Raw genomic sequence first — 226,564 nt, 5'->3', positions numbered from 1 at the left:
CTCGTCGATCGCGGCGAGGAAGGCTTCCTCGTTACCGATGTCGTTGACCGCTACCTGCGGGGTGGTAGAGGTGGTCTCGGTGCTGCTCGTCATGTGGGAAAGGGCTCCGGTTACGGACAGAAAGTCGTAGGTACTGCTACGCCGGGAGCCCTTATCGGCATCTGCCGAAGAAGCCGGACAGCCAAGGAAGCCCATGCTCCGCCGTGAAGCGGACCGGGCCTCGAGAACCGAGGGGTCATCAACAGATGCAAGCGCAGCCTGCTAGGTCTGAGGAGCACAGGCTCGCAGCGCAACTTGTAGCATACGGGGGCAGCCGGACAGGGTCAATGCGCGAAGGCGCACACCTCGGGCGGATCGCCGCAAAACCGGCACAATTCGTGGGCGGGCGGGCGCCGATGGCGCTTTCCCACCTCGTTTCGAACTCTTTCCGCAGACTACGACGACAGGCCCCATGAACCAAGAGGACTACGCCCCCGAAGAAGCGTACGAAGCCGACGGCGGCGCCGGCGACGACGCCGAGGCCACCCGGCGTGACGCCGACGACGCGGAGAGCAGCCGGGCGAGCCGGGGCTGGTGGGACCGCAACGCCGACGAGTACCAGAACGAGCACGGAGCGTTCCTCGGCGACGAGCGCTTCGTCTGGGGGCCGGAGGGACTGGACGAGGCGGAGGCCGCGCTGCTCGGCCCGGCGGAGTCCCTCAAGGACAAGGACGTCCTGGAGATCGGCGCCGGCGCCGCCCAGTGCTCGCGCTGGCTGGCCGCCCGGGGCGCCCGCCCGGTGGCCCTGGACCTCTCCCACCGCCAGCTCCAGCACGCGCTGCGCATCGGCGACGGCATCCCCCTCGTCGAGGCCGACGCCGGCCGGCTGCCCTTCCGCGACGGCTCCTTCGACCTGGCCTGCTCCGCGTACGGGGCCGTCCCGTTCGTCGCCGACCCCGTCAACGTCATGCGCGAGGTGCACCGCGTCCTGCGCCCGGGCGGCCGCTGGGTCTTCTCCGTCACCCACCCGATCCGCTGGGCCTTCCCCGACGAGCCCGGCCCGGAGGGGCTCTCCGTCGCCGCCTCCTACTTCGACCGGACCCCGTACGTCGAGCAGGACGAGCAGGGCCGCGCCGTATACGTGGAGCACCACCGCACCCTCGGCGACCGGGTCCGCGACGTGGTGGCCGGCGGGTTCCGCCTGGTCGACCTGGTCGAGCCGGAGTGGCCCTCCTGGAACACCCAGGAGTGGGGCGGCTGGTCCCCGCTGCGCGGCAACCTGATCCCCGGCACCGCGATCTTCGTCTGCGAGCGGGACTGACGTGATCCGTACCGCCGACCTCGACGCCCTTCCCGTACGGGAGGCCGTGCCCGCGCTGGTCTCCGCGCTGGACGCCCGCGGCACGGCGGTGCTCTGCGCCCCGCCGGGCACCGGCAAGACCACGCTGGTGCCGCTGGTCCTGGCCGGGCTGGCCGGCGGCGGACCGCGGCGCCGGGTCGTCGTCGCCGAGCCCCGGCGCATCGCCGCCCGGGCGGCGGCGCGGCGGATGGCCTGGCTGCTGGGCGAGGCGGTCGGCGGATCGGTGGGCTTCACGGTGCGCGGCGAGCGGGTCACGGGGCCGGGGACGGTGGTCGAGGTCGTGACCACCGGGGTGCTGCTGCAGCGGCTGCAGCGCGACCAGGAGCTGTCCGGGGTGGACGTGGTGATCCTGGACGAGTGCCACGAGCGGCACCTCGACGCCGACACGGTCGCCGCGTTCCTCCTGGACGTACGGGAGACCCTGCGCCCGGAGCTGCGGCTGGTGGCGGCTTCGGCGACGACCGACGCGGCCGGCTGGGCGCGGGTGCTCGGCGGCGCGCCGGTGGTGGAGGCCGCGAGGGTCTCGTACCCGGTGGAGACGGTCTGGGCCCCGCCGCCGCGGCCGGTGCGGCCTCCGCACGGCATGCGCGTGGATCCGGCGCAGCTGGCGCACGTGGCCTCGGTGGTGCGGCGGGCGCTCGCGGAACGCAGCGGGGACGTGCTGTGCTTCCTGCCCGGCGTCGGCGAGATCGCCCGGGTCGCGGGGCAGCTGGGCGGGGTGGACGCGGAGGTCCTCCAGATACACGGCCGCGCCCCGGCGGCGGTCCAGGACGCGGCGCTCTCCGTTGCGCAGCACCGCAGGGTGATCCTTTCCACCGCCGTGGCGGAATCGAGCCTGACCGTGCCGGGCGTCCGGGTGGTCGTCGACTCCGGGCTGGCCCGCGAGCCGCGGGTGGACCATGCGCGGGGGCTGGGCGCGCTGGCGACCGTACGGGCGTCACGCGCCGCCGGACGCCAGCGGGCGGGCCGGGCGGGGCGCGAGGCGCCGGGGGCGGTGTACCGCTGCTGGGCGGAGGCGGAGGACGCCCGCCTGCCGGCGTTCCCGTCCCCCGAGATCCGGATCGCGGACCTGGCGCAGTTCGCGCTGCAGGCCGCGTGCTGGGGTGACCCGGACGCGACGGGCCTGGCGCTCCTGGACCCGCCGCCGGCCGGGGCGATGGCCGCGGCGCGGGAGGTGCTGGTGGCGGTGGGCGCGGTGTCCCCGGCGCACCGGGTCACCCCGCGCGGGCAGCGGATGGCCCGGCTGGGCCTGCACCCGCGACTGGCCCGGGCCCTGCTGGACGGCTCCGCCGCGCTGGGGGCCCGCCGGGCGGCGGAGCTGGTCGCCCTGCTGAGCGAGGAGCCGCCGCGGGAGTACGGGGACGACCTGGCCGCCGTCTGGCGCCGGGCCCGCGCGGGCGGCGACGCGTACGCCGCCCGCTGGCGCACGGAGGCCGAGCGGCTGCGCCGGGCAGTACCGGAGTCTGCGGGGCCTCCCGCCACCCCGCCCCTTCCCGCAGCACCGCTCAGCGGCTCCGCCGCGGGCGACCCGCTCAGGGAAGGCCCGCTCTCCGACGATGCCGCCGCCGGGCTCGTCGCAGCGCTGGCCTTCCCTGAGCGGGTCGCCAGGGCCCGGAGCGAGGGGGCCTTTCTCATGGCCGGCGGCACCGCCGCCGAGGTCGGGGACGGGTCGCCGCTGCGCAGCGCGGGCTGGGTGGCCGTCGCCGTCGCCGACCGGGGGCCGCATTCCGCGTCCGCCCGGGTCCGGCTGGCCGCCGTCATCGACGAGGACACCGCCCGCGCAGCGGCCCGGCACCTGCTCGCCTCCGGCGAGGAGGTCCGCTGGGAGGACGGCGACCTCGTCGCCCGCACCGCGGAACGGCTCGGGGCCATCGAGCTCGCCGTGCGCCCGCTCAAGAACCCAGACCCAGGCCTCGTCAGGGCCGCCCTCCTCGACGGGCTGCGCAGCGAAGGCCTCGGCCTCCTGCGCTGGTCCGCGGATGCGCACGCCCTCCGGGCCCGGCTCGGCTTCCTGCACCGCACGCTCGGCGGCGGCTGGCCCGACGTCCAGGACGACGACGCCCTGCTGGAGCGCGCCGACGACTGGCTCGAGCCCGAGCTGTCGCGGGCCCGGCGCCGGGCCGATCTCGGGCGGATCGACGCCGGGCAGGCGCTGAACCGGCTGCTGCCCTGGGCCACCGGCGAGGCCGCCCGCCTCGACGAGCTGGCCCCGGAGCGGATCGAGGTGCCCAGCGGCTCCCGCATCCGGCTGGACTACTCCGCCGAGCACGGGCAGGGGCACGGGCAGCCGGTCCTGGCCGTGAAGCTCCAGGAGATGTTCGGGCTGGCCGAGACCCCGAAGGTGGCCGGGGTACCCGTACTCGTGCATCTGCTGTCCCCGGCCGGGCGGCCCGCCGCCGTGACCGCCGACCTGGCCTCGTTCTGGCAGGGCGGCTACCGCGCCGTACGCGCCGAGCTCCGCGGCCGCTACCCCAAGCACCCCTGGCCGGAGGACCCGGCCACCGCCGAGCCGACCCGGCACACCAACGCCCGGCTCAGACGACAGCAGTGAGCCTCGTGGTGAGCCCCTCCCCCTCCCCGTCGTCCCTCTCGCCGCGGCGGCCGCGGGCCTCCAGCCACAGCGCCAGCCCGAGCAGTACGAGGGCGCCGGCCCCGAGGCCGGTCGGGGCGTACGTGTGCAGCGCGAGGACCTTCGTACGGTTGGACTTGACCAGGCCGACGGTGTAGGCGGCGTAGTCCTCGCGCATCTTCACGTGCCCGGCGAAGACGGTGAGCCTGCCGTCGGGCGCGCCGGCCGCGATCCCGCCGCGCATCTCCTGCTCGATGATCTGCTCGGCGTTGACGGGCGCCCCGGTGACCGGGTCGACCCAGAACATGGCCTTGACCTTGTACCAGAGGCTGGTGCCGGTGCTCTGCTCGAACGTCGCCGGGTCGATGCCCTCGATCGGCATCTTCTTGGGCAGGGAGACCTTCGTCCACGGCACGGTCTGCTCGTAGTAATAGACGTCCACCCCCCGGTACGTGCGCGGGCCGACGTAGTGGATGGGCGAGGCGGTACGGGTCTGCGCGTCGAAGTAGAGGTAGTCGCGCGGCTCGGTGAAGAACGGCCACTTGAACTCGATGCCCTCGCGCTTGACCGGCTCCCCGTCCACCGCCTCGCCGGTGGCGTGCACCGGGTCCTGGGTGTGGGCGTCGAAGATGTAGCGCTCGGGGATCTGGGAGACCATCTTCCCGTCCGGGTCCATGATGTACGACAGCGTGTCCCAGACGACGACGTCCTTGCCGGCGCTCGCCTCGATCTCCTTCGACGCCTCGACGTTGCCCTTGAGGGTCTGGACGATGGTGACCTTGTCGACCTTCTTCGGCTGCATGCCGGCGGTGTAGTCGAGGAGGGTCGCGTCCTTCGCCTCCAGGACCATCTCCTGGTACTGGTTCGGCGGGATCTTGGCGAGCCGGGGGTACGCGTACCAGCGCAGCAGCGGTGCGAGGGCTGCGCAGAACACCGCCAGGGCAAGCAGGACGAGGCTCGCTCTGCGTCGCATGGCCGGGCCTCCTCTTACTTTCCGGGCGCGGCGGGCGCGGTGGTGAGCAGCGGCTTGGGCGAGGTCTTGCCTTCCGGCACCCCGAACGCCGTGAGGGCGAACACGAGGGCCAGCGCGGCGGCCAGCCCGATGGCGGCGGCGACGAATGCGCGCATGCCGGGCCTCCGGAATCTGATTGGGCGTCAGGGCGGAGGCACCGTAGCAATGCGGGGGCGAGATGAGAACCGTTCGGCCAGGACACCCCTAGGAGGTCCGGGACGGGCTCCCGCTCGGCGTCGGCTTGGCGCTCTGGCTCGGGCTCGGCGTGGAGGTCGGGCTCGGGCTCGGCGTGGAGGTCGGCGTGGGGCTGGGCCTCGGCGACGGGGTCACGGTCGCCGTCGGACTGGGTGTCGGGGTGGAGGTCGGCTTGGGCGTCGGCTTCGGGGTGGGCGTCGGCGTGGGTGTGGGGGACGGGGTCGGCGTCGGTGTCGGCGACGGCGTGGGGCTCGGCGTCGGCGTCGGCGTCGGCGTCGGGCTCGGCGTCGGCTTCGGGACGGGGGGCTTTGCGCCCGTCCCGTCCGGGACCTCGTGCGTTCCCTTCAGGTAGTACGTGAACCACGACTTCACCGTGCGGAGGTACTCCGCGGACTGGTTGTACGAGAGCACCGCGCGGTCCAGGTCCGCGGGGAGCCGGAGGTCCCGCGCGCCTGCGCAGAGGTAGCGGGCGGCCGCGAGCGACGCGTCGTACACGTTGTTCGGGTTGCGGCGGCCGTCGCCGTCCGCGTCCTGGCCCCACGCCGCCCACGTGGACGGGATGAACTGCATCGGGCCGACCGCCCGGTCGTACCTGGCGTCCCCGTCGTACGCCCCGCCGTCCGTGTCCCGGATGTTCGCGAAGCCGTTGCCGTCGAGTACCGGGCCCAGGATCGGCCGCAGCGTGGTGCCTGCGGCGTCCACGCGGCCGCCGCCCGCCTGCCCGGACTCGACCTTGCCGATCGCCGCGAGCAGCTGCCAGCGCAGTCCGCATCCGGGGTCGCTCTCGCCCGCCTTCTTCTCCGCCTGCCGGTACGCCGCCAGGACGGTCGCCGGTATCCCCTGGGAGCCCTCGCCGGCGCCCATGGCCACCGGCTCGTTGTGCGCCGCGGTTTCGGCGGCCGCCGTACCCGGCTGCGCGGCAGGGGGTTCCTGCGGGAGGAGGGCTGCCGGAGGCTGGGGGGCGGGCAGGGGCGGGAGTTCGGTGAAGTAGGCGGAGTCCCCGCCGGAGTCGGCCGGCCGCGACGGCTGCGCGCCGTCGTCGGCGGCCGCGGATATCCGTTGCCCCGGCGGTCCTTGGGAGGCGGTCACCGCGGCGGCCACGAGCGCGCAGACCAGGGCCGCGGCCCCGCTCTTGCGCAGGTCGCGCAACGTCCCTGCGAACCGAGTCGTCCTGTGAGCCGTCTTACGAGCCGACATGAGCCGGGTCCCCTCCCCCTCGACGTCGGCGTGACCCTATGTCAGCTCACTTCACACTGCACGGATCGTCGTCCGGATTTCACGAGTTCCCCACGTGCTCCCGACCAGTTCGGGACGCATTGGCCCGAAGTAAGGAAGAGGTGCCATGCCGTTCACCCTCAGTCATGCGGCTGCCGTCCTGCCGGCCGTCCGGCGGGCGGGCCGCGCCCGTGGGCCGCTGATCGCGTCGGCGCTCGTCCTCGGGTCGTTCGCGCCCGACACCTTCTACTTCGCCGACGCCGTGGTCTCGGGCGTCTGGCCGTACGGCGCGTTCGCGCACTCGCTGCCCGGGGTGTTCACCGCGGACGCCGTGCTGACCGCCACCCTCGCGGCGTGCTGGCTGCTGCTGCGCGAACCGCTGATCGCGCTCCTGCCGCGCCACCGTCAGGGCCGGATGCACGCCTTCGTACGGGGTGAGGACTGGCGGGGCCGCCGGCCGGCTTCGCTCGCGCTGTGGTTCTACCTCTCGGCGGTCGCCGGTTCGCTCACGCACGTGGTGTGGGACAGCTTCACGCACCCGCACCGATGGGGGACGGACGCGCTGCCCGCGCTCGGCGAGCGGTTCGTCTTCGGGTTCCCCCTCTACCTGTACGTGCAGTACGGGACTTCGGCGCTTGCGGCCGGAGCCTTGGTCTGGTTCACGGTGACCGCCCTGCGCCGGCTGCCCGGCTGCGCCGCCCCCGCGTCCGTGCCGGTGCTCGGGCGCGCTCAGATGCTGGGCGCGGTCGCCCTGGTCGCGCTGTGCGTGGGGGCCGGGGTGACGGTGCGCGTGCTGCGGTTCTTCACGTTCTTCGACCGGATCCGCACCCCGCTCGACATCATCCCGACCGTCTGCTTCGGCGCGGGCGGCGGCCTCGCCGTGGGCCTGCTGCTGTACGGGGTCCTCGTACGTCTCCTGCAGCGGCGCGAGCCGTCCCGTACGGACGAGGACGCGCGGACGCCCGTCCCCACCGCATAACGGCTTGCGGGGACGGGCGTCCGGCGTACCTGCTCAGTGCGCGGCGGACTCCCAGTCGGCGCCGACGCCCACGGACACGTCCAGCGGGGCGCGGAGCTCGACGGCGGCGGCCATCTCGCGGCGCACCAGTTCCTCGACCTTCTTCCGCTCGCCGGGGGCGATCTCCAGCACGATTTCGTCATGGACCTGGAGCAGCATCCGCGACTTCAGGCCCGCGTCGGTGATCGCCCGGTCCACGCGCAGCATGGCGACCTTGACGATGTCGGCGGCGGTGCCCTGGATCGGGGCGTTCAGCGCCATCCGCTCGGCGGCCTCACGGCGCATGCGGTTGTCGCTGTTGAGGTCGGGCAGGTACCGGCGGCGTCCGAAGACCGTCGCCGTGTACCCGGTGGCACGGGCCTCCTCCACCACGCGGCCCAGGTAGTCCCGGACCCCGCCGAACCGCTCGAAGAAGGTCTCCATCAGGCCGCGCGCCTCGGCGGGCTCGATGTTCAGCTGCTGCGACAGGCCGAAGGCGGACAGCCCGTACGCGAGCCCGTACGACATCGCCTTGATCTTGCGGCGCATCTCCGCGTCGACCCCGGAGCGCTCCACGCCGAACACCTGGGAGGCGACGGTGGTGTGCAGGTCCTCGCCGGACAGGAACGCCTCGATCAGGCCCTCGTCCTCGGAGAGGTGGGCCATGACGCGCAGCTCGATCTGGCTGTAGTCGGCGGTCATGAGGGATTCGAAGCCCTCGCCGACGACGAACCCGCGGCGGATGGCGCGGCCTTCGTCGGTGCGCACCGGGACGTTCTGCAGGTTGGGGTCCGTGGAGGACAGGCGTCCGGTCGCGGCGACGGTCTGGCTGAAGCTGGTGTGCACCCGGCCGTCGGCGGCGATCGTCTTGACGAGGCCCTCGACCGTGACGCGCAGCTTGGCCTGCTCCCGGTGGCGGAGCATGATCACCGGCAGTTCGTGATCGGTCTGCTTGGCCAGCCAGGCCAGCGCGTCCGCGTCCGTGGTGTAGCCGGTCTTGGTCTTCTTCGTCTTCGGCAGGTCCAGCTCGCCGAAGAACACCTCCTGGAGCTGCTTGGGCGAGCCGAGGTTGAACTCGTGCCCGACCGCCGCGTGCGCCTCCTTCACCGCCTGCTGCACGGCTCCGGCGAACTGCTGCTCCATGGCCTCCAGGTGGTCGCGGTCGGCGGCGATGCCGGAGCGCTCCATCCGGGCCAGCAGCTCCGAGGTCGGCAGCTCCATGTCGTGGAGCAGCTCGGCCGCGCCGACCTCGGCGAGCTTGCCGGTGAACGCGTCGCCGAGGTCGAGGACGGCGCGGGCCTGCGCCATCAGCGCCTCCGCTTCGGCCGTCTCGTCGGCGCCGAACGCCAGCTGGCCGTCGGCCGCGGCGGGCTGGAGCTCGCGGTGCAGGTATTCGTGGGACAGCACGTCCAGCGCGAAGGAGCGGCGGCCCGGCTTGACCAGGTACGCGGCGAGCGCGGTGTCCATGGTGACGCCGGCCAGGCTCCAGCCGTGCTCGGGGAAGACCCGCATCAGGCCCTTGGCGTTGTGCACCACCTTGGGCTTCGAGGCGTCGGCGGCCCAGGCCGCGAAGGCCTGCTCGTCGGCCTCGTCCAGCGCGGACGGCTCGAACCAGGCGGCGGCCCCGCCGGCCGCGGCCAGCGCGATCTCGCTGATGTTGCCCTGGCCCAGCGCCCAGCTGTCCACGGTGGAGATGCCGAGCGGCCCGCCCGCGTGGCTCGCCAGCCACGGCGCCAGCTCGCCCGCGCCCAGCACGCTCGCATCCAGCTCCACGCCGGCGGCCGGAGCCGGGGCCTCCTCCTCGGCCGCACCCGGGTCCACCGCCAGCAGCCGCTCGCGCAGCGAGGCGTTGCGGATCTCCAGCACGTCCAGCACGCCGGTGACGGCGGAGCGGTCGTACGGGAGGCGCGTCAGGTCGGCAGCGGCCTTGGGCAGCTCGACGTCCTTGACCATCTCGGTCAGGACCCGGTTCAGCTTCACGGACTCCAGGTGGTCCCGGAAGTTCTGCCCGGCCTTGCCCTTGACCTCCTCGGCGCGCTCCACGAGCTGCGCGAACGACCCGAACTGGGTGATCCACTTCGCGGCGGTCTTCTCGCCGACGCCCGGGATGCCGGGCAGGTTGTCGGACGGGTCCCCGCGCAGCGCCGCGAAGTCCGGGTACTGCTGCGGGGTGAGCCCGTACTTCTCCTCGACCTTCTCGGGGGTGAACCGGGTCAGCTCGGAGACGCCCTTGGTCGGGTACAGCACGGTGATGTGCTCGGAGACGAGCTGGAAGGAGTCCCGGTCGCCGGTGACGATCAGCACCTCGAAGCCGAGGGCCTCCGCCTGCGTCGCCAGCGTGGCGATCACGTCGTCGGCCTCGAAGCCGTCGACCGCGAACCGCGGCACGTTCATCGCGTCCAGGAGCTCGCCGATCAGCTCGACCTGCCCCTTGAACTCGTCGGGGGTCTTGGAGCGGTTCGCCTTGTACTCGGGGAACTCCGTCGAGCGCCACGTCTTGCGCGAGACGTCGAACGCCACCGCGAAATGCGTGGGCGCCTCGTCGCGCAGCGTGTTCGCCAGCATCGACGCGAAGCCGTAGATGGCGTTCGTCGGCTGGCCGGTCGCGGTCGTGAAGTTCTCCGCGGGCAGCGCGAAGAACGCCCGGTACGCCAGGGAGTGCCCGTCCATGAGCATCAGGCGGGGGCGGTCCGCTGCGGTCGTCTGGTCGGTCTTCTTCGATGCGTTCTCTGCCACGCCCCCGATCCTAGGCGGCCCCGCTGACAATTCCGGCGTCGGAGATGTCCGCAGGGCGTGACAGGATCGGACGTGTACGCGAATACGCGCAGCGGCCGACGCTGCGATGCTCGACTGCTCAAAGGGGAGCGACATGGCCACCAAGCCGCCCGCAGGTGATCCCGTACAGGACGCGCCCCAGGTCGCGCCCCCCCAGCACGCGGCGGCGGGCCTGCCCGCGATCGGGCACACCCTGCGGATCGCCCAGCAGCAGATGGGCGTCGCCCGCACCGCGCGCACCCTCCTCAAGCTCAACCAGAAGAACGGCTTCGACTGCCCGGGCTGCGCCTGGCCCGAGGGCGACAAGCGGCACACCGCCGAGTTCTGCGAGAACGGCGCGAAGGCCGTCGCCGAGGAGGCGACGCTGCGCCGGGTCACCCCGGACTTCTTCGCGGAGCACCCCCTGGCCGACCTCGCCGGGCGCTCCGGGTACTGGCTGGGCCAGCAGGGCCGCATCACCGAGCCGATGTACCTCCCCGAAGGCGCGGACCGGTACGAGGCGGTCCCCTGGGAACGGGCCTTCGAGATCATCGCCGAGGAGCTGACGGCCCTCGGCTCCCCCGACGAGGCCCTCTTCTACACCTCGGGCCGCACCAGCAACGAGGCCGCGTTCCTCTTCCAGCTCTTCGCCCGCGAGTTCGGCACCAACAACCTGCCCGACTGCTCCAACATGTGCCACGAGTCCTCGGGCTCCGCACTGAACGAGACCATCGGCATCGGCAAGGGCAGCGTCTCCCTCGAGGACCTCCACCAGGCCGACCTGATCATCGTCGCCGGGCAGAACCCGGGCACCAACCACCCGCGCATGCTCTCCGCCCTGGAGAAGGCCAAGACCTCCGGCGCGAAGATCATCTCGGTGAACCCGCTGCCCGAGGCCGGCATGGAGCGGTTCAAGAACCCTCAGTCCCCGGTCGGCATGCTCAAGGGAACCGCCCTCAACGACCTCTTCCTGCAGATCCGCATCGGCGGCGACCAGGCCCTCTTCCGCCTCCTCAACAAGCTCGTCATCGAGACCGGGGGAGCCGTCGACGAGGCGTTCGTCCGCGAGCACACCCACGGCTACGAGGAGCTCGTGGCCGCCGCCGGGGAAGCCGACTGGGCCGAGACCCTCACCGCCACCGGCCTGACCCGCCCCGAGATCGAGCAGGCGCTGGCCATGATCCTGGCCTCGAAGCGCACCATCGTCTGCTGGGCCATGGGCCTCACCCAGCACAAGCACGCCGTCGCCACCATCCGCGAGGTCGTCAACCTCCTCCTGCTGCGCGGCAACATCGGCCGCCCCGGCGCGGGCGTCTGCCCCGTCCGCGGCCACTCCAACGTGCAGGGCGACCGCACCATGGGGATCTTCGAACGCCCCGCGCCCGCGTTCCTCGACGCCCTCGACAAGGAATTCGGCATCACCTCGCCGCGCGGCCACGGCTACGACGTGGTCCGCTCCATCCAGGCCCTGCGCGACGGCAAGGCCAAGGTCCTCTTCGCCATGGGCGGCAATTTCGTCGGCGCCACACCCGACACCGACGTCACCGAGGCCGCGATCCGCCGCGCCTCCCTGACCGTCCACGTCTCCACCAAGCTCAACCGCTCCCACGCGGTCACCGGCCGGCGCGCGCTGATCCTGCCCACCCTCGGCCGTACCGACAAGGACGTGCAGGCCAGCGGCAAGCAGTTCGTCACCGTCGAGGACTCGATGGGCATGGTCCACGCCTCCCGCGGCAACCTCACCCCCGCCTCACCGCACCTGCTCTCCGAGCCCGCCATCGTCGCCCGCATGGCCCGCGCGGTCCTCGGCGCCGCCTCCGCCACCCCGTGGGAGGAGTTCGAGCGGGACTACGCGGCCATCCGCGACCGGATCTCCCGGGTGATCCCCGGCTTCGAGGACTTCAACGCCCGCGCGGCCCGGCCCGAGGGCTTCCGGCTCCCGCACGCCCCGCGTGACGAGCGCCGCTTCCCCACCAAGACGGGCAAGGCCAACTTCACCGCCGCTCCCGTCGAGTACCCGAGGATCCCCGAGGGCCGGCTGCTCCTGCAGACCCTGCGCAGCCACGACCAGTACAACACCACCATCTACGGCCTCGACGACCGCTACCGCGGGATCACCGGCGGGCGCCGCGTCGTCCTGGTCAACCCCGAGGACGCGGCGGAGCTCGGACTCGCCGACGGCGCGTACACGGACCTGGTCGGCGAGTGGAAGGACGGCGTCGAGCGGCGTGCGCCCGGCTTCCGCGTCGTGCACTACCCGACCGCCCGGGGCTGCGCGGCCGCGTACTACCCGGAGACCAACGTGCTCGTCCCGCTCGATTCCACCGCCGACACCAGCAACACCCCTGCGAGCAAGTCCGTCGTCGTGCGCTTCGAACCGGCCTGATAGAACGACCTCAGGACAAGATGGTTAACGATCGTTGACGAACGGAGCCCGCCCATGGGTGAGCAGCACGCTGTGAAGTTCCCGCAGGAGGTCCTCGACGAGTACTCGGCCCTGGGCATCGACCTGCCCGCGCTGTTCTCGGCCGGCCACCTCGGCGAGCGGATGGACATCCGCATCCTGGAGGCCTCGGCCGAGCGGGTCGTCGCCACCATGCCCGTCGAGGGCAACACCCAGCCGTACGGACTGCTGCACGGCGGCGCCTCGGCCGTGCTCGCCGAGACCCTCGGCTCGGTCGGCGCCATGATGCACGGCGGCATCACCAAGATCGCCGTCGGTGTCGACCTGAACTGCACCCACCACCGCGGCGTACGGTCGGGCCTGGTCACCGGCGTCGCCACCCCCGTGCACCGCGGCCGCTCCACCACCACGTACGAGATCGTGATCAGCGACGAGCAGGACCGCCGGGTGTGCACCGCCCGCCTGACCTGCCTGCTGCGCGAGGCGGGCCCCGCCGCCGAGGCCTGAGCCGCCCCCCACCACCACGAGCCCCGCAGGCCCGGCAGCCGCCCCTCCCGGGGCCGGATCCGGGCCTGCGGCGCATGCGGCCCGCCCGGCAACCGCCCGGAATCCGCCAGTCCGGGCAGATTGCGGCGACCCCTGTTGTGTCACCTATGGTGACGGCCTACCTTCCCTTCATGGGGACTCCGCCGCCCACCACACACCGTCGCGCGGTTGCCGCCCTCCTCGCGGCGCTCGCCCTGTCCGGATGCTCCACTTCCGCCCCTTCCGCGCCACCCCAGACCCCAACTCCCGCCTCCGGCCCCTCTTCCCCGGCCCAGGTCTGCACAAGTCTGGTGTCCTACTGGGCCAAGGAGACCCTCAAGGGCACCTACTGGTCCGGTCTCGACTGGGAGCAGAAGGGCCTCTCCAACGAGCAGTACGAGATCCAGGAGGAAGCGGTCGCAGCGGGCCGCGCCGAGGAGCGAACTGCGGGGCAGGACAAGGCACTTGAGCTGATCGACCAGCTCGTGGCGCGGCGCTGCGCGGAGCGGGACGGCGCCACGTGGAGCTCGGAGAACTGGCGACCCCCGGCCTGACGGGAGTGACCGGATTCCCGTACACGCTGTCCGCGTTCCGGGCACCCATCCCCTCGGCACCGAACCGCAGGTCGCGGGCCCTTCGCGCGCCCGAACAAGATCCATTCACCCGGAGTGGATCAAGGCATTCCATTACGCTCCGTAATGCCCAGCCCCCACGGAATCACCCTTTTCTCCTGCCAAATGCCACCCGGTGAATAGCTGCGGACACGCGCAGCGACATTCGACCGAATTTGATCTATGACAGGACCATGGGGCCCTCAAGCCCCTTAGGTAAACAGGGAATTCTCAGCATGTGGTCACCCCTCCACGTCACAAAAAGTCCGTTTTGTCCGCACTCCCGGCGCACATTCTTGGCCTTGGCATAACAAGAGCGTCACATCCTCCTTTCCCCGCTCCCCGCGCTCGCCACCTCGGCCTAGAGTCACGGCCAGTCACCGCGCCACAGAGCGCAACCCAGCACGGCCGTGGACCTCCCAGTGCGGCCCGGCGACCAAACGGCACCTCAAATGAGGGGGCCGCGCCAGGGAAAGGAAGAATCGTGCGACACCGTTCTTTGCTCGTCCTCACCACCGTGATCACCACGGGAGCACTGACCCTCACCGCCTGCGGCTCGCGCGATGAGGCCAAGACCGGCGGGGACAAGTCCGACGGCAAGAAGACCGTCGTCGTCATCGGCGTGGACGCTCCCCTCACCGGCTCGCTCTCCGCCCTCGGCCAGGGCATCAAGAACTCCGTCGACCTCGCGGCCAAGACGGCCAACAAGAACAACGAGGTCCCGGGCATCGAGTTCAAGGTCGAGGCCCTCGACGACCAGGCCGTCCCGGCCTCCGGCCAGGCCAACGCCACCAAGCTCGTCGGCAACAAGGACGTCATCGGCGTCGTCGGCCCGCTGAACTCCGGCGTCGCCCAGCAGATGCAGGGTGTGTTCGCCTCCGCCAACCTGGCGCAGGTCTCCCCCGCCAACACCAACCCCGCGCTCAGCCAGGGCGACAACTGGGGCAAGGGCGAGTTCAAGCGCCCCTTCAAGACCTACTTCCGCACCGCCGCCACCGACGTGGTCCAGGGCAAGTTCGCCGCCCAGTACCTCTTCAAGGACGCCGGCAAGAAGAAGGTCTTCGTCGTCGACGACAAGCAGACCTACGGCGCCGGCCTCGCCGCGATCTTCGCCGACGAGTTCAAGAAGCTCGGCGGCGAGGTCGCCGGCACCGACCACGTCACCGTGAAGGAGACCGACTTCTCCTCCACCGCCGACAAGGTCAAGTCCTCCGGCGCCGACTCCGTCTACTTCGGCGGCCAGTACCCCGAGGGCGGCCTCCTCGCCGACCAGATCAAGAAGGCCGGCGCCAACATCCCGCTCATGGGCGGCGACGGCATCCAGGACCCCGCCTTCATCACCGCCTCCGGCGAGGCCAACGAGGGCGACCTCTCCACCTCCATCGGCTACCCGGTCGAGAAGCTGCCCACCGCCAAGACCTTCATCGCCGACTACCAGGCCGGCGGCTACAAGGACCCGTACGCGGCATACGGCGGCTACTCCTACGACGCCGGCTGGTCCGTCGTCCAGGCCGTCAAGGCCGTCGTCGCCGCCAACGGCGGCAAGCTCCCCACCGACGCCCGCGCCAAGGTCGTCGAGGCCCTCGGCAAGGTGTCCTTCGAGGGCGTGACCGGCAAGGTCGCCTTCGACGAGTACGGCGACACCACCAACAAGCAGCTCACGGTCTACAAGGTCGAGGGCGGCAAGTGGATCGACGTCAAGAGCGACACCTTCAACCAGTAATCCCGTAGGACCCCGCATCACCAGCCGCACCTGAACCAAAAACCACCGCGCGAGGGCGCAACAGCGCCCTCGCGCGGAGTCTTATCCGACACGCTCATCGGAGGCCCTGCGGTGCACGAACTGCCGCAACAGCTGGCCAACGGCCTTGCCCTCGGTGCCCTTTATGGCCTCATAGCCATCGGGTACACCATGGTCTACGGCATCGTCCAGCTCATCAACTTCGCCCACGGCGAGATCTTCATGATCGGCGGCTTCGGCGCGCTCACCGCCTACGCCATCCTCCCGACCGGCACCTCCCTGCTGATCGCGATACCCGTCATGATCATCGGAGGCTCCCTCGTCTCCGTCCTCGTCGCCATGGGAGCCGAACGCTTCGCGTACCGTCCCCTGCGCAGCGCTCCCCGGCTCGCCCCGCTCATCACCGCAATCGGCCTCTCGATCGCGCTCCAGCAGCTCGTCTGGCAGTTCTACCCGGATGCCAAGAAGGCCGTCAGCTTCCCCGAGTTCAAGGGCGAAGCCTTCAAGATCACCGACAGCCTGGCCATCCAGCGCGCGGACGCCTTCGTCCTCATCCTCGCCCCGCTCTGCATGCTCGCCCTCGGCGTCTTCGTCCAGAAGAGCCGCAGCGGCCGCGCCATGCAGGCCACCGCGCAGGACCCCGACACCGCGAAGCTGATGGGCATCAACACCGACCGCATCATCGTCATGGCCTTCGCCATCGGTGCCGCGTTCGCCGCCGTCGCCGCCGTCGCCTACGGCCTCGACAAGGGCCAGATCAACTTCGAGATGGGCTTCATCCTCGGCCTCAAGGCCTTCACCGCAGCCGTCCTCGGCGGCATCGGCAACATCTACGGAGCCATGGTCGGCGGCGTCGTCCTCGGCCTCGCCGAAGCCCTGTCGATCGCCTACATCGAAGACATCCCCGGCATGTCGCAGCTCGGCGGTGGAGCCTGGTCCAACGTCTGGGCGTTCGTACTCCTCATCGTCGTCCTCCTCGTGCGGCCACAAGGCCTGCTCGGTGAGCGCGTCGCGGATCGGGCGTGAGAACCATGACCAACGAAGCAACCCTCCCGCTCGACGCCGAAGCCACCGGTGCCGTCTCCCGCACCGCACTGCTCTACACGGTCATCGGCGGAAGCCTGCTGACCGTCGTCAGCGCCTTCCTCGCCTGGACCTGGACCGCCGAGTTCCCCGGTGACCTCACCTACTACGGCAGCCCGGCCCCCATCCAGTTCCTGAGCCTCGTCGGCGCCCTCCTCACCGCCGCCCACGCGCTCTCCGCGCTCGGCGTCAAGGGCCTGCGCTGGCTCACCCCGACCGGCGCCCGCAAGCCCGTGTGGATCCTCTCGCTCGGCACCCTCGCCGGCACCTGGTTCACCGTCGTCGCCATCGCATGGGTCCTCGGCGGATTCGTCCACCTGGAGCCCGGCGCCTACGTCGCCCTCATCGGCTCGCTCATCCCGGCCCTCGCCGCGTACAAGCTCACCGACGACAGCCACAAGGCGGCCCCCGCCAAGAAGCTGCCCTCCTGGGGCGAGATCCTCATCATCATCGCCGCCTTCGCCGTCGGCCTCTACGTGGTCACCTTCGGCATCGACACCGATGACAAGGAACCGCAGCTCTTCGTCACGTACCTGATCATCGTCGGCTTCGCGGCCTTCGCCCTGCTCAAGTCCGGTCTCTTCGACCGACTCGGCCTCCTCACCGCGAAGAACCGCCAGGTCACCCTCATCGGTACCGCGGCCGCCGCGATCACGTTCCCGTTCATCCAGCAGAGCGGCGACACCTACACGCTCATCGCGGTCAACATCCTGATCTTCGCGACCGTCGCCCTCGGCCTCAACGTCGTCGTCGGCCTCGCAGGCCTCCTCGACCTCGGTTACGTCGCCTTCCTCGGCGTCGGCGCCTACGCCGCCGCCCTGGTCTCCGGAAGCACCGCCTCCGCCTTCGGCATCCAGCTCCCCTTCTGGGCAGCGGTCATCGTCGGCGCCCTCGCCTCGCTCATCTTCGGCGTGATCATCGGAGCACCCACCCTCCGCCTGCGCGGCGACTACCTCGCCATCGTCACCCTCGGCTTCGGAGAAATCTTCCGCATCGCCATGGGCAACCTCGACGGCACCTCCGGCCCCGACATCACCAACGGCCCCAACGGCATCCCGAACATCCCCCACCTCGAACTCTTCGGGTGGAACTTCGGGGAGTCGCACACGGTCGGCGGCATCGTCCTCGGCGCCTACGCCAACTACTACTTCCTGATGCTGCTCGTGATGGCACTCGTCATCCTGGTCTTCGCCCGTGCCGGCAACAGCCGCATCGGCCGCGCCTGGGTCGCCATCCGCGAAGACGAGACCGCCGCCGAAGCCATGGGCATCAACGGCTTCAAGGTCAAGCTCATCGCCTTCGCCCTCGGCGCCACCCTCGCCGGCCTCGCCGGCACCGTCCAGGCACACGTCAACAGCACGGTCGTCCCCGAGAACTACGTCTTCGCCGGGCCCGTCCCGCCGAACTCCGCGTTCCTCCTCGCCGCCGTCATCCTCGGCGGCATGGGCACCATCCGCGGCCCCATCCTCGGCGCCGCACTGCTCTTCCTGATCCCGGCGAAGCTGGCCTTCCTCCAGGACTACCAGCTCCTCGCCTTCGGCATCGCCCTCATCCTGCTCATGCGCTTCCGCCCCGAAGGCCTCATCGCCAACAAGCGCGCGCAGCTCGAGTACCACGACGACACCGCTGACCAGGCCCCCACGGACCTGGCCACCGCCAAGGCGGGGGCGTGAACACCATGACCACCACAGACACCACCACGACGACCACCGTCCTCGATGCCAGCGGCGTCACCATGCGCTTCGGCGGCCTCACCGCCGTCAAGGCCGTCGACCTCAAGGTCAACGCGGGCGAGATCGTCGGCCTCATCGGCCCCAACGGCGCCGGCAAGACCACCTTCTTCAACTGCCTCACCGGGCTGTACGTCCCCACCGAGGGAACCGTCAGCTACAAGGGCACGGTCCTGCCGCCCAAGCCCCACCTGGTCACCAGCGCCGGCATCGCCCGCACCTTCCAGAACATCCGGCTCTTCCACAACATGACGGTGCTGGAGAACGTCCTCGTCGGACGCCACACCCGCACCAAGGAAGGCCTCTGGTCCGCCCTCCTGCGCGGCCCCGGCTTCAAGAAGGCCGAAGCCGCCAGCGAGGCACGGGCGATGGAACTCCTGGAGTTCATCGGCCTCCAGAACAAGGCCCAGCACCTCGCCAAGAACCTCCCCTACGGCGAACAGCGCAAGCTCGAAATCGCCCGCGCCCTCGCCAGCGACCCCGGCCTCATCCTCCTCGACGAGCCGACCGCCGGCATGAACCCGCAGGAGACCCGCGCCGCCGAAGAACTCATCTTCGCGATCCGGGACATGGGCATCGCCGTACTCGTCATCGAGCACGACATGCGCTTCATCTTCAACCTCTGCGACCGCGTCGCCTGCCTCGTCCAGGGCGAGAAGCTCATCGAAGGCACCGCAGCCGAGGTCCAGGGCGACGAGCGCGTCATCGCCGCCTACCTCGGCGAGCCCTTCGAAGGCGACCCGGGCGCGGCGGAGGCCGCCGCGGTCGAAGCCGCCGAGGCGAACGCGGCGGCGGAGGCACCGGCCGAGGCCGAAGCGGAGGCACCGGCAGAAGCCGAAGCCGAGGCGGACGCCGAAGCCGAAGCCGAGGCGGACGCCGACGCGGAGCCGGACGCCGAGGGCGAGGCCGAGGCGGAAGCCGACGCGGAGCCGGACGCCGACGCCGACGCCGACGCGGACTCGGACAGCACCACCGGCACCACCAGCACCACCAGCACGGACGGAGACGCCAAGTGACCGCACTGCTCGAGGTCCAAGACCTCAAGGTCGCCTACGGCAAGATCGAAGCCGTCAAGGGAATCTCCTTCGAGGTCAACGAAGGCGAAATCGTCTGCCTCGTCGGCACCAACGGCGCCGGCAAGACGACCACCCTCCGCACCCTCTCCGGACTCCTCAAGCCCGCCGGCGGCACCATCACCTTCGACGGCAAGCCGCTCGCACAGGTGCCCGCCCACAAGATCGTCTCCCTGGGCCTCGCCCACTCCCCCGAGGGACGCCACATCTTCCCCCGGCTGACGATCGCCGAAAACCTCCAGCTCGGCGCCTTCCTGCGCACCGACAAGGAGGGCATCGAGAAGGACATCCAGCGCGCCTACGAGATGTTCCCCATCCTGGGCGAACGCCGCAAGCAGGCCGCCGGCACCCTCTCGGGCGGCGAGCAGCAGATGCTCGCCATGGGCCGGGCCCTCATGTCCCAGCCCAAGCTGCTCATGCTGGACGAGCCCTCCATGGGCCTCTCCCCCCTCATGATGCAGAAGATCATGGCGACCATCGCCGAACTCAAGGCCCAGGGCACCACCATCCTGCTCGTCGAGCAGAACGCCCAGGCCGCCCTCTCGCTGGCCGACCAGGCCCACGTGATGGAGATCGGCAAGATCGTGCTCTCCGGCTCCGGCCAGGAGCTCCTCCACAACGAGGACGTCCGCAAGGCGTACCTCGGCGAGGACTAGAGATCCGCTCAAGCCTGAGGCCCGCCACCGTCCCCCGGTGGCGGGCCTCACACGTACGCGCCGCGCGCTACTTCGCGGCGTTCTTCTTCTCCTCGGCGTCCTCGATGACCGCCTCGGCAACCTGCTGCATGGACATGCGGCGGTCCATGGAGGTCTTCTGGATCCACCGGAACGCAGCAGGCTCGGACAGCCCGTACTGCGTCTGCAGAATGCTCTTCGCACGGTCCACGAGCTTGCGCGTCTCCAGCCGCTGCGAGAGGTCCGCGACCTCCTTCTCCAGCGCCCGCAGCTCCGCGAAACGCGACACCGCCATCTCGATGGCCGGCACCACGTCGCTCTTGCTGAACGGCTTCACCAGGTACGCCATGGCCCCGGCGTCCCGCGCCCGCTCGACCAGGTCTCGCTGCGAGAACGCGGTCAGCATGAGTACGGGGGCGATGGACTCCTCCGCGATCTTCTCTGCCGCGGAGATCCCGTCGAGGACCGGCATCTTCACGTCGAGGATCACCAGGTCGGGCCGGTGCTCCCGGGCCAGCTCGACGGCGGTCTGCCCGTCCCCGGCCTCGCCGACCACGGCGTAGCCCTCCTCCTCGAGCATCTCTTTCAGATCGAGACGGATGAGCGCCTCGTCCTCGGCGATGACGACGCGGGTCGTCAGCGGCGGAACGTGCGACTGGTCGGCGTCGGGCGTGGGCGTCGACTCGTGCTCGGCGGTCACTGGAGGCTCCTCTTTGCGGGGCATAACAAACTCCCCTGAGCCTACCTAGCTACGGTAAGGTGGTCTCGCGTAGGGCTCCCCCGAGCCTTCGTTTCTTAGGCCCCAGTACTCCAACTGGTCAGAGAGGCCGCTCTCAAACAGCGGACAGTGTGGGTTCGAATCCCACCTGGGGCACTTTGCTTAGATTCCATGGTCACGTGATTACCACGTGACCATCACTCGTTTCAGCGAAGCGTGCCGGAATGCGCCACGTGAGCGAATTGCGCGCGGCAGCGTCGACCACATGTACGACATCGCCACCCGCATGCACGCACTGGACTTGCTGGCCGACGGGCGCAGCATGAACTCCGTCAGCAAGGAAACCGGGATATCCCGGTCCGCCATCCGTGCGTGGCAGGAACGCATCGAACCGCTGCCCCGCATCAACGCGGCACCTTGCTCCGGCCCCGACCACGCGGCGTCCTACGTCTATCTCCTCGGCCTCTATCTCGGCGATGGCTGCATCAGCCCGCACCCCCGCGGCGGGCACCACTTGCGAATCGCCTGCGCCGACGCGTGGCCAGGGCTGATCGAGCTGTGCCGCGCAGCGATCACCGCCGTGCGACCCGACCACAAGGTCTACGTGCTGCAACGCCAGGGCTGCGTGGCCGTCACCAGTTACGGACGGCACTGGACCTGCCTGTTTCCGCAGCACGGGCCGGGCAAGAAGCACGAGCGGCGGATCGTCCTCGAAGGGTGGCAGCAGGAGATCGTCGACGCCCACCCGTGGGAGTTCGTCCGGGGGCTCATTCATTCCGACGGGTGTCGGATCACCAACTGGACCGTCCGGAACGGCAAGCGGTACGAGTACCCGCGGTACTTCTTCACGAACAAGTCGGCTGACATCACCAGGCTCCTGACCAGCACGCTGGATCGCCTCGGCGTCGAGTGGAAGCAGGCGAATGCCTGCAACGTGTCCGTCGCCCGCAAGGCGTCCGTCGCGCTGATGGCCGCCCACATCGGGCCGAAGTACTAGATCGGGTCGGGGCCGTTGCGGTGCCGCGCCGGGCGGGATGCGGCACCGGCCGGCTACGGCAGGTCGCCGTCGCCGCCGAGGTGGGCGACCATGCGGCGCAGGGTGTCGGTGGTTGCCGCGTACGTGGCGTCGTCGGTGCCCTGGCGGTAGCGGGAGTGGACCTCGGCGTTGCGGTCATGGGCGCGGCTGCGGCCTTCTTCGCCTGCCCGGGTGAGGGCGAGGGTGCCGTCCTCGGATTTCTTCAGCCGGCCGCGGGCCGTCAGGTCGTCGTGGAGGGCGGTGAAGTCGGTGTTCTGGCCGTCGAAGGGGGCCAGTTTGTCGGTGAGGGGCGTCCTGGTCCGGGTTCCGGGGGATCCTGCGACGTGGTTGAGCGTCCACCAGTGGCGCCGGGTGAGGTCTTCCTCGGCGAGCGCGGCGCGTAGGGCGCCGATGACCAGGGCGGCAGCTTCGCGGCTCCAGTGGCCGATGGGCTGGGCGGCGAGTCGGTCCTGGGGGTGGGTCTTGCTCGTCGTCATGCGCGGCACCGTAGGACCTCGGGTCAAGTTGAGGTCAGGGCGTCTTGCCGCGTGGCCGCGTCGGGCGGGATGGGGCCCGACGCGGTGGGGGTGCGGAGGGGTCAGCGTACGGGGTCGCCGATGTGGTGGACGCGGACCAGGTTGGTGGATCCGGTGACGCCGGGGGGTGAGCCGGCGGTGATGACGACGATGTCGCCGGGGACGCAGCGGCCGATGCGCAGGAGTTCTTCTTCGACTTGGGCGACCATGGCGTCGGTGGATTCGACGTGGGGGCCGAGGAAGGTTTCGACTCCCCAGGTGAGGTTGAGCTGGGAGCGGGTGGCGGGGTCGGGGGTGAAGGCGAGGAGGGGGATGGGTGAGCGGTAGCGGGAGAGCCGGCGGACGGTGTCGCCGCTCTGGGTGAAGGCGACGAGGAATTTGGCGCCGAGGAAGTCGCCCATTTCGGCGGCTGCGCGGGCGACGGCTCCGCCTTGGGTGCGGGGCTTGCTGCGTTCGGTGAGCGGGGGAAGGCCCTTGGCGAGGATGTCTTCTTCGGCGGCTTCGACGATGCGGGACATGGTCTTGACGGTCTCGACGGGGTATTTGCCGACGCTGGTTTCGCCGCTGAGCATGACGGCGTCGGTGCCGTCGATGACGGCGTTGGCGACGTCGGAGGCTTCGGCGCGGGTGGGCCGGGAGTTGTCGATCATCGAGTCGAGCATCTGGGTGGCGACGATGACGGGTTTGGCGTTGCGCTTGGCGAGTTTGACGGCGCGCTTTTGGACGATGGGGACTTGTTCGAGGGGCATTTCGACGCCGAGGTCGCCGCGGGCGACCATGATGCCGTCGAAGGCGGCGACGATGTCGTCGATGTTCTCTACGGCTTGGGGCTTTTCGATTTTGGCGATGACGGGGAGGCGGCGGCCTTCTTCGTCCATGATGCGGTGGACGTCTTCGATGTCGCGGCCGCTGCGGACGAAGGAGAGGGCGATGACGTCGGCGCCGGTGCGCAGGGCCCAGCGGAGGTCGTCGATGTCCTTCTCGCTGAGGGCGGGGACGGAGACGGCGACTCCGGGGAGGTTGAGTCCCTTGTGGTCGGAGACCATGCCGCCCTCGATGACGAGGGTCTGGACGCGGGGGCCGTCCACGCCGGTGACTTCGAGGGTGACGCGGCCGTCGTCGACGAGGATGCGTTCGCCGGTGGTGACGTCGGTGGCGAGGCCTTTGTAGGTGGTGCCGCAGGTGTGGCGGTCGCCTTCGAGGTCTTCGACGGTGATGGTGAATTCGTCGCCGCGTTCAAGGAGTACGGGGCCTTCGGCGAATCGGCCGAGGCGGATCTTCGGGCCTTGAAGGTCGGCGAGGATGCCGACGCTGCGGCCGGTTTCGTCGGAGGCTTTGCGTACGCGCTGGTAGCGCTCCTCGTGTTCGGCGTAGGTGCCGTGGCTGAGGTTGAGGCGGGCGATGTCCATTCCGGCTTCGACCAGGGCTTTGATCTGGTCGTATGAGTCGGTGGCGGGGCCCAGGGTACATACGATTTTTGCTCGGCGCATGGGGCGAGCGTATGCCCCTACCAGGCAGTAGGAAATTGGATCCCGGTGTCCACTCAACAACCGTTGGGCAAAAGGTTGTTGACAATTGTTGAATGTGCGCGGGGGTGCTCTGATGAGCACCCCCGGGGGTGTCGTCGGTGCGCTTTTTGATCAGTTCCGGGGGGCGAGCGGGCGTTCGTGGCGGATGCCGGGGCGGCCGTCGACGGTGGTGGTCTCGACCTGGGTGAATCCGTTGCGCCGTAGGACGGTCAGGGACGCCGGGTTGTCGAGGGTGGTGACGGCGGTGAGGCGGGTGAGCCCGTACGTGCTGCCTGCGAGGCGGCAGATTTCGGCGACGGCGGCGGTGGCCGTGCCGCGGCCGGCGGATTGTTCGCCGATGCGGTAGCCGAGTTCGGCGCTGCCGTCCTCGATGTCGATGAGGTTGACGCGGCCGGTCAGGGTGCCGTGGCGGGTGATGAGGACGTGGAAGTGGGACAGGCCGGTGTCCTGTTCGGCGAGCAGGGCGCGGTGGCGGTGGGCGAATTCGGTGAAGTAGGCGTCGCCGCGGTCGGGGATGGTCCGTGCGAAGTACGCGCGGTTTTCCCGTTCGAAGTCGAGGAGGGCGGGGGCGTGGTCGGCGCGGAGTCGCTCCAGGGTCCATGCGCCGGTCGGGGCGGCGGCGTTCACAGTCGGGGAGGGGTCATGGTGAAGCGGGCGTTGACCTGGGCGTAGACGGTTTGGCGCTGGGGTTCGAGGTCGAGGGGCGGGGCGGCTTCTTCGGTGGTGCTGAAGGCCATGGTGCGCATGCCGCTGCCCGAGGCGGCCGGCTGGAAGTTGACGGCGTTTTCGGCGCCGAGGTCGGCGAGTTCGACGAGGGCGGAGAGGTCGGCGCCGAGGGCGGAGGCGTATTCGCGGGCGCGTTGGACGGCTTCGAGTACGGCTTTGCGGCGGGCTTCGCCGTGGGCGGGTGAGGTGGGGCGCAGGGCCCACCAGGGGCCGTCGACGCTGGTGAGTTCGAGGTCGGCGAGGCGGGTGGTGAGTTCGCCGAGGGCGGTGAAGTCGGCGAGTTCGGCGGTGATGTGGACGCGGCCGTGGTAGGCGCGGATGCGTTCGGCGCGGCCGTGGCGGGTGAGTTCGGGGTTGATGGAGAAGGCGCCGGTTTCGAGTTTTTCGACGGCGTCGCCGTAGCTTTTGACGAGGTCGAGGACGGTGTTGTTGCGGCGGGTGAGGTCTTGGAGGGCGGTGCGTCGGTCGGTGCCGCGGGCGCTGACGGTGATGCCGATGCGGGCGATTTCGGGGTCGACTTCGAGGCGGGCTTCGCCGCGGACGGCGACGCGGGGGGTTTCGGGGGTTCCGTAGGGCTGGTGCGGGGCGTCCTGGGTCATGGTTTCACTGTCGCACTGCCGGCCGGGCGGGTCGGTGGTCATCGGATCGAAACCTGTGGGGGGTGTTGCGGGTTGTTACCGATCGGTCAGAATCTACGCGCGTTGTTCACGCTTCGAGATCTGTTCGCCTCACAAGGGGAGATGGCATGGCGTTCGACCGTAGGACGTTTTTGGGTACTTCGGCCGCGACGGGTGCGGCTGTTGCGCTGGCGGGGGCTGCGGGCGCTCCGGCCGCCGCGGCCGAGGTGGCCCCCGGGGCGGCCGGGGCCGCGGCCGGCGCCGCCGGGAAGTCGCGTACGTACTCGTTCACCGTGATGGGGACGACGGACCTGCACGGGAACGTCTTCAACTGGGACTACTTCACCGACAAGGAGTTCGACGACAAGGCGCACAACGACGTCGGCCTGGCGAAGATCTCGACGCTCGTGAACCAGGTGCGGGCGGAGAAGGGGCGTTGCAACACGCTGCTGATCGATGCGGGTGACACGATCCAGGGCACGCAGCTGTCGTACTACTACGCGAAGGTGGATCCGATCACCGCGCGGCGCGGTCCGGTGCACCCGATGGCGCAGGCGATGAATGCGATCGGCTACGACGCGGCGGCGCTGGGGAACCACGAGTTCAATTACGGCATACCGGTGCTGCGCAAGTTCGAGGAGCAGTGTGATTTCCCGCTGCTGGGGGCGAACGCGCTGGATGCGAAGACGCTGCGGCCGGCGTTCGCGCCGTACAGCATGCACCGGCTGCGGACGCCGCACGGGCGGGATGTGAAGGTGGCGGTGCTGGGGCTGACGAACCCAGGGATCGCGATCTGGGACAAGGCGAACGTGCAGGGGAAGATGACGTTCCCGGGGCTGGAGGAGCAGGCGGCGAAGTACGTGCCGAAGCTGCGGTCGATGGGTGCGGACGTGGTGATCGTGTCGGCGCACTCGGGTTCGAGCGGTACGTCTTCGTACGGTGACCAGTTGCCGTACGTGGAGAACGCGGCGGGTCTGGTGGCGGAGCAGGTGCCGGGGATCGACGCGATCCTGGTGGGGCACGCGCACACGGAGATCCCGGAGTACCGGGTGAAGAACAAGGCGACCGGCAAGGACGTGGTGCTGTCGGAGCCGCTGAAGTGGGGGCAGCGGCTGACGCTGTTCGACTTCGAGCTGACGTGGGCGAAGGGCTGCTGGTCGGTGGCGAAGGTGTCGGCGCGGGTGCTGAACTCGAACACGGTCGCCGAGGACCCGGAGATCACCCGGCTGCTGTCGGACGAGCACCGCAAGGTCGTGGCGTACGTGAACCAGGTGATCGGTACGTCCACGCAGGCGATGTCTTCGGCGGAGGGGCCGGTCAAGGACGTCGCGATCATCGATCTGATCAACCATGTGCAGGCGGACACGGTGAAGGGGGCGCTGGCGGGGACGCAGTGGGCGGCGCTGCCGGTGCTGTCGCAGGCGTCGTGCTTCTCGCGTACCGCGTCGATTCCGGCCGGGCAGGTGACGATCAAGGATGCGGCGGGCCTGTACCCGTTCGAGAACACGATGGAGGCGCGGCTGCTGACGGGTGCGCAGCTGAAGGACTATCTGGAGTACTCGGCGCGGTACTACGTGCAGACGGCGCCGGGTGCTCCGGTGGACCCGGCGAAGCTGACGAACTCCGAGAGCATCCCGGACTACAACTACGACGCGGTGTACGGACTGGCCTACGACATCGACATCGCGCAGCCGGTGGGTTCGCGGATCTCGGGGCTGTCGTTCCAGGGGAAGGCGGTGGATCCGGCTGCGGAGTTCGTGCTGGCGGTGAACAACTACCGGGCGTCGGGTGGCGGGAACTTCCCGCACGTGCCGCAGGCGAAGCAGCTGTGGGCGAATTCGGAGGAGATCCGTAACACGATCATCCAGTGGGTGAAGGCGAAGGGGACGATCGACCCGGCGCAGTTCGCGTCGGTGGACTGGCGGCTGACCCGGGCCGGGGTTGCGGTGTTCTAGGCGGGGCGAGGCGGGGCGGGGTGGCCGGCCGTGGTGTGGTGCGGCCGGCCACCCTTGGTGGTACGGGTCCGGTCAGCCTTCCGCGCCGGCGCGGCGCATCCGGGCGGCGAGGAGCAGTCCGGCGCCGGCGATGAGCGCGGTGCCCGCGCCGCCGGCGATCAGGGTCGTGTTGTCGCCCGCGCCCGTGGTGGCGAGGGGTGCGCCGTTGTGGCCCTGGGCGGTGGTGGCCGTGTTGCCGGTGGGCGCGGCGCCGGTACCGGAGCCGTTGCCCTGGTCCTGGCCGTCCTTGCCGGGGGTGGGCTTGTCCTTGGCCGCCTTGTCCTTGGCCGCCTGGTCCTTGGCGCGGGCCTCGTGCTGGCCCGTCTTGAGGAACTCGGCCCGGTCGGCGGCGGTGCCCGCGAGCGCGGCGCGGCCCGCCTTGACGAGTTCCGGACCGCCGCCGTCGATGATCTTGGCGATGGCGACGCGGTTGTCCTGGTCGCGCAGCTCGTACTGGGTCACTTCCAGGAAGTGGCGCAGCTCGGCCGGGGTGGGCGATCCGTTCATGAGCTTGCTGATCGCCTCGCTGAGGATCGGGCCGTCCCAGCTTTCGTCGATGCGGGCCAGTTCGACCAGGTCGTCGGAGGCCTGTGCGAGGAAACGGCCGGTCTTCAGGAACTCCGCGCGGTCGGCGGGGGTGCCCCGCAGTGCCTTCTTGCCGGCTTCCTTCACGGCGGGGCCGCCGGTGCCGATCAGTCGGGAGATCTCGACCTTGTTGTCGTCGTCGCGCAGCTCGTGCTGGGTCACGTCGTAGAAGTGGCGCAGCTTTTCGATGTCGTCTCCGCTGCTGAGGACCTTGTTGATGCCCTCCTTCAGGCCGGGGCCCGCGGCGGGGAGGAGACGGAGGATCGCGATGCGGTAGTCGTCGATGCGGATCTTGTGCTGGTCGACTTCGATGAACTTCCGCATGGCCTGTGGGCCGTCGGCGATGGCCTTGCGGCCGGCTTCCTTCATGAACTCGCTGGCCATCGGGTGGGCGATGATCGCGAGGATGGTCTTGCGGTCCTCTTCGGCCTGGTCGGGCGCGGGCTGGTCCGGCGTGGTCGGTGCCGGCTGGTGGCCCGCGGCCGGGGCGTCGGGGCCGGCGGCGAACGCCGGCGACGCGATGAGGACGGCCGGAGCAAGGGCAGCGGTGGTGACCGCTGCGGCGATCCGGGAAAACTTCACAGACAAAACCCCCTGGAAACGTTTCTTCGCCAGAAGAGACGTTCGGCCTGTGCAGATAGTTGTACGGGTAACGTTCCCGCCCCTCGAGGCGTGCGGGGCGGGGCTCGGTCACCGGACGGCAGTACCTCTCAGGGGTGGTCGACGAGGGGGCGGAGTTCGCCCGCAGGGCGGGGACGGGTGTGCTCCCGTTGTTCGAGGCCGAAGGTGGTGAAGGCGGTGCGGGCGGGCTGGGGGTAGGGCTCCTTGCCGGTGAGGGTGTTGAGGATGGCGGCGCTGCGCCAGGCGGCGAGGCCGAGGTCGGGGGCTCCGACGCCGTGGGTGTGGCGTTCGCCGTTCTGGACGAAGACGCTGCCGGTGACGGAGGGGTCGAGGATCATGCGGTGGCGTTCGTCGATGCGGGGGCGGCCGGAGGAGTCCTTGCGCAGGTAGGGGTCGAGTCCTGCGAGGAGCCTGGTGAGGGGGCGTTCCTTGTAGCCGGTGGCGAGGACGACGGCGTCGGTGGTGAGGCGGGAGCGGGTGCCCTGCTGGGTGTGTTCGAGGTGGAGTTCGACCTTGGTGGTGGCGACGCGGCCGGCGGTGCGGACGCTGACTCCGGGGGTGAGGACGGCGTCGGGCCAGCCGCCGTGGAGGGTGCGGCGGTAGAGCTCTTCGTGGATGGCGGTGATGGTGGTGGCGTCGATGCCCTTGTGGAGTTGCCATTGGGCGGGGACGAGCTGGTCGCGTACGGGTTCGGGCAGGGCGTGGAAGTAGCGGGTGTAGTCGGGGGTGAAGTGTTCGAGGCCGAGCTTGGAGTACTCCATGGGGGCGAAGGAGGGGGTGCGGGCGAGCCAGGTGAGGCGTTCGCGGCCGGCGGGGCGGGAGCGGAGCAGGTCGAGGAAGACCTCGGCTCCGGACTGGCCTGATCCGATGACGGTGACGTGGTCGGCGCCGAGGATGCGCAGGCGGTTGTCGAGGTAGTCGGCGGAGTGGATGACGGGGACGGTGGGGGCTTCGGCGAGGGGGCGCAGGGGTTCGGGGACGTAGGGGGCGGTGCCGATGCCGAGGGCGAGGTTGCGGGTGTAGGTGCGGCCGAGGGCTTCGGCTTCGCCGTCGGTGTCGAGTTGGGTGTGGTCGACTTCGAAGAGGTCGCGTTCGGGGTTCCAGCGGACGGCGTCGACCTGGTGGCCGAAGTGGAGTCCGGGCAGGCGGCCTGCGACCCAGCGGCAGTAGGCGTCGTATTCGGCGCGCTGGATGTGGAACTGCTCGGCGAAGTAGAAGGGGAAGAGCCGTTCCTTTTGCCTGAGGTAGTTGAGGAAGGTCCAGGGGCTGGTGGGGTCGGCGAGGGTGACGAGGTCGGCGAGGAAGGGGACCTGGAGGGTGGTGCCGTCGATGAGGAGTCCGGGGTGCCAGCGGAAGTCGTGGCACTGGTCGTAGAAGGCGGTGGCGAGTTCGCCTGCGCCTTGGTGGGGGAGGCCGTGGGCGAGGGCGGCGAGGGACAGGTTGAAGGGGCCGATGCCGATTCCGACGAGGTCGTGGGGTGCATCGAGCTGGGCGGTCATCGGTGGGTGCTGCCTTCCAGGAGGGTGATGAGGGTGTCCAGGTCCCGCGCTGTGGTGTGGGGGTTGAGCAGGGTGGCTTTGAGCCAGAGGCGGCCGTCGGCGGTGGCGCGGCCGAGTACGGCGTGGCCGCCGAGGAGGAGGGTGCGGCGCAGGGCGGCGAGGTGGGTGTCGTCGGTGTGGGTGGGGCGGAAGAGGACGGTGCTGATGGTGGGGGGTGCGTGGAGTTCGAAGCGGGGGTGTGCGTCGAGGAGGCGGGCGAGGTGGTGGGCGAGTTCGCAGGTGCGGTCGATGAGGTGGGCGAGGCCGTCGCGGCCCAGTGAGCGCAAGGTGGCGGCGATCTTGAGGGCGTCGGGGCGGCGGGTGGTGCGCAGGGAGCGGCCGAGGAGGTCGGGGAGGCCGGCTTCGGTGTCGTCGGTGGCGTTGAGGTAGTCGGCCTGGTGGGCGAGGGGGGCCAGCAGGGCGGTGTCGGGGACGGCTAGGAGGCCTGCGGCGACGGGTTGCCAGCCGAGTTTGTGCAGGTCGATGGTGATCGACCGGGCGCGTTGCAGGCCGGTGAGGGCGCGGCGGTGGCGGGGGCTGAGGGCGAGCAGTCCCCCGTACGCGGCGTCGGTGTGGAGGTCGGCGCCGTACTGGGCGCACAGGTCGGCGATGGGGTCGAGGGGGTCGATGAGGCCGGCGTCGGTGGTGCCGGCGGTGGCGGTGACGAGGACGGGCCCGGGGGTGGTGGCGAGGGCTTCGGCGAGGCGGGCGGGGTCGAGGGTGCCGGCGGGGGTCGGGAGGGCGCGGGCGGGCGGCAGGCCGAGGAGCCAGGCGGCGCGGGGGACGGAATGGTGGGCGTTGGCTCCGTGGAGGACGGTCAGGCCGGGTCCGTGGCGTTCGCGGGCGAGGAGCAGGGCGAGTTGGTTGGCTTCGGTGCCGCCGGTGGTGACGAGGGCGTCGGGGTGGGGGGTGTCGTAGAACTCGGCGGCGAGGGTGCGGGTGAGGAGGGCTTCGATCGCGGAGGCGGCGGGCGCCTGGTCCCAGGAGTCGAGGGAGGGGTTGAGGGCGGAGGCGGCGAGGTCGGCGGCGGCTGCGACGGCGAGGGGCGGGCCGTGGAGGTGGGCCGCGCACAGGGGGTCGGCGGGGTCGGCGGCGCCGGCGGCGAGGGTGTGCACGAGGGTCCGGAGCGCCTCGTGATCGCCGTGGCCCTTTTCGGGGAATACGTCGCCCAGTGCGGCGGTGACGCGGGCCGCAAGGGCGTCGGGGAGGCCGGCCGGAATCGGCCCGCCGCGCTCCTGGGCTCCGGTGTGGAGGGCTTCGAGGACGGTGTCGAGGAGGGGCCGCAGGGCTTCGGCGCCGGGGCGGCCGCCGGCGAGCGGGTGCGGTGGGGGCGGCGGGTTGCCGGGCGGCGCGGTCATGCGGTGTCCTCACGGGAACGGGGTCTGCGGCAGGGTGCCGGCCCTGTCGTGGGGTGCCTGGCGCCGGGCGCTGCTGCGGTGACAGCCGGGTGGCCCGACGTGTACAACGATCAGACCCGAATGGGGTAACCGCCGGGGTTTGCCCGAACGTTGGTTTCCGCCGGGCGACGGCGGGCCCGCGGCCCGGGAACGGGGGCCGGGAACGGGGGCCGGGAACGGGGCCGGGAACGGGGGCCGGGAACGGGGCCGGCCGCCGCCCCCCGGCCGGTGTCGGCGGGGGCGGCGGCCGGGGAAGCGGCGCGCCGGGGGCGTCAGGAGGCGCGGACGCGGAGGGCGCGGGACAGGTCGTCGAGCTGGTCGACGAGCTTGCGGCGCAGTGCGGGGACGATGGACGGGTCGGCGAGGGCGGTGTGGCCGGCGTCGAGGTTGTCCTCGTCCACGGCGTGGCCGGGGAAGGCGTAGCGGCCGGCGGCTTCGGCGATGGCGGGGCCGCGGCGGGCGCCGAGGGCGATGGCGTCGGTGTAGAAGCGGGGCACGTAGTCCCGTACGAGGTCGGCCTGTTCGGGCTGCCAGAAGCCCTGGGCGGTGGCGCTGAAGAGGTAGTTGGAGAGGGAGTCGTCGTGGAAGAGGCGCTCCCAGGCGGCGGCCTTGGCCTCGGCGGTCGGGAGGGCGGCGCGGCAGCGGGCGGCGCCTTCCTCGCCTGTGGCGCTGGGGTCGGCTGCGAGGGCGGCGTCGATCTCGCGTTCGCCGACGGCGCCCAGGACGGACAGCCGGGCGAGGATGCGCCAGCGCAGTTCGGGGTCGAGTTCGGGGCCGCCGGGCACGGTGTCGTCCTCGAGCCAGGCGGCGAGGGTGTCGGGCTGGGTGGCGGCGTCGATGAGCGCGCGTACGGCCGCGAGCCGCAGCCCGGGGTCGGAGCCGTCCTCGGTGCGGCGCAGCAGGCCGCGGGCGGTGAGGGTGAGGGTGGCGAGGGCCTCGGTGCGGTCTTCGGGGGCGAGGTAGCGGTCGGCGATGTGGTGGCGGGCGAAGGCGAGGACGCCCTGGACGATGGCCAGGTCGGCTTCCTCGGGCAGGTGTGCGCCGGCGGTGGCCAGGTAGGCGGCGGGTTCGAGTTCGCCGTCGCGGACCATGTCGCGCAGGGAGTTCCAGACGACGGCCCGGGTGAGGGGGCCGGGGATGGCGGACAGCTTGCGCAGGGCGGTTTCGACGGAGGTGTCGTCGAGGCGGATCTTGGCGTAGCTGAGGTCGCCGTCGTTGAGGACGAGGAGGGGCGGGCGGGGGCCGCTGACGGAGACGATCTCGTCGGAGGGGATGTCGATGGTGAGGGGTTCGCGCGGCTCGAGGGTGTCGTCGGGGTCGCGGTCGTAGAGGCCGACGGCGATGTGGTGGGGGCGGGTGCCGTGGTGGTCGACGGTGAGGGTCCAGCCGCCGTGGCTCTCTTCGATGCGGGGGGTGAGGGTGTCGATGCCGGTGGTGCGCAGCCAGATGTCGGCCCAGGCGTGGACGTCGCGGTCGGTGTGGGCGGCGAGGGAATCGACGAAGTCTGCGAGTGAGGCGTTGGCGAACCTGTGGCGGGTGAAGTGGGTGTTGATGCCGGCGAGGAAGTCCTTCTCGCCGAGCCAGGCGACGAGTTGGCGCAGCGCGGAGGCGCCCTTGGCGTAGGAGATGCCGTCGAAGTTGAGGAGGGCGCTGGCGGTGTCGGGTACGGCGTCGGGGTCGGGGGCGACGGGGTGGGTGGTGGGCCGCTGGTCGGCGTCGTAGCCCCAGGATTTGCGGTTGACGCCGAATTCGGTCCAGGTGCCGGTGAAGCGGGTGGCTTCGGTGAGGGTCTGGTAGCCCATGTACTCGGCGAACGACTCGTTCAGCCAGATGTCGTCCCACCAGCGCAGGGTGACGAGGTCGCCGAACCACATGTGGGCCATCTCGTGGGCGATGACCATGGCGCGGGTCTGGCGTTCGGTGTCGGTGACGGCGGAGCGGAAGACGAATTCGTCGCGGAAGGTGACCAGGCCGGGGTTTTCCATGGCGCCGGCGTTGAACTCGGGGACGAAGGCCTGGTCGTAGGAGTCGAAGGGGTAGGGCTCGGAGAACTTCTCGTGGTAGCGGTCGTAGCAGTCGGTGGTGACGGACAGGATTTCCTCGGCGTCGGCGTCGAGGTGGGGGGCGAGGGACTGCCGGCAGTGGATGCCGAAGGGGAGTCCGGCGTGTTCGGTGCGGATGCTGTGCCAGGGGCCGGCGGCGACGGCGGCGAGGTAGGTGGAGATGACGGGGGTGGGGGCGGACTTCCAGATGCCGGCGCCGTCGGTGTCGCGGTTGCCGGTGCGCTCGGTGATGCCGTTGGCGAGGACGGTCCAGTGGGCGGGGGCGGTGACGGTGAACTCGAAGACGGCCTTGAGGTCGGGCTGGTCGAAGGCCGGGAAGACGCGCTGGATGTCGTCCATGAACATCTGGGTGTAGACGTACGCCTCGCCGTCCGCGGGGTCGGTGAAGCGGTGGAGGCCTTCGCCGGTGCGGGAGTAGCGCATGCGGGTGGCGATGCGCAGCTCGTGGGGGCCTTCGCCGAGGCCGGTGAGGGGGAGGCGGTTGTCGGCGAGGGTGTCCGGGTCGAGGGGGCTGCCGTCGAGTTCGGCGGAGTGCAGTTCGTCCGGTTTCAGCTCCACGAAGGTGTCCGCGGCGGTGCGGGCGGTGAACCGGATGACGGTCGTGGACTCGAAGGTGTCGTCGCCGCCGGTGAGGTCGAGGGTGACGGCGTAGTGGTGGACGTCGAGGAGCTGTGCTCGGAGCTGCGCTTCGTTGCGCGTCAGTGCGGACATGGGGCCCATGCTGCCCGAAGGGTGGGCCCCGGTCGTCTGCTCCGGCCTACTCTTCGCCCGCAGCGATCGTCTCGTGGTGGCGGATGACCTCGGCGATGATGAAGTTGAGGAGCTTCTCGGCGAACGCGGGGTCGAGTTTGGCGTTCTCGGCGAGCTCGCGGAGCCGGGCGATCTGGCTGGCCTCGCGGGTCGGGTCGGCCGGGGGCAGCTGGTGCTTGGCCTTGAGGTGGCCGACCTGCTGGGTGCACTTGAAACGCTCGGCGAGCATGTGGACGACGGCGGCGTCGATGTTGTCGATGCTGTCGCGCAGGCGGGCCAGCTCGGCGGTGACGTTCTCGTCGATGGCGCCGGTCGCGGCGGCTTCGTCGGGGGCGCTGTTGTTCATGGTTCCCGAGAATACGTGGCGTTCGCGTGTGGTTCCCGGGCGAGTCGGTCCGTGAGACGGACGGGTCCGGTGCCGGCCGGTCAGGGGGCGGTCGGAGGGGGAGAACGGCTGTGACCAGCGGCCTCCTTCGGGGGCCGGGCCGGCGGTGAGGGAGCCGTCAGGGCTTCGGCGCGTTCGGCCGTGCCGGCGAGGCCGCAGCCGCAGCCGTAGCCGCCGCGGGCGTGGTCGGAGATCCAGACGCGGCGTGCGGGAGGCCGGGCCGGCGGGCCGCCTCGGCTGTGGCGGGCCGGGGGCCATTTCGCGTAGCAGTCGTACGGGGATGGCGGGTGAGACGAGGGCTTCTGCGGCGGCCGCCGCGCGGACCGCCTCAACCAGCATCGCGGGGCTGGCGTCTTTCAGGAGGAAGCCGGATGCTCCTGCGTGGAGCGCGGCGTGGACGTACTCGTGGAGGCCGAAGGTGGTGACGATCACGATGCGCGGACCGTTCCGGCCTGCGAGCCGCCGGGTGATCTCGCGGCCGCTCTCCCCTGGGACCGGCGGGCGCGCGGGCCGGCGAGCGGGCGGGGCCGGGGCGGCGGTGTTCCGGTCGCGTGCCGCTCCGGCCGGCCTTACGGGCGTACGGTGCGCCGCGCCTCGCCCTTCCGGCCCGGGTCCAGGGGGTGTACTCGGCCGGAAGGACGAGGCGTGGGGCTCAGAGGGTCGCGGCCGCGTTCTTGATGGCCGTGGCGAAGGTGGAGACCTCGGTGTAGACGCCGGGGAAGTCGGGCCGGGCGCAGCCCTCGCCCCAGCTGACTATGCCGACCTGGATCCAGGCGTTGTTGTTGTCGCGGCGGAACATGGGGCCGCCGGAGTCGCCCTGGCAGGTGTCGACGCCGCCTTGGGGCAGCCCGGCGCAGATCTCCTCGTTGGGGACGAGGTCGTTGCCGTACGAGCTCTGGCAGCTGGCGTCGGAGACGAACGGCACGGTGGCCTTCATCAGGTAGCGCTGCTGGCCGCCGCCTTCGCGGGTGGCGCCCCAGCCGGCGACGGTGAAGGTTCCGTTGTCGAAGGCCTTGGTGTCGGCGATCTTGAGGGTGGGCAGGTTGACGGGCTTGGCGAGCTTGATGAGGGCCCAGTCCTTGCCCTTGCCGTTGTAGCCGGGGGCCTGGAGGACCTTGGTGGATTTGACCTTGATGGCGCTGGAGCTGTTGAGGTCGACGACTCCGGCGGTGGCGGTGATGGAGGTGTTGTTGCCGGAGCCGCTGACGCAGTGGGCTGCGGTGAGGACGATCTGCTGGGTGTAGAGGGCGCCGCCGCAGCCCATGGAGAGGCGGACCATGAAGGGGAACTCGCCCTGGGCGGCGCGGGTGCCGCCGACGACGGGGGCCTGGGAGGCACTGGCGGCGGCGGGCTGGAGGCTGACGGCGGCGAGGGCGACTGCGCCGACGGCGAGGGTGCGCTTGATGAGCGCGGCAAGGGTGGACACGGTCAACACACTGCCTTTCGTGGGGGGTTGGGCCGTGCGCGTCATCGGGTGAATGACACGTACATGTCACACCCACCTCTCGCCGGACATCAAGAACGCATTTTCGGACAACCTGCGGGACGATGTGCGGCGCGGAGGGCGCCATGACGCGCATCAGCCGGTCCGGCAGCCCCGTCGAGCACGGATTCCCCCATCTCGACACCGTCCGCGACGCGATCACGGCACTGTTCCGGCGGCTCTCGTACGAGGGGGTCCGGGCCTACGGCACGAGTTTCGCGCCCGCCGACGCGGCCTTCCCCGCCGACGACGACCTCCACCTCGGCGCGCACCGCGTCGCCTCGGCGATCGTGCGCGCGCTGCGTCTGCCCGATGCCCGGATGGTGGTCTGCTTCCGGGCGATGGAGGAGGCCGCCACCGTGGAACTGGCCGCGGGGCCCGAGTACTTCATCGAGGTCAACGACCGCTTCCGCACCCACCGCCGCGATCTGGCCGCCGCCCTGGCCCACGAGGTCACGCACGTCCTGCTGCACCGGCTGGACCTGCGCTTCCCCACCACCGCCGACAACGAGGTCCTCACCGACACCGCCGCCGCCTACCTCGGCGTCGGCTGGCTGCTCCTCGACGCCTACCGCGAGGACGAGCTCACCCACCAGAAGCTCGGCTACCTCACCCCCGAAGAGTTCGGCTACGTCCTCGCCCGGCGCGCCCTGCTGCCCGGCGGGGGCGAGGACCCGTCCACCTGGTTCACCAGCCCCCAGGCGTACGAGGCGTACGTGCGCGGCCGCGAGCTCGCCGGGCGGGAGCTGCGCCGGGCCCCCCTCGCCGCCGCGGACCGGGCACAGCGGCGCCGCTACGCCCGGGACCGGCGGGCGGGCTCCGCCGCGCCGGGGGCCTCGTACGGCTTCGAGGAGCACCCGGCGGGGACGCGGGTCAGCTTCCCGTGCCCGGTGTGCGGGCAGCGGCTGCGGCTGCCGGTGCGCGGGCCGGTGCGCGCCCGCTGCGGGCTGTGCCGCACGGTGCTGGACTGCGACACCTGACCGGAGCCGGGGCCCGGCGAACGCGGCGCGGACGAGGGACAAGATGTCGGCTGAGAGCGGTTCAAGTCATGGCCGGGGTGGGTAGTCATACCCCATCGCACGAGTGAAGGATCCGGCCCCGACCCCCCCGCCAGGGGGCCGGGGCCGTCTCCTGTGCCGGGCCCGTCCGGGACTTCGCCCCGCCGCTCCCCCGGCAGCGGTTACGCCGGGACCGGTTCGGCGTCCGAGAGCGCCGGTCCGGGGGACACCGCCGTGCGCGGCAGGGCCAGGCAGAGTACGGCGCTGAGCAGGAATCCGGCGGTCACCCAGGGCATGGCGGTGGTCAGTGCGTGCGTGGGGCCGCCGTCGGCGAGGGCGCCGAAGAAGACGCTGCCGATGACGGCCGCGCCCAGGGCTCCGCCGAACTGCTGGGCGGTGGAGAAGATCCCTGAGGCTCCGCCCGCGATGTCGGCGGGGACGGCGGACAGGACGACGTTGACCAACGGCACGACCAGGAAGCCGAGTCCGGCGCCCGCGACGAGCAGGCCGGGGACGAGCGGCCAGGCCCCGGTGTGCGCGGCGGTGGAGGCGGAGACGGCGTACCAGACCCCGGCGAAGCCGCCTGCCATGAGCAGCGCGCCGGCGGCGAGCACGAGGCGGCCGAAGCGGACGGCGAGGGTGTCGGCGACGGGGGCGGTCAGGAAGCCGCCGGCGGAGAAGGCGACGGTGAGCACGCCGGCCTGCATCGGGGTGTAGCCCTCGCCGCCCTGCAGCCAGATCGCGAAGACCAGGAAGAAGCCCTGCATGCCGACGGCGAAGAGCAGTTGGACGGCGAGGCCGACGGAGAAGGCGGGGAGCCGGAAGGCGCGGGCGGGCAGCAGCGGTACGGTCGCCGTGCCGCGCCGGCGGGCTTCGAGGACACCGAGGCCGATGACGGCGAGGACCCCGGCGGCCAGGCACAGCCAGCCCCACAGCGGCCAGCCGCCCGCCTCGCCCTGGACGAGCGGCAGCACGACGGCGATCAGGGCGCCGGCGAGGACGAGGCTGCCGGCCAGGTCGGGGCGGCCGGCGCCGCGTTCACGGGTGGCGGGGACCAGGACGGCTCCGGCCACGCAGGCGGCCAGGGCGACGGGCACGTTGACGAGGAAGACGGACCGCCAGCCCCAGCCGAACAGGTCGGCGTCGGTGAGCAGACCGCCGAGCAGCAGTCCGACGGCGGAGGCGAAGCCGGCGACGGCGCCGTACATCCCGAAGACGGCGCCGCGCTCCTTGCCCTGGAACAGGGTGCGGAAGGAGCCGAGCACCTGGGGCATCAGCAGGGCGGCCATGACGCCCTGCACGGCGCGGGCGGCGATCAGCTGGCCGGGGCTCTGGGCGATGCCGCAGCCGAGGCTGGCGAGCCCGAATCCGGCGGTCCCGGCCAGGAAGAGGGCCTTGCGGCCGTACCGGTCGCCGAGGTGCCCGGAGACGATCAGGGTGGCGGCGAAGCCGAGGAGGTAGGCGGAGACGAGCCACTGCAGGGCACTCTGTGAGGCGTGCAGGTCGCGGCCGACGGAGGGGATGGCGACGTTGACGATGGTCACGTCGAGCAGGTCCATCAGCGCGGCGGCCATCATGACGACGGCGGCGGCCCAGCGGCGTGGATGGGGGGCGGCAGGCACGGGCGCGGGCAGGGGCACGGGCGAGGGCGCGGGCATGGCGGGCTCCAAAGTATTTCGTTCGGACGAACGAAAGACTGACACGGCGGCACGCGTGAGCGCAACTCTTTCGTTCGCCCGAACTAAACACTTGGTACGGTGGGTGCCATGAGCGACGAGACGGACCCCCGCCGGGAAGCGGTACTGGCCGAGCTGAACCGCACGGGCCGTGAGACGAGTGCGGCGACCGTGGTGTTCCACGAGGCCGCCGCCGCCAAGCAGGGGCTCAGCGCCACCGAGACGAAGACCCTGGACCTGCTCATGCGGCGCGGCCCGCTCACGGCGAAGGAGCTGTCCCAGCACTCGGGACTGGCCCCGGCCTCCGTGACGGGCCTGGTCGACCGGCTGGAGCGCAAGGGCTGTGTCCGCCGGGTCAAGCACCCGACGGACAAGCGGCGGGTCCTGGTGGAGGCGCTGCCGGAGCGGCTGGCGGAGATCCGGCCGGTGTTCGAGGATTGGGCCCGTGAGGTCGCGGAGCTGTGCGAGGAGTTCACGACGGCGGAGCTGGAGACGGTGATCCGCTTCCTCCAGGGCTCCAACGCCCGCCAACTGCGCGCGGCGGCCCGGCTGTCGGAGTCCTGACCCGGCGCCCCGGCTACCCGGCTCCGTAGACCGGGTGCGGGGGCTCGGATTCCGCGAGGAGTTTCGTCGCCGTCTCGCCCGCCTCGGCCGGGGTCCAGCGGGCCCCGCGGTCCGCCGTCGGGCCGGGGCGCCAGCCCTCCATCACCGTGATCCGGCCGCCCTCCGCCTCGAAGACCCGGCCCGTGACCCCCGCCGAGGCGTCCGAGCCCAGCCACACCACCAGCGGCGACACGTTCTCCGGGGCCATCGCGTCGAAGCCGCCCTCCCCCGGCGCCGCCATCGTCCCGGCGAACGTCTGCTCCGTCATCCGAGTCCGCGCCGCCGGGGCGATCGCGTTGACCTGGACCCCGTACCGGCCCATCTCCGCCGCCGCGACCAGCGTCATGCCGAGGATGCCGGCCTTGGCCGCGCTGTAGTTGCCCTGCCCGACCGAGCCCAGCAGCCCCGCCCCCGAAGAGGTGTTGACGACCCGCGCCGCCACCGGACGGCCCGCCTTCGCCTCGGCCCGCCAGTGCGCCGCGGCGTACTTCAGCGGCAGGAAGTGCCCCTTCAGGTGCACCCGCATCACCGCGTCCCAGTCCGCCTCCTCCAGGTTCACCAGCATCCGGTCCCGCAGGAACCCGGCGTTGTTGACCAGCGTGTCCAGCCGGCCGAACGCCGACAGGGCCGCCCCGACCAGCGAGGACGCGCCCTCGGGCGACGCGATGTCCTCGCCGTGCGCCACCGCCTCGCCGCCCAGCGCCCGGATCTCCGCGACCACCTGCCCGGCCGGACTGTCCTCCCCCGGCTGCCCGTCCAGGCCCACGCCCAGGTCGTTGACGACGACCTTCGCCCCCTCCGCCGCGAAGGCCAGTGCGTGGGCCCGGCCCAGCCCCCGCCCCGCGCCCGTCACGATGACCACACGACCCTCGGCAAGTCCCATCTCAACTCTCCCTGTTGACCGTTGCCGCATCCAGAAATGCCGGGCGCTCCCCGCCCCCGTGCACGAGCAGGCTCGCCCCGCTGACATACCCCGCCCGGCCGGAGGCCAGAAACACCGCCGCCGCCCCGACGTCCGCGGGCTCCGCCAGCCTGCCCAGCGGGACCGTCGCGCCCACGGCCGCGATCCCCGCCTCGTCCCCGTAGTGCAGGTGCGCGAGCTCGGTGCGCACCATGCCCAGCACGAGCGAGTTCACCCGTACCTCGGGCGCCCATTCCACGGCCATGGACCGGGCCAGGCTCTCCAGTCCCGCCTTCGCCGCCCCGTACGCGGCCGTCCCGGGCGAGGGCCGGGTCCCGCTGACGCTGCCGACCATCACCACCGAGCCGTGCGCCTCGCGCAGCAGCGGGTACGCCGCCAGCGAGGCCGTCATCGGCGCCACCAGGTTCAGCTCGACGATCCGCGCGTGCCGCTGCGCCCCGCCCTCCCCCAGCGGCCGGTACGGGGTTCCGCCCGCGTTGTTCACCAGGCAGTCGAGCCGCCCGTACCGGCGCCCGACCGCATCGAAGAACTCCTGTACGGCGGCCGGATCGCGCAGGTCAAGCGCGGTGAACGAGGCGGTGCGCCCGCCCGCGCACACCGCTTCGGGCGGCGGGCGGCGCGCGCAGACGACGACCTGCGCGCCCGCTTCGAGGAACGACCGGGCGATGCCGGCGCCGACGCCACGGGTTCCGCCGGTGACGACGACAACCCTCCCGTCGAGCTCCATGGGCTGCTACCTTCCTTCCTCACCTAACAAATGTTTGGTGGAAAGGTAGCTGATCCTCTCATGGGTGTCTCCACCTCAAGCCCCGGCAAGGGCATCGCACTGGTCACCGTCGACTTCCCACCCGTCAACGCGCTTCCCGTGCAGGGCTGGTACGACCTCGCCGACGCCCTGCGCGCGGCCGGCCGCGACCCGGAGGCCCGGTGTGTCGTGCTGGCCGCCGAGGGCCGCGGCTTCAACGCCGGCGTCGACATCAAGGAGATGCAGCGCGACACCGGCCACGCGGCGCTCATCGGCGCGAACCGCGGCTGCTACGAGGCCTTCGCCGCCGTCTACGAGTGCGAGGTGCCCGTCATCGCGGCCGTGCACGGGTTCTGCCTGGGCGGCGGCATCGGCCTCGTCGGCAACGCCGACGCGATCGTGGCGAGCGAGGACGCGGCCTTCGGACTGCCGGAGCTCGACCGGGGCGCCCTCGGCGCCGCCACCCACCTGGCCCGCCTGGTCCCCCAGCACCTGATGCGCGCCCTCTACTACACCTCGCGCACCGCCACCGCCGCGGAACTGCACGCGCACGGCTCGGTGTGGCGGGTGGTGCCGCGTGCGGGGCTGCGGGCGGCGGCCCTCGAACTCGCCGCCGAGATCGCCCGGAAGGACGGCTACCTCATCCGGCTGGCCAAGGCGGCCATCAACGGCATCGACCCCGTCGACGTACGGCGCAGCTACCGCTTCGAGCAGGGGTTCACCTTCGAGGCCAACCTCAGCGGGGTCGCCGACCGGGTCCGCGCCGCCTTCGGAGAGCCCGCAGAGGGAGAACTTGCAGAGGGAGAGCTTGCAGGGAAGGAGCGCTCATGACCGACAAGACGATGACCCCCGAAGAGGTGGTCGGGCAGCTGCGCAGCGGGATGACCCTGGGCATCGGCGGCTGGGGGTCGCGGCGCAAGCCCATGGCCCTGGTGCGGGCACTGCTCCGTTCCGAGATCACCGATCTCACCGTGATCTCGTACGGCGGCCCCGACGTCGGCCTGCTCGCGGCAGCCGGCCGGATCCGGAGGCTCGTCGCACCCTTCGCCACCCTCGACTCCATCCCGCTGGAGCCGCATTTCCGGGCGGCCCGCGAAAGCGGCGCCTTCACCCTCACCGAGCTCGACGAGGCCATGTTCATGTGGGGCCTGCACGCCGCCGCGAACCGGCTCCCCTTCCTCCCCGTCCGCGCCGGCCTCGGATCCGACGTCATGCGGGTCAACCCCGGGCTGCGCACCATCACCTCCCCCTACGCCGACGGCGAGGAGCTCGTCGCCGTCCCCGCCCTGCGCATGGACGCCGCACTGGTCCACCTCAACCGCGCCGACCGCCTCGGCAACGGCCAGTACCTGGGCCCGGACCCGTACTTCGACGACCTGTTCTGCGAGGCCGCCGACGCCGCGTACCTCTCCTGCGAACAGCTCGTGGAGACCGCCGAGCTCTCCAAGGCCGGGCCCCCGCAGTCCCTGCTGGTCAGCCGGCACTCCGTCACGGGCGTCGTCGAGACCCCGAACGGGGCGCACTTCACCTCCTGCGTCCCCGACCACGGGCGCGACGAGGCCTTCCAGAAGCTGTACGCGACCACCCCCTGGCCGGAGTTCTCCGCCCGCTTCCTGTCCGGCGGCAGCGAGCACGCCTACCAGTCGGCCGTCCAGACCTGGCACGAGGAGCAGAAGTGAGCACAGCGACGGCCGCCTCCCGGGCGGAGTACTGCGTGATCGCCTGCGCCGAGGCCTGGCGCGGCAACGGCGAGGTGCTCGCCAGCCCGATGGGCCTGATCCCGTCGTTCGGGGCCCGGCTGGCGAAGCGGACCTTCTCCCCCGACCTGCTCCTGACCGACGGGGAGGCCCTGCTCGTCGGCCTCGGCGGCGAGGCCGAGGGCTGGCTCCCGTACCGCCGCCACCTGACGATGGTCACCGGCGGCCGGCGGCACGTGATGATGGGCGCGAGCCAGATCGACCGGTTCGGCAACCAGAACATCTCCTGCATCGGCGACTGGGCCCGCCCGGCCCGTCAGCTCCTCGGGGTACGCGGAGCGCCGGTCAACACCCTGAACAATCCGGTGAGTTACTGGGTGCCGAAGCATTCCCCGCGGGTGTTCGTCGAGCGCGTCGACATGGTGAGCGGGGTGGGCTACGACCGGGCGGAGGCGGCCGGGGTGACCCGCTTCCACCGGCTCCCGCGGGTGGTCAGCGATCTCGGGGTCTTCGATTTCGCCGGTCCGGACCACTCGATGCGCCTGGCCTCGCTCCACCCGGGCGTCACCGTCGAACAGGTCCGGGCGGCCACCGGGTTCGACCTGGCGGTCGCCGGCGAGGTCCCGTACACGCGGGAGCCGACCGCCGAGGAGCTGCGGCTGATCCGCGAGGTGATCGACCCGAAGGGGCTGCGCGACCGGGAAGTGCGGGTCTGAGGCGATGGCGATGTCGATGTCGGTGCAGACGCCGTTCACGAAACTGGTCGGTGTCGAGCACCCGATCGTGCAGACGGGCATGGGCTGGGTGGCCGGGCCCCGGCTGGTCTCGGCCGCCGCCAACGCGGGCGCCCTGGGCATCCTGGCCTCGGCGACGATGACCGTGGACGAGCTGCGTGCGGCGGTCCGCGAGGTCAGGTCCCGTACGGACGCCCCGTTCGGGGTCAACCTCCGCGCCGACGCGGGGGACGCCGCCGAGCGCGTCCGGCTGATCATCGACGAGGGCGTACGGGTCGCCTCGTTCGCGCTCGCGCCGTCGAAGGAGCTGATTGCGCAGCTCAAGGACGCGGGTGTGGTCGTGATCCCGTCGATCGGGGCCCGGCGGCACGCCGAGAAGGTCGCGGCGTGGGGGGCCGACGCGGTGATCGTGCAGGGCGGCGAGGGCGGCGGGCACACCGGGGACGTGGCCACGACGGTACTGCTGCCCCAGGTGGTCGATGCGGTGGACATCCCGGTGGTCGCGGCGGGCGGCTTCCACGACGGCCGCGGGCTGGTCGCCGCGCTGTCGTACGGGGCTGCGGGCATCGCCATGGGCACCCGCTTCCTGCTGACCTCGGACTCCACCGTCCCGGACGCGGTCAAGGCCCGGTACCTCGCGGCAGGCGTCAAGGACGTCACCGTGACGACGGCCGTGGACGGGCTGCCGCACCGGATGCTGCGTACCGAGCTGGTCGCGTCCCTCGAGCGGGCGGGCCGCACCCGGGCGCTGGCCCGGGCGGTCCGGCACGCGGCCGCCTTCCGCAGGCTCTCCGGGCTGTCCTGGCCGCAGATGGTGCGCGACGGCCTCGCGATGAAACACGGCAAGGACCTGTCCTGGAGCCAGGTCCTGCTCGCCGCGAACACCCCCATGCTCCTCAAGGCGTCCATGGTCGAGGGCCGTACGGACCTCGGCGTCATGGCATCAGGCCAGGTCGCGGGGGTGATCGAGGATCTGCCGTCCTGTGCGGAGCTCGTCGCCCGCGTCATGGCCGAGGCACACACCGTGCTGGCACGGCTGGAACGCCTGCACGGCGAACGTGCGCACCCACACCATCCGCACCCTGAACACCCGCACCCGCTCGACGCCCTGCCACCACCAGGGTGATCCCCCTTCTCCTCCTCAGGAGTCGCCACCGATGAGCCGTGCCCGAATCCGCCTGGTGACCGCGGTGCTCGCTTCCGCTCTCGCCCTCGGCACCCTGCCCGCCGCCTCCGCCGCCTCCGCCGCGCCGGCAGCGTCGGGCGCCACCGCCGCCGACCGGTACCACCAGCAGGCGGAAACGATTCGCCAGATCCCCCTCCAGGGCGCGGTCAACGTTCGCGACCTGGGCGGCTACCGCACCTGGACCGGCGGTCAGGTCCGCCAGGGCCTGGTCTACCGCTCCGACGCGCTCAGCAAGCTGACCCAGGCGGACATCACCACCGTCTCCGGTCTCGGCCTCAAGAAGGTCGTCGATTTCCGCATCCCCATGGAGCTCCGGTACGACGGCGCCGACCGGCTGCCCGCCGGGCTCACCGCCACCTCCCGCCCCGTCAGCGACCTCGGCCTGTACGGGACGCTCGTCGGCGCGATCTCCAGCGGCGACCCCGCCGCGCAGGAGCAGATGCTCGGAGGCGGCCGCGCCGAGGCCTACATGCGCGACATCTACCGCACCTTCGTGACCAGCCCCGAGAACCGGGCGCAGTTCGCGGCGACGGTACGGGAGATCGCGGACGGCGGCCAGGGCCCGCTCCTGTACCACTGCACCTCGGGCAAGGACCGGACGAGCTGGATGAGTTACGTCCTGCTGCGCGCCCTGGCCGTCCCCGAGGAGACGGCCGAGCGCGACTACCTCGCGTCGAACACGTTCCGCGCCGCGTACGACGCGCAGGTGCGGTCGGGCCTGAAGCAGTCCGGGCGGATGCAGAACCCGGACCTGCTGATCCCGCTCCAGGAGGTCCGCCAGGACTACCTGGACGCGGCGACCGCACAACTGGCCGCGGACTACGGCAGCTTCTACGGCTACCTCACGGACGGCCTCGGCCTGGACCTGCGGACGCTCGCCAAGCTCCAGACGAAGCTGGTCCGCTAGCGCGGCAGCCCGGACACCGCCCGGACAGCAGTACGCCGGGCGGCGCACCTCGCGCCGCCCGGCGTACGGGACTTCTCGTCAGCGTGTGTCAGGAGCTGGCGCGCCCCGCCGCGGGACGCCCGCCACCCGAGCGGCGACGCGCACCGGCCGGAGCACCGCCGGAGCGGGAACCGCCCTGGCCGCCGCCGCCCTGACCACGCGCGGCGCCCTGGCCGCCCTGGCCGCGGGCGCCGGTCTGGCCGCCACCGCCCTGGCCTGCGCCGGAGCGGGCCCGACGCGGACGGCCCTCGCCGCCGCCGGCCGGCGCAGCGCCGCCCTGCGCGGCGGAGGACCCGCCGGAGCGGCGGCGCGGGCTGGCGGAACGGCCGCTGCCGCCGCCCTGGCCGCCGGAGCGCCGGCCCGCCGGGGCCGGCTGCTGCGGCACCTCGAGGACCACGGGGATGCCCGAGGGCTCCTTGGCGCCGGTGAGCCGGGACAGCTCCTCGTCGGAGGACTTGATCTGCGCGGTGCGCGGGGAGATCCCGGCGTCCGACATCAGGCGGGACATCTCCCGCCTCTGGTCGGGCAGCACCAGGGTGACCACGCTGCCGGACTCGCCGGCGCGGGCGGTACGGCCGCCGCGGTGCAGGTAGTCCTTGTGGTCGGTCGGCGGGTCGATGTTGACGACCAGGTCGAGGTCGTCGATGTGGATGCCGCGCGCGGCCACGTTCGTGGCGATCAGCGCGGTGACCTCGCCGGTCTTGAACCAGTCCAGGGTCCGGTTGCGCTGCGGCTGCGAGCGGCCGCCGTGCAGGCCGGAGGCGCGGACGCCGTCCGCCAGGAGCTTCTTGACCAGGCGGTCGACACCGCGCTTGGTGTCCACGAACATGATCACCCGGCCGTCGCGAGCGGCTATGCGCGTGGTCACGGCCTTCTTGTCGGTCTCGTCCATGACGTACAGGACGTGGTGCTCCATCGTGCTGACCGCGCCGGCGGACGGGTCGACGGAGAAGGCGACCGGGTCGTGCAGGAACATCTTGACGAGCTTGTCGATGTTCTTGTCGAGGGTCGCCGAGAACAGCATGGTCTGGCCCTCGGGCTCGACCTGCTTGAGCAGCGCGGTGACCTGCGGCATGAAGCCCATGTCGGTCATCTGGTCGGCCTCGTCGAGGACGGTGATCGCGACCTGCGAGAGGTCGGCGTCACCGCGGTCGATGAGGTCCTTGAGGCGGCCGGGAGTGGCGACGAGCACCTCGGCGCCGCGGCGCAGCGCGCCCGACTGCCGGTTGATCGACATGCCGCCGACGACGGTCGCGATGCGCAGGTTGACGGCCGTGGCGTACGGGGCCAGGGCGTCGGTCACCTGCTGCGCGAGCTCACGGGTCGGTACGAGGACCAGCGCGAGCGGCTGCTTCGGCTGCGCGCGGCGGCCGGCGGTACGGGCCAGCAGCGCCAGGCCGAAGGCCAGCGTCTTGCCGGAGCCGGTACGGCCGCGGCCGAGCAGGTCACGGCCGGCGAGCGAGTTCGGCAGCGTCGCGGCCTGGATCGGGAACGGCTCGGTGACGCCCTGGGCGGAGAGGGTCTTCAGCAGCGCCTCGGGCATGCCCATGTCCTCGAACGCGGCCACCGGCGGCAGGGCCGGGGTCAGCGGTTCGGGCATGGTGAATTCTTGGGGCCGGGCGACGGGGGCGGACTTCTGCCGTCCCGCGCCAGCCTTCGGACGTCCCTGTGCCGCACCTCGGCCCCGGGTGGGGCGGCGGCTGGGTCGTGCGGAGCTGGAGCTGGTCATGCGAGAAAGCCCTCCTGAAACCGGCAGGTAAAACAAACGTCGAAACAGCAGACAAGCCGGGGCCCGCACCTCACGGTGCGGACCCCGGCATGCTGAAGTACTTAGTTGGCGGGGAGGATGTTCTCCGCCTGGGGGCCCTTCTGGCCCTGGGTCACGTCGAACGAGACGCGCTGACCCTCGGTGAGCTCACGGAAGCCCTGGGTGGCGATGTTCGAGTAGTGGGCGAACACGTCCGGACCGCCACCGTCCTGCTCGATGAAGCCGAAGCCCTTTTCCGAGTTGAACCACTTCACGGTGCCAAGTGCCATTTTAAATCTCCTGAATAGGCGGCAAAGGGCCCCATCCGGAGAGTCCGGCAAAACAATAAAAGCGCCTGAGGAACATTCCCGTCAGGCGCACATAAAGTTCATGGGTACCACAACTGCAACGCTGCTAAAGCTAGCACACCTCGGCGCGGGCGTCCCAGCCCCTTCTGCGGACGACCTGCGCGGGGACCGGGGCGGGAGCCCCCGGCCCCGGCGCCGGGGCCGTGCGCTACAGCCGCTCGATGATGGTGACGTTGGCCTGGCCGCCGCCCTCGCACATGGTCTGCAGCCCGTAGCGGCCCCCCGTCCGCTCCAGCTCGTGGAGCAGCGTGGTCATCAGCTTCACTCCCGTGGCGCCCAGCGGATGGCCCAATGCGATGGCCCCGCCGTTGACGTTCACCCGTTCGGGGTCGGCGCCGGTCTCCTTCAGCCAGGCCAGGACGACCGGGGCGAACGCCTCGTTGATCTCCACGAGGTCGATGTCGTCCAGCGACATGCCGGTCTTCTTCAGCGCGTGCGCCGTCGCCGGGATCGGCGCCGACAGCATCCGGATGGGGTCCTCGCCGCGTACGGACAGGTGGTGGATGCGGGCCCGCGGCCGCAGGCCGTGTTCGGCGACGGCCCGCTCGGAGGCGATCAGCATCGCCGCCGCGCCGTCCGAGACCTGCGAGGAGACGGCCGCCGTGATCGTGCCGCCCTCGACCACCGGCCGCAGGGCCGCCATCTTCTCCGGGGTGGTGTCCCGGCGGGGGCCCTCGTCGGCCCGGACGTCCCCGTACGCGACGGTCTCGCGCTCGAAGCGGCCCTCGTCGATCGCGCGCAGGGCCCGCTGGTGGGACCGCAGTGCGAATTCCTCCATGGCGCGGCGCGTGATGCCCCACTTCTGCGCGATCAGCTCGGCGCCGTGGAACTGGTTCACCGGCGCGTCCCCGTACCGGGCCCGCCAGCCCTCGCTGCCCGCGTACGGGCCCTCCGTGAGGCCGAGCGGTTCCGCCGCCTGCCGGGACGCGAAGGCGATGGGGATCATCGACATGTTCTGGGTCCCGCCGGCCACGACCAGGTCCTGGGTCCCGGAGAGCACGCCCTGCGCCGCGAAGTGGACGGCCTGCTGCGAGGAGCCGCACTGGCGGTCCACCGTGACGCCCGGCACCTCCTCCGGCAGCCCCGCCGCCAGCCATGCGGTGCGGGCGATGTCCCCGGCCTGCGGGCCCACCGTGTCCAGGCAGCCGAAGACCACGTCCTCGACGGCGGCCGGGTCCACCCCGGACCGCTCGACCAGCGCCTTCAGGACGTGCGCGCCCAGGTCGGCCGGGTGGACCGCGGACAGGCCCCCTTTGCGCCGCCCCACGGGGGTGCGCACCGCTTCGACTATGTAGGCCTCGGGCATCGGGACTCCTCGGGTCGGGTTACGTACGCACGGCGATCCCGTCCAGCACCATCGAGAGGTACTGGCGGGCGATCTCCTCGGGGCTGTGCTGTCCTCCCGGCCGGTACCAGGACGCCGCCACCCACACCGTGTCGCGCACGAAGCGGTAGGTGAGGCGGATGTCGAGGTCGGCCCGGAAGACCTGGGCGGCGACCCCGCGCTCCAGCGTCCCCAGCCAGGCCTTCTCGAACTTCTGCTGCGAGTCGGACAGGTAGTGGAAGCGGGGCTGCACGGAGAGGGCGCGGGACTCCTTCTGGTAGATCGCGACGGCGGCGCGGTGCCGGTCGATCTCCCGGAAGGACTCGGTGACGAGGGCCTCGATGGTCTCCCTGGGGCCGAGGCCGGCGGCGAGGACGGTGTCGTAGCCCTGCCAGAGCTCGTTCAGGAAGGCCGAGAGGATCTCGTCGAGCATCGATTCCTTGGAATCGAAGTGGTAGTAGAGGCTGCCGGCGAGCATGCCGGCGGCGTCGGCGATCTTGCGGACGGTGGTGGCGTTGTAGCCCTGCGCAGCGAAGACCTCGGCGGCGGTGTCGAGGAGCTCGCGGCGGCGCTCGGGCGTGGCCGTCACCTGGGGCTTCTTCTTGGGTGTCGGCCGGGTCGGCTGGTTCGTCGGTCGGTTCGTTGGCACGGGCCCATTCTGGGCCAGGGGGCGCCTTGCCGATCAGGCCAGATCAGCGAGCGGCGGCTGGCGCGTGCGATCGCAAGGCGGAGGAGAGAGTCGACGCGGAGCGTCGTCGACCGATGAGAACGCGGCGAGCGTGCGTGCCATGCGCCGCGAGCCTGGCCCGATCGGCAGGGCATCCCCTAGGCGCGCTGGCTGCTGACCGAGACGGTCTCGCCGGTCATGTACGACGAGTAGCCGCTGGCCAGGAACACGATGACGTTGGCGACCTCCCACGGCTCGGCGTAGCGGCCGAAGGCCTCGCGGGCCGTCAGCTCGCGCAGCAGTTCCTCGCTGGTGACCTTCGCCAGGTGCGGGTGCATGGCCAGGCTCGGGGCGACCGCGTTGATCCGTACGCCGAACTCGGCCGCTTCCAGTGCCGCGCAGCGGGTCAGTGCCATCACGCCGGCTTTGGCGGCGGCGTAGTGGGCCTGGCCGGTCTGGGCGCGCCAGCCGACGACGGAGGCATTGTTGACGACGACCCCGCCCCGCCGGGAGGCCTTCAGCGACTGCAGGGCGGCGCGGGTGCAGCGGAAGGTGCCGTTCAGGGTGACGTCGAGGACCTTCCCCCACTGTTCGTCGGTCATGTCGACGAGGGGGGCGGTGCCGCCGAGGCCGGCGTTGTTGACGACGACGTCGAGGCGGCCGTGGGTCTGCTCGGCGAGCGCGAACAGGGCCCGGACCTGGTCCTCGTCGGTGACGTCGCAGGGCAGGGAGGTGACGCGGTCGGCGCCGAACTCGGCGGCGAGGGCGTCCTCGGTTTCCTTCAGGCGGCGGGCGTGCGCGTCGCCGATGACGATGCGGGCGCCCTCCTCCAGGAAGCGGCGGGCGGTGGCCCCGCCGATCCCGGCGCCGGCGGCGGCGGTGACGACGGCGGTGCGGCCCTGGAGCAGCCCGTGACCCGGCACGTAGCCGGGGGTGGTGGGGGTGTTCAGGCTCATGGCCGTACGTTAACCTACCAAACACTTGTTAGGGAACACTCGGGGAACGCGTACCCAGGCCCCTGCGACGGAGGCGAACAGCTGATGGACCTGACCCACGCACCGGAGGTGGAGGCCTTCCGGGCCGAGGCGCGCGCCTGGCTCGCCGGCCACGTCCCGCGCTCCCCCCTGCCCTCCCTGGAGACGGCGGAGGGCTTCGCGGCGCACCGGGAGTGGGAGGCGCAGCTGCACGCGGACCGCTGGTCGGCGGTGTCCTGGCCCGAGGAGTACGGCGGCCGCGGCGTGGACATCGAGCGGTGGCTGGTCTTCGAGGAGGAGTACTGGGCGGCGGGCGCGCCCGGCCGGGTCTCCCAGAACGGCATCAGCCTCCTCGCACCGACCCTCTTCGACCACGGGACGCCCGAGCAGCGGGCGCGGGTGCTGCCGCCGATGGCGGCCGGCGAGGTGATCTGGGCACAGGCCTGGTCGGAGCCGGAGGCGGGCTCCGACCTGGCCTCGCTGAGGTCGCGGGCCGTGCGCACCGGAGGCGGCTGGCTGCTGTCCGGGCACAAGACCTGGTCCTCGCGGGCGGCGTTCGCGGACCGGGCGTTCGGCGTCTTCCGTACGGACCCGGGGGCCGCGAAACCGCACCAGGGGCTGACGTACTTGATGTTCGACCTGCGCGCGCCGGGGGTGACGGTACGGCCCATCGGCCGGCTGGACGGGAAGCCCGCCTTCGCGGAGCTCTTCCTCGACGAGGTCTTCGTACCGGACACGGACGTGATCGGGGAGCCGGGGCAGGGCTGGCGGATCGCGATGTCGACGACGGGCAACGAGCGCGGGCTGACGCTGCGTTCGCCGGGGCGCTTCCTCGCGGCGGCGGACCGGCTGGCCGGGCTGTGGCGGGCGGCCGGGGATCCGGCGGACACCGCGCTGCGGGACCGGGTGGCGGACGCGGCGGTCGGGGCGCGCGCGTACGAGCTGTTCACCTGGACCGCGGCCTCGCGGTTCGCGGCGGGCGAGCGGATCGGCGCCGAGTCCAGCCTGAACAAGGTGTTCTGGTCGGAGTACGACATCGCCCTGCACGAGACGGCGCTGGACCTGCTGGGCGCGGACGCGGAACTGGCGGAGGGCGCGTGGGCGGAGCCCTGGGTCTTCTCGCTGGCCGGGCCGATCTACGCGGGCACGAACGAGATCCAGCGCGACATCATCGCCGAGCGCCTGCTCGGCCTCCCGAAGGGCCGCCGCTGATGCGCTTCCTGCCGACCGCGGAACAGTCGGACTTCGCCCGTACGCTGCAGGGCCTGCTCGGCGCCTCGGACGTGCCGGCGGCCGTACGGGCCTGGGGCTCCGGGGACCACGGGCCGGGGCGGGCGGTGTGGGCCCGGCTCGCCGGGACGGGCCTGTTCGCGCTGGCGGCGGACGAGGCGCATGACGGGGCGGGGCTGCTGCCGGTGGAGCTGGCCCTCGGCTTCGTGGAGCTGGGCCGGGCGGGGATGCCGGGCCCGGTGGTGGAGACGGCTGCGGCGGCCGTGCTCCTGTCGGCGCTCGGGGCGGCCGGGGAGGAGGGGCCGGCGAAGCGCTTCCTGCCGGGGCTGGTGGCGGGCGAGGCCCTGGCCACGCTGACGCTGCCGGGCGGGGGTCCGTACGTACTGGACGCGGATGCGGCGACGTACTGCTTCACGGTGTCGGCGGCGGGCGAGCTCCGGCTGGCGGGCGGGGCCGGGGACCTGCTGGGGTCCACGGACCCGGCGCGCCGGCTGTCCCGGCCGGCGGCGGAGGGGGAGCTGCTGGCCGCCGGGCCCCGGGTCTCGGCGGCGGCGGCGACGGCCCTGGGCTGGGCGCGGCTGCTGACGGCGGCGCAGTGCCTGGGGGTGGGCGAGGCCCTGCTGGCGAGCACGGTGCAGTACGTGAAGCAGCGCACGCAGTTCGGCACGCCGATCGGCGCCTTCCAGGCGGTGAAGCACCGGCTGGCGGACACGCTGCTGGCCCTGGAGTTCGCGCGGCCACTGGTGTGGGCGGCGGCACTGGGCCTGGCGCCGTGGGAGGTCGCGGCGGCGAAGCTGACCGCGGGCGAGGCGGCGTATGCGGCGGCCATGACGGCGCTGCAGCTCCACGGGGCCGTCGGCTACACGGAGGAGCTCGACCTCTCCCTGTGGCTGCGCAAGGCGCGGCCGCTGCGCGACGCGTGGGGCTCGCCGTCGGTGTGCCGGACGGCGGTGCTCCAGGAACGCGACGGGTGACGGAAGCGGTGCTCACGAGGACGACCGGTCTCACACGAGGGCCACGCCGAGGCTGACGACGTAGCGCTCCTCGACCGTCCCGTCGGGGAACAGCGGGTTCAGCCGGACCCGCTCGGCCTCGAGGAACTCCCGGGTGCCGTCGGGCCCGAGCATCAGGAACGCGGAGTGGCTGGCGTGGTTGGCGAGGTGGACGTCGAGCGGGATCCGGCGCGACCAGCGCACTTCGCGGGAGGTGAATGCCGGCTCGGCCGGCAGACCCCGCAAGGTGACCCCGCCGGCGTCGAACAGGGCCCGGATCCGTTCGTCCTGCTCGGCGATCCAGGGGACGGCGGTGTCCAGGTCGTTCCACCAGAGCGCGAGCGCGCCGCCGGGGCGCAGCACGCGGCGGGCCTCGGGGACGGAGCGGGCGGGGTCGGTCCAGTGCCAGGCCTGGGCGTACGTGAGGAAGTCGAACCCGGCGCTGGCGAGCGGCAGCCGGTCGCCGTCCCCGCGCACGAGCGGGATCCCGGGGTTCGCGCGCCGGAACTCGGCGGCCATGCCGTCGCCCGGCTCGACGGCGACGACGTCCGCACCGCGGGCGTGCAGCAGCCGGGTGGCGATCCCGGTCCCGGCCCCCACGTCGGCCACCCTGGCCCCCCGCAGTCCCCGCCCGGCCAGCGCCTCGAGGACGTCGAACAGCTCCCCGGGATACCCGGGCCGGTTCGCCGAGTACAGCGCGGCGGCGGTGTCGAAGGACCGGGCACGGGCGCGGGGCTGCGGGGACGTCATACGGCCATTGTTTTCGATCTCCGACCGCTGGGCCAGGCCTTTCCCCCGGCCCGGCGGAGCCTTCGGCCGACGCCTCGGCGGAACTCGCGGACGACCTCGATCCGGCCCGCGATGTGCGCGTTGAACTCGTCATGGGGTCGACGGCAGACGCCGCGGAGCCGCCCTGGCCGGCAGGTTTCGGTTCAGGCGACGCGACGGCGGCGGAGGGAGCAGCGGATCAGGACCAGCGTCTGGACGGCCAGGAGGATCGCGGCCCCGGTGCCGGCCGTGGGGACGGCGTCCGGCGAGGCCCAGGCCCGGCTGCCCAGCTCGGCGATGCCGACCGCGGCCAGCGCGACCAGGAAGCGGGGCACGAACTCGGCCTCGGTGCCGTGCAGTACGCCCGAACCGACGACGAACACGGCCAGCAGCACCGGGATCCAGGGGGTGCCCGGCTCGCGCAGCAACAGCGCGGCGCCGAACTCCACGGCCAGGACGATCACGTTGCGGAGCAACATCGACATGAGCACATCATGCCGTGGAATATCCGCGTGCGCCCGCGCCGGGTCCTGGCCTAAGATCCACCGCAAGGGCGGGGTCGTAGCACAGAGGTAGTGCGCCTACACAGCATGGAGGAGGACGCCGGTTCGAATCCGGCCGCCCCGCCCCCTTACTCGCAGGCTCGCAGCCAGGACGCCGCGGCCGTCAGGGCCGTCCGGCCGGCCGGCAGCGGCAGGCCCAGGAACCCGTGGAAGACCCCCGGGTACACGTGGACCGTGCAGTCCACCCCCGCTGCACCCAGCCGGCGCGCGTACGCCAGGCCCTCGTCCCGCAGCAGGTCGCAGTCGGCCAGCACCAGCAGCGTGCGCGGGAGTCCCGACAGCTCGCGGGCCCGCAGCGGCGAGACGTGCGGATGCGCGGGGTCGCCGCCGTACTGCTCCCAGTACCAGGCCATGTGGGCCGCGGTGTGGAAGTGCCCTTCCGCGTACGGCGACACCGACGCCGACTCCATCGCCGCGTCCAGCGGCGGATAGACCAGCAGCTGGCCCGCCACCAGCCCGGGCGCCCGCAGCGCCGTCACCGCCGCCAGGTTGCCCCCGCTGGAGTCCCCCGCCACCACCACCCGGCCCGGATCGCAGCCGAGCGCGAGAGCGTGCGCCCGCGCCCACCGCAGTACCGTCAGCGCGTCGTCCGGGGCCGCCGGCCAGGGGTGTTCCGGGGCGAGGCGGTAGTCGGCCGAGACCACCACCGCACCCGAACCCGCGCCCAGCGACCGGCACACCGCGTCGTGCGTGTCGAGCCCGCACATCACCCAGCCGCCGCCGTGGAACCAGACCACCAGAGGGCGGCCCGTCGAGCCCGGCGCGGGGTCGTAGATGCGGACCGGGACACCCGAGGCGTCGGCGTCCCGCACCGAGGCCACCTCCGGGCCCGCCGGCCGGCCGCCCGCGGCCGCCGCCCGCAGGGCCGCCACGTCCCCCGGCCCCGGGAACGCCGTCTCCATCGCCTCGCACAGCGCCCGTGCCTCGGGGGAAAGGGAGTCGCCCGCCGCACCGGCACCCCTCGCCCCGGCACTCGTCCCGCCGTCGATCATCGCGCCGTCATCCCCCCGTCCACCGCGAACTCCGTGCCCGTCACGTACGAGGACGCGTCCGAGCAGAGGAACAGCACCAGCTCCCCCACCTCCTCCGGCCGCCCCATCCGCCCCAGCGGCACGTGCGACCAGTCCTGCCCGGAGACCTCGGAGATCATCGGCGTGTCGATCGCCCCCGGATGCACCGAGTTGACCCGGATCCGGTCCCCCGCCAGGTCCAGCGCCGCCGAGCGGGTCAGCCCGCGCAGCCCGAACTTGCTGGACCCGTACGCCGCGTGGCCCGGGATCCCGACCAGCCCGGCCGTGGAGGAGATGTTCACGATCGAGCCGCCCCCGGCCGCCCGCAGCACCGGCGCCACCGCCTGGATCCCCAGGAACGGCCCCAGCAGGTTCACCCGCAGCAGCGCCTCGAACTCCTCGGGCCGCTGCCGCTCCACGTGGGCCGTGCGCCACACCGCCGCGTTGTTGACCAGCGCCGAGACCGTGCCGAAGGCGCGTACGGCCTCCCGTACGACCTCCGCCCAGCTGTCCGCCTCGGCCACGTCGTGCCGTACGTACAGCCCCTGGTCCCCGAGCGAGGCCGCGACCGCCCGGCCCTCCTCCTCCCGTACGTCCGTGACGACCACCCGCGCGCCGGCACCCGCGCACAGCCGGGCCTCCGCCGCGCCCTGCCCGCGTCCGGCGCCCGTGATGACGACGACCTTCCCGTCCAGCGAGATCACCCGTCGGCCCCCCTCCCTACTTCTAATAGGAATACTTCTAGCAGGCATGTCCTAAGGGAGGAAGGGGTGCCGCGGAGGCCGGTCGTAGACTGCGGTGCGTGGCAGACGAGACGAACAAGCACCCGCTTCCGGCGACCAGTTGGGCGGTACTCGGGCTGCTCTCCTTCGGGGAGGAGCTCTCCGGCTACGACCTGAAGAAGTGGTCGGACCGGTCGCTGCGCTTCTTCTACTGGAGCCCCTCCTTCAGCCAGATCTACAGCGAGCTCAAGCGCCTGGAGAAGGCGGGCTACGCCTCCTCCCGACTCGTCGCCCAGGAGACCGGCACCCGCGACAAGCGGGTGTACCGGATCACCGTCGAGGGCACGGCGGCCGTACGGGCCTGGGCCCGCGAGGCCCCGGTCGACCCGCCCGTCCTCAAGCACGGGCCGATGCTGAGGCTGTGGCTGGGCCACCTTCTGGAGCCCGCGCGGATGCGTGAAGTCCTGCTCCGTCACCAGGAGTTCGCGGAGCAGATGCGGCTGCGGGCGGTGGCCGACGGGGAGAGCGCGCAGGAGGAGCCCGCCTGGGCCTACCCGGCGCTCGCCCTCAAGTGGGCCGAGCGGTACCACGCCTCGGAGCGGGACCTCGCGGCCGCCGTGCTCGACGACATCGCGGCGCTGGAGGCCGGCGACGCCCGCGCCGAGGCGGACGGGCGCGCGTAGCCGCGGGTGCGCCGTGCCCCGCTGCCGCACGCCGGGGCTGCGCCGCCGCGGGCTGACGTACCCTCGGCCCCATGACGGGCAGCGCGATCGACCTCCGCAAGATGGAAGCGACCGCTCCGGCGCTCGTGAGCCTCTACAAGAGCGCGGGCGTCTCGCTGCGCAAGCACGGCCTGGAGGGCAGACGCGCCTCGGTGTACCTGGTCCTGGACTACTCGGGGTCGATGCGCCCGTACTACCAGGACGGGACCGTGCAGGCGCTCGCCGACCGGGTGCTGGGCCTGTCCGCGCACCTGGACGACGACGGCCGCGTGCCGGTGGTGTTCTTCTCCACGGAGGTCGACGCGGTGGAGGAGATCCCGCTCGCCGGGCACCAGGGCCGGATCGCGCAGATCGCCTCCCGCCTCGGCCACATGGGCAGGACGGCGTACCACGCGGCGATGGACGCGGTGATCGACCACTATCTGGATTCGGGGTCGGCGAAACCCGCTCTGGTCGTCTTCCAGACGGACGGCGGCCCGATCAACAAGCCGGCGGCGGAGAGGTACCTGTGCAAGGCGGCACGGCTCCCGCTGTTCTGGCAGTTCGTCGGCTTCGGCGAGACGCGCAGTACGCAGTTCGACTTCCTGCGCCGGCTGGACGAACTGCCCGTGCCGGCCCGGCGGGTGGTGGACAACGCGGGCTATTTCCACGCGGGGCCGGACCCGCGCGAGGTACCGGATTCCGTCCTGTTCGACCGGCTGGTCATGGAGTTCCCGTCCTGGCTGGCGTCGGCCCGCGCGGCGGGCATCGTGCGCGCCTGAGCGACGGCTGTCGGTGCCAGGCGCTTTGATGGACGTATGACGACGACGAACAACTGGGCAGCATTCGAGAAGCAGGAACCGGACTTCGCGGCGGCCGTCCAGGCCCGCTTCGCGCAGTACCCGCACCACGTCCTCGGCACGCTGCGCAAGGACGGCTCCCCCCGGCTGACCGGGCTGAATGTCGACATCCGCGGCGGCGAGCTGTGGCTCGGCATGATGCCGGGCTCGATGAAGGCCAGGGACCTGCAGCGCGACCCGCGCTTCGCGCTGCACACCAACCCCGGCGAGGGCGAGACGATGCCGGACGGGGACGTACGGATCTCGGGGCGGGCGATCGAGCTCGTGGACCCGCCGGAGCTGCACCGGTACGCGGAGGAGACGGACACCCCGCACCCGTTCCACCTCTTCCACGCGGACCTGACGGAGGTGGTGCACATCGGCGTCGAGGGGGACGACCTGGTGGTGCGCTCGTGGACCCCGGGCCAGCCTCTGCGCACCATCCGCCGCGGCAACGACGACGAGCCCCCGCGCGAGGAGCCGGCTAGCTGAGCAGCAGCGGCCTGGCCTGTACGGGATCGGCGAGCCCGCCGGGGTCGATGTCGATCCAGCTGCGGTCGATGTTGATCGTCACCCCGTCGTACGTGTCGTTGTGGTCGCCGCGGTACTGGTGGGCGCGTCGGCGGCCGGCCCACTGGTGCGTGCCGGCGGGCAGGCCGACATCGGCGTCGGAGACCGTGGCCTTGGCGTTCCAGGAGGCGATCCACAGCACGTCGGGCATGGCCCACGGGGCCTGGTCGTGGTGGTCGCTGAGCGCCTTGCCCCCGGAGCTCGCCGCCACGTAGGCGCCGGCGCGGTAGCCGAGCTCGTGCAGCCGGACCGTCCAGGCGGTGAGGTAGGCGACGACCGGCGGGTCCCAGGTGGTGCGGTCCGTGTAGTGCTCGAGGTCGTTGTAGAGCACCGTGCCCTCGGCCAGGCCCAGGGCCCGGGCCGCCTGGACGGCGCCCTCGGCGGCGCCGATTCCCTCCTGGTTCGCCTCGGAGGGGTCGGTGGACAGGCCGGTGCCGGAGCCGTGCCAAGGCTGCGGGCCGACCCAGAGCGGCATCAGGTGCCAGCCCGCCTCGGCCTGCTTGCGGACCCAGCCGGCGGTGAGCTGCGGCTGGGCGCAGGCCCGGGCCCGGCCGCCGATGTAGATGCCGACGGCGCCGAAGGGGGATGCGGACCGCCAGCCGTCCATGGCGCGCTGGGTCGGGGCGGTGCAGGCGTCGAAGCCGGCCCCGGTGAAGGGCGCCTGGGCGGTGACGGCCTTCGGGCCGGCGACGGCCGACGCCGGTTCGGCCGCGGTGCCGTGGGCCCCGGGGGCGGCGCCGTCCCCGGTACGGGCCCGCGCGAGCAGCTCCCGTACGGCGTCGGGCGCTTCCCCGTACGAGAGGGTGGCCATCACCCCGGACCGCCGCAGGGCGTACCTGACCTCGTGGCTGTCCCCCGCCGCCTCGGGGATCCCGCCGGAGCCCTCGACCCGCAGGGTCGGGATGTCGGCCCGCGCCGGGGCCCCGTCGAGCGGCTCCAGGTGCAGGGTGTCGGCCCGGCTCCGAACGGCCCGCCCGCTGCATTCGGCCTGGCTGCCGGCGTGCCCGAGGTACAGGGTCGGCAGATCCAGCCGCAGACAGGCGTCGGGATTCCGCTCGAGGTCGACGACCCGCCAGTCCCCGGGGACCCTGAGCCGCAGCCCGCGGTACTCGACGGTCCGCCCCTCGCCCCCGGCAGGCGAAGCGGGCAGCACCAAAGCGGCACCAAGCAGCGAGCACAACATCATTTTGGACGGCATGCGCCCCACAGTTACCAGACCGCACCCCGCCCAACCGCGCGCAGGCGCACGGCAGATGGCCCATCCGGCCGATGCCCCGCACAGCCCGGCGCCCCCCAACCCCCGCTGCACATCACCCACACGAGCGACCCACCCCCGCCCCGTCACGCCCGAAGCCTGACCGCAAACGCCACGGCGCCCGTCATCCCTGGTCGGGGACATGACGGGCGCCGTGCGAGGCGGCCACTCAGCCGGCAGCCACCTTGAAGCGCACCCAGACCGTCTTGCCCACGCCTTCGTCCTGGACTCCGAACTCATCGGACAGTTCCTTCACCATCCACAGACCTCGACCGCAGAACTCCTCGGGGGCCGCGCGCCGCACCTCCGGCACACCCGGCCCGCTGTCCCGGACCTCGATGCTCACCACTCCCGGCCCGCGGACGAGCCGAACCGAGAACTCCCGCCCCAACGGCACCCCGTGAAGCACGGCATTGGCTGCGAGCTCCGAAGCGCACAGGCGTATGTCGTCACGGCGCTCGCCGATCCCCCACTCTCCGAGCGTGTCGCCGACGAACTGCCGGGCGGCACGCGCTGACGTGCGGGCGCGAGGAAATCGCTGTTGCCGAGAAGAGGACACGACGGTCCACCGCCTTGACGCTGAGCTTCCAAAGCCGCACAGACCGTATCGCTATTCGAAAAAAGCAGCAAGGTTTTGGGGCTAGGGGGACAGCCCCCTCGTCACATACCGTGGGACGCGCACGCGGATCGGACGTACGGGAGGACAGCATGGGCAGCGGCGAGTGGACCAGTACCTCGATGCCGTACCTGGCGCCCCGCACGGCCGGGGAATCCGACGCGTGGACGAGTGAGGCCCAGGCCCACGGCCACACGGGCGGACAGCGCATTCTGCAGGCCGGCGAGGAGGCCGCCTCGGCCGAAGTCGCGCAGATGCTAGGGACAACGGCCGGCGAGACGGTGGTCGCCCGTCGCCGCCTCATCGAACTCGACGGGGTCCCGTGTGAGTTGACGGACACCTACTATCCCGCCTCGATCGCGTCCGACACCCGCCTCGCTGCAACCGGCAGGATCCGCGGCGGCGCGGTCACCCTCCTCGCCGAGCTCGGTTACGTCGGTGTCAGGGCGCTCGAGAAGGTCACGGCACGCATGCCGTCGACGGACGAACGTGATCAGCTGCGCATGGGGCCGGGCGAACCGGTACTCCGGATCGCCCGCGTCACGCTGGACTCCGACGACCGGCCGATCCAGGCGGACGTGATGGTGATGCCCGCCGACCGGCAGCAGTTGCGCTACGAATTCAAGATCGGATGACCGTGCCGACCACTGATGACGACACGTTCGACCGCCGGTCGCTCCACGCCCGTATCGCCGCCGATCTACGGGACGAGATCATGAGCGGCGACCTTGCACCGGGCGCGAAGCTGCCCTCCACCACCCACCTGAAGGACAGGTTCGACGCGTCCAGCGCCACCGTGCAGAAGGCATTGCAGCTACTGAAGGACGAGCGGCTCGTCGTCGGGCGCGCCGGTGCCGCTGTGACCGTACGGGAGAACCGGCAACGGACGATCAGCCCGGCGGGCTCCCTCACGACGGCTGCCGCCGGTGCGGCGTACCCCTGGCTGGCCGAAGCCGCCAAGCACGGCACGACCTCGCGCAGCACCCTGCTGGAGGTGGGTGAGGTAACTCCGCCCGCCGATGTGGCCGCGGCGCTCGGCCTCCAGGCGGAGGAGCCCGCGCTGCTGCGTCGGCAGCTTCTCCGCATCGACGACGAACCCGCCGAACTCGTCAGCTCCTACTACCCGCTGCACATCGCCCGCGGTACCGCGCTGTCCGAGGCCCGGAAGATCAAGGGCGGCACCCCGACGCTGCTCACCGAACTCGGCCATCCGCCGAGGACGAGCATCGACCGGGTCTCCGCCCGCGTCCCGACGCAGGACCAGTGCCACGGGCTGCGCCTGCCCACCGACCTGCCGGTTCTGCGCACGCTCCGTACCGTGTTCAGCGACGGAGATCGCCCGGTCGAGGCCACCGTCATGGTGAAGGCCGGGCACCTCTACGAGCTTCGGTACGCGTTCACGCCCGAAGCCTGACCGCGAACGCCACAGCGCCCGTCATCCCTGGTCGGGGACATGACGGGCGCTGTGTCGGAGTTCCGCACGTCATTGTGCGGACCGTATGAGGGGTCCTCCCCGAAAAGGGGAGGGGTACTGCAGGTCGCCCGAGCGGCGCGAGCTCGGCGAGGGGATCAGACCATCAGGGAGCGGTCCGTCGGCTTGACGGGGTACGGGAGGGCGCTGCTGCCGGTCAGGTAGCGGTCCACGCCTCGGGCCGCCGAGCGGCCCTCCGCGATCGCCCAGACGATCAGGGACTGGCCGCGGCCGGCGTCGCCGGCCACGAAGACGCCGTCGACGTTGGTCGCGTACGAGGCGTCGCGGGCGACGTTGCCGCGCTCGTCCAGCTCCAGGCCGAACTGGGACACCAGGCCGTTGGCCTGGTCCGTGCCGGTGAAGCCCATCGCCAGGGTGACCAGTTGGGCCGGGAGGACCCGCTCGGTGCCGGGCTTCTGGACCAGCTTGCCGTCTTCGAAGGCGACCTCGACCAGGTGCAGGGCCTGGACGTTGCCGTCCTCGTCGCCCTCGAAGTGGGTCGTGGAGACGGAGTAGATCCGCTCGCCGCCCTCCTCGTGCGCCGAGGTGACCTTGTAGAGCATCGGGAACGTCGGCCAGGGCTGCCCCGTGGGGCGGTCCTCGGACGGCCTGGGCATGATCTCCAGCTGCGTGACCGAGGCCGCGCCCTGGCGGTGGGCGGTGCCCACGCAGTCCGCGCCCGTGTCGCCGCCGCCGATGACGACCACGTGCTTGCCCTCGGCCGTGATGGGGGGCGCCATGAAGTCGCCCTCCTGGACCTTGTTCGCGAGGGGGAGGTATTCCATCGCGAAGTGGATGCCCTTGAGGTCACGGCCCGGGACCGGCAGGTCGCGGGAGACCGTGGCACCGGCCGCGACGACGACCGCGTCGAACCGCTTGCGCAGGTCGGTCGCGGACAGGTCGCGGCCGATCTCGATGCCGGTACGGAACTTGGTGCCCTCCGCGCGCATCTGCTCGATGCGGCGGTTGATGTGCACCTTCTCCATCTTGAACTCGGGGATGCCGTACCGCAGCAGGCCGCCGATGCGGTCCGCGCGCTCGTACACCACCACGGTGTGGCCGGCCCGGGTCAGCTGCTGGGCCGCGGCGAGACCGGCCGGGCCCGAGCCGATGACGGCCGCCGTCTTGCCGGACAGCCGCTCCGGCGGCTGCGGGGTCACGTTGCCGTTGTCCCACGCCTTGTCGATGATCGAGACTTCGACGTTCTTGATCGTGACGGCCGGCTGGTTGATGCCGAGCACGCACGCCGACTCGCACGGAGCGGGGCACAGGCGGCCCGTGAACTCCGGGAAGTTGTTGGTGGCGTGCAGGCGCTCGGAGGCCGCCGACCAGTCCTCGCGGTACGCGAAGTCGTTCCACTCCGGGATCAGGTTCCCGAGCGGGCACCCGTTGTGGCAGAACGGGATGCCGCAGTCCATGCAGCGGCCGGCCTGCTTGCTGATGATCGGGAGCAGCGAGCCCGGGACGTAGACCTCGTTCCAGTCCTTCAGCCGCTCGGCGACCGGACGGGAACAGGCGGTCTCGCGCCCGGTGGTGAGGAAGCCCTTCGGGTCAGCCATGGGTCGCCGCCTCCATCATCTTCTCCGTGGTCTCGGACTCCGAGAGTCCGGCCAGCTCAGCGGCGTCCTTGGCGGCGAGCACTGCCTTGTACGTGGTCGGGATGATCTTGCTGAAGCGGTCCGCGGAGACGGACCAGTCAGCCAGGAGCTTCGCGGCCACGGTCGAGCCGGTCTCCTCCTCGTGGCGGCGCACCACATCGTGCAGCCACTGCTTGTCGGTGTCGGAGAGGGCTTCCACCGCGCCCGTGTTGCCGACGTTGACGTTGTTGATGTCGAGGTCGATGACGTACGCGACGCCGCCCGACATGCCGGCCGCGAAGTTGCGGCCCGTCTCGCCGAGGACGACCGCGCTGCCGCCGGTCATGTACTCGCAGCCGTGGTCGCCCACGCCCTCCGAGACGACCAGGGCACCGGAGTTGCGGACGCAGAAGCGCTCGCCGGTGCGGCCGCGCAGGAACATCTCGCCGCCGGTGGCGCCGTAGCCGATGGTGTTGCCGGCGATGGTCGAGTACTCGGCGAGGTGGTCGGCGCCGCGGTCCGGGCGGACCACGACCCGGCCGCCCGACAGGCCCTTGCCGACGTAGTCGTTGGCATCGCCCTCCAGGCGCAGCGTCACACCGCGCGGCAGGAAGGCGCCGAACGACTGGCCGGCCGAGCCCGTGAAGGTCAGGTCGATGGTGTTGTCGGGCAGGCCCGCACCGCCGAACTTCTTGGTGACCTTGTGTCCGAGCATGGTGCCGACGGTCCGGTTGATGTTCCGGATGGCGATCTGGGCGCGGACCGGCTGGGCCGCCTCGGCGGAGTCGGCGTTCAGCGCATCGGCCGCGAGCTCGATCAGCTCGTTGTCGAGGGCCTTCTCCAGGCCGTGGTCCTGCTCGATCAGGGCGTGGCGGACCGCGCCCTCGGGCAGCGCCGGCACGTGGAAGAGGGGCTCGAGGTCGAGGCCCTGCGCCTTCCAGTGCGTGACGGCCTTGCTGGTGTCGAGGAGCTCGGCGTGGCCGACGGCCTCCTCGATCGTACGGAAGCCCAGCTCGGCGAGGATCTCGCGGACCTCCTCCGCGATGAACTCGAAGAAGTTGACGACGAACTCGGGCTTGCCGGAGAACCGGTCGCGCAGGACCGGGTTCTGCGTGGCGATGCCGACCGGGCAGGTGTCCAGGTGGCAGACGCGCATCATGACGCAGCCGGAGACGACGAGCGGCGCGGTCGCGAAACCGAACTCCTCGGCGCCGAGCAGCGCGGCGATGACGACGTCGCGGCCGGTCTTGAGCTGGCCGTCCGTCTGGACGACGATGCGGTCGCGCAGCCCGTTGAGCAGCAGGGTCTGCTGGGTCTCGGCGAGGCCGAGCTCCCAGGGACCGCCCGCGTGCTTGAGCGAGGTCAGCGGGGAGGCGCCCGTACCGCCGTCGTGGCCGGAGATGAGGACGACGTCCGCGTGGGCCTTGGAGACACCGGCGGCGACGGTGCCGACACCGACCTCCGACACCAGCTTCACGTGGATGCGTGCAGCCGGGTTGGCGTTCTTGAGGTCGTGGATCAGCTGAGCCAGGTCCTCGATGGAGTAGATGTCGTGGTGCGGCGGCGGGGAGATCAGGCCGACACCCGGGGTGGAGTGCCGGGTCTTGGCGACCCACGGGTAGACCTTGTGGCCGGGCAGCTGGCCGCCCTCGCCGGGCTTGGCGCCCTGCGCCATCTTGATCTGGATGTCGTCCGCGTTGACCAGGTACTCGCTCGTCACGCCGAAGCGGCCGGAGGCGACCTGCTTGATCGACGAACGCCGCGCCGGGTCGTACAGGCGGTCCGGGTCCTCGCCGCCCTCACCGGTGTTGGACTTGCCGCCCAGCTGGTTCATGGCGATGGCGAGGGTCTCGTGTGCCTCGCTCGAGATGGAGCCGTACGACATGGCGCCGGTGGAGAAGCGCTTGACGATGTCGGCGACCGACTCGACCTCGTCGATCGAGATCGCGGGCCGGTCCTCCGTCTTGAAGCCGAAGAGCCCGCGGAGCGTCATCAGCCGCTCGGACTGCTCGTTCACCCGGTCCGTGTACTTCTTGAAGATGTCGTACCGGCGGTTGCGGGTGGCGTGCTGGAGGCGGAAGACCGTCTCCGGGTCGAACAGGTGCGGCTCGCCCTCGCGGCGCCACTGGTACTCGCCGCCGATCTCCAGCGCGCGGTGCGTGGCCGCGATGCCGGAGGCCGGGTACGCCTTGGCGTGGCGCGCGGCCACCTCCTTGGCGATGACGTCCAGGCCGGCGCCGCCGATCTTGGTGGCGGTGCCCTGGAAGTACGCGGCGACGAACTCCTCGTTCAGGCCGACGGCCTCGAAGACCTGGGCGCCGCGGTAGGAGGCGACGGTGGAGATGCCCATCTTGGACATGACCTTCAGGACGCCCTTGCCGAGCGCGTAGATCAGGTTCTTGATGGCCTGCTCCGGCTCCAGGCCGGACAGGAACGTACCGGCGCGCAGCAGGTCCTCGACGGACTCCATGGCGAGGTACGGGTTCACGGCCGCGGCGCCGTAGCCGATGAGCAGCGCGACGTGGTGGACCTCGCGGACGTCGCCGGCCTCGACCAGCAGGCCCACCTGGGTGCGCTGCTTGGTGGCGATGAGGTGGTGGTGCACGGCGGAGGTGAGCAGCAGCGACGGGATCGGTGCGTGCTCGGCGTCCGAGTGGCGGTCCGAGAGGACGATCAGGTGGGCGCCGCTCGCGATGGCCGCGTCGACCTCGCCGCGGATCTCCTCGAGGCGGGCGGCCAGTGCCTCGCCGCCGCCGGAGACCCGGTAGAGGCCGGAGAGGGTGGCGGCCTTCATGCCCGGCATGTCGCCGTCGGCGTTGACGTGGATGAGCTTGGCCAGCTCGTCGTTGTCGATCACCGGGAAGGGCAGGGTGACGCTGCGGCAGGACGCGGCGGTCGGCTCCAGCAGGTTGCCCTGCGGGCCCAGCGAGGACAGCAGCGAGGTGACGAGCTCCTCGCGGATGGCGTCCAGCGGCGGGTTGGTGACCTGCGCGAAGAGCTGCGTGAAGTAGTCGAAGAGCAGCCGGGGGCGCTCGGACAGGGCCGCGATCGGGGAGTCCGTGCCCATGGAGCCGAGCGGCTCGCCGCCGGTACGGGCCATCGGCGCGAGGATGACGCGCAGCTCTTCCTCGGTGTATCCGAAGGTCTGCTGGCGGCGGGTGACCGAGGCGTGGGTGTGCACGATGTGCTCGCGCTCGGGCAGGTCCGTCAGCTCGATCTCGCCGGTCTCGAGCCATTCGGCGTACGGGGCGGCGCCGGCCAGCTCGGCCTTGATCTCGTCGTCCTCGATGATCCGCTTCTGGGCGGTGTCGACGAGGAACATCTTGCCGGGCTGCAGGCGGCCCTTGCGGACGACCTTGGCCGGGTCGATGTCGAGCACGCCGACCTCGGAGCCGAGGACGACGAGGCCGTCGTCGGTGACCCAGTAGCGGCCGGGACGCAGACCGTTGCGGTCGAGGACCGCGCCGACCTGGGTGCCGTCGGTGAAGGTGACGCAGGCCGGGCCGTCCCAGGGCTCCATCAGCGTGGAGTGGTACTGGTAGAACGCGCGGCGGGCCGGGTCCATGGAGGTGTGGTTCTCCCACGCCTCCGGGATCATCATCAGCACGCTGTGCGGCAGCGAGCGGCCGCCGAGGTGCAGGAGCTCCAGGACCTCGTCGAAGGAGGCCGAGTCGGAGGCGTCCGGGGTGCAGATCGGGAAGATCCGCTCCAGCGCGCCGTCACCGAAGACGTCGGAGGCGAGCTGGGACTCGCGGGCCTTCATCCAGTTCCGGTTGCCCTTGACCGTGTTGATCTCGCCGTTGTGCGCGACGAAGCGGTACGGGTGGGCCAGCGGCCAGGACGGGAAGGTGTTGGTCGAGAACCGCGAGTGGACCAGGGCCAGCGTCGAGGCGAAGCGGCGGTCGGAGAGGTCCGGGAAGAAGGGCTCGAGCTGGCCGGTGGTCAGCATGCCCTTGTAGACGATGGTGCGGGCGGAGAGCGACGGGAAGTAGACCCCGGCCTCGCGCTCGGCGCGCTTGCGCAGCACGAAGGCCTTGCGGTCCAGCTCGATGCCGGTGGCTCCTCCCCCAGACTCCGTCTGGGAGGTGCCCCCACTCACGAAGAGCTGGGAGAAGGCCGGCATGGTGGCGCGGGCGCCGTTGCCGAGCAGGTCCGGGGTGACCGGGACCTCGCGCCAGCCGAGGACCGTGAGGTTCTCCTCGGCGGCGATGGCCTCGATCTGGTCCACGGCGACGGCCTGTGCGGTGCCGTCGGCGGGGAGGAAGGCGATGCCGACGGCGTACGCGCCGGCCTCGGGGAGCTCGAATCCGGCCACCTCGCGCAGGAACGCGTCCGGGACCTGGGACAGGATTCCGGCGCCGTCGCCCGAGTCCGGCTCGGATCCGGTGGCACCGCGGTGCTCGAGGTTCCGCAATACGGTCAGCGCCTGCTCGACCAGCGTGTGGCTGGCCTCGCCGCTGAGGTTGGCCACAAAGCCGACGCCACAGGCGTCGTGCTCGTTGCGCGGGTCGTACATGCCCTGCTGGGCGGGGCGACCGTCCATGGGCGACCAGGCGGTGGTGCTGAGGCCGGTCGCGGAGTGCGTGGATGCGGAACGCATCGGCTCTCCCGTCGTCGTCGTGGCATAGGTGCGTGCCGAGGGACGACGTTGGCCCTCTGCGAAATTTCGTGCAGGTTACATGATGACCCCAATCCCGAGAAGCGGATATGGCGTTTCACCATGCGGACACTGCACGCAGCAGAAATGGAGATCGTTCGCAGCGGGGCGGGCATCATTGCCCTGCGCGCGGCGCCCTGGTCTGATGCCCGGCGGACACGGAATCGAAACCGCCGAGTAACGGACTACTTATGTCATGGGCTGCATAGTGTCTCACTACTTGCGCGGTCAGCCTACGGCTCCGCCGATCCAGGTTCCCAGGACGTACGTCACACCCGCGGCCGCGCCGCCCAGCAGCAGCTGCCGCAGACCGCTGTACCACCAGGTCCGCGCGGTGACCCGGGAGACGATCGCACCGCAGGCGAAGAGCCCGGCCAGCGCGAGCAGCACCGCGGGCCACAGGGAGGTGGCACCGAGCAGGTACGGCAGGACGGGCAGCAGCGCGCCCAGCGCGAAGGAGCCGAAGGACGAGACCGCGGCGACCATCGGCGAGGGGAGGTCCTCGGGGTCGATCCCGAGCTCCTCGCGGGCATGGATCTCCAGCGCCTGCTCCGGGTCCCGGGACAGCTGCATGGCGACCTCGCGGGCGAGCGCCGGTTCGACCCCGCGCGAGACGTACAGCTCGGCCAGCTCCTCCATCTCGTCGATGGGGTGCTTGCGCAACTGCTGGCGCTCTATGTCGAGTTCGGCGAGGACCAGCTCGCGCTGCGAGGCGACGGAGGTGTACTCGCCGGCCGCCATGGAGAAGGCTCCGGCCGCGAGGCCCGCCAGCCCTGTGATCACGATGGTCTGCGGGGCGACGGCGCCGCCGGCCACACCGGTCATCAGCGCGAGGTTGGAGACGAGCCCGTCCATGGCTCCGAACACGGCCGGCCTCAGCCATCCCCCGTTGACGTCACGGTGGGTGTGGTTGTCGCGGTGCGCGGTGTGCAGCGGTGCTTCGACGTCGATGATGGACATGACGGATTCCTCCCCTTCAGTACGAGAGGGCACGCGGAACCACGCCATGCGCGACACGCAGGCACCCACTCCCCCGGAACACCTCGAAACTACGCACGATTTCTGCCGCCCGCCAGCAAGGAAGGCCGTACTTACCTGGGGTTTCGCGGGTCGGCGACCGGGTGACGGGGGCCGGGGCGGGGTGTTTCGCGGCGAGTGACAAACCATATGTCATGGCACAAATCCCCCAAGGGCTCATGATGAGCCCCACCAAGTGGGAGAGGCGCCGCCATGGAGCTGATGAAGCAGATTGCATGCAATCCGCAGGTCCTCCTCGAACGGGCCAGGGGCGCTCTTCTGGGCCTCGCGGCGGGTGACGCGCTCGGAGCCCCCGCCGAGAACATGAAGCCCTCGGAGATCCGGGCGAAATGGGGCCGCATCGAGGGCTTCGTGTCGGAGGACCCGGCGGGCACCGACGACACCGAGTACGCGATCTTCTCGGGGCTGCTGCTGGCCCGCCACGGGTCGGCGCTGACCGTCTCCCACGTCGAGCGGGCCTGGCACCACTGGATCGCCGACCTCGACGAGGGGCCGTTCCGCGGGGCCGGCTTCAGCGAGCGCGGCACCCTGGAGAACCTCCGCCGGGGGCTCGCGGCCCCCATCTCCGCTCAGCACCGCCACGCCTGGTCGGACGGCCTGGCGATGCGGGCGGCGCCCTTCGGGGTGTTCGCGGCGGGCCGCCCGGCGGAAGCGGCGCGGCTCGTCGCGATCGACGGCTCGGTCAGCCACGACGGCGAGGGCATCTACGGCGGTCAGGCGGTGGCGGCGGGCGTCGCCGCGGCGATGGCGGGCGGCTCGCCCGCCTCCGTCGTCTCGGCGGCCCTTTCGGTCATCCCCTCCGACTCCTGGACGGCCCGCTCGCTGCGCCGGGCCGTGACGGCCGCCCCGCGCGGGGAACGGGCGGTGCGCTCCGCGGTGGTGATCGGCGGCTACCCGTGGACGGACCTGGCCCCGGAGGCGGTGGGCCTGGCGTTCGGTGCCTTCGCGGCGTGCGGCGGCGACTTCCCTTCCTCGGTCCTGACGGCGGTGAACATGGGCCGCGACGCCGACACGACGGCGGCGGTGGCGGGCGCCCTCGCCGGCGCCATGTCGGGCGTCGCCGCGATCCCGGCCGCCTGGGCGGCGGCGATCGGCCCGGTCCGGGGCAGTTGCCTCCCGTCGATGCGGGGCTACCACGTCCTGGACATCGCGGACCTCCTCACCCCGGAATCCGAGACCTCCCGATGAGGCCGGAGTCCGCCCCGGCCGTGGTGGCGGGGACCGGAGCCGCCCGGGCGGCGGTATCGGCCGGGGGGCCCGGCGCCGGGCCGGCCGCCGGGGTGCGCACCGATCCCGCAGGGGCCGCGCAGGTCCGCACCCACCGGCCCCCCGCAGCGGCCCGGCGGATCGAGGGGTTGCTGCTCGGCCTGGCCGCGGGCGATGCCGCCGGGTGGCCGGCCGCCCGGCACCGGGCCAGCCGCATGCCCGAGTGGACCCGCCGCCTCACCCGCGAGCTCGACACCTTCGCCGAGCAGAACCAGACCACCACCCTCCCCGTGCCCATCGCCCTGAACCAGCCCCCGGAACCCCTGCGCCTGGGCCCCTCCGACGACGCCGAATGGGCCGCCTTCGCCGCCGAGTCCGTGCTCACCGCGGCCGGCGTGCTGCTCAGCGACCTCAGCCGGTCCCGCCGGATGCGGGCCGCCATCGACCTCGCCTGGAACGCCCTGGCCAGTGAGATCGCCGCGGCTGCCGAGCGCGCCCCGGAGGTGGAGTCGGCCGTGCTGCCGCTGCGCGCCCGCATCTCCGTGCGCGCGGGCCTCGGCAACCTCGCCGCCGGCCTGCGCCCGCCCGCCACCGGCCACGACAACCCGCACTACTTCGACGACGCCGCCTGCATCCGCGCCTGCGTCCTCGCCGTCGTCCACCCCGGGGACCCGGCCGCCGCCGCGGACCTCGCCGAGTTCGACGCCCGCTACACCCAGGACGGCGACGGGGTCCACGGCGCCCGCGCCATGGCCGCCGCCCTGGCGGCCGCCCTCGCCGGCGCGGACACCGACACCGCCGTCGACGCCGCCCTCGGCCAGCTCCCCGAGGCCACCGAGATCGGCCGCAACGCCCGTCACGCCGTCAAGCTCGCCCGTACCCACAGTGACGGGGGTGGCGCCTTCGCCATCGTCCCCACCCTCGAGCACGAGATCGTGGACCACGTCTACAGCTACGGCATCGCCGCCGCCGAGACCGTCCCCGTGGCCCTCGCCCTCGCCACCGCCGCCCGTGGCCGGGCCGCCGAGGCCGTCCCGGCCGCCGCCTGCCTGTCCCGCGTCGCGGACTCCGCCCCCGCCCTCGCCGGCGCGCTCACCGGCGCCCTCGGAGGCGGCGACTCGATCCCCGCCGCCTGGCGCGAGGCCTGCCGCACCCTGTCGGGATGCGCCCTCCCGCGCCTCGCCGGCACCGATCTGGTCGAACTCGCCGCGCTGCTCGATCGTACGGAACTCACCTCACCCAGGGGATGATTCGGACATGACGCTCACTCTCGAAGACCGGGCGGCCGGCTGCCTCGTAGGAGCCGCCGTCGGCGACGCGCTCGGCGGTCCGGTGGAGGGCTGGCCCCCGGAGCAGATCGTGGAACGGCACGGCGGCCGCGTGCACGGCATCGTCGGACCGTGGCACGAGGACTGGCGCACGGCCCGCCCCCTCGCGCCGTACCACAAGGGCGACGGCCACGTCACCGACGACACCCTCATGACGCATGCGCTGGTACGGGTCTACGAGGCCGTCCGGGACCACCTCGACGCGTACGCGATCGCCGATCACCTGGTCCCGGACCTGATGACCAACCCGCGCTGGATCCCCGAACTCGAAGCCGAGGCCCTGCCGCTCCAGCGGATCTTCCTGGCCGAGAAGTGGATCGTGACCCGGCTGCACTACGCCCACGCGGACCCGCGCGAGGCGGGCAACGGGAACGTCGTCAACTGCGGTGCGGCGATGTACATGGCGCCGGTCGGCATCGTCAACGCCGGCCATCCGGCGGGCGCGTACGCGGAGGCGCTGGACATCGCCGGGGCGCACCAGTCCTCGTACGGGCGGGAGGCCGCGGGGGTCTTCGCGGCGGCGGTCGCGGCGGCGTGCGTGCCCGGGGCGACGGCCTCCTCGGTGGTGGACACGGCTCTGGCGCTGGCCAAGGACGGCACGCGGACCGCCATCGCGGCGGTGTGCGAAGCCGCTGCGCACCACCGGGACTTCGAGTCGGCCCTGGCCCCCCTCCGGGCGGCGGTGGCCCCGTACGACTCGGTGGGCCCGGACTACCGCTCCCCCTCGCTCGGCGCCCGCCGCCCGTCCCGCCTCCACTCGATCGAGGAGCTCCCGATCGCGCTCGGCATGCTGGTCGTCGCCGACGGTGCGTACGAGGGCTCGGTGCTCGGAGCCGTCAACTACGGCCGGGACTGCGACTCCATCGCCACGATGGCGGGGGCGATCGCCGGAGCCCTGTCCGGCGCCTCGGCGGTCCCGCCGGCCTGGGCCAAACAGGTCGCCGAGGCCAGCCGCCTCGACCTGCACGCCCCGGCGTCGGCCCTGGCCGCGGTGGCCCGCGAGGTCTTCGCCCTGGACCACGCCCGCCGCCGGGCCCACGAGTCGGCCTTCACCTCGATCGCCGCCCCGCAATGACCCGCACCCCACCGTGCGGTCCCCCTGCCGCCGGCCCCGCGGCGCTCCCGGCCGCCGACCCGCCGCGGCACCCGGCACCGGCCGCCGCAGAAGGGGCGGGGCGTGCAACACCGGCCACCGCAGAAGGGGCAGGGCGAGCAACACCGGCCACCGCAGAAGGGGCGGGGCGTGCAGCACCAGCCGCCGACCCGGCGGGGCGTGCAACACCGGCCACCGCCGGCCCAGCGGGAAGTGCAGCACCGGCCACCGCCGGCCCGGAACGGTACGCAGCACCAGCCGCCGCCGGCCCGGCGGGGTACGCAGTGCCGGCCGACGCCGGCCCCGCGGGGCGGAACCCGCCGCCGGGCGGTGGCGCGCAGGCGGCTGCCGGCGGCATGCCGGTGCGTCCGGCGGCCGGCGGGGCGCTGCCCGCTCCCGGGATGACCCCGGGCGGCGGTTCGGCCGGGGCCGTACGGCTGACGTGGGTGCAGCCGGAGGACCTGGTCGGGCACGAGCTGCGGCAGGCCGCCGAGGACGGACGGGACGCCGAGCCCCTGCTCCGCGCCTGGCTGGCGGCCGGCGGCCACCCGGCGCCCGGCCGGGCCGGCGCCTCCCCCACTCCCGCCCCGCCGGAGCTCCGCGCCCTCGCTTCCCGGCTCCTGACCGAACTCGCCGCCCTCCCCTCCCCGTCGGCCCGCGACGAACCGACCCCGTGGCCCGCCATCACGGCCACCTGGGCCGGGGCACCGGCGGGCCGGGCGCCCGGGAACCCTTCCCCCACCGCGCCCCTTCCCGGGACCGGGGGCACGCCCCTGGACCCCCGGCCCGCCGGCCCGGCCCTCGCTGCGCGGCGCGCCGAGGGCTCGCCCCCGGCTTCGGGTACGGACGGGCCGGCTCGGAAGCCGGGCCACCGGGTCGACCCCCGGCTGCGGGAGCGGCTCGAGCGGGCCTGGACGGGCCGGGCCGTGGGGTGCGTGCTCGGCAAGCCCGTGGAGAAGCTCCCGCTGGAGGGGATCCGGGCGCTGGCCCGGGCCGCCGGGAACTGGCCGCTGGACGACTGGTTCACCGAACGCGGCGTTCCCGCGCAGCTGCTGGCCGCCCACCCCTGGAACCGGCGCTCCGCCGCCACCTCCCTCGCCGAGAACATCGACGGCGCCCCCGAGGACGACGACCTGAACTACCCGCTCCTGAACCTGATCCTGCTGCGCCGGTACGGCAGGGGCTTCACCACCGCCGACGTCGCCCGCCTCTGGCTCGACGAACTCCCCGCCGGCCGGACCTTCACCGCCGAGCGCCTCGCGTACCGGAACCTGCTGCTCGGGCTCGAGCCCCCGGCCACCGCCACCCACCACAACCCCTTCCGCGAGTGGATCGGCGCCCTCATCCGGGCCGACGTGCACGGCTGGACCAACCCCGGCGACCCGGCCGCCGCCGCGGCCCAGGCGTACCGGGACGCCGTCCTCACCCACACCGGCAACGGCGTCTACGCCGCCCTCTTCACCGCCGCCGCCATCGCCGAGGCCGCCGGCGGCCGGGCCGACATCCACACCGCGCTCCGGGCCGGACTGGCCGTCGTACCGCCCCGCTCACGGCTCGCCGAGGCCGTCCGCCACGCCGTCGACACGGCCACCCGGCACGCCGACGCCGACTTCGACCGCGTCGTGGACCGGCTGCACTCCCGGTACGGGCACTACCACTGGGTCCACGCCGTCCCCAACACCGCCCTGATCGCCGCCGCCCTCACCCACGCGGACGGGGACTTCACCCGTTCCGTCTGCCGCGCCGTGTCCGGCGGCTGGGACACCGACTCCAACGGCGCGACCGCCGGCTCCCTCGCCGCACTCGTCGATCCGGACGGCGTCCCGCACCGCTGGTCCGCCCCCCTCAAGAACCGCCTCGCCACCACCGTCCCCGGCTTCGACGGCATCGGCTTCGACACCCTCGCCCAGCTCACCGCACAGGAGGCAGCCCGCCCATGACGGCCATCGCCGTGCTCGGCAGCACCAACATGGACCTCGTCGCCTACGTCCCCAAGGCCCCCCGCCTCGGGGAGACCGTCACCGGCCGCGAGTTCCGCACCGTCCCCGGTGGCAAGGGCGCCAACCAGGCCGTCGCCGCCGCCCGCTGCGGCGGGGAGGTGGTGATGATCGGCGCGGTCGGCGCCGACGGGTTCGGCGTACGGCTGCGCTCCGCGCTCGCCGCGGCCGGGGTCGAGACGGCGGCCCTGCGCACCGTCGAGGGCGCCAGCGGCACCGCCCACATCACCGTCGACGACGAGGGCGGCAACAGCATCATCGTCATCCCCGGCGCCAACGCCCGCGTCACCGGCCTCGAGGCGGGCGACGACTCCCGTATCGGCGCCGCCGACTCGCTCCTCCTCCAGCTCGAACTCCCGCTGTCCGCCGTGCTCGCCGGCGCGCTCGCAGCCCGCGCCCACGGCGTCCGTACGGTCCTCACCCCGGCCCCCGCCCAGCCGCTGCCCGCGGAACTCCTCGCCGCGACCGACCTGCTGGTCCCCAACGAGCACGAGGCCGCTACCCTGACCGGCCTCACCGACCCGTACCAGGCCGCCGAGGCCCTGCTCCACGAGGTCCCGGAGGTCGTCATCACCCTCGGCGCGGCCGGGTCCCTCTACGCCGCCCGCGGCCGCGAGCCGCTGACCGTGCCCGCGCCCCGGGTCCGGGCGGTGGACACCACCGCCGCCGGGGACACCTTCGTCGGCGCGCTCGCCGTGGCCCTCGGGGAGCGCCGGCCCGTGCCGGAGGCGCTGCGCTGGGCGTCGGCGGCGGCCGCGCTCTCGGTCCAGCGCCCGGGAGCCCAGGACTCGATGCCGACCCGCGCCGAGACGGACGCCGCAGCCCTGGCCGGTCCTTCCACCGGTCCCGGACCGGCACCCGGGACCGCTGCCCCGCCACGGCCCGGGGGCGGCTCCGGTCCGCGGGACGGCAGCGGCGCCGGAGCCGCCTCGTGACCTCCGGGACCGGAGCGGGCCGAGGGGCCCGGCCCCGGGACGGGTCCGTCGCGGGGGCGCCGCCCGAGCCGTCCGCGGCCGCGCACTCGGGCGGCCCTCCGGGGCCCCTGCAAGGGCTGCGCGTCCTCGACCTCGCCACGCTCTTCGCGGGGCCGCTCGCCGCCACCCTGCTCGGGGACTTCGGCGCCGACGTCGTCAAGGTCGAGCACCCGCAGCGCCCCGACCCCTCGCGCGGCCACGGCCCCGCCAAGGACGGCGTCGGCCTGTGGTGGAAGCTGCTCGGCCGGAACAAGCGGACGATGACCCTCGACCTGTCCACGCCCGGCGGGCGCGACACCCTGCTGCGGCTGGCCGCCTGCGCCGACGTGGTCATCGAGAACTTCCGTCCCGGAACCCTCGAGAAGTGGGGCCTGGGCTGGCCCGAGCTGTCCGCCGCCAACCCGCGGCTGGTCCTGACCCGCGTCACGGCCTTCGGCCAGCAGGGCCCGTACGCCCACCGCCCCGGCTTCGGCACCCTCGCCGAGGCGATGAGCGGCTTCGCCGCGATCACCGGGGAGCCGGACGGCCCGCCGACCCTGCCGCCCTTCGGCCTCGCGGATTCGATCGCCGCGCTGACGACGGCGTACGCGGTGATGACCGCGCTCGCCGGCCGCGACCGCACCGGTCAGGGGCAGGTGGTGGACCTGGCCATCATCGAGCCGATCCTCACCGTGCTGGGCCCGCACCCGCTCTGGTACGACCAGCTCGGCTACGTCCAGCCGCGCACCGGCAACCGTTCCACCAACAACGCCCCCCGGAACACCTACCGCAGTGCGGACGGGCGCTGGCTGGCCGTCTCGACCTCGGCGCAGTCGATCGCGGAGCGCGTCATGCGGCTCGTCGGCCGGCCCGAGCTGATCGCCGAGCCCTGGTTCGCGACCGGCTCCGGCCGGGCCGCCCACGCACCCGTCCTCGACGAAGCCGTCGGCGGCTGGATCGGGCGCCACAAAGCCGACGACGTGGTCGCCGCCTTCGAGGAGGCCGAGGCCGCCGTGGCCCGGGTCTACGACGTACGGGACGTCATGGCCGATCCGCAGTTCGCGGCGCTGGACACCGTCACCGAGGTCGAGGACCCCGAACTCGGCCCGCTCCGGATGCAGAACGTCCTGTTCCGGCTGTCCGGGACCCCCGGCGGGATCCGCTGGGCGGGCCGCCCGCACGGCGCGGACACCGAAGCCGTACTCACCGAACTCGGCCTGTCCGAGGCCGAGATCAGCGCACTCCGGATGGAGGGGGCCCTGTGATCCTGACCTGGCTCTACGTACCCGGCGACCGCCCGGAGGTGGTCGCCAAGGCCCTGCGCTCCGGGGCCGACGCCGTCATCGTCGACCTCGAGGACGCGGTGTCGGCCTCCCGCAAGGAGTACGCCCGCGCCGCCACCGCGGAACGGCTGGCCGAGCGCCCTGCGGTCCCGGTCCTCGTCCGCGTCAACGCCCTGGACTCCCCCTGGGCCGGCGCCGACCTCACCGCCCTGACCGGGCTGCACGGCCTCGCGGGGCTGCGGCTGCCGAAGATCTCGGCCCCGGAGCAGATCGCCGCGGTCGCCGGCCGCACCGGCGGGGTGGCCCTGCACGCCATGCTGGAGTCGGCGCTGGGCGTGGAGCGCGCGTACGAGATCGCCCGCGCGCACCCCGCCCTGCGCGGGCTCTCCCTCGGCGAGGCGGACCTGCGCGCCGATCTGGGCATCAGCGCGGAGGCGGGGCTGGACTGGCCGCGCTCCCGGGTGGTGGTCGCGGCGCGGGCGGCGGGGCTGGCCCCGCCCGCGCAGTCGGTGTTCCCCGACATCCGGGACCTGGAGGCGCTGGCCGTCTCCTGCGCGCGCGGCCGGGCACTGGGCTTCCTGGGCCGGGCGGCGATCCACCCGCGCCAGCTGCCGGTGATCGAGCGGGCGTACCTGCCCGCCCCGGAGGAGGTCACCGCCGCCGAGGAGATCGTCGCGGCCGCCCGCCGCACCCCGGGCGCGGTGGCCCTGCCGGACGGCCGCTTCGTCGACCCGGCGGTCCTGGCGGGCGCGGAACGGGTCGTCGCGCTGGCCCGCCGGGAATCGCCCGTCCTGTCCTGACCTGCCGAGCGCAGCGGGAGGAGCGCCGCGCGGTGTGCGCGGCGCCCCTCCCGTGTGACCCGGTCGAGCGGGTCAGAGCTTCTTGGCGGCCTTCGGAGCCTCGGCGTCGGGCTTCGGCCCGGAGTCCTCGGCCTCGGCAGTGGCCGGGGCGTCCGCTCCGGCGTCCACCGCCTCGCCCTCGGCTTCGTCGGCCTCGCCCTCGCCGGCCTTGGTCTCGGCCTTGGTCTCCGGGTCGGATGCGGCGGGTCCGCGGTCCGGCTCCACGACCTCCTCGCGGCCCGGCCGCAGCTTCGCCGACAGGACGAGGTAGACCACGGCCAGGACGAAGACCACGATCGAGGTCCACACGTTCAGCCGGAGGCCCAGGATGTGGTGCGCCTCGTCGACCCGCATGTACTCGATCCAGCCGCGGCCCACGCAGTACGCGGCGACGTACAGGGCGAACGCCCGGCCGTGGCCCAGCTTGAAGCGGCGGTCGGCCCAGATCACGAGCGCGGCGACGCCCAGGCACCACAGCGACTCGTACAGGAAGGTCGGGTGGTAGGTACCCGCGACCCGGTTGGGGCCCTCGCTGATCTTGACGGCCCACGGCAGGTCGGTGGCCCGCCCGTACAGCTCCTGGTTGAACCAGTTCCCCCAGCGGCCGCAGGCCTGGGCCAGCGCGATACCGGGGGCCAGGGCGTCGGCCCAGGCCGGCAGCGGGATGCCGCGCAGGCGGCAGCCGATCCAGGCGCCCACCGCTCCCAGCGCGATGGCCCCCCAGATGCCGAGGCCGCCCTCCCAGATCTTGAAGGCGTCGACCCAGTTGCGGCCCTCGCCGAAGTACAGCTGGTAGTCGGTGATCACGTGGTACAGGCGACCGCCGATCAGGCCGAACGGCACAGCCCACACCGCGATGTCCGCGACCGTGCCCGGCTTTCCGCCGCGCGCGATCCACCGCTTGTTGCCGAGCCAGACGGCGACGAAGACGCCGATGATGATGCAGAACGCGTAGCCGCGCAGCGGGATCGGTCCGAGATGGATCACGCCGGTCGACGGGCTGGGGATATAGGCAAGGTTCATGGCAGTGCCGACGCTACCCTGCCGGGCGGTGCGGACCGCAACCCGCCCGGCAACCTGGCGCCAAATCGAGACGGGACTCAGGGGGTGTCCGCGGCCCCCTTCGCGACCCCGGCCGAGCCGGCCCGCGACCCCGCCGAGGTGGACGAGGACTTGGCCGCAGCCGACGAGGAGGCCGACGGCGACGCGGACGCCGCACCCTTCGCCCCCTTCCCCGAGGGGCTCGGCGAGGCGGACGGCGAGGGGCTCGCGCCGCCGGCGCCCTTCGCGGCGGCCTCCACCTGCTCCTTGAGCTTCTGCGGGGTGATCGGGTTGGCCTGGTCGGCGAAGAGGTCCTTGCCGTTCAGCAGCACGGTCGGGGTGCCCTTGAACTTCCCGGCGCGGAAGGCCTCGAAGGACTTGTTCACCCAGCTGTTGTGCGTCCCGTCCTCGACGCACTTGCGGAACTCGGGGGTGTCCAGCCCGTCGACCTTGCCGGCCAGCTCCAGCAGCTTGGCGTTGTTCCCGTAGGCGTCGTCGACCTCCTGCGGCTGGTTCTCGAACAGGACGTCGTGGTAGGCCGCGAACTTCCCGGCGTCCTGCGCGCAGGCCGCGGCGTTCGCGCCCTTCAGCGAGCCGCTGCCGCCCATGTTCCCGTCGATCAGGGTGACGATGTGGTAGTCGACCTTGAGCAGCCCCTTGGCCTCCAGGTCGTGGATCGTGTCCCGGTAGTTGGTCTCGAAGGACTTGCACGCCGGGCAGCGGAAGTCCTCCCACACCGTCAGCGTGGACTTGGCCTCGGGCTTGCCCGTCTGGATGGCGAGCGCGTCCTTCCCGGTGGCCCCGGAGGGGGCGGTCACCGGACCTCCGCCGGCGGACTCGCCGCTGTCGGTGTTGGCCGCGATCAGGCCGACGACGGCCGCCAGGCCGAGGACGCCCACCACGGCCGACGCCACGATGAGGGTTCGCCGCCGCTTTTCCCTCTTCTTCTCGCGCTCACGCTCCGCCTGGAGCCGCTCGCGGGCCGATCGTTTCGCTTCGCGGTTCGCACCGTCGTTCTTCTCGCTCACGTTCGGCCAAACGAAGCGGGGAGGCACTCGCGTGCCTCCCCGCTCCCACTTCCACCCGATCGGACTACAGAACCCGATCAAGGGTTCGCGCCGTGAATCGAACGCGTCAGCTCCTGCGTACGCCTTCCGCGAGTTCGCCCGCCAGCGCCCGTACGGCGGCCAGCCCGGCCGGCAGGTCCGGCGCGTCCAGCAGCAGCTTGACGAACGCCGAGCCGACGATCACCCCGTCGGCGAAGCCCGCGACCTCCTTCGCCTGCACGGCGTTGGAGACGCCGAGGCCCACGCACACGGGCAGCTCAGTGGTCGCGCGCGTACGGCGGACCAGTTCCTGGGCCTCGTGGCCGACCGACTCGCGGGTGCCGGTGACGCCCATCAGCGAGGCGGCGTAGACGAAGCCGGAACCGGCGGCCGTGATGGTCGCCAGGCGCTCGTCCTTGCTGCTCGGAGCGACGACGAAGACGGTCGCCAGACCGTGCTTGTCGGCGTGCTCACGCCACAGCGCGGACTCCTGGACCGGCAGGTCGGGCAGGATGCAGCCAGCGCCGCCCGCCGCGGCCAGCTCGGTGGCGAACCGCTCGACGCCGTAGCGGTCGATCGGGTTCCAGTACGTCATCACCAGCACCGGGGCCCCGGTCGCCGCGTGCGCCTCGCGCACGGTGCGCAGCACGTCGGCGATCTTGACGCCGCCGCGCAGGGCGATGTCGTCGGCGGTCTGGATGATCGCGCCGTCCAGGACCGGGTCGCTGTGCGGGAGGCCGACCTCGACCACGTCCGCGCCGCCCGCGATGACGGCCTTGACGGCCTCGATGCCGCCGTCGACGGTCGGGAATCCGGCGGGGAGGTAGGCGACGAGGGCCGCGCGGTCCTCGGACTTCGCCTTCGCGAGGGTGGCCGAGAGGAGTTCGATGTTGCCGCTCACTTGGTCTCCCCCTCGGAGGCGTCGGTGTCGTAGAGGTCGAAGTAGCGCGCCGCCGTGTCCATGTCCTTGTCGCCGCGGCCGGACAGGTTGACCACGATCAGCCCGTCCTTGCCCAGCTCCTTGCCCAGGTCGAGGGCGCCGGCGAGGGCGTGCGCCGACTCGATCGCCGGGATGATGCCCTCGGTGCGGGAGAGCAGGCGCAGCGCCTGCATCGCGGCGTCGTCGGTGACCGCGCGGTACTCGCCGCGGCCCGAGTCCTTGAGGAAGGAGTGCTCCGGGCCGATGCCCGGGTAGTCCAGACCGGCCGAGATCGAGTACGGCTCGGTGATCTGGCCCTCCTCGTCCTGGAGGACGTACGAGCGGGAGCCGTGCAGGATCCCGGGCTCGCCCGCGGTCAGCGTGGCCGCGTGCTCGCCGGTCTCGACGCCGTGCCCGGCGGGCTCGAAGCCGACCAGACGGACGCCGGCGTCCGGGATGAAGGCGTGGAAGAGGCCGATGGCGTTGGAGCCGCCGCCGACGCAGGCCGCGACGGCGTCGGGCAGCCGGCCGGCGCGCTCCAGGATCTGGCGGCGGGCCTCGACACCGATGACCCGGTGGAAGTCGCGGACCATGGCCGGGAAGGGGTGCGGGCCGGCGACGGTGCCGAAGAGGTAGTGGGTGCGGTCCACATTGGCGACCCAGTCGCGGAACGCCTCGTTGATGGCGTCCTTGAGCGTCCGGGAGCCGGACTTCACCGCGATGACCTCGGCGCCCAGCATCCGCATCCGGGCCACGTTCAGGGCCTGGCGCTGGGTGTCGATCTCGCCCATGTAGATGGTGCACTCGAGGCCGAAGAGCGCGCAGGCGGTGGCGGTGGCCACGCCGTGCTGGCCGGCTCCGGTCTCGGCGATGACGCGGGTCTTGCCCATGCGCTTGGTGAGCAGCGCCTGGCCCAGCACGTTGTTGATCTTGTGCGAGCCGGTGTGGTTGAGGTCCTCGCGCTTGAGGAAGATCCGCGCGCCGCCGGCGTGCTCGGCGAACCGCGGCACCTCGGTGAGGGCGCTGGGCCGGCCGGTGTAGTTGACCATGAGGTCGTTGAGCTCGGCCGCGAAGGCCGGGTCCCCCTTGGCCTTCTCGTACTCGACGGCGACCTCGTCCACGGCGGCGACGAGCGCCTCCGGGATGAACTTGCCGCCGAAGTCACCGAAGTAGCCCTCGGCGTTGGGGACGTGACCCTCCGGGTCCGGAATGAAGAACGAGCTGCTGGACATGCCCAGTACTCCTACGGGTGCGATGGGATGGATGCACCGTATTGCGCTGCGGGCCCGCCGCACGCGCACCCCGCGGCGGGGTGGGGATGCCTACGGACCCGGCGTCCGCGCCCGGAGCCGGCGGCTCGGGGCGACGGGCCGTGAACGAGACCGCGCGGGGCGGTACGCAGGGCGCCGTCGTGCGACGACGTCAGGCGTACCGGACCGGGACGGCCCTCGTTACAGCGCGCCTGTGGTGCGCCATCGCATGCCGTTGACCTGACCGGGCTCGGAGCCGATCACGTACCTGACCCGCCGCCCGTGCACCCGCCGGGCCGGGGCACGGCAGCCGCGGGGGCGGCAGCCGCGCGCCAGGGGCGCGTGCGCCGTCGGCACACCGGCCGGGCCTGAGCCGGGCCGGGTGCGGACGGAGGGGCGGTCGGGGGCCATGGGACGGGTCAGCTCCGTCCGTGGCGCAGGGCGGGGTGGGCCCCGGCGGCGACGAGGTCGGCCACGGCCGACTTCGGGTCGCGTCCGGTGACCAGGGACTCCCCGACGAGGACGGCGTCGGCGCCCTCGTTGGCGTAGGCGATCAGGTCGTGCGGCCCGCGGATGCCGGACTCGGCAACCTTGACGATGTGGGCCGGGATCTCGCCGACGACGCGCTCGAAGGTGGAGCGGTCGACCTTGAGGTCCTTGAGGTTGCGGGCGTTGACGCCGATGATCTTGGCACCGGCCGCAACCGCGCGCTCGACCTCGTCCTCGTCGTGGACCTCGACGAGCGGGGTGAGCCCGATGGACTCGGCCCGCTCGATGAGGGAGACGAGGGCCTCCTGCTCCAGGGCCGCGACGATCAGCAGCGCGAGGTCGGCGCCGTAGGCGCGGGCCTCCCACAGCTGGTACGCCGTGACGATGAAGTCCTTGCGCAGGATCGGGATGTCCACGCGCGCGCGGACGGCCTCCAGGTCGGCCAGCGAGCCGCCGAAACGGCGCTGCTCGGTGAGGACGGAGATGACCGCCGCACCGCCCGCCTCGTAGTCGGCGGCGAGTCCGGCGGGATCCGCGATCGCGGCCAGCGCGCCCTTGGAGGGGCTGGAGCGCTTGACCTCGCAGATCACCTTGACGCCGTCGCCGCGCAGGGCCGCGACGCCGTCCTTGGCCTGGGGCGCCTTGGCGGCACGCTCCTTGAGCTCGTCGAGGCTCACGCGGGCCTGCCGTTCGGCAAGGTCTTCGCGGACCCCTTCGATGATCTCGTCGAGCACACTCACGCGAGCGGCCCCCTTCCGGGTCGATGACGGTCGGCCGCCTTGCAGACACGTACAACTGCAAGGTCAGCAATCAAATGGTATCCGCAGGAGGCGTTGCGCTCCGCACGCGGTTGACGGCGTCCCAGTCACTGGACATTCGGAATCCGGGATTCATACGGGCCCGGGCAGGCCTGGTACGGGCCTCAGGGGGCCAGGGCGGATCCGAACGGCAGGTTTCGGACCACCACGAAAACGAGCGCGAGCACCCCGATGGCCCACCAGTACGGCCGCCGCAGGGCGAAGCGCGGGGCCGGGCCGCCGCGCCAGGCGCGAACCAGCCACAGGGCCATGAAGCCGGCGAAGACGAAGTAGCCCATGACGGCCAGGGCATTCGCCCCGGAAGCAGTGATCAGATCACCGTGCGCGAACGCGTGCGCACTGCGCAGCCCGCCGCATCCGGGGCACAGAATTCCGGTCAGCCGAAAGAGCGGGCAGACCGGATAATGGCCGGGTTCATTGGGATCCACGGCCCCCACGTACGCAAAGGCCAGGGCCGCCGAGGCCAGCGTGAGCGCCGGCACGGCCAGCCGCCGTGCCCGGCTCTGCGGCGGCGCGGGCGCGGGCCGGTGCCCGGGCACGGCGACGGGGCTGTGAGAGGCGTCCACGCGCTGATTCTCTCCGCTCATGACGAAAGGCGCAGCCCGACGGGGCCGCGCCTTTCGAAGGTATCGACCGGTCCTGCTCGGACCTCGGCGGTACTCAGACCTTGGCGGCGGCCCTGTTCGCGGCGATGACCACGGCCAGGTCGTCGTGGGCGGCCTTCGGCGCGCCCATGCCCGCGGCCTTCATCGCCAGGCCCACCACACCGCCGAGCGCGACGACGACGAGACCGGCCCAGAACCCGAGCGGGTTCGCGATGACCATGAACGCGCCGGAGATGCAGAAACCGATGAAGGCGATGATGACACCGGTCCAGGCGGCCGGGGTGTGTCCGTGGTTAGTGCCCGCCATGAGTTGCTCCTCGTTTGCTCTGTCGCACGTGCTGTGTTGTCGAATGCTCGGTGCCCATTGTCCCGCACGGGGTGCGGTGCACGGTCAGCGGGTCGGGTCCTCGCCGCGGTCCAGGGCCTTCCACAGGTCCTCGGGCCGGTCGGGGTCCACCGCCGCCGCCTTGCGGGCCCGGGGACTGCCGTCCCGCTCGTAGCGGCCGCCCATCGCCGGCCAGCTGCGGCCGAAGCGCAGGGCCAGCAGTCCGGCGACCAGGATCAGGGCCGCACCGGCGGCCGTGATGTACGGCCAGGCCGTGTGCGACAGCGCTCCCACCTGCGCCGCGGTGTCCGCGGTCGTACGGGCCGCCTGCGCGTCCAGCGCCTGCCGGTCGTCGGCGGCCAGCACCGCGGAGAGGGCCGCGCCCAGGCCGCTCAGCGCCAGGAGCCCGGAGACCAGCAGCCGGCTCCTGCCCCGTACGGCGAACACGGCCACCAGGGCCGCGAGGCCCACGATGGCCAGGGCCGCCGGGAGCCCGGTCACGGCCCGCCCGTCCGCGGTCAGCGGCAGCGAGCCGCCCCCCACGGCAGCGGTGCCCCGGGCCCAGACGCGGCCGGAGGCGAGCAGGACGACGGTGGCACCGAGCGCGCCGAGCAGCAGGGCGACGGCCACGCTGCGGCGGCCGCCGCGACCGTCCGGGGCGTCTGCTCCGGTGGGGGCGTCGGTGTCGTTTCGGGGTGGGGGTACGGCACTCACGCACCCCACTATCCCCTACGCCGTCACGAGCCGTTCAGCCGGTTCGCCGCTCCCACCGCGCGCAGGACGGCGGCCGCCTTGTTGCGGCACTCGTTGTCCTCCAGCTCGGGCACCGAGTCCGCGACGACTCCCGCGCCGGCCTGGACGTACGCCGTGCCGTCGCGCAGCAGCGCGGTGCGGATGGCGATGGCCGTGTCGGAGTCCCCGGCGAAGTCGAGGTAGCCGACGCATCCGCCGTACAGGCCGCGGCGGGAGGGTTCGAGCTCCTCGATGATCTGCATGGCCCGCGGCTTGGGAGCGCCCGAGAGGGTACCGGCCGGGAAGCAGGCGGTGAGCACGTCGAAGGCGGTCCTGCCCTCGGCGACGCGGCCGGTGACGGTGGAGACGATGTGCATGACGTGCGAGTACCGCTCGATCGACATGAAGTCGACGACCTCGACCGATCCCGGCTCACAGACCCGGCCCAGGTCGTTGCGGCCGAGGTCGACGAGCATCAGGTGCTCGGCGCGCTCCTTGGGGTCGGCCAGCAGTTCCTCGGCGAGCTCGTGGTCCTCCTGCGGGGTGGCCCCGCGGTGGCGGGTCCCGGCGATCGGGTGGACCATGGCCCGCCCGTCCTCGACCTTGACCAGGGCCTCGGGGCTGGACCCGACGACGTCGAAGCCGTTCTCGAAGCGGAACAGGTACATGTACGGGGACGGGTTGGTGGCCCGCAGCACCCGGTAGACGTCCAGCGCGGAGGCGGCGCAGGGGGTCTCGAACCGCTGCGAGGGCACCACCTGGAAGGCCTCGCCGGCCCGGATGCGCTCCTTGATGTCCTCGACGGCGTCCTGGTACTTCTCGCCGCCCCACAGCGCGGAGAACTCCGGCAGTTCGGAGGCGGGCAGCGGCGTGGGGGTGTACGGGGCGGGCCGCGCGAGGTCGGCCTCCATCGCGTCGAGCCGGGCCACCGCGTCCGCGTACGCCTCGTCCACGCCGGTGTCGAGGTCGTTGTGGTTGATGGCGTTGGCGATGAGCTGGACCGTGCCGTCCCAGTGGTCCATGACCGCCAGGTCGGAGGTGAGCAGCATGGTCAGCTCGGGCAGCCGGAGGTCGTCGGCGGTGTGTTCGCCGATGCGCTCCAGGCGGCGCACGATGTCGTAGCCGAGGTAGCCGACCATGCCGCCGGTGAAGGGCGGCATCCCGCCCGCGAGGTCGCGGGGCGTGTGCAGGGTCTGGACGGTGGCGCGCAGGGCGTCGAGCGGGTCGCCGTCGGTGGGGACGCCGACGGGCGGGGTGCCGATCCAGTGCGCCCGGCCGTCGCGGACGGTGAGCGTGGCGTCGCTGCGGACGCCGACGAAGGAGTAGCGGGACCAGGAGCGGCCGTTCTCGGCGGACTCCAGGAGGAAGGTGCCCGGGCGTTCGGCGGCCAGCTTGCGGTAGAGCCCGACGGGGGTGTCGCCGTCGGCCAGCAGCTTGCGGCTCACGGGGATGACGCGGCGGTCCGCCGCGAGCTTGCGGAACGTCTCAAGATCCATGGCTTGGGACCCTACCTACCTATTCGGCCAGCGGAAGGACATCGGCGTCGAAGCACGTGCGGGCGCCCGTGTGGCAGGCGGCGCCGACCTGGTCGACCTTGACGAGGAGGGTGTCGGCGTCGCAGTCGAGGGCGACGGACTTCACGTGCTGGAAGTGGCCGGACGTGTCCCCCTTCACCCAGTACTCCTGGCGGCTGCGGGACCAGTACGTGCAGCGGCCGGTGGTCAGGGTGCGGTGCAGGGCCTCGTCGTCCATCCAGCCGAGCATGAGCACCTCACCGGTGTCGTACTGCTGGGCGATGGCCGGGAGCAGGCCGTCTGCGGAGCGCTTGAGCCGCGCGGCGATGGCGGGATCGAGGGAGGACGTACTCATGGGGGCCATTGTGCCGCGCCCGGGCGGTCGTGACGGATCGCCGTCCGCCTGATGAGCGGGCACGGGCCGGGTTCCGGCCGTAGGCTGGCCCCCATGTCTACCCATGCGAAGCGTGAACGCCTGCTCCTGGCGGACCTGTTGGAGGCGGCCGGGCCGGAGGCGCCGACGCTGTGCGACGACTGGCGGGCCAGGGAGCTGGCGGCGCACGTGGTGGTCCGGGAGCGTCGCCCGGACGCGGCGGGCGGCCTGCTGCTGAACGTCCTGAAGGACCGGCTGGACAAGGCGATGGCCGAGTACACGGCCAAGCCGTACGAGGAACTGATCCAGCTGATCCGGACCGGCCCGCCGAAGATGTCGGTGTACGCGCTGAAGCAGATCGACGAGGCGGCGAACGCGGTGGAGTTCTACGTCCACGCGGAGGACGTGCGCCGCGCCCAGCCGGACTGGTCGCCGCGCCAGCTGGACCCGGTGTTCTCGGACGCCCTGTGGTCCCGCCTGGAGAAGCTGGCCCGGCTGACGGGCCGCCGCTCCCCGGTGGGCCTGGTGCTGCGCCGCCCGAACGGCCAGACGGCAGTCGCCCACAAGGGCACCCCGGTGGTGACGGTCACCGGCGAACCGGGCGAACTGACCCTCTTCTGCTTCGGCCGCCAGGACGCCGCCGCTGTGGAACTGGACGGCCCTGCGGAGGCCATCGCCAAGCTGACGGTGGCAAAGCTGGGCATCTGATTCCCCACGGCGCCCTCGCACCGGTCGGCCCTGGCGGGCCTCCCGGGCTTCGGGCACCTGCCGCCGGACTCCGTCCGCCGACGCGGGGTGCCCGGGGCAGCGCGCACCGGACACCGTCATCGCCGCCCGGCCAGGGCGTCAGCGGACCGGGTGGCCCGCCTCCCTCAAGGTGGCCTTGACCTCGGAGATCCGCAGGTCACCGAAGTGGAACACCGAAGCCGCGAGCACCGCATCGGCACCGGCCGCAATCGCCGGAGCGAAGTGCTCCAGCCTCCCGGCACCGCCGGAGGCGATCACCGGCACCGTCACGTGCTTGCGCACCGCCGCGATCATCTCGGTGTCGTACCCGTCCTTCGTCCCGTCCGCGTCCATCGAGTTCAGCAGGATCTCCCCGGCGCCCAGCTCCGTCGCCCGGTGCGCCCACTCGACGGCGTCGATGCCGGTGCCCTGGCGGCCGCCGTGCGTGGTGACCTCGAAGGAACCGGTCGGCGTGCGGCGGGCGTCGACGGACAGGACGAGCACCTGCCGCCCGAAGCGCTCCGCGATCTCCTGGATCAGCTCGGGCCGCGCGATGGCGGCGGTGTTCACGCCCACCTTGTCCGCACCGGCCCGCAGCAGCTTGTCCACGTCCTCCGCGGTGCGGACGCCGCCGCCCACGGTCAGCGGGATGAAGACCTGCTCGGCGGTCCGCCGCACCACGTCGTACGTGGTCTCGCGGTTCCCGGACGACGCGGTGATGTCGAGGAAGGTCAGCTCGTCGGCGCCCTCGGCGTCGTACAGCTTGGCCATCTCCACCGGGTCGCCCGCGTCGCGCAGGTTCTGGAAGTTGACGCCCTTGACGACGCGGCCGTTGTCCACGTCCAGGCAGGGAATCACTCGTACGGCGAGCGACATCAGGACTCCCCTCGGAAGGCTTCGACCTCGACCTCGACGACCAGGCCGGGGTCGATGAAGCCGGAGACGATGATCATGGAGGCGGCGGGGCGGACGGAGTCGAAGAGCTCCTTGTGGGCGCGGCCCACCTCGTCCACATCCCTCGCATGGGTGATGTACATCCGGGTCCGGACCACGTGCTCCACACCCAGGCCGACCTGCTTCAGCGCGTCGACCGCGACGCGGAAGGAGTTGACGGTCTGCTCGTACGGGCCGCCGGCCACGATCTTGCCGTCGACGACGGAGGTGCAGCCGGAGACGAGCACGAGCCCGTTCGGCAGCTCCACGGCGCGGGAGTACCCCACGGCCTCCTCCCACGGGCCGCCCGACGAGATGCGGCGGACCTCACCGGCGCCGCTCATGAGCCGGACACCACCCGGAGGGCCTCTTCCAGGGTGAAGGCCTTGGTGTACAGGGCCTTGCCCACGATCGCGCCCTCGACGCCCAGCGGCACCAGCTCGGACAGCGCCCGCAGGTCGTCCAGCGAGGAGATCCCGCCGGAGGCCACGACCGGCCGGTCGGTGGCGGCGCAGACGTTCTTCAGCAGCTCAAGGTTGGGGCCGGTCAGCGTGCCGTCCTTGCCGATGTCGGTGACGACGTACCGGGCGCAGCCCTCGGAGTCCAGGCGTGCGAGGGTCTCGTAGAGGTCCCCGCCCTCGCTGGTCCAGCCGCGGCCCTTGAGGGTGGTGCCGCGTACGTCGAGGCCGATGGCGATCTTGTCGCCGTGCTCGGCGATGGCCTTGGCGGCCCACTCGGGGGTCTCCAGGGCGGCGGTGCCGAGGTTGACGCGGGTGCAGCCGGTGGCGAGGGCCGCGGCGAGCGAGGCGTCGTCGCGGATGCCGCCGGACAGCTCGACCTTGATGTCCATGGCGCCGGTGATCTCGGCGACCAGGGCGCGGTTGTCGCCGGTGCCGAAGGCGGCGTCCAGGTCGACGAGGTGCAGCCATTCGGCGCCCGAGGCCTGCCAGGCGAGGGCCGCGTCGAGCGGGGAGCCGTAGGAGGTCTCGCTGCCGGACACCCCGTGCACGAGGCGGACGGCCTGCCCGTCGCGGACGTCGACCGCGGGGAGGAGTTCCAGCTTGTTGACGGGCATCAAAGGGTCTCGATCCAGTTGGTGAGGAGCTGGGCTCCGGCGTCGCCGGACTTCTCGGGGTGGAACTGGGTGGCCCACAGGGCCCCGTTCTCCACCGCCGCGACGAAGGGCTCGCCGTGGGTGGCCCAGGTGACCTTGGGGGCGCGGATCACCGGGTTGGTGACCTCCAGGCTCCAGTCGCGCACCGCGTACGAGTGCACGAAGTAGAAGCGGGCGTCGTCGTCCAGGCCCTTGAAGGCCTGGCTGTCGGCGGGGGCGTCCACGGTGTTCCAGCCCATGTGGGGCACGATCGGGGCGCGCAGCGGCTCGACGGTGCCGGGCCACTCGTCGAGGCCCTCCGTCTCCACGCCGTGCTCGATGCCGCGTTCGAAGAGGATCTGCATGCCGACGCAGATGCCCATGACCGGGCGGCCGCCGGAGAGCCGGCGGCCGATGATCCAGTCGCCGCGGACGTCCTTGAGGCCCTGCATGCAGGCGGAGAAGGCACCGACACCGGGGACGAGGAGTCCGTCGGCGTCCATCGCCTTGTCGTAGTCACGGGTGATCTCGACGTCCGCGCCGACGCGCGCGAGTGCGCGCTCGGCGGAACGGACGTTTCCGAAGCCGTAGTCGAAGACCACGACCGTCTTGGTCGGACGGGCTGCGCTCATTCCCAGATTCCTTGGATCCGCAGGACTCCGGCGGCGAGGCACATCGCGGAGCCGATGGCGAGCAGGATGACGACCGACTTGGGCATCTGCTGCTTCTGGAAGGAGTAGACGCCTCCGGCCAGGAACAGGCCGAAGACGATCAGGATGGTGTTGAGGCCGTTCACGGCTAGAGGGCGCCCTTCGTGGAGGGCAGGATTCCGGCGGCGCGCGGGTCGAACTCGGCCGCGTAGCGCAGGGCGCGCGCGAGGGCCTTGAACTGGCATTCCACGATGTGGTGGGCGTTACGGCCGTACGGGACGTGGATGTGCAGGGCGATCTGGGCCTGCGCGACGAACGACTCGAAGATGTGCCGGGTCATCGTCGTGTCGTACTCGCCGATCATCGGCGCCATGTTCTCGGGCTCGGTGTGCACGAGGTACGGGCGGCCGGACAGGTCGACGGTCACCTGGGCGAGGGACTCGTCGAGCGGCACGGTGCAGTTGCCGAAGCGGTAGATGCCGACCTTGTCGCCGAGGGCCTGCTTGAAGGCGGCGCCGAGCGCGAGGGCGGTGTCCTCGATGGTGTGGTGGCTGTCGATGTGCAGGTCGCCGTCCGTCTTGACCGTGAGGTCGAAGAGGCCGTGGCGGCCGAGCTGGTCGAGCATGTGGTCGTAGAAGCCCACGCCCGTCGAGACGTCGACCTTGCCGGTGCCGTCGAGGTTTATCTCGACGAGGACCGAGGTCTCCTTCGTGGTCCGTTCGACCCGTCCGATGCGGCTCATGCGTGCTGCTCCTTCTTCAGTGCGCGAACCGCTTCCAGGAACGCGTCGTTCTCGGCCGGAGTGCCGGCGGTGACCCGCAGCCAGCCCGGTACGCCGTTGTCCCTGACCAGGACACCCTGGTCGAGGATCTTCTGCCAGGCGGTGTGCGAGTCCTCGAACTTCCCGAACTGGATGAAGTTCGCGTCGGACTCGGTGACCTCGCAGCCGATCGCCCGCAGCTCGGTGACGAGGCGGTCCCGTTCGGCCTTGAGCTGCTCGACGTAGCCGAGCAGGGTGTCGGTGTGCTCCAGGGCGGCCAGCGCGGTCGCCTGGGTGACGGCCGACAGGTGGTACGGCAGGCGTACGAGCTGGACGGCGTCGACCACGGCCGGGTGCGCGGCCAGGTAGCCCAGGCGCAGCCCGGCGGCGCCGAAGGCCTTGGACATGGTCCGGGAGACCACCAGGTGCGGGCGGCCCTCGATCAGCGGCAGGAGCGAGTCCCGGTGGCTGAACTCGACGTACGCCTCGTCCACGATGACCAGGGACGGCTTGGCCGCCTGCGCGGCCTCGTACAGGGCGAGGACCGTCTCCGCCTCGACCGCGGTCCCCGTGGGGTTGTTGGGCGAGGTGATGAAGACGACGTCGGGCGCGTTCTCGGCGATGGCCTGCTCGGCCGCCGCCACGTCGATCGTGAAGTCCTCCCGGCGCGGCCCGGAGATCCAGCCCGTGCCGGTTCCCCGGGCGATCAGCGCGTGCATGGAGTACGAGGGCTCGAAGCCGATCGCGGTGCGGCCGGGCCCGCCGAAGGTCTGCAGCAGCTGCTGGATGACCTCGTTGGAGCCGTTGGCGGCCCATACGTTCTCCCGCGCGACCGGGTGCTTGCCGGTGCGGGTGAGGTAGGCGGCCAGGGCGGTCCGCAGCTCGATCGCGTCCCGGTCGGGGTAGCGGTTGAGGGTGCGGGCGGCCTCGGAAACGCGCTCGGCGATGCGCCGGACCAGTTCCTCGGGGAGCTCGTACGGGTTCTCGTTGGTGTTCAGCTGGACGGGCACGTCGAGCTGGGGGGCACCGTACGGGGTCTTGCCGCGCAGCTCGTCGCGGATGGGGAGCTCGTCCCAGGGGGACACGGAGGAGTTGCCGGTCATGACTGCGGCACCTTCCAGCCGAAGCGGGCCTTCAGGGCCGCGCCGTGCGCCGGCAGGTCCTCGGCCTCGGCCAGCGTCACCACGTGGTGGGTGACCTCGGCGAGGGCGTCGCGCGTGTAGTCGACGATGTGGATGCCGCGCAGGAAGGACTGCACGGACAGGCCGGAGGAGTGGCAGGCGCAGCCGCCGGTGGGCAGCACGTGGTTCGACCCGGCGCAGTAGTCGCCGAGCGAGACCGGGGCCCACGGGCCGACGAAGATCGCACCGGCGTTCCGGACGCGGGCGGCCCAGGCCGCGGCATCGGCGGTCTGGATCTCCAGGTGCTCGGCTCCGTACGCGTCGACGACCTTGAGGCCGTCCTCCAGGCTGTCGACCAGCACGATCGCGGACTGCTTGCCCGCGAGGGCCGGCTTGATCCGGTCCTCGACGTGCTTGGTGGCCGCGACCTGCGGCTCCAGCTCCCGCTCGACGGCGGCCGCGAGCTCCTCGGAGTCCGTGACGAGCACGGCGGCGGCCAGCGGGTCGTGCTCGGCCTGGCTGATCAGGTCGGCGGCGACGTGCACCGGGTCGGCCGTGGAGTCCGCGAGGACCGCGATCTCCGTCGGGCCGGCCTCGGTGTCGATGCCGATCTTCCCAGTGAAGTAGCGCTTGGCGGCGGCGACCCAGACGTTGCCGGGGCCGGTCACCATGTTGGTGGGCAGGCAGTCTTCCGTCCCGTACGCGAACATCGCGACGGCCTGGGCGCCGCCGGCCGCGTACACCTCGTCGACGCCGAGCAGCGCGCAGGCGGCGAGGATCGTCGGGTGCGGCAGGCCGCCGGCCGGGTCTCCTTCAAAAGCGGGCCTCTGCGGCGGGGACGCGAGCGCGATCGACTCGACGCCCGCCTCCTGCGCCGGGACGACGTTCATGACGACGGAGGACGGGTACACGGAACGGCCGCCGGGCGCGTACAGGCCCACGCGCTCGACCGGAACCCATTTCTCGGTCACGGTGCCGCCGGGGACCACCTGGGTGGTGTGCTCGGTGCGGCGCTGCTCGCGGTGCACGATCCGGGCGCGCCGGATGGACTCCTCGAGGGCGGCGCGGACGGCCGGGTCGAGCTCGTCGAGCGCACTCTTGAGTGCCTCGGCAGGGACCCTGACCTGCGAGAGCTCCACCCCGTCGAACTTCTGCGCGTACTCGATCAGCGCCGCCGTGCCACGATGATGGACGTCCTCGCAGATGGGCCGCACCTTCTCCAGGGCAGCTTCTACGTCGAACTCGGCACGGGGCAGCAGATCGCGCAGGGCGCCGCCCTCGGGGAGGGCGGCACCGCGCAGGTCGATACGAGAGATCACCTCCCAATTCTCTCAGACCGCCTCCCGCCACCGTCCGCCCGTATCACTGGCTGATACACGCCCCGGTTGTCACCGCCGCCCCTTAGCGTTCCCCGTACACGTATGCACAGCGGAGGGGGGCCGCCATGGCGGAGGCACGGCCGGACGAGGAGCCCGCGGATCTCACCGGTCCCGAACGCCGCATGTGGCAGGCGTACCGGACGGGCAGCGTGTGCGATCTCAGCGCCCGCGCCGCCGACGAGGACGATCCGCACGGCGACCGGGTGTGGGGCGCGGGGCGCATTGTCCGTGCCCAGGTGGTGGCGCTGCTGCTGCTCCACGGGCCGCCGCCGGTGCCGGGCCGGGTGGCCTCGCTGAAACTGCGCGGCGTACGGATCACCGGGCGCCTCGACCTGTCCGGCGGCACGGTGCAGCCGTACGTCGAACTCCAGTCCTGCCGCTTCGACAGCGAGGTCCAGCTGTCCGAGACCCGGTTCGTCACCCTGCGCCTGGTCAACTGCGCGATACCCCGGCTGGACGCCTCCCGGCTGCACACCGAGGGCGATCTGCACCTGCCGCGCTGCCGGGTGGCCCGCGGGATCCGGCTGACCGACGCACAGATCGGCACCGACCTGCTGATCAGCCAGGCCGTGGTGCAGCGGGACAACAAGGGCCGGGCCATCGCCGCGGACGGGATGTCGGTCGCGCAGGACTTCCAGGGCGAGCTGCTGGAGACGTACGGGGAGGTGAGTCTGCGCGGCGCGAAGGTCGGCGTGTCGATGAACCTGCGCGGGGCGCGGCTGCGCAACCCGTACGGGCGGCGCGCGCTGAACGCCCCGCAGCTGACCGTCGAGCGGACCCTGTACCTGACGTCGATCGCCCTGGACTACGTCCTCGGCGACTCCGGCTCCTCCACTCCCCCGTACGGGCTGGGCCAGACCCCGGCGCGCGGGCAGCGGGCCCAGCGCTTCGAGTGCCGGGGCGGGCTGCGCCTGGACGACGGCCGCTTCGGCGACGCGGTCGACTTCTACGGCGCCCGGTTCACGCTGACCGACGAGCAGGAGGTGTCGCTGCGCCGGATCCAGACGCCCGAGCTGCGGTTCGTCGGGGAGCGGCCGGAGCGGGGGCGGGTGGTGCTGTCGGGGGCGAAGGTGGTCAAGCTGGTCGACACCTCCACCAGCTGGCCCGGCCAGGGCGGCGTGTCGATCGAGGGGTTCGCGTACGAGAACCTCGCGCCCCGCGGCCACTTCCCGCTGGCGCGCCGGCTGGAGTGGGTGACGGCGGCCACTGCGGAGTACTCGCCGGAGCCGTACGAGCGGCTGGCGAGCGTACTGCGCGCCAGCGGCGAGGACGCGGACGCCCGCGAGGTGCTGCTCGCCAAGCAGCGGCGGCGCCGGGCCACCCTGCCGCCGGCGCTCAAGGCGTGGGGGTACCTCCAGGACTGGACGGTGGCGTACGGGTACCGGCCGGGCCGGGCCGCGCTGTGGATGGCGGTGCTGTGGGCGGCGGGCGCACTGCTCTTCTCCCGGCACGAGCCGCCGCCGATCAAGGCGGACGAGCACCCGAACTGGGAGGCGGCGCTGTACGCGCTGGACCTGCTGCTCCCGGTCATCGATCTCGGCCAGGAGGGCCAGTGGAAGGTGGAGGGCGGCTGGCAGTGGGGCTCGACGGCCCTGGTCCTGCTGGGCTGGATCCTTGCGACGACGGTGGCGGCGGGAGCATCGCGTCTGCTGAGGCGGGGATGAGGGGAAGGCCGGGAACAACTGAGGTGACAGGCCCTGGCCCGCGGCCACTACCCTGTGCCTCGTGACCACCGTTCGCCTGCCCCTCTTCCCCCTGAACTCGGTGCTGTTCCCGGGACTCGTCCTCCCGCTGAACGTCTTCGAGGAGCGTTATCGCGCCATGATGCGGGAGCTGCTGAAGACGGGCGACGACGAACCGCGCCGCTTCGCGGTCGTCGCGATCCGCGACGGCCGGGAGGTCGCGCCGACCGCGCCCGGCCTGCCGGACCAGACGGCCCTGCCCGAACGCGGCCCGACGGCGGGCTTCGGCCCGGACCCGATCCAGGCCTTCCACCGGGTGGGCTGCATCGCGGACGCGGCGACGATCCGGGAGCGGGAGGACGGCAGCTTCGAGGTCCTCGCGACCGGTACGACGCGGGTGCGCCTGCTGTCGGTGGACTCCTCGGGCCCGTACCTGGTCGCGGAGCTGGAGGAGCTACCGGAGGACGGGGGCGACGGCGCGGGGGCGCTGGCGGAGGGGGTCCTGCGGGCCTTCCGGAACTACCAGAAGCGGCTGGCCGGGGCGCGGGAGCGGTCGCTGTCCTCGCCCGCGGACCTGCCGGACGAGCCGTCGGTGGTCTCGTACCTCGTGGCGGCGGCGGCCGTACTGGACATCCCGGCGAAGCAGCGGCTGCTGCAGGCGCCGGACACGGCGACGCGGCTCGCGGAGGAACTGAAGCTGCTGCGCGCGGAGACGGCTGTGATCCGCCACCTCCCGTCGCTCCCGGCGGTGGACCTGACGCGCGCGCCGACGAGCCCGAACTGATGGCGCCCGAACCGATGGCGAAGGACTGATGGCGAAGAAGAAAGCCCCCGCGGGTACTCCGGCGATCGCGGCCCTGACCACTGCCCGGGCGGAGTTCACGGTGCACGCGTACGAGCACGACCCGGCACACTCCTCGTACGGCGAGGAGGCGGCGCAGGCGATGGGGGTGTCACCGGACCGGGTCTTCAAGACGCTGGTCGCGGACGTGGACGGCGTGCTGACGGTGGCGGTGGTCCCGGTGTCGGGCAGCCTGGACCTGAAGGCGCTGGCCGCGGCCGTCTCGGGGAAGCGGGCGGCGATGGCGGACCCGGCGCTGGCGGAACGCACGACGGGGTACGTGCTGGGCGGCATCTCCCCGCTGGGGCAGCGCAGGCGGCTCCGCACGGTGGTGGACGAGTCGGCGTCCGGGCACGCCACGATCTGCATTTCGGCGGGCCGCCGGGGCCTGGAGGTCGAGCTCCCGCCCACCACCCTGACGACCTTGACGGGCGCCACCCTGGCCCCCATCGCCCGCCACTAGGCTGCGCAGCGGCCCCGGACCGGCCTGGCGGTCAGCCTCGCGGAGGTTCCGGCGCGGAAGGGTCCGGCGGGTTGGGCCGGCCCGACGGGTACGACTCGTCCGGCGGGGTCGACCGGGCCGACGCGGGCGTCCCGTGGACGTAGGGCGGGGGATAGATCCCATACGCCGGGTCGGCGGCGGCGTCGGACGGGTCCGGGTCCTGGGGGGACCAGAGGGCCGTCAGGCCGAGGTGGACGGCCACGGCGACCATCGGCCAGACCAGCAGCACCCCCCGCGCCAGCAACAGCAGCGGCGCATCGAACGGCACCCCCTTGCCCGCCTTCAGCGCAGCCGCGGCCACATCCGCCGACGGCCCCAGCCACAGCCCCAGCCGCCACCCCACCAGCGCGGCGAAGCCGGACCCGATCGCCAGGCCGACGACCAGCGGGACACCGCCCCGCCTCCGCCACAGGAACACGAGCACGGCGGTCAGCACGCCGAAGCCGAGCGACAGCATGAAGAACGTCCCGTCGGCCCCTATCCGGGCCTCGCTCTCGCTGCTCCGCAGGAAGACGGCCTCGCCGTTCGACACGTACTGCGCCCTCGGCGCCAGCCACACCCACAGCAGGCCGAGCAGCACCCCGGCCACCCCGGTCACCAGGGCCACGGCGGCCCCGTCGCGGAGGTCCCCCGGGGTGATGCCCGCGGCGGAGCCGCCCGGCTTCCCGGGCGGCAGCGGCGGTTCGAACGGGGACGGCGTGGTCACGGCTTCGGTCACCCCCACATCGTGCCAGGTGCCCGGCGCGCCGGCGTCAGCGGCTTCGGCTCAGCGGACCGACGCCCGCCGGTACGCCCACGTCGCCGCGGCCAGCGAGAGGACCCCCACCGCCCCGCACACCCCGAGGTCCAGCCCGACCGCCGCCCAGTCCGGATGCGGCGCGAACGTCCGCGCGAAGGCCTCCACCCCGTACGTCGACGGCAGCAGGTCCCGCGCCCACACGATCGCGTCCGGCATCCGCTCCGGCGGCAGCACTCCCAGCAGCAGCGCCGCCGACATCCCGAGCTGCCCGGCGAGCGTGGCCAGCTCCTGCCGCGGTGCCAGCAGTCCCAGCGCCGCGCCCAGCCCGGCTAGCGCGGCCCCGGCCAGCGGCACCACCGCGGCCAGGATCCACAGCCCGCCCATCGGCAGCCCGAACAGCAGGCAGCCGAACACCGCCGTCACCAGCGTGCCCGGCAGCGTGAAGGAGGCGTACGCGGCGGCCGCGCCCAGCACCACCGAGGCGGGCGGCACGGGCAGCGTGGCGTAGTGGTCCAGCCCGCCGCTGGCCCGCAGCTGCCCGAAGTACTGCGCGAGCAGGTTCAGCGCGACGAAGGCGACGACCAGCACGGACGAGCCCGCGACTACCGCCCGCGCCTCCGAGCCGCCGTCCACCACGCCCCGCATCAGGATCATGATCCCGACGGACTGGAAGGTGGCGACGAACAACAGCGGGATCCGGGACACGCGGGCGCGGGACAGCTGCGCCCGGTACACGGCGGCCAGCGCGGGGAAGAGCCGCGCCCGCGGTGCGAGCACCCCGACGGCGCCGCCGACAGCAGTGGTGCTCACGACTTCACCAGGCCCTTCGTCGTACGCCCGCCCAGCGCGAGGTAGACGTCCTCCAGGCTCGGGGTCGCCAGCGTGAAGTCGTCCAGGGCGGCGAAGGCCGGCCCGCCGGTCACCGCGGCCACCGCGGCGCGCGCCTCGTCGGGCTCCAGCCGCAGCACCCACCGGCGCCCGGCTTCGGCGGCCGTCGGCGCGAGCGCCGCGACCTCGGGGACGTCCAGCGGCGGCGCGGTGCGCCACACCAGCTCCAGCCGGACCTCGCCGGAGACGCGGGCCTTCAGCCCGGCCGGGGTGTCGCAGGCGATGACCCGGCCCTGGTCGATGACGGCGACCCGGTCCAGGACGGTCTCGGCCTCGATGACGTTGTGCGTGACGAGCAGGACGGTGGCCCCGTGCCGGGCGCGCCGCCGGTCCACGGCCGCCCACACGGCCCGCCGGGCCACGGGGTCCATGCCGGTGGTGGGCTCGTCGAGGACCAGCACGGGCCGCTCCCCCACCAGTGCGGCGGCGAAGCAGGCGAGGCGCCGCTGCCCGCCGGAAAGTTTCTTCAGGGGCCGCCCGGCGATCGGGGTCAGCCCGAGTTCCTCGAGCACGGCGTCCCGCTCGGCCCGCGCCGCCCGTGCGTCGAGCCCGCGCAGCCGTCCCGTGGTCTCGGCGGCCAGCGCCACCGTGAGCTCGTCGAGGGCGGTCGACTCCTGCCCCAGGTAGGCGAGCAGCCGGGCCGCCCGCTCGGGGTGGCGTACGAGGTCGTGGCCGAGCAGGGTCACGGCGCCCGCGTCGGGCCGCAGCAGGCCGGTCAGCTGCCGGACCAGGGTGGACTTGCCGGCGCCGTTGGGGCCGAGCAGGCCGAAGATCTCGCCGCGCCTGACGTCCAGGGAGATCCCGTCGGTGGCCCGGGTCTCGGGCAGGGCGGGGGCCCCGCGCCGGCCCCGTACCGCGGGGTACGTCTTGACCAGGTCACGCACCACGCAGACCACGTCGAAGGCCGCGTCCGCGGCCGCTGCCGTGCTCGGTCGTGCTGATGCTGTGCCCGTACTCACGAGGGAGCAGCCTACGCGGCTTCGGCCCCTACTCCGCTGCCGGGGTCGGCGGCCCCGCGGGCGCGGCGGAGGGTGTGACGGCCACGTGCTCGGCGGCCGCGCGGACGTCGATCTCCCGCCAGAACCCGGCGCGGATGGCGTAGCGGTCGTGCTCGTCGATCTGGTCGTCCTTGTGGGCGAGCAGCCCGAACCGGGCGGCGTAGCGCAGCAGCTCCCCGTCGATGCGGTGCGGGATCCGCGGGTACATCGTGGCGAGTTTCTGCAGGTGGACGGTCTCCGGGAGGCGTTCCATCCAGCGCCGGGCGAAGACCTGGCCGACCTCGAAGGGGTCGCCGCCGACGGTGGTGATGTCCTCCTCGCGGTCGGCCCAGCGCTGTTCGGCGCTGGTGAGCTGGGCGAGGGTGGGCAGCGAGGCGGTCTCGGCGGGTTCGCCCAGCGGTCCGGCCCGGTCGATCCAGCCCTTGTCGGAGGACCAGCGCAGGGCGCTGCCGGCCGGGGGCTGCTGGGCCGCGGCGCCGTGGGCGCCGGAGGGGCCGGGCTGCTGGCCGGGGGCGCGCAGCGAGCCGGCGAGGTCCTTGGGCGTGGGGACGGTCTTGCCCCCGGCGGCGGGTGCGGGCACGGGGGCGCCGCTGCCCTCGGGCGCGGCGGGGGCGGGGGCTCCGGCTCCGTTGCCGCCGGCGCTGCGGGCAGCCTCGGCGAGGGCCGCCTCGGGCAGCGGGGCGGAGAGGATCGCGGCGATCTCGGGGCGCGGGGCGGGCGGGGGTGCGCACAGTCCGGCGAGGTCCTTGGCGCGGACGGCCCGGGTGATCCAGGCCCGGTCCAGGACGCGGCGTTCGTCGGCTTCGGCGACGAGGTCCTCCGACTGGTTGTAGTCGCCGTCGGCGGCCTGGACGGCCCACAGGTGGACGGCGACCCCGTGTTCCTTGGCGGACATCAGGCCGGGCAGCAGGTCCCCGTCGCCCGTGACGAGTACGACGTCGGAGCAGGCGCGGTTGCGGGCCAGCTCGGTGAGCTCGGCGTGCATGGCGGCGTCCACGCCCTTCTGCGCCCAGCGGCCGTCGCTGCGGGTCAGGGCGCCGAGGCGGACGGTGACGCGCGGCATGACGCGCAGCCGCCGGTGCTCGGGCTGGGGTACCCGGTCGGGTGCGCCGTCGAACCAGTAGATCCGCAGCAGGGGCTGCTCGGTGTCGGCCTCGGCCCGTTCGCGCAGGCCCTGGATGAGGGCGGCATGGTCCACGGTGATGCGGGAGCGGGAGGGCTCTCCGGCGAGAAGACTGGCGGCGGCGCCCAGCAGATAGCCGGCGTCCACCAGGACGACGCAGCGGTCCACGCGTACCACCCTCTTCCCTGGGGATCCTCTGTGTTTGTCGCGGGTTCCCCGAGTCTGCCCGACCGCAAGGATGTTGACGGCCGGAACTCGATCATCGGCGTGGCGGATCCTGCGGGCGTTTGCGAAACCGGGTTCCCGGCCACGCGCAGCGAAGATCCAAAATGCGCGGTTTGTGGTGGCGTGTGAGGGTGAAGGCGGTCCTGGCCCCTAGACCCTCACGGAGGCTCCACCATGGCCAAGAACAAGAACCGCCAGCATGAGCAGAAGCAGCAGGCCCGCTCGTCGTCGCAGGATCCGTCGAAGAGCTCGACGGCATCCGTGTCCGAGCCGTCCGGCGGCAGCCCCAGTCCGATGGACATGGCCCGCAAGGGCAAGCAGAAGAAGTTCGGCCACAACTGACGCCTCCGCGAGCACCGCGCACGAGGGCGCGCCCAGAGCTCTGGGCGCGCCCTTCTTCACATGCGACTCCGTACGCAGGCCCCTGCGAGCGGCGTCATCCGGCCAGGCAGGACGGCCCGAGGAGCACCTTGAGGTCGCCGAAGAGCGCCGGGTCGGGCTGGACCCGGTGCTTGTCGAGGCGCAGCACGGTGGTGGTCCGCGGTCCCTGGAGCTTGATCCGGACCTCGGTGTTGCCCTTGTGGTGGCGAAGGATCTCGCCCAACCGGGTGACCATCGGAGGAGTGACCTTGACCGTCGGGATGGTGAGGACGACGGGTGCGTTCGTCCCGGCCGAGGAGAGGTCGGGGACCATCATCTCCATGGCGACGAGACGGGGTACGTCCTCGCGCTTGTCGAGGCGGCCCTTGACGAAGACGACGGTGTCCTCGACCAGCTGGGTGGAGACGAGCTGGTAGGTCGCGGGGAAGAACATGCACTCGATGGATCCGGCGAGGTCCTCGACGGTGGCGATGGCCCAGGCGTTGCCCTGCTTGGTCATCTTGCGCTGGAGGCCCGAGATGATGCCGCCGATGGTGACGACGGCGCCGTCGGAGTGCTCGCCGCCGGTCAGCTGGGAGATTCCGGCGTCCGTCTTGTCGGAGAGCACGTGCTCCAGGCCGAAGAGCGGGTGGTCGGAGACGTACAGGCCGAGCATCTCGCGCTCCTGGGCGAGCAGGTAGGACTTCTCCCACTCGACGTCCGAGAACTCGACGTCGAGCCCGAAGCCGGGCTCGTCGCTCGCGCCCTCGTCACCCATTCCGCCGAAGAGGTCGAACTGCCCCTCGGCCTCCTTGCGCTTGACCGCGACCACGTTGTCGATCATCGATTCATGGTGGGCGACCAGGCCCTTGCGGGTGTGGCCCATCTCGTCGAAGGCGCCGGCCTTGATCAGCGACTCGACGGTGCGCTTGTTGCAGACGACGGCCTCGACCTTGTCCAGGAAGTCCGGGAACGTGGAGTACTTCCCCTTGGCCTTCCTGGTCTTGATGATCGACTCGACGACGTTCTGGCCGACGTTGCGCACGGCGGTGAGGCCGAAGAGGATCACGTCGTCGCCCTGGGCGGCGAAGTTCGGCTCGGACTCGTTCACGTTCGGCGGGAGCACCTTGATGCCCATGCGCCGGCACTCGTTCAGGTAGATCGCGGACTTGTCCTTGTCGTCCTTGACCGAGGTGAGGAGACCCGCCATGTACTCGGCCGGGAAGTTGGCCTTGAGGTAGGCGGTCCAGTAGGAGACCAGGCCGTACGCGGCGGAGTGGGCCTTGTTGAAGGCGTAGCCGGCGAAGGGGACCAGGACGTCCCACAGGGCCTGGATGGCCTGGTCGCTGTAGCCGTTCCTCTTCGCACCCTCCTGGAAGATGACGAAGTTCTTCGCCAGCTCCTCGGGCTTCTTCTTGCCCATCACGCGGCGCAGGATGTCGGCCTCGCCGAGCGAGTACCCGGCGATGATCTGGGCGGCCTTCTGCACCTGCTCCTGGTAGACGATCAGGCCGTAGGTGACCGCGAGCACCTCTTCGAGCGGACCCTCCAGCTCCGGGTGGATCGGGGTGATCTCCTGCTGCTTGTTCTTGCGCAGGGCGTAGTTCGTGTGCGAGTTCATGCCCATCGGGCCCGGCCGGTACAGGGCCGAGACGGCGGAGATGTCCTCGAAGTTGTCGGGCTTCATCAGGCGCAGCAGGGAGCGCATGGGCCCGCCGTCGAACTGGAAGACGCCGAGGGTGTCGCCGCGGCCGAGCAGTTCGAAGGTCTTGGGGTCGTCGAGCGGCAGGGCCAGGAGATCGATGTCGATCCCCTTGTTGGCCTTCACCATCTTGACGGCGTCGTCCATGATCGTGAGGTTGCGCAGGCCGAGGAAGTCCATCTTCAGCAGGCCGAGCGACTCGCAGCTCGGGTAGTCCCACTGGGTGATGGTGACGCCGTCGGTGTGCCGCACCCAGACGGGCACGTGGTCGGTGATCGTCTCGCTGGACATGATCACGCCGGCGGCGTGCACGCCCATCTGGCGGACCAGGCCCTCCACGCCGCGGGCGGTGTCGATGACCTTCTTGACGTCCGGCTCGTTCTCGTACATCCCGCGGATCTCGCCGGCCTCGCCGTAGCGGGGGTGCGAGGGGTCGAGGATGCCGGAAAGCGGAATGCCCTTGCCGAGGACGTCGGCGGGCATGGCCTTGGTGAGCCGGTCGCCCATGGCGTAGGGGTAGCCGAGGACCCGGGCCGAGTCCTTGATCGCGTTCTTGGCCTTGATGGTGCCGTACGTGCCGATCATGGCGACCTTGTCGGCGCCGTACTTCTCGGTCACGTACCTGATCACCTCGACGCGCCGACGCTCGTCGAAGTCGATGTCGACATCGGGCATGGAGACGCGCTCGGGGTTCAGGAACCGCTCGAAGATCAGGCCGTGGGTGAGCGGGTCGAGGTCGGTGATGCCCATGGCGTACGCGACGATCGAGCCGGCCGCGGAGCCTCGGCCCGGGCCCACCGCGATGCCCTGGTTCTTGGCCCACATGATGAAGTCGGCGACCACGAGGAAGTAGCCCGGGAAGCCCATCGAGATGATCGTGTCCATCTCGTACTCGGCCTGCTTCATCCGGTCGTCCGGGATGCCTCCGGGGTAGCGGCGGTGCATGCCGCGCATGGTCTCCTCGCGGAACCAGCTGACCTCGGTGTGGCCCTCCGGGATGTCGAACTTCGGCATCAGGTTCCGGAACTTGAACATGCCCTCGGTGTCGATCTGGTCCGCGACCAGCTTCGTGTTGGCGCAGCCCTCCTGCCAGGCGTCCGAGGAGTCGATCGCGTACATCTCGTCGGTCGACTTCAGGTAGTAGCCGGTGCCGTCGAAGCGGAAGCGGTCGGGGTCCGAGAGGTTCTTGCCGGTCTGGATGCAGAGCAGCGCGTCGTGGGCGCCGGCCTCGCTCGCGTACGTGTAGTGCGAGTCGTTCGTGACCAGCGGCGGGATGCCGAGCTTCTTGCCGATCTCCAGCAGGCCGTCGCGGACGCGGCGCTCGATCTCGATGCCGTGGTCCATCAGCTCCAGGAAGTACCGGTCCTTGCCGAAGATGTCCTGGTACTCGGAGGCCGACTTCAGGGCCTCGTCGAACTGGCCGAGGCGCAGGCGGGTCTGGAGCTCGCCGGAGGGGCAGCCGGTGGAGGCGATCAGCCCCTCGGACCACTTGCTGATGGTCTCCTTGTCCATGCGCGGCCACTTCGTGAGCCAGCCCTCGGCGTAAGCGTCGGAGGACAGCCGGAAGAGGTTGTGCAGGCCGGTGGCGTTCGCCGCCCAGATCGTCTTGTGGGTGTAGCCACCGGAACCGGACACGTCGTCGCGCTTCTGGTGGGGCTGGCCCCACTGGATGCGGCGCTTGTTGCGCCGGGACTCGGGTGCGACGTACGCCTCGATGCCGATGATCGGGGTGATCCCGGCCTTCTGGGCGGAGTGGAAGAAGTCGTACGCCCCGTGCAGGTTGCCGTGGTCGGACATGGCGATGTGCGTCATGCCCATTTCGTTGCACGCGTTGAACATGTCCTTGAGCCGCGCGGCACCGTCCAGCAGCGAGTACTGGGTGTGGACGTGCAGGTGCGTGAACGGCTGCTTGGTCACGGCGGGAGGCTCCTGACAGTGGGGGCGGCGGCAGCTATGAATCCTACGTCCCAGGAGTGACAGATCACCGGCGCTGCGGGGTACGGTCGGGCGTTGCAGAACCAGGACGACCCACCCGACGTCCAGTCGGTCAGAACCTGTACCACCCCGTGCACCAGGAGGCATCCGCCATGGCGGTTCCCGAGACGACGAACGAGCAGCGCGCCGAGCAGATACTCGATGTGTTCGACACCGCTTTCGGTGAGCTCCTGGCTGCCGACCCCGCCGCCTTCCAGGTCAAATTCCGCAAGATGGCCGCCTCCGCGTTCGCCTTCTACCGGGGCACGGCCTGCCTCTTCTACGCCGACCTGGAGCGGGACCGGCACGGCGGCCCCTACCTGGACGAGCGGACCGGCCGGGTCTGGATCCACGGCGACCTGCACGCCGAGAACTTCGGCACGTACATGGACTCCAACGGCCGGCTGATCTTCAACGTGAACGACTTCGACGAGGCGTACGTCGGCCCGTTCACCTGGGACCTCAAGCGGTTCGCGGCCTCCGTCGCCCTGATCGGCTACACCAAGGCGCTCAGCGACGAGCAGATCACCGAACTGGTGCGGACCTACGCGGGCGCCTACAGGGAGCGGATCCACCGCCTCGCGACGGGCGCGAAGCACGAGGAGGTGCCCTCCTTCACCCTGGACACCGCCGAGGGCCCGCTGCTGACGGCCCTGCGCTCGGCCCGCTCCCGCACCCGCTTCTCCCTGCTGGACTCGATGACCGAGATCCGCGACTACGAGCGCCGCTTCACCTCCGGCGGGGGCTCGATCGAGCTGGACGCGGCCACCCGGTACAAGGTGCTGGCCGCCTTCGACGGGTACCTGGAGACCCTGCCCGACGAGTCCCTGGTCCGGCCGGACTCCTACCGGGTCAAGGACGTGGTGGGCCGCCGGGGCGTCGGGATCGGATCGGCCGGCCTGCCCTCGTACAACATCCTGCTGGAGGGGCACAGCGACGCCCTGGAGAACGACGTCGTGATCTACCTCAAGCAGGCGCAGACCCCCGCGGTGTCCCGGCACATCACCGACCGGGCGGTACGGGACTACTTCCGGCACGAGGGACACCGCACGGTGATCTCCCAGCGCGCCCTCCAGGCGCACGCCGACCCCTGGCTGGGCTGGACCGAGCTGGACGGCTCCGGGCAGCTGGTGGCCGAGGTCTCCCCGTACGCGGTGGACCTGGACTGGTCGGACCTGGACGACCCGGAGGAGATCGCGGCCGTGGTCGCGGACCTGGGCAGGGCGACGGCGACCATGCACGCCTCGGCCGACGAGGCCGAGAGCGGGCACTCGCTGGTCCCCTTCTCCACCGAGCGGGCCATCGACGCGGCGATCGCGGCGGACGAGGAGGGCTTCGCGGAGCTGCTGGTCGACTTCGCACACGTGTACGGCGCCCGGGCCCGCGCCGACCACCAGATCTTCGTGGACCTGTTCCGCAACGGCCGCATCATGCACTGAGCACCTTGCTGCAGTGAGCACTTCAGGCCGCGGGCCCCGGGCCGTAAGGGACCTGGGACCCGTATTCACAGGTACTCGTGGCAGACTCGCGGCGATGGACATATCGAGGGCAGGACTCCGGGGGCTGCGGGCCGCGCTGTTCAGCGCATTCGTCGTGCTGCTCTCGGCCGGCTCGCACGTCCTCATGTCCCGGGTCCCGCTGCCGCCCGCGCCGGCGGCCGGGGCCTTCACCGGCGTGTTCCTGCTCACGTACGCGCTGGCGGGCCGCGAGCGGGGCTTCGGTCCCATCGCCGGGCTGCTGGTTCCGCTGGAGCTGGCCGCCGACACGGTCTTCACCGCCGGGCAGCACGTCTGCTACGGCCCGGCCGGCGGCCCCGTCGCCGGGCCGCTGCGGGCGCTGGGGCTGGACGAACTGTGCGGCGGGCCGCCGCTGGGCGGGCCGCTGGCCGAGGTGCCCGGAGCCGTCCCCGACGCGGTGGCCCTGCTGGCCTCGCCCGGACCCTGGACCCCGTGGCTGCTGCTCGGCGCGCACGTCTCGGTCGGACTGTCCGCCGCGGCCTGGCTGCGGTACGGGGAGCGCGCGCTGGGCCAGCTGCTGCGCGCGGTGGCCGCCTTCGCGTTCCGGCCTCTGCTGCTGGCGACGGCCTCGGCGGCAGCCGCCGCCGGCCCGGTGCGGCGGGTGCTGCGCCCGGCCCTTCCGGGCGCGGGGGCCCGTACCCGCTTCCCCGCCCACTCCGTGGGACGCCGGGGACCTCCCGTACGCGGCGCGCTCGTCTGCGCCTGACACCCGTACGCAGTCCCCCCTTCCTTGTGTCACACCCCACGGAGATCACCATGAGTTCACGCAACAGCCAGGCGAACAAGGCGGCGGCCCGCGAGCGGCTGCGCGCCGAACGCGAGAAGCAGGCCAAGAAGGCCAAGGTGCGCCGCCAGATCCTGGTGGCCTGCGCCGTCGTCGCCACCCTGGCCGTGGCCGGCGGCGTCGGCTACCTGGTCGTGCAGGCCAACCAGCCCGGCGAGTGGGACAAGGCCGCCGACGCCACGCTGGTCGCCCCGAAGAACACCACGGGTGACAACGGCACCACCGTCGTCATAGGCAAGGCCGACGCCAAGAAGACCCTCGAGCTCTACGAGGACGCGCGCTGCCCGGTCTGCTCCCAGTTCGAGCAGAGCGTGGGCCCGCAGATCAAGAAGGACCTGGACGCCGGCAAGTACAAGATCCAGTACGTCGGCGCCACCTTCCTCGACAAGGGCTTCGGCGGCAGCGGTTCGAAGAACGCGCTGAGCGCGCTGGGCGCGGCGCTGAACGTCAGCCCCGAGGCGTTCCTGGAGTACAAGACCGCCCTGTACTCCAAGGAGAACCACCCGGAGGAGCGCGACGACAAGTTCGGCAAGGACGACTACCTGCTGAAGATCGCGGACCAGGTGCCGGCGCTCAAGGGCAACGCCGAGTTCAAGAAGGCCGTCGAGGACGGTACGTACAACCGCTGGGCGCTCGAGATGTCGAAGCTCTTCGAGAAGAGCGGCCTCGAGGGCACCCCGTCGCTGAAGATGGACGGCAAGAAGATCGAGATCAAGATGGCGCCGGAGGAGTTCACGGCCGCGGTCGACAAGGCCATCGCGGGCTGATCCCCTCGTAGCGGACCGAGCCAACGGGCAGGCGGACTCTGAGAGTTCGCCTGCCCGTTGCTTGCACAGGGGTGTTCCAACAGCTGTACCCGTCAGTAATATGCCGGTCCGTGACCAGTCATCTCCCCTCCCCCACTGCGGCAACTCCGCGCCGCCGTACGGTCGTCAAGGCCGCTGCCGCCACCGCCGCCCTCGCGCCCTTCGCGACGGCCGCACTGGGCGCCTCCCCCGCGTCGGCGGCCTCGAACGGGCCCGCCTTCCTCCACGGCGTCGCCTCCGGCGACCCGCTGCCCGACGGGATCCTGCTGTGGACCCGTGTGACCCCCACCCCCGATGCCATGCCCGGCTCCGGCACCGGCCCGGCCACCCAGGTGACCTGGGAGGTCGCCGAGGACAAGGCCTTCTCACGGATCGTCGTGAGCGGTTCGGTCACGGCGACCGCCGCCTCCGACCACACGGTCAAGGCGGATGTACGCGGACTGCGGCCGCAGACCCCGTACTTCTACCGGTTCACCGCCGGCGGCGCCGTCTCCCCGGTCGGGCGCACCCTGACCGCCCCGGGCCACGACGCGACGACGCCCGGCGTCCGCTTCGGCGTGGTCTCCTGCGCCAACTGGGAGGCCGGCTACTTCTCGGCCTACCGCCACCTGGCCGCCCGTACCGACCTGACCGCGATCCTGCACCTCGGCGACTACGTCTACGAGTACGCGAACGGGGCCTACCCCGAGGCGAAGTACGTCGTACGCGCGCACGAGCCACGGCACGAGATACTCACCCTCGCCGACTACCGGACCCGGCACGGCACGTACAAGACCGACGCCGACCTCCAGGCCCTGCACGCCGCGCACGCGATCGTCGCGATATGGGACGACCACGAGTTCGCCAACGACGCCTGGTCGGGCGGCGCGGAGAACCACACGCCGGGCGCCGAGGGCGAGTGGGCGGCCCGCGCGGCCGCCGCCAAGCAGGCGTACTTCGAGTGGATGCCCGTACGCACCTCCACCGCCGGCACCGTCTACCGGCGGCTGCGCTTCGGCACCCTGGCCGATCTGCACCTGCTGGACCTGCGCAGCTTCCGCTCCCAGCAGGCCAAGACAGGCAGCGGCGGCGTGGACGACCCGGAGCGCACCATCACCGGGCGCGCCCAGCTCGACTGGCTCAAGTCGGGCCTCGCCGGCTCGAACGCGACCTGGAAGCTGGTCGGCACCTCGGTGATGATCTCGCCGGTGGCCTTCGCCTCGCTGCCCGCGCACCTGCTGGCCCCGCTGGCGAAGCTGCTGGGCCTGCCCGAGGGCGGCCTCGCGGTCAACGTGGACCAGTGGGACGGCTACACGGACGACCGCAAGGAGCTGCTGGCCCATCTCAAGGACCAGAAGATCAAGAACACGGTGTTCCTGACCGGCGACATCCACATGGCGTGGGCGAACGAGGTCCCGATGAACATGGCGACGTACCCGGGGTCGGGTACCGCGGCCACCGAGTTCGTGGTGACGTCGGTGACCTCCGACAACATCGACGACCTCCTGCACGTGCCGGCGGACACCGCGTCACTGGTAGCGGAGGCGGCCGTCAAGGCGGCCAACTGGCACGTGAAGTGGCTGGACATGGACTCCCACGGCTACGGGGTGCTGGACGTGACGCCCGAGCGCTCGCAGATGGACTACTTCGTGGTGTCCGACAAGCGGAATCCGGCCGCGACGGCCGCATGGGCCCGCTCGTACCGCACGCCGAACGGCACGCAGAAGGTGGAGCGGGCGTACCAGCCGGTCAGCTGACGATCTTCTGACTGTCTGTCAATTCTGCTGTTCAGAGGGGCTCCTGGTGCAGACCAGGAGCCCCTCCGCCCTCAGAAGCAACAAATCTTTTACTTAAAGGGCTTGCTCAGTGCATGACATGGACACATAAGCTTCGCGCCAGCGTGAGGAAATCCCTCACCCCCCACCACGCTTCGCGAGGAGTCAACGTGCGCGCTTCCGCCCGCATATCCCCCATGCTCCGACGCCGCCTCATGGGCACGGCCGTTCTGGCCGGAACCCTGGCGTTCGCCCCGCTCACGGCCCCCACGACCGTGGCCGCGGCCCCCCAGACCGGCGCAGAGGCCTGTGCCGACGCCGGCACCGCCGCCAACGCCCGCGTCGCCCGCCCGAAGGACCAGCACGCGGCCGAGCCCAACGAGGTGACGGACGCCCAGGCCAAGGCCATGGACGCCGACCTGGCGAAGAAGAGCGCCGAGCTGGGCCCGCAGCGCATGATGCGCGCCGCCGAGGCCACCGCCGCGACGACCATCCCGGTGTACGTGCACGTCATCACCTCCGGCACCGCCGGCAAGCTGACCGCCACGGACATCAACAACCAGATCGCGGTCCTCAACTCCGCCTACAGCGGCCAGGGCACCGGCAACGTCGACTCCGGCTACCAGTTCTCCCTGGCCGGCACCGACTACACCGACAACGCCTCCTGGTACAACGTGTCCGACGGCACCCAGGCCGAGAAGGACATGAAGAACACCCTGCGCAAGGGCGGCGCGAACGCGCTGAACATCTACACCGCCAACCTCGGCGGCGGCCTGCTCGGCTGGGCGACCTTCCCGAGCTCCTACGCCTCCCAGCCCAAGATGGACGGCGTCGTCCTGCTCAACACCTCGCTGCCGGGCGGCTCCGCAGCCAACTACAACGAGGGCGACACCGGCACCCACGAGGTCGGCCACTGGATGGGCCTGTACCACACCTTCCAGGGCGGCTGCTCGGGCAGCGGCGACTCCGTGTCCGACACCCCGGCCGAGAAGAGCGCGGCGTTCGAGTGCCCGACCGGCCGCGACAGCTGCACCAACAAGACGGGCGTCGACCCGATCCACAACTTCATGGACTACACGTACGACTCCTGCATGTACCAGTTCACGGCGGGTCAGGTTTCCCGCATGAAGAGCATGTGGAGCGCGTACCGCGCCTAGTCACTGCGTGAAGCGTCGAGGGGCAGGGCACGCGGTTCGTGCCCTGCCCCTCACCTTTGGCTCTGCTACAGGCTGTCGAGGAACGCGAGCGCGACCCGCCAGGCCTGCTCCGCGGCCTCCGCGTCGTAGTCGTCGAGCCCCGGGTCCGTGAACAGGTGCCCGGCACCCGGGTAGCGGTGCACCTCCACGTCCGCACCCGCGCGCTGCATCCGCAGGTACCAGGCGGTCAGCCAGTCGTGCGTCTCGAACGGGTCCGGATCCGCGATGTGCAGCTGTACCGGCAGTTCGTCGACCGCGGTGTCCTCCTCGAGGTCCGCCGTCCCGTGCAGGAGCAGCAGCCCGCGCGCCTTCTCGTCGGCCAGCGCCAAGTGCTGGGCGACGGAACCGCCGAAGGAGAAGCCGGCGTAGACGAGGCCCTGGTCGGAGTAGGGGGCGGAGGCCAGCACCGCGCGCTTGAGCAGCTCGTCGCGGCCGATCTCGTCCCGGTGTGCCATGCCCTCTTCGACGGTCTCGAAGGTGCGCCCCTCGAAGAGATCCGGCACCTGGACCCGGTGCCCGGCCGCGCGCAGCCGGTCGGCCGCCGCGTGCACCGCGGGCCGCAGCCCGTACGTCGAGTGGAAAAGCATGATGTTCATGCACCCCATCGTGCCATTCGCCGGATGGGAGGGGACCGAGCCCGCGTTCCGGTTACGTTGAAGTCCATGGACACGGACACCGTTCTGCGCCCGATCGCGGTCCTCGGCGGCTCACTGGTCGTCACCCTGCTCGCCGGGTGGCTGCTGGACCTGCTGCTGCGCCGCGCCGACGCCCGGCACAGCGAGACCCCGCTGTGGGGGCTGCTGCGCCGGTGCCGCCTGCCGTTCCAGGTCGTCCTGTGCACGACGCTGCTGTACGGCTCCCACCGCCGGGCCGGGATCGCCGCGGACTACGTGTTCGCCGTGGGCCGCGCGCTGACCCTCGTACTGATCGCCTCGGCCGCCTGGCTGCTGGTGCGCATCGCGACGGCCGTCGTGGACTCCTCGTACGCCCGCTACGCGGACCGGAACCCGGACGACGCACGGGTGCGCCGGGTCCGCACCCAGGTGACGCTGATCCACCGGGTGGTCACGGCGGTGGTCGTGGTGGTCGCGGTGGCGGCGATGCTGCTCACGTTCCCGCCGATGCGGGCGGTCGGCGCCTCGATGCTGGCCTCGGCCGGCGTCCTCGGCATCGTGGCGGGCATCGCCGCCCAGTCCTCGCTGGGCAACCTGTTCGCCGGACTGCAGATCGCCTTCGGCGACACGGTGCGGATCGGCGACACGGTGGTCGTCGACAAGGAGTGGGGCACGGTCGAGGAGATCACCCTGACCTTCCTGGTGGTGCGCACCTGGGACGAGCGCCGGATCACCATGCCTGTGTCGTATTTCACAGGCAAGCCGTACGAAAACTGGTCGCGCGGCGGCGCGCAGATGACCGGAACGGTGTTCTGGCACCTCGACCACAGCGCCCCGCTGGACCTGATGCGCGAGCAGCTCCAGCGGATCCTGGAGGAGATCCCGGAATGGGACGGCCGCACGGGCAGCCTGGCGGTGACGGACACGACCCCGCACACGATCCAGGTCCGGGCGGTGGTCACGGCGAAGGACGGCACCGACATCTGGACGGTCCGCTGCCATGTCCGCGAACGCGTCATCGCCTGGCTGGTGGCCCACCACCCGTACGCCCTCCCCCGCATCGCCACGTCGCCCGCCGCCCCCCGCCCGGGGACGGCCTGACGGGCAGATCCGGCCCCGCCGGCGTTCGAGGCGCGGGGTCCGGGGCGGAGCCCCGGGAAGCCGGACCGCAGGCCATCAGGGGCCGAAGGTCAGCCGGAACAGGGCTCCACCGCCCGGAGCCGGCTCGGCCACGAGCTCCGCGGCATGCGCACGGGCGATCTGGCGGGCCATCGCGAGCCCCAGCCCCGACCCCGGCAGGGCACGCGCCGCCCCCGCCCGGTAGAACCGGTCGAAGACGTACGGCAGGTCCTCGGCCGCGATTCCGGGGCCGTGGTCCCGTACCGTCAGCTCGGCCCCGCCGGGGCCGCCGCCCCGCGCCACCAGCTCCACCTCCACCGGTGCCCCCGCGGGGCTGAACTTCGCCGCGTTGTCCAGCAGGTTCGAGAGCAGCCGGGTCAGCCTCGCCGGCACCCCCGGGACCACCACCTCCGCGCGGACGCGGACCTCCACCGGTACGGACGGCCAGTGCGCCCGCGCAGCCTCCGCGCAGTGCTCCACCAGCGGAGCCAGCCGGACCTGTTCCACCAGCGGCTGCGGCTCCTCGTCCCGGGCCAGCTCGATCAGGTCGTTCACCAGCCCCGTCACCTCCCGCAGCTGCCGCCCCAGCGCGAGCGAGGCCCGCTCGCGCTGCTCCGCCGTCAGCCGCTCCCCCCGCGCCAGCAGCTCCGCGTTCGTCCGCAGAGCCGTCAGCGGGGTCCGCAGCTCGTGCGAGGCGTCCGCGACCAGCCGCCGCTGCGCCGTGACCGACTGCTCGAGCTCGCCCAGCATGGTGTTGAAACTCCCGGCCAGCCTGGTGATCTCGTCCTCCCTCCCCGGTGGTCCCGGCGGCGGCAGTTCGATCCGGTGCCGGGGATCCCGCGTCGCCGCGATCCGCTCGGCGGTGGCCGTGAGCCGGGTCACCGGGGCCAGCCCGGTCCGCGACACCCAGTACCCGAGCCCGGCCGCCACCAGCACACCCCCCGCGCCGATCAGCACCAGCCACCACGCCGCCTCCTCGATCCCGCCCTCGACGGTGTCGGCCCGCAGCGCCACCTGCAGCGCCCGCCCCTTCGCGTAGTCGGTGGTGAGCATCCGCGCCGGGTGCCCCGCGTGCACGATGTCCGTGTAGTACGGCGCGTGCCGCCCGGCGGCCACCGCCCGCGTCGTCGCGTCCACCGGCAGCAGGTACGGCGCGGCCGGGTCGGCCGCCGGGTCGGCCGGCACCACTTGTGCGCAGGCGGGCGCCGCCAGGAACCGGCATTCCCCGGCCAGGACGTCCGGCCCGGAGTCCGGGTTGCGCTGGGCCGCGAGCCGCGCGGACTGGGTGAGGCTCAGGTTCAGCTGCTCGTACAGGGCGCCGCGTACGACGAAGAACGCCGCCGTGCACACCCCGACCGCGACCAGCGCCACCGCCGCGGTGACCGCCAGCGCCAGCCGGGTGCGCAGCGGCCGCCGTCTGCGCCAGCGCGCCCCGAGCCTGCGCCGCCCTTTCCCGGGCCGGGCGCCGCTCACGCCGTGCCCAGCCGGTATCCGACCCCGTGGACGGTGTGCACCAGCCGCGGCTCGCCGCCCGCCTCCAGCTTCCGCCGCAGGTAGCCCACGTACACGGCCAGGGAGTTGGATTCCGGTCCGAAGTCCCGCCCCCACACCAGCTCCAGGATCAGCTCCCGCGGCAGCACCTGTCCGGGGTGGTGCAGCAGCAGCTCGAGCAGGGCCGCCTCGGTGCGGCTGAACTCCAGCGGCCGCCCGCCGCGCCGCCCGGTCCGGGTCGCGGGGTCCAGTACGAGATCCGCGAACCCGAGCGCGGCCTCGCCGGCCGGATCGGGCGCGGCCCGCCGCAGCAGGGCGCGGACCCGGGCCACCAGCTCGTCCAGCGCGAACGGCTTGACCAGGTAGTCGTCAGCGCCCGCCTCCAGGCCGTCGACCCGCTCGCTCACCGAGTCCAGCGCGGTCAGGACGAGTACGGGCGTACGGTCGCCCAGCGCGCGCAGCTGCCGGCAGACCCCGAGCCCGTCCAGCACGGGCATCATCACGTCGAGCACCACCGCGTCGGGCTGCCAGCCGGCCACCTCCGACAGCGCGGCCAGGCCGTCGGCGGCCCCCCGTACCTCGTACCCCTCGACGGCCAGCCCGTCCTGGACGGCGGCCCGGACCTCGGGCTCGTCGTCCACGACCAGGATCCGCGGCCCACTCGTGTGCGCACTCGTGCTGCTCATGGGCAAAGCCTGCCAAACGGTTCTGAGAGAACCTCTTAGAACGTTCTTAGGACGCACCGGGAGGGTGCGTCCATGACCACACAAGGCACAAGAGGCACACGAGACGCGCAAGGAATGCCGCCCCTGTCGGTCGTGATCGGCGCGGGCGGCACCGGCGGCCACATCTACCCCGGGCTCGCTCTCGCCGAGGCGCTGCGTGCGGCCGTCCCCGATGCCGTGGTCTCGTTCATCGGGACCGAGCGCGGCCTGGAGACCGAGCTGATCCCGGCCGCCGGCCACCGGCTGCACACCGTCGACATGATCCCGTTCGACCCGTCGCTCGGCGCGAAGCGGTATCTGCTGCCCGCCGCGCTGCTGCGCTCGGCCGCGCAGGCCCGGTCGGTGATCCGGGCGCAGGGCGCGCACGCCGTCGTCGGCATGGGCGGCTACCCGAGTGCGCCGGCCGTGCTCGGGGCCCGGATGGCGGGGCTGCCGGCCGTCATCCACGAGTCCAACGCGGTGCCGGGCCGCGCCAACCAGTTCGCGGCCCGGCTCACCCCTCACATCGCGGTGGCCTTCGACCGCAGCCGGCCCCATCTGGCGGGCGGGGCGCACGCCCTGACCACCGGAATGCCGATCTCCGCGGCCCTCGCGCGGCTGGCGGAGCTGTCGCGCCCGGAGCGCGCGGCCCTGCGTACGGAGGCCCGCCGGGCGCTGCACGTCCCCGACGGCCGCCGCCTGGTCGTCTTCAACGGCGGCAGCCTGGGCGCCGTCCGCCTCACCGCGGCCGCCGTCGGGCTGGCCGGGCTCTGGCAGGGGCGGGACGACGTACAGCTGCTGATCAAGACGGGCCCGCAGGCACTGCCGGACACCGCCGCCGATCTCGCGGCCTGCGGCGGGCAGCGGATCGCCCGGGCCGTGCCGTACCTGGACCGGATGGACCTCGTGTACGCGGCCGCCGACCTGGTGGTGTGCCGGGCGGGCTCCGCGACGGTGGCCGAGCTGGCGGCGACCGGAGTCCCGGCCGTGCTCGTGCCCTACCCCCACGCCCCCGGCGACCACCAGACCCACAACGCCCGGGTCCTGTCGGACGCGGGAGCGGGCCTGCTGCTGCCCGACGCCGAGACCACGGCCGACCGGCTGGCGGCCCTGCTCGGCCCGCTGCTGGCCGACCCGGCGCGGCTGTCCGCGATGGCCGGCGCCGCCGACCCCGGCCCGCACGCCCGGGCCGCCGAACTGCTGGCCGCGGAGGTCCTCCGCGTGGCCGGCGTCCCCCTTGCCACCCTGGAGCGGATATGAACGTCAAGAGCCATGCTCAGGACACCTGGAAGGACCGTACGGTCCTCGTCACCGGAGCGGAGGGCTTCATCGGGTCCACCCTGGTCGACCTGCTGGTGGCCCGGGGCGCCCGGGTCCGCGCCTTCGTCCACTACAAGCCGTACGCGGAGAAGGGCAACCTGGCGCGGTACCTCGCGGACCCCGACGGCCCGGTGGAGATGTGGGCCGGCGACATCCGCGACGCGGGCCGGGTCAGCGACGCGGTGGAGGGCTGCGACACGGTGTTCCACCTGGCGGCGCTGATCGGGATCCCGTACAGCTACGCCTCGCCGGGTGCATACGTCCAGACCAACGTGACCGGTACGGAGAACATGGCGGAGGCCTGCCGCCGCCACGGGGTGCGGCGCCTCGTGCACACCTCCACGAGCGAGGTCTACGGGACGGCCCTGACGGCCCCGATCGCCGAGACCCACCCGCTGCAGCCGCAGTCCCCGTACTCGGCGTCGAAGATCGGCGCGGACATGATGGCGCTGTCGTTCCACCACGCGTTCGAGCTGCCGGTGACGGTGGTCCGGCCGTTCAACACATACGGCCCCCGCCAGTCGGCGCGCGCCGTGATCCCGGCGATCCTGGCGCAGCTGCACGCGGGCGCACAGGAGATCCGCCTGGGCTCCCTCTCCCCCACCAGGGACTTCACGTACGTGACGGACACGGCGGAGGGGTTCTTGGCGGTGGCGGAATGCGACCGGGCGCTGGGCGAGGTGGTCAACCTCGGAACGGGCCGGGAGATCTCGATCGGAGACCTGGCGCAGGCCCTGATCGCGGCGTCGGGCCGGGACGCCCGCGTCGTGGTGGACGAGACCCGCCTGCGCCCCGCGGGCAGCGAGGTCCGGCGCCTCCTGTCGGACAACTCCCGGGCGAGGGAGTGGGCGGGCTGGAAGCCGGAGGTCTCCTTGACGGAGGGCCTGTCCCGCACGTCTTCATGGATCGCCTCGAACCTCTCCCTCTTTGCTCCCTCCCGCTACCAGGTCTGACCCCGGCCGGGGCGGGGACCCGCCAGGCGGGCGAGGCTTCGACGGGGCGTGGGTTGCCGCGGGCGGCGGTACGGCAGGGTGGGGGAGTGGATCAGCTTGCTCTGCTCTTCGTACTGTTGCTCGGGGCCGTGGTCACCGTGCCGCTCGGGGACCGGCTCGGGCTGCCCGCCCCCGTCCTGATGACCATCGGCGGGGTCGTGCTCGCGCTGGTGCCGGTCGTGCCGAATGTCGACGTCCCGCCCGAGTTCATCCTGCCGCTCGTGCTGCCACCGCTGCTCTACGCCTCGGTGCAGCGCACCTCGTGGCGGCAGTTCGCCGCCAACGTCCGGCCGATCCTCCTGCTCGCCGTGGCGCTCGTGTTCGTCACGACCGCCGCCGTCGGCGCCGTCGCGTACGCCGTCGTCCCCGGGCTGCCGCTCGCCGCCGCCGTCGCGCTCGGCGCGCTCGTGGCCCCGCCCGACCCCGTCGCCGCGACCGCCGTCGCCGGATCGCTCGGGCTGCCGCGCCGCCTGGTGTCCATCCTGGAGGGCGAGGGCCTGTTCAACGACGTCACCGCGATCGTGCTGTACCACGTCGCCATCGCCGCCGCGGTCAGCGGCAGCTTCTCCTGGCCGGATGCGCTGGGGGAGTTCGTGCTCTCCGCCGTGGTCGCCGTCGCCGTCGGGCTCGGTCTGGGCTGGGCCGCCAACGCGCTCATGGGGCGGCTCGGCGATGCCACGCTCCAGATCGGGCTGACGCTGCTGGTGCCGTTCGTGTCGTACGTACTGGCCGAGGAGTTCAAGGGGTCGGGGGTGCTGGCCGTGCTGACGACGGCCCTGTTCCTCGCCGAGTACGCGACCGATGCGGACGACGTGCTGGGGCGCCTCGCCGGGCACACCTTCTGGGAGGTCGTGGACACGCTGGTCACGGGCGTGGCCTTCGGGCTGATCGGGCTGGAGCTGCACAACGTGTTCGGCGTCGCGGCCGGCCGTGAGGGGGAGATGGCGGGGTGGGCGGCCGCCGTGATCGCGGTGGTGGTGGGCGTACGGCTGCTGTGGCTGCTGCCGGCCGGGTGGCTGGCCAAGCGGCTGCACACGCGGCGCGACTACGCCGAGGAGATCCCGCTGAGCTGGCGGGAGAGCGTGGTGATGTGGTGGGCCGGGATGCGCGGGGTGGCGTCCGTGGCGCTGGCGCTGGCCATTCCGCTGAGGGTCGACGGCGGGGCGCCGTTTCCGGGGCGGGACCAGATCATCTTCATCGCCTTCGCCGTGATCATGGTGACGCTGGTGTGCCAGGGGCTGACGCTGCCGTGGCTGGTGGGGGTGCTGGGGGTGGAGGCCGACGAGGACGCCGAGCGGGAGACGGAGCGGCAGCTGGCGATCCGCGCGGCGAAGGCCGCGAAGCGGCGGCTGAAGGAGATCGAGGAGGTGGAGGACCTCCCGGAGGACCTGGTGGAGGTGCTGTACCGGCGGGCGTACGACGTGGGGGCCAGAATCAGCCCCGACATGGTCGACGAGGAGCGGCGGGAGGCGTACGCGAAGCGGGTGGAGCGGATCCGGGACGTCCAGCGGATCCAGCGGGAGATGATGTCGGCGGCGCGGCACGAGGTGCTTGCGGCGCGCAGCGAGCCCGGCGCGGATCCGGAGATCGTGGACCGGGTCCTGCGCCACCTGGACGTCCGCAGCCTCCGCAGCACGTGACGGGCCGGTTCCGGTCCTGCCGGCGTTCCGGGCGCGGGGTCGGTCAGGGCAGGGCCCGGGAACGGGGAAAGGGCGGGGCGGGGACAGCCCCGCGGGGCCACCGGCCACCGGCCACGGCCACCGGCCACCGGCCACCGGCCACCGCTACGGCTACGGCTACGGCTACGGCTACGGCTACGGCTACGGCAGGCTGCGCCGCATCGCCCGGTGCGGGATGCCCGCGTCCTCGAACTCCGGCCCGTGGGCCACGTACCCCAGCCCGGCGTAGAAGCCGACCGCATGCGTCTGCGCGCCCAGGTCCACGGCCGTCAGGCCCAGACGGACCGCCTCCGCCTCGATGGCCCGCACCAGCGCCGCCCCCACACCCAGGCCGCGCGCGGCCTTGCGCACGGCCAGCCGCCCGAGCGAGCCGACCGTCAGGTCGCCGCCCGTCTTGGCCGACGCCGCAGGCCCGTACAGCAGTCGCCCGGTGCCGAGCGGCTCCCCGTCCGTCCCCACGGCCAGCACGTGCACCGCGACCGCGTCGTACGCGTCGTACTCGATCGACTCCGGCACCGACTGCTCGACCACGAACACCTCGGCCCGGACCGCATGGCAGGCCGCCAAGTCGGCCTCCCCCACCGCGACCCGGACCGCGAAGGCCGCGCCTGCCGTCACTCGCTCTCGGCCCGGATCACGTCCAGCGCGTGCTGGAGGTCCGCCGGGTAGGTGCTCTCGAACTCGACCCACTGGCCGTCCGACGGGTGCTCGAAGCCGAGCCGCACCGCGTGCAGCCACTGCCGGGTCAGGCCCAGCCGCTTCGCGACGGTCGGGTCGGCGCCGTACGTGAGGTCGCCGACGCACGGGTGCCGGTGCGCGGACATGTGCACGCGGATCTGGTGCGTACGCCCGGTCTCGAGCTTGATGTCGAGGAGCGAGGCGGCCCGGAAGGCCTCGATCAGGTCGTAGTGGGTGACGGAGGGCTTGCCCTCCTGCGTCACGGCCCACTTGTAGTCCGCGCTGGGGTGCCGGCCGATCGGGGCGTCGATGGTGCCGCTCATCGGGTCCGGATGGCCCTGTACGAGCGCGTGGTAGCGCTTGTCCACGACCCGCTCGCGGAACTGGTTCTTCAGCGAGGTGTACGCGCGCTCGGACTTGGCGACGGCCATCAGGCCGGACGTGCCGACGTCGAGGCGGTGCACGACGCCCTGGCGCTCGGAGGCGCCGGAGGTGGAGATCCGGTAGCCGGCGGCGGCGAGGCCGCCGATGACGGTGGTGCCGGTCCAGCCGGGGCTCGGGTGGGCGGCGACGCCCACCGGCTTCATGATGACGACGATGTCGTCGTCGTCATGGACGATCTCCATGCCCGGGACGGGCTCGGCGACGAGCTCGACGGGCCGCGGCGGCGCGGGCATCTCGACTTCGAGCCAGGCGCCGCCGTGCACGCGCTCGGACTTCCCGACGACGCTGCCGTCGACCGACACCTTCCCCGCTGCGGCGAGCTCGGCCGCCTTCGTCCGGGAAAAACCGAACATACGGGCGATGGCGGCGTCGACGCGCTCGCCCTCGAGGCCATCGGGAACGGGCAGGGTGCGGATCTCGGGAATCGTACTCACCTGTCGAGTATGCAGGACTCGGCAGCGCAGCTTTCCCGCGATCACCGCGCAACCAGTGCGCGGCCGGTGCGCGATCAGTCCTTGTGGACCGTGCCGTCCGGGTCCAGACCCTTGAACGAGAGCAGCACGATCAGGATGCCGCCGCACACGATCGCCGAGTCCGCGAGGTTGAAGACCGCGAAGTGCGCGGGCGCGATGAAGTCGACGACGGCCCCCCGGAACACCCCCGGCGAGCGGAAGATGCGGTCGGTGAGATTGCCCAGCGCACCGCCCAGCAGCAGGCCCAGCGCGATCGCCCACGGCAGGCTGTAGAGCTTGCGGGCCAGCCGCACGATCACGATGATCACGGTGGCCGCGATGCAGGTGAAGATGATGGTGAAGGCCTCGCCGAAGCCGAAGGCCGCGCCCGGGTTCCGGATCGCCTCGAACTTCAGCAGGTCGCCGATGATCCGGATCGGCGGCTGGTGCTCCAGCTTCGCGACGACCAGCATCTTGCTGCCGAAGTCGAGCAGGTAGGCGAGCAGCGCGACGACGAGCAGCGCGATGATCCGCCGACGCCCCTTGGGCTCGACGGACTCCGGCTGGGCGCCGTCCCCGACCTCCGGCGTACCGATGATGCTCTCCGCCTCTGCCACGTGAGTCCCTCGACTAGCTCGAACCAGGTTGCCGACGACACAGCCCTGCCAGGTCCCTGGACCCTGACGAGACACGAGAGTACGTCAGGGTCCGCCTGTGGCGGCAGCCCGGCCCGTGCCGTCTCAGCGCCCCCTCAGTGCCGTCGCTCCTGCTTCTGCTTGCAGTCCACGCAGAGCGTCGCCCGTGGGAACGCCTGCATCCTGGCCTTCCCGATGGGCTGGCCGCAGTTCTCGCAGAGCCCGTACGTGCCCGCGTCCAGCCGCTCCAGCGCCCGCTCGGTCTGTTCGAGCATCTCGCGCGCGTTCGCGGCCAGGGCCAGCTCGGACTCCCGGGTGATGTTCTTGGTGCCGGTGTCGGCCTGGTCGTCGCCCGCGCCGTCGCCGGAGTCCCGCATCAGGCCCGAGATGGCCTCGTCGGAGGCCTGCAGCTCGTCCCGCAGCCGCAGGACCTCGCTCTGCAGCCCGCTGCGGGCCTCGGCCACCTCCGCCGGGGTCCAGGGGTCCTCGCCGGGCCGTACGGCCAGCTCGCCCGGCGCCAGGCCCGCCGTGACCCTGGCCTTCGGCAGGCCGCTGGTGGCGGCCGCGGCCGTCTTCCTGGCCGTGCCGGTGCTCTTCTTGGCAACCACTTTCCGGGCTCCCGTCTGTTGCGCGGCATGCGCCGCCCCCTCGGCCCCGGCCGCCTTGGCCGTGGCCTTCCTCGCGGTCGTCTTCCCGACGCCGGTCGCCTTCTTCGCGGCCACCTTGTCGACGGCCGTCGTGTTCACGGCCGAGGTCGTGCCGGTCTTTCCGCCGGCAGCCTTCTTGGCCGCCGCCTTCTTGGCCGCCGCCTTCTCGGCCGCCGCCTTCTCGGCCGCCGTCTTCTCGGCCGCCGTCTTCTCGGCGGGCGCCTTCACGGCCGCCTCGGCCGCCGCGGTGGTCGCTTCGGTCGCCTTGGTCGCCGACTTCACCGGTTTCGCCGACTTCACCGAATTCACCGCCGTCCCGGCCGCAGGCTTCGCGGCCTTCTTCCCGACGGCGGTCGCCTTCCGGGCCGAAGCCGCATTCCCGGCCGCCGTCGCCTTCCCGGCGGCCTTCCCGACAGCCTTCTCGGCAGTTCTGTCGGCGGTCTTCTTCGCCACCATGGCCGCGGCCCCTTCACATACTGTGATCTTGCGCGCGAATCGTGCCGGAACGATAAATCGACTCCGGCCTCGCGGCAACGGGGCACGCGTCCGTCGATGCCAACCTGCATCCGTTGTGCCCATCAGGGAGCCCGGTAATCCGCCCCACCCGTCACACCGGAGCCCGGACCGGCCCGTCGGCCCGTTCGGGTCATGCCGCGTCCCACCCGGCCGCCGCCCCGCGCCCTGTCCCCGGGCCCGCCGGAACCTCCGCCCCGACCCCCCGTAAAGCGGTCTGCCGAGCGCGCCCCCGCCCCGTACACTGGGCCCAGCGAAAGGCATGGACGGGGACGAGTAGCTTCGGACGCAGCCATGAGCGACCCGGGGACGGTGAGAGCCCGGGGGCGAGCGCGATGCGAAGGATCACCCCTGAGCCGCCGGAAGAAAGCCGTACGGGTCCCCGCGGATCCGGCGACGGCGAGTAGAACCGGCTTCGCGCCCCAATGAGGGGGCCGCCGGATCCGTCCGGCGGTCAAGGAGGGTGGTACCGCGGGAGCAGGCGTCCTGGATTCTCAGGAGTGGCTCTCGTCCCTCCGGACGGAAGTGACATCCCGCCGGAGGAAGAGTTCAGCCTCATGACCACACCGCCGCAGTACCGCCCGGTACCCGCCCAGGTCGACCTGCCCGCCCTCGAGCACGCCGTTCTCGACTTCTGGCGCGAGAGCAAGACCTTCGCCAAGACCCTGGAGCAGTCCGAGGGCCGCCCCGAGTGGGTCTTCTACGAGGGCCCGCCCACCGCGAACGGCATGCCCGGCGCGCACCACATCGAGGCCCGCGTCTTCAAGGACGTCTTCCCCCGGTTCCGCACCATGCGCGGCTACCACGTGGCCCGCAAGGCCGGCTGGGACTGCCACGGCCTGCCCGTCGAGCTCGCCGTCGAGAAGGAGCTCGGCTTCAACGGCAAGCAGGACATCGAGGCGTACGGCATCGCCGAGTTCAACGCCAAGTGCCGCGAGTCCGTGACCCGCCACACCGACGCGTTCACGGAGCTCACGACCCGGATGGGCTACTGGGTCGACCTGGACGACGCCTACCGGACCATGGACCCCGAGTACGTCGAGTCCGTGTGGTGGTCGCTGAAGGAGATCTTCAACAAGGGCCTGCTCACCCAGGACCACCGCGTCGCCCCCTGGTGCCCCCGCTGCGGCACCGGCCTCTCCGACCACGAGCTGGCGCAGGGCTACGAGACGGTCGTCGACCCGTCCGTCTACGTCCGCTTCCCGCTGACCTCCGGCCCGCTGGCCGGCGAGGCGGCCCTCCTGGTCTGGACGACGACCCCCTGGACCCTGGTGTCCAACACGGCCGTGGCCGCGCACCCGGAGGTCACGTACGTCGTCGCCACGAACGGTGAGGAGAAGCTGGTCGTCGCCCAGCCGCTGCTGGAGAAGTCCCTCGGCGAGGGCTGGGAGGCCACAGGCCAGACCTTCACGGGCAAGGAGATGGAGCGCTGGACCTACCAGCGCCCCTTCGAGCTCGTCGAGTTCCCGAGCGTCAGCGAGGGAACCGATGGAAGCCGCCCGGCGCCCGCCCACTACGTCGTGAACGCCGAGTACGTCACGACCGAGGACGGCACCGGTCTGGTCCACCAGTCCCCCGCCTTCGGCGCCGACGACCTCGCGGTCTGCCGCGCGTACGGCCTGCCCGTCGTGAACCCGGTCCGCCCCGACGGCACCTTCGAGGAGGAGGTCCCGCTGGTCGGCGGCGTCTTCTTCAAGAAGGCGGACGAGAAGCTGACCGCCGACCTCGACGCCCGCGGCCTGCTCTTCAAGCACATCGCGTACGAGCACAGCTACCCGCACTGCTGGCGCTGCCACACCGCGCTGCTCTACTACGCGCAGCCGTCCTGGTACATCCGCACCACCGCCGTCAAGGACGCGATGCTGCGGGAGAACGAGAAGACGAACTGGTTCCCCGACTCGGTGAAGCAGGGCCGCTTCGGCGACTGGCTGAACAACAACATCGACTGGGCGCTGTCCCGCAACCGGTACTGGGGCACTCCGCTGCCGATCTGGCGCTGCGAGGAGAACCACCTCACCTGCGTCGGCTCCCGCGCCGAGCTGTCAGAGCTGTCCGGCCAGGACCACAGCGCGCTGGACCCCCACCGCCCGTACATCGACGGCGTCACCTTCACCTGCACGGCGGAAGGCTGCACCCTGACTTCCGTCCGCGTGCCGGAGGTCATCGACGCCTGGTACGACTCGGGCTCGATGCCGTTCGCGCAGTGGGGCTACCCGTACAAGAACAAGGAGATCTTCGAGAAGCGCTACCCGGCGCAGTTCATCTCGGAGGCGATCGACCAGACGCGCGGCTGGTTCTACACGCTGATGGCGGTCGGCACGCTGGTCTTCGACAAGTCGTCCTACGAGAACGTGGTCTGCCTGGGCCACATCCTCGCCGAGGACGGCCGCAAGATGTCCAAGCACCTGGGCAACATCCTCCAGCCGATCCCGCTCATGGACCAGCACGGCGCGGACGCGGTGCGCTGGTTCATGGCGGCCGGCGGCTCCCCGTGGGCAGCGCGGCGCGTCGGCCACGGCACGATCCAGGAGGTCGTCCGCAAGACCCTCCTGACGTACTGGAACACGGTCGCCTTCCAGGCCCTGTACGCCCGCACCTCCGGCTGGGCCCCCTCGGCGGCCGACCCGGCACCGGCGGAGCGCACGGTCCTGGACCGCTGGCTGGTCTCCGAGCTGAACACCCTGGTGGCCGAGGTCACCGAGGCGATGGAGTCGTACGACACCCAGCGCGCCGGCAAGCTCCTCTCCGCGTTCGTGGACGACCTGTCCAACTGGTACGTGCGCCGCTCGCGCCGCCGCTTCTGGCAGGGCGACAAGGCAGCGCTGCGCACGCTCCACGAGGTCGTGGAGACGGTGACCCGTCTGATGGCCCCGCTGACCCCGTTCATCACGGAGCGGGTCTGGCAGGACATGATCGTCCCGGTCACCCCGGACGCCCCGGAGTCGGTGCACCTGTCGGCGTGGCCGGTCGCGGACACCACGGCGATCGACGGGACCCTGTCCCAGCAGATGCTGCTGGTCCGCCGCCTGGTCGAGCTGGGCCGCGCCACGCGCGCCGAGTCGGGCGTCAAGACGCGCCAGCCCCTGTCCCGGGCGCTGGTCGGCGCGGTGGGCTTCGACGCCCTGTCCCCCGAGCTCCAGGCCCAGATCACGGAGGAGCTGAACGTCTCCTCCCTGGCGTCCCTCTCCGAGGTCGGCGGATCGCTGGTGGACACCACGGCGAAGGCGAACTTCCGGGCGCTGGGCAAGCGCTTCGGCAAGGGCGTCCAGGACGTCGCGAAGGCGGTGGCCGCGGCCGACGCCGCTGCGCTGTCGCTGGCCCTGCGCTCCGGCTCGGCGGTCATCTCGCTGAACGGCGAGGAGATCTCCCTCTCCCCGGAGGAAGTGATCATCACCGAGACCCCCCGCGAGGGCTGGTCGGTGGCATCCGACTCCGGCGCGACGGTGGCCCTGGACCTGGAGATCACCCCCGAGCTGCGGCTGGCGGGCCTGGCCCGTGACGCGATCCGCCTGATCCAGGAGGCCCGCAAGAACTCCGGCCTGGACGTCGCGGACCGCATCGCCCTGCGGTGGTCCTCGTCGGACCCGGAGGTCGTCACGGCCCTGACGGACCACGCGACCCTGATCGCGGACGAGGTCCTGTCGACGGACTACGCCATCGGCGAGGCGGACGCCACGTACGGCACCCCGTTCACGGACGAGTCCCTGTCCCTGACGTTCCGCCTCCGCAAGGCGTAACCCTCCCCGGCCCTGTGGCCCGGCGCCCCCACGGGGTGCCGGGCCACAGCCGTTCCCTCCCCGCCGCGGCAGCGCCCGGCAGGCGGGGACACAAACGGGCCGGGCCCGGTGCCCCCGTGGGGGTACCGGGCCCGGCCCGTGAAGCGACTGCCGCCGACTGGCGAGCGGCGCCTAGTTGTCGTCCTCGTCGATCAGGAAGCCCCGCATCGGCGACGGCGCCTGCTGCATCGGCTGCGGACCGGCCGGCCGCACCGGAGCCATCGGCTGCGTCATCGCGGGAGACATCTGCTGCTGACCACCGTACGAGGGGCCGCCCATCGGGGACGGGCCGCCCATCGGCGAGGGACCGCCCATGGGCGACGGAGCGCCCATCGAGTGCCCCATCGCTCCGGCCGGAGCCATCGACGGCGTCGGCGACGGCGGCAGCGCCGGACCGGCCGGGTTGCGCGGCGGGGCCAGGGAGTCGTCCGCCTGGGTCTCGAGCTGACGCAGCTGCGACTCCAGGTAGGACTTCAGACGCGTACGGTACTCGCGCTCGAAGCCCCGCAGGTCCTCGACCTTGCGCTCCAGCGTGGCGCGGGCGGACTCCAGGGAGCCCATCGCGACGCGGTGCTTCTCCTGCGCGTCCCGCTCCAGCGCGTCGGCCTTGGCGCGGGCGTCCCGCTCCAGGCCCTCGGCACGGCTGCGCGCCTCGCCGACGATCTTGTTGGCCTCGGAGCGGGCCTCCGCGATCGCCTGGTCGGCGGTCTGCTGCGCCAGCGACAGGACGCGGGCGGCACTGTCGCCACCGGGGCCCTGCTGCGGGAGCTGCGGCTGCTGCATCTGCTGCTGCATCTGCTGACCCATGGGCTGCATCTGCTGGCCCATCGGCTGCATCTGCTGGCCCATGGGCTGCATCTGCTGGCCGAGCGGGTTCTGGCCGCCCATGGACTGCTGGCCCATCTGCTGCTGGCCGCCCATGGTGTGCATGGGGCCGCCCATCGGGCCCGGACCGCCCGGACCCTGCGGTCCGTGTCCACCGGGGCCGGCCGGAAGCTGCGGCTGGCCGCCCGGCAGCTGCGGCGGGCCCATCTGCGGCGGGCCCTGCTGCGCCGGCGGGCCGGATATGGCAGCGGGCACGGGGGCACCGGGGCCGCCGGGGCCGCGCTGGTCCTGGGGTTCCGGCTTGCGCATGCCCTGCTGCTGCTGGTTCTGCGCGGCGGCACGCGTGGCGGCGGCCAGCTTGGCGCGCAGGTCCTCGTTCTCGCGCAGCAGGCGCGTCAGTTCGGACTCGACCTCGTCGAGGAAGGCATCGACCTCGTCCTCGTCATAGCCTTCTCGGAGGCGGACGGTCGTGAACTGCTTGTTCCGCACGTCCTCGGGAGTCAGCGGCATGTCTTCTTCACCTCTACGTAGTCGTCGGCAGTCGGCAGGACCGTATCGGGACTGTCCCCGCGCCTGCGGGGAAGCTCATCGTTCACACGCTTCTCGCAGCGGTGCTCACGAAACTGATGAGGATGTAAACGATGATCATCAGAACGAAGAAGGACAGGTCGAGTGCCACGCCCCCGAGACGCAACGGCGGAATGAATCGCCGGAGAAGCTTGAGCGGTGGATCGGTGACAGTGTAGGTGGCCTCAAGGACGACCACCATCGCCTTGCCGGGTGTCCATGAACGTGCGAACTGGAAGACGTAGTCCATCACCAGTCGGAAGATCAGCACGATAAGGAAGCACATCAGCGCGATGTAGACCACCTGCAGTGCGACGCCCATCCCGCGCTTCCCTCTCCCCTGCTCTCGCTCTGTCCCCGGCCCCGTGTCTGACGGATCGGTCTAGCTTTGGTTGAAGAACCCGCCCTCCGCGATGCGGGCCTTGTCCTCCGCCGTGACATCGACGTTAGCAGGCGACAGCAGGAACACCTTCTGTGTCACGCGTTCAATGCTGCCGTGCAGGCCGAAGACGAGGCCGGCGGCGAAGTCGACAAGTCGCTTCGCGTCCGTGTCGTCCATCTCCGTGAGGTTCATGATCACCGGAGTGCCCTCACGGAAGTGTTCCCCGATGGTACGGGCCTCGTTGTAGGTCCGGGGGTGCAGCGTCGTGATGCGGTACGGCTCCCGCTCGGAGACGACCTTGGGCATGATCACGGGGGCGTTCTTCTCCAGGTTCGAGCGTTCAGGTGTGATGGATGCCACGGGGGCAATTCGCGCAGGACGTCCGTTTTCCAGCGGCAATGGGATGGGTTCCCGTTGCGCCGGAGGCTGGGCGATTCTTACCGGTTCGTCCGTTACGGGCGGTTGGTGCACGGGCTGCTGGCGCCGGCGGTCCCGCTCCGGTTCCGGCTCGGGCTCGAACTCGTCGTCGGGGTCGTACCCCGGGTTGTCGTACCGGTCGTCCTCCACGAGGCCGAGGTAGACCGCCATCTTGCGCATCGCGCCGGCCATTCTCTGAGTCCTCCGCTCTGTGGTGGATCGCCCTGTCGCAGGTGTGTCGCTGTGTCACCAAAGTCACCAACTGCCCGCGATCCACGTGGTCCGTCCGCCCATCAGCGGTAATGACCATATTTTCTGCTGTGGTCCGACTTTCTTCGCGACGTTACCCGAGCCGGGGTCTCGCGCCGAGTACCGCAGTGCCGACGCGTACATGTGTCGCACCGGCCGCAACGGCCTGTTCCAGGTCTGCACTCATCCCGGCCGACACCATCGTGGCAGCCGGATGGTCCGCGCGCAGGCGGGATGACAATTCCACCAGCCGCTCGAAAGCGGCCTGTTCGCGTCCCGCGTAGGGCCCGGCCAGCGGAGCCACGGTCATCACACCGTCGATCCGCAGTCCGGGCGCCCCGGCCACGAGGTCCGCGAGTTCGGCGAGCTGCTCCGGAGCGGCGCCGCCCCGGGTCCCGCGCTCCCCCGACTCGGCGTCGAGGGCGACCTGTACGAGGCAGCCGAGTTCGCGCCCCGCTCCCTCCGCGGCCGCCGAGAGCGCGGTGACGAGCTTCGGCCGGTCGACCGACTGCACCACATGCGCGTATCCCGCCACGGAACGGACTTTGTTCGTCTGCAACTGGCCCACGAAATGCCAGCTGAGCGGCAGATCCGCGCAGGCCGCAGCCTTGGGGGCGGCATCCTGGTCGCGATTCTCAGCCACATGACGGACCCCCAGGTCCGCCAGCAGTCGTACGTCGCTCGCGGGGTAGGTCTTGGTGACGACGATGAGCGTCACTTCCTCCCGTCCGCGCCCCGCTGCCGCGCAGGCGGACGAGATGCGTTCCTCCACCCGCGCGAGGTTCTCCGCGAGCTCCGACTTACGGTCCGTCATTCTTCTTTTCCCCCGAGGGTCCGGGAGTCGCCCCCCGGGAAAGCTCTGTCAACCAGACATATCCGGCAAGCCGCCCGGTCACCCGGTCGCGGCGGTACGAGAAGTGGTCCCGCGACTCCAGTGTGCAGACCGGCGATCGGTGCAGGTTCACCACCCCCGCCTCCGCGAGCTGGGCGTGCACCCCGGCGACCACGTCGACGGACGGAGTCCCCCAACTCGTCTCGCCGTAGGCGGCCGGTACCGCCTCGGCCACCGCGTCCCGCATCTCGGCCGGCACCTCGTAACAACGGCCGCAGATCGCGGGTCCGGTCCGGGCGATGATCCGCCCCGGTTCGGCCCCGAGCGAGACCATCGCCTCCACGGCGGCGGGCACGACCCCGGCGACCAGTCCGGGCCGGCCCGCGTGGGCCGCTCCCGCGACCCCGGCGACGGGGTCGGCCAGCAGGACCGGGGTGCAGTCCGCGGTGAGCACCGCGAGGGCGAGCCCCCGACGGGTGGTCACCACCGCGTCCACCGCCGGTACGTCGGCGGCGGGGCCCCAGGGTCCGGGGACCACCGCCACGTCCTTGCCGTGCACCTGGTTCATCCAGACCACGTGGTCCGGCTCGATGCCCAGGGCCCCGGCCGCGACCGCCCGGTTCGCGAGAACGGCGGTGGGGTCGTCTCCGACCGCGCCGCCGAGATTGAGCTCTTCGTACGGAACGGCGCTCACCCCGCCCCACCGGTCGGTGAAGGCGAAGTGGGCGCCGTTCTCGATGTGCTGGTCCAGCGTCACTTCAAGAAGTCCGGAACGTCCAGTTCCTCGGCCGGGCTGTCCTGGTACGGCCGGGCCGTCGGGACCTGCGGCGCGGGGGCCGCGGCCTCGGCCGGAGCCGCCTCGGCCGGAGCCGGGGGGTCTTCGCGCGGGGTGACCGTGCCCAGTCCGCCGAAGGCCGGGCGCACCGGCTCTGCTGCGCGGACCGGCGCCGGGGCCGGCTCCTCGCGCTTGGTGGACGCGGCGCCGATGACGTTGTCCCGGCGGGCCGGGGGCTGTCCGCCGTCGAAGCCGGCGGCGATGACGGTGACCCGTACCTCGTCGCCGAGCGCGTCGTCGATGACGGCGCCGAAGATGATGTTCGCCTCGGGGTGGGCGGCCTCGCTGACCAGCTGCGCGGCCTCGTTGATCTCGAAGAGGCCGAGGTCCGAGCCGCCGGAGATGGAGAGCAGCACACCGCGGGCGCCGTCGATGGACGCCTCCAGCAGCGGCGAGGAGATGGCCATCTCTGCGGCGGCCACGGCGCGGTCGTCGCCGCGGGCGGAGCCGATGCCCATGAGGGCCGAGCCGGCCTCGGACATGACGGACTTGACGTCCGCGAAGTCGAGGTTGATCAGACCCGGGGTGGTGATGAGGTCGGTGATGCCCTGGACACCCGAGAGCAGGACCTGGTCGGCCGACTTGAAGGCGTCCAGGACCGAGACCTGGCGGTCCGAAATGGACAGCAGCCGGTCGTTGGGGATGACGATGAGGGTGTCGACCTCTTCGCGGAGCTCGGCGATGCCGTCCTCCGCCTGGTTCGCGCGGCGCCGGCCCTCGAAGGTGAACGGCCGGGTGACCACACCGATCGTCAGGGCGCCGAGCGAGCGCGCGATGTTGGCGACGACGGGTGCACCGCCGGTGCCGGTGCCGCCGCCCTCGCCGGCGGTGACGAAGACCATGTCGGCCCCCTTGAGGACCTCCTCGATCTCCTCGCGGTGGTCCTCTGCCGCCTTGCGACCGACTGCCGGGTTGGCGCCGGCGCCGAGGCCCCGGGTGAGTTCACGGCCGACGTCGAGCTTGACGTCGGCGTCGCTCATCAACAGCGCCTGGGCGTCCGTGTTGATGGCGATGAACTCGACGCCCTTGAGACCGACCTCGATCATTCGGTTGATGGCATTGACACCACCGCCGCCGACACCGATGACCTTGATGACTGCGAGGTAGTTCTGCGGTGCTGCCACGTCGAAGGCCTCTCGCCTCGAGTTACGTGTCGCCGCCTCGCGGGCCTGCGTTGCGACGACTGATGCCGAAATGTGGGACGGTCCGAACGCGCCGACCCGAACCCTAACCCTGAAGTTTAGGGTTAGGAGTGTGTCTGTTGCTTGGAACCCATGGGACTTCCGAACAGGACACTAAGTCGACAAGTAGCGCGTGTTCAACGAACACGCCGAACCTCCCGTTTTTCTTTTCACCCTATGTGATCACCCGTATCGGTGGCCAACCAGGGTGCGTCGCTGTTCGACCCGGCGTCAACTCCCGGACACCGCAGGGGCGGTGGGGACACTCACGTCAAAGTGGTCAGCCTTGGGCGCCGCTTTCAGCAGGGCGGTCAGCGCACGGCCCTTCGCCTCACCCTGCTCGCCGCTGCCCCACACCACGGTCCGGCCACGGGTCAACTCCAGCACGACCGAGTCGTACGACCCCACCTTGACCTGCACGGTCTCCTTGGCGACCGCCTCGGGGAGGTCTCCGGCGACGCCCACCGCCTCGTGCAGCAGCCGCTCCTCGTCGAAGCGGCGGCCGCTCGGCGACTGTGCCGCGGACAATTCGAGGACCGGAACACCCGCGGGTGCTTTCGGAACCGTGTCGAATCGCACACCCGAAGCGTCCACTTCCACGAACTTGGCGTCTTTTCTGATGAGCAGGACCGGTTTGCGCTCGGTCACTTTCAGCCCGATTCCGTGCGGCCAGGCGCGCACCACATCGACCGAATCGACGCGGGGCAGCCGGCTGCGGACCCGGTCCGCGATCTCGTCGGTGTCCACGGTCGCCAGCGGCGCCCCGACCGGTACGGCCGCGGCGGCCAGCACCTGCCCGGGGGTCAGCACCTGCGTTCCGCTTGCGGTCACCTTCTCGATCCGGAACCAGGAGGACCCGTAGAGCACCCAGCTGCCACCCCCGACGAGGAGCACCGCGGCGAGGAGGCAGAGCAGCACGGGGCCCCGGTGCCGCATGCGCCGGACGAGGCGCTGCAGACCGGGGCCCCGCGGGCCGGAACCCTTCGACGACCTGGGCGGCTTGGGCGGTTTGGGAGAGCCGGAGCCCTTGCCCTTCCGGGCGGACCCGGGATTGCCGCGCTGTGCGGTGGTCGCTCCGGCCACTCCTGTGCCTCCTGCGCTAGCGGTTCCTGTGGGCGGCGATCGCCTCGTACACCATCGCGACGAGCAGGTCGTCGGCGTCGCGGCGGCCGAACTCGGCCGCGGCCCGGGACATCTCGTACAGGCGGTGCGGGTCGGCGAGTACCGGGAGGACCTGGCTGAGCACCCACTCGGGGGTCAGCTCCGCGTCGTCGACGAGCAGGCCGCCGCCGGCCTTGACCACCGGCTGGGCGTTGAGCCGCTGTTCGCCGTTGCCGATCGGCAGCGGGACGTACGCGGCGGGCAGCCCGACGGCGGAGAGTTCGGCGACGGTCATCGCGCCCGCGCGGCACAGCATCATGTCGGCGGCGGCGTACGCGAGATCCATCCGGTCCACGTACGGTACCGGCACATACGGCGGCATCCCGGGCATGTTGTCGACACGCGGCAGTTCGTTCTTCGGGCCGACCGCGTGCAGGATCTGGATCCCGGAGCGCTGGAGGGTCGGCGCGACCTGCTGGATCGTCTCGTTGAGGCGGCGGGCGCCCTGCGAGCCGCCGGAGACGAGCAGCGTCGGAAGGTTCGGGTCCAGCCCGAACGCGGCACGCGCCTCCGGGCGGGCCGCGGCCCGGTCCAGGGTCGAGATGCTGCGGCGCAGCGGGATGCCCACGTAGCGGGCGCCGCGCAGCTTGCTGTCGGGGGTGGAGACCGCGACGGCGTGGGCGTAGCGCGAGCCGATCTTGTTGGCCAGTCCCGGCCGGGCGTTGGCCTCGTGGACGATGATCGGCACCCCGAGCCGCTTGGCGGCGAGGTAGCCGGGCAGGGCCACGTAGCCGCCGAAGCCGACGACGCAGTCGGCCTTGGTGCGCTCCAGGATCTCCTCGGCGGCCTTGATCGTGCCGCGCAGCCGTCCGGGGACGGTGATCAGCTCGGGGGTGGGCTTGCGGGGCAGCGGGACGGCGGGGATCAGCCCCAGCTCATAGCCGCGCTCGGGCACGAGGCGGGTTTCGAGCCCGCGCTCCGTGCCGAGGGCGGTGATGCCCACGGAAGGGTCCTGCCTGCGCAGGGCGTCCGCGAGGGCGAGCGCCGGCTCGATGTGGCCGGCGGTCCCCCCACCGGCGAGTACGACATGCACCGAAATTCACCGCTCTCCGGACGGACGCCTCTTGACGCTCCGTCTCATCGACTTCCATCTCTGCCCGGTCCGCTTCCAGCCGGTCTTCGGCTGGCGCATCGCGAGCGCCGCGCGCGCCGCCGGCTCCTCCCGCGCAAAGGCGATGAGCAGTCCGACCGCGAACATCGTCGGCAGCAGCGCGGACCCCCCGTACGAGAACAGCGGGAGCGGGACTCCGGCGATCGGCAGCAGACCGAGCACCGCACCGATGTTGATCACGGCCTGGGCCGTGATCCAGGTGGTCACGCCTCCCGCGGCATACCGTACGAAGGAGTCCTCCGTGCGTCCGGCCACGCGGATACCCGCATAGCCTAGAGCCGCGAACAGGGCGAGTACCGACAGCGTCCCTGCCAGACCCAGTTCCTCCCCGGTGATGGCGAAGATGAAGTCGGTATGGGCTTCGGGCAGTTGCCCCCATTTTTCCACACTGGCACCCAAACCGGAACCGAACCATCCGCCGGATGCGAGGGCGTAGATCCCGTGCACGGCCTGCCAGCACAGGTCGTTCCGGCCGGGGTCCGTCGCGCCGATGCAGGCGAGCCGGTCCATCCGGTGCGGGCTGGTCCTGATCAGCAGTGCGACGATCACACCCGCGAACGCCAGTACCCCGACGAACATCCGCGTCGGGGCTCCCGCCAGCCACAGCAGGCCGAAAAGGATGGCCCCGAGGATCATCGCGGTGCCCATGTCGCCGCCCAGCATGATCAGCCCGAGCAGCAGGAAGGCGACCGGGACCAGCGGCACCAGCAGGTGCTTCCACTGGCTCAGCAGCTCCTTGTCGCCCTTGCGGGACAGCAGGTCGGCGCCCCAGAGGATCAGCGCCAGCTTGCCGAACTCACTGGGCTGGAGCATGAACGGACCGCCAAGGGAGATCCAATTCTGGTTGCCGTTGATCGCCACCCCTATCCCGGGGACCTGGACCAGGACCATCAGGAACAAGGTTCCTGCGAGCACGGGATAGGACAGCGCCCGGTGCAGTTTGACCGGCATCCGCGAGGCGACCAGCAGCAGCCCGGTGCCGATCAGGGCGGCCAGGAACTGCTTCTTGAAGAAGTACGCGTCCCCCAGGCCCAGCTGGAGCGCTTTGATCATCGAGGCTGAGTAGACCATCACCAGGCCCAGCACGGTGATGAGCAGCGAGCTGCCGAAAATCAGGTAATACGCGGTGAGGGGCCGGTCCCAGGCCTTGCGCAACTGCCGCTGCGTACGCCGGATCCGCTCCAGCGGCCCGCGCCCGGCGGGCCGCCGCACCCCCACGGCCGGACGCCTGCGGCCCTGCGCCTTGACCGTCCTGGCGGGCTTCGCGTTCTTGACGGACCTGACGGCCTTCACGGCGGACGGCCGCCGCCCGGGCAGCACTTGCTTGGCCGGCATGTGTGACCTTCCCCTCCACTCGTACGAGGCGAGCAGCCGGTCGGGGAGGACTCGCCGACCTGAGAACGACCGGCCGGGCCTACGCGCTCTCGGCGGCCAGTTCGCGCACCGCGTCCGCGAATGCGTCCCCGCGCTTGTTGTAGTTCGCGAACATGTCCATCGAGGCACAGGCCGGTGCCAGCAGAACCGTGTCGCCGGGCTCTGCGAGCCGGGCCGCTTCCCGGACCACTGCGAGCATCGCCCCAGTGTCGGTCCGCTCGAGGTCGACGACCGGGACCTCGGGGGCGTGTCGCGCCAGCGCCTCGGCGATCAGCGCCCGGTCGGCGCCGATCAGCACCACGCCGCGGAGCTGCTTCGCCGACTTCTGGACGAGCTCGTCGAAGGTCGCGCCCTTGGCGAGGCCGCCGGCGATCCACACGACGGGCTCGAAGGCGGCCAGGGAGGCCTCGGCGGCGTGCGTGTTGGTGGCCTTGGAGTCGTCGATGTACGTGACCCCCGCGACCTCGTCCACGTACGCGACGCGGTGCGCGTCGGGGCGGAAGTTGCGCAGGCCGTCGCGGACCGCGCGCGGCGCGACGCCGAAGGCACGGGCCAGGGCCGCCGCGGCGAGCGCGTTGGCGATGTTGTGCGGGGCCGGCGGGTTGACGTCCTTGACCTCGGCGAGCTCCTGGGCGTTCTTCTGCCGGTTCTCGACGAAGGCGCGGTCGACGAGGATGCCGTCGACGACGCCGAGCATGGAGGGGCCGGGGGCGCCCAGGGTGAAACCGATCGCCCGGCAGCCCTCCTCGACGTCCGCCTCGACGACCAGGGCCTCGGTGGCCGGGTCGGCGACGTTGTAGACGCAGGCCACCGTGTTGCCCTCGTAGATGCGGCCCTTGTCGGCGGCGTACGCCTCCATCGAGCCGTGCCAGTCGAGGTGGTCGGGGGCCAGGTTGAGCACGGCCGCCGAGTGGGCGCGCAGCGAGGGCGCCCAGTGCAGCTGGTAGCTGGAGAGTTCGACGGCGAGCACGTCGTACTGCTCCTCGCCGAGCACCACGTCGATGATCGGGGTGCCGATGTTGCCGACGGCCGCGGTCTTCAGACCCGCGGCCTTCAGGATCGAGGCGAGCATCTGGGTGGTGGTGGTCTTGCCGTTCGTACCGGTGATCGCCAGCCACGGGGCCGCTTCCGGGCCGCGCAACTGCCAGGCGATCTCGACGTCCCCGACGACCTCGACGCCGGCCGCCGCTGCGGCCGCGAAGAGCGGGCTGTCCGGCTTCCAGCCGGGCGAAGTGACCACCAGGTCGGTGCCCTCGGGCAGAACGTCGCCGGCGCGAGCGCCGTCGGCCAGGTGTCCGAGGCGGACCTCGACGCCCAGCTCCGCGAGCTCGGCGGCCCGCGCACGGTGCGCGTCGCCGTCCCCGTTGTCGACGACCGTCACGACGGCGCCGAGGCCGGCCAGGGCGCGGGCGGCGCTGATGCCGCTCACGCCGAGACCGGCGACGGTGATGTTCTTGCCCTGCCAGGACGTCACTTGTCCGCTGCCCATCCCGCGTAGAAGAGTCCGAGACCCACGATCACGCACATGCCCTGGATGATCCAGAACCGGACCACCACCAGGACCTCGGACCACCCCTTCAGTTCGAAGTGGTGCTGCAGCGGGGCCATCCGGAAGACGCGCTTCCCGGTGAGCTTGAAGGAGCCGACCTGGATGACGACCGACATGGTGATGAGGACGAAGAGGCCGCCGAGGAGGGCGATCAGGAACTCCGTGCGGGAGCAGATCGCGAGACCGGCGAGGGCGCCGCCGAGGGCCAGCGAGCCGGTGTCGCCCATGAAGATCTTGGCGGGGGAGGTGTTCCACCACAGGAAGCCGAAGCAGGCGCCCATCAGTGCCGAGGCGACGATCGCGAGGTCCAGCGGATCTCGTACCTCGAAACAGGCGTTGGGGTTCGTCAGGGTCTGCGCGTTGGCGCACGACTCCTGGAACTGCCAGACGCCGATGAACGTGTAGGCACCGAAGACCATCACCGCGGCGCCGGTGGCCAGGCCGTCCAGACCGTCGGTCAGGTTCACGCCGTTGGACATGGCCAGAATCATGAACAGCGCCCAGACCACGAACAGCACCGGGCCGATCGACCAGCCGAAGTCCGTGACGAACGACAGCTTCGTGGAGGCGGGGGCGTTGCCGCGGGCGTCCTTGAACTGCAGCGCGAGCACCGCGAAGGCGATGCCGACGATCAGCTGGCCGGCCATCTTGGCCTTGGCCCGCAGACCGAGCGAGCGGCGCTTGACGATCTTGATGTAGTCGTCGAGGTAGCCGACGAGGCCCATGCCGGCCATCAGGAAGAGGACCAGCACGCCGGAGAACGTGGGCTGACTGCCCGTGATCACCTTCGTCAGGGCGTACGCGATGATCGTCGCCAGGATGAAGGAGATACCGCCCATGGTGGGCGTGCCCTTCTTCCCGGCGTGGCCGCGCGGGCCGTCGTCGCGGATGAACTGGCCGTAGCCCTTGCGGGCCAGCAGCTTGATCAGCAGCGGGGTGCCGATCACGGTCAGGAACATGCCGATGACACCGGCGAAGAGGATCTGCCTCATCGGTCGGCGACCTCGCCCCCGCCGGCCAGCAGCGCCAGAGCGACCCGCTCCAGGCCGACCGACCTGGAAGCCTTCACCAGCACGACGTCACCCGGGCGCAGTTCCCTGCGCAACAGGTCGATCGCCGCCTGCGCGTCGGACACGACCACCGACTCCTCACCCCACGAACCCTCGTTATATGCGCCCAGTTGCAGCCAGGACGCTTCCCTGCCCCCGACTGCGACGAGCTTGCTCACGTTGAGCCGGACGGCAAGCCGTCCCACCGCGTCGTGCTCGGCCAACGATGCGTCCCCGAGCTCGGCCATGGGACCGAGCACCGCCCACGTACGTCCCCCGTCGGCCCTGGCGGTGCCGCCCATCGCGGCAAGCGCGCGCAGAGCGGCCCGCATGGACTCGGGATTCGCGTTGTAGGCGTCGTTGACGATCGTCACGCCGTCCGCCCGCTCGGTGACCTCCATCCGCCACCGGGACAAGGTGCCCGCCTCGGAGAGCGCGGTGGCGATCTCCTCCACGGACATGCCCAGTACATGGGCGACGGCGGCCGCGGCGAGCGCGTTCGACACGTGGTGCTCACCGTACAGGCGCAAGGTCACTTCGCCGCACCCGGTGGGTGTGTGGAGTGTGAAGGAGGGTTGTCCTGCCGGTGTCATACGGACTTCGGTGGCCCGTACGCCGGCGTCGTCGGCCTCGCCGAAGAGCACCGTGCGGGCCTTCGTCCGGGCGGACATCGCGCGCACCAGCGGGTCGTCGGCGTTCAGGACCGCAACTCCGCCCTCGGCCGCGGACGGCAGGGCCTCGACCAGCTCGCCCTTGGCCTGGGCGATCTGCTCGCGGCCGCCGAACTCGCCGATGTGGGCGGTCCCGACGTTGAGGACGAGTCCGATGCGCGGCGGGGTCAGGCCGGTGAGGTACTCGATGTGCCCGATGCCGCGGGCGCCCATCTCCAGCACCAGGTGCCGGGTTTCCTCCGTGGCGCGCAGCGCGGTGAGCGGCAGGCCGATCTCGTTGTTGAGGGAGCCCGGGGTCCACACGGTGGGCGCGTGGGCCTGGAGCACCTGGGCGATGAGGTCCTTGGTGGAGGTCTTGCCGGCGGAGCCGGTCAGGGCCACCACGTCGGTGCCGAGGCGCTCGACGACGGCTCGGGCGAGGGCGCCGAGGGCCTTCTCGACATCGGCGACGACGATCGCGGGGACGCCGACGGGCCGGGCGGCGAGGACGGCCGCGGCTCCGGAGGCGACCGCGCGCTCGGCGTAGTCGTGGCCGTCGACGTGCTCGCCGGCGAACGCGGCGAACAGGCTGCCGGCCTCCACCTGACGGGAGTCGATGACGACGGGCCCGGTGATCCGCACGGACGGATCCGGTATGTCGTGGGGCCGTCCGCCGGTGATGTCGGCGATCTCGGCGAGGGAAAGGGCGATCACTGGTTCACCTCGGCCTGTCGGACGTTGCTGCCTTGCTGGCGTTCGATCGCGGCGCGGAGCACCGCGCGGTCGTCGAAGGGCCGTACGACGCCGGCGGTGTCCTGGCCCTGCTCGTGGCCCTTGCCCGCCACGAGCACCGTGTCGCCGGGCTCGGCGCGGGCGACCGCGGCGGCGATGGCCGCGGCGCGGTCGGCGTCGACGAGGACGGTGCCGCGCTCTTCGGCGGGTACGGAGACGGCGCCCTCGAACATCGCGGCGAGGATCGCGAGGGGATCCTCGGAGCGCGGGTTGTCGGAGGTCAGTACGGCGGTGTCGGCGAACCGGGCGGCCGCGGCGCCCATCGGGGCGCGCTTGGTGGTGTCGCGGTCGCCGCCGCAGCCGAGCACGATGTGCAGCTTGCCGGCCGTGACCTCGCGCAGCGCGCGCAGCACCGATTCGACGGCGTCCGTCTTGTGCGCGTAGTCGACGACGGCGAGGTACGGCTGGCCCGCGTCCACCCGCTCCAGCCGGCCGGGGACCCCGGGGACCGCGGCGACGCCGTCGGCGGCGGTCTGCGGGTCGAGTCCGGCGGCGGCGAGCGTGACGATCGCGGCGACGGTGTTGGCGACGTTGAACGGACCGGGCAGCGGGGCCGTGGCCCGTACGCGCTGCCCCTGGGGGCCGACCAGGGTCAGCGTGGAGTCCATGTGCCCGAACACCACGTCCTCGGCGCGCCAGTCGGCGCCCGCATCGCCCGCGGCGGAGAACGTGACCACCGGGATCGCGGCCTCCTTGGCGAGGCGGCGGCCGTACTCGTCGTCGACGTTGACCACCCCGAGGCGGGCACGGCGCTCGGTGAAGAGCTGTGCCTTGGCCTGGAAGTAGTCCTCCATGTCGGAGTGGAACTCCATGTGCTCCGGGCTCAGGTTGTTGAAGACGGCGACGTCGAAGACGCATCCGTCGACCCGGCCGAGCACCAGGGCGTGGCTGGAGACCTCCATGGCGACGGCTTCGACCCCGCGTTCGCGCATGACCGCGAACAGGGCCTGGAGGTCGGTGGCCTCGGGGGTGGTGCGCTCCGACTTGATGCGCTCGTCGCCGATGCGCATCTCGACGGTTCCGACCAGTCCGGTGCTGCGTCCGGCGCCGCGCAGACCGCCCTCGACGAGGTACGCCGTGGTGGTCTTGCCGGAGGTGCCGGTGATGCCGATCTGGAGCAGGCCCTCGCCGGGACGGCCGTAGATCGCTGCGGCGAGCTCGCCCATCCGGCCGCGCGGGCCGTCGACGGCCAGGACCGGCAGGCCGGTCGCTGCTGCGCGTTCGGCGCCCGCCGGGTCGGTCAGCACGGCCGCGGCGCCGAGCGCGGCCGCCTGGGCCGCGAAGTCGGCGCCGTGCAGCTTGGCGCCGGGCAGGGCCGCGTACAGGTCGCCGGGGCGCACGGCACGGGAGTCGTGCGTGATCCCGGTGATCTGCGGGGGCTGCGCCGCGGCGGCTGCGCCGGTGGCTTCGATGCCCAGCAGGGTGGCCAGCTCGCCCAGGGGGGTCGGGCGGGCGGCCTGGGGCCGGGGCGCTCCCGGCGGCGTTGCCGGGGCGTCTTGCTGGGTGGTTCTGGGCTGATCAGCGTGGGGCACGGCGGTGAGCGTACCGGGCGCGGCGGGCCGCTCGCGAAGTGAGGGCCCGGCCGTGCCGCCGGCGGCCGTCGGGTTCCCGGGTTTCGGGGTGATCGTTGTCACTGATGGTGCCTCACGGATTTCTGGCGGGCCGGCGGGGCGGCCCGGGTCACTGGCCGGGCTGCGGGGTGGGCTGGGGGGCGGGCGGTGCGGAGGGCTGGGGGCCGGCGTCGAAGGTGACCGGGAGCCCGGCGGGGGCGCCTCCGGTCGGGGCGACCTGGAGGGTCTTGAGGGCGAACTCCATGACCTTCTTGTAGATCGGTCCGCAGATCTGACCGCCGAAGTAGCTGCCCTTCGTGGGGTTCTGGATGGCGCAGTAGACGGTGATGCGCGGGTTGTCCGCGGGCGCGAAACCGGCGAAGGAGGCGGTGTAGCCCTTGTAGCGGCCGGTGGCCGGATCCACCCGGTTGGAGGTGCCGGTCTTGCCGCCGACGCGGTAGCCGGGGATGCGGGCCTTGGTGCCGGTGCCCTCCTGGTCGTCGACGACCGACTCGAGCATCTCGGCCAGCGTCTTCGCGGTCTCCGGGCTGATCACCCGGGTCTGCTCGGGGGCCGGGGCCGGGGTGAAGCGGCCGTCGGGTCCCTTGGTGCCGCGGACCAGGGTGGGCGCGATCCGGACGCCGCCGTTGGCGATCGTCGAGTACACGGAGGCCGCCTGCATGGCGTTGAGGGAGAGGCCCTGGCCGAAAGGGATCGTGTACTGCTGGGAGGTGGACCAGGCCTCGGGCCGGGCGAGGATGCCGCGGGACTCGCCCGGGTAGTTCAGGCCGGTGGGCTGTCCGATGCCGAACTTGTTCAGGTAGGAGTAGAGGACCCGGTTGGCCTCGGGCTGGCTGGCGCCGAGCTGGCCGGTGGCCAGGATGGTGCCGATGTTGGAGGACTTGGCGAGGACCCCGTTGAGGGTGAGGTACCAGGTCGGGTGGTCGATGTCGTCCTTGAACAGCCGGTCGCCGCGGTGCAGCCGGTTGGGCACCTCGACGTGGGTGCCGGGGGTGGCCTTCTTCTCCTCGAGGACGGCGGCCATCGACATCACCTTGGCGGTGGAGCCGGGCTCGTAGACGTCCTGCAGGGCCGCGTTGCCCATGGCGGCGGAGCTGGCCTTCGACAGGTCGTTGGGGTCGAAGCCGGGGGCGTTGGCCATGGCCAGCACCTCTCCGGTGCGGGTGTCCTGGACGATGACGTAGCCGCGGTCGGCCTCGGACTTGGCGACCTGCTCGGTGATGGCGCTCTGCGCCGCCCACTGGATGTCGCGGTCGATGGTCAGCTCGATGTCCTCGCCGGGCACGGCGGGCTTCTCGCTGGACCCGGCCGTGGGCACGCGGCGGCCGCCGGACTGGGCGTACGTGATGGCGCCGTCCTTGCCGGCCAGCTTCTTGTCGAGGGAGGACTCGAGGCCGCCGGCGCCCTTGCCCTCGGCGTTGACGTAGCCCAGTATCCCGGCGGCCAGGTCCCCGTTGGGGTACACGCGCTTGCTGCTGTCCTCGTTGAACACGCCGGCGAGGACGTTGGCGCCGGGGCCGTTGTTCTTCTTGTCGGCGGCGGCCTTGTCGGCGAAGACCCGCTTGAGGTCCTTGATCTGGTTCCAGACCTGTGGGGTCTGGCGGCGGGCGAGGACGACGTAGCGGGTGTTCTTGGTCTTCAGGCGGGCGGCGAGCTCCTTGGCGTCCTTGCCGAGGATCGGCGCGAGGAGGGCGGCGGCCTGCTCGGGGGCGTCCGGGGCCTTGCTGTCCTGCGGGGTGAACATCTTCGGGTCGGCGGTGATGTCGTACGCGTCGACGCTGGTCGCGAGCGCGACGCCCTTGCGGTCGGTGATCTCGCCGCGCTCGGCGGCCAGGGTGTAGCTCGCGAAGCGGTTCTCGGAGGCCTTGGCGGAGTACGCGGAGGCGTCGACGGCCTGCACCTGGAGCAGTCGCACGACGAAGGCGAGCATGACGAGGGTCAGCCCGACGCTGACGAGGCGCAGGCGGGGCTTGGGGCTGCCGAGGCGGATGGTGTGCGGCTGCCTCGCGGGGGCGGGCCGCCGGGTCGCGGGCCGCGAATTGGCCCGCGCCCGCTCACCCCCGCCGGGCCGCGCCCGTCCGGGCCCGGGCACCCGCCGCCCGTCCTGCCCCCTCACGTCACCACCCCGCGGGTCCGTACCGCCGCCGGGCCCGGCCAGGCCCGACCACCCCCGGGGCTCCATCCCCGCCCCCGCGCCCCGATCGCCGGCGAGGCCGGATCCGGCCGGCCGTGCCGGATGGCTCGGCAGCGCCGGACGGCCCTCGGGCTCCGCATGGCCGGCTGCGGCCCGGTGGGCCGGGTCGCCCGGCGGGCGGCTTCGGCGGCGCCACACCCGTGCGCGACGTACCCGGCACCCGGACGTACGGCGGGCCGCGTCGCCCGGAGGGCAGCTTCGGCCCCGCCGGCGTTCGAGGCGCGGGGGTGCGGGGGGCGGCCCCTGCCCGCGGCGGCGTGCCCCTGCGGGGCCGGGGCGGAGCCCGGGGAACGGTGGAAGGGCGGGCAGGGGACGGCCCGTGCCCCGCGCGGCGGCAGCCCGCCGGGCCTGGCCGGGGCCGGCGATCCGGTGCAGGGAGAGGGTCCCGCCTGGGGTGCCCCCGGCGGGAGCTGGGGGAGGGTCCGCGTCACGACGTCACCTTCCGGGGGTCGGGTTGGACTGAGGGGCTCCGCCGGGTACGGACCGGCCGGTCTGCGGTGCGCCCGCCGGCCCCCCGGCCGGGGCGGAGCCCGCGGTGTCGGCCGGGCCGCCGACGGAGCCGCCCGGCTGGCCGGAGCCCGGGACACCGCCCGAGGCCGAGCCCTGGGGGCCGCCTTGGGCGGAGCTCTGGGGGCCGCCTTGGGCGGAGCCCTGGGGGGCGGCCTGGGCAGAGCCCGGGCCGGCCGTCTGGGCGGGGCCCTGGGTGCCGCCTGAGGCCGGGCCCGGGGTGGCGGCCGGGGCGGGGCCTGCGGTGCCGGGCGGTGCGCCGGCCGGGGCCGGGGTGGCCGACGGGGGCGGGGGCTCCGCTGCTGCCGCCGCGCCCGTGACCTTGCCGTCCGGGCCGATGAAGACCGGGCTGCCCCCCGGGACCAGGCCCAGTTCGTGCGCCCGCCGCTGCAGCGCGTCGGGCGCCGAGTACCCGTCCACGTCCCGCTGCAGCGCCTGCTCCTCGTCCGTGAGCGCGGTCGTCTCCTTCTTCAGCTTGCTCAGCTGGAAGGAGCCCTGGTTGAGCGCCGAGTTCAGGAGCAGCAGGCTGATCAGCCCGCCTGCGAGCAGCGCCACCACCAGCAGGACGAACGGCGTCCGCGCCGCCTGCCCCGGAGGGCCGCCCCGCAGCCGCCCCAGTCCCCCGGCTTTGCTCACAGCCGCGCCTCCCGGATGCGCTCGACTCCGCGGAAGCGGGCCGGAGCGGCCCGCCGGTTCTCGGCGATCTCCTCCTCCGTGGGCAGCTCCGCGCCACGGGTGAGCAGCTTCAGCTTGGGCTGGTACTTCTCCGGGACCACCGGCAGCCCGGGCGGGGCCGTCGAGGCCGCGCCCGCCGCGAAGACCTGCTTGACGAGCCGGTCCTCCAGCGAGTGGTACGAGAGCACCGCGATCCGGCCGCCCACCGCGATCCGGTCCACCGCCGCCGGGATCGCCCGCTCCAGACCCGACAGCTCGCCGTTGACCTCGATCCGCAGCGCCTGGAACGTCCGCTTGGCCGGGTTGCCGCCCGTCCGCTTCGCCGCCTGCGGCAGCGCGTCCCGGATCAGCTCGACCAGCCGCGCGCTGTTGCTGAAGGGCTCCTTCTCCCGCTCGCGCACGATCGCCGACACGATCCGCTTGGCCTGCTTCTCCTCGCCGTACTGGCGCAGGATCCGTACCAGCTCTCCGGGCGCGTACGTGTTGAGGACCTCCGCGGCGCTGATGCCGGTCGTCTGGTCCATCCGCATGTCCAGCGGCGCGTCCTGCGCGTACGCGAACCCGCGGTCGGCCTCGTCCAGCTGCATGGAGGAGACGCCCAGGTCGAAGAGGATGCCCTGGACGGCAGGGATGCCCAGGCCGTCCAGGACCTCCGCGAGGTCGGCGTAGATCGCGTGGACCAGGGTGGCCCGGTCGCCGAAGGGGGCGAGCCGCTCGCCAGAGAGCCGCAGGGCCTCCTTGTCGCGGTCGAGGCCGATCAGGTGCGCCTCGGGGAACCGGGTCAGCAGGGCCTCGCTGTGGCCGCCGAGGCCGAGGGTGCAGTCGACGACGACGGCCCCGGGCCTCTCCAGCGCCGGGGCCAACAGGTCCAGGCACCGCTGGAGCATCACCGGGACATGTCGGGACTCGCTAGTCAAAGCGCCCTCTCAGATAACGGCGCGGCAGGCATACGCCGCGCCGCGCACGCGGAGTGTTACTGGCGACGCCGGGCGCTGTTGCTCCCCAGGTCGTAAGAGACCGGGCGGCCGGTCAGGGCCGGGCTCCGGCCGGTTCGCGTCACTTTAGTGCAACGGTCGCCGCGGTCAACGAACCGCCCCGCGCGCCGTGCGCCCCTCTCGTACGGAACCCCCAAAAGCCGCGAATCACCTGAACGGCCGCCCTCGCCTCACTCCTGTGGGTTAGCTCACAACAAGGCTGGTTGACCTTCTTTGTCCCCTCTCACTCCATGCCTTTACCTGCGGTGACCACTACCGTCGTATGCATGACGACTTCCGCATCCCTGCCCGCAGAGACCACCCCCCAGGCATCCAGCGGCGGCTCCGTCACGGACCGGCTGGTCGCGGCGAACCGGGAGTACGCCGCGGAATTCACCGACCCTGGCATGGACGCCCGCCCCGTCCTGCACGTGGCCGTCGTGGCCTGCATGGACGCCCGACTCGACCTGCACAAGGCCCTCGGCCTGGAGCTCGGCGACTGTCACACGATCCGCAACGCGGGCGGCGTGGTCACCGACGACACCATCCGCTCGCTCACCATCAGCCAGCGGGCACTCGGCACCCGCACGGTGATACTGATCCACCACACCGGATGCGGCCTCGAAAGCCTGACCGAGGACTTCCGGCACGAGCTCGAGGACGAGGTCGGCCAGCGCCCCGCCTGGGCCGTCGAGGCCTTCCGGGACGTGGACCAGGACGTCCGCCAGTCCATGCAGCGGGTCCGGACGAACCCCTTCCTGCCGCACCGCGACGATGTGCGAGGCTTCGTCTTCGACGTGCACACCGGACTCCTGAGGGAGATCGATCCCGCCTCGTGAGTGACACAAGGCCACAACGCCGTCAAGAATGCCGGAAGACGCCGCCCGGAAAACCGTCCGGGCCGGCGTCCGTGTCGGGGTGGGCCGGAGTGCGCCGAGGGCGTCGGCCCTGCAGAAAGGGCCGAGGAGAACCAGGTGACGACGTATGACGACCGAGCGAGCCTCGCAGATCTGACGAGCACCGCGGAGCGGGTGCGCCGCTCGGTCGAGAGCGTGATCGAGGGCAAGCCCGAGGTCGTACGCATCGCGCTGACCGTGCTGCTCGCCGAGGGGCACCTGCTCATCGAGGACGTCCCCGGCGTCGGCAAGACGATGCTCGCCAAGACGCTCGCGAAGTCCATCGACTGCTCGGTGCAGCGCATCCAGTTCACGCCGGACCTGCTGCCCTCCGACATCACCGGTGTCAGCATCTACGACCAGCAGCGCCGCGAGTTCGAGTTCAAGCCGGGCGCGATCTTCGCGCAGATCGTCATCGGCGACGAGATCAACCGTGCCTCGCCGAAGACGCAGTCCGCGCTGCTGGAGTCGATGGAGGAGCGCCAGGTCACCATCGACGGCACGACGTACACGCTGCCGAGCCCGTTCATGGTGGTCGCCACCCAGAACCCGGTGGAGATGGAGGGAACCTACCCCCTCCCCGAGGCCCAGCGCGACCGCTTCATGGCCCGCGTCTCCGTCGGCTACCCGAGCGCCGAGGCCGAGCTCCAGATGCTCGACGTGCACGGCGGGATCTCCCCGCTCGACGACCTCCAGGCCGTCGCGCACGCCCACGACATCGTCAAGCTGATAGAGGCCGTGCGCGAGGTCTACGTCGCCGAGCCCGTCCGCCGCTACGTCGTCGACCTGGTCGCCGCCACCCGCAGCCACCCGGACCTGCGCCTGGGCGCCTCCCCCCGTGCCACGCTCCACCTGCTGCGCGCCGTGAAGGCCTCGGCCGCCCTGTCCGGCCGGGAGTACGTGCTGCCCGACGACGTGCAGGCGCTGGCCGCCCCCGTCCTCGCGCACCGGCTGCTGCCCACCGCGCAGGCCCAGCTGGGCCGGCGCACCGCCGAGCAGGTCGTCCACGACATCCTCCAGCGCACCCCCGTCCCCGCCGCGCACGTCCGCGGCGAGATGCCGCCCGGCGCGGGCATCCGGAGCTTCTGATGAGCGCCGGTGCCCCGCGCGGCGCCGGCGGCGAGGGCCGGGGCGCGTCCGGCGGGCTGCGCGCCTCGCTGGCGGGGCTGACCACCCGCGGCCGGTCCTTCCTGGCCGCCGGGGTCGCCGCCGCCCTGTGCGCGTACGTACTCGGCCAGGGCGAACTGCTCCGGGTCGGGCTGCTGCTCGCCGCGCTGCCGCTGGTCTGCGTCCTCGCGCTGCACCGCACCCGCCACCGGGTCTCCGGCACCCGCCGGCTGACCCCGATGCGGGTGGCCGCGGGCTCCGAGGCCCGGGTCCAACTGCGCATGGAGAACGTCTCCCGGCTGCCCACCGGACTGCTGATGCTCCAGGACCGGGTGCCGTACGTGCTCGGCCCCCGGCCCCGCTTCGTCCTGGACCGGGTCGAGCCCGGCGGGCGCCGCGAGGTCTCCTACCGGGTCCGCTCCGACTTGCGCGGCCGCTACCCGCTGGGTCCGCTCCAGCTGCGGCTGACCGACCCCTTCGGGCTGGTCGAGCTGACCCGCTCGTTCAGTACGTACGACACCCTCACCGTGATCCCGCGCACCGAGGTGCTGCCCGCGGTCCGGCTGACCGGCGAGACCTCCGGCTACGGCGACGGCAGCCGCCGCTCGCTGGCCCTGGCCGGCGACGACGACGTGATCCCGCGCGGCTACCGGCGCGGCGACGACCTGCGCCGGGTGCACTGGCGCTCCACCGCCCGCTACGGCGAACTGATGGTGCGCCGCGAGGAGCAGCCGCAGCGCAGCAGGGCCACGGTCCTGCTGGACACCCGCGGCGTCGCCTTCGAGGGCGCCGGACCGGACTCCGCGTTCGAGTGGGCGGTGTCCGGGGCGGCCTCGTCCCTGGTGCACCTGCTCGAGCAGGGGTTCTCGGTCCGGCTGCTGACGGACACCGGGACCTCGGTGCCCGGCGACGGCGGCGGTTTCTCCTCCGGCGGGCAGGAGTCCGCGGAGGCGGCCGGGCTGATGATGGACACCCTCGCGGTCGTCGGGCACTCCGACGGAGCCGGCCTCTCGCGCGCGTACGACGCGGTGCGCGGCGGCGGCGCGGGCGGGGGCTTCGGCGGAGCCGGCGGTGACGGGCTCCTCATCGCCTTCTTCGGGGACCTGGACGACGTACAGACGGAACTGGCGGCCAAGATGCGCGTGCGCTGCGGCGGCGCGGTGGCCTTCGTACTGGACTCCGCGCTCTGGTCCGGGCGGCCTTCGCGCGTGGAGCCGCGGGTGCGCAGGCTGCGCGACGCGGGCTGGACGGCGCTGGCCGCGCCGCCCGGGGTGGCGTTCGGGGAGCTGTGGCGGCAGGCCGGGAACGCTCCGCTCGGCACGGGTACTTCCGGAGGCTGGGGATGAGCGGGCGAGCGCGCGTGACGCTCTTCGCGATGCTGGCGACCCTGCTCACCTCGTGGTCGCTGGCCTCGCTGGTGGACTCGGCGGGCTGGCTGCTGCAGGCTGCGGTGCTGCTGGCCGTGCAGAGCGGGGTGGGGGCCGGGGCCCGGCGGGTGCCGCTGGGGCGCACGCTCACGGTGGCCTCGCAGGTGCTGGTCTCGCTGCTGGTGCTGATGTTCCTGTTCGCGGGCAAGGGCGAATCCACCGGGACCGGCCCGATGGCCTATCTGGTGACGGACTTCGGCGCCCTGTTCCGGCGGGGCGTCCTGGACGTGGGCGAGTTCGCGATCCCGGCGCCGCTGACGGACGGCATCCGGCTGCTGCTGCTGGCCGGGGTGCTGGTGATCGGGCTGCTGGTGGACCTGCTGGCGGTGACCCTGCGGACCGCTGCCGCGGCCGGGCTGCCGCTGCTCGCGCTGTACTCGGTCGCCGCGGGGCTCTCCGGCGGCGCCGGGGCCTCCGCGGTCTCCTTCCTGCTGGCCGGCTGCGGCTACCTGTTGCTGCTGCTGGCCGAGGGCCGCGACCGGCTCGCCCAATGGGGCCGGGTCTTCGGCGCGGCCCCGAGCGGGCGGGTGTCGGCGGCCTCGGGGTACGGGGGCGGCGGCGCGGGCACGGGCCGGGCGCTGGCCCCCGTACGCACCGGGCGGCGGATCGGCGCGGTCGCGCTGGGCATCGCGCTGGCGGTGCCGGCGGCGCTGCCGGCGCTCGGCGGCGGGCTGCTGGGCGCCCAGGGCGAGGCCGAGGGCGGCGGCACGGGCGTCGGTGGGACGATCTCGGCGGTCAACCCGCTGGTCTCCCTGCAGGGCAGCCTGAACGCGCAGGACAACCGGGTCGTGCTGAAGTACCGCACGGACAGCCCGCAGCTCGGCGAGCAGTACCTGCGGATCCTGGCGCTGGACGAGTTCAACGGCGTCAAATGGGAGGCCTCCGGGCGCGCCCTGACCGACGTGCCGGAGCGGCTGCCCGCCCCGCCGGGGCTGAGCGAGCAGGTCCGGGCGACCGGGACCGAGGTACGGACGAGCATCTCGGCGGCCGACACGTACGCGCAGCGCTACCTGCCGATGCCCTACCCGGCGACGGGCGTGGACATCCCCGGCAAGTGGCGGTTCGAGCCGGCCGGCCGGACGCTGGTCGGGGACCAGCTGGGCAAGGACAAGTTCCAGAACGTGCAGGGCGCCATGTACACGGTGCGCAGCCTGCTGCTGCGGCCGACGGCCGTGGAGCTGCAGGCGGCGCCGCAGGCGAATCCGGCGATCAAGGCCGAGTACACGAAGCTGCCGGACAATCTGCCTGCGGTGGTCGCCGATACGGCCCGCCAGGTCACGAAGGGTTCTAAGGACGACTACACGCGGGCGGTGAAGCTGCAGGACTACTTCGCCGTGAACGGTGGATTCCGCTACGACACGAAGGTGGCCTCGGGTACGGGGCCGCAGGCCATCGCCAGGTTCCTCGCGGACAAGGAGGGGTTCTGCATCCACTTCGCGTTCTCGATGGCGGCGATGTCGCGCTCGCTCGGGATCCCGGCGCGGGTCGCGGTGGGGTTCACGCCCGGCGAGAAGCAGTCCGACGGCAGCGTGAACGTGTCGATGCGGGACGCTCACGCGTGGCCCGAGCTGTACTTCGAGGGCGTGGGCTGGACCCGGTTCGAGCCGACGCCGCGCCAGGGCATCACGATCCCGGACTACTCCCGGGCCGAGGCCCCGGCGGCCCAGCCGTCGGCGCCGGCGGCGCTGCCCTCGCAGGGCGCGGCGCAGCCGTCGGCGGCGCCGTCGAAGGCCGAGGACTGCCCGCCGGAGCTGAAGAAGCTGGGCGAGTGCGGGGCTGCGGCGGCGCAGCAGAACGCGGGGTCGGGTGGCGGCGGCCCGTCGCTGGCCACGGTCCTGGCGTGGACCCTGTCGCTGGCGGTCGTACTGGCCCTCCCCCTGCTCCCCCTGCTGTGGCGCAGGCGGCTCCGTGTACGCCGCCTGTCGGGCGGGGCGGTGCTGCCGGCCTGGCAGGAGCTGGGTGACGCGGCGTGGGACGTGGGCATCGTCCCCGACGAGGCGCTGTCGCCGCGGCGGGCGGCGGGCCGTGTGGTGGTACTGGGCCGGCTGGAGCGGGACGCGGCGGATGCGGTGCACCGGGTTGCGGGGGCGGTGGAGCGGGCGCTGTACGCCCCGCCCGGCGCGGAGGTCTCGTACGAGGCCCTGGCGGCGGACGTCCTGCTGGCCCGCGCGGCCCTCCTGGGCTCGGTGAGCCGCGGCTCGCGCCTGCGCGCGCTGCTCCTGCCCCGCTCGGCGGTCCGCCTCCGCTGGTCGGCATCGGCCCGCTGGTCGGCCTTCACGGCCCGCACGGCCCCCCCGTTGGCCCGGGCCACCACCCTCCTCTCCCGCCTCCCCCTCCGGGGCCGCGGCTAGGGGTATCGCCCCGCAACGGCAACAGCGCGGCGAGGCTCGATCCCCCCGAGCCCCGCCGCGCTGCGTTGTGCCCCCCGCTCACGGCGAAGGTACCCGGCCCGCACCGGCCGCCCCGTGTCGGCGGTCCGGGCCGGGTCCCCGTCCGTTGTCCCCAGTCTGGCGTCCGCGCAGGTGGGGGCCCATCCGCCCGCGTACTCATTTCCGCACCTAGGTACACGTACTCAGGCGGCGCCGGCGCCACCAGTTCTACGCCGTCCCGCCCCGCCACGGCACCGCCGATCGGGGGGCGTGCCCCGGCGCCCTCAGCGGTTCCCGCTGACCCGGCCCCGCAGCAGCAGCGACAGCGCCGAATGCACGTCGTCCAGCGACCGCTCGCTCTGGAACGACTGCCAGTCCAGCGCAGCCACCAGCACCATGCCCACCATCGCGGCAGCCGTCAGCGGCACGTCGATCTCCGCGCTGAGCTCCCCCCGCTCCACACCCTCCCGCAGCACCGTCTCCACGACGGCCACCGCCTCCTGCCGGACCACCATCAGCGTGGACTGCCACGCCCGGTTCGTCCGCCACAGTTCGGCGACGTACAGCTGGGTGAAGGCCGGGTACCGGTCGATGAAGACGAGGCCGGCCCGGATCATCGCGTCGAGCGCCTCGACCCGGCTGCCGCCCCGCTGCTCCGTCTCCTCGGCCGCGGTGCGCAGCGAGGCCGTGAGCAGGCCGACGCCGTGGCGCAGCAGCTCCTCGAAGAGTTCGTTCTTGCTCGCGAAGTTGTAGTAGACGGTGCCCTTCGCGACGCCCGCCCGCTCGGCGATCTCGTCGACCGTGGTCGCGGAGAAGCCCTGCTCGGCTATGAGCGTGACGGCCGCTTCGTAGAGCTTCTGGCGCGTCGCCTGCCGGCGGCCGCCGCCGGTACCGGTGCTGCTGGTGTCCATGGCGCTGATTCTCACAGGTCAACCGCTCTCTACAGGCTCAGTTCCGGGTGCAGCCGGTCCATCGTCCACACCTGCTTGCCGCGGGCGGCGAGCGTGGTGAGGAGCAGGGAGCCCGCCGTGAAGGCCGCCAGGACCGCGCAGCCCACCCAGACCCGGGTGAGGTCGCCGCCGGAGATGAGGCGGCGCAGCCCCTCGACGATGTACGTCATCGGCAGGTACGGGTGGATCCAGTTGAAGAAGGCGGGACTGGTCTCCACGGGATACGTACCGCCCGCCGAGGTCAGCTGCAGCATCAGCACGACGAGGACCAGGATCCGCCCGGCCGCCCCGAACTTCGCGTTGAGCCACTGGACCATCGCCGCGAAGCACGCGGTGGCCAGCGCGAGGAAGCCGATGGCGAGTGCGGGGTGTGCCATCTCCAGGCCGAGGGACCAGTGCAGTACGGACATCAGCGCGAGCACCTGCAGGACGCCGATGCCCACCACGGGCAGCCAGCCGGCGAACGCGATCCGCCAGGGCGAGGCGCCGGCGGCCAGGGCGCGCCGGTTCAGCGGGGCGATGAGCATGTACGCGACCATCGCGCCGACCCAGAGGGAGAGCGGGATGAAGTACGGCGCGAAGCCGGTGCCGTAGTTGGGCGCCTTGTGCAGGGACTGGTTGGCGAGCTTCACCGGGTCGGCCATCACCTGGGTGCGGGCGTCGCGCTGCTGCTGGTCGTAGTCCGGGATCTTGCCGACGCCGTCGTGGAGGCCGCCGGCGAGTTCACCGGTGCCGTCGACGAGCTTGTACATGCCTCCGTCGAGGCGGTGGGCTCCGTCGCCGAGCTTGCCGACTCCCTCGCCGAGGGCCTCGGAGCCGTCGGCGGCCTTGCCCAGGCCGGTGTGGAGCTGGGCCATGCCGCTGGCGACCTTGTGGGCGCCGGTGTTGAGGGCGTTGGCGTCGGCGACGGCCTGGTCGAGCTTGCCGGAGAGGGAGGGGGCGCCCGCGGCGAGCTTGCGTGCCTGCTTCTCCAGCTCGGTGAGCTGCTTGCGCAGGTCGGCCAGATCGCCGCCCGAGTCCTTGACCAGGGTGTCGACGTCGCCGGTGAGCTGGGCGGCCTCGGCGGTGGTGTCCTTCAGCCTCTTCATGTCGGCGCAGGTGACCGGCAGGGGCTTGGCGGCAGCGCCCGTGCAGGTGCGGGTGTACGTGTCGGCGGCCAGGGCGGCGGCCTGCTTGCTGACCTTGGCTGCGGCCGGGGCCTTCCTGCTGAAGGTCTCGAGGTGGTTGTTGACGACCCGGGCGGTGTCCGCGACGAGCAGCGCGGTGTCGGCGAGCTGCTTGGGGTTGTCCAGGTAGGGGCGGACCTGGGAGGCGGTGCCGTTGATCTTGTCCGCGACCTGCTGGGTGCCGGCGGCGATGTCCTTGGTACCGGTCTCCAGCTTGCCCGCGGCCGTGTTGAGCTTCGTCAGCCCGCCGGTCAGCTCGCCGTTCTTCTCCTTCGCCGTGTCCAGCCCGTCGGCGAGGTCCTTGGCCCCCTGCTGGGCCTTGCCGGCCCCGTCCTTGAGCTGGTCGGCCCCGTCGGCGGCTTCGGCGGTCTTGTCGTGGAGGTCGGCGAAGGAGACGAAGATCTTGTCGAGGAAGCCGCGGGAGGCGTTGGCGGACGCCGCGGAGCGGACCTCGGAGAAGACGGTGCGCGAGATCGACCCGACGATGTAGTTGTTCGCGTCGTTCGTACGGACCTGCAGGGCGCTGGTGGTCGGGGCGTCACCCGCGCTGGAGGTGATCTTCGCGCTGAAGTCGGCGGGCATGGTGAGGGAGAGGTAGTACCTCCCCTTCTCCACGCCCTCGGCCGCCTCTTCGGCGCTGACCTCGCGCCAGTCGAAGGTCTTGCTGTCGTGGAGCTTCCTGGCGATCTCGCCGCCGGCGTCGAGGCGCTTGCCGTCGACGGTGGCGCCCTTGTCGGCGTTGACGAGGGCGACGGGCACCTTGTCCAGGTTGTCGTACGGGTCCCAGAAGGAGCACAGGTACAGCGCGCCGTACAGCAGCGGCAGCAGGAGGAGCGCGATGAGAGCGGCCACGGGCAGCTTCCCCCGCCCGAACCGCTTCAGCTCAAGCGCGGCGAGCTTCGGCGAGCGCATCGTCCGTCCCCTTCGTGTCGTCGTCGGTGTCGTCGTCGGTGTCTGCGGAGTTGTCCGCCGAGTTGTCGCCGGTAGCGGACGCGGTGGCCTCGGTGTCGGCCTCGGCCTTGTCCTCGGGCTCGGCCGCCGCGGCGCCCGTGCGCAGGACCGTCACGTCGTCCGGTGCGTCGCTGCACACCGCGAGGACGGTGGTCCCGCGGGCGGCGATCGAGCGCAGCAGGGTCCAGGCCTCGGCACGTTCGGCGTCCGAGAGCTTGAGGTCCAGGTCGTCGAGGGCCAGCAGCCGCGGCGATCCCAGCAGGGCGATGGCGACGGACAGCCGCACCGCCTCCAGCCGCTCCAGGTCCCGTACGGAGGTGCGTGGGCCCTTGGGCAGCCCGGCGAGGTCCAGCCCGGCGGCGGCCAGGGCGGCGTCGATCCGGGCCTGCGTGCCGGCGCGGCGCTCGCCGCGCGGGCGGAGCAGGGCGCGTACGGGGCCCTCGTAGCGGCGCTGGAGCAGCGCGCCCTCGCGCAGCTGCTCGGCGACGGTCAGGGACTGGTCGAGCTCGTTGACCCCGGTGACCGGGCCGAGGGCGGCGATCCGGCGTACCGCGGTCATGTGCTTCGGCAGGCGGTGGCCGGCGATCTCGGCGTGGCCCTCGGTGGCCTTCATGCGTCCCGTGAGGGCGAGGAGCAGGCAGGTCCGGCCGCTGCCCGAGGGGCCTTCGACCGCGATGAGCGAGCCGGGGTCCGCGTCGAGGACCACTCCCCGGAACACCCAGCCGCGCGGGCCCCTGAGTCCGAAGTTCTCGGCTTTGACGGCCGCACCGTGCGGGCTGTCCACACCGTCCCCCCTTCTTTTGAACTGACCGGTCAGTTCAAAAACTAGCACCTTCGGATGCACCACATGTACCCAGGGGGGCAGTTGACCGGACAGAGGGGGCAAAACAGCAGGTCAGGGCGATTGTCAGTGGTGGCCGTCACGATGGATGCAGGCACAAACACAGACACAGCAGTACGCAACGACAGGAGGTTCGTCATGGCCACACCGTCCCCGTCCCCTGTCCACCCCGTCCCGCGCAGGTCGGCAGCCCCGCCGGCCGCGCTCGATCTGCTCACCAAGGCCCGCGCCGGCCTGGCCGAGGCCGCCCGGCTGACCCGGCCCAACGAGCGGTACGCCACCGCCCACCTCGCCGCGCTGCGCACCGCCGCGGCCGTGCTCGCCGCGCGCGGGCGGCCGGAGCCGGTGGGCGCGCGGCGCCGCCCGCGGATCCGCAGCGCGTGGGAGGTACTGCCGGAGATAGCGCCGGAACTGACGGAGTGGAGCGCACTGTTCGCCTCCGGCGCCGAGCGCCGGGCGCGGGCCGAGGCGGGGATACGGGATGCTGCGTCGGTCCGGGACGCGGACGATCTGGTGCGTGCCGTGGAGATGTTCCTGCGGCTGGTGGAGCGGATGCTCGCCCTCCAGCCGGTGGCGCCGACGCTGCCTCTGCCCCGTCCCGAGCGTCCGGAGCCTCCGGACGCGGGCTGACCCCGGGCCGGGCAGCCGGGGGTGATCGGCAGGGCATGCTCCAGGCAATAGGGTGGGGTTCGCATCTCCCACCCTTGTCGCGCCGAGGAGCCATCAGCCGTGTCGGACACTTCCCGCCCCCGTGCCTCCCTCCGCACCGCCGTGGTGTGGGAGGTCCTCAAGGAGGCGCTCGACCGCCGGGTGAAGGCGACCGGGCGGGATGTGCTGGACGTGCTGGACACCGGCGGTGGCACCGGCAAGTTCGCCGTGCCGGTGGCCCGGCTGGGCCACCGGGTGACCGTGGTCGACCCCAGCCCGAACGCACTGTTCGGGCTGGAGCGCCGCGTCGCCGAGGCCGGTGTCGCCGACCTGGTGCGCGGCGTGCAGGGCGACGCCCAGGGCCTGCTGGACGTCGTCGAGCGCGACGCGTACGACGTGGTGCTCTGCCACGGCGTGCTCGAGTACGTGGACGACCCGGCCGAGGGCGTCGCCAACGCGGTCGCCGCCCTGCGCCCCGGCGGCACGCTCAGCCTGCTGGGCGCCGGCCTCGGCGGGGCCGTGCTGGCCCGGGCCCTCGCCGGCCACTTCACCGAGGCCCGTACGGCGCTCACCGACCCGGCCGGCCGCTGGGGCGCGGGCGACCCGGTACCGCGCCGCTTCACTGCCGAGCAGCTCACCGAGCTGGTGGGCGGGGCCGGCCTGGAGGTCGGCGCGGTGCACGGGGTCCGCGTCTTCGCCGACCTCGTCCCCGGCGTCCTGGTCGACACCGAGCCGGGCGCGGTCGAGGCGCTGCTGCGCCTCGAGGAGGCCGCCGCCGAGCTGCCGGCCTTCCACGCGGTCGCGACGCAGCTGCACGTCTTGGGCGAGAAGCGCGCCTGATCTGCGGAGCTTCCGCTCACGGAGTACGCCGGACACCCTCCGATCCGGCGTCCGGCCCCGTATGATCGTGCGCAGTGACCGGCATGGTGGACGGGCCGTTGGGGAATAAGCGCCTCAGTGACCGCCCTCCCGGCGGTACGGTTTCGCGCAGGGTTTTGCTCAGGCGGCGCCTTTCCGGGCGGCGCCTTCTCCGGGCAGTGTTTGGAACCTCGCGCAGAGGGCGGGTATCACGGGGGCGATTCCCCGCCTATCCTGAAGGGGACCCCTGGTCGCTACCCCCCGCGACCGACGGATGAGGAGGACTCCCGTGCCGCTCTCGGAGCACGAGCAGCGAATGCTCGAGCAGATGGAGCGAGCGCTGTACGCCGAAGATCCCAAGTTCGCGACAGCGCTTGAGGGAAGCGGACTGCGTACGTACACCCGGCGACGGGTCTACCAGGCAGTCGCAGGCATTGTGGTGGGTATCGCGCTCCTCATGACCGGTGTGATCATTCCGAACGTACTCTGGGTCAGCGTGGTGGGATTCCTCGTCATGCTCGGCTGTACGGTCCTCGTGGTCACCGGTTGGCGCAAGGCACCCAAGCCTGGCGAGCAGCCCGTCTCCGGCAGTGCAGGCGGTTCGGCCCACGGCCGCAACCGGCAGCGTCGGTCGATGATGACCCGCATCGAGGAGCGGTGGCAGCGCCGCCGCGACGAGCAGGGGCAGTAGGCCCCCCGCAGACACGGGTGAGGGGACGGCCGCCGCACGGCGACCGTCCCCTCACCGCTCTGCCCCGCCGGTCCGCGTGATCGGTCCGAGTCCCGGATCGCCCCTCCCGCGGCGCGGTCCTGCGGCATGATGACCCGGTGAGTGTGCTCCCCCTGGTCTTCACCAGCGGCTGGGCCAGCGGGATCAACGCCTACGCCGTGGTCCTCCTGCTCGGCATCTTCGGCGCGACCGGACTGACCGACGAGGTCCCCGAGTCCCTGCAGCGCACCGACGTGCTCATCGTCGCCGGTGTGCTGTTCCTCTGCGAGGCCGTCGCGGACAAGATCCCCTACGTGGACTCGGTCTGGGACACGGCGCACACCGTGATCCGCCCGGTGGCCGGGGCGGTGGTGGGCGCGCTGCTGGCCGGCCAGAGCGGCTCGCTCTCCGACATCGCCGCCGGCGCGATCGGCGGTTCCACCGCGCTGGCCAGCCATTTCGTCAAGGCCGGCACCCGCATGGCCGTCAACACCTCGCCGGAGCCGTTCAGCAACATCGCCCTGAGCACCGCCGAGGACCTGGGCGTGGCCGGCATCGTCACGTTCGCGATGTTCAACCCCCAGGCCGCCGCGGTCATCGCGGCCGTCCTGCTGGCGGCCGGTCTGGCCATACTCGTGTTCCTGTGGACCCGGATCCGCCGCTTCCTGCGCCGCCGGGCCCAGCGCCGCGAGGAGAAGAAGCTCGCCGCCGAGGAGCGCGAGGCGGCCGCGCGGGCCGCGGTGCCACCCCGCTGACCTCCCGCGATCCCGCTCGATAGGGTCACCGCATGGCACGAATTGCGGTGATCGGCGCCGGCATGGGCGCGATGGCTACGGCGGCCCGGCTGGCCGTGGCAGGGCACCAGGTGACGGTGTACGAGCGCGGGTCCACCTACGGCGGCTCCGTCGGCCGGTACGAGCAGGGCGGCTTCTCCTTCGACACCGGGCCCGGGCTGCTGCACCTGCCCGCCGTCTACCGCGACCTGTTCGTCAAGACCGGCAAACGGCCCCTGGAGGACTGCGTCGAGCTCGTGCAGGTCGACCCGGCCGTCCGGCACGTCCTGGCCGACGGGACAGTCCTCACCCTCCCGGGCGGCTCGCGCGGCGGCGCCGCCGCCGTCCTCGACCAGGCTTTCGGCGCGGGCGCCGGCGAGCGCTGGAACGGCGTCCTGGGCCGGGCCCGGGACGCCTGGAACGCCACCCGCCGCCCCCTGCTGGAAGAGCCGCTGCGTCCCGACTGGCAGGTGCTGGGCGGCGATCCGTACCCCGCGCTGCGCAAGAGCGGCCTGCTGCGCCGCCGCCCGCCGACCCTCGCCGAGGTGGCCGGGCGCGAGCTGGGCGGGGAGCTCGGCGAGCTGCTGGCCGCCCGGGTGCGGTCGTACGGGATCGACCCCGCCACCGCGCCCGCCGCGGCGGCCGTGCTCCCGTACATGGAGCAGACCTTCGGCAGCTGGTACGTGCGCGGCGGGATGCGGGAGCTGGCGACCGCCGTGTACGAGCGCTGCCGGGAGCGGAAGGTCGCCTTCGTCCTCGACGCACCGGTACGGAAGGTCCTGGAGCGGGACGGCCGGGCGGCCGGGCTGCTGCTGGCCGACGGCACCGAGGCCGCCGCCGATCTCGTGGTCTGCGGGGTCGACCCGCGGCAGCTGGGGACCCCGCTGCCGGCCGGCGGCGCCCCGGCCCGCGGGCCGGGTGTGGCAAGCAGGCTGACCCTGCTGCTCGCGCTGCGCGGAGCCCGCCCCGCGGACACCGTCCACCGCACCCTGGTCCACTCCCCCGGCACCCAGCTGACCGTGCTGCGCCCCGACGACCCCGCGATCCGGCCCGACGCGGACCACGAGGCCGTCACCGTGAGCGCCGTCTGCGGCCCTGGAGGCGCCTCTGCGCCCCGCGAGGAGGAGCTGCTGGACCTGGCCGCCCGGGCCGTTCCGGGGCTGCGCGAGCGGCTGCTGTGGACGCAGGCGCGTACGCCCGCGGACATCGAGGCGGCCACCGGCGCGCAGGGCGGCGCGGTGCCGCCGCCCGCCCTCGCCGGAGCCGGCGGCCGGATGCTCTACCCCGCCAACACCACGGCGCTGCCTGGGCTGTTCCTCGCGGGCGGCTGGGCGCACCCCGGCGGCGGGCTCGCGCACGCCGGGATGACCGGGGCCCTGGTGGCCGGACTCATCGTGGAGGGCGCGGAGTTCCGCGGCTCCCGGTGACACGGACGCCCCCGGGGAAGGACCCCCGGGGGCTGGGCGCACGCCCTGCTGCACGGCCTCCTCGGCCTCACGGCCTCAGTAGCGGTACTGCTCGTACTCGCCGGAGCCCTGGTACGGGTACTCCTGCGGCTGTTGCTGCGGGTACGGCTGCTGCTCGTCCCCCGGGTAGGGGTGGGCGGCCCCGTCGGTGGACCGCTGCTGCGGCACCCACACCCCGCCCGGCGGGGTGTCCATGGAGTACTGCTGCTGCCCGCCCGCGCTCGCGTACGGGTCGGCGGAGTAGTCGGCGTACGGGGTGTAGTCGTACGGCTGTTGCGGGATGACGGCCCCGCCGGTGCCGATGTACGGGTCCGAGTAGGCGGCGTAGACCTGCTGTTCACCGCCGGCCGGATAGCCCGTGGAGTAGTCGTAGCCGCCCTGGCTCTGCGGCTCGTAGGACTGGGCGTCGTAGTAGGGCGCGTACTGGTGGGCGTCCTGCTCGGCCGTGGAGAACGGCGGGGCGAACGACGCCGTCCGCCCCGCTTCGGCGGTGGGCGCGAAGCTCTGTATCCCGTACGACCCGGTGTCCTCGGGCAGCGGCTCCGGGCTGTAGAACTCCTCGGTCGCGGCCTGGAACTGCGGCTCCGGCCGCTCCTTGCCGGACGCGTCGGGCGTGTCGGCGCCGTCGGCGTCCCCGTCCGTCCCGTCGGACCCGTACGCCAGCCCGGTCACCTGCAGCGCGGGCTCGGGGCGCGGACCGCCCGCCCGGCGGCGCCGGGTCTGCCGTACGGGCTCACCGCCCCGGCGCAGCGCCCAGCCGGCCTCGAAGCCCTTGCGGAAGGAGAGCGTCACCAGGGTCTGGCCCAAGGCGAACGCGGCCGCGCCGGCGCCGATGACCAGCACCGAGGGCAGCACCACCCCGGCGACCACACCGAGGAACCCGGCGAACGCGAGCAGGCGCCAGCGCAGCCGGGCCTTGTACTGCATCAGGACCTCGGCAAGCAGCCACAGCGCGACGAAACCGAACGCGATGTAGAGGACCGTCATTCCCATGCGTGGCACCTCTCGGTACGGCCGCCCCGCCCAGGAACAAGGGGGCCGGCCGATCAGGCCCGCTGGTGCAGGCCCAGGTTCTCGTAGATCTCGAGAGTCGCCGTGGAATTGTTCAGCGTGATGAAGTGCAGCCCCGGGACACCCTCGGACAGCAGCCGCGCGCAGAACTCCGTGGCGAACTCGATCCCAATGGAGCGTACAGCGGCTGGATCGTCCTTGACGGCGAGCATGCGCTCTTTCACGGCTGCGGGGAAGACTGCGTTGCTGAGTTGTGGCAACCGGTCGAGCTGCTTGATCCCCACAACAGGCATGACCTCGGGGATGATCGGGGTCTCGCAGCCCGCCTTCCCGGCGCTGTCGCGCAGCCGCAGATAATTCTCCGGATCGAAGAACATCTGGGTGATTGCATAGTCGGCACCGGCGCGGCACTTGTCCACGAAGTGACGGATGTCCGTGTCCCAGTCCTCCGAACGCGGGTGCATCTCGGGGAAGGCCGCGACGCCCACGCAGAAGTCCCCGGACTCCTTGAGCAGTCGGACGAGGTCGGCCGCGTAGTGCACGCCCTCGGGGTGCGCCAGCCACGGGCCCATCGGGTCGCCCGGCGGGTCTCCGCGCACCGCGAGCATGTTGCGGATGCCGGCGTCGGCGAACTGGCCGATGACATTGCGCAGCTCGGCGATGGAGTGGTCGACCGCGGTGAGGTGCGCGACGGGGGTCAGGGTGGTGTCGGCGGCGATCTGCTGGGTGGCCTTGACGGTGCCGCCGCGGGTGGAGCCGCCGGCCCCGTAGGTCACGGAGACGAAGCTCGGGCCCACCGCCTCGATCCGGCGCAGCGCGTTCCAGAGGTTGCGCTCGCCCTTCTCCGTCTTGGGGGCCCAGAACTCGAAGGAGTACGACGGGCTCCCGCCCGCCAGCAGGTCACGGACCGTGCGTGCACGGTCCGTACGGGTGGAAGCGGTACCAAGGGCCATACGGGCAGGTTAGACGCGCGTTCGCGGTCACCGAAGCGGTGTCCGCCTTTTGGACATGTTTTTGGACACCTGCACGGGGGTCCTGCGACGGCTTAGGCGGAAACGCGCTCCCGGACCCGCTTGGCCAGGTCGGCGGCGGCCGCACCCGGGTCGGAGGCTTCGGTCAGGGCGCGGACGACCACGATGCGGGTGGCTCCGGCGTCGAGGACCTCGTCGAGATTGCCCGCGTCGATGCCGCCGATGGCGAACCAGGGGCGGGGCTGCGCCAGCGAAGCCGCGTACCGGACCAGCCCGAGGCCGGGGGCGTACCGGCCGGGCTTGGTGGGGGTGGGCCAGCAGGGGCCGGTGCAGAAGTAGTCCACGCCCGGCTCGGCGACGGCGGCGTCGACCTCGGACTCGGCGTGGCAGGACCGGCCGACGACCAACCCGTCGCCGAGGATCGCACGGGCGGCGGGCACCGGGATGTCGCCCTGGCCCAGGTGCAGGACGTCGGAGCCGATGGCGTGGGCGACGTCGGCGCGGTCGTTCACCGCGAGGAGCCTGCCGTGCCGGCGGGCGGCCTCGGCGAAGACCTGGAGGTGCTCGAGCTCCTCGCCCGCCTCCATGCCCTTGTCCCGGAGCTGGACGATGTCCACGCCCCCGGCCAGGACCGCGTCGAGGAACTCGGGGAGGTCCCCCTGCCGCTTGCGGGCGTCCGTGCACAGGTAGAGCCGGGCATCGGACAGCTGGGCGTTCGCGGACATGGGTACCCCCCGGGGTGGAAGCGGTGCACGGGCCGTCCAGGGCCCGTGCACCGCGGATGGATCAGGCGGCTCGGATCACCGGGCCGCTCGGGTCGCTCGGGTCGCTCGGGTCGCTCGGTTCAGAGGGCGAGCGCCTGAGCGCGGCGCTTCACCTCCGTGCCGCGATTCTCGCTCAGCGCCTGGACGGGGGTGCCGGGCAGGGTCGGGTCGGCGGTGAAGAGCCACTCCAGCATCTCCTCGTCGGAGAAGCCGTCGTCGCGGAGCACGGTCAGCAGGCCCGCGAGGCCCTTGACGGTCTTGTCGCCGTCGATGAAGGCGGCGGGCACCTGCAGCGCGCGGTTCTCACCGCGGCGTACGGCGATCAGCTGACCTTCCTTGACCAGCTGGCGGACCCGGGTCACTTCGATGTCGAGCATCTCCGCGATGTCGGGGAGGTACAGCCAGGCGGGGACAAGGGCATCGATCTTTGCGTCAATCTCGGTCACGAGCACAAGCCTGCCACCTCGGACCGACACCCGGTACCCGAGCCGACCCGTCCGGGCCTGCGGGCCCCCTCCGCACCTCCTAGACCAGCGCCGATTTCAGCGGGGTCGCGGGGTCGGAGACCTTGGCGGGGTCCACGGGGGCGCCCGTCTCGATCAGCTTCCGGCCCTGCGCCAGGTCCCGGGGCCGGCCCACCGCCAGGACCGCGACCAGCGCTCCGGCCCGGAGCCAGCACACCGACCACGCCGCCTCGGCGGGGTCCCCGCGCCACATGAGCTCGTCCGCCCCCGCGTGGTGCCCCGCGTACTGCACGAAGCGCCCGAACTGCTCCGACCAGAAGTACGGCACCGGGTCGTAGACCTGCACCGGAGCCGCCGCCACGATGTTCGCCGCGACCACGCGCGGCCCCTGCAGGGCGTTGTCCCAGTGGTGCACCAGCAGCCGCGCCCCGTAGCGCCCCGACGGGAACGACGCGCAGTCGCCGACCGCGTACACCCCGGGCAGGGAGGTCCGCAGGTACTCGTCCGCGGTGACCGAGCCGTCCGGGCCGAGCGCCACCCCCGATTCCGCCAGCCACCGGGTCGCCGGCCGGGCCCCGATGCCCACGACCACCGCGCCCGCCGGCAGCTCCCGGCCGTCCGCGAGCAGGACCCGCCCGGACTCCACCGAGGCCACCTTCGCGCCGGTCAGCAGGGCGGCCCCGGCCTCCTCGTACCAACGGGCCATGGGGGCCGCGACCTCCGCCGGCAGCGCCCCGGCCAGCACCCGGTCCGCCGCCTCGACCACGGTCACCGCGCAGCCCGCCTCGCGCGCCGCCGTGGCGAACTCGGCGCCGATCCAGCCGGCCCCGACGACCACGATCGCCGGCGCCCGGGCCAGCACCGGGCGCAGCCGGGCCGCGTCGTCCAGGGTGCGCAGCAGGTGCACGCCCGGGACGCCCTCGGACCCGGGCAGGGTCAGCGGTTCGGCGCCGGTCGCCAGTACGAGCACCTCGTAGGGGACCGGACCCGCCTCGGTGTCCAGCTCGCGCTCGGCGGCCCGCAGCCCGGTGACCTCCACCCCGAGCCGGAGCTCGATGCCCAGCCCCTCGAAGTCCACGTCGAAGGCGGAGTCCTCGGCCTTGCCGAGCAGCACCGCCTTGGACAGCGGGGGCCGGTCGTAGGGCTGGTGGGGCTCGGCGCCCAGCAGGGTCAGGGGGCCGCTCCACCCCTGCTCCCGCAGCGCGACCGCGGTCTGCACCCCCGCCATTCCGGCGCCGACGATGACGACGCCGCTCTGTGTCTGTTCCGTCTGCTCGCTCACACCGCCCAGCCTAGCGATCTGACACCTCGTCAGGAACAGCGGCCGGGGGAACGGCCGGGGAGGCAGCCTTACCCGGCCCCGGCGCCGGGGTTAGTCTGGCCGTCGTACCTATCGCGGGAGTCCGGGCGTACCGGGCTGAGAGGGAGGCTGGACGGCCTCCGACCGTACGAACCTGATCCGGGTCATGCCGGCGAAGGGAGGGGCTGGACGCCCATGCACTCATCTCGGAAGGGATCCGACGTCCTCGTCATCGGGGGCGGGATCATCGGCCTGGTCACCGCCTGGCGGGCGGCCCGGCGCGGGCTGCGGACCGTGCTCGCCGATCCGGCACCCGGCGGCGGCGCCGCTCAGGTCGCGGCCGGCATGCTCGCCGCCGTCACCGAGCTGCACTACGGCGAGGAGACCCTGCTGGGCCTCAATCTCGCCTCCGCCGGCCGCTACCCGGAGTTCGCCGCCGAGCTGGCCGACGCCAGCGGGGGGATGGACATCGGCTACCGCGCCTGCGGCACGCTCGCCGTGGCCCTCGACGCCGACGACCGGCTCCATCTGCGCGAGCTGCACGCCCTGCAGCGGCGCTGCGGCCTGGAGTCCGAGTGGCTCACCGGCCGCGAGTGCCGCCGCCTGGAGCCGATGCTGGCCCCGGGCGTACGCGGCGGCCTGCGCGTGGACGGCGACCACCAGGTCGACCCGCGCCGGCTGGCGGCCGCGCTGCTGGCCGCCTGCGAGGGCGCCGGTGTGGAGATCCACCGGGCGAACGCGGAGCAGCTGCTCACCACCGCCGACCGGGCCGCCGGCGCACTGCTCGACGACGGTACGGAGCTGCGTGCCGACCAGGTGGTGCTGGCCGCGGGCTCGCTCAGCGGCCGGCTGGCCGGCGTACCGGCACAGGTGCTGCCGCCCGTACGGCCGGTCAAGGGCCAGGTGCTGCGGCTCGCGGTGCCGACGGCGTACGCGCCGTTCCTGTCGCGGACGGTTCGGGCGGTGGTCCGCGGCAGCCACGTGTACCTGGTGCCGCGCGAGAACGGCGAGCTCGTCATCGGCGCCACCAGCGAGGAACTCGGCTGGGACACGACGGTCACCGCGGGGGGCGTGTACGAACTCCTGCGCGACGCCCATGAGTTGGTGCCCGGGATCACCGAACTGCCGCTGACCGAGACCCGGGCGGGGCTGCGGCCCGGCTCCCCGGACAACGCCCCGCTGCTCGGCCCGACCGATCTGCCCGGCCTGCACCTGGCCACCGGGCACTACCGCAACGGGGTGCTGCTGACCCCGCTCACCGGCGACGTCATGGCGGAGCTGCTGACCACCGGCGCGCTCCCGGAGATCGCCCGCCCGTTCACCCCGCGCCGCTTCAGCGCCGCACGTCAGGAGGCGTACGCATGACCATCTCCGTCAACGGCGAGCCGCGCGAGGTCGCGGCCGGCACCACCCTCGACGCGGTGGTCGCCATCCTGACCGCGGCCCCCTCGGGCGTCGCGGCCGCACTCAACGAGACCGTGGTCCCGCGCGGGCAGTGGCCGCTCACGCCGGTGGGCGAGGGCGACCGGGTCGAGGTCCTCACCGCCGTGCAGGGAGGCTGAGCGCGATGGCAGACGACGCTTTCGAGCTGGGCGGCCGGACCTTCTCGTCCCGCCTGATCATGGGGACGGGCGGGGCCCCGAGCCTGGACCTCCTGGAACGGGCGCTGATCGCGTCCGGTACGGAGCTCACGACGGTGGCGATGCGGCGGCTGGACCCGACGGTCCAGGGCTCGGTCCTGTCGGTGCTGACCCGGCTGGGCATCTGCGTACTCCCCAACACGGCTGGCTGCTTCACGGCGGGCGAGGCCGTGCTGACGGCGCGCCTCGCGCGGGAGGCGCTGGGCACGGACTGGGTCAAGCTCGAAGTCGTGGCCGACGAGCGGACCCTGCTGCCGGACGGGGTGGAGCTGCTGGACGCCGCGGAGACGCTGGTGGACGAGGGCTTCACGGTGCTGCCGTACACGAACGACGACCCGGTGCTCGCGCGGAAGCTGGAGGACGTGGGCTGTGCGGCGATCATGCCGCTGGGGTCGCCGATCGGCTCGGGGATGGGGATCCGCAACCCGCACAACTTCGAGCTGATCGCGGAGCGGGCGGGGGTGCCGGTGATCCTGGACGCGGGGGCCGGTACGGCCTCCGACGTGGCGCTGGCGATGGAGCTGGGGTGCTCGGCGGTGATGCTGGCGTCGGCGGTGACCCGGGCGCAGTCCCCGGTCCTGATGGCGGCGGCCATGCGCGACGCGGTGTCGGCGGGCCGTCTGGCGTACCGCGCGGGCCGCATCCCGCAGCGCCGCTTCGCGGAGGCCTCGTCCCCGGCCGAGGGCCGCGCCGCCCTCGACCCGGAGCGCCCGGCCTTCTGACGCTCCGCTGCGCGGGGCCCTCTCCCCGCCCCGCCCTTTCTCCGTTTCCCGGGCTCTGCCCGGACCCCGGTCCGGGCGCCGGCGGGGCTGGATCTTGCCGCGCAGCAGCCATTCCAGCCCGTCCGGCGTGTGAGGACCGGGGTCCGGGGCGGAGCCCCCGGAACGGTGGAAGGGCGGGTCGGGGACGGGCCCCGCAGGGCCGGACCAGCGGCACCCGGCCACCGGCCCCGTGCCGGACGGCAGGGAAGCGGGACCACCGGCCGGGCACGCCGGACGGAGTCCGGTGCAGCCCGCCGGGGCCGGTAAGGCCCGCCCGGGCCGAGCCGCGCGAGGGGCGCGGCGAAAAGGGAGACACGTCACAGCTGCGCTGCAACAAACCACCACCCGGGACGGGACCCCGGCCCGCGCTCGTAGAATCGCCGGGTGGATACGACCCTGGATGACCCCCTCGTCGGGCAGACACTCGACGGCCGCTACCGCGTCGACGCCCGCATCGCGGCCGGCGGCATGGCGACGGTCTACCGGGCCGTCGACACCCGCCTCGACCGCGTGCTCGCGCTGAAGGTGATGCACCCGGCGCTCGCCGCCGACGGCGGCTTCGTCGACCGGTTCATCCGCGAGGCCAAGTCCGTGGCCCGCCTCGCGCACCCCAACGTCGTCGCCGTCTTCGACCAGGGCACCGACGGGCCGTACACGTACCTCGCCATGGAGTACGTCTCCGGCTGCACGCTGCGCGACGTGCTCCGCGAGCGCGGCGCGCTCCAGCCCCGGGCCGCCCTCGACATCCTCGAGCCCGTCCTCGCCGCGCTCGGCGCCGCCCACCGGGCCGGGTTCGTGCACCGCGACATGAAGCCCGAGAACGTCCTGATCGGCGACGACGGCCGGGTCAAGGTGGCGGACTTCGGGCTGGTCCGGTCCGTCGACTCGGTCACCAGCACCACCGGCTCCGTCCTCGGCACCGTCTCCTACCTCGCCCCCGAGCAGATCGAGAGCGGGAGCGGCGACACCCGCGTGGACGTCTACGCCTGCGGTGTCGTCCTGTACGAGATGCTCACCGGCTCCAAGCCGCACTCCGGCGGCACCGCCGCCCAGGTGCTCTACCAGCACCTGCACGAGGACGTGCCGCCGCCGTCGGCCGCCGTCCCGGGGCTGCCGGGCGTCCTGGACCAGCTCGTCGCGTACGCCGCCGCCCGCGATCCGGAGCTGCGCCCCTCCGACGCCGCCGCCCTGCTCGGGCTGGCCCTCGACGCCCGCGCGCTGCTCGGTGACACCGAGCTGGACGCCGTGCCGCCGCAGGCGCGTGCCGAGGCGCGCAGCGCCACCGAGGACCGCACCAGTGTGATCCCGCGGCCCGTCGCGGCGCAGCCGTCCGTGAACCTCACGTCCCGGCTGGAGCTCCCGGACCGCCCCGAGCCCGCACCGGCCCGAGTCGCGCCTCCGGCCCCGCGCAGGCCGCGGCGCGGCACGCTGCTCGTGATCGCCGGGGTGCTGATCGCGCTCGGTCTGGGCACCGGGGTGTGGTACATCAACGCCGGCCAGTTCACGAAGGTCCCCAACCTGCTCGGGAAGAGCGAGGCGCAGGCCAAGTCCGAGCTGTCCGAGGCCGGCCTCGGCGTGAAGCGGATCGACCGGAAGTTCAGCGACGCGTTCGACCGCGGGACCGTGATGAACTCCGACCCCTCGGGCGGCAAGCGCATCCGCGGCAACGGCGCGGTGGTGCTGACGATCTCGCGCGGCCCGGAGGTCGTCGTCGTCCCGGATGTGAAGGGCAGGCCACTGGACGACGCGAAGGCCGAGCTGGCCAAGAGCGGTCTGGCTCCCGGCCTGGTCACGCAGGCGTTCAGCCAGGACGTCGCCCAGGGATCGGTGATCTCCACCGATCCGACGGGCGGGCAGAAGCGGTCGCCCGACACGGCGGTCGCGATCGTGGTCAGCAAGGGCCGGCCGGTGCAGGTGCCGAACGTGGCCGGACGCCCCCTCGACCAGGCGCGGGCCGCCCTCCAGGACGCCGGCCTCAAGGTCGAGACGGCCGCGGACCAGGTCAATTCGCCGTTCCCGGCCGGTACGGTCGCCAACCAGTCGATCGGCGCCGGAGCGCAGGCCGCGACGGGTGACACGGTGACGCTCACCGTGTCCAAGGGCCCGCGGCAGATCCCGGTGCCGAACGTGACCGGCCAGGAGGCGGACGTGGCCCGCAGGACGCTGGAGGCGGCCGGTTTCAAGGTGAAGGTGGAGCGGCCGTTCCTGTCCTTCAGCAACACGGTGGACGCCCAGTCGGTGCCGGGCGGCCAGAACGCCCCCGAGGGCAGCACGATCGTCCTGCGGACCAAGGGGCTGTAGCAGTAGTGGACCGGAGCGTCATGGACGGGGCCGTGCGCAATCCCGTGGGCGGACACGTCCCCGTCGCCGGCGGGCTCGCCTCGGTGGGGCTGACGTACGCGCGGGAGATGGGTGCCGAGGCCGTCCAGGTCTTCGTGGCCAATCCCCGCGGCTGGGCCACCCCGGTGGGGAACCCGGCCCAGGACGAGCTGTTCCGGGCGGGGTGCGCGGCCGGGTCGATCCCGGCGTACGTGCACGCGCCGTACCTGATCAACTTCGGCTCGCACACGGAGGCGACCGTGGAGAGGTCGGTGGAGTCACTGCGGCACTCGCTGCGCCGCGGCCGGGAGATCGGTGCGCTCGGGGTGGTCGTCCACACCGGCTCGGCGACCGGAGGGCGCCCGCGCGAGGCGGCGTACGCGCAGGTCAGGGAGTACCTGCTGCCGCTGCTGGACGAGCTGGTGCACGACGACGACCCGTTCCTGCTGCTGGAGTCCACGGCCGGGCAGGGTTCCTCGCTGTGCTCGCGGACCTGGGACTTCGGGCCGTACTTCGAGGCGCTGGAGCACCATCCGAAGCTCGGGATCTGCCTGGACACCTGCCACGTCTTCGCCGCGGGGCACGATCTGGCGGAGCCGGGCGGCGCCAAGCAGACGCTGGACCTGCTGGTGGACACGGTGGGCGAGGGGCGGCTGAAGCTGATCCACGCGAACGACTCGAAGGAGGGCGTGGGCGCCCACAAGGACCGCCACGCCAACATCGGGCAGGGGCACATCGGCCGGGACGCGTTCGCCGAGCTGTTCACGCACCCCGCGACGCAGGGCGTCCCGCTGATCATCGAGACGCCGGGCGGCAAGGAAGGGCATGCGGCGGACGTGGCACTGCTGAAGGAGCTGCGCGAGCTCCACTGATCCATTGAGGAACACCACGCGCTCACCCTGCGCGGGATCCTCGCGGCCGGCGTGGACCTGCGTACGGCCATCCGGGTGGCCTTGGCCGGGGCCACCCTTTCGATCGCCGTCATGGAGCTGATCGACAACGGTGCAGTGGCTGATCGGCCGCGGCAAGGGCCACGCGTTCGTGCACCGGTACCACCACTGAGGGCGGAGCCCCGTTACAACTCGGGGCCGTCCCCCGGCTCCTCCTGGTACGAGTAGCGCTGCTCGCGCCAGGCGTCGCCGATGTTGTGGTAGCCGCGCTCCTCCCAGAAGCCGCGGCGGTCGGCGGTCATGTACTCGATGCCGCGGACCCACTTCGGGCCCTTCCAGGCGTACAGGTGCGGGACCACGAGCCGTACCGGGAAACCGTGCTCGGCGGTGAGCAGTTCACCGCCCTCGTGGGTGGCGAAGACGGTCCGCTCGGAGGCGAAGTCGGCCAGCCGCAGATTGGAGCTGAAGCCGTACTCGGCCCACACCATCACGTGCGTGACCTGCGGGGACGGCGGCGCCAGGGCCAGGATGCGGCGGGCGAGGACCCCGCCCCATTCGGCGCCCTGCATGCTGAACTTCGTCACGCAGTGCAGGTCCGCCACGACCGACTCGAACGGCAGGGCCGTGAATTCCTCGTGGTTCCAGCAGTGCTTTTCACCGTCGGCGGTCGCTCCGAAGACGCGGAACTCCCAGCGGTCCGGCTTGAACTTGGGGACCGGGCCGTAGTGGGTGACCGGCCAGCCGCGCTGCAACCGCTGCCCCGGTGGAAGCTCCAGCTGCTCTGCTCCCGGAGATTCCCGGCTTTCCGGCTGACCCATGGCTCCATGGTGACAGACGTAGCGGGGTGGTCACGACCGGGTATGCCCCTACAAGGGCAAGTCATGGCAACTCACACTAAGGAGGCACTTACTGGACGGCCTCCTGCGGCGGTGCAAGGATGCGCGCACTCCCCCAGCCACGGCTGGGAGGTGCCCCCAGACCCGTCACGCAGCTGACATTGCCTGGAAGGAGCCTCTGCGATGCAGGGCGACCCCGAGGTCCTCGAGTTTCTGAACGAGCAGTTGACCGGCGAGCTCACGGCGATCAACCAGTACTGGCTCCACTACCGGATCCAGGACAACAAGGGTTGGACCAAGCTCGCGAACTACACCCGTGCCGAGTCCATCGACGAGATGAAGCACGCGGACAAGATCACCGAGCGCATCCTCATGCTGGACGGCCTGCCGAACTACCAGCGGCTCTTCCACGTACGGGTCGGCCAGACCCTGACGGAGATGTTCCAGGCGGACCGGCAGGTCGAGGTCGAGGCCATCGACCGCCTCAAGCGCGGGATCGAGGTGATGCGCGGCAAGGGCGACGTGACCTCGGCGCGCCTCTTCGAGGAGATCCTGGGGGACGAGGAGCACCACATCGACTACCTCGACACCCAGCTGGAGCTCATCGAGAGCATCGGGGAGCCGCTCTACATTGCGCAGCTGATCGAACAGCCGGAGAGCTGAGTCCTACGCGGCTTCCCGGAGAGCCGAGTCCTACGCGGCTTCCGCGAGCGCCGGGTCGGCCGCGAGCACGGCAGCGGCGTTGCCCTTCTCCAGCAGCTCCCGACGGGGGCACGCCCCGCGGCCCAGGATGCCCTGGATGGTGCGCACACAGGATCCGCAGTCGGTGCCGGCCTTGGTGACCGAGGCGATCTGGCGGGGGGTGCAGGCCCCGGCGGCCGCGTGCTCCTTGACCTGCTTGTCGGTGATCCCGAAGCAAGAGCAGACGTACACGCGGTTCACCTCCCTGGCAGGAATGGTTCTGCAGCCATCCCCTATTCGGTGAGGCTTACCTAACCGTACCTAAAGTGAGGCTTGCCTAAAAGCCCTGGAAACGACTGTGGGGCACGGATCACATCGATCCGTGCCCCACAGTCGTAGGTACCTACGTACTGATCCGCTTACTGGTCGCGGTACATCTCGGCGACGAGGAAGGCCAGGTCCAGGGACTGGCTGCGGTTGAGCCGCGGGTCACAGGCCGTCTCGTAGCGCTGGTGCAGGTCGTCGACGAAGATCTCGTCGCCGCCGCCCACGCACTCGGTGACGTCGTCACCGGTGAGCTCGACGTGGATGCCGCCCGGGTGGGTGCCGAGGCCCTTGTGGACCTCGAAGAAGCCCTTGACCTCGTCGAGCACGTCGTCGAAACGTCGCGTCTTGTGGCCGGAGGCCGCCTCGAAGGTGTTGCCGTGCATCGGGTCGGTGACCCAGGCGACGGTCGCGCCCGAGGCCGTGACCTTCTCGACGAGCTCGGGGAGCTTGTCGCGGACCTTGTCGGCGCCCATGCGGACGACGAAGGTCAGCCGGCCCGGCTCGCGCTCGGGGTCCAGCCGGTCGATGTACGTCAGCGCCTCGTCCACCGTGGTGGTCGGGCCGAGCTTGATGCCGATCGGGTTGGCGATCTGCGAGCAGAACTCGATGTGCGCGTGGTCCAGCTGGCGCGTGCGCTCACCGATCCAGACCATGTGGCCGGAGGTGTCGTACAGCTTGCCGGTACGCGAGTCGGTGCGGGTCAGCGCGCCCTCGTAGTCGAGCAGCAGCGCCTCGTGGGAGGCGTAGAACTCGACGGCCTTGAACTCGGCCGGATCGGTGCCGCACGCCTTCATGAAGTTCAGCGCGTTGTCGATCTCCCGCGCGAGCTGCTCGTAGCGCTGCCCGGACGGGGAGGACTTCACGAAGTCCTGGTTCCAGGCGTGCACCTGGCGCAGGTCGGCGTAGCCACCGGTGGTGAAGGCGCGCACCAGGTTCAGCGTCGACGCGGACGCGTGGTACATGCGCTTCAGCCGCTCGGGGTCCGGGATCCGGGCCTCTTCGGTGAAGGCGAAGCCGTTGACGGAGTCGCCGCGGTAGGTCGGCAGGGTGACGCCGTCGCGGGTCTCGGTGTCCTTGGAGCGCGGCTTGGAGTACTGGCCCGCGATGCGGCCGACCTTGACGACGGGCACGGAGGCCGCGTACGTCAGGACGGCGCTCATCTGGAGCAGCGTCTTCAGCTTGGCTCGGATGTGCTCGGCGGACACGGCGTCGAAGGCCTCGGCACAGTCGCCGCCCTGCAGAAGGAACGCCTCGCCCTTGGCGACGGCTCCCAGACGGGCGCGCAGCTGGTCGCACTCGCCCGCGAAAACGAGCGGAGGATACGACTCGAGGTCCGCGACGACAGCGCGCAGTGCCTCGGCATCGGGGTACGAAGGCTGCTGCGCCGCGGGAAGGTCTCGCCAGGTCGCCTTGGCGGCGGGGGCTTGGGTTTCAGCGTTCACGGTCACCTCGTACACATTACGGCGTCTTGCGTCACGTCCAGCCCGGTGCCCACTCCGTGAGACGGGTGTCTCTGCGGGTACGGGTGGGCTATCGTCGGCGGCATGTACGCGCTCTCGAACCAGAACTGGTGGTGGCCCGCTCCCGGCGGCCCACTTCTCGCGCGTACCCACTGACACGCACGACGCGAAGGCCGCCCGAGGGGCGGCCTTCGGTGTTTTCCGGGCCCGGCCGCTCCTCTTCACCCCGCCGATGAAGAAGGACGCCCGCCCATGGAAACCAGCCGCCCGGCCCCCAGCCGCCTGCTCGGCCTGCTCGACGACTCCTGCCCGCCGTTCGCCCTGCTGCGCCGCCGGACCCCCGGCCGCGACCACGACACCGTCGAGGTGCTGATCGGCCCGGTCCACGAGGCCGGGCGCCTCGCCGAGCTGCCCGTACGGGAGCTTCCCACCCTCGCCCTCGTCCCGTTCCGGCAGATCCGCGAGCGCGGGTTCGACGTACACGACGACGGCACGCCGCTGAGCGTGCTGGCCGCCGACGAGGCGTACGAGATCCCGCTCGCGGAGGCGCTGGCCGTGCTGCCGGACCACCCGGTGCGGGTCGAGGGCGGCGGCTTCGACGTGCCCGACGAGGAGTACGCGGCGACCGTCGAGCGGGTGATCCGGGACGAGATCGGCCGCGGCGAGGGCGCGAACTTCGTCATCCGGCGCACGTACGAGGGCCGGATCGACGACTTCGGGCGGGCCGACGCGCTCGCGCTGTTCCGGCGGCTGCTGCTGGGCGAGCGGGGTGCGTACTGGACGTACGTCGTGCACACCGGGGACCGGACGCTGGTGGGGGCCAGCCCGGAAGTACACGTACGGATGTCCGGCCGCACGGTGGTGATGAACCCGATCAGCGGGACGTACCGCTATCCGGCCGGGGGCCCGACGGCCGAGTCCCTCCTCGCCTTCCTCGGCGACCGCAAGGAGACCGAGGAGCTCTCGATGGTGGTCGACGAGGAGCTCAAGATGATGTGCACCGTCGGGGACATGGGCGGGGTCGTCGTCGGGCCGCGGCTGAAGGAGATGGCGCACCTCGCGCACACCGAGTACGAGCTGCGCGGCCGGTCCTCGCTGGACGTACGGGAGGTGCTGCGCGAGACGATGTTCGCGGCGACGGTGACCGGCTCGCCGGTGCAGAACGCCTGCCGGGTCATCGAGCGGTACGAGGCCGGCGGGCGCGGCTACTACGCGGGGGCCCTGGCGCTGCTGGGCGTGGACGCCTCGGGGGCCCAGACGCTGGACTCCCCGATCCTGATCCGGACCGCGGACATCGCGGCGGACGGCACGCTGCGGGTGCCGGTGGGCGCCACGCTGGTCCGGCACTCGGATCCGGCGGGCGAGGTGGCGGAGACGCACGCGAAGGCGGCCGGAGTGCTGGCGGCGCTGGGGGTCCGCCCGGTGGCCCCGCGGCCGGCGTTCGGTTCGGCCGGCCTCGCCGGCGACCCCCGGGTCCGGGCCGCCCTCGCGGCGCGCCGCCAGGACCTGGCGCCTTTCTGGCTCCGGATGCAGGATCGGCCCCCGGCTCGGGCCGGCCACGCGCTGGTGGTGGACGGGGAGGACACGTTCACGGCGATGCTGGCGCATGTGCTGCGGGTGACGGGGCTGGAGGTGACGGTACGCCGCTACGACGATCCCGGGCTGCGGGAGGCGGCCCTGTCGTGGACCGGCCCGGTCGTCCTGGGCCCGGGGCCGGGGAACCCGGCGGATGCGGCCGACCCGAAGATGCGGATGCTGCGCGGGCTGGCGGGCGAGCTCCTGGCCGGGCACCGGCACGGCCTGCTCGGGGTCTGCCTGGGGCACGAGCTGCTGGCGGCGGAGCTGGGGCTGCGGCTGGTCCGCAAGGCGGAGCCGGCGCAGGGGGCGCAGAAGCGGATCGACTTCTTCGGGAGGGAGGAGGTGGTGGGCTTCTACAACACGTACACGGCGCACTGCCCCGACGCCGCGGCGGCCCGCCTGTCGGAGCAGGGTGTGGAGGTCTCCCGCGACGCGGTGACGGGGGAGGTCCACGCCCTGCGCGCATCCGCCTTCGCGGGGGTCCAGTTCCACCCGGAATCGATCCTCACCCTGCGGGGCGCCGACCTGCTCCGCGAGCTCCTGGTCGAGGTGACGACGGCCACGGTCTAGCCGGTCGGCGTGGCCGGGTCCGCTGCGCGGGCCTTTCCCCGCCCCGCCCTCCTCCCGTTCACCGGGGCCGGCCCCGGACCCTGGGGGCTCCGCGCAGCGGGAGCCGTCAGGCCGGGGTCGGCTTCGTGCGGCGGGACAGGATCGTCCGGACCAGCTGCCAGGTCAGGATCGGGCCCAGTACCGCCGTGCCGGCGAGGAGTATCGTGAGGTTCCCGAAGGCCAGCGCCAAGGACACCGGTGCGCCCACCGCCGGATCCGCGAACGCCAGCCACGCGTCCACCCTCTCCCCCGGCCGGGAACGTAGCGCGGGCCGCAGGGCCCGGGCGGCGTACACGAGCTGTACCGCGGCAAAGGCCATGAGGATCCAGCGGCCCACGGAAGGTATGTCCACGCGGCCGAATCTAAGCCGTGCACCCGCGCCGCCCGCATATGGCCCCGGCCTGAACTCCGGACGAACTCGCGTCACTGGGGGGACAGCGTGTTCTGCGACCTCCGCCCCGCCAGGTAGTCCGCCACGTTCCGGACCGTCGCCTCGATGATCTGGCCCACCGCGTCGTGGGTGTAGTACGCCTGGTGCGAGGTGACCACCACGTTCGGGAACGTGATCAGGCGCGCCAGGGTGTCGTCCTCGACGGCCTCCAGGGACTTGTCCAGGAAGAACAGCCCGGCCTCCGCCTCGTACACGTCCAGCCCGACTCCCTCGAAGCGCCCGGAACGCAGCTCCGACACCAGCGCCTCCGAGTCGATCAGCCCGCCGCGGCTCGAGTTCACCAGGATCGCGTCGTCCTTCATCATCCGCAGCGCGGCCGCGTCGATGATGTGGTGCGTCGCCTCCAGAAGCGGCACGTGCAGGCTGACCAGGTCCGCGGACGTGAGCAGCTCCTCCTTGTCCACGTACCTCATGCCCAGCTCCACGCACGCCGGGTTCTGCACGAGGTCCCAGCCCAGCAGGTTCATGCCGAAGCCGTGCGCGATCCTGGTGAACGCCTCGCCGATCTTCCCGGTGCCGAGCACGCCCACGGTGCGGCCCCGCATGTCGCGGCCCATCAGCCCGTTCAGCCGGAAGTCGAAATCCCGCGTCCGGCTCGAGGCCCGGACGATCCGCCGGTTCACGGCCATCGCCAGGGTCCACGCGAACTCGGCGACCGAGTAGGGGGAGTAGTACGAGACCCGGCTCACCGTCATGCCGAGCTGCCGGGCGACGTCCAGGTCGATGTTGTTGAACCCGGTGGACCGCTGGGCGATCATCTTCGTCCCGCCCGCGGCCAGGGTCCGCAGCACGCGCCCGTTCAGATCCGCGTTCACGCTCGACGAGACGATCTCGTACCCCGCCGCGATGGGGGCGGTGTCCTCGGTGAGGAACACGTTCAGGCAGCGCAGCTCGTGGTGCCCGGCGGCCGCGAACGCCTTCTCGATCAGCGGCTGCTCGTCCCCCTGCACCCCGAATGCCAGGATTTCCACATTCGCTCCCGTGCTGCGCGCGAAGAATCGGACCATGGGTCGTTCCGTCACCTTACGGCCGATACGACCCACAGCCCTCGCGCCCGCTCCGGCTCAGCCGAAGAACACCCCGACCTCCTTGTACAGCGCCGGGTCCACGGTCTTCAGCTTCGCCGTCGCGTCCGCGATCGGCACCCGCACGATGTCCGTCCCCTTCAGCGCGACCATCTTGCCGAAGTCGCCGTCGTGCACGGCGTCGATCGCGTGCAGCCCGAACCGCGTCGCCAGCCACCGGTCGAACGCGCTCGGCGTGCCCCCGCGCTGGATGTGGCCGAGCACCGTGGTCCGGGCCTCCTTGCCCGTCCGCGCCTCGATCTCCTTGGCCAGCCACTCCCCCACCCCCGACAGCCGGACGTGCCCGAAGGAGTCGGTGGTGGCGTCCTTCAGCACCATCTCCCCGTCCTTGGGCATGGCCCCCTCCGCGACCACCACGATCGGCGCGTAGCTCGCCTTGAACCGGGAGGTCACCCACGCGCACACCTGGTCCACGTCGAAGCGCTGCTCCGGGACGAGGATGACGTTGGCACCGCCCGCCAGCCCCGAGTGCAGGGCGATCCAGCCGGCGTGCCGCCCCATCACCTCGACGACGAGCACCCGCATGTGCGACTCGGCCGTGGTGTGCAGCCGGTCGATGGCCTCCGTGGCGATGCCCACCGCCGTGTCGAAGCCGAAGGTGTAGTCCGTGGCCGACAGGTCGTTGTCGATGGTCTTCGGAACGCCGACGCAGGGGATGCCGTATTCCCCGTACAGCTTGGCGGCCACGCCCAGGGTGTCCTCGCCGCCGATCGCGACGAGGGCCTCGACCTCGTACTTCGCGAGGTTCTCCTTGATCCGCCGGACCCCGTTCTCCTGCTTGAACGGGTTGGTGCGCGAGGAGCCGAGGATGGTGCCGCCGCGCGGCAGGATGCCGCGGACGGCGGGGATGCCGAGGGGGACGGTGTCCCCCTCGACCGCACCTCGCCAGCCGTCCTTGAAGCCGACGAACTCGCACCCGTACTCCTGGACGCCCTTGCGGACGACGGCACGGATGACCGCGTTGAGCCCGGGGCAGTCGCCGCCGCCCGTCAGCACTCCGACCTTCATTGGAATCTCCCTTCGCCACAGGGCCCACTGAGCCCGCTGGGCCCGCATGACGGTCACGCTAGTGGTGACTCAGGTCACAGCAAGGGCCTGGGAAGGGTCAATTCCGGTGGAATTACGGGGTGTTGCTTCCCCCCGTTCACTCGTACGAGGACGTAAGTACGACGTACGACACCGTGCGCGTCCCCGTCACGCGTCGTCGAGACCGCGCTCTATCGCGTACCGGACGAGCTCCACCCGGTTGTGCAGCTGGAGCTTGCCCAGGGTGTTCTGCACGTGGTTCTGCACCGTGCGGTGGGAGATGACGAGGCGCTCCGCGATCTGCTTGTACGAGAGCCCCTTGGCCACCAGCCGCAGCACCTCGGTCTCCCGGTCGGTCAGTTGGGGGACCTTCGGCTCGTCGGGGGCGGCGGGCGCCGGGTCGGTGGCCAGGCGCCGGTACTCGCCGAGCACCAGCCCGGCCAGGCCCGGGGTGAACACCGGGTCGCCGGCTGCGGTGCGGCGGACCGCGTCGATCAGCTCCTGGGCGCCCGCGGACTTGAGCAGGTAGCCGGTGGCCCCGGACTTCACGGCCTCCAGGACGTCGGCGTGCTCACCGCTGGCGGACAGGACCAGGACGCGCAGCGCGGGGTTGGCGCCGACGAGCTCCTTGCAGACCTGTACCCCGGGCATGCCCGGCAGGTTGAGGTCGAGGACCAGGACGTGGGGGGCGGCGGGCACGGCCCGGCGGACCGCCTCGGGGCCGTCGCCGGCCGTGGCGACCACGTCGAAGCCTGCGGCGGCCAGGTCGCGGGCGACCGCGTCCCGCCACATCGGGTGGTCGTCGACGACCATCACCTTGATCTCGTGCGGCTGCGGCTCGGCGGTCTGGCTCACTGGGTTCTCCCCCTCGGTACTTTCAGTTCCACTTCGGTGCCCTGCCCGGGGACGGACACCAGCTCGGCGCTGCCGCCGAGGTCCCGCAGCCGGCCGCGGATGGACAGGGCCACGCCCATCCGGCCCTCGCCCTGGGCCTGGTCGAGCCGGCCCGCCGGGATGCCCGGACCGTCGTCGCGGACGGTCACGATCACCTCGTCGCCCCAGTCCTCGACCAGGATCCAGGCCCGGGCCCCGTCCCCGGCGTGCTTGCGCACGTTGTCGAGGGCGGCGCCGACCGCGGCGGCCAGCTCCTTCGCCGCGGGCACCGGCAGCAGCACCGGCGTGCCGGGCTCGGCGAAGCTGATCCGGGATCCGGCGTGCGGGGCGAGGAGGGTCCGCAGGTCCAGCTCGCCCTCGTCGGCACCGGGCTCCTCCACCTCGTACGTGTCCACCAGCGCGCCGAGCGACTCGTCGCGGCAGATCCGGGAGGTGGGCACCAGCCCGCTGGTCACCAGGGTGCGCAGCGCCACCTCCTGCTCCCCGGCCATCCGGCCGAGCTCGGCGGCCTCGCCGCCCAGCTCGGTGCCGCGCCGCTGGACCATGGCGAGGACCTGGAGGACCCCGTCGTGGATGTCGCGGGCGAGGCGCTCGCGTTCGCGGGTGGCGGCCTCGATCTCCAGGGCGCGGGCGAGGGTGGCCTCACTGGCCCGGGCGACCTCGACGACGTAGCCGATGGCGATGGAGGCGACCCAGACCAGCAGCACGTTGTGCAGGGTGTCGCGGGTGGGGTTGCCTCCGTGGACCAGGATGTTGGCCACGGCCACGAAGGTCGAGGCGAATCCCGCCCAGCGCCAGCCGCCCTTGATCGCGAAGGCGAGGACCGAGCCCGCCGTCCAGATGCTGGGGAGGGTGGGGCCGCCGCCGGCGATCCGCTCGTAGGTGTCCGCGACCGGGGTGAGCAGGATCCCGACGAGGGCGACGGTGAGGTCGGCCCCGAGGAACCGCTTGGTGCAGCTGACGGCGTTCGCCACCTTGCGGTGGGTGGCCACGGTCCAGACGGCGAGCACGGCGAGGTAGCCGGCCGCGGCCCAGGGGCGGTCGAAGTCCTTGTACGCCGAGGCGAACAGCAGGGCCGCGTAGACCATGGTGATCAGCCGGTAGGCGGTCAGGGCCCGCCACAGCGGCTGCTCGACCGACATGCGCACGACGCGTTCGCGTTTCGCCATCTCCCCCACCCCGTGCGGGCAGTACCGCCCGTTCTGCCCGCCCTGCCCGTCCCGCCCGCCCTGCCCGTCCTGCTCCGCTACTCCGCGCTCTTGCCGGCGTTCTTCTCGGCGGCGGCCTTGGCGGCCTTCTCGGCCTTCTCCGCGTCGGCGATCTGGCGCTTGGCGGCCGTCGCGTAGATGTCGACGTACTCCTGGCCGGACAGCTTCATGATCTCGTACATGACCTCGTCGGTCACCGAGCGCAGGATGAAGCGGTCGCCGTCCATGCCCTGGTAGCGGCTGAAGTCCAGCGGCTTGCCGATCCGGATGCCCGGGCGCATCAGCTTCGGGACGACCTTGCCGGGCGGCTGGATCTTCTCCGTGTCGATCATCGCCACGGGGATCACCGGGGCGCCGGTGGCGAGGGCCACCCGGGCCAGACCGCCGGGCTTGCCGCGGTAGAGGCGGCCGTCGGGTGAACGCGTGCCCTCGGGGTAGATACCGAACAGCTCCCCGCGCTCGATGACATCGATGCCGCTCTTGATCGCGGCCTCGCCCGCACCGCGCGCACCGGAGCGGTCCACCGGGAGCTGGCCGACGCCCTTGAAGAAGGCGGCCGTCAGCTTGCCCTTGACGCCCGGGGAGGTGAAGTACTCCGCCTTCGCGATGAAGGTGACCTTCCGGTCCAGTACGGCCGGCAGGAAGAAGGAGTCGGAGAACGACAGGTGGTTGCTCGCGAGGATCGCCGGCCCCTCGGCGGGAATGTTCTCGAGGCCCTCCACCCACGGCCTGAAGGCGAGCTTCAGGGAACCCCCGATGGAGAACTTCATTGCGCCGTAGATCAACTCGAAAGCCTTCCTGTGTCTGTCGAACAGACCATATCCCCTGGCTCGGGCGAGAGCGGTCGACGACCCTGGTCGGTGTCACCCCCGTCGCGTACGGTGAAGTCACACAGCGCTACGCACCCCCCACCCGTCGAAGGAGACCCTGGTGCCCGTCCTCCCTGGAGCCGAGCCGTTCCGCCACGAGGGCGGAGAGGTCGGTGTCCTCCTCTGCCACGGCTTCACCGGTTCCCCGCAGTCGCTGCGCCCGTGGGCCGAGTATCTCGCCGGGCAGGGCCTGACGGTGTCGCTGCCGCTGCTGCCCGGGCACGGGACGCGGTGGCAGGACATGCAGCTCACGGGCTGGCAGGACTGGTACGCGGAGGTCGACCGCGCCCTGCGGGAGCTGCTGGACCGGTGCACGCAGGTGTTCGTCTTCGGCCTGTCCATGGGCGGGGCGCTGAGCCTGCGGCTCGCGGCGAAGCACGGGGACGCGATCAGCGGACTCGTGCTCGTCAACCCGGCCAACAAGGTGCACGACCCGCTGGCCGTCGCCCTCCCGGTGGCCAAGCACTTCATCCGCTCGACCCCGGGCATCGCGAGCGACATCGCGAAGCCGGGCTCGGAAGAGGTCGGGTACGACCGGGTCCCGACCCGGGCCGCGCACTCGCTGCGGAAGTTCCTGCAGATGCTGGACACCGAGCTGCCGCAGGTGACGCAGCCGGTGCTGCTGCTGCACAGCCCGCAGGACCATGTCGTACCGCCGGTCGACTCGGCGCGGATCCTCGCGCGGATCTCGTCGACGGACGTCACCGAGACCCTGCTGGAACAGAGCTACCACGTCGCGACGTTGGACTACGACGCGGAGCAGATCTTCGCGGACAGTTTTGCGTTCGTCGGACGGCTCGCGGAGAGCGTCGGCAGGGAGGGGGCGGCCAGCGGTGGCTGAGCACGAGGAGTCCCCGGGGGGTGTCCCCCCGCTGGACGAAGAGGCGGCCTGGGCGGCGATCGTCGCCGGGTACGGGCAGGAGCCGCCGGACCCGCCGGGGTCGAGGCCGTTCCGGCCCATCGAGAACCTGATGCTGCCGGAGGAGGACGTGGAGCCGGCTCCGGAGCCTCCGGCGGACAACCAGCCCCCGGCGGACAAGCAGCCCCCCGCGGACAAGCAGCCTCCGGCGGACAAGGAGCCCCCGGCTCCGGCGCTGGGCAGCTCGGTGGTGTTCGCCCCGGGCGTGGGTGTGGGCGTGAGCGGCACCGGCCCCGGGACCGGGCCCCGGGACCACACGCCGGCGGAACCGGACGAGAAGGACGAGGGCCACTTCGTCCCCCCGGAACCGGAGCTCCCGCCCGCGGACACGACGGCGAAGTTCGCGTGGCTGGCGGTGGTGGGCGGGCCGGTGCTGCTGCTGGTGGCCGTGCTGCTGCAGTGGGACATGACCTGGTGGCTCACGACGCTGGGCATCGGCGGCTTCCTCGGCGGCTTCGCCACGCTGGTGGCCCGGATGTCGCAGGGCGACGACGAGGACGACGACCCGGGCCGCGGCGCGGTGGTGTAGGCCGCGGCCCGGATCCCGCGCCTCAAACGCCGGCGGGGCCGGACCTCCCGGCCGGGAGGCGGAGGGCGGCCAGGACCGGGAGGTGGTCCGTGGCGGCGTGGAGGTCCCGGGGGGTCACCCCGGGCAGCCCGTCGGGCACTCCGCAGGCCAGGACCTCCACCTCCGGCGAGGCGAAGACGGCGTCGATGCGCCGGTCCGGCGCCGCCGCGGGGAAGGTGCGCTCGCCGCCCCACGGGGACACCGTCCAGCAGTCCCGCAGGCTCTCGGTGAGACGCCCGAAGGCAGGCCCGCCGGGGGCTTCGTTCAGGTCGGCCGCCACGATCGCGTGCGGCGCCTCCAGCGACGCGGCGCGCTGCGCCAGCAGTCCCGCCTGCGCGGCCCGCTCCGCCCGGTCCAGGGACAGGTGCGCGCTGACGACCCCGACCCGCGCGGCCCCGAACCGGACCACCGCCGTGGCGAAGCCCCGCCGGTGCAGGCCCGGGGTGAGGGGGAGGAGCACGTCCTCCGTCCGCTCCACGAAGGCCCGTAGGGAACACAGCAGGAGCGGGCCCGCAGCCGTGGCGCCGCCGCTGAGCACCACCAGGTCCGTCTTCGCGGCCAGCCGCGCCGCGTGCTTGCGCCAGCGGAAGAACCGCGGTGCCTCCTGGATGAAGACGAGGTCGGGGGCGCACGCGCGGATCACCCGGGCCAGCGCCTCCTCGTCGTCCCGCATCGAGCGGATGTTGTAGCTGAGGGCTCGGATCACCGCGGAACCGTCGGGTTCCGTCACAGAGTTCGGCAGCATGGACGGCAACATAGCCAGACTGCCCGCCGTGCCACAGAGGGCGCGGCGGGCAGTTCGGACAAGAGGAGACGTCAGCCCTGGCGGGCCAGGTCCGCCGCGCCGACGAGCCCGGCCTTGCCGCCCAGCTGCGCGGCCAGCACCTGCGCGTGCGGGCGCCACGCGCCGCCGACCAGCCAGCGCTTGAAGGACTTGCGGATCGGGTCGAGGACGAGGTCGCCCTCGTCCGAGACCCCGCCGCCGACGATGAACGCCGACGGGTCGAAAAGGGACGCCAGGTCCGCCAGCCCGGCACCCGCCCAGCGGGCCAGCTCGCGGAAGGCGTCGATGGCCACCAGGTCACCGGCCCGCGCGGCCTCGCTGATGTGCTTGCCCTCGATGCCGTCGGCGGTGCCGTCGCCGAGCGAGAGCAGGACCGCCGCGTTCTCGGGGGTGGCGTTGGCGCGCTGCTTCGCGTACCGGACGAGCGCGCGCCCGGAGGCGTACTGCTCCCAGCAGCCCTGGCTACCGCACCCGCACAGCAGACCGTCCGGGACCACCCGGATGTGCCCGAACTCGGCGGCCACGCCGAAGCGTCCGCGGCGCAGCTTGTTGCCGATGATGATGCCGCCGCCCAGGCCCGTGCCGAGCGTGATGCAGATGACGTCGTCGTGGCCCTGGCCGGCGCCGAAGCGGTACTCGCCCCAGGCGGCGCAGTTCGCGTCGTTCTCGACGACGACCGGCATGCCGATGCGCTGCTCGACCTTGTCCTTGAGCGGCTCGTGCCGCCAGTTGATGTTCGGCGCGAAGAGTACGGTCGCGCGCTTGTCGTCCACGTAGCCGGCGGCGCCGATGCCGACGGCCTCGATGGTGTGGCTGCTGCTGACTTCGGACACTGCGGCGCAGATAGCGTCCGTCACTCCGTCCGCGGTCGGCGGGGTGGGCACCTTGTACGTCTCAAGGATGGTGCCCTCTTCGTCGACCACGCCGGCCGCGATCTTCGTGCCGCCGATGTCGACGCCGATGGTGAGTCCCATTAGTCCCTCGGTTTCCGGTCAAACCCCGCCACGGCCAACGGTACCCGAGGGCAGCAGGGTCTCAGTCGAGATCGATCCGCTGCGTCGGACCGCTCCCGCCCTCCTCACGGGGATCGGAACGGTCGCCGGAAGGACGGTCGCCCGAGGGGCGCTCTCCGGAGGGGCCGTCCGTGCCCGCGCCCGCCGCGGGCTCGTCGCGGGTCCAGCGGCGCTCGTGGCCCTCGACGGCCGAGCGGTACGCGGCGAGCAGCTCGGAGCCGGCGGCCGCGAGGTGGTCGAAGACCTCGGGGTTGCGCTCGACGACGGGCTTGGCGGCGGCCTTCGCCTGGTTGACGAACTGGCGTACGGCGCCCTGGGCGGCGGCGCCGAGCAGCGGGTTGTTCAGCCCGGAGACCTTGTCGGCGACGGCCTCGAACAGCTTGAAGAGCTCCTCTGCGGCGGTCCCGGTGCCGGCGTCGGTGCCGCCCTGCCGGGCCCGGCGGCGCTCCTGCTCCGCGGCGAGGTCCTCGGCGCAGGCCTTGGCCCAGGCGTCGTCGTCGGTGGGACGGTCGGTGGCCTCGCTCATGGCGGACTCTCCTGCGGCAGCTGCTGGGCGTGCGGTGCGTGTACTACTTCCGACGTTACCCGAACGGGGGTACCCGGTTCAGGGCCTGCGGGGCCAGAGCCCCGGGTCCGGCGTGAAGCGGATGCGGAGCTCCCCGTCGGCGAGGGCGGCGCCGGAGACCGTGCAACGGCGCAGCGCCGAGGGCAGCGGAACGATCCTGCGGTACGGGCCGGCCGCGAGCAGCAGCTCGTCGCCGCGCCGGACCAGGTCGAGGTCGCGCTTGTGGGCGCCGGGCAGCGGCACCACCCAGACGAGTACCCCGTCGTCGGCGAGGCGGTCCTCGACCGCCCAGGCCCGGCGGCCCCGGCCCGTGCCCCCGGCCTCCCCCGAGGCGCCCGGAACGAGCCCCTCCGCCCCGGTGAGCCGTGCCAGGTCCTCCGGCCCCTGGGGGTCCCGCCCGAAGTGTCCCAGCGGCAGCACGGGGGTGTCCCCGGCCCACTGGGCGGCGTACTTCTCCTGCTGGGCGGCGAGCCCGGCCAGCCAGGGGTCGGGCGAGCCCTGCGGCACCATCCGGTTGGCGACGATCCCGGCGACCGGCAGCTGCTCGAGGGCGAGGCCGAGCAGCCCGGTCCGCAGTGCGGCGTCGGCGCCCGGTCCCGGCTCGGCGACCAGCCGCAGCGTGGTGGTACCGGCCTCCACGACGGCCTGGACGGCGGCCAGCTCCTCGTCCCAGCGCGCGGCGGCCTCGTACAGCCACTGCGCGGGCATCGGTACGCCGGCCAGCTGGGCCAGTACGGGCCGCAGGGCGCGGGCCGCCTGCCGCTCGGCCGGGAGCAGCCGGGCCAGGTAGCGGCGCAGCTGGGCGGGGAGGGCGAGGGCGGCCACGGCCTGGTGCAGCGGGGGCATGTCGACGACGACGAGGTCGGTGCCGGGTGCGGTGGCGGCCCGGCGCAGGGCGCGCAGCAGGGCGAACTGCTCGGCGCCGGGCAGCTCGGTGAGCTCCTCGGCCCCGAGCGGCCGGGCCCCGACCATGCCGAGCAGGGCGGATCCGCGCTCCTGGAGGGCGACGAGCTCCCGGCGGAACTCCTCGCCGGAGTCCACGCGGGCCGTGAGGACCCCGCCGACGGGTACCGCCGTCAGCCCGGGCGCGGCTTCGACGGGCTCCCCCGTCGGCTCCCCGAGCAGTGCGGACAGGGGGTTGCCGGGGTCACCGGAGAGCAGCAGCACCCGCGCACCGTTCCTGGCGGCGGCGAGGGCGGTGGCGGCGGCCACGGTGGTCCGCCCTGCCCCTCCAGGGCCGGTGATGAGCAGAGTGTGCATGCTGCAGGTGCTCCTACGGTGCGCAAGCGGAAGCCGGGCCGCGCCCGGGGCTGGATCGATCAGGCCGATTCGACGCGCTTCTTCAGGCCGGCCAGGGCACGGTCGATGATGACCTTTTCGGCCTTGCGCTTGATCATGCCGAGCATCGGGATCTTGACGTCCACCGTCAGCTGGTAGGTGACCTCGGTGCGCTTGCCGCCTTCCAGCGGGGCGAGCCGGTACGAGCCGTCGAGCTGGCGCAGCATCTGCGACTTGTCCAGGGTCCAGCTGACCTCGTCCGTACCCGTCCAGGTGTAGGCGAGGGTGTGGTCGTCCTTGATCGCGCCCGCGTCCAGCAGCAGCCGGACCTTCTCGGCGCGGCCGTCGGCGTCGGTGGCCAGCACCTCGGCCTCCTTCACCTCGCCGGTCCACTCGGGGTAGCGGGCGAAGTCGGCGATCACGGCCATCACGTCGGCCGGCGCCGCCTCGATCGTGATGCTCGAGCTGGTGTGTTCGGCCATGGCGGTCGCCCCTCCAGGGATTGTTCGAGGAAGTGTGCGGCCTGCGGCCGCCGCGTGCAGGCTACCGTGCGTGCGGAGGTCACCACTCCAGGGCCCGGGGCTCTGCGCCGAGGGGCCCACGGCTCACCACTGCGGGGGTCCGCGGGTCACCCCTGCGGGCCCCGCGGCTCACCACTCCAGAGCCCACGGCCTTCCGGTGGCGGCGAAATGCCCGACGTTCACGCATTCCGTGCCGCCGATCCGCATGCGGCGGGCCAGCGGCTGGTGCACGTGCCCGAACAGCGCGTACCGCGGGCGGGTCCGCCGGATCGCCGCGAGCAGGGCCTCGCTGCCGCGTTCGAACCGGCGCGCGACCGTGTCGTAGCAGAGCTCGGGAACCTCTGGCGGGATGTGCGAGCAGAGCACGTCCACCTCGCCGAGCGCCTCGACCTTGGCGGCGTACTCGTCCTCGTCCACCTCGTACGGGGTGCGCATGGGGGAGGGCAGTCCGCCGCCGACGAAGCCGAAGACGCGGCCGCCGATCTCCACCCGCTGCCCGTCGAGGACGGTCGTGCCGGGGCCGGCGTACTCGGACCACAGACCCGGGATGTCGACATTGCCGTAGGTGGCGTACGTGGGCTGCGGGAAAGCGGAGAACATCTCGGCGTACTGGCGGCGCACCGCGCCCTCGATCAGCTGTTCCCGGTCGAGCCCGGCCCACAGCCGCCGCCCGAAGTCGCGGGCCTCGTCGAAGCGGCGCGCGGTGCGCAGCTCCACGATCCGGTCGGCGTTCTCGACGCCGAACAGGTCGGGGAAGATGCCGCGCGAGTGGTCGGCGTAGTCGAGGAAGAGCACGAGGTCGCCGAGGCAGATCAGGGCGTCGGCGCCGTCGCCGGCGCGGGCGAGCGCTTCGGTGTTGCCGTGGACGTCGCTGACGACATGGACCCGCGTGCTGCTTTTCCTGCCACCCATGCGCTCCACCCTAGGGGGGCCCGCAGGCCGCGGGTAGAGGGGGTGGGTCAGGCGGCCTACCTGCGGTTACTTCCGAGTCCTCAACGGCGTCGACTAGTGTCGGCCTGGCACGGCCGCGGCTGTGACGCACGGAACATCTGGCCGGTTCCCTCTATCCGGAACCCACTACCGGTGGGTAACGTCCGGTCGGTCCACATGGTGGCGATGGCGCCCAGAGGAGCAGCAGTCTTGCGCGAGTTCAGCCTTCCGGCCCTGTACGAGGTCCCGTCGGACGGGAACCTGACGGATCTCATCCGCCGCAATGCCGCGCAGCATCCCGACACCGCCGTCATGGCCCGCAAGGTCGACGGCCAGTGGCAGGACGTGTCCGCGACCGAGTTCCTCGCCGAGGTGCGTGCAGCGGCCAAGGGCCTGATCGCGGCCGGCATCCAGCCCGGCGACCGCGTCGCGCTGATCTCCCGCACCCGCTACGAGTGGGTGCTCTTCGACTTCGCGATCTGGAGCGCGGGCGGCGTCACCGTCCCCGTGTACGAGACCAGCTCGCCCGAGCAGATCCAGTGGATCCTCGGCGACTCCGGCGCGGTCGCCGCGGTCGTGGAGAGCCCGGGGCACAGCGCGGCCGTGGCCTCGCTGCGCGACCGGCTGCCGGAGCTGCGCGAGGTCTGGGAGATCGAGCAGGGCGCGCTGGCGACGCTGCAGGCCGCCGGCGCGGACGTGACGGACGAAGAGGTCGACCGGCGCAGCTCGCTGGCGAACGCCGACGACCCGGCCACCATCGTCTACACCTCGGGCACCACCGGCCGTCCCAAGGGCTGTGTGCTGACCCACCGCAACTTCTTCGCGGAGTGCGGCAACGCGGTGGAGCGCCTGAGCCCGCTGTTCAAGACCGGCGAGTGCTCGGTGCTCCTGTTCCTGCCCGCCGCGCACGTCTTCGGGCGCCTGGTCGAGGTGGCCGCCGTACTGGCGCCGATCCGGCTGGGCTGCGTACCGGACATCAAGAACCTCACCGACGAGCTGCAGTCCTTCCGGCCCACGCTCATCCTCGGCGTCCCGCGCGTCTTCGAGAAGGTCTACAACTCTGCGCGCGCCAAGGCCCAGGCCGAAGGCAAGGGCAAGATCTTCGACGCGGCGGCCGACACGGCGATCGCGTACAGCCGGGCGCTGGACACCCCGCGCGGGCCGTCCTTCGGCCTGAAGCTGAAGCACAAGATCTTCACGAAGCTGGTCTACAGCAAGCTGCACGCCGTCCTCGGCGGCCGCGGCGAGTACGCGATCTCCGGCGGAGCTCCGCTGGGCGAGCGGCTCGGGCACTTCTTCCGCGGCATCGGCTTCACCGTGCTGGAGGGCTACGGCCTGACGGAGTCCTGCGCGGCCACCACCTTCAACCCGTGGGACAAGCAGAAGATCGGTACGGTCGGCCAGCCCATGCCGGGGTCCGTGGTGCGCATCGCGGACGACGGCGAGGTGCTGCTGCACGGCGAGCAGATCTTCAGCGGGTACTGGAAGAACGAGGCGGCGACGGCGGAGGCGCTGGCCGACGGCTGGTTCCACACCGGCGACGTCGGCACCCTCGACGAGGACGGCTACCTCACGATCACCGGGCGCAAGAAGGAGCTCATCGTCACGGCGGGCGGCAAGAACGTGGCGCCCGCGGTGATCGAGGACCGGATCCGGGCGCACGCGCTGGTCGCGGAGTGCATGGTGGTCGGCGACGCGAGGCCGTTCGTGGCCGCGCTGGTGACGATCGACGAGGAGTTCCTCGGCCGCTGGGCGGCGGAGAACGGCAAGCCGGCCGGCGTCACGGCGGCGGAGCTGCGCGAGGACGCGGACCTCATCGCCGCCGTCCAGCAGGCCGTGGACGACGGCAACGCGGCGGTTTCCAAGGCGGAATCGGTGCGGAAATTCCGCATTCTGCCCTCCCAGTTCACGGAGGAGTCGGGTCACATCACGCCGTCGCTGAAGCTGAAGCGGAACGTGGTGGCGAAGGACTTCGCGGACGAGATCGAGGCCCTGTACCGCGGCTGATGCCGCCCGCGGCCGGGGCCCCCGCGGACGGGGCGGCTGATCAGCGCGGGTCCTCCGCGAGGATCCGCGCCATGTTCCGCTCGGCGAGTGCGGTGATGGTGACGAACGGGTTCACCCCGAGCGAGCCCGGGATCAGGGAGCTGTCGACCACGTACAGCCCCTGGTAGCCCTTGGCGCGGCCGTAGTTGTCGGTCGCGTCGCCGAGGACGCAGCCGCCGAGCGGGTGGTACGTGAAGTTGTCGGCGAAGTTCCTGTTGTCGCCGAACAGGTCGTACCGGTAGATCGTGAAATTGGCGCGGTTGATGCGGTCGAAGAGGTTCTTGGCGGCCTGGACCGACGGGGTGTTCTGGTCGCGGCGCCAGTTGAGCCGCGCCGAGTCGGTGGCCGCGTCGTACGTGAAGTGGCCGCGCTCGGGGTTCCTGGTGATCGCGAGGTACATCGAGATCCAGTGCTCGAAGCCCATGGGCAGCGGGGCGATCTCCGCGAAGACCGGGTTGGCGGCGTTGTCCCAGTCGTCGATCCCCAGGGCGGGCATGGTGGCCTGGTTGCAGCCGACGGTGTCCCACAGGTGGTTGGCGCGGGCGGTCATGATGTTGCCGTTGGGGCCCCAGCCGAGCCCGACCTTCTCGCTGAGCGCGGGCAGCGTGCCCCGCTCGCGGGCGCGCAGCAGGATCTCGGTGGTGCCGAGGCTGCCGGCGCCGAGGAAGAGCTGTTTGCAGCCGAGCTCCCTGACCTGGGTGACCCTTCCCGTCAGATCGCTGGTCCGGACGGTGAGTACGTAACCGCCGGCCGGGTCCCGGCGTACGCCGACGACGCGTTGCATGGTCTCGATGGTGACGTTGCCGGTGCCGATCGCGGCCGCGAGGTAGGTCTTGTCGACGCTCTTCTTGCCGTGGTTGTTGCCGTAGATGACCTCGCCGGCGAGGGCGGAGCGGGTGGCGGTGCCGGCGGCCTCGCGCTGCATGTACCGGAAGTCGTACACGTTGGGCACGAAGGTGGTCCGCAGGCCGGTGTTCTGGGCGTGCTTGCGGGAGATCCGGGCGAACCGGTACCACTCCGTGGACTCGAACCAGCCCGGGTCGATGTCGTTGACCCCGAGCATCGCGCGGGCGCGCGGGTAGTACGTGCCGTACATCTCGTCGGCGTCGACCTGGGGCAGCACCTCGGAGAAGTACGAGCGCCGGGGCGTCGGGGCCATCCCGCCGTTGACGAGGGATCCGCCGCCGACGCCGCGGCCGACGTACACGGACATGTCGCCGTGGTTCACGCGGTCGAGGACGCCGGGGTAGGGGTCGATGTCGCGGTTGACGACGTCGAGCCAGAGGAACTGGGCGAGCGGGGCCTCGGTGCGGTTGCGGAACCACATGGACCGCTGGTCGGGGGCGGAGGTGGAGGGGAAGACCTTGCCGTCCGGGCCGGGGGTGTTCCAGAGCCGGCCCATCTCGAGGACGACGGTGCGTACGCCGGCCTGCCCGAGCCGGAGGGCGGCGACGGCCGAGCCGTAGCCGGAGCCCACGACGATGGCGGGGGCGTACTGCGCGGCGGCGGGCTCGGCGGCCGCGGCCGATTGCAGGCCTATGCGGGTGAAACCGAGGGCGGCGGCGGTCTGGAGGGCGCCGATGCCCAGGAAATGACGGCGCGTCAGCTGAGGTGTCATGGCCGCATCATGGGCGGAATCCGGCCGTCCACCCAGAGGCGGTGTTGACAGACTTCTGAGGAACAGTCAGATGTGGCGGAGGATCACCGCGCCCGGTCCGGGGCGGGCCGGAAGCGGCATCAGACCTGCTCGGTGGGGCGGACGAGCATCTCCGCCACCGCGACCCGCCGCGGCCGCGTGACGATGTAGACGATCGCGTCCGCGATGTCCTGCGCTTCCAGCCTTTCGATGCCCCCGAACCACCGCCCCAGCGCCTCCTGCATCTCGGGGGAATTGTGCCCGCGCAACTCGGTGTCCACCACGCCGGGCTCGACGAGGGAGACCCTTACGTGCTGCCGCGCCAGCTCCTGGCGCAGCGCCTCGCTGAACGCGACCACGCCGAACTTCGTGGCGCAGTACACGGTGGCCGTGGCCCCCGCCTGGCGGCCCGCCACGGAGGACACGTTGACGATGTCGCAGACCTGCCGGGGGCCGTCCGCCGCGGCGCTCACGAGGTGCGGCACGGCCGCGTGGGTGGTGTGCATCAGGCCGGTGAGGTTGACGTCCACCATCCGCTTCCAGTCGGCCGTGGCCGACTCGGTGGCGTACCCGAGGATCATCAGGCCCGCGTTGTTCACCAGGGTGTCCAGCCGCCCGAGCTCGTTGACCGTACGCTCCACCACGCGCGCGGCCTCGGCCTCGTCGGCGATGTCGGCGGGCAGCACCAGGGCCGAGCCGCCGCCGGCCTCGATCTGGGCGGCCAGCTCCGTGAGCCGGTCCCCGCGCCGCGCCGTGAGCGCGACGGTGGCCCCCCGCCCGGCGAGCGCCAGGGCGGCCGCCCTGCCGATCCCGCTCGAAGCCCCGGTCACCAGGGCCACCGTGCCGCGCAGCACGTCGCGTCCATCGTCCTCACCGCTCCTCGCCGCCGCGCAACCGTCGTGCACGTCCGCAGACATGCCTTCCGTGTCCGGCGGGAGATGCACGGCCGGGGCCCCGACGCGCCCTGGTCGGCGCAATCGCGGGCCGGGTCCGTCAGAGCAGCTCGCGCAGGCGGTCGGCCAGGAGGTCCCAGCGCCACTTCTCCTCGACCCAGGCGCGGCCCCGCTCGCCCATGCGGCGGCGCAGCTCCGGGTCCTGCAGCAGCGTGATCACGCGGTCCGCCGCGTCCTCGGGGACGCCGCCCCGGACCACCCAGCCCGTTTCGCCCTCCAGCACCGCGTCCGGCGCCCCGCCCGAGTCGCCCGCGACCACGGGCAGGCCCGTCGCCGAGGCCTCGAGGTAGACGATGCCGAGCCCCTCCACGTCCAGTCCGCCCCGCCGGGTCCGGCACGGCATCGCGAAGACGTCCCCGGCGCCGTAGTGGGCGGGCAGCTCGGCCCACGGGACCGCTCCCGTGAAGACCACCGAGTCCGCGACCCCGGTCGAGACGGCCAGCGCCCGCAGGTCCGCCTCGTACGGGCCCCCTCCGACCACCAGCAGCACGGCGTCCGGAACCGCGGCCAGGATCCGCGGCATCGCCTCGATCAGCGTGTCCTGCCCCTTGCGGGGAACCAGCCGCGAGACGCAGACCACCACGGGCCGGTCCGACAGCCCCAGCCTCGCCCGGATCTCCTCGCCGCCCGACCCGGGGTGGAAGGTCTTCTCGTCCACCCCCGGCGGGAGTTGCACCATCCGCGCCGCCGCCCGGTCCGCCAGCGCCGAGGCGATCCGCGAGCGCGTGTACTCGCCCAGGTACGTCAGCGTGTCCGTGCCCTCGCCGATCCGGCGCAGCAGCTGCCGCGCCGCCGGGAGCTGCGCCCAGCCCGCCTCGTGCCCGTGGGTGGTGGCCACGATCCGCTTCGCCCCGGCGCGGCGCAGCGCCGGGCCCATCAGCCCCAGCGGGGCCGCCGCCCCGAACCACACCGACTCGCAGCCGTGCTCGCGCAGCAGCCCGACCGCCCGCCGGGTCACCCGCGGGGTCGGCAGCAGCATCGTCGTACGGTCGCGCACGACCTGGAAGGGCTGCTCGGCGTCGAAGGCCGCGGTGGCCTCACGGCCCTCGGCCCCGTGCTTCCAGGTGGAGGCGTAGACGACGATCCGGTCGGGATCCAGCCGCAGCGCCATGTTGTGCAGGAAGGCCTGGATGCCGCCGGGCCGCGGCGGGAAGTCATTGGTCACGATCAGCGTCTTGTACATCGCCAGCCGACAGTACCGGACGGCCCCGCGCGGCCCCGCGCCAGCCGCGGGCCGGGCCCGGGCCCCCAGGGGGGTCGTCGAAGTCCCTCCCCCGGCTACCGCTGGGAGGTGCCCCCAGGCCGGCGGGGTCCGGCACGCGCGCTCGCCGCGTTGTCCTCGGTCGACGACGCGAACGTCGCCTCCTCCCCCTGCCTTCGGCGGGGGGACCCCGACCTCCGCCTTGCGCTCACACGCACCAGACCCCGCCGGCCCCGCCCTCACGGGCGGGGCGGACGACGACGTTACTTCGACGACACCCCCCGGGGCGCGTCCAGCTCCTGGCGCAAGCCCGCCTGCCAGGCCTGCGTCAGGCCGGGCGGATCGCCCCCGATCGTTTCCTCCAGGGCCGTCGCCAGGGGCTGGCGGCCCGCCCGTTCGTAGAGGCGGACCAGTGCGGCGTCGCCCCACTTGGCCGCGATCAGGCGGCAGGCCAGCCATGCGCCCTCGTACGCGCGGGCCAGTGCCTCCGGGTCGGCGCCGAAGGCGAACGCCTCGTCGGCGGGGAGCGCGGCCGGCAGCTCGCCGCGGCGGACCGCCCGGGTCAGGGCCGGCGCGGCCTGCTGCGGGGTGGTGGTGCCGCCGCGGTACGCAGCCCAGTCCGCGAAGCCCTCCGAGAGCCACAGCGGGGTCCTGGCGGTGGTCGCGGCGCGGGTGGCCACGTGGCTGACCTCGTGGGTCAGGACGACCCCGCGGCCCGCCGCGCTGAGCTCCGCCCAGCCCTGCGGGTTGACGAAGACCCGGTCGGCGGGAGCCGCGGCGGCGCCCACCCGGCCCGTCGTGACGGCCCCCATGCCCCGGTACTCGGCGGCCGGCCGCCCCAGCAGCTCCGCCATCCGCTCCAGGGAGCCGGGCACCAGCACGACGACGCGGCCCGCCCACGGCCCGGGCCAGGCGGCGCTCACCGCGGGCACCGCCCGGTCCGCCTCCGCCCCGATCTCGGCCAGGGTCTGCGCGGACTGGCCGACGCCGAGGACCAGCGCGTGCGCGCCCCGGAGCACCTCCACCGGGCCCTGGTCCCACAGCTGGGGCGGGGCGCCCGGCGCGGCCCGGTCCCCGGTGACCCGCCACCGTCCGCCGTCCCGGCTCAGCCGCACCTCGCGCGCCGACCCGGCCGGGGCGAAGTCGTAGCCGGTGAGCCGGTAGTGCAGTTCCGCCCGGGCGGTGGCCTGCGCGCCGTCCCGCCGGACCGCGGAGACCTCGTACGCCCATCCCTCCAGCGGGATCCCGGCGAGCTGCGCGGGCGGTGTCCGCGACCAGGCGGCGACGGCCTCCCGGACGTCCTGCTCGGCGGCGTCCCGTACCGCGGGCGTCCCGCACCCCGCGAGCAGCACGCTCAGCAGGAGCGGCAGCGCGCGTACGAGGAGCCGACGGACCGGGGACATCCGACGATCGTACGCACGGCCTGCGTCAGGGGCGGGTCAGGGAGGTCAGGGACGGGTCACCGAGGACACCGGCATCATCCCGACCGGGTCGTACCGCACCCGGGCCCCCGGGTACGGGGCGTGCACGACCTGCCCGTTCCCGACGTACATGCCGACGTGGCTGGCGTCCGAGCGGTACGTGACCAGGTCGCCGGGCTGCGCCTGCGAGAGCGGGACCTGGCGGCCCGCGTACCGCTGGGCCTGCGAGGTGCGCGGCAGCGCGACGCCCGCCTGCCGGTACGACCACACCATCAGCCCGGAGCAGTCGAACCCGGAGGGCCCGGTGGAGCCCCAGACGTACGGGCGGCCGACCGCGGCCCGGGCCGCCATCACGGCGGTCGCGGCGCGCCCCGACGAGGGGCCGAGCGAGTTCGGCTCGGGCAGCCCCTCGGGGCGCCCGCCCGCGCGCGAGGCCCGCTCGAAGTCGGCCCGCTCCTGCGAGGGCATCGCGTTGAGGAGCCGGCGGGCCGCCGCGAGCTTGGCGGTGACGGCGCGCTTCTGACGGGCCACGTCGGCGCGTACGGCGTCGAGTTCGGCGAGCTTCAGCGAGGCCTCGTGGCGCTGCTGGCCCAGCCGGCGCTGTTCCTTGAGCAGTTCGTCGAGCTGCCGGGTCTGCCGGTCGGTCAGCCGGTCGAGCTGGGAGGCCTTGTCGAGGTACTCGTCCGGGTCCTCGGAGAGCATCAGCTCGACGGCGGGGTCGATGCCGCCGGAGCGGTACTGGGCTCCGGCGAAGGTGCCGAGGACACCGCGCATGGTGTTGATGCGGTCCTGGCCGCGGGCCAGTGCGTCCTGGGCCCGGTCGATGTCGGTGCGCAGCCGGTCGGCCCGCTCGCCCGCCTTGTTGTAGCGCTCGGTGGCCTGTTCGGCCTCCTCGAAGAGCCGGTCGACCTGGGCGCGGGCGCCGGTCGGGGGCTCCTGCGGCTGCACGGGGGCCGCGCTGGCCGCCCCCGCCATGGCTGCCGCGGCGGTGGCCGCGGCGGCGGTGAGGACGGCGACCTTGGTGTTCCGGTCGAGACTGCCGAGCCCGGGCCGGCGATGGGACGCCACGAGGAACCGCTCCCTTCCGCTGCGCGGGACCGGGTCCGCCCCCCGTGGACGGCCGTGTGCCGGGCTCCGCGCTGGCAGACAGTAGCCGTGCGGCCACACACCGGCCAACGACCGCCGGAGGGCACATACCGTGACGCCCCGCCGGAGACGCAGGTCACCGGCGGGGCGTGAGGTCACAGCGGGCCCGCGGAATTCGCCCGGATGGGCGGTGTACGGCGCGTCCCGTAGCGGGCGTCAGCCGATGCGCACGCCGAACTGGAAGGGCATGTTGTTGATGGACTCGTACTTGACGCCGCCGCGCGGGTTGGAGGCGTGCAGGACCATGCCGTTGCCCGCGTACAGACCGACGTGGTGCAGGTCCGAGTAGAAGAGCACCAGGTCGCCGGGCTGGAGCTGGCTCTTGCCGATGCGCGTGCCGTCGTTGGCCTGGGTGTAGGTGGTGCGCGTGATGCTGACGCCGGCCTGCTTGTAGGCCCACTGGGTCAGCCCCGAGCAGTCGAAGGCGCTCGGGCCGGTCGCGCCGGAGACGTACGCGCTGCCCAGCTTGGTCTTGGCGGCTGCGAGGGCGGCGCCGGCGCGGCCCGAGGCCTTGACGTTCCCGAGGTCGGCGCGGTCGCTGTCGCTGCGGCTGGCGCGGGTGTCCTCGTCCTTGAGGGCCGCGCGCTCCTGCGCGGTCAGGGTGTTGAGGAGGGCCTGGGCCTCGGCGAGCTTGTCCTGCGAGGCCTTCTTCTTCTCGCCGAGCTCCTTGCGGGTGGCGTCGAGGTCCGCGAGCTTGCCGGAGGCCTCCTGGCGCTGCTGCGCGAGGGCGCGCTGCTTGGCCTGGATCTTCTGGACCGCTTCGACCTGCTTGCCGCTCAACTGCTCCAGGGTGGAGGCCTTGTCGAGGTAGGTCTCGGGGTCGCCGGAGAGGAAGAGGGCGACGGACTGGTCCATGCCGCCGGTGCGGTACTGGGCGCTGGCCATCGAACCCAGCGTCGTGCGCAGCTGGTTGAGCTCGTCCTGGCCGCGGGCGACCTGGTCCTGGAGCTGGCCTATCTCCTTCTCGAGCTTCTCCTGGCGCTCCTTGGCCCCGTTGAACTTCTCGGTGGCCTGCTCCGCCTCTTCGTAGAGGGCGTCGACCTTGGCCTTGACCTCGTCCTTGCTCGGCTGGGCCGGAGCGGCGGAGGCGCCGTGTGCGGAGAGTGCGACGGCCGCGGCGGCCGTGGCGGTGAGCACGGTCACACGAGTGCGGGTCGGCTGCTTGGGTCGACGGTGGGACGCCACGAAGGCGAGCTCCTTCTTCCTAGAGCCGCCGAAGGAACGCAACTCGGCGACACCCCCGCCGTCACTCCGAATGAGTGATCTACCGCACGAAGGTTTGAGCAGACCCTAGTGACCCCGCTGTGATCAGTTCAAATCCTGTCGGGAAAAAAATCGCTTGCCGACCAGGTTCTTTACCTACAGCCCACGCTCTGTGCAGGGCACCTGACGGTACGTTCTCTCGCGGCCATGCCAAATCGGGCATTCCGTCGAGGAGTTACGAAACGCGCGAAAGCCGCTTCAGCAACAAAGCGGACGCCACCGGCCGGGCTCCGGCCTTCGCCACGCCGTCGGCCACCTCGCGGTCCGTGGAGACCACGACCACCGGCCGGCCGGGGGGCTCCGCGCGCACCAGCTGGCGGATCAGCTCGTCCGCCGTGACACCGGGCTTGGAGAACAGCACCCGTACCCCGCGCGGGGGCGCGAGCAGCACCGGGGCCGCCAGTTCCGCTCCGTCGAAGACACAGGTCATCTCCGCGCCGGTCTGCGCGGCCAGCATCGACAGCCCGCCCAGCAGCCGCAGCCGCTGCTTCTCCAGCGGCATCGTCGGATAGCCGGTCTTGGTCACGTTGTAGCCGTCGACCACCAGATGGGCCTGGGGCAGCGCCAACAACTGGTCCAGCAGCGCCGGATCCGTCTCCGACAGGGCCCGCGCCGCGATGTCCTTCGGGGTCATCCGGCCCGGCTCCACCGCGTCCACGGTGTCGGCCGGCCGCGTCGAGACCGGCGGCAGCGCCAGCTCGCGGCGCAACCCCTGCGCCGCGTCCAGGACGGTGTCCAGCAGCAGCCGCAGCCGCATGTCCTCGACGCTGCGGCCCTCACGGGTGGCCCGGCGCGAGGTCTCCAGCGAAGCCTCGACCTCCGCGAGGCGGGCCCTGAGCCGCCGGGTCTCGCTCTCGGCGGCGGCCACGTGCGCGGCCGCCTCGCCCCGGATCCCGTCGATCTCGGCGGTGACCTTGCGCAGGGCCGCCTCGCCGCGCTTCACATCGCTCTGGGCGCTGCGCAGCTTGCGCTGAAGCGATTCCGCTTCCTTGCGCGCCGCGTCCAGCTCGGCCCGCACCTGCTCGCCGCCGAGGCGCTGCAGGTCCCGTGCCTGAGCCAGTTCCTCGCGCAGCCGCTCCAGTTCGCGCCGGGTCTCCTCGCCGACGCGCTCGGCGTCGGCGCGCTGCGCCTCCTCGCCCGCGGAGGCCACCAGCTTCACCCAGCCGACCGGCCGCAGCACGTACGCGGCGGCCGCCACGTCCAGCGGGTCCGCGGCGGCAGGCGGCGCACCGGACTCCAGCGCACCGGCCAGCTCGGCCTGCGCCTCGCGCAGCTTCTCGGCGACGCGGCCCCGGAAGACGGCGTCCGTCTCCACGGCCGCGGCCATGGCGTTGCCCGCGAACTTGGCGCGCCGGCTCGGGGTGAACCGGGCGTACTGGCGCAGCTGCGCCGGGAGGTCCGCGACCGTCAGTCCGCCGAAGGCGTCCGAGACGAGCGCGACGACCCGGCGCCGCACGCCTTCCGGCAGCGGGCGGTCGAGCACCTCCGCGGCGTCGCCGGCCGCGTCGGCCGGCTCAGCGCCGCTTGCTGGCTCCACAATCCGTCACCCCTACCGTGATCTACCTGTGGGCCCGGCTCCGTCAGGAGTCCGTGCCCGGCCTGTCCACGAGCTCGATCTGATCCACCGCGTTGCACCACCGGCAGCGGACCGACTCGATGGTCTCATTGACCACCTCGCGCTCCTCGACCTTGGGCTCCCCGGCAAGATCCAGGTGGACGTACTCCACGACCTTCGACGAACGAGTGACGTCGAAACGCGTGAGATTGCCGCACAACGTGCAGCGCCACCGGGTGGTGTCGGTCGGCAGGGGAACCGTCATCAGGCCGCTCTCTCCTTCGTAGCTGATTCAATTAAAGCCGCCGTCTGCGTCAATCGGCGGACCGCAGCACGTAACCCTACGGCCTGCCGGTGCTCCGGGTGGGTCCGCTTGGGTCATGCTCAATCGCATGATCGTAAGGTGGCAGGCCCTCCGGGAGGGCGTCCGGGACGCCGTCCGGGGCCCGGTGGTCGTCCACGCGCTGATCGCCGGCTGCTGCGCGGTGTTCCTGCTCGGCCCGGCCTCGGGACTGAACCCCGCGTACGGGACGGGCGAGCGGTTACTGGAGGCGGGCACCGCCTACTTCCGGCGCTGGGGGGTGGTCCCGGACGAACTGTTCACCGGGTCGGGGCGGGCGCTGCTGACCCCGCTCACCGCGCTGTTCGTGCACGGCAGCTGGCTGCACCTGCTCGGCAACATGCTCTTCCTCTACGTCTTCGGCGTGATGACGCAGGAGCGGATGGGCCGACCGGAATTCCTGTCCTTCTACGTCTGTACGGGTTACCTCGCCCTGGCGGCCTACGCGGCGGCCAACGCCTCCTCGGCCCAGACCCTGGTCGGCGCGTCGGGTGCGATCTCGGCGGTGCTCGGCGCCTTCCTGTGCCTGTTCCCCCGGGCGAGGGTGACGAGCCTGTTCCCGTTCCTCCTCTTCCTGCCGCTGCGCTTCCCGGCCTGGATCGTCCTGCTGTTCTGGTTCGGCCTCCAGTGGCTGGCGGCGCACCGTGCCGGGAGCGGCCCGGGGGTGGCGTACCTGGCTCATGTGGTGGGCTTCTCGCTCGGCTTCGTCTACGCGTGGGTGCGGTATCGGCGTACGACTAGAGTGAGGAGACCAGCGACGGCCACCGAGGGAGACAGCCAGCCGTGATCACCGCGATCGTGCTCATCAAGACCAGCGTGGACCGCATCCCCGAGATCGCCGAGTCGATCGCCGCACTGGACAACGTCAGCGAGGTCTACTCCGTGACGGGGACGTACGACCTGATCGCACTGGTCCGCGTGGCCCGCCACGAGAACCTGGCGGACATCATCCCGGGCCGCATCAGCAAGATCCCGGGCGTGGAGGCGACGGACACCCACGTGGCGTTCCGCACGTACTCCCAGCACGACTTGGAAGCGGCGTTCGCGATCGGCCTGGACGCGTAGCGTCCGACCGCGGACTGACGGGCTCCGCCCGGCCGGGCCGGGCCGGGCCGGGCACATCACAGTCCGTGATCCGTGCGGTGTCACACCGCCGGGACGCAGCGGCCTTCTTCCGTGCGGTACTGCCACTTGGCTCCGTCGGCGACGAGTTCCTTGACCGCGCGGACGAAGCGGTCGACGTGCTCGTCGGGGGTGCCCGCACCGAAGCTGACGCGGATCGCGTTCAGCGAGCGCTCGCCCGGGGCCACCTCGGGGGCTCCGCATTCGCCCTGGGCCTGCGGCTCGCTGCCCAGCAGGGTACGGACCAGCGGGTGGGCGCAGAACAGGCCGTCGCGGACGCCGATCCCGTACTCCGCCGACAGCGCGGCCGCGAAGTGCGAGCTGTTCCAGCCGTCCACGACGAAGGAGATGACGCCGACCCGCGGGGCGTCGTCCCCGAAGAGGGAGAGGATCCGGACGGCGGGAACCTCCGCCAGGCCGGCCCGGACCTTGGCGATCAGGTGGCGCTCGCGGGCGACGAGGCTGTCGAAGCCCGCCTCGGTCAGGGCCTTGCAGGCGGAGGCGATCGAGTACACGCCGATCACGTTCGGGGAGCCGGCCTCGTGGCGGGCGGCCGTGGTGTGCCACTCGACGTCGACGCCGCCGTCCGCGCGGCGGGCGACCTTCCGGGAGGCGCCGCCGCCGGCCAGGTACGGCTCCGCCTGCTGCAGCCAGTCCGCGCGGCCGGCCAGTACGCCCGAGCCGAACGGCGCGTACAGCTTGTGCCCGGAGAAGGCCACCCAGTCCACGTCCAACTCCTGCACGGAGACGGGGTGGTGCGGGGCCAACTGGGCGGCGTCCAGGACGATCCGCGCACCGTGGGCGTGCGCCGCGGCGGCGAGTTCCTTCACCGGCCACAGCTCACCGGTGACGTTGGAGGCGCCGGTGACGCAGACCAGCGCCGGACCGCAGGGGTCATGGTCGGCCAGCGCCCGTACGAGGGTCTCGACGGCCTGGGCCGGGGTCCGGGGCGCGTTGAGGTACGTGACCTGCGCGTCGCCCCACGGCAGCAGCGAGGCGTGGTGCTCGGTCTCGAACACGAAGACCTGGCAGCCGGCCGGGAGCACGGCGGCCAGCAGGTTCAGCGAGTCGGTGGTGGACCGGGTGAAGACGACCTGGTCGGCGGGGCGGCAGTCGAGGAACTCGGCGACCGTGGCGCGGCTCTGCTCGAAGAGGTCGGTGGAGAGCTGGGAGAGGTAGCCGGCGCCGCGGTGCACGCTGCCGTAGTAGGGGGCGTACGCGGCGACGTCGTCCCAGACCCGCTGCAGGGCGGGGGCGCTGGCCGCGTAGTCGAGGGCTGCGTAGGTGACCTCGCCGCCGGTGACGAGCGGGACGGTGACGTCCCGGCCGAGGACCGGCAGCGGCTCGGCACAGGCGGGGTCGGCAGGAGCGGCAACGGCGGCGGTGGCGACGGCGTTCGGGTACGTGGACATGGCGGTATCTCCCGGCGGGACAGGCTGAATGGCTTCGGACGGCCCGTACGCGGGTGCACGGATGCGCGGACGCGCATCCGGCTGTGGGGTACGGGAGTTGCCTCGACGCACGGACGGCTGGGTGCCGCGCGGAGGGTGAAGAAGGGGCGGAGTCGCCCTATCGCATTCGCTTGCTCACGGAAAAACTCCTCGAGGGACCAGGACCCCTGGTGTCGAGGGATCCGCGCTTGCCGTGGGCCTTTCTGCCTACGGCCTGGTCATCACCCGGGGCACCCCGCCACGGAAGGAGGGTTGCCGGACAGCAAGCCGGGGCCTAAACGCTGTCACTCGTGACCTGGTCAGCATCCTGCCACAAGATCCCTCACGCGCAAGACCCCGGTCCGCATCGTGGACCGGGGTCATCGCTTTCACGCCTTTCCGGCGCGGTCGGGCGGCTACGCGTTGCTGGCCCGGACCCAGCGCTCCAGGGCGGCCCGCGCCGCCCCCGAGTCGATCGACTCGGCCGCGCGGGTGATCCCGGCCGCGATCTGCTCCTCCAGGCTGCCGGTGCCCGGGTCCAGCGCCACCAGGGCGGCGGCCGAGTTCAGCAGGACGGCGTCGCGGACCGGGCCGGTCTCGCCGGCCAGCAGGCGGCGGGCCACGTCCGCGTTGTACGAGGGGTCCCCGCCGGCCAGGGCGGAGACGTCGACCAGGGAGATGCCCACGTCACGCGGGTCGAGGGTCTGCTCGGTGACCTTGCCGTCGCGGACCCACCAGATCCGCGAGGTCGACGCCGTGGTCAGTTCGTCCAGGCCGTCGTCGCCGCGGAAGACCAGCGCGGAGGAGCCCCGCTCGGCGAGGACGCCCGCGACGATCGGGGCCATCCGGGCGTCGGCCACGCCGGAGGCCTGGGCCCGGACCCGGGCCGGGTTGGTCAGCGGGCCGAGGATGTTGAAGGTGGTGCGGATGCCGAGTTCCCTGCGGGCCGCCGCGACGTGCCGCAGCGCCGGGTGGAACTTCACCGCGAAGCAGAAGGTGATGCCGGCCTCGGCGGCGACCTCGACGACCCGCGCCGTGCTGAGGTCGAGGTTGACGCCGAGCTTCTCCAGGACGTCGGAGGAGCCGCTCGCGGAGGACGCTGCCCGGTTTCCGTGCTTGACGACCTTGGCGCCCGTACCGGCCACCACGATCGACGACATCGTCGAGATGTTCACCGTCTTGGCCCCGTCGCCGCCGGTGCCGACGATGTCCACCGTCCGGCCCGGCACCTCGATCAGGTTGGCGTGCCCGTACATGGACCGCACGAGGCCGTTGATCTCCGCGACGGTCTCCCCCTTGGCCCGCAGCGCCACCACGAAGCCGGCGATCTGGGCGTCGGTGGCCTCCCCGCGCATGATCCGGTCCATGGCCCAGGCGGTCTCCTCGGCGCGCAGGTCCTGGCCGCTCAGCAGGGCGTCGAGGAGACCCGGCCAGCCACGGGCCGCCACGCTGTCGCCGCCTGCCGGGGTCACAACGTTCATGGTCCGCTCCTGCTTTCGGTCGGCCACCCGATGTCGGGGCCCACGTGAATGGGAAGGGCTCCAGCCTATCCAGCCCCGGGGACGGCAAAGAGCCCCGTCCGGACACTGGACGGGGCTCTCGCCGTGGCGACACCAGGACTGACCGAAATCAGCCCCTCAAGCGGGATCAGTGATGGCCGTGGCCGCTCTGGATCTCCTTGTACTCCTCCACCGTGGGCTTCGGAATCTGGTTGTTCTCGGCGTAGAAGCCCTTGCTGAGCTTCGCGCGGAGCTTCTCCATGCGGCCGACCTTGCGCTCGACACCGTTCTCGTCGACCGTCGGGCCGATCTCGATCGGCTTGTACTGCTCGTGCGCGGTGAGCGTGTGCAGCTTGCCCTGCGACAGCGGCTCGTGGACCTCGACGAACTCACCGTGCGGCAGGCGCTTGATGATGCCGGTCTCGCGACCGTGCAGCACCTTGTCGTGGTCCCGGCGCTGCAGGCCGAGGCAGATGCGCTTGGTGACGATGAACGCGAGGACCGGGACGGCGAAGAAGCCGATCCGGACGAACCACGTGATGTTGTTGATCGAGAGGTGGAAGTACTGCGCGAACATGTCGTTTCCACCGCCGATCAGCAGCACGATGTACTCCGCGATCCAGGCGACACCGAAGGCCGTACGGGTCGGGACGTTGCGCGGACGGTCCAGGATGTGGTGCTCGCGCTTGTCCCCGGTGACCCAGGACTCGATGAACGGCCAGACGGCGATCGCGCCCAGCACCAGCGGGAAGAGCAGCAGCGGGATGAACACGCCCAGGACGAGCGTGTGGCCCCACAGGTTGATCTCCCAGCCCGGCATGGCTCGGATCAGGCCTTCCGGCATACCCATGTACCAGTCGGGCTGCGCACCGGTGGACACGTGGTCCGGGCGGTACGGGCCGAGCGCCCAGATCGGGTTGATCGAGGCGATCGCCGCGATGGCCGCGATGACACCGAAGACCAGGAAGAAGAAGCCTCCGGCCTTGGCCATGTAGACCGGCAGCAGCGGCATGCCGACGACGTTGTTGTTCGTCTTGCCGGGACCCGCGAACTGGGTGTGCTTGTGGTAGAAGACCAGGATCAGGTGGGCCACCAGCAGGCCCATCATGATGCCGGGCAGCAGCAGGATGTGGATCGAGTAGAACCGTGCGACGAAGTCGCCGCCGGGGAACTCGCCGCCGAAGAGGAAGAACGAGAGGTACGTGCCGACGATCGGCACGGACAGGATCGCGCCCTCCATGAAGCGGACACCGGTGCCCGAGAGCAGGTCGTCCGGCAGGGAGTAACCGGTGAAACCGGTGAACATGCCGAGGACCAGCAGCAGGAAGCCGAAGATCCAGTTGACCTCGCGCGGCTTGCGGAACGCGCCGGTGAAGAAGACGCGCATCATGTGCACGACCATGCCCGCGACGAAGATCAGGGCCGCCCAGTGGTGGATCTGCCGGATGAGCAGACCACCGCGGACGTCGAAGCTGATGTCCAGCGTCGAGGCGAAGGCCTCGGACATCAGGACGCCCTGCATCGGCACGTACGAGCCGTGGTACACGACCTCGTTCATGCTCGGGTGGAAGAACAGCGTCAGGTACACACCCGTGAGGATGATGATGATGAAGCTGTAGAGGCAGATCTCACCCAGCATGAAGGACCAGTGGTCCGGGAAGATCTTGCGCATGTTGGACTTGGCCAGGCTGTAGATGCCCAGGCGGCCGTCCGCCCAGTCGGCTACCCGCTCGCCGGCCGGCGCTTTGCGCTTCGAATCAGTGGCAGTGCTCATCCGCGCTCCCAGAATGCAGGACCGACGGGCTCTTCGAAGTCGCCGAGCGCCTCGAGGAAGCCTTCGCCGTTCACGCCGATCCGCAGCTGCGGAAGCGCGTGGCCGGCCGGGCCGAAGATGACACGGGCGCCGTCGGAGAGGTCGAAAGTGGACTGGTGGCACGGGCAGAGCACGTGGTGCGTCTGCTGCTCGTACAGGCTGATCGGGCAGCCGACGTGGGTGCAGATCTTCGAGTAGGCCACGATGCCCTCGTGGGACCACTCGAGTTCCTGCTTGTCCTTGATGTCCTCCGGCTTGATCCGGACGATCATCACGGCAGCCTTGGCGATCTGCGTCTGGAAGTCGTGCTGCTCCTCCTCCAGGCCCTCGGGCACGACGAAGGTCAGCGAACCGACCTGGACGTCCTCGGGACGCAGCGGCTCCATCGTGTTCTGGTTGATGAGCAGCTTGCCCTTGGCCCACACGGTCTTGCGCAGCTTCTCCTCGGGCAGCGGGCCCAGGTCGCGCATGATCATGACGGCGGACAGCGGCAGCATGGCCAGCGCGCCGAGCATCGTGTTGCGGATCAGCGGGCGGCGGCCGATGGCGGACTCGTTCGCACCGTCGGCGAAGTCCGCGAGGACCTTCGCCTTGACCTCCGGCGGCGCCGCGATCTCGTGGCGCTCGTCGGCGACCTCCACGTCGGACATCAGGGTGCGGGCCCAGTGGACCGCGCCCGCGCCGATGCAGAAGAGGGCGGTGCCCAGGGTCAGACCGAGGGCGAAGTTGAGCCCGCTCACCTTCCCGATGGGGAAGATGTAGACGATCTTGTCGACCGGGATGGTCACGTACGAGGCGATGAAGCCGACCGTGGCCAGCATCGACAGCGTGAACAGCATCGCCACGGTGCGCTCGGAGCGCTTCGCGGCCCGCTCGTCGATGTCCTGGATACGGGGCTTGTGGACCGGCAGGCCCGGGTCGGCGAACGGGTCGTCCGCGACTGCTACGCCACCGTGGTGCGCGTCGCCCTGCTCGCTCGGCAGGTGCTTCTCTTCGGGAATGTCTTGGCTACTCATGACTTCTTGGCCTTAGCGGTGTGGGCCGCGACCCAGACGGCGACAGCGATCAGCGCACCCAGGCCGAAGATCCAGCCGAACAGACCTTCGGAGACGGGGCCGAGGCCACCGAGCTTCAGGCCGCCAGGGCTGACCGACTTCTCGCCGTTCACGTGCTGGATGTACGCGATGATGTCCTTCTTCTCCTTCGTCGGCATGGTGCTGTCCGGGAAGGAGGGCATGTTCTGCGGGCCGGTGAGCATGGCCTCGTAGATGTGCTTCGGCTCGACGCCCTCGAGGTTGGGGGCGTACTTGCCGTTCGTCAGTGCGCCGCCTTCACCGGTGAAGTTGTGGCACTGCGCGCAGTTGTTGCGGAACAGCTCACCACCCCTGGCGATGTCGGCGCCCGCCGGGTCGTACTGCTTCTCGGTCGGCACGATCGGGCCGGCGCCGAGGGAGGCGATGTACGCGGCCAGCTGGTCGATCTGCGGCTGGGTGTAGATGACCGGCTTCTTCGGCACCTGGACGCCAGGCTGCTGGGCGGGCATGCGGCCCGTGCTCACCTGGAAGTCGACGGCCGCGGAGCCGACGCCGACCAGGCTGGGGCCGTCAGTGGAACCCTGACCGCCGGTTCCGTGGCAGCTTGCGCAGCCCACGGCGTAGAGCTTCTTGCCCTCCTCGATGGCGAGGGACTGGGCGGTTTCATCGGCCTGCGCCTTGCCCGCGGGAGCAAAGGCGGCGTACAGCCCCCCAGTGGCCGCCAGCGCGAGGAGTAGAACGACGACCGCCGCCAGCGGATGGCGTCGTCGTGCGGAGAGCTTTTTCACGGATTACCCCGGTGTCAGGATCTTCTGCGTCGGTGTTTCTGGATAGAGTGCCGGGTCTTGCCCGGTGACGTGTTCGCTACTTGATCAGGTAGATCGTCGCGAAGAGGCCGATCCAGACGACATCGACGAAGTGCCAGTAGTAGGACACGACGATGGCCGACGTGGCCTGTTCGTGGGTGAACCTCTTGGCCGCGTACGTCCGGCCGAGGACCAGCAGGAAGGCGATGAGACCGCCCGTCACGTGCAGACCGTGGAACCCGGTGGTCAGGTAGAACACCGAGCCGTACGGACCGGACGAGAGGCTCATGCCCTCGTGCTTGACCAGCTCGGTGTACTCGAACACCTGGCCGCCAATGAAGATCGCACCCATGACGAACGTGATCATGAACCACGACCGGAGCTTCTTCACGTCACCGCGCTCTGCGGCGAATACGCCGAGCTGGCAGGTGAGGGAGGAAAGCACCAGGATCGTCGTGTTCGTCGCCGAGAAGGGCAGATTCAAGGCCGAAGCCTGCTCTGTCCAGTACTCGGGACCTGTCACGGATCGCAGGGTGAAGTACATCGCGAAGAGGGCCGCGAAGAACATCAGCTCGGAACTCAACCAGATGATGGTTCCGACGCTGACGAGGTTCGGCCGGTTGACCGTCGGGTGCGCGTGCCCGGTATCTACTGTCGTTGCTGTCGCCACGACCGACATTATGTCGGTCGCTTATCCCGCCCTCACCCCGGGGGGTGCCGTTCGGAGTGTCAGGGGCGTGTGCAAGGCCCGAACGGCCCATCAGATCGGCCCGGGGCGTTCGCCGGCGAGGCTGTCCGAACCGATGTTGACACCGGGTCGGACGGAGTAGCATCCCGCGCAACATCAACGTTATTCACGGCACCGTGGAGGAACGAAATGCGGTCGACTGCACGGGTTCTGGTCTACAGCGACGACGCGAGCACCCGGGAGCAGGTGCGGCTGGCGGCCGGACGCAGGCCGGCCGCGGACCTGCCGCCGGTCGAGTTCGTGGAATGCGCCACCCTCCCGGCCGTCCTGAGCGAGCTGGACGCGGGCGGGATCGACGTCTGCGTGCTGGACGGCGAGGCGGTTCCGGCCGGGGGCATGGGCGTGTGCCGGCAGATCAAGGACGAGATCTTCCGGTGCCCGCCGGTACTGCTGCTGATGGGGCGTCCGCAGGACGCCTGGCTGGCCACCTGGAGCCGCGCCGACGCCGCGGTGACCCTCCCGGTCGACCCGGTGGAGTTCGCGGACGCCCTGGCGGGCCTCCTCCGCCCCCGCCTGGCCGCCAACTCCGCCTGAGCCGCCCCTTGCCCGTACGGCACGGCCGGCTGAGCCGAAGGGGCCGCGTCGGCGAAGGAGGGCGAGCGCCCGGAGGAATGCGTGAGGCACGAGCGGATTCCGAGGACGCACGCCCTCCTGGAGCCGGCAAAGGCGGCCCCGGAGGCGAAGCCGACCTGAACAGTGGGCCGGCTGAGCCGAAGGGGCCGCGTCGGCGAAGGAGGGCGAGCGCCCGGAGGAATGCGTGAGGCACGAGCGGATTCCGAGGACGCACGCCCTCCCTGGAGCCGGCAAGGCGGCCCCGGAGGCGAAGCCGGCCTAAACAGTGGGTCGCAGGCGGGCCTGGTCGATCGGGCTGCGCCCTTCCTGGGTGCCCTTGAGGAGGGCGCTGCCCTCGCGCCACTCCTTCCAGTCCAGGTTCCAGTCGCCGAAGCCGTTGCCGAACGGCTCCATGTCGTCGCCGATGCTGTTGATCACCCGGACGATGTCGCCCTCGGTGATGTTCTCGTAGAACCAGGCGGCGTTGCCCGTGCTCATGCCGGTGCAGCCGTGGCTGACGTTCTCGTAGCCCTGCGAGCCCACGGACCACGGCGCGGCGTGCACGTATTCACCACTCCAGGTGACGCGGGTCGCGTAGTAGACCGGCAGGTTGTAGTACTCGCTGCCGCCGATGCCGACGGTGTCGCCGCGCATCTGGACGAAGTACTGCTTGCCGAGCACCACCTTGACCCCGTTGCGGGTGGAGAAGCCGGGCTTTCCGGTGGTCACCGGAATGGTGTTGATCACTTCTCCGTTGCGCTCGAACGTGAGGTAGTGCGAGGACGCGTCGGTGATGACCTCGACCCGGTCCCCGATCTCCAGGTTCAGCGGCTTGGTGGCGGCCCCGTGGAACTCGTCGGAGATCTTGATGCCCTCCAGATTGCTCCGTACGGAGACGGTGGAGTGGGCGGGCCAGTACTCCTTCGGGCGGAAGTGCAGGTGCTTGTCGTCCACCCAGTGCCAGGCGCCCTCGACCCCCGGCGGCGTGTCGACGACCAGGCCCCGCTCCACGATCGCGCGGGCGGCCTTGTCCGCGATGGGCTCGTTGAGTTCGGCCGTGATGGGCTGTCCGACGCCGTACTTGCCCTCGTCCGGCCCGAATTCGACCTTCAGGACCTGCTTGGCCGGAGTCGTCTTGAACGTCAGCCTGCGCTGCCCTGGAGCCCCGCGCTCGTCCTCGGTGTTCACCAGGACCGTGTAATCCGCGCCTGCGGCCATCGGGGCGGTGCTGTGCCAGCGGTCGCCCTTGGCGCTCAGCTCGCCCGCGAGCCGGCGGCCCTGGGAGTCCACGGCGGACACGTCGGTGATCCGGCTGCCGCCGGTGCCCTTGGCGGTGATCTCCAGGGGCTTCTCGGGGTCGAGGGGGCGGCCGCCGGGCGGCTGGTTGAAGACGACCTTGTCGCCCGCGTCGTACGGGCGGGCTGACAGCGGGTTGTCTCCGGGCCCGCAGGCGGTGGCGCCGGCCCCCAGGGACGCGACCAGCACGGAGCAGCTGAGAACCGTCCAAAGACGCGGTGAGTGCTTCATGGAGCCCACGCTATGAAGGTATGACCATTACGGCGCGCGGGGTGACTGCAAACGAGGGGCCCGGACTCCTCCATTGGAGGTGTCCGGGCCCCAGGTCTTGTCTCGGTGCTGCGGTTCTACTGGTTCTGGTTCTCACCGCGGTAGTACTCGTACACCCAGCCCCACAGGCCGATCACGATGATCGGGGCCGAGAAGTACATGAGCCACCAGCCGAAGATGACGCCCATGAAGGCGAGCGCACCGCCGATGCCCAGCGAGAGCGGCTGCCAGCTGTGCGGGGAGAAGAACCCCAGCTCGCCCGCCTCGTCGGCGACGTCGGCCTCCAGGTTGTCCTGGGCCATCTCGTCCACGCGCTTGGCCGTGAAGGCCAGGTAGTAGCCGATCATGACGCTCAGGCCGAAGGCCAGGAAGAGCGCGGTGGTACCGACGGGCTCCTTCGACCACACGCCGTACACGACGGCCATGATCAGGATGAAGAAGGAGAGCCAGAGGAACATCTTGCCCTGGATCTTCACTTGCCGGCCTCCTTGCCACCGGTGACGGCCTTGGCGGCGACGCTGTGGTCCTCGAGGTGGTCGAGGGCCGCGATCTCAGGGTGGTGCAGGTCGAACGCCGGGGATTCGGAACGGATCCGCGGCAGGGTGAGGAAGTTGTGCCGCGGCGGCGGGCAGGACGTCGCCCACTCGAGCGAACGGCCGTAGCCCCACGGGTCGTCGACCTCGATCTTCTTGCCGTACTTCGCCGTCTTCCAGACGTTGTACATGAACGGCAGCATCGACATGCCCAGCAGGAACGAGCTGATCGTCGAGATCGTGTTCAGGGCGGTGAAGCCGTCGGCCGCGAGGTAGTCCGCGTAACGGCGCGGCATGCCCTCGGCACCCAGCCAGTGCTGCACCAGGAACGTGCCGTGGAAGCCGATGAACAGCGTCCAGAAGGTGATCTTGCCGAGGCGCTCGTCCAGCATCTTGCCCGTGAACTTCGGCCACCAGAAGTGGAAGCCGGCGAACATCGCGAACACCACGGTGCCGAAGACGACGTAGTGGAAGTGCGCGACGACGAAGTACGAGTCGGAGACGTGGAAGTCCATCGGGGGCGAGGCCAGGATGACGCCGGTCAGACCACCGAAGGTGAAGGTGACCAGGAAGCCGATCGTCCAGAGCATCGGGGTCTCGAAGGACAGCGAGCCCTTCCACATGGTGCCGATCCAGTTGAAGAACTTCACACCGGTCGGGACCGCGATCAGGAAGGTCATGAAGGAGAAGAACGGCAGGAGCACGCCGCCGGTGACGTACATGTGGTGGGCCCACACGGTCACCGAGAGGCCGGCGATCGCGATCGTCGCACCGATCAGACCGATGTAACCGAACATCGGCTTGCGGGAGAAGACCGGGATGATCTCGGAGACGATTCCGAAGAACGGCAGCGCGATGATGTACACCTCTGGGTGCCCGAAGAACCAGAAGAGGTGTTGCCAGAGCAATGCGCCGCCGTTGGAGGCGTCGAACACGTGCGCACCGAACTTGCGGTCGGCCTCCAGCGCGAACAGCGCGGCGGCCAGGACCGGGAAGGCGAGCAGGACCAGGACACCGGTCAGCAGCACGTTCCAGGTGAAGATCGGCATGCGGAACATCGTCATGCCGGGGGCGCGCATGCAGATGATCGTGGTGATGAAGTTGACCGAGCCGAGGATCGTGCCGAAGCCGGAGAAGGCCAGACCCATGATCCACATGTCGGCGCCGATGCCCGGCGAGCGGACCGCGTCCGACAGCGGGGAGTAGGCGAACCAGCCGAAGTCGGCGGCGCCGTTCGGCGTGACGAAGCCGGCCACCGCGATGGTCGAGCCGAAGAGGTACAGCCAGTACGCGAACATGTTCAGCCGCGGGAACGCCACGTCGGGCGCGCCGATCTGCAGCGGCATGATCCAGTTCGCGAAGCCCGCGAAGAGCGGGGTGGCGAACATCAGCAGCATGATCGTGCCATGCATGGTGAACGCCTGGTTGAACTGCTCGTTCGACATGATCTGCGTGCCCGGACGGGCCAGCTCGGCGCGCATGAAGAGCGCCAGCAGGCCGCCGATGAGGAAGAACACGAACGACGTGACCAGGTACATCGTGCCGATGGTCTTGTGGTCGGTAGTGGTCATCCACTTCACGACGACATTGCCCGGCTGCTTGCGCCGCACCGGCAGCTCGTTTTCATACGAGTCGGCGGCGGCACCCTGAGATTCGTTGAGGATGCTCACAGTTTGTTCGTCTCCGCATTCCGGGCCGGGTCAGTCTGCTTGATGCCGGCCGGGAGGAAGCCGGTCTGCCCCTTCTCGGCCAGTTCCTTGAGGTGCGCCCGGTAGGCCTCGGGCGAGACGACCTTGACGTTGAAGAGCATCCGGGAGTGGTCGACGCCGCAGAGCTCGGCGCACTTGCCCACGAAGGTGCCCTCCTGGGACGGGGTGACCTCGAAGACGTTGGTGTGGCCCGGGATGACGTCCTGCTTGAACAGGAAGGGGACCACCCAGAAGGAGTGGATGACGTCGTTCGACGACAGGATGAAGCGGACCTTCTCGCCCTTGGGCAGCCAGAGGGTCGGCCCCGGGTTGCCCGTGTCCGGGTTCCGGTCGCCGGGAACGCCCTTCTCGTAGACGCCTTCGGCGCCCGCGGGGAATTCCTTGGTGAAGCGGTCCGGAATGTTGGCGAGCTCCTTGGGAACCTCGCCCGCCTTCGGGGTCACCGCATCGCCGTCGATGTTCTCGATGTAGTTGAAGCCCCAGCTCCACTGGAAGCCGACCACGTTGATCGTGTGCGCAGGCTTCGGGGTGAGCGCGAGCAGCTTCGACTCGTCACGCGCGGTGAAGTAGAAGAGCACCGAGACGATGATGAGCGGGACCACGGTGTACAGCGCCTCGATGGGCATGTTGTACCGGGTCTGCGGGGGGACCTCCACCTTCGTCCGGCTGCGCCGGTGGAAGATGACGCTCCAGATGATCAGGCCCCAGACCAGGATGCCCGTGATGAGAGCGGCTGCCCACGACCCCTGCCACAGGGACAGGATGCGAGGCGCCTCCTCCGTGACCGGATAGGGCATTCCGAGCCGGGGGAAGTCTTGCCAGTTGTACGAGCAACCAGTGGCGGTCGCCAGGACCGCGCCCGCAGTCAGCGCCTGCAGCAGCTTCCGCCGCATCGGGCGCCGCGGCGAGCGGTCGGAGCCGTAGGGACTCACGTAGCGCCTTCCCGAGAGTCTCGGCCCGCGCGGCCGGCCGCGGCCGTATTCGGGTCGGTCGCCGGCCCTGACGCAGGCAGGGGTTTGGATGTTTATGCGGACCAAACCCTACTGGACGCTATTTGGGGTCGCGCGGGGAGGGTGCCCAACGCGCCGCTACTGCCCCCGAAGGGATGGATCCGCCGTACGGGGGACGGCCCAACACCCCCTGAATGGCGGCCTCCGGAGGCCATCTGACGGCCCCTGACCTCGAACGGACCCGGCCGCCGGTTAGCGTGGCGGGATGCCGTACTTCGACACCGCGTCCGCCGCCCCCCTGCACCCCGTGGCCCGGCAGGCGTTGCAGGCCACCCTGGACGAGGGCTGGGCGGACCCCGCCCGGCTCTACCGGGAGGGCCGGCGCGCGCGGCTGCTGCTGGACGCGGCGCGGGAGGCGGCGGCGGAGGCGGTGGGCTGTCGCCCCGACGAGCTCGTGTTCACTCCTTCGGGGACCCACGCGGTTCACACGGGGGTCGCCGGAGCCCTCGCCGGACGCCGGCGCGTCGGCGGTCATCTGGTCGTATCAGCGGTCGAACACAGTTCTGTCCTCCATGCGGCGCAGGCCCACGAGGCCGCCGGCGGGACCGTGACGCAGGTCCCCGTGGACCGCACCGGGGCGGTCTCCCCGGCCGGATACGCCTCCGCACTGGACGCGTCGACGGCCCTGGCCTGCCTCCAGTCGGCCAACCACGAGGTGGGCACGGCCCAGCCGGTGGCGGAGGTCGCCGAGGTCTGCGCGGCGGCGGGGGTGCCGCTGCTGGTGGACGCGGCGCAGTCACTGGGCTGGGGCCAGGTCGAGGGCGGCTGGTCGGTGCTCACCGCGAGCGCACACAAATGGGGCGGTCCGCCGGGAGTCGGACTGCTGGTGGTCCGCAAGGGGGTCCGCTTCTCGCCCCAATTCCCCGCGGACGAACGGGAGTCGGGCCGCTCACCCGGTTTCGCCAACCTGCCCGCGATCGTGGCGGCGGCGGCCTCGCTGCGCGCGGTACGGGCGGAGGCCGACGCGGAGGCGGCCCGGCTGCGGATCCTGGTGGACCGCATCCGGCGGCGCGTGGCGCGGCTGGTGCCGGACGTGGAGGTGGTCGGTGACCCGGAACGGCGGCTGCCGCACCTGGTCACGTTCTCCTGCCTGTACGTCGACGGCGAGACCCTGCTGCACGAGCTGGACCGCGCGGGCTACTCCGTTTCGTCCGGCTCCTCCTGCACCAGCTCGACGCTGACCCCGAGTCATGTGCTGCAGGCGATGGGCGTGCTGTCGGAGGGGAACGTACGGGTCTCCCTGCCGTCGGGGACGACGGCCGAGGAGGTGAACGGCTTCCTGGAGGTCCTGCCCGGGGTGGTGGCGGAGGTGCGCGCCACGCTCGGCGTGGGCGAACCGGTGGCAGTGGCGCCGGTGTCGGACGCGCTGGAGGTCGACGCGCTGGGCCTGCGCTGCCCGCAGCCGGTGATCGAGCTGGCCCGGGTCATCGGTACGGTCCCGGTCGGCGGGACCGTGACCGTCCTGTCGGACGACGAGGTGGCCCGTCTGGACATCCCGGCCTGGTGCACGATGCGCGGCCACACGTACCTGGGCGAAGCCCCCCGCCCGGTGGGGGTGGCGTACACGGTCCGCCGGCAGGTCTGAGATCCAGCCCCGCCGGCCCCGCCCCAGCCCCGCCGGCGCAGGGCGCGGGGTCTGGGGCGGAGCGCCGGTCGCTAGGCGGCCAGGTGGGCTCGGACCTCGGAGGCGGCGGCGTCGCCGTAGGCCTTCGTGAAGCGCTCCATGAAATGGGCCCGCGCCAGCGTGTACTCCTGGGTGCCCAGCGTCTCGATCACGAGCGTGGCCAGCATGCAGCCGACCTGCGCGGCCCGCTCCAGGCCCACGCCCCAGCCCAGACCGGTCAGGAACCCGGCGCGGAACGCGTCGCCGACGCCCGTCGGGTCGATCTTCGCCGTCTCCTCGGGGCAGCCGACGACGATCGGCTCCTCGCCGACGCGCTCGATCCGCACGCCCCGCGAGCCCAGCGTCGTCACCCGGGTGCCGACCTTGGCGAGGATCTCCTCGTCCGACCAGCCGGACTTCGACTCGATGAGGCCCTTCTCGTACTCGTTCGAGAAGAGGTACGTCGCACCCTCCATCAGGGTGCGGATGTTGTCGCCGTCCATCCGGGCGATCTGCTGCGAGAAGTCCGCCGCGAACGGGATGCCCCGCGTCCGGCACTCCTCCGTGTGGCGCAGCATCGCCTCGGGGTCGTCGGCGCCGATGAGGACGAGGTCGAGCCCGCCCACCCGGTCCGCGACCGCCTTCAGCTCGATCAGGCGGGCCTCGCTCATCGCGCCCGTGTAGAAGGAGCCGATCTGGTTGTGGTCGGCGTCCGTGGTGCACACGAAGCGCGCGGTGTGCAGGACCTCGGAGATCCGCACGGAGGCGGTGTCGACGCCGTGCCGGTCCAGCCACGCGCGGTACTCGTCGAAGTCGTACCCGGCCGCGCCGACCAGGATGGGGCGGATGCCGAGCTGGCCCATGCCGAAGCAGATGTTCGGGCCGACACCGCCCCGCCGTACGTCGAGGTTGTCGACGAGGAAGGAGAGGGAGACCGTGTGCAGCTGGTCCGCGACGAGCTGGTCGGCGAAGCGGCCGGGGAAGGTCATGAGGTGGTCGGTGGCGATGGAGCCGGTGATGGCGATGCGCACGGCGTGGACGCTCCTGCGAGGGACGGCGAGGGGACAGTCAAAACTACCCGGTCGCTGCCCCGCGGCCGACCGCACGAAACTACCCCGTAGTAGGTCTTTCTTCACCCGCTGCGCCGTGCCTACCGTGCCCCATGACCTCTACCGATGGTTTCGGGTACGAGAACGCAGCCGACACGCAGCCGGAATTCGAGCGGCTGCTGGGCGACTGCGCCAGGATGGCCCCGCACTGGACGGTCCCGGCACACCCCCGGCCGACCCGGGTGGCGCCCTCCCAGATCCACGGGATCAGGGTCCCGCCGGCCTCGGCCCGCCTGATCGCCTCCACGGCCGAGTACGGCGAGTAGCCGCCGGCGGCCGGGGAACCGGTTCGCCGTCTGTTCCGTCACAGCCGCATCAGCCACTGCGGTACAGGCGAAGGAGCAAGCGGTGACCAGCGAACAACCCGACACATCACGCGGCACTCGGCGGCGGCCGGCCTGGGCCATCGGCTCGATCGCGGCCGCCGTCCTGCTCGCGGGCGGCGGTACGGCGTACTGGGCGGCGGCGGCCTCCGGCGACGGTACGCCGGGCGGCCGTACGGGTGACAGCGCGGCCTCGGCGACCCGCGTCGCGCCGAGCCCCTCGGGGCCGGGCATCGCCCCGGGCGAGCCGGATCCGCACGGCAGCGGGGTGACGTACCGGGCGGACGCAGCCCTCCCCGAGGCTCCGGCGACCGCGCCGGCCTTCGCCGCGACCGGCGAGGTCACCTCGGAGGAGGTGGCCCGGCTCGCTACGGCCCTCGGCATCCCGGGCACCCCGCGGCTGACCGGCGACGTCTGGCAGGCCGGGGAGACCGCGGACGGCGCCGGACCCCGGCTCACGGTGAACCGCAAGGCGCCCGGCACCTGGAACTTCGCCCGCTTCCAGGGGACGGGCGGCGCCGGTGACGACTGCAAGCGCGGCAAGGACACCTGCGGCCCGGCCACGCTCCCCCAGGGCGCCCAGGAGGCGGACGGCGCGGGCGGTGCGGCCGCCACGGGTGGTGCACCGGTGAGCGAGGAGGCCGCCAAGGCCGCCGCCGCCCCGGTGCTCGCGGCAGCAGGCCAGAGCGGGGCCAAGCTGGACGCCCGGCTCGTCCAGGGCGCCGTCCGCGTGGTCAGCGCCGACCCGGTGATCGACGGGCTGCCCACTCAGGGCTGGTCCACGAAGGTCAGCGTGGCTGCGGACTCCCAGGTGGTGGCGGGCAGCGGCGAGCTGAAGGCGCCCGTACGCGCCGCCGATCAGCCGGTGGTCGGGGCCGTCGAGGCGCTGGCCCGGCTGAACCGGTCCTCCGCCGGGACGGGCGGTACGGACCCGGGGCCGAGCGGCTGCGCGACCTCGGTCCCGCTGACCCCGGACACCCCGGTCGGGCCCTCGGACACGCTGCCCTGCAACCCGGAGCCGCGTCCGATGAAGCCGCCGCGGACGGAGACCGTGAAGGGGGCCGTGCTCGGGCTGGCCCCGGGGACCGTGGACGGCGCGCGCGGCCTGGTGCCGGCCTGGCTGTTCGAGGTGGCGGGCAGCAACGGCGGGCCGGGGCGCACGGTGGTCCAGCCGGCCGCCGAGAACGGCTCCACCGCGCCTTCGGCCCCCAAGGGCGGCCGGACCGTGCCCGGGTTCTCGTACAAGGAGGCCGACCGGAAGCTGACCGTGAACTTCTGGGGCGGGGTGTGCAGCACCTACGCCCTGGAGGCGCGGGAGGAGGCCGGGTCGGTCATGGTGAAGATCACCGACACCCCGAACGAGCCGGGCCGGGCCTGCATCATGGTCGCCCAGGACATGACGGTGTCGACGACCCTCCAGCAGCCGCTCGGTGAGCGCAAGGTGGTCGACGTGACCTCGGGCAAGCCGCTCCCCCGGCAGTAGCCCCTGCGCGAAAGGCCCCCGGCACCGAGAGGTGCCGGGGGCCTTTCGTCGTTCGGGCTCGCTCAGGGCTCAGCCGGACGACGGGCTTAGCTGAACGAGTCGCCGCAGGCGCAGGAGCCGGTGGCGTTGGGGTTGTCGATCGTGAAGCCCTGCTTCTCGATGGTGTCGACGAAGTCGATCGAGGCCCCGTGCAGGTACGGGGAGCTCATCCGGTCCGTGACGACCTTCACGCCGTCGAAGTCCTTGACGACGTCACCGTCGAGGGAGCGCTCGTCGAAGAAGAGCTGGTAGCGCAGGCCGGAGCAGCCGCCGGGCTGGACGGCGACGCGAAGCGCCAGGTCATCGCGGCCTTCCTGCTCCAGCAGGGTCCTGACCTTCTCGGCGGCGGCGTCGGACAGGAGGATGCCGTCGCTCACAGTGGTCTTGTCGTCCTGTACGGACATCTGCATTCACTCCCGAAGTGGGCGGCTCCCCGCCGGAAGCAGGGAAACGTCGGACTCTTGCCGTCGATGGCAACGAGCGGGGCCGCGGATTCATTCCGGACCCGACGCATGTCTTGGTTATTCATGCTCGCACACCGTCCCCGGCAGCTGGGCCCGACGGACCGAGTGCTTCATCTCAGGGGAATTCGTCACATCGACACTATCGGCATCGTCAAAGTGACATGAAGCGGCTATGATAGATAGCGTCAAATAGACGAGAAGTCGAAGCTCTGCTTCAGAAGTGCCCCTTGTCGCAGAACAGAAAGTGGTGCGTGTCGTGACCACCGCCCAGCCTTTGGACGTCCAGCCGACGCCCCTTGCCCTGCTGCTGCTCGGCCGTGAGGCCGACCCCAAGAGCGAGCGCGGGGTGGAGTGCCCCGGCGACCTGCCCTCGCCGTCGGACCCGGACCTGGTCGCGCGCGCCCGCGCGGCCAAGGAGAAGCTCGGGGACAAGGTCTTCATCCTCGGCCACCACTACCAGCGTGACGAGGTGATCGAGTTCGCCGACGTCACCGGCGACTCCTTCAAGCTGGCCAAGGACGCGGCCGCCAAGCCGGAGGCCGAGTACATCGTCTTCTGCGGCGTCCACTTCATGGCGGAGTCCGCGGACATCCTGACCTCGGACGACCAGAAGGTCGTCCTGCCCGACCTCGCGGCCGGCTGCTCGATGGCCGACATGGCCACCGCCGAGCAGGTCGCCGAATGCTGGGACGTGCTCACCGAGGCGGGCATAGCCGACGTGACGGTCCCCGTCTCGTACATGAACTCCTCGGCGGACATCAAGGCGTTCACCGGCAAGCACGGCGGCACGATCTGCACGTCGTCCAACGCCAAGAAGGCCCTCGAGTGGGCCTTCGAGCAGGGCGAGAAGGTGCTCTTCCTGCCGGACCAGCACCTGGGCCGCAACACCGCGGTGCGCGACATGGGCATGTCCCTCGACGACTGCGTGCTCTACAACCCGCACAAGCCGAACGGCGGCCTGACCGCCGAGCAGCTGCGGAACGCCAAGATGATCCTGTGGCGCGGCCACTGCTCGGTGCACGGCCGGTTCTCGGTCGACTCGGTCAACGACGTGCGCGCCCGCATCCCCGGCGTGAACGTCCTCGTCCACCCCGAGTGCAAGCACGAGGTCGTGGCGGCCGCGGACTACGTCGGCTCGACGGAGTACATCATCAAGGCGCTGGAGGCGGCTCCGGCCGGCTCCAAGTGGGCCATCGGCACCGAGCTGAACCTCGTCCGCCGCCTCGCGAATCGTTTCGCCGCGCAGGACAAGGAGGTCGTCTTCCTCGACAAGACGGTCTGCTTCTGCTCGACGATGAACCGCATCGACCTCCCCCACCTGGTGTGGACCCTGGAGTCCCTGGCCGAGGGCAATCTCGTGAACCAGATCCAGGTCGACAAGGAGACGGAGAGCTTCGCGAAGCTCGCCCTGGAGCGCATGCTCGCGCTCCCGTAGCCGTCTCCTCCCCTACGCCCGTGGTACGCCCGGAGGGCCGCCCCCTCGATCGAGGGGGCGGCCCTTCGGCGTCCGTCGGAACGTGCGTCAGACCGTGACCGGGGACTCCTCGTCCGAGGACTCGTCCGGGGACGGGACCACCGTCAGGCGGGCCGTCCGCCTGGCCACGCGCTTGGCGCGGCGGCGCTCCTTGCGGAGCTCGATCATCGTGTACAGCGTCGGCACCAGGAGCAGCGTCAGCAGGGTCGAGCTGACCAGGCCGCCGATCACCACGACCGCCAGCGGCTGCGAGATGAACCCGCCCTCGCCGGTGACGCCGAGCGCCATCGGGAGCAGCGCGAAGATCGTCGCGAGGGCCGTCATGAGGATCGGGCGCAGGCGGTGCCGGCCGCCCTCGATGACGGCTTCGACGACGCCGAGGCCCTGGGCGCGGTACTGGTTGACCAGGTCGATCAGGACGATCGCGTTGGTCACGACGATGCCGATGAGCATCAGCATGCCGATCATGGCGGGGACGCCCAGCGGGGTGCCGGTCACCAGCAGCAGGCCGAGCGCGCCGGTCGCCGCGAACGGGATGGACACCAGCAGGACCAGCGGCTGGATCAGCGACCGGAACGTGGCCACGAGCAGCATGAACACGATCGCGATGGCCGCGAGCATGGCCAGGCCCAGCGAGGCGAAGGCCTCGCCCTGGTCCTCGGAGACGCCGCCGATGGTGGCCGTGGCCCCGTCGGGCAGGTCCAGTGCGCTGATCTTCGTCTGGAGCGCGGCGCCGATCGCGCCGGTGTTGTCCCCCACCGGCTTCGCGGTGACGGTGGCGGCGCGGGCGCCGTCGATCCGGGTCATCGAGACCGGGCCGGGGACCTCCTTGACCTCGGCGACGTCGCCGAGCCTGACCGGGCCGACCGGGAGCGCCTGCAGTTCGGCCAGGGTGGTGACCGGCTGTGCGGACTTGATGACGATGTCCCGCTCGGTGTTGTCCAGTACGGCCTTGCCCGCCGGGTTGCCCCGTACGGCCTGGGCCACGATCGCGCCGAGCGCGGCCTGGTTCAGGCCCGCCTCGGCGGCCTTCGGGGTGGCGGTGACCGAGATCCTGGGCACGGACTGGGACAGGTCGCTCTGTACGTCGGTGACGTCGTCGAGCGTGGCCACCTCGGCCCGGACCTGCTCGGCGGCCTGGGCGAGGACGGCCGCGTCGCCCGCCTTGACGACCACACTGAGATTCTGGCTGCCGAAGCCGCCGCCCGCCGAGATGCTGGTGTCGCCGATGCCGTCGAGCTTGCCGAGGGCGTCCTCGATGCGCTTCTTGACGCCCTCGGAGTCGCCGGAGTCCTCCAGGGTGACCTGGTACGAGGCCTGGTTGGAGCCCGTACCGCCGCCGAAGGCGGCCAGGAAACCGGAGGAGCCGACGGTGACCTGGTAGTCCTTGACGCCCTTGACCTCGGTCAGCGCCTTCTCGACCCGCCGGCCGGCAGCGTCGGAGGCGGCCAGCGAGGTGCCCGGGGGCAGCTGCTGCTTGACCGTCAGGACGCTCTGCTCGCCCTGGTCGAAGAAGTTGGTCTTCAGCAGGGGCGCCATCCCGAAGGTGGCGATGAGGACGACGACCGCGACGACGAGGGTGGCGATCCGGCGGCGGGTGACCAGCCCCAGGGCCCGTACGTAGAACCGCTGGAGACGGCTCTTCGCCTCCTTCTCCTCGGCTTCGCGCCGCGCCTTCGCCGCACTCTCGGCGTCGCCGGCCACCACGCCCTTGGGCGCGCGCAGGAACCAGTAGGAGAGCACCGGCACGACCGTCAGGGAGACGATCAGCGAGGCCAGCAGGGCCGCGGCGACGGTGAGGGAGAACGGGCCGAAGAACTCGCCGACCATGCCCCCGACGAAGGCGATCGGGAGGAAGACGGCGACGGTGGTGAGCGTGGAGGAGGTGACCGCGCCGGCGACCTCCTTGACCGCGGTGATGATGGCGGCCTCGCGCTCCTCGCCGTAGCCGAGGTGGCGCTTGATGTTCTCCAGGACCACGATCGAGTCGTCGACGACGCGGCCGATGGCGATGGTGAGCGCGCCCAGGGTCAGCATGTTGAGCGACAGGTCGCGGGTCCACAGCACGATCAGCGCGAGGACCACGGACAGCGGGATGGAGACCGCGGTGACCAGCGTCGAGCGCAGCGAGGCCAGGAAGACCAGGATCACGATCACCGCGAAGAGCAGGCCGAGCAGGCCCTCGGTGGTGAGGCTGGAGATGGACTTGGCGACGGGCGGGCCCTGGTCGCTGACGACGGTCAGCTCGGCGCCGGCGCCGAGCGCGGTGCGCAGCTCGGGCAGCTTGTCCTGGACGGCGTCGGAGATCGCGACGGCACTGCCGTCCTTGTCCATGGTGAGGACGAGGGCGAGGCTGGGCTTGCCGTTGGTGCGGGTGATGGAGACGGCCTTGGCGGGCTCCTGCTTGACGGTGGCGACGTCGGCCAGGCGCACGGCCGGCTTGCCGGGGCCGGCGCTCAGGCGCAGGTCCTCGAGCTGGGCGAGGGAGGTGTAGCCGCCGCCGACGCGGACGGTCCGGTTCTTGCCCGCCTCGTCGAAGGAGCCGGCGGGGACGGTCGCGCCGCCCGCCTGGAGGCCCTGCGCGAGGGCGGCGCCGTCGAGGCCGGCCGCCGCGAGCCTGGCGTTGTCGGGGGTGACGGCGACCCGGAGGTCCTGGACCCCGTCCACGCTGACCTGGCCGACGCCCTCGATGTCCTCGAGGACGGGGACGACGGAACGGTTCAGCTGGTCGGCGAGCGCCTGCTGGTCCTTGTCCGAGGTGACGGCGAGGACGACGGTCGGGATGTCGTCGGTGGAACCGGCCACGACCTGCGGGTCCACCTCGGCGGGCAGCCGTACGCGGGCCCGGTTCACGGCCTGCTGCACGTCGGCGACGAGCTGCTTGGTGCCGCTGTCGCCGTAGTCGAACTTGGCCATGATGAGGGCGTTGCCCTCGCTGGCGGTGGAGGTGATGCCGGTGATGCCGTCGACGCCCTTGAGCGTGGCCTCGATCGGTTCGATGACCTGCTTCTCCACCACGTCGGGCGAGGCGCCCTGGTACGGCGCGAGCACGGACACCATCGGCAGTTCGATGGACGGCAGCAGCTGCTGCTTGAGCTGCGGGATGGCTATGGCGCCGAAGAGCAGTGCGGTGATCGATACGAGGCCGATCAGCGCTCTCTGCGCCAGGCTGAAGCGGGACAGCCAGGACATGGGTGGGGATCTCTCTGCTGTGGCGTGCGCGGGGCTGGGCCCGAAGGCCGCGGGCCTTCAGCCTTCCGTACGCCGGGGCGGCGCTGCGTCGCCCCCAGGTCCCGCGTCTTTATACGCCGCATACCGCGTCCGCAGTACGCGGCCGTACTCCACGGCCCCGCGGCCGGCCGTGCTCCTACTCGGCCCGGGGCCGGACCAGTCCCGATTCGTAGGCGATGACCACCAGTTGGGCGCGGTCGCGGGCGCCGAGCTTCGCCATGGCCCGGTTCACATGGGTTTTGACGGTGAGCGGGCTGACCTCGAGCCGGCCGGCGATCTCGTCGTTGGACAGGCCCGCGGCGACGTGGACGAGGACCTCGCGCTCCCGGACGGTCAGCGCGGCGAGCCGCTCGGCGTGCACGGCGGCGGGTCCGGCGGGGTCGGCGCCGCCGCCCTGGGCGAGGAAGGTGGCGATGAGCCCTTTGGTGGCGGCCGGGGACAGCAGCGCCTCCCCGGCTGCGGCGACGCGGATGGCGTTGAGCAGCTCCTCGGGCTCGGCGCCCTTGCCGAGGAACCCGGAGGCACCGGCCCGCAGGGACTGGACGACGTACTCGTCGACCTCGAAGGTCGTCAGCATGACCACGCGGACGGCGGCGAGTTCGGGGTCGGCGCTGATCATGCGGGTGGCGGCGAGACCGTCGGTGCCGGGCATCCGGATGTCCATGAGGACCACGTCGGGCCGGGTTTCCCGGGCGAGTGCGCAGGCCTGGGCTCCGTCGGAAGCCTCGCCGACGACCGCCATGTCGGGCTCGGAGTCGACCAGCACCTTGAAGGCGCTGCGGAGCAGGGCCTGGTCGTCGGCGAGCAGCACCCTGATGGTCGTCGGCGTCTCTTCCACGCCCCGAACCCTACGTGTCAGCCCAGGGCCAGGACGACCAGGGCCGTGGTCGCCGAGACCTCGGCGAGGGCGCCGAACACGTCGCCCGTGACCCCGTCGAAGCGGCGTACGCAGCGGCGCAGCAGGTGTTCCGCCGCCGCCAGGGCGATCAGGACCGCGCCCGCGCACTGCACGGCGGCCCCCGGCCCCACCGGCAGGGCGGCGGCCCCGGCCAGGACGGCCACCAGTGCGGCGATCCCGATGGCCGAGCCTGTGGGGAGCACTCCGGCGACCGCCGCCCCCAGCCCCTCGGGGCGGGCCGGCGGTACGCCGTCACGGGCGGCCAACGTCATGGCCAGCCGGGCGGTGACGGCCGCGATGACCGTCGCCAGGGCCCCGTGGAACCAGCTCTCGGCGTAGAGGTCGGCCAGCGCCCCGGCCTGGGCCAGCAGCACCAGCAGCAGCGCCACCACCCCGAAGGGGCCGATGTCGGACTGCTTCATGATCCGCAGCGCCGTCTCGGCCGGCTTCGCGCTGCCCAGCCCGTCGGCGGTGTCGGCGAGCCCGTCGAGGTGCAGCGCCCGGGTCAGGGCGGCCGGTACGGCGACGGTGACGGCCGCCGCGAGCAGCGGGCCGCCGCCCAGGAGCAGCAGCAGCGTCCCCGGCACGGCGGCGAGCAGGCCCACGACGAGCCCGGCGAGCGGCGCACAGGCCATACCGGTACGGGCCGCGGGCCGGTCCCAGCGGGTGATGCGGGCGGGCAGCACGGTGAGCGTGCCGAACGCGAAGCGCACGCCGTCGCGCAGCGAGGCGCGCTCCGCGGGCGGCGTCAGGGGCGGCGCGGGGGGCTGGTCGTCGAACGAATCTTTCATCGGCGCGAACGCTACCCGCTCACGGAGAGCGGTAAATTGCCGCATACGGGAAAATTGGTGAGCTGCCCACAGCAGGGAGCCGGCGGTATGGGTCACTGGTGGTACCGGAACATCGTCGAACCGGGGAAGCTGCCCCTGCTCCTCGCCCTGCTCTCGTTCGTGATGTCGTTCCTCGTCACCCGTGTGATCACCCGGCTGATCCGGGCCGGGCGGGGGCCGTTCAAGAACGTCACCCCGGGCGGCCTGCACATCCACCACGTGGTGCCCGGCGTAGTCCTCGTGATCATCGGCGGGTTCGGGGCCGTCGGCAGCGGCCGGTACGGCTTCGGCGCACTGCTCTCCGCCGTCATCTTCGGGCTGGGCGCCGGCCTGGTGCTGGACGAGTTCGCGCTGATCCTGCACCTCGACGACGTCTACTGGAGCGAACAGGGCCGCAAGAGCGTCGAGATCGTGGTGCTGACGGCCGCGCTGGTGGCGCTGGTGCTGGGCGGGTTCCTGCCGTTCGGCGTCAACGACCTGACCGCCGACGAGCGGCAGAGCCGCGGGCTCATCATCATGAACACCGCGACGAACTTCTTCCTGGCCCTGATCGCCCTGTGGAAGGGCAAGGCGCGCACCGCGTTCTTCGGCACCGTCATCCCCTTCGTGGCGCTGCTCGGGGCGATCCGGCTGGCCCGGCCCGGTTCCCCGTACGCGAAGAGGTTCTACGCGAAGCGCCCGCGGGCCCGCGCCAAGGCCAAGCTGCGCGCGTTCCACCACGACCGGCGGTGGGCGGCCCCGCGCCGCAGGTTCGAGAACTTCATCGGCGGGACCCCGGATCCGGAGCGGACGGCGGTCTCCAAGCCGACGAAGCACTAGACACGCGCGAAGCGCCGGACGGCACGGCACCGGACATGAGGGCGCCCGGCCGCTCCCGCGAGGGGGGCGGCCGGGCGCCGTCACGTCCATGTCCTGCTGCCGGGCGGTTCAGCCCGGGATCAGGCCGTCGTCGCTGAGCATCTCCCTGACGTCGTCGAGCGAGGCGTCCTCCGCGGGCAGGATCAGCTCGGACGGCTCCAGCGCATCGTCCGGCAGCGGCTCGCCGAGCCTCCGTACGGCCTCGAGCAGCGCGCACAGCGTGCGCCGGAAGCCTTCCCCGTCACCGCTCTCCATCTCCGCGAGCAGGTCGTCGTCCAGCTTGTTGAGCTCGGTGAAGTGGCTGTCGGCCACCTTCACCTGCCCTTCCCCCATGATGCGGACAATCATGACGGGCCCCGTCCTACTGCTTGTCGAACCGGTGCTGGGTCTGCGGCTGCTGGGCGTTGCCCGGGGCACCGCCCTCGATGGCCTGCTGCTGCGCCGACGGGCCGCCCGCCAGCTCGGCCTTCATCCGCTGGAGCTCCAGCTCCACGTCCGTACCGCCGGAGAGGCGGTCCAGCTCGGCCTGGATGTCGTCCTTGGAGCCGAGGCCGCTCTGGTCGTCGAGGGCGCCGGAGGCCAGCAGCTCGTCGATCGCGCCGGCGCGGGCCTGCAGCTGGGCGGTCTTGTCCTCGGCCCGCTGGATGGCCAGGCCGACGTCGCTCATCTCCTCGGAGATGCCGGAGAAGGACTCCGCGATCCGGGTCTGCGCCTGCGCCGCCGTGTACGTGGCCTTGATGGTCTCCTTCTTCGTACGGAAGGCGTCCACCTTGGCCTGCAGGCGCTGCGCGGCGAGGGTCAGCTTCTCCTCCTCGCCCTGCAGGGTCTGGTGCTGCACCTCCAGGTCGCTGACCTGCTGCTGCAGCGAGGCGCGCCGGGACAGCGCCTCGCGGGCCAGGTCCTCGCGGCCCAGGGCGAGGGCCTTGCGGCCCTGGTCCTCCAGCTTGGCGGACTGGCCCTGCAGCTGGTTCAGCTGCAGCTCCAGGCGCTTGCGGGAGGTCGCCACGTCGGCGACGCCGCGGCGCACCTTCTGAAGCAGCTCCAGCTGCTTCTGGTACGAGTAGTCGAGGGTCTCGCGCGGGTCCTCGGCCCGGTCCAGGGCCTTGTTCGCCTTCGCGCGGAAGATCATCCCCATACGCTTCATGACACCGCTCATGGGCTTCGCGCGCCCCCTTCTAGACGGACTGTGCTCCAGGTCACCGACAGGACCCACAGTACGGGCCCTGTCTCCATTACCGCACTGTTCCTGTGCGGATGCGCTCCTCCTCCAGAACGACTCCGCCCCCGCCCTCGTCAGGCGTAGGGAGTAGGTGCTCCCCCGAGCGCACCCACCGCAAGAACCCTGCACAGGGAAGACGCCCGCCGTTGCCGGATCGTTCCCCGCGGGGGTGGGGTACCCGCCCGCAACCACGTAGGCTTGGGTTTTGTGTTTGGTAGCCGTTCCTCCAAGGAAGAGAAGGCCGCAGCCACCGACAAGGTGACCGCCGACCTCTCGCAGCCCCGTGACCCGCAGGCCCCGAAGGGCCGCCCGACGCCGAAGCGTGCTGTGGCCCAGTCGCAGCGCAAGGCCGTGGTGGCCTCGACCGGCAACCGCAAGGAGGACGCCAAGCGTGCCCGTGAGCGCCGCCGGGCGGAGATGACCAAGCAGCGCGAGGCGCTGGCCAGTGGCGACGAGCGCTATCTGCCCGCCCGCGACAAGGGCCCCGTCCGCCGGTTCGTCCGCGACTTCGTGGACTCCCGCTTCTCCGTCGCCGAGATGTTCCTGCCGCTGGCAGTGATCATCCTGGTTCTCAGCATGGTGCGGGTGCCGTCGATCCAGAACGTCGCCCTGCTGCTGTGGCTGGCCGTGATCGCCCTGATCATCGTCGACTCCATCGGCATGGGCTTGCGCCTGCGCAAGTCCCTCGCCGAGCGCTTCCCCGACGAGCCGCGCCGCGGCGCCGTCGCGTACGGCCTCATGCGCACCCTTCAGATGCGCCGGCTGCGCCTGCCGAAGCCTCAGGTCAAGCGCGGGGAACGGCCCTGAGCGGAGGGAAGCCCGGAGCGTCGGGAGACGGCTTCGCGGGGGGAGCCAGGCTCTGGCTCGAGGGCTTGGGCGGACTGCGCAACGCTGTCCGCCAGGAGCTCGTGGGCCGGCAGGTCGACGAACAGATCGCGCACCGCTTCCCGGTCGGGCAGCGGCTGCGCGTCCTGGACGTCGGCATGGGCCAGGGCACCCAGGCGCTGCGTCTCGCCCGCGCCGGGCACAAGGTCACCGGACTGGAGCAGGACCCCGCCATGCTCGCCGTCGCCCAGGAGGCGCTGGCGGCCGAGCCCGCCGGGATCCGGGACCGGGTCCGGCTCATGGAGGGCGACGGCCGCGAGACCGGCGCGCACTTCCTGCCGGGCAGCTTCGACGTGGTGCTGTGCCACGGCGTGCTGATGTACGTGCCCGAGCCGGACGCGATGCTCGCCGGGCTGGCCCGGATGCTGGCGCCCGGCGGACTGCTGTCCCTGCTGGTGCGCAACGGCGACGCCCTCGCGATGCGGCCCGGGCTGGACGCCGACTGGCAGGCCGCTCTGGCCGCCTTCGACACCATCGACTACACGAACCGGCTGGGCCTGGACGTACGGGCCGACCGGCTGGCCGGGCTCACCGCCACCCTGTCCGGGATCGGCGCACCTCTGCAGGCCTGGTACGGCGTACGCGTCTTCACCGACGGGACCGAGGCCGGCGAGGAACTTCCCCCGGACGAGGAGCTGGAGCGGCTGCTGGCCGCCGAGGACCGCGCCGGGCGGACCGACCCCTACCGCGGTGTCGCGGCGCTGCTGCACCTGTGCGGCGTACGGGGCTGACCCGCCCCGGCACACCACCCGCAGCACCGGAGAAGCCCGGGCCCCGTACGGGGCCCGGGCTTCCTGCACCGGCAGCGGCCGCTCAGGCGTCCAGCGCCGCGCGCAGGCTCATCGCGTACAGCTCGGTGCCGTTGTCGTCGGACAGCTTCACCT

General features: G+C 72.0%; 207 protein-coding genes, 2 tRNA genes, 1 pseudogene and 2 riboswitches (2 of these 212 only partly in view). Of the genes and pseudogenes, 80 read left to right on the top strand and 130 right to left on the bottom strand.

What is annotated here, in order from left to right; translation table 11 throughout:
* Positions 1-93, bottom strand: the 5' end (the start) of a protein-coding gene (gene rpsA / locus IF09_RS0104510; RefSeq protein ID WP_030292147.1) for a 30S ribosomal protein S1. 1,416 nt of this gene lie to the left of the window's left edge; only the first 93 of its 1,509 coding nucleotides appear in the window; the start codon lies at positions 91-93; its stop codon lies off the left edge, out of view.
* Between the two features lie 358 nt (positions 94-451).
* On the opposite strand from rpsA, the gene IF09_RS0104505 reads away from it, so the two are divergent.
* Together IF09_RS0104505 and hrpB are read left to right on the top strand one after the other, a co-directional pair.
* Positions 452-1,300, top strand: a complete 849-nt coding sequence (locus tag IF09_RS0104505; protein ID WP_030292145.1) for a class I SAM-dependent methyltransferase — start codon at positions 452-454, stop codon at positions 1,298-1,300.
* A 1-nt stretch (position 1,301) separates the two neighbouring features.
* A complete protein-coding gene (gene hrpB, locus IF09_RS0104500; protein WP_030292143.1) occupies positions 1,302-3,890 on the top strand; it encodes an ATP-dependent helicase HrpB in 2,589 nt (862 codons plus the stop codon).
* Here the strand turns inward: hrpB and IF09_RS0104495 are convergent.
* From IF09_RS0104495 to IF09_RS0104485, 3 genes are all read right to left on the bottom strand, one after another.
* Positions 3,874-4,881, bottom strand: a complete 1,008-nt coding sequence (locus IF09_RS0104495; RefSeq protein WP_030292142.1) for a DUF3068 domain-containing protein — start codon at positions 4,879-4,881, stop codon at positions 3,874-3,876. The genes hrpB and IF09_RS0104495 overlap by 17 nt on opposite strands.
* Before the next feature lie 14 nt (positions 4,882-4,895).
* Positions 4,896-5,036, bottom strand: a complete 141-nt coding sequence (locus IF09_RS44420; RefSeq protein ID WP_106974985.1) for an SPW_0924 family protein — start codon at positions 5,034-5,036, stop codon at positions 4,896-4,898.
* Positions 5,037-5,124: 88 nt separating this feature from the next.
* The gene (locus tag IF09_RS0104485; protein ID WP_418953017.1) at positions 5,125-6,264 is read right to left on the bottom strand and encodes a lytic transglycosylase domain-containing protein; all 1,140 of its coding nucleotides are present in this window, start codon (positions 6,262-6,264) and stop codon (positions 5,125-5,127) included.
* A 193-nt stretch (positions 6,265-6,457) separates the two neighbouring features.
* Here IF09_RS0104485 and IF09_RS0104480 point away from each other — a divergent pair, with 193 nt between their 5' ends.
* Positions 6,458-7,309, top strand: coding sequence for a DUF4184 family protein (locus IF09_RS0104480; protein ID WP_030292139.1), 852 nt, complete (start codon positions 6,458-6,460; stop codon positions 7,307-7,309).
* Positions 7,310-7,342: 33 nt separating this feature from the next.
* Here the strand turns inward: IF09_RS0104480 and polA are convergent, their stop codons facing one another.
* Complete coding sequence (gene polA, locus IF09_RS0104475) at positions 7,343-10,063, bottom strand: DNA polymerase I (protein ID WP_030292137.1); 2,721 nt, start codon at positions 10,061-10,063, stop codon at positions 7,343-7,345.
* Positions 10,064-10,196: 133 nt separating this feature from the next.
* On the opposite strand from polA, the gene IF09_RS0104470 reads away from it, so the two are divergent.
* The 8 genes from IF09_RS0104470 to IF09_RS0104435 all read left to right on the top strand — a co-directional run bounded on the left by IF09_RS0104470 (position 10,197) and on the right by IF09_RS0104435 (position 19,904).
* A complete protein-coding gene (locus IF09_RS0104470; RefSeq protein ID WP_030292135.1) occupies positions 10,197-12,467 on the top strand; it encodes an FdhF/YdeP family oxidoreductase in 2,271 nt (756 codons plus the stop codon).
* 54 nt (positions 12,468-12,521) lie between these two features.
* Complete coding sequence (locus IF09_RS0104465) at positions 12,522-12,992, top strand: PaaI family thioesterase (protein WP_030292133.1); 471 nt, start codon at positions 12,522-12,524, stop codon at positions 12,990-12,992.
* A gap of 329 nt (positions 12,993-13,321) precedes the next feature.
* Positions 13,322-13,564 carry a hypothetical protein gene (locus IF09_RS46730; protein ID WP_234320880.1) on the top strand — a complete coding sequence of 81 codons (243 nt, stop codon included), beginning with the start codon at positions 13,322-13,324 and terminating at the stop codon, positions 13,562-13,564.
* Between the two features lie 541 nt (positions 13,565-14,105).
* On the top strand, positions 14,106-15,344 hold the full coding sequence (locus tag IF09_RS0104455; protein WP_030292129.1) for a branched-chain amino acid ABC transporter substrate-binding protein: 1,239 nt from the start codon (positions 14,106-14,108) through the stop codon (positions 15,342-15,344).
* Positions 15,345-15,455: 111 nt separating this feature from the next.
* Positions 15,456-16,388 carry a branched-chain amino acid ABC transporter permease gene (locus IF09_RS0104450; RefSeq protein WP_030292127.1) on the top strand — a complete coding sequence of 311 codons (933 nt, stop codon included), beginning with the start codon at positions 15,456-15,458 and terminating at the stop codon, positions 16,386-16,388.
* Between the two features lie 5 nt (positions 16,389-16,393).
* Positions 16,394-18,118, top strand: coding sequence for a branched-chain amino acid ABC transporter permease (locus IF09_RS0104445; RefSeq protein ID WP_037633871.1), 1,725 nt, complete (start codon positions 16,394-16,396; stop codon positions 18,116-18,118).
* 5 nt (positions 18,119-18,123) lie between these two features.
* Entirely contained in the window at positions 18,124-19,191 is a 1,068-nt protein-coding gene (locus IF09_RS0104440) for an ABC transporter ATP-binding protein (RefSeq protein WP_418953016.1), read from the top strand.
* The gene (locus IF09_RS0104435; protein ID WP_030292121.1) at positions 19,188-19,904 is read left to right on the top strand and encodes an ABC transporter ATP-binding protein; all 717 of its coding nucleotides are present in this window, start codon (positions 19,188-19,190) and stop codon (positions 19,902-19,904) included. Before IF09_RS0104440 ends, IF09_RS0104435 begins: the two co-directional genes overlap by 4 nt.
* Positions 19,905-19,971: 67 nt before the next feature.
* Here IF09_RS0104435 and IF09_RS0104430 read toward each other — a convergent pair whose 3' ends face one another.
* Positions 19,972-20,646 (bottom strand): ANTAR domain-containing response regulator, encoded by a 675-nt coding sequence (locus IF09_RS0104430; protein ID WP_051832085.1) that lies wholly within the window; start codon positions 20,644-20,646, stop codon positions 19,972-19,974.
* A 75-nt stretch (positions 20,647-20,721) separates the two neighbouring features.
* Here IF09_RS0104430 and IF09_RS0104425 point away from each other — a divergent pair.
* Both IF09_RS0104425 and IF09_RS0104420 read left to right on the top strand, forming a co-directional pair.
* A tRNA-Leu gene (locus IF09_RS0104425) sits at positions 20,722-20,796 on the top strand.
* A gap of 109 nt (positions 20,797-20,905) precedes the next feature.
* On the top strand, positions 20,906-21,637 hold the full coding sequence (locus IF09_RS0104420) for a helix-turn-helix domain-containing protein (protein ID WP_030292117.1): 732 nt from the start codon (positions 20,906-20,908) through the stop codon (positions 21,635-21,637).
* A gap of 53 nt (positions 21,638-21,690) precedes the next feature.
* On the opposite strand, the gene IF09_RS0104415 is transcribed toward IF09_RS0104420, so the two are convergent.
* The 4 genes from IF09_RS0104415 to IF09_RS0104400 form a co-directional block, all read right to left on the bottom strand.
* The gene (locus IF09_RS0104415) at positions 21,691-22,152 is read right to left on the bottom strand and encodes a hypothetical protein (protein ID WP_030292115.1); all 462 of its coding nucleotides are present in this window, start codon (positions 22,150-22,152) and stop codon (positions 21,691-21,693) included.
* A 101-nt stretch (positions 22,153-22,253) separates the two neighbouring features.
* The gene (pyk, locus tag IF09_RS0104410; protein WP_030292113.1) at positions 22,254-23,681 is read right to left on the bottom strand and encodes a pyruvate kinase; all 1,428 of its coding nucleotides are present in this window, start codon (positions 23,679-23,681) and stop codon (positions 22,254-22,256) included.
* A gap of 150 nt (positions 23,682-23,831) precedes the next feature.
* Positions 23,832-24,347, bottom strand: coding sequence for a GNAT family N-acetyltransferase (locus IF09_RS0104405; protein ID WP_030292111.1), 516 nt, complete (start codon positions 24,345-24,347; stop codon positions 23,832-23,834).
* Complete coding sequence (locus tag IF09_RS0104400; RefSeq protein WP_030292109.1) at positions 24,344-25,045, bottom strand: SIMPL domain-containing protein; 702 nt, start codon at positions 25,043-25,045, stop codon at positions 24,344-24,346. The genes IF09_RS0104405 and IF09_RS0104400 overlap by 4 nt, the downstream gene beginning before the upstream one ends.
* Positions 25,046-25,191: 146 nt before the next feature.
* Between IF09_RS0104400 and IF09_RS0104395 the strand changes: the two genes are divergently transcribed.
* Complete coding sequence (locus IF09_RS0104395; RefSeq protein ID WP_030292107.1) at positions 25,192-27,018, top strand: bifunctional metallophosphatase/5'-nucleotidase; 1,827 nt, start codon at positions 25,192-25,194, stop codon at positions 27,016-27,018.
* A gap of 72 nt (positions 27,019-27,090) precedes the next feature.
* Here IF09_RS0104395 and IF09_RS0104390 read toward each other — a convergent pair whose 3' ends face one another.
* The 7 genes and pseudogenes from IF09_RS0104390 to IF09_RS0104365 all read right to left on the bottom strand — a co-directional run bounded on the left by IF09_RS0104390 (position 27,091) and on the right by IF09_RS0104365 (position 35,831).
* Entirely contained in the window at positions 27,091-28,224 is a 1,134-nt protein-coding gene (locus tag IF09_RS0104390; RefSeq protein ID WP_030292105.1) for an ALF repeat-containing protein, read from the bottom strand.
* A gap of 128 nt (positions 28,225-28,352) precedes the next feature.
* Positions 28,353-29,762 carry a lysine N(6)-hydroxylase/L-ornithine N(5)-oxygenase family protein gene (locus IF09_RS0104385; RefSeq protein ID WP_037633861.1) on the bottom strand — a complete coding sequence of 470 codons (1,410 nt, stop codon included), beginning with the start codon at positions 29,760-29,762 and terminating at the stop codon, positions 28,353-28,355.
* A complete protein-coding gene (locus tag IF09_RS0104380) occupies positions 29,759-31,159 on the bottom strand; it encodes a pyridoxal phosphate-dependent decarboxylase family protein (protein ID WP_051832081.1) in 1,401 nt (466 codons plus the stop codon). Before IF09_RS0104380 ends, IF09_RS0104385 begins: the two co-directional genes overlap by 4 nt.
* A 311-nt stretch (positions 31,160-31,470) precedes the next feature.
* Positions 31,471-33,972 (bottom strand): aminopeptidase N, encoded by a 2,502-nt coding sequence (gene pepN / locus IF09_RS0104375; RefSeq protein ID WP_030292094.1) that lies wholly within the window; start codon positions 33,970-33,972, stop codon positions 31,471-31,473.
* Between the two features lie 46 nt (positions 33,973-34,018).
* The gene (locus IF09_RS45450) at positions 34,019-34,357 is read right to left on the bottom strand and encodes a chorismate mutase (RefSeq protein WP_030292092.1); all 339 of its coding nucleotides are present in this window, start codon (positions 34,355-34,357) and stop codon (positions 34,019-34,021) included.
* A 369-nt stretch (positions 34,358-34,726) separates the two neighbouring features.
* A pseudogene (locus IF09_RS48410) lies at positions 34,727-34,876 on the bottom strand (DNA-binding response regulator); the annotation flags it as partial.
* A 172-nt stretch (positions 34,877-35,048) separates the two neighbouring features.
* Positions 35,049-35,831: a serine protease gene (locus IF09_RS0104365; protein ID WP_030292091.1), complete on the bottom strand. Its 783-nt coding sequence runs from the start codon at positions 35,829-35,831 to the stop codon at positions 35,049-35,051.
* Positions 35,832-35,965: 134 nt separating this feature from the next.
* On the opposite strand from IF09_RS0104365, the gene IF09_RS0104360 reads away from it, so the two are divergent.
* The gene (locus tag IF09_RS0104360) at positions 35,966-36,859 is read left to right on the top strand and encodes a hypothetical protein (RefSeq protein WP_030292087.1); all 894 of its coding nucleotides are present in this window, start codon (positions 35,966-35,968) and stop codon (positions 36,857-36,859) included.
* A gap of 200 nt (positions 36,860-37,059) precedes the next feature.
* Here IF09_RS0104360 and IF09_RS0104355 read toward each other — a convergent pair whose 3' ends face one another.
* Positions 37,060-38,535, bottom strand: coding sequence for an MFS transporter (locus tag IF09_RS0104355; protein ID WP_051832080.1), 1,476 nt, complete (start codon positions 38,533-38,535; stop codon positions 37,060-37,062).
* A gap of 108 nt (positions 38,536-38,643) precedes the next feature.
* Between IF09_RS0104355 and IF09_RS0104350 the strand changes: the two genes are divergently transcribed.
* Positions 38,644-39,117, top strand: a complete 474-nt coding sequence (locus tag IF09_RS0104350; RefSeq protein WP_030292075.1) for a MarR family winged helix-turn-helix transcriptional regulator — start codon at positions 38,644-38,646, stop codon at positions 39,115-39,117.
* Between the two features lie 13 nt (positions 39,118-39,130).
* On the opposite strand, the gene IF09_RS0104345 is transcribed toward IF09_RS0104350, so the two are convergent.
* Positions 39,131-40,039: an SDR family oxidoreductase gene (locus IF09_RS0104345; protein WP_030292073.1), complete on the bottom strand. Its 909-nt coding sequence runs from the start codon at positions 40,037-40,039 to the stop codon at positions 39,131-39,133.
* Position 40,040: 1 nt separating this feature from the next.
* Positions 40,041-40,805 (bottom strand): SDR family oxidoreductase, encoded by a 765-nt coding sequence (locus tag IF09_RS0104340; protein ID WP_030292071.1) that lies wholly within the window; start codon positions 40,803-40,805, stop codon positions 40,041-40,043.
* A 60-nt stretch (positions 40,806-40,865) separates the two neighbouring features.
* On the opposite strand from IF09_RS0104340, the gene IF09_RS0104335 reads away from it, so the two are divergent.
* The 5 genes from IF09_RS0104335 to IF09_RS0104315 are packed head-to-tail and all read left to right on the top strand — an operon-like array spanning position 40,866 to position 45,347.
* Positions 40,866-41,654: an enoyl-CoA hydratase family protein gene (locus IF09_RS0104335; RefSeq protein ID WP_051832078.1), complete on the top strand. Its 789-nt coding sequence runs from the start codon at positions 40,866-40,868 to the stop codon at positions 41,652-41,654.
* Positions 41,651-42,502 carry a CoA transferase subunit A gene (locus tag IF09_RS0104330; RefSeq protein WP_030292063.1) on the top strand — a complete coding sequence of 284 codons (852 nt, stop codon included), beginning with the start codon at positions 41,651-41,653 and terminating at the stop codon, positions 42,500-42,502. Before IF09_RS0104335 ends, IF09_RS0104330 begins: the two co-directional genes overlap by 4 nt.
* Entirely contained in the window at positions 42,499-43,236 is a 738-nt protein-coding gene (locus IF09_RS0104325) for a CoA-transferase subunit beta (RefSeq protein ID WP_030292061.1), read from the top strand. The genes IF09_RS0104330 and IF09_RS0104325 overlap by 4 nt, the downstream gene beginning before the upstream one ends.
* 10 nt (positions 43,237-43,246) lie before the next feature.
* Positions 43,247-44,380 carry a nitronate monooxygenase gene (locus tag IF09_RS0104320; RefSeq protein WP_078613056.1) on the top strand — a complete coding sequence of 378 codons (1,134 nt, stop codon included), beginning with the start codon at positions 43,247-43,249 and terminating at the stop codon, positions 44,378-44,380.
* Positions 44,381-44,411: 31 nt separating this feature from the next.
* A complete protein-coding gene (locus IF09_RS0104315; RefSeq protein ID WP_030292057.1) occupies positions 44,412-45,347 on the top strand; it encodes a tyrosine-protein phosphatase in 936 nt (311 codons plus the stop codon).
* A gap of 88 nt (positions 45,348-45,435) precedes the next feature.
* On the opposite strand, the gene IF09_RS0104310 is transcribed toward IF09_RS0104315, so the two are convergent.
* The 5 genes from IF09_RS0104310 to IF09_RS0104290 form a co-directional block, all read right to left on the bottom strand.
* The gene (locus IF09_RS0104310; protein WP_030292055.1) at positions 45,436-47,115 is read right to left on the bottom strand and encodes a DEAD/DEAH box helicase; all 1,680 of its coding nucleotides are present in this window, start codon (positions 47,113-47,115) and stop codon (positions 45,436-45,438) included.
* A gap of 101 nt (positions 47,116-47,216) precedes the next feature.
* Positions 47,217-47,423: a cold-shock protein gene (locus IF09_RS0104305; RefSeq protein ID WP_030292052.1), complete on the bottom strand. Its 207-nt coding sequence runs from the start codon at positions 47,421-47,423 to the stop codon at positions 47,217-47,219.
* A gap of 226 nt (positions 47,424-47,649) precedes the next feature.
* Positions 47,650-48,807, bottom strand: coding sequence for an acetyl-CoA C-acetyltransferase (locus IF09_RS0104300; protein WP_030292051.1), 1,158 nt, complete (start codon positions 48,805-48,807; stop codon positions 47,650-47,652).
* 19 nt (positions 48,808-48,826) lie between these two features.
* Positions 48,827-49,474, bottom strand: coding sequence for a TetR/AcrR family transcriptional regulator (locus IF09_RS0104295; protein ID WP_078613043.1), 648 nt, complete (start codon positions 49,472-49,474; stop codon positions 48,827-48,829).
* Positions 49,475-49,650: 176 nt separating this feature from the next.
* Positions 49,651-50,448 carry an SDR family oxidoreductase gene (locus IF09_RS0104290; RefSeq protein WP_030292047.1) on the bottom strand — a complete coding sequence of 266 codons (798 nt, stop codon included), beginning with the start codon at positions 50,446-50,448 and terminating at the stop codon, positions 49,651-49,653.
* Between the two features lie 84 nt (positions 50,449-50,532).
* Here IF09_RS0104290 and IF09_RS0104285 point away from each other — a divergent pair, with 84 nt between their 5' ends.
* A complete protein-coding gene (locus IF09_RS0104285) occupies positions 50,533-51,678 on the top strand; it encodes an acyl-CoA dehydrogenase family protein (RefSeq protein WP_030292045.1) in 1,146 nt (381 codons plus the stop codon).
* Entirely contained in the window at positions 51,678-52,670 is a 993-nt protein-coding gene (locus tag IF09_RS0104280) for an acyl-CoA dehydrogenase family protein (RefSeq protein ID WP_030292043.1), read from the top strand. Before IF09_RS0104285 ends, IF09_RS0104280 begins: the two co-directional genes overlap by 1 nt.
* Positions 52,671-52,700: 30 nt before the next feature.
* On the opposite strand, the gene IF09_RS0104275 is transcribed toward IF09_RS0104280, so the two are convergent.
* On the bottom strand, positions 52,701-53,438 hold the full coding sequence (locus IF09_RS0104275) for a class I SAM-dependent methyltransferase (RefSeq protein ID WP_030292041.1): 738 nt from the start codon (positions 53,436-53,438) through the stop codon (positions 52,701-52,703).
* 182 nt (positions 53,439-53,620) lie between these two features.
* Complete coding sequence (locus tag IF09_RS0104270; protein WP_030292040.1) at positions 53,621-53,941, bottom strand: hypothetical protein; 321 nt, start codon at positions 53,939-53,941, stop codon at positions 53,621-53,623.
* Between the two features lie 68 nt (positions 53,942-54,009).
* Here IF09_RS0104270 and IF09_RS0104265 point away from each other — a divergent pair.
* A tRNA-Ala gene (locus tag IF09_RS0104265) sits at positions 54,010-54,084 on the top strand.
* A gap of 3 nt (positions 54,085-54,087) precedes the next feature.
* On the opposite strand, the gene IF09_RS0104260 is transcribed toward IF09_RS0104265, so the two are convergent.
* A complete protein-coding gene (locus IF09_RS0104260; RefSeq protein WP_051832077.1) occupies positions 54,088-55,011 on the bottom strand; it encodes an alpha/beta hydrolase in 924 nt (307 codons plus the stop codon).
* Positions 55,008-55,733: an SDR family NAD(P)-dependent oxidoreductase gene (locus IF09_RS0104255; RefSeq protein ID WP_030292038.1), complete on the bottom strand. Its 726-nt coding sequence runs from the start codon at positions 55,731-55,733 to the stop codon at positions 55,008-55,010. Before IF09_RS0104255 ends, IF09_RS0104260 begins: the two co-directional genes overlap by 4 nt.
* Before the next feature lie 98 nt (positions 55,734-55,831).
* On the opposite strand from IF09_RS0104255, the gene IF09_RS0104250 reads away from it, so the two are divergent.
* From IF09_RS0104250 to IF09_RS0104240, 3 genes are all read left to right on the top strand, one after another.
* Positions 55,832-56,434 carry a PadR family transcriptional regulator gene (locus IF09_RS0104250; RefSeq protein WP_030292037.1) on the top strand — a complete coding sequence of 201 codons (603 nt, stop codon included), beginning with the start codon at positions 55,832-55,834 and terminating at the stop codon, positions 56,432-56,434.
* Positions 56,435-56,505: 71 nt separating this feature from the next.
* Positions 56,506-57,234 (top strand): VWA domain-containing protein, encoded by a 729-nt coding sequence (locus IF09_RS0104245; RefSeq protein WP_030292035.1) that lies wholly within the window; start codon positions 56,506-56,508, stop codon positions 57,232-57,234.
* A 36-nt stretch (positions 57,235-57,270) separates the two neighbouring features.
* Positions 57,271-57,783, top strand: coding sequence for a pyridoxamine 5'-phosphate oxidase family protein (locus IF09_RS0104240; RefSeq protein WP_030292033.1), 513 nt, complete (start codon positions 57,271-57,273; stop codon positions 57,781-57,783).
* On the opposite strand, the gene IF09_RS0104235 is transcribed toward IF09_RS0104240, so the two are convergent.
* Together IF09_RS0104235 and IF09_RS0104230 are read right to left on the bottom strand one after the other, a co-directional pair.
* Positions 57,776-59,059: a DUF1906 domain-containing protein gene (locus tag IF09_RS0104235; RefSeq protein ID WP_158709905.1), complete on the bottom strand. Its 1,284-nt coding sequence runs from the start codon at positions 59,057-59,059 to the stop codon at positions 57,776-57,778. The genes IF09_RS0104240 and IF09_RS0104235 overlap by 8 nt on opposite strands.
* Positions 59,060-59,285: 226 nt before the next feature.
* Positions 59,286-59,675: an ATP-binding protein gene (locus tag IF09_RS0104230; protein ID WP_030292029.1), complete on the bottom strand. Its 390-nt coding sequence runs from the start codon at positions 59,673-59,675 to the stop codon at positions 59,286-59,288.
* A 149-nt stretch (positions 59,676-59,824) separates the two neighbouring features.
* Between IF09_RS0104230 and IF09_RS0104225 the strand changes: the two genes are divergently transcribed.
* Together IF09_RS0104225 and IF09_RS0104220 are read left to right on the top strand one after the other, a co-directional pair.
* On the top strand, positions 59,825-60,367 hold the full coding sequence (locus IF09_RS0104225) for a GntR family transcriptional regulator (RefSeq protein ID WP_030292027.1): 543 nt from the start codon (positions 59,825-59,827) through the stop codon (positions 60,365-60,367).
* Complete coding sequence (locus IF09_RS0104220; protein ID WP_030292025.1) at positions 60,364-61,146, top strand: GntR family transcriptional regulator; 783 nt, start codon at positions 60,364-60,366, stop codon at positions 61,144-61,146. The genes IF09_RS0104225 and IF09_RS0104220 overlap by 4 nt, the downstream gene beginning before the upstream one ends.
* 155 nt (positions 61,147-61,301) lie before the next feature.
* Here IF09_RS0104220 and IF09_RS0104215 read toward each other — a convergent pair whose 3' ends face one another.
* The 3 genes from IF09_RS0104215 to IF09_RS0104205 form a co-directional block, all read right to left on the bottom strand.
* Entirely contained in the window at positions 61,302-62,762 is a 1,461-nt protein-coding gene (locus IF09_RS0104215) for a glutamate synthase subunit beta (protein ID WP_030292023.1), read from the bottom strand.
* Complete coding sequence (gltB, locus tag IF09_RS0104210; protein WP_030292021.1) at positions 62,755-67,323, bottom strand: glutamate synthase large subunit; 4,569 nt, start codon at positions 67,321-67,323, stop codon at positions 62,755-62,757. The genes IF09_RS0104215 and gltB overlap by 8 nt, the downstream gene beginning before the upstream one ends.
* 342 nt (positions 67,324-67,665) lie before the next feature.
* Entirely contained in the window at positions 67,666-68,397 is a 732-nt protein-coding gene (locus IF09_RS0104205; RefSeq protein ID WP_030292019.1) for a VIT1/CCC1 transporter family protein, read from the bottom strand.
* A 279-nt stretch (positions 68,398-68,676) separates the two neighbouring features.
* Between IF09_RS0104205 and IF09_RS0104200 the strand changes: the two genes are divergently transcribed.
* From IF09_RS0104200 to IF09_RS0104170, 7 genes are all read left to right on the top strand, one after another.
* Positions 68,677-69,663, top strand: a complete 987-nt coding sequence (locus IF09_RS0104200) for an ADP-ribosylglycohydrolase family protein (RefSeq protein ID WP_030292017.1) — start codon at positions 68,677-68,679, stop codon at positions 69,661-69,663.
* Positions 69,660-70,931, top strand: coding sequence for an ADP-ribosylglycohydrolase family protein (locus tag IF09_RS0104195; protein ID WP_078613041.1), 1,272 nt, complete (start codon positions 69,660-69,662; stop codon positions 70,929-70,931). The genes IF09_RS0104200 and IF09_RS0104195 overlap by 4 nt, the downstream gene beginning before the upstream one ends.
* Before the next feature lie 7 nt (positions 70,932-70,938).
* Positions 70,939-72,084 (top strand): ADP-ribosylglycohydrolase family protein, encoded by a 1,146-nt coding sequence (locus IF09_RS0104190; RefSeq protein ID WP_030292008.1) that lies wholly within the window; start codon positions 70,939-70,941, stop codon positions 72,082-72,084.
* A 419-nt stretch (positions 72,085-72,503) separates the two neighbouring features.
* On the top strand, positions 72,504-74,042 hold the full coding sequence (locus IF09_RS0104185) for an ADP-ribosylglycohydrolase family protein (RefSeq protein ID WP_030292006.1): 1,539 nt from the start codon (positions 72,504-72,506) through the stop codon (positions 74,040-74,042).
* Positions 74,039-75,034 (top strand): ribokinase, encoded by a 996-nt coding sequence (gene rbsK / locus IF09_RS0104180; protein WP_078613040.1) that lies wholly within the window; start codon positions 74,039-74,041, stop codon positions 75,032-75,034. Before IF09_RS0104185 ends, rbsK begins: the two co-directional genes overlap by 4 nt.
* Before the next feature lie 107 nt (positions 75,035-75,141).
* Complete coding sequence (locus IF09_RS0104175) at positions 75,142-76,317, top strand: CaiB/BaiF CoA transferase family protein (RefSeq protein ID WP_030292002.1); 1,176 nt, start codon at positions 75,142-75,144, stop codon at positions 76,315-76,317.
* Positions 76,314-77,135, top strand: coding sequence for an HpcH/HpaI aldolase/citrate lyase family protein (locus IF09_RS0104170; RefSeq protein ID WP_030292000.1), 822 nt, complete (start codon positions 76,314-76,316; stop codon positions 77,133-77,135). Before IF09_RS0104175 ends, IF09_RS0104170 begins: the two co-directional genes overlap by 4 nt.
* A 72-nt stretch (positions 77,136-77,207) precedes the next feature.
* Here the strand turns inward: IF09_RS0104170 and lgt are convergent, their stop codons facing one another.
* The 11 genes from lgt to hisI form a co-directional block, all read right to left on the bottom strand.
* Entirely contained in the window at positions 77,208-78,197 is a 990-nt protein-coding gene (lgt, locus tag IF09_RS0104165; RefSeq protein ID WP_051832070.1) for a prolipoprotein diacylglyceryl transferase, read from the bottom strand.
* Between the two features lie 77 nt (positions 78,198-78,274).
* Positions 78,275-79,243, bottom strand: a complete 969-nt coding sequence (locus IF09_RS0104160) for a thioredoxin domain-containing protein (RefSeq protein WP_078613054.1) — start codon at positions 79,241-79,243, stop codon at positions 78,275-78,277.
* A gap of 106 nt (positions 79,244-79,349) precedes the next feature.
* Positions 79,350-80,162: a tryptophan synthase subunit alpha gene (trpA, locus tag IF09_RS0104155; protein ID WP_030291994.1), complete on the bottom strand. Its 813-nt coding sequence runs from the start codon at positions 80,160-80,162 to the stop codon at positions 79,350-79,352.
* Positions 80,159-81,412 (bottom strand): tryptophan synthase subunit beta, encoded by a 1,254-nt coding sequence (trpB, locus tag IF09_RS0104150; RefSeq protein WP_030291992.1) that lies wholly within the window; start codon positions 81,410-81,412, stop codon positions 80,159-80,161. The genes trpA and trpB overlap by 4 nt, the downstream gene beginning before the upstream one ends.
* Positions 81,413-81,631: 219 nt before the next feature.
* On the bottom strand, positions 81,632-81,841 hold the full coding sequence (gene trpM / locus IF09_RS46725) for a tryptophan biosynthesis modulator TrpM (protein ID WP_030291990.1): 210 nt from the start codon (positions 81,839-81,841) through the stop codon (positions 81,632-81,634).
* 8 nt (positions 81,842-81,849) lie between these two features.
* The gene (gene trpC / locus IF09_RS0104140) at positions 81,850-82,659 is read right to left on the bottom strand and encodes an indole-3-glycerol phosphate synthase TrpC (protein WP_030291988.1); all 810 of its coding nucleotides are present in this window, start codon (positions 82,657-82,659) and stop codon (positions 81,850-81,852) included.
* A gap of 182 nt (positions 82,660-82,841) precedes the next feature.
* A complete protein-coding gene (locus IF09_RS0104135; RefSeq protein WP_234320879.1) occupies positions 82,842-83,303 on the bottom strand; it encodes a DUF2752 domain-containing protein in 462 nt (153 codons plus the stop codon).
* A gap of 94 nt (positions 83,304-83,397) precedes the next feature.
* A complete protein-coding gene (locus IF09_RS0104130) occupies positions 83,398-83,649 on the bottom strand; it encodes an HGxxPAAW family protein (protein WP_030291984.1) in 252 nt (83 codons plus the stop codon).
* Positions 83,650-83,733: 84 nt separating this feature from the next.
* Positions 83,734-84,390, bottom strand: coding sequence for a TIGR02234 family membrane protein (locus tag IF09_RS0104125; protein WP_030291982.1), 657 nt, complete (start codon positions 84,388-84,390; stop codon positions 83,734-83,736).
* 14 nt (positions 84,391-84,404) lie between these two features.
* Positions 84,405-85,895: an anthranilate synthase component I gene (locus IF09_RS0104120; RefSeq protein ID WP_030291980.1), complete on the bottom strand. Its 1,491-nt coding sequence runs from the start codon at positions 85,893-85,895 to the stop codon at positions 84,405-84,407.
* Positions 85,896-85,914: 19 nt separating this feature from the next.
* On the bottom strand, positions 85,915-86,277 hold the full coding sequence (gene hisI, locus IF09_RS0104115; protein WP_030291978.1) for a phosphoribosyl-AMP cyclohydrolase: 363 nt from the start codon (positions 86,275-86,277) through the stop codon (positions 85,915-85,917).
* An 84-nt stretch (positions 86,278-86,361) separates the two neighbouring features.
* Between hisI and IF09_RS0104110 the strand changes: the two genes are divergently transcribed.
* Positions 86,362-86,994 carry a TIGR03085 family metal-binding protein gene (locus IF09_RS0104110; RefSeq protein WP_030291976.1) on the top strand — a complete coding sequence of 211 codons (633 nt, stop codon included), beginning with the start codon at positions 86,362-86,364 and terminating at the stop codon, positions 86,992-86,994.
* 138 nt (positions 86,995-87,132) lie between these two features.
* Here the strand turns inward: IF09_RS0104110 and hisF are convergent, their stop codons facing one another.
* Genes hisF through hisD form a run of 8 tightly spaced genes read right to left on the bottom strand, consistent with a single transcriptional unit; the run spans position 87,133 to position 92,888 of the window.
* Positions 87,133-87,888, bottom strand: a complete 756-nt coding sequence (hisF, locus tag IF09_RS0104105; protein ID WP_030291974.1) for an imidazole glycerol phosphate synthase subunit HisF — start codon at positions 87,886-87,888, stop codon at positions 87,133-87,135.
* A complete protein-coding gene (locus IF09_RS0104100) occupies positions 87,888-88,289 on the bottom strand; it encodes a RidA family protein (protein ID WP_030291972.1) in 402 nt (133 codons plus the stop codon). Before IF09_RS0104100 ends, hisF begins: the two co-directional genes overlap by 1 nt.
* Positions 88,286-89,020: a bifunctional 1-(5-phosphoribosyl)-5-((5-phosphoribosylamino)methylideneamino)imidazole-4-carboxamide isomerase/phosphoribosylanthranilate isomerase PriA gene (gene priA, locus IF09_RS0104095; protein WP_030291970.1), complete on the bottom strand. Its 735-nt coding sequence runs from the start codon at positions 89,018-89,020 to the stop codon at positions 88,286-88,288. Before priA ends, IF09_RS0104100 begins: the two co-directional genes overlap by 4 nt.
* Entirely contained in the window at positions 89,020-89,670 is a 651-nt protein-coding gene (gene hisH, locus IF09_RS0104090; protein ID WP_030291968.1) for an imidazole glycerol phosphate synthase subunit HisH, read from the bottom strand. The genes priA and hisH overlap by 1 nt, the downstream gene beginning before the upstream one ends.
* A complete protein-coding gene (locus IF09_RS46220; RefSeq protein WP_030291963.1) occupies positions 89,667-89,834 on the bottom strand; it encodes a hypothetical protein in 168 nt (55 codons plus the stop codon). Before IF09_RS46220 ends, hisH begins: the two co-directional genes overlap by 4 nt.
* Before the next feature lie 2 nt (positions 89,835-89,836).
* The gene (gene hisB, locus IF09_RS0104080) at positions 89,837-90,430 is read right to left on the bottom strand and encodes an imidazoleglycerol-phosphate dehydratase HisB (RefSeq protein ID WP_030155936.1); all 594 of its coding nucleotides are present in this window, start codon (positions 90,428-90,430) and stop codon (positions 89,837-89,839) included.
* Positions 90,427-91,551: a histidinol-phosphate transaminase gene (locus tag IF09_RS0104075; protein WP_030291962.1), complete on the bottom strand. Its 1,125-nt coding sequence runs from the start codon at positions 91,549-91,551 to the stop codon at positions 90,427-90,429. Before IF09_RS0104075 ends, hisB begins: the two co-directional genes overlap by 4 nt.
* On the bottom strand, positions 91,548-92,888 hold the full coding sequence (hisD, locus tag IF09_RS0104070) for a histidinol dehydrogenase (RefSeq protein ID WP_030291960.1): 1,341 nt from the start codon (positions 92,886-92,888) through the stop codon (positions 91,548-91,550). The genes IF09_RS0104075 and hisD overlap by 4 nt, the downstream gene beginning before the upstream one ends.
* A gap of 125 nt (positions 92,889-93,013) precedes the next feature.
* Here hisD and IF09_RS0104065 point away from each other — a divergent pair, with 125 nt between their 5' ends.
* The 3 genes from IF09_RS0104065 to ybaK all read left to right on the top strand — a co-directional run bounded on the left by IF09_RS0104065 (position 93,014) and on the right by ybaK (position 95,934).
* Positions 93,014-94,612: an oxidoreductase gene (locus IF09_RS0104065; RefSeq protein WP_030291958.1), complete on the top strand. Its 1,599-nt coding sequence runs from the start codon at positions 93,014-93,016 to the stop codon at positions 94,610-94,612.
* Positions 94,613-94,673: 61 nt separating this feature from the next.
* Positions 94,674-95,414, top strand: coding sequence for an LON peptidase substrate-binding domain-containing protein (locus IF09_RS0104060; RefSeq protein ID WP_030291956.1), 741 nt, complete (start codon positions 94,674-94,676; stop codon positions 95,412-95,414).
* Positions 95,415-95,442: 28 nt separating this feature from the next.
* Positions 95,443-95,934: a Cys-tRNA(Pro) deacylase gene (ybaK, locus tag IF09_RS0104055; RefSeq protein WP_030291954.1), complete on the top strand. Its 492-nt coding sequence runs from the start codon at positions 95,443-95,445 to the stop codon at positions 95,932-95,934.
* Between the two features lie 31 nt (positions 95,935-95,965).
* Here ybaK and IF09_RS0104050 read toward each other — a convergent pair whose 3' ends face one another.
* The 4 genes from IF09_RS0104050 to IF09_RS0104035 are packed head-to-tail and all read right to left on the bottom strand — an operon-like array spanning position 95,966 to position 99,898.
* Positions 95,966-96,691, bottom strand: a complete 726-nt coding sequence (locus IF09_RS0104050; RefSeq protein ID WP_063607308.1) for a DUF2567 domain-containing protein — start codon at positions 96,689-96,691, stop codon at positions 95,966-95,968.
* Positions 96,692-96,739: 48 nt separating this feature from the next.
* The gene (locus tag IF09_RS0104045) at positions 96,740-97,522 is read right to left on the bottom strand and encodes an ABC transporter permease (protein ID WP_030291948.1); all 783 of its coding nucleotides are present in this window, start codon (positions 97,520-97,522) and stop codon (positions 96,740-96,742) included.
* The gene (locus IF09_RS0104040) at positions 97,519-98,559 is read right to left on the bottom strand and encodes an ABC transporter ATP-binding protein (protein WP_418953015.1); all 1,041 of its coding nucleotides are present in this window, start codon (positions 98,557-98,559) and stop codon (positions 97,519-97,521) included. Before IF09_RS0104040 ends, IF09_RS0104045 begins: the two co-directional genes overlap by 4 nt.
* Before the next feature lie 28 nt (positions 98,560-98,587).
* Complete coding sequence (locus IF09_RS0104035) at positions 98,588-99,898, bottom strand: NYN domain-containing protein (protein WP_051832066.1); 1,311 nt, start codon at positions 99,896-99,898, stop codon at positions 98,588-98,590.
* Positions 99,899-100,120: 222 nt separating this feature from the next.
* Between IF09_RS0104035 and IF09_RS46215 the strand changes: the two genes are divergently transcribed.
* Positions 100,121-100,288, top strand: coding sequence for a hypothetical protein (locus IF09_RS46215; RefSeq protein ID WP_199920390.1), 168 nt, complete (start codon positions 100,121-100,123; stop codon positions 100,286-100,288).
* Between the two features lie 94 nt (positions 100,289-100,382).
* Here IF09_RS46215 and dnaE read toward each other — a convergent pair whose 3' ends face one another.
* Positions 100,383-103,925 carry a DNA polymerase III subunit alpha gene (gene dnaE / locus IF09_RS0104025; protein WP_030291942.1) on the bottom strand — a complete coding sequence of 1,181 codons (3,543 nt, stop codon included), beginning with the start codon at positions 103,923-103,925 and terminating at the stop codon, positions 100,383-100,385.
* Positions 103,926-104,095: 170 nt separating this feature from the next.
* Here dnaE and IF09_RS0104020 point away from each other — a divergent pair, with 170 nt between their 5' ends.
* The 5 genes from IF09_RS0104020 to IF09_RS0104000 all read left to right on the top strand — a co-directional run bounded on the left by IF09_RS0104020 (position 104,096) and on the right by IF09_RS0104000 (position 110,000).
* Positions 104,096-105,421, top strand: a complete 1,326-nt coding sequence (locus IF09_RS0104020; protein ID WP_030291941.1) for a DUF2252 domain-containing protein — start codon at positions 104,096-104,098, stop codon at positions 105,419-105,421.
* Between the two features lie 94 nt (positions 105,422-105,515).
* On the top strand, positions 105,516-106,205 hold the full coding sequence (locus IF09_RS0104015; RefSeq protein ID WP_030291940.1) for a hypothetical protein: 690 nt from the start codon (positions 105,516-105,518) through the stop codon (positions 106,203-106,205).
* Positions 106,206-106,255: 50 nt separating this feature from the next.
* A complete protein-coding gene (locus tag IF09_RS0104010) occupies positions 106,256-107,050 on the top strand; it encodes a DsbA family protein (protein WP_030291938.1) in 795 nt (264 codons plus the stop codon).
* A gap of 110 nt (positions 107,051-107,160) precedes the next feature.
* Positions 107,161-108,825, top strand: coding sequence for an alkaline phosphatase D family protein (locus IF09_RS0104005; protein WP_030291931.1), 1,665 nt, complete (start codon positions 107,161-107,163; stop codon positions 108,823-108,825).
* Positions 108,826-109,058: 233 nt separating this feature from the next.
* Positions 109,059-110,000: a zinc metalloprotease gene (locus IF09_RS0104000; protein WP_030291929.1), complete on the top strand. Its 942-nt coding sequence runs from the start codon at positions 109,059-109,061 to the stop codon at positions 109,998-110,000.
* Positions 110,001-110,065: 65 nt separating this feature from the next.
* Here the strand turns inward: IF09_RS0104000 and IF09_RS0103995 are convergent, their stop codons facing one another.
* A complete protein-coding gene (locus tag IF09_RS0103995; RefSeq protein WP_078613038.1) occupies positions 110,066-110,644 on the bottom strand; it encodes a dienelactone hydrolase family protein in 579 nt (192 codons plus the stop codon).
* Between the two features lie 57 nt (positions 110,645-110,701).
* Between IF09_RS0103995 and IF09_RS0103990 the strand changes: the two genes are divergently transcribed.
* Positions 110,702-111,754: a mechanosensitive ion channel family protein gene (locus IF09_RS0103990; protein ID WP_051832064.1), complete on the top strand. Its 1,053-nt coding sequence runs from the start codon at positions 110,702-110,704 to the stop codon at positions 111,752-111,754.
* Positions 111,755-111,829: 75 nt separating this feature from the next.
* Here the strand turns inward: IF09_RS0103990 and IF09_RS0103985 are convergent, their stop codons facing one another.
* Positions 111,830-113,245: a sensor histidine kinase gene (locus tag IF09_RS0103985; RefSeq protein ID WP_030291923.1), complete on the bottom strand. Its 1,416-nt coding sequence runs from the start codon at positions 113,243-113,245 to the stop codon at positions 111,830-111,832.
* Positions 113,242-113,949: a response regulator transcription factor gene (locus IF09_RS0103980; protein WP_030291921.1), complete on the bottom strand. Its 708-nt coding sequence runs from the start codon at positions 113,947-113,949 to the stop codon at positions 113,242-113,244. Before IF09_RS0103980 ends, IF09_RS0103985 begins: the two co-directional genes overlap by 4 nt.
* A gap of 114 nt (positions 113,950-114,063) precedes the next feature.
* Here IF09_RS0103980 and IF09_RS0103975 point away from each other — a divergent pair, with 114 nt between their 5' ends.
* From IF09_RS0103975 to IF09_RS0103965, 3 genes are all read left to right on the top strand, one after another.
* A complete protein-coding gene (locus IF09_RS0103975; RefSeq protein WP_030291920.1) occupies positions 114,064-115,227 on the top strand; it encodes a UDP-N-acetylglucosamine--N-acetylmuramyl-(pentapeptide) pyrophosphoryl-undecaprenol N-acetylglucosamine transferase in 1,164 nt (387 codons plus the stop codon).
* Positions 115,224-116,240 (top strand): SDR family NAD(P)-dependent oxidoreductase, encoded by a 1,017-nt coding sequence (locus IF09_RS0103970; RefSeq protein WP_030291919.1) that lies wholly within the window; start codon positions 115,224-115,226, stop codon positions 116,238-116,240. Before IF09_RS0103975 ends, IF09_RS0103970 begins: the two co-directional genes overlap by 4 nt.
* An 86-nt stretch (positions 116,241-116,326) precedes the next feature.
* Positions 116,327-117,919: a Na+/H+ antiporter gene (locus IF09_RS0103965; protein ID WP_030291918.1), complete on the top strand. Its 1,593-nt coding sequence runs from the start codon at positions 116,327-116,329 to the stop codon at positions 117,917-117,919.
* Between the two features lie 180 nt (positions 117,920-118,099).
* Here IF09_RS0103965 and IF09_RS0103960 read toward each other — a convergent pair whose 3' ends face one another.
* The 4 genes from IF09_RS0103960 to IF09_RS0103945 all read right to left on the bottom strand — a co-directional run bounded on the left by IF09_RS0103960 (position 118,100) and on the right by IF09_RS0103945 (position 121,270).
* The gene (locus IF09_RS0103960) at positions 118,100-118,576 is read right to left on the bottom strand and encodes a GNAT family N-acetyltransferase (protein WP_030291916.1); all 477 of its coding nucleotides are present in this window, start codon (positions 118,574-118,576) and stop codon (positions 118,100-118,102) included.
* On the bottom strand, positions 118,573-119,514 hold the full coding sequence (locus IF09_RS0103955; RefSeq protein ID WP_030291914.1) for an RluA family pseudouridine synthase: 942 nt from the start codon (positions 119,512-119,514) through the stop codon (positions 118,573-118,575). The genes IF09_RS0103960 and IF09_RS0103955 overlap by 4 nt, the downstream gene beginning before the upstream one ends.
* A 74-nt stretch (positions 119,515-119,588) precedes the next feature.
* Positions 119,589-120,149, bottom strand: a complete 561-nt coding sequence (gene lspA / locus IF09_RS0103950) for a signal peptidase II (protein WP_030291912.1) — start codon at positions 120,147-120,149, stop codon at positions 119,589-119,591.
* A gap of 134 nt (positions 120,150-120,283) precedes the next feature.
* A complete protein-coding gene (locus tag IF09_RS0103945; RefSeq protein ID WP_030291910.1) occupies positions 120,284-121,270 on the bottom strand; it encodes a TraR/DksA family transcriptional regulator in 987 nt (328 codons plus the stop codon).
* A 614-nt stretch (positions 121,271-121,884) separates the two neighbouring features.
* Here IF09_RS0103945 and ileS point away from each other — a divergent pair.
* Positions 121,885-125,064, top strand: coding sequence for an isoleucine--tRNA ligase (ileS, locus tag IF09_RS0103940; protein ID WP_030291908.1), 3,180 nt, complete (start codon positions 121,885-121,887; stop codon positions 125,062-125,064).
* A gap of 171 nt (positions 125,065-125,235) precedes the next feature.
* On the opposite strand, the gene IF09_RS0103935 is transcribed toward ileS, so the two are convergent.
* From IF09_RS0103935 to rsmH, 16 genes are all read right to left on the bottom strand, one after another.
* Entirely contained in the window at positions 125,236-126,438 is a 1,203-nt protein-coding gene (locus tag IF09_RS0103935; RefSeq protein WP_030291907.1) for a DivIVA domain-containing protein, read from the bottom strand.
* 82 nt (positions 126,439-126,520) lie between these two features.
* A complete protein-coding gene (locus IF09_RS0103930) occupies positions 126,521-126,817 on the bottom strand; it encodes a YggT family protein (RefSeq protein ID WP_030155988.1) in 297 nt (98 codons plus the stop codon).
* A 60-nt stretch (positions 126,818-126,877) separates the two neighbouring features.
* Positions 126,878-127,486 carry a cell division protein SepF gene (locus tag IF09_RS0103925; protein WP_030291906.1) on the bottom strand — a complete coding sequence of 203 codons (609 nt, stop codon included), beginning with the start codon at positions 127,484-127,486 and terminating at the stop codon, positions 126,878-126,880.
* 151 nt (positions 127,487-127,637) lie between these two features.
* Positions 127,638-128,357 (bottom strand): YggS family pyridoxal phosphate-dependent enzyme, encoded by a 720-nt coding sequence (locus IF09_RS0103920; protein ID WP_030291905.1) that lies wholly within the window; start codon positions 128,355-128,357, stop codon positions 127,638-127,640.
* Positions 128,344-129,132: a peptidoglycan editing factor PgeF gene (pgeF, locus tag IF09_RS0103915; protein ID WP_051832063.1), complete on the bottom strand. Its 789-nt coding sequence runs from the start codon at positions 129,130-129,132 to the stop codon at positions 128,344-128,346. The genes IF09_RS0103920 and pgeF overlap by 14 nt, the downstream gene beginning before the upstream one ends.
* Positions 129,129-130,334 (bottom strand): cell division protein FtsZ, encoded by a 1,206-nt coding sequence (ftsZ, locus tag IF09_RS0103910; protein WP_030291903.1) that lies wholly within the window; start codon positions 130,332-130,334, stop codon positions 129,129-129,131. The genes pgeF and ftsZ overlap by 4 nt, the downstream gene beginning before the upstream one ends.
* Before the next feature lie 288 nt (positions 130,335-130,622).
* The gene (locus IF09_RS0103905; RefSeq protein ID WP_030291902.1) at positions 130,623-131,474 is read right to left on the bottom strand and encodes an FtsQ-type POTRA domain-containing protein; all 852 of its coding nucleotides are present in this window, start codon (positions 131,472-131,474) and stop codon (positions 130,623-130,625) included.
* Between the two features lie 16 nt (positions 131,475-131,490).
* Positions 131,491-132,585 carry an undecaprenyldiphospho-muramoylpentapeptide beta-N-acetylglucosaminyltransferase gene (murG, locus tag IF09_RS0103900; protein ID WP_030291900.1) on the bottom strand — a complete coding sequence of 365 codons (1,095 nt, stop codon included), beginning with the start codon at positions 132,583-132,585 and terminating at the stop codon, positions 131,491-131,493.
* Positions 132,586-132,591: 6 nt separating this feature from the next.
* Positions 132,592-133,998 carry a putative lipid II flippase FtsW gene (gene ftsW, locus IF09_RS0103895; protein ID WP_030291898.1) on the bottom strand — a complete coding sequence of 469 codons (1,407 nt, stop codon included), beginning with the start codon at positions 133,996-133,998 and terminating at the stop codon, positions 132,592-132,594.
* Between the two features lie 79 nt (positions 133,999-134,077).
* Positions 134,078-135,526, bottom strand: a complete 1,449-nt coding sequence (gene murD, locus IF09_RS0103890) for a UDP-N-acetylmuramoyl-L-alanine--D-glutamate ligase (RefSeq protein ID WP_030291897.1) — start codon at positions 135,524-135,526, stop codon at positions 134,078-134,080.
* Positions 135,508-136,578, bottom strand: coding sequence for a phospho-N-acetylmuramoyl-pentapeptide-transferase (gene mraY / locus IF09_RS0103885; protein ID WP_030291896.1), 1,071 nt, complete (start codon positions 136,576-136,578; stop codon positions 135,508-135,510). Before mraY ends, murD begins: the two co-directional genes overlap by 19 nt.
* Entirely contained in the window at positions 136,575-137,999 is a 1,425-nt protein-coding gene (locus IF09_RS0103880) for a UDP-N-acetylmuramoyl-tripeptide--D-alanyl-D-alanine ligase (protein WP_030291895.1), read from the bottom strand. The genes mraY and IF09_RS0103880 overlap by 4 nt, the downstream gene beginning before the upstream one ends.
* The gene (locus IF09_RS0103875) at positions 137,996-139,711 is read right to left on the bottom strand and encodes a UDP-N-acetylmuramoyl-L-alanyl-D-glutamate--2,6-diaminopimelate ligase (protein WP_030291894.1); all 1,716 of its coding nucleotides are present in this window, start codon (positions 139,709-139,711) and stop codon (positions 137,996-137,998) included. Before IF09_RS0103875 ends, IF09_RS0103880 begins: the two co-directional genes overlap by 4 nt.
* A gap of 46 nt (positions 139,712-139,757) precedes the next feature.
* Entirely contained in the window at positions 139,758-141,830 is a 2,073-nt protein-coding gene (locus IF09_RS0103870; RefSeq protein ID WP_158709904.1) for a peptidoglycan D,D-transpeptidase FtsI family protein, read from the bottom strand.
* 447 nt (positions 141,831-142,277) lie between these two features.
* Positions 142,278-142,985, bottom strand: a complete 708-nt coding sequence (locus IF09_RS46720) for a hypothetical protein (protein ID WP_037633846.1) — start codon at positions 142,983-142,985, stop codon at positions 142,278-142,280.
* On the bottom strand, positions 142,982-143,911 hold the full coding sequence (rsmH, locus tag IF09_RS0103860) for a 16S rRNA (cytosine(1402)-N(4))-methyltransferase RsmH (RefSeq protein ID WP_030291891.1): 930 nt from the start codon (positions 143,909-143,911) through the stop codon (positions 142,982-142,984). Before rsmH ends, IF09_RS46720 begins: the two co-directional genes overlap by 4 nt.
* A 311-nt stretch (positions 143,912-144,222) precedes the next feature.
* Between rsmH and IF09_RS0103855 the strand changes: the two genes are divergently transcribed.
* The 4 genes from IF09_RS0103855 (at position 144,223) to IF09_RS0103840 (ending at position 149,779) form a co-directional block, all read left to right on the top strand.
* Positions 144,223-144,837, top strand: coding sequence for a beta-class carbonic anhydrase (locus IF09_RS0103855; RefSeq protein WP_078613036.1), 615 nt, complete (start codon positions 144,223-144,225; stop codon positions 144,835-144,837).
* A gap of 135 nt (positions 144,838-144,972) precedes the next feature.
* The gene (locus IF09_RS0103850) at positions 144,973-145,983 is read left to right on the top strand and encodes an AAA family ATPase (RefSeq protein WP_030291881.1); all 1,011 of its coding nucleotides are present in this window, start codon (positions 144,973-144,975) and stop codon (positions 145,981-145,983) included.
* Positions 145,983-147,347 carry a DUF58 domain-containing protein gene (locus tag IF09_RS0103845; RefSeq protein WP_030291879.1) on the top strand — a complete coding sequence of 455 codons (1,365 nt, stop codon included), beginning with the start codon at positions 145,983-145,985 and terminating at the stop codon, positions 147,345-147,347. The genes IF09_RS0103850 and IF09_RS0103845 overlap by 1 nt, the downstream gene beginning before the upstream one ends.
* Positions 147,344-149,779, top strand: coding sequence for a transglutaminaseTgpA domain-containing protein (locus IF09_RS0103840; protein WP_030291878.1), 2,436 nt, complete (start codon positions 147,344-147,346; stop codon positions 149,777-149,779). The genes IF09_RS0103845 and IF09_RS0103840 overlap by 4 nt, the downstream gene beginning before the upstream one ends.
* A gap of 302 nt (positions 149,780-150,081) precedes the next feature.
* On the opposite strand, the gene IF09_RS0103835 is transcribed toward IF09_RS0103840, so the two are convergent.
* From IF09_RS0103835 to IF09_RS0103825, 3 genes are read right to left on the bottom strand one after another with little or no spacing between them, the layout of a single operon-like run.
* Positions 150,082-150,708, bottom strand: a complete 627-nt coding sequence (locus tag IF09_RS0103835) for a TetR/AcrR family transcriptional regulator (RefSeq protein ID WP_030291876.1) — start codon at positions 150,706-150,708, stop codon at positions 150,082-150,084.
* A 29-nt stretch (positions 150,709-150,737) separates the two neighbouring features.
* Positions 150,738-152,825: a YhgE/Pip family protein gene (locus IF09_RS0103830; RefSeq protein ID WP_030291874.1), complete on the bottom strand. Its 2,088-nt coding sequence runs from the start codon at positions 152,823-152,825 to the stop codon at positions 150,738-150,740.
* On the bottom strand, positions 152,797-153,648 hold the full coding sequence (locus tag IF09_RS0103825) for an ATP-binding cassette domain-containing protein (protein WP_030291873.1): 852 nt from the start codon (positions 153,646-153,648) through the stop codon (positions 152,797-152,799). Before IF09_RS0103825 ends, IF09_RS0103830 begins: the two co-directional genes overlap by 29 nt.
* Before the next feature lie 195 nt (positions 153,649-153,843).
* Here IF09_RS0103825 and IF09_RS0103820 point away from each other — a divergent pair, with 195 nt between their 5' ends.
* The 5 genes from IF09_RS0103820 (at position 153,844) to IF09_RS0103800 (ending at position 158,120) form a co-directional block, all read left to right on the top strand.
* Complete coding sequence (locus IF09_RS0103820) at positions 153,844-154,335, top strand: SAV_6107 family HEPN domain-containing protein (RefSeq protein ID WP_030291872.1); 492 nt, start codon at positions 153,844-153,846, stop codon at positions 154,333-154,335.
* 99 nt (positions 154,336-154,434) lie between these two features.
* Complete coding sequence (locus IF09_RS0103815) at positions 154,435-155,193, top strand: class I SAM-dependent methyltransferase (RefSeq protein ID WP_030291871.1); 759 nt, start codon at positions 154,435-154,437, stop codon at positions 155,191-155,193.
* Between the two features lie 307 nt (positions 155,194-155,500).
* Positions 155,501-155,902: a DUF3040 domain-containing protein gene (locus IF09_RS0103810; protein ID WP_030156028.1), complete on the top strand. Its 402-nt coding sequence runs from the start codon at positions 155,501-155,503 to the stop codon at positions 155,900-155,902.
* 137 nt (positions 155,903-156,039) lie between these two features.
* Positions 156,040-156,675, top strand: coding sequence for a DUF4126 domain-containing protein (locus IF09_RS0103805; protein ID WP_051832060.1), 636 nt, complete (start codon positions 156,040-156,042; stop codon positions 156,673-156,675).
* Between the two features lie 32 nt (positions 156,676-156,707).
* Positions 156,708-158,120 carry a phytoene desaturase family protein gene (locus IF09_RS0103800; protein ID WP_030291867.1) on the top strand — a complete coding sequence of 471 codons (1,413 nt, stop codon included), beginning with the start codon at positions 156,708-156,710 and terminating at the stop codon, positions 158,118-158,120.
* Between the two features lie 75 nt (positions 158,121-158,195).
* Here the strand turns inward: IF09_RS0103800 and IF09_RS0103795 are convergent, their stop codons facing one another.
* The 5 genes from IF09_RS0103795 to IF09_RS0103775 all read right to left on the bottom strand — a co-directional run bounded on the left by IF09_RS0103795 (position 158,196) and on the right by IF09_RS0103775 (position 162,651).
* A complete protein-coding gene (locus IF09_RS0103795) occupies positions 158,196-159,152 on the bottom strand; it encodes a hypothetical protein (protein WP_030291865.1) in 957 nt (318 codons plus the stop codon).
* Positions 159,153-159,205: 53 nt separating this feature from the next.
* Positions 159,206-160,123: a methylenetetrahydrofolate reductase [NAD(P)H] gene (gene metF, locus IF09_RS0103790; protein ID WP_030291863.1), complete on the bottom strand. Its 918-nt coding sequence runs from the start codon at positions 160,121-160,123 to the stop codon at positions 159,206-159,208.
* A 92-nt stretch (positions 160,124-160,215) separates the two neighbouring features.
* On the bottom strand, positions 160,216-160,866 hold the full coding sequence (thiE, locus tag IF09_RS0103785; RefSeq protein ID WP_030291861.1) for a thiamine phosphate synthase: 651 nt from the start codon (positions 160,864-160,866) through the stop codon (positions 160,216-160,218).
* Between the two features lie 119 nt (positions 160,867-160,985).
* Positions 160,986-161,351 (bottom strand): Rv2175c family DNA-binding protein, encoded by a 366-nt coding sequence (locus IF09_RS0103780; RefSeq protein ID WP_030291860.1) that lies wholly within the window; start codon positions 161,349-161,351, stop codon positions 160,986-160,988.
* Positions 161,352-161,430: 79 nt separating this feature from the next.
* Positions 161,431-162,651: an NAD(P)/FAD-dependent oxidoreductase gene (locus tag IF09_RS0103775; RefSeq protein ID WP_030291858.1), complete on the bottom strand. Its 1,221-nt coding sequence runs from the start codon at positions 162,649-162,651 to the stop codon at positions 161,431-161,433.
* Positions 162,652-162,754: 103 nt separating this feature from the next.
* Positions 162,755-162,867: riboswitch (TPP riboswitch) on the top strand.
* Between IF09_RS0103775 and thiO the strand changes: the two genes are divergently transcribed.
* The 5 genes from thiO to IF09_RS0103750 all read left to right on the top strand — a co-directional run bounded on the left by thiO (position 162,865) and on the right by IF09_RS0103750 (position 168,261).
* Positions 162,865-164,034: a glycine oxidase ThiO gene (gene thiO / locus IF09_RS0103770; protein ID WP_030291856.1), complete on the top strand. Its 1,170-nt coding sequence runs from the start codon at positions 162,865-162,867 to the stop codon at positions 164,032-164,034. Its footprint overlaps the riboswitch before it by 3 nt.
* Positions 164,031-164,231: a sulfur carrier protein ThiS gene (thiS, locus tag IF09_RS0103765; RefSeq protein ID WP_030291854.1), complete on the top strand. Its 201-nt coding sequence runs from the start codon at positions 164,031-164,033 to the stop codon at positions 164,229-164,231. Before thiO ends, thiS begins: the two co-directional genes overlap by 4 nt.
* Positions 164,232-164,236: 5 nt before the next feature.
* Positions 164,237-165,031 (top strand): thiazole synthase, encoded by a 795-nt coding sequence (locus IF09_RS0103760; RefSeq protein ID WP_030291853.1) that lies wholly within the window; start codon positions 164,237-164,239, stop codon positions 165,029-165,031.
* A gap of 423 nt (positions 165,032-165,454) precedes the next feature.
* Positions 165,455-167,371, top strand: a complete 1,917-nt coding sequence (pknB, locus tag IF09_RS0103755) for a Stk1 family PASTA domain-containing Ser/Thr kinase (RefSeq protein WP_030291852.1) — start codon at positions 165,455-165,457, stop codon at positions 167,369-167,371.
* 20 nt (positions 167,372-167,391) lie between these two features.
* Positions 167,392-168,261, top strand: a complete 870-nt coding sequence (locus tag IF09_RS0103750; RefSeq protein WP_030291850.1) for a deoxyribonuclease IV — start codon at positions 167,392-167,394, stop codon at positions 168,259-168,261.
* Between the two features lie 203 nt (positions 168,262-168,464).
* On the opposite strand, the gene IF09_RS0103745 is transcribed toward IF09_RS0103750, so the two are convergent.
* Positions 168,465-169,097 carry a sulfite oxidase-like oxidoreductase gene (locus IF09_RS0103745; RefSeq protein ID WP_030291848.1) on the bottom strand — a complete coding sequence of 211 codons (633 nt, stop codon included), beginning with the start codon at positions 169,095-169,097 and terminating at the stop codon, positions 168,465-168,467.
* Between the two features lie 201 nt (positions 169,098-169,298).
* Between IF09_RS0103745 and bfr the strand changes: the two genes are divergently transcribed.
* On the top strand, positions 169,299-169,778 hold the full coding sequence (gene bfr, locus IF09_RS0103740; protein WP_030291847.1) for a bacterioferritin: 480 nt from the start codon (positions 169,299-169,301) through the stop codon (positions 169,776-169,778).
* A gap of 30 nt (positions 169,779-169,808) precedes the next feature.
* On the opposite strand, the gene IF09_RS0103735 is transcribed toward bfr, so the two are convergent.
* On the bottom strand, positions 169,809-170,048 hold the full coding sequence (locus IF09_RS0103735) for a (2Fe-2S)-binding protein (RefSeq protein ID WP_053785178.1): 240 nt from the start codon (positions 170,046-170,048) through the stop codon (positions 169,809-169,811).
* 167 nt (positions 170,049-170,215) lie between these two features.
* Positions 170,216-171,580: a class II 3-deoxy-7-phosphoheptulonate synthase gene (locus tag IF09_RS0103730; RefSeq protein WP_369778980.1), complete on the bottom strand. Its 1,365-nt coding sequence runs from the start codon at positions 171,578-171,580 to the stop codon at positions 170,216-170,218.
* A gap of 255 nt (positions 171,581-171,835) precedes the next feature.
* On the opposite strand from IF09_RS0103730, the gene IF09_RS0103725 reads away from it, so the two are divergent.
* Positions 171,836-173,731 carry an anthranilate synthase family protein gene (locus IF09_RS0103725; RefSeq protein WP_030291843.1) on the top strand — a complete coding sequence of 632 codons (1,896 nt, stop codon included), beginning with the start codon at positions 171,836-171,838 and terminating at the stop codon, positions 173,729-173,731.
* A 106-nt stretch (positions 173,732-173,837) separates the two neighbouring features.
* On the opposite strand, the gene IF09_RS0103720 is transcribed toward IF09_RS0103725, so the two are convergent.
* The 6 genes from IF09_RS0103720 to IF09_RS0103695 form a co-directional block, all read right to left on the bottom strand.
* Positions 173,838-174,122 carry a hypothetical protein gene (locus IF09_RS0103720; protein ID WP_158709903.1) on the bottom strand — a complete coding sequence of 95 codons (285 nt, stop codon included), beginning with the start codon at positions 174,120-174,122 and terminating at the stop codon, positions 173,838-173,840.
* 71 nt (positions 174,123-174,193) lie between these two features.
* Positions 174,194-175,192, bottom strand: coding sequence for a 2-hydroxyacid dehydrogenase (locus IF09_RS0103715; RefSeq protein ID WP_030291841.1), 999 nt, complete (start codon positions 175,190-175,192; stop codon positions 174,194-174,196).
* Between the two features lie 93 nt (positions 175,193-175,285).
* Positions 175,286-176,314 carry a 6-phosphofructokinase gene (locus IF09_RS0103710; RefSeq protein ID WP_030291840.1) on the bottom strand — a complete coding sequence of 343 codons (1,029 nt, stop codon included), beginning with the start codon at positions 176,312-176,314 and terminating at the stop codon, positions 175,286-175,288.
* Positions 176,315-176,500: 186 nt separating this feature from the next.
* Positions 176,501-177,145, bottom strand: a complete 645-nt coding sequence (locus tag IF09_RS0103705) for a response regulator (RefSeq protein WP_051696177.1) — start codon at positions 177,143-177,145, stop codon at positions 176,501-176,503.
* A 38-nt stretch (positions 177,146-177,183) separates the two neighbouring features.
* The gene (gene macS / locus IF09_RS0103700) at positions 177,184-178,395 is read right to left on the bottom strand and encodes a MacS family sensor histidine kinase (protein WP_030291838.1); all 1,212 of its coding nucleotides are present in this window, start codon (positions 178,393-178,395) and stop codon (positions 177,184-177,186) included.
* Between the two features lie 77 nt (positions 178,396-178,472).
* Positions 178,473-179,204, bottom strand: a complete 732-nt coding sequence (locus IF09_RS0103695) for a lysophospholipid acyltransferase family protein (protein WP_030291837.1) — start codon at positions 179,202-179,204, stop codon at positions 178,473-178,475.
* A 160-nt stretch (positions 179,205-179,364) separates the two neighbouring features.
* On the opposite strand from IF09_RS0103695, the gene IF09_RS0103690 reads away from it, so the two are divergent.
* Together IF09_RS0103690 and IF09_RS0103685 are read left to right on the top strand one after the other, a co-directional pair.
* Positions 179,365-180,144: an alpha/beta hydrolase gene (locus tag IF09_RS0103690; RefSeq protein ID WP_030291836.1), complete on the top strand. Its 780-nt coding sequence runs from the start codon at positions 179,365-179,367 to the stop codon at positions 180,142-180,144.
* The gene (locus IF09_RS0103685) at positions 180,137-180,751 is read left to right on the top strand and encodes a hypothetical protein (protein WP_030291834.1); all 615 of its coding nucleotides are present in this window, start codon (positions 180,137-180,139) and stop codon (positions 180,749-180,751) included. The genes IF09_RS0103690 and IF09_RS0103685 overlap by 8 nt, the downstream gene beginning before the upstream one ends.
* A 22-nt stretch (positions 180,752-180,773) precedes the next feature.
* Here IF09_RS0103685 and IF09_RS0103680 read toward each other — a convergent pair whose 3' ends face one another.
* From IF09_RS0103680 to IF09_RS0103655, 6 genes are all read right to left on the bottom strand, one after another.
* Positions 180,774-181,547, bottom strand: a complete 774-nt coding sequence (locus IF09_RS0103680; protein WP_030291832.1) for an endonuclease/exonuclease/phosphatase family protein — start codon at positions 181,545-181,547, stop codon at positions 180,774-180,776.
* A 59-nt stretch (positions 181,548-181,606) separates the two neighbouring features.
* A complete protein-coding gene (locus tag IF09_RS0103675; protein WP_030291830.1) occupies positions 181,607-182,548 on the bottom strand; it encodes an ROK family glucokinase in 942 nt (313 codons plus the stop codon).
* A 61-nt stretch (positions 182,549-182,609) separates the two neighbouring features.
* A complete protein-coding gene (locus IF09_RS0103670; RefSeq protein WP_030291828.1) occupies positions 182,610-183,113 on the bottom strand; it encodes a DUF5304 domain-containing protein in 504 nt (167 codons plus the stop codon).
* A gap of 78 nt (positions 183,114-183,191) precedes the next feature.
* Positions 183,192-184,412 carry an ArsA family ATPase gene (locus IF09_RS0103665; protein WP_030291823.1) on the bottom strand — a complete coding sequence of 407 codons (1,221 nt, stop codon included), beginning with the start codon at positions 184,410-184,412 and terminating at the stop codon, positions 183,192-183,194.
* 59 nt (positions 184,413-184,471) lie between these two features.
* The gene (locus IF09_RS0103660) at positions 184,472-184,912 is read right to left on the bottom strand and encodes an SRPBCC family protein (RefSeq protein WP_030291821.1); all 441 of its coding nucleotides are present in this window, start codon (positions 184,910-184,912) and stop codon (positions 184,472-184,474) included.
* 168 nt (positions 184,913-185,080) lie between these two features.
* Positions 185,081-185,863, bottom strand: coding sequence for a metallophosphoesterase family protein (locus tag IF09_RS0103655; protein WP_030291820.1), 783 nt, complete (start codon positions 185,861-185,863; stop codon positions 185,081-185,083).
* Between the two features lie 228 nt (positions 185,864-186,091).
* Here IF09_RS0103655 and IF09_RS0103650 point away from each other — a divergent pair, with 228 nt between their 5' ends.
* On the top strand, positions 186,092-187,888 hold the full coding sequence (locus tag IF09_RS0103650; RefSeq protein WP_030291817.1) for an AMP-dependent synthetase/ligase: 1,797 nt from the start codon (positions 186,092-186,094) through the stop codon (positions 187,886-187,888).
* A 40-nt stretch (positions 187,889-187,928) separates the two neighbouring features.
* Here the strand turns inward: IF09_RS0103650 and IF09_RS0103645 are convergent, their stop codons facing one another.
* The 8 genes from IF09_RS0103645 to IF09_RS0103610 all read right to left on the bottom strand — a co-directional run bounded on the left by IF09_RS0103645 (position 187,929) and on the right by IF09_RS0103610 (position 197,367).
* A complete protein-coding gene (locus tag IF09_RS0103645) occupies positions 187,929-189,545 on the bottom strand; it encodes a GMC oxidoreductase (protein ID WP_030291815.1) in 1,617 nt (538 codons plus the stop codon).
* A gap of 119 nt (positions 189,546-189,664) precedes the next feature.
* Positions 189,665-190,480, bottom strand: a complete 816-nt coding sequence (locus IF09_RS0103640) for an SDR family NAD(P)-dependent oxidoreductase (protein ID WP_078613033.1) — start codon at positions 190,478-190,480, stop codon at positions 189,665-189,667.
* A gap of 76 nt (positions 190,481-190,556) precedes the next feature.
* A complete protein-coding gene (locus IF09_RS0103635; protein WP_030291811.1) occupies positions 190,557-191,699 on the bottom strand; it encodes a glycosyltransferase family 4 protein in 1,143 nt (380 codons plus the stop codon).
* 281 nt (positions 191,700-191,980) lie between these two features.
* Positions 191,981-193,120 carry a hypothetical protein gene (locus IF09_RS0103630; protein ID WP_037633834.1) on the bottom strand — a complete coding sequence of 380 codons (1,140 nt, stop codon included), beginning with the start codon at positions 193,118-193,120 and terminating at the stop codon, positions 191,981-191,983.
* A 45-nt stretch (positions 193,121-193,165) separates the two neighbouring features.
* Positions 193,166-194,206 carry a C40 family peptidase gene (locus IF09_RS0103625; protein WP_030291808.1) on the bottom strand — a complete coding sequence of 347 codons (1,041 nt, stop codon included), beginning with the start codon at positions 194,204-194,206 and terminating at the stop codon, positions 193,166-193,168.
* A gap of 234 nt (positions 194,207-194,440) precedes the next feature.
* Positions 194,441-195,469, bottom strand: coding sequence for a C40 family peptidase (locus IF09_RS0103620; protein ID WP_030291806.1), 1,029 nt, complete (start codon positions 195,467-195,469; stop codon positions 194,441-194,443).
* Positions 195,470-195,722: 253 nt separating this feature from the next.
* Complete coding sequence (locus IF09_RS0103615) at positions 195,723-197,087, bottom strand: NYN domain-containing protein (protein WP_030291804.1); 1,365 nt, start codon at positions 197,085-197,087, stop codon at positions 195,723-195,725.
* A 40-nt stretch (positions 197,088-197,127) separates the two neighbouring features.
* The gene (locus IF09_RS0103610) at positions 197,128-197,367 is read right to left on the bottom strand and encodes a hypothetical protein (protein WP_030291802.1); all 240 of its coding nucleotides are present in this window, start codon (positions 197,365-197,367) and stop codon (positions 197,128-197,130) included.
* Between the two features lie 115 nt (positions 197,368-197,482).
* Here IF09_RS0103610 and IF09_RS0103605 point away from each other — a divergent pair, with 115 nt between their 5' ends.
* Both IF09_RS0103605 and IF09_RS0103600 read left to right on the top strand, forming a co-directional pair.
* Positions 197,483-198,229: a rhomboid family intramembrane serine protease gene (locus IF09_RS0103605; RefSeq protein ID WP_030291800.1), complete on the top strand. Its 747-nt coding sequence runs from the start codon at positions 197,483-197,485 to the stop codon at positions 198,227-198,229.
* Complete coding sequence (locus IF09_RS0103600) at positions 198,226-198,507, top strand: Lrp/AsnC ligand binding domain-containing protein (RefSeq protein WP_030291798.1); 282 nt, start codon at positions 198,226-198,228, stop codon at positions 198,505-198,507. Before IF09_RS0103605 ends, IF09_RS0103600 begins: the two co-directional genes overlap by 4 nt.
* 80 nt (positions 198,508-198,587) lie before the next feature.
* On the opposite strand, the gene IF09_RS0103595 is transcribed toward IF09_RS0103600, so the two are convergent.
* The 6 genes from IF09_RS0103595 to IF09_RS0103570 all read right to left on the bottom strand — a co-directional run bounded on the left by IF09_RS0103595 (position 198,588) and on the right by IF09_RS0103570 (position 205,825).
* Complete coding sequence (locus tag IF09_RS0103595; protein WP_030291796.1) at positions 198,588-199,976, bottom strand: aminotransferase class V-fold PLP-dependent enzyme; 1,389 nt, start codon at positions 199,974-199,976, stop codon at positions 198,588-198,590.
* Positions 199,977-200,194: 218 nt separating this feature from the next.
* Positions 200,195-200,311, bottom strand: a riboswitch (SAM riboswitch).
* Between the two features lie 99 nt (positions 200,312-200,410).
* Positions 200,411-201,475: an anthranilate phosphoribosyltransferase gene (trpD, locus tag IF09_RS0103590; protein ID WP_030291794.1), complete on the bottom strand. Its 1,065-nt coding sequence runs from the start codon at positions 201,473-201,475 to the stop codon at positions 200,411-200,413.
* Positions 201,476-201,641: 166 nt separating this feature from the next.
* Positions 201,642-203,267, bottom strand: a complete 1,626-nt coding sequence (locus tag IF09_RS0103585; RefSeq protein WP_030291792.1) for a cytochrome b — start codon at positions 203,265-203,267, stop codon at positions 201,642-201,644.
* Positions 203,264-204,322, bottom strand: a complete 1,059-nt coding sequence (locus IF09_RS0103580) for a ubiquinol-cytochrome c reductase iron-sulfur subunit (protein WP_030291790.1) — start codon at positions 204,320-204,322, stop codon at positions 203,264-203,266. The genes IF09_RS0103585 and IF09_RS0103580 overlap by 4 nt, the downstream gene beginning before the upstream one ends.
* Complete coding sequence (locus tag IF09_RS0103575; protein ID WP_030291789.1) at positions 204,319-205,128, bottom strand: c-type cytochrome; 810 nt, start codon at positions 205,126-205,128, stop codon at positions 204,319-204,321. The genes IF09_RS0103580 and IF09_RS0103575 overlap by 4 nt, the downstream gene beginning before the upstream one ends.
* A gap of 76 nt (positions 205,129-205,204) precedes the next feature.
* Positions 205,205-205,825, bottom strand: coding sequence for a cytochrome c oxidase subunit 3 (locus IF09_RS0103570; protein ID WP_030291787.1), 621 nt, complete (start codon positions 205,823-205,825; stop codon positions 205,205-205,207).
* Positions 205,826-206,023: 198 nt separating this feature from the next.
* Here IF09_RS0103570 and IF09_RS0103565 point away from each other — a divergent pair, with 198 nt between their 5' ends.
* Complete coding sequence (locus IF09_RS0103565) at positions 206,024-206,428, top strand: response regulator transcription factor (protein WP_030291785.1); 405 nt, start codon at positions 206,024-206,026, stop codon at positions 206,426-206,428.
* Positions 206,429-206,725: 297 nt separating this feature from the next.
* Here IF09_RS0103565 and IF09_RS0103560 read toward each other — a convergent pair whose 3' ends face one another.
* From IF09_RS0103560 to coxB, 4 genes are all read right to left on the bottom strand, one after another.
* Positions 206,726-207,973: a L,D-transpeptidase gene (locus tag IF09_RS0103560; RefSeq protein WP_030291783.1), complete on the bottom strand. Its 1,248-nt coding sequence runs from the start codon at positions 207,971-207,973 to the stop codon at positions 206,726-206,728.
* Between the two features lie 116 nt (positions 207,974-208,089).
* Positions 208,090-208,488: a cytochrome c oxidase subunit 4 gene (locus IF09_RS0103555; RefSeq protein ID WP_030291781.1), complete on the bottom strand. Its 399-nt coding sequence runs from the start codon at positions 208,486-208,488 to the stop codon at positions 208,090-208,092.
* Positions 208,485-210,215: a cytochrome c oxidase subunit I gene (ctaD, locus tag IF09_RS0103550; protein ID WP_030291779.1), complete on the bottom strand. Its 1,731-nt coding sequence runs from the start codon at positions 210,213-210,215 to the stop codon at positions 208,485-208,487. The genes IF09_RS0103555 and ctaD overlap by 4 nt, the downstream gene beginning before the upstream one ends.
* Complete coding sequence (coxB, locus tag IF09_RS0103545) at positions 210,212-211,186, bottom strand: cytochrome c oxidase subunit II (RefSeq protein ID WP_030291777.1); 975 nt, start codon at positions 211,184-211,186, stop codon at positions 210,212-210,214. The genes ctaD and coxB overlap by 4 nt, the downstream gene beginning before the upstream one ends.
* A 283-nt stretch (positions 211,187-211,469) precedes the next feature.
* Between coxB and IF09_RS0103540 the strand changes: the two genes are divergently transcribed.
* Positions 211,470-212,849 (top strand): cysteine desulfurase/sulfurtransferase TusA family protein, encoded by a 1,380-nt coding sequence (locus tag IF09_RS0103540; protein ID WP_030291775.1) that lies wholly within the window; start codon positions 211,470-211,472, stop codon positions 212,847-212,849.
* A gap of 71 nt (positions 212,850-212,920) precedes the next feature.
* Here IF09_RS0103540 and IF09_RS0103535 read toward each other — a convergent pair whose 3' ends face one another.
* The gene (locus tag IF09_RS0103535; RefSeq protein ID WP_030291771.1) at positions 212,921-213,898 is read right to left on the bottom strand and encodes a carbohydrate kinase family protein; all 978 of its coding nucleotides are present in this window, start codon (positions 213,896-213,898) and stop codon (positions 212,921-212,923) included.
* Positions 213,899-214,029: 131 nt separating this feature from the next.
* Here IF09_RS0103535 and IF09_RS0103530 point away from each other — a divergent pair, with 131 nt between their 5' ends.
* Together IF09_RS0103530 and IF09_RS0103525 are read left to right on the top strand one after the other, a co-directional pair.
* A complete protein-coding gene (locus tag IF09_RS0103530) occupies positions 214,030-214,242 on the top strand; it encodes a hypothetical protein (RefSeq protein ID WP_030291768.1) in 213 nt (70 codons plus the stop codon).
* Between the two features lie 82 nt (positions 214,243-214,324).
* The gene (locus IF09_RS0103525) at positions 214,325-215,782 is read left to right on the top strand and encodes a hypothetical protein (RefSeq protein WP_030291767.1); all 1,458 of its coding nucleotides are present in this window, start codon (positions 214,325-214,327) and stop codon (positions 215,780-215,782) included.
* A gap of 86 nt (positions 215,783-215,868) precedes the next feature.
* Here the strand turns inward: IF09_RS0103525 and erpA are convergent, their stop codons facing one another.
* Positions 215,869-216,225, bottom strand: coding sequence for an iron-sulfur cluster insertion protein ErpA (erpA, locus tag IF09_RS0103520; RefSeq protein WP_030010511.1), 357 nt, complete (start codon positions 216,223-216,225; stop codon positions 215,869-215,871).
* A 307-nt stretch (positions 216,226-216,532) separates the two neighbouring features.
* Here erpA and nadA point away from each other — a divergent pair, with 307 nt between their 5' ends.
* On the top strand, positions 216,533-217,720 hold the full coding sequence (gene nadA / locus IF09_RS0103515; RefSeq protein WP_078613053.1) for a quinolinate synthase NadA: 1,188 nt from the start codon (positions 216,533-216,535) through the stop codon (positions 217,718-217,720).
* A gap of 87 nt (positions 217,721-217,807) precedes the next feature.
* On the opposite strand, the gene IF09_RS0103510 is transcribed toward nadA, so the two are convergent.
* The 3 genes from IF09_RS0103510 to IF09_RS0103500 all read right to left on the bottom strand — a co-directional run bounded on the left by IF09_RS0103510 (position 217,808) and on the right by IF09_RS0103500 (position 222,679).
* Entirely contained in the window at positions 217,808-220,951 is a 3,144-nt protein-coding gene (locus IF09_RS0103510) for an efflux RND transporter permease subunit (RefSeq protein WP_030291763.1), read from the bottom strand.
* Positions 220,952-221,126: 175 nt separating this feature from the next.
* Positions 221,127-221,828, bottom strand: coding sequence for a response regulator (locus IF09_RS0103505; RefSeq protein WP_030291762.1), 702 nt, complete (start codon positions 221,826-221,828; stop codon positions 221,127-221,129).
* Between the two features lie 17 nt (positions 221,829-221,845).
* Positions 221,846-222,679, bottom strand: a complete 834-nt coding sequence (locus tag IF09_RS0103500) for an adenosylcobinamide-GDP ribazoletransferase (RefSeq protein WP_037633829.1) — start codon at positions 222,677-222,679, stop codon at positions 221,846-221,848.
* An 87-nt stretch (positions 222,680-222,766) separates the two neighbouring features.
* On the opposite strand from IF09_RS0103500, the gene IF09_RS0103495 reads away from it, so the two are divergent.
* Entirely contained in the window at positions 222,767-223,537 is a 771-nt protein-coding gene (locus IF09_RS0103495) for a hypothetical protein (protein ID WP_030291758.1), read from the top strand.
* Between the two features lie 108 nt (positions 223,538-223,645).
* Here IF09_RS0103495 and pspAA read toward each other — a convergent pair whose 3' ends face one another.
* Positions 223,646-223,924, bottom strand: a complete 279-nt coding sequence (gene pspAA, locus IF09_RS0103490; RefSeq protein ID WP_030291756.1) for a PspA-associated protein PspAA — start codon at positions 223,922-223,924, stop codon at positions 223,646-223,648.
* A 13-nt stretch (positions 223,925-223,937) separates the two neighbouring features.
* A complete protein-coding gene (locus IF09_RS0103485; protein WP_078613032.1) occupies positions 223,938-224,732 on the bottom strand; it encodes a PspA/IM30 family protein in 795 nt (264 codons plus the stop codon).
* A 261-nt stretch (positions 224,733-224,993) separates the two neighbouring features.
* Here IF09_RS0103485 and IF09_RS0103480 point away from each other — a divergent pair, with 261 nt between their 5' ends.
* Together IF09_RS0103480 and IF09_RS0103475 are read left to right on the top strand one after the other, a co-directional pair.
* Complete coding sequence (locus tag IF09_RS0103480; RefSeq protein ID WP_106974979.1) at positions 224,994-225,602, top strand: DUF3043 domain-containing protein; 609 nt, start codon at positions 224,994-224,996, stop codon at positions 225,600-225,602.
* 65 nt (positions 225,603-225,667) lie between these two features.
* A complete protein-coding gene (locus tag IF09_RS0103475) occupies positions 225,668-226,411 on the top strand; it encodes a class I SAM-dependent methyltransferase (RefSeq protein ID WP_199920389.1) in 744 nt (247 codons plus the stop codon).
* A gap of 82 nt (positions 226,412-226,493) precedes the next feature.
* Here IF09_RS0103475 and IF09_RS0103470 read toward each other — a convergent pair whose 3' ends face one another.
* Positions 226,494-226,564, bottom strand: the 3' portion of a protein-coding gene (locus tag IF09_RS0103470) for a hypothetical protein (protein ID WP_030291740.1). 142 nt of this gene lie beyond the right edge of the window; only the last 71 of its 213 coding nucleotides appear in the window; the start codon falls outside the window, past its right edge — the gene reads right to left on this strand; the stop codon is at positions 226,494-226,496.

Origin of the sequence: Streptomyces katrae, assembly GCF_000717655.1 — a bacterium.
GTDB lineage: Bacteria > Actinomycetota > Actinomycetes > Streptomycetales > Streptomycetaceae > Streptomyces > Streptomyces katrae_B.
This window is presented reverse-complemented; position numbering and strand designations above follow the sequence as displayed.

Bases quoted from the DNA above. Each gene is read 5' to 3' on its own strand.
- IF09_RS0104505 (WP_030292145.1), top strand. From the start codon at position 452: ATGAACCAAGAGGACTACGCCCCCGAAGAAGCGTACGAAGCCGACGGC.
- IF09_RS0104495 (WP_030292142.1), bottom strand. From the start codon at position 4,881: ATGCGACGCAGAGCGAGCCTCGTCCTGCTTGCCCTGGCGGTGTTCTGC.
- IF09_RS44420 (WP_106974985.1), bottom strand. From the start codon at position 5,036: ATGCGCGCATTCGTCGCCGCCGCCATCGGGCTGGCCGCCGCGCTGGCC.
- IF09_RS0104480 (WP_030292139.1), top strand. From the start codon at position 6,458: ATGCCGTTCACCCTCAGTCATGCGGCTGCCGTCCTGCCGGCCGTCCGG.
- IF09_RS0104470 (WP_030292135.1), top strand. From the start codon at position 10,197: ATGGCCACCAAGCCGCCCGCAGGTGATCCCGTACAGGACGCGCCCCAG.
- IF09_RS0104465 (WP_030292133.1), top strand. From the start codon at position 12,522: ATGGGTGAGCAGCACGCTGTGAAGTTCCCGCAGGAGGTCCTCGACGAG.
- IF09_RS0104445 (WP_037633871.1), top strand. From the start codon at position 16,394: ATGACCAACGAAGCAACCCTCCCGCTCGACGCCGAAGCCACCGGTGCC.
- IF09_RS0104440 (WP_418953016.1), top strand. From the start codon at position 18,124: ATGACCACCACAGACACCACCACGACGACCACCGTCCTCGATGCCAGC.
- IF09_RS0104430 (WP_051832085.1), bottom strand. From the start codon at position 20,646: ATGCCCCGCAAAGAGGAGCCTCCAGTGACCGCCGAGCACGAGTCGACG.
- IF09_RS0104420 (WP_030292117.1), top strand. From the start codon at position 20,906: ATGTACGACATCGCCACCCGCATGCACGCACTGGACTTGCTGGCCGAC.
- IF09_RS0104415 (WP_030292115.1), bottom strand. From the start codon at position 22,152: ATGACGACGAGCAAGACCCACCCCCAGGACCGACTCGCCGCCCAGCCC.
- pyk (WP_030292113.1), bottom strand. From the start codon at position 23,681: ATGCGCCGAGCAAAAATCGTATGTACCCTGGGCCCCGCCACCGACTCA.
- IF09_RS0104400 (WP_030292109.1), bottom strand. From the start codon at position 25,045: ATGACCCAGGACGCCCCGCACCAGCCCTACGGAACCCCCGAAACCCCC.
- IF09_RS0104395 (WP_030292107.1), top strand. From the start codon at position 25,192: ATGGCGTTCGACCGTAGGACGTTTTTGGGTACTTCGGCCGCGACGGGT.
- IF09_RS0104385 (WP_037633861.1), bottom strand. From the start codon at position 29,762: ATGACCGCCCAGCTCGATGCACCCCACGACCTCGTCGGAATCGGCATC.
- IF09_RS0104380 (WP_051832081.1), bottom strand. From the start codon at position 31,159: ATGACCGCGCCGCCCGGCAACCCGCCGCCCCCACCGCACCCGCTCGCC.
- pepN (WP_030292094.1), bottom strand. From the start codon at position 33,972: ATGTCCGCACTGACGCGCAACGAAGCGCAGCTCCGAGCACAGCTCCTC.
- IF09_RS45450 (WP_030292092.1), bottom strand. From the start codon at position 34,357: ATGAACAACAGCGCCCCCGACGAAGCCGCCGCGACCGGCGCCATCGAC.
- IF09_RS0104360 (WP_030292087.1), top strand. From the start codon at position 35,966: ATGACGCGCATCAGCCGGTCCGGCAGCCCCGTCGAGCACGGATTCCCC.
- IF09_RS0104355 (WP_051832080.1), bottom strand. From the start codon at position 38,535: ATGCCCGCGCCCTCGCCCGTGCCCCTGCCCGCGCCCGTGCCTGCCGCC.
- IF09_RS0104350 (WP_030292075.1), top strand. From the start codon at position 38,644: ATGAGCGACGAGACGGACCCCCGCCGGGAAGCGGTACTGGCCGAGCTG.
- IF09_RS0104345 (WP_030292073.1), bottom strand. From the start codon at position 40,039: ATGGGACTTGCCGAGGGTCGTGTGGTCATCGTGACGGGCGCGGGGCGG.
- IF09_RS0104340 (WP_030292071.1), bottom strand. From the start codon at position 40,805: ATGGAGCTCGACGGGAGGGTTGTCGTCGTCACCGGCGGAACCCGTGGC.
- IF09_RS0104335 (WP_051832078.1), top strand. From the start codon at position 40,866: ATGGGTGTCTCCACCTCAAGCCCCGGCAAGGGCATCGCACTGGTCACC.
- IF09_RS0104330 (WP_030292063.1), top strand. From the start codon at position 41,651: ATGACCGACAAGACGATGACCCCCGAAGAGGTGGTCGGGCAGCTGCGC.
- IF09_RS0104320 (WP_078613056.1), top strand. From the start codon at position 43,247: ATGTCGATGTCGGTGCAGACGCCGTTCACGAAACTGGTCGGTGTCGAG.
- IF09_RS0104315 (WP_030292057.1), top strand. From the start codon at position 44,412: ATGAGCCGTGCCCGAATCCGCCTGGTGACCGCGGTGCTCGCTTCCGCT.
- IF09_RS0104310 (WP_030292055.1), bottom strand. From the start codon at position 47,115: ATGACCAGCTCCAGCTCCGCACGACCCAGCCGCCGCCCCACCCGGGGC.
- IF09_RS0104305 (WP_030292052.1), bottom strand. From the start codon at position 47,423: ATGGCACTTGGCACCGTGAAGTGGTTCAACTCGGAAAAGGGCTTCGGC.
- IF09_RS0104300 (WP_030292051.1), bottom strand. From the start codon at position 48,807: ATGCCCGAGGCCTACATAGTCGAAGCGGTGCGCACCCCCGTGGGGCGG.
- IF09_RS0104290 (WP_030292047.1), bottom strand. From the start codon at position 50,448: ATGAGCCTGAACACCCCCACCACCCCCGGCTACGTGCCGGGTCACGGG.
- IF09_RS0104285 (WP_030292045.1), top strand. From the start codon at position 50,533: ATGGACCTGACCCACGCACCGGAGGTGGAGGCCTTCCGGGCCGAGGCG.
- IF09_RS0104280 (WP_030292043.1), top strand. From the start codon at position 51,678: ATGCGCTTCCTGCCGACCGCGGAACAGTCGGACTTCGCCCGTACGCTG.
- IF09_RS0104275 (WP_030292041.1), bottom strand. From the start codon at position 53,438: ATGACGTCCCCGCAGCCCCGCGCCCGTGCCCGGTCCTTCGACACCGCC.
- IF09_RS0104270 (WP_030292040.1), bottom strand. From the start codon at position 53,941: ATGTCGATGTTGCTCCGCAACGTGATCGTCCTGGCCGTGGAGTTCGGC.
- IF09_RS0104260 (WP_051832077.1), bottom strand. From the start codon at position 55,011: ATGATCGACGGCGGGACGAGTGCCGGGGCGAGGGGTGCCGGTGCGGCG.
- IF09_RS0104245 (WP_030292035.1), top strand. From the start codon at position 56,506: ATGACGGGCAGCGCGATCGACCTCCGCAAGATGGAAGCGACCGCTCCG.
- IF09_RS0104240 (WP_030292033.1), top strand. From the start codon at position 57,271: ATGACGACGACGAACAACTGGGCAGCATTCGAGAAGCAGGAACCGGAC.
- IF09_RS0104235 (WP_158709905.1), bottom strand. From the start codon at position 59,059: ATGCCGTCCAAAATGATGTTGTGCTCGCTGCTTGGTGCCGCTTTGGTG.
- IF09_RS0104225 (WP_030292027.1), top strand. From the start codon at position 59,825: ATGGGCAGCGGCGAGTGGACCAGTACCTCGATGCCGTACCTGGCGCCC.
- IF09_RS0104220 (WP_030292025.1), top strand. From the start codon at position 60,364: ATGACCGTGCCGACCACTGATGACGACACGTTCGACCGCCGGTCGCTC.
- IF09_RS0104215 (WP_030292023.1), bottom strand. From the start codon at position 62,762: ATGGCTGACCCGAAGGGCTTCCTCACCACCGGGCGCGAGACCGCCTGT.
- gltB (WP_030292021.1), bottom strand. From the start codon at position 67,323: ATGGACGGTCGCCCCGCCCAGCAGGGCATGTACGACCCGCGCAACGAG.
- IF09_RS0104205 (WP_030292019.1), bottom strand. From the start codon at position 68,397: ATGTCCATCATCGACGTCGAAGCACCGCTGCACACCGCGCACCGCGAC.
- IF09_RS0104200 (WP_030292017.1), top strand. From the start codon at position 68,677: ATGAAGCAGATTGCATGCAATCCGCAGGTCCTCCTCGAACGGGCCAGG.
- IF09_RS0104195 (WP_078613041.1), top strand. From the start codon at position 69,660: ATGAGGCCGGAGTCCGCCCCGGCCGTGGTGGCGGGGACCGGAGCCGCC.
- IF09_RS0104190 (WP_030292008.1), top strand. From the start codon at position 70,939: ATGACGCTCACTCTCGAAGACCGGGCGGCCGGCTGCCTCGTAGGAGCC.
- IF09_RS0104185 (WP_030292006.1), top strand. From the start codon at position 72,504: ATGACCCCGGGCGGCGGTTCGGCCGGGGCCGTACGGCTGACGTGGGTG.
- rbsK (WP_078613040.1), top strand. From the start codon at position 74,039: ATGACGGCCATCGCCGTGCTCGGCAGCACCAACATGGACCTCGTCGCC.
- lgt (WP_051832070.1), bottom strand. From the start codon at position 78,197: ATGAACCTTGCCTATATCCCCAGCCCGTCGACCGGCGTGATCCATCTC.
- trpB (WP_030291992.1), bottom strand. From the start codon at position 81,412: ATGTCCAGCAGCTCGTTCTTCATTCCGGACCCGGAGGGTCACGTCCCC.
- trpM (WP_030291990.1), bottom strand. From the start codon at position 81,841: ATGGCCCCCGACCGCCCCTCCGTCCGCACCCGGCCCGGCTCAGGCCCG.
- IF09_RS0104130 (WP_030291984.1), bottom strand. From the start codon at position 83,649: ATGGCGGGCACTAACCACGGACACACCCCGGCCGCCTGGACCGGTGTC.
- IF09_RS0104120 (WP_030291980.1), bottom strand. From the start codon at position 85,895: ATGGATCTTGAGACGTTCCGCAAGCTCGCGGCGGACCGCCGCGTCATC.
- hisI (WP_030291978.1), bottom strand. From the start codon at position 86,277: ATGGCCCCCATGAGTACGTCCTCCCTCGATCCCGCCATCGCCGCGCGG.
- IF09_RS0104110 (WP_030291976.1), top strand. From the start codon at position 86,362: ATGTCTACCCATGCGAAGCGTGAACGCCTGCTCCTGGCGGACCTGTTG.
- hisF (WP_030291974.1), bottom strand. From the start codon at position 87,888: ATGTCGCTCGCCGTACGAGTGATTCCCTGCCTGGACGTGGACAACGGC.
- IF09_RS0104100 (WP_030291972.1), bottom strand. From the start codon at position 88,289: ATGAGCGGCGCCGGTGAGGTCCGCCGCATCTCGTCGGGCGGCCCGTGG.
- priA (WP_030291970.1), bottom strand. From the start codon at position 89,020: ATGCCCGTCAACAAGCTGGAACTCCTCCCCGCGGTCGACGTCCGCGAC.
- hisH (WP_030291968.1), bottom strand. From the start codon at position 89,670: ATGAGCGCAGCCCGTCCGACCAAGACGGTCGTGGTCTTCGACTACGGC.
- hisB (WP_030155936.1), bottom strand. From the start codon at position 90,430: ATGAGCCGCATCGGACGGGTCGAACGGACCACGAAGGAGACCTCGGTC.
- IF09_RS0104075 (WP_030291962.1), bottom strand. From the start codon at position 91,551: ATGACCGGCAACTCCTCCGTGTCCCCCTGGGACGAGCTCCCCATCCGC.
- IF09_RS0104065 (WP_030291958.1), top strand. From the start codon at position 93,014: ATGGCGGAGGCACGGCCGGACGAGGAGCCCGCGGATCTCACCGGTCCC.
- ybaK (WP_030291954.1), top strand. From the start codon at position 95,443: ATGGCGAAGAAGAAAGCCCCCGCGGGTACTCCGGCGATCGCGGCCCTG.
- IF09_RS46215 (WP_199920390.1), top strand. From the start codon at position 100,121: ATGGCCAAGAACAAGAACCGCCAGCATGAGCAGAAGCAGCAGGCCCGC.
- IF09_RS0104020 (WP_030291941.1), top strand. From the start codon at position 104,096: ATGGCGGTTCCCGAGACGACGAACGAGCAGCGCGCCGAGCAGATACTC.
- IF09_RS0104015 (WP_030291940.1), top strand. From the start codon at position 105,516: ATGGACATATCGAGGGCAGGACTCCGGGGGCTGCGGGCCGCGCTGTTC.
- IF09_RS0104010 (WP_030291938.1), top strand. From the start codon at position 106,256: ATGAGTTCACGCAACAGCCAGGCGAACAAGGCGGCGGCCCGCGAGCGG.
- IF09_RS0104000 (WP_030291929.1), top strand. From the start codon at position 109,059: ATGGGCACGGCCGTTCTGGCCGGAACCCTGGCGTTCGCCCCGCTCACG.
- IF09_RS0103995 (WP_078613038.1), bottom strand. From the start codon at position 110,644: ATGGGGTGCATGAACATCATGCTTTTCCACTCGACGTACGGGCTGCGG.
- IF09_RS0103990 (WP_051832064.1), top strand. From the start codon at position 110,702: ATGGACACGGACACCGTTCTGCGCCCGATCGCGGTCCTCGGCGGCTCA.
- IF09_RS0103980 (WP_030291921.1), bottom strand. From the start codon at position 113,949: ATGAGCAGCACGAGTGCGCACACGAGTGGGCCGCGGATCCTGGTCGTG.
- IF09_RS0103975 (WP_030291920.1), top strand. From the start codon at position 114,064: ATGCCGCCCCTGTCGGTCGTGATCGGCGCGGGCGGCACCGGCGGCCAC.
- IF09_RS0103970 (WP_030291919.1), top strand. From the start codon at position 115,224: ATGAACGTCAAGAGCCATGCTCAGGACACCTGGAAGGACCGTACGGTC.
- IF09_RS0103945 (WP_030291910.1), bottom strand. From the start codon at position 121,270: ATGGTGGCGAAGAAGACCGCCGACAGAACTGCCGAGAAGGCTGTCGGG.
- ileS (WP_030291908.1), top strand. From the start codon at position 121,885: ATGACCACACCGCCGCAGTACCGCCCGGTACCCGCCCAGGTCGACCTG.
- IF09_RS0103935 (WP_030291907.1), bottom strand. From the start codon at position 126,438: ATGCCGCTGACTCCCGAGGACGTGCGGAACAAGCAGTTCACGACCGTC.
- IF09_RS0103930 (WP_030155988.1), bottom strand. From the start codon at position 126,817: ATGGGCGTCGCACTGCAGGTGGTCTACATCGCGCTGATGTGCTTCCTT.
- IF09_RS0103925 (WP_030291906.1), bottom strand. From the start codon at position 127,486: ATGGCCGGCGCGATGCGCAAGATGGCGGTCTACCTCGGCCTCGTGGAG.
- IF09_RS0103920 (WP_030291905.1), bottom strand. From the start codon at position 128,357: ATGACGGACCGTAAGTCGGAGCTCGCGGAGAACCTCGCGCGGGTGGAG.
- ftsW (WP_030291898.1), bottom strand. From the start codon at position 133,998: ATGCCGGCCAAGCAAGTGCTGCCCGGGCGGCGGCCGTCCGCCGTGAAG.
- murD (WP_030291897.1), bottom strand. From the start codon at position 135,526: ATGGGCAGCGGACAAGTGACGTCCTGGCAGGGCAAGAACATCACCGTC.
- mraY (WP_030291896.1), bottom strand. From the start codon at position 136,578: ATGAGGCAGATCCTCTTCGCCGGTGTCATCGGCATGTTCCTGACCGTG.
- IF09_RS0103870 (WP_158709904.1), bottom strand. From the start codon at position 141,830: ATGGAGCCCCGGGGGTGGTCGGGCCTGGCCGGGCCCGGCGGCGGTACG.
- rsmH (WP_030291891.1), bottom strand. From the start codon at position 143,911: ATGCTCCAGCGGTGCCTGGACCTGTTGGCCCCGGCGCTGGAGAGGCCC.
- IF09_RS0103845 (WP_030291879.1), top strand. From the start codon at position 145,983: ATGAGCGCCGGTGCCCCGCGCGGCGCCGGCGGCGAGGGCCGGGGCGCG.
- IF09_RS0103840 (WP_030291878.1), top strand. From the start codon at position 147,344: ATGAGCGGGCGAGCGCGCGTGACGCTCTTCGCGATGCTGGCGACCCTG.
- IF09_RS0103835 (WP_030291876.1), bottom strand. From the start codon at position 150,708: ATGGACACCAGCAGCACCGGTACCGGCGGCGGCCGCCGGCAGGCGACG.
- IF09_RS0103830 (WP_030291874.1), bottom strand. From the start codon at position 152,825: ATGCGCTCGCCGAAGCTCGCCGCGCTTGAGCTGAAGCGGTTCGGGCGG.
- IF09_RS0103820 (WP_030291872.1), top strand. From the start codon at position 153,844: ATGGCCACACCGTCCCCGTCCCCTGTCCACCCCGTCCCGCGCAGGTCG.
- IF09_RS0103800 (WP_030291867.1), top strand. From the start codon at position 156,708: ATGGCACGAATTGCGGTGATCGGCGCCGGCATGGGCGCGATGGCTACG.
- IF09_RS0103795 (WP_030291865.1), bottom strand. From the start codon at position 159,152: ATGGGAATGACGGTCCTCTACATCGCGTTCGGTTTCGTCGCGCTGTGG.
- metF (WP_030291863.1), bottom strand. From the start codon at position 160,123: ATGGCCCTTGGTACCGCTTCCACCCGTACGGACCGTGCACGCACGGTC.
- thiE (WP_030291861.1), bottom strand. From the start codon at position 160,866: ATGTCCGCGAACGCCCAGCTGTCCGATGCCCGGCTCTACCTGTGCACG.
- thiO (WP_030291856.1), top strand. From the start codon at position 162,865: ATGCACTCATCTCGGAAGGGATCCGACGTCCTCGTCATCGGGGGCGGG.
- thiS (WP_030291854.1), top strand. From the start codon at position 164,031: ATGACCATCTCCGTCAACGGCGAGCCGCGCGAGGTCGCGGCCGGCACC.
- IF09_RS0103760 (WP_030291853.1), top strand. From the start codon at position 164,237: ATGGCAGACGACGCTTTCGAGCTGGGCGGCCGGACCTTCTCGTCCCGC.
- IF09_RS0103750 (WP_030291850.1), top strand. From the start codon at position 167,392: ATGGACGGGGCCGTGCGCAATCCCGTGGGCGGACACGTCCCCGTCGCC.
- IF09_RS0103745 (WP_030291848.1), bottom strand. From the start codon at position 169,097: ATGGGTCAGCCGGAAAGCCGGGAATCTCCGGGAGCAGAGCAGCTGGAG.
- bfr (WP_030291847.1), top strand. From the start codon at position 169,299: ATGCAGGGCGACCCCGAGGTCCTCGAGTTTCTGAACGAGCAGTTGACC.
- IF09_RS0103725 (WP_030291843.1), top strand. From the start codon at position 171,836: ATGGAAACCAGCCGCCCGGCCCCCAGCCGCCTGCTCGGCCTGCTCGAC.
- IF09_RS0103710 (WP_030291840.1), bottom strand. From the start codon at position 176,314: ATGAAGGTCGGAGTGCTGACGGGCGGCGGCGACTGCCCCGGGCTCAAC.
- IF09_RS0103705 (WP_051696177.1), bottom strand. From the start codon at position 177,145: ATGGTCGTCGACGACCACCCGATGTGGCGGGACGCGGTCGCCCGCGAC.
- macS (WP_030291838.1), bottom strand. From the start codon at position 178,395: ATGGCGAAACGCGAACGCGTCGTGCGCATGTCGGTCGAGCAGCCGCTG.
- IF09_RS0103695 (WP_030291837.1), bottom strand. From the start codon at position 179,204: ATGAAGTTCTCCATCGGGGGTTCCCTGAAGCTCGCCTTCAGGCCGTGG.
- IF09_RS0103680 (WP_030291832.1), bottom strand. From the start codon at position 181,547: ATGTTGCCGTCCATGCTGCCGAACTCTGTGACGGAACCCGACGGTTCC.
- IF09_RS0103675 (WP_030291830.1), bottom strand. From the start codon at position 182,548: ATGGGACTCACCATCGGCGTCGACATCGGCGGCACGAAGATCGCGGCC.
- IF09_RS0103670 (WP_030291828.1), bottom strand. From the start codon at position 183,113: ATGAGCGAGGCCACCGACCGTCCCACCGACGACGACGCCTGGGCCAAG.
- IF09_RS0103665 (WP_030291823.1), bottom strand. From the start codon at position 184,412: ATGCACACTCTGCTCATCACCGGCCCTGGAGGGGCAGGGCGGACCACC.
- IF09_RS0103660 (WP_030291821.1), bottom strand. From the start codon at position 184,912: ATGGCCGAACACACCAGCTCGAGCATCACGATCGAGGCGGCGCCGGCC.
- IF09_RS0103655 (WP_030291820.1), bottom strand. From the start codon at position 185,863: ATGGGTGGCAGGAAAAGCAGCACGCGGGTCCATGTCGTCAGCGACGTC.
- IF09_RS0103645 (WP_030291815.1), bottom strand. From the start codon at position 189,545: ATGACACCTCAGCTGACGCGCCGTCATTTCCTGGGCATCGGCGCCCTC.
- IF09_RS0103640 (WP_078613033.1), bottom strand. From the start codon at position 190,480: ATGTCTGCGGACGTGCACGACGGTTGCGCGGCGGCGAGGAGCGGTGAG.
- IF09_RS0103635 (WP_030291811.1), bottom strand. From the start codon at position 191,699: ATGTACAAGACGCTGATCGTGACCAATGACTTCCCGCCGCGGCCCGGC.
- IF09_RS0103630 (WP_037633834.1), bottom strand. From the start codon at position 193,120: ATGTCCCCGGTCCGTCGGCTCCTCGTACGCGCGCTGCCGCTCCTGCTG.
- IF09_RS0103610 (WP_030291802.1), bottom strand. From the start codon at position 197,367: ATGACGGTTCCCCTGCCGACCGACACCACCCGGTGGCGCTGCACGTTG.
- IF09_RS0103605 (WP_030291800.1), top strand. From the start codon at position 197,483: ATGCTCAATCGCATGATCGTAAGGTGGCAGGCCCTCCGGGAGGGCGTC.
- IF09_RS0103595 (WP_030291796.1), bottom strand. From the start codon at position 199,976: ATGTCCACGTACCCGAACGCCGTCGCCACCGCCGCCGTTGCCGCTCCT.
- trpD (WP_030291794.1), bottom strand. From the start codon at position 201,475: ATGAACGTTGTGACCCCGGCAGGCGGCGACAGCGTGGCGGCCCGTGGC.
- IF09_RS0103585 (WP_030291792.1), bottom strand. From the start codon at position 203,267: ATGAGCACTGCCACTGATTCGAAGCGCAAAGCGCCGGCCGGCGAGCGG.
- IF09_RS0103580 (WP_030291790.1), bottom strand. From the start codon at position 204,322: ATGAGTAGCCAAGACATTCCCGAAGAGAAGCACCTGCCGAGCGAGCAG.
- IF09_RS0103570 (WP_030291787.1), bottom strand. From the start codon at position 205,825: ATGTCGGTCGTGGCGACAGCAACGACAGTAGATACCGGGCACGCGCAC.
- IF09_RS0103565 (WP_030291785.1), top strand. From the start codon at position 206,024: ATGCGGTCGACTGCACGGGTTCTGGTCTACAGCGACGACGCGAGCACC.
- IF09_RS0103560 (WP_030291783.1), bottom strand. From the start codon at position 207,973: ATGAAGCACTCACCGCGTCTTTGGACGGTTCTCAGCTGCTCCGTGCTG.
- IF09_RS0103540 (WP_030291775.1), top strand. From the start codon at position 211,470: ATGCCGTACTTCGACACCGCGTCCGCCGCCCCCCTGCACCCCGTGGCC.
- IF09_RS0103530 (WP_030291768.1), top strand. From the start codon at position 214,030: ATGACCTCTACCGATGGTTTCGGGTACGAGAACGCAGCCGACACGCAG.
- erpA (WP_030010511.1), bottom strand. From the start codon at position 216,225: ATGTCCGTACAGGACGACAAGACCACTGTGAGCGACGGCATCCTCCTG.
- IF09_RS0103510 (WP_030291763.1), bottom strand. From the start codon at position 220,951: ATGTCCTGGCTGTCCCGCTTCAGCCTGGCGCAGAGAGCGCTGATCGGC.
- IF09_RS0103500 (WP_037633829.1), bottom strand. From the start codon at position 222,679: ATGAAAGATTCGTTCGACGACCAGCCCCCCGCGCCGCCCCTGACGCCG.
- IF09_RS0103495 (WP_030291758.1), top strand. From the start codon at position 222,767: ATGGGTCACTGGTGGTACCGGAACATCGTCGAACCGGGGAAGCTGCCC.
- pspAA (WP_030291756.1), bottom strand. From the start codon at position 223,924: ATGATTGTCCGCATCATGGGGGAAGGGCAGGTGAAGGTGGCCGACAGC.
- IF09_RS0103485 (WP_078613032.1), bottom strand. From the start codon at position 224,732: ATGAGCGGTGTCATGAAGCGTATGGGGATGATCTTCCGCGCGAAGGCG.